Source organism: Flavobacterium panacagri (genome assembly GCF_030378165.1).
Taxonomy (GTDB): Bacteria; Bacteroidota; Bacteroidia; order Flavobacteriales; family Flavobacteriaceae; genus Flavobacterium; species Flavobacterium panacagri.
On the sequence record NZ_CP119766.1, the window covers coordinates 3,921,663 to 4,152,348 of the forward strand.

At 32.0% G+C, this 230,686-nt stretch carries 233 protein-coding genes and 4 tRNA genes (2 of these 237 only partly in view); 172 read left to right on the plus strand and 65 right to left on the minus strand.

The annotated features are described in order from the left end of the window. The 5 genes from P2W65_RS17175 to P2W65_RS17195 form a co-directional block, all read left to right on the plus strand. Positions 1-191: the 3' portion of a hypothetical protein gene (locus P2W65_RS17175; protein WP_289659467.1), read on the plus strand. 94 nt of this gene lie to the left of the window's left edge; only the last 191 of its 285 coding nucleotides appear in the window; its start codon lies beyond the left edge, outside the window; it ends in the stop codon at positions 189-191. A gap of 27 nt (positions 192-218) precedes the next feature. Further along, positions 219-638 carry a hypothetical protein gene (locus P2W65_RS17180; protein WP_289659469.1) on the plus strand — a complete coding sequence of 140 codons (420 nt, stop codon included), beginning with the start codon at positions 219-221 and terminating at the stop codon, positions 636-638. Continuing rightward, a complete protein-coding gene (locus tag P2W65_RS17185; protein ID WP_289659471.1) occupies positions 628-783 on the plus strand; it encodes a hypothetical protein in 156 nt (51 codons plus the stop codon). The genes P2W65_RS17180 and P2W65_RS17185 overlap by 11 nt, the downstream gene beginning before the upstream one ends. 96 nt (positions 784-879) lie before the next feature. Further along, entirely contained in the window at positions 880-1,509 is a 630-nt protein-coding gene (locus P2W65_RS17190) for a hypothetical protein (RefSeq protein WP_289659473.1), read from the plus strand. Between the two features lie 184 nt (positions 1,510-1,693). After that, positions 1,694-1,972, plus strand: a complete 279-nt coding sequence (locus tag P2W65_RS17195; protein WP_289659475.1) for a hypothetical protein — start codon at positions 1,694-1,696, stop codon at positions 1,970-1,972. A 68-nt stretch (positions 1,973-2,040) separates the two neighbouring features. Here P2W65_RS17195 and P2W65_RS17200 read toward each other — a convergent pair whose 3' ends face one another. Further along, positions 2,041-2,895, minus strand: coding sequence for a coiled-coil domain-containing protein (locus P2W65_RS17200; RefSeq protein WP_289659477.1), 855 nt, complete (start codon positions 2,893-2,895; stop codon positions 2,041-2,043). Between the two features lie 82 nt (positions 2,896-2,977). On the opposite strand from P2W65_RS17200, the gene P2W65_RS17205 reads away from it, so the two are divergent. Then, entirely contained in the window at positions 2,978-3,310 is a 333-nt protein-coding gene (locus P2W65_RS17205; RefSeq protein WP_289659480.1) for a hypothetical protein, read from the plus strand. 32 nt (positions 3,311-3,342) lie between these two features. Here the strand turns inward: P2W65_RS17205 and P2W65_RS17210 are convergent, their stop codons facing one another. Further along, the gene (locus tag P2W65_RS17210) at positions 3,343-3,672 is read right to left on the minus strand and encodes a hypothetical protein (RefSeq protein ID WP_289659482.1); all 330 of its coding nucleotides are present in this window, start codon (positions 3,670-3,672) and stop codon (positions 3,343-3,345) included. Positions 3,673-4,257: 585 nt separating this feature from the next. On the opposite strand from P2W65_RS17210, the gene P2W65_RS17215 reads away from it, so the two are divergent. The 30 genes from P2W65_RS17215 to P2W65_RS17360 all read left to right on the plus strand — a co-directional run bounded on the left by P2W65_RS17215 (position 4,258) and on the right by P2W65_RS17360 (position 29,662). Further along, the gene (locus P2W65_RS17215; protein WP_289659484.1) at positions 4,258-4,722 is read left to right on the plus strand and encodes a hypothetical protein; all 465 of its coding nucleotides are present in this window, start codon (positions 4,258-4,260) and stop codon (positions 4,720-4,722) included. A 76-nt stretch (positions 4,723-4,798) separates the two neighbouring features. Next, positions 4,799-5,269: a hypothetical protein gene (locus P2W65_RS17220; RefSeq protein ID WP_289659486.1), complete on the plus strand. Its 471-nt coding sequence runs from the start codon at positions 4,799-4,801 to the stop codon at positions 5,267-5,269. 60 nt (positions 5,270-5,329) lie between these two features. Next, a complete protein-coding gene (locus tag P2W65_RS17225; RefSeq protein WP_289659488.1) occupies positions 5,330-6,649 on the plus strand; it encodes a S49 family peptidase in 1,320 nt (439 codons plus the stop codon). Between the two features lie 20 nt (positions 6,650-6,669). After that, on the plus strand, positions 6,670-7,620 hold the full coding sequence (locus tag P2W65_RS17230; protein ID WP_289659490.1) for a hypothetical protein: 951 nt from the start codon (positions 6,670-6,672) through the stop codon (positions 7,618-7,620). Between the two features lie 10 nt (positions 7,621-7,630). Continuing rightward, on the plus strand, positions 7,631-8,077 hold the full coding sequence (locus P2W65_RS17235) for a hypothetical protein (protein ID WP_289659492.1): 447 nt from the start codon (positions 7,631-7,633) through the stop codon (positions 8,075-8,077). Positions 8,078-8,080: 3 nt separating this feature from the next. Next, entirely contained in the window at positions 8,081-8,644 is a 564-nt protein-coding gene (locus P2W65_RS17240) for a hypothetical protein (protein WP_289659494.1), read from the plus strand. 182 nt (positions 8,645-8,826) lie between these two features. Continuing rightward, complete coding sequence (locus P2W65_RS17245; RefSeq protein WP_289659496.1) at positions 8,827-9,654, plus strand: DNA adenine methylase; 828 nt, start codon at positions 8,827-8,829, stop codon at positions 9,652-9,654. A gap of 45 nt (positions 9,655-9,699) precedes the next feature. Beyond that, the gene (locus P2W65_RS17250) at positions 9,700-10,023 is read left to right on the plus strand and encodes a hypothetical protein (RefSeq protein ID WP_289659498.1); all 324 of its coding nucleotides are present in this window, start codon (positions 9,700-9,702) and stop codon (positions 10,021-10,023) included. 278 nt (positions 10,024-10,301) lie between these two features. Beyond that, a complete protein-coding gene (locus tag P2W65_RS17255) occupies positions 10,302-11,033 on the plus strand; it encodes a hypothetical protein (RefSeq protein WP_289659500.1) in 732 nt (243 codons plus the stop codon). Positions 11,034-11,043: 10 nt separating this feature from the next. Then, positions 11,044-11,607, plus strand: a complete 564-nt coding sequence (locus P2W65_RS17260; protein ID WP_289659502.1) for a hypothetical protein — start codon at positions 11,044-11,046, stop codon at positions 11,605-11,607. Continuing rightward, a complete protein-coding gene (locus P2W65_RS17265) occupies positions 11,600-13,096 on the plus strand; it encodes a hypothetical protein (RefSeq protein WP_289659504.1) in 1,497 nt (498 codons plus the stop codon). Before P2W65_RS17260 ends, P2W65_RS17265 begins: the two co-directional genes overlap by 8 nt. 241 nt (positions 13,097-13,337) lie before the next feature. Beyond that, positions 13,338-13,682 (plus strand): hypothetical protein, encoded by a 345-nt coding sequence (locus P2W65_RS17270; RefSeq protein WP_289659506.1) that lies wholly within the window; start codon positions 13,338-13,340, stop codon positions 13,680-13,682. Further along, positions 13,682-15,043 (plus strand): hypothetical protein, encoded by a 1,362-nt coding sequence (locus P2W65_RS17275; protein ID WP_289659508.1) that lies wholly within the window; start codon positions 13,682-13,684, stop codon positions 15,041-15,043. The genes P2W65_RS17270 and P2W65_RS17275 overlap by 1 nt, the downstream gene beginning before the upstream one ends. Further along, positions 15,040-16,005 (plus strand): DUF6712 family protein, encoded by a 966-nt coding sequence (locus P2W65_RS17280; RefSeq protein WP_289659510.1) that lies wholly within the window; start codon positions 15,040-15,042, stop codon positions 16,003-16,005. Before P2W65_RS17275 ends, P2W65_RS17280 begins: the two co-directional genes overlap by 4 nt. 43 nt (positions 16,006-16,048) lie before the next feature. After that, positions 16,049-17,386 (plus strand): hypothetical protein, encoded by a 1,338-nt coding sequence (locus P2W65_RS17285; RefSeq protein WP_289659512.1) that lies wholly within the window; start codon positions 16,049-16,051, stop codon positions 17,384-17,386. A gap of 2 nt (positions 17,387-17,388) precedes the next feature. Beyond that, positions 17,389-18,120 carry a LamG domain-containing protein gene (locus tag P2W65_RS17290; RefSeq protein ID WP_289659514.1) on the plus strand — a complete coding sequence of 244 codons (732 nt, stop codon included), beginning with the start codon at positions 17,389-17,391 and terminating at the stop codon, positions 18,118-18,120. A gap of 29 nt (positions 18,121-18,149) precedes the next feature. After that, complete coding sequence (locus P2W65_RS17295) at positions 18,150-18,533, plus strand: hypothetical protein (RefSeq protein WP_289659516.1); 384 nt, start codon at positions 18,150-18,152, stop codon at positions 18,531-18,533. After that, positions 18,530-18,934, plus strand: a complete 405-nt coding sequence (locus tag P2W65_RS17300; RefSeq protein WP_289659518.1) for a hypothetical protein — start codon at positions 18,530-18,532, stop codon at positions 18,932-18,934. The genes P2W65_RS17295 and P2W65_RS17300 overlap by 4 nt, the downstream gene beginning before the upstream one ends. An 8-nt stretch (positions 18,935-18,942) precedes the next feature. Further along, positions 18,943-19,386, plus strand: coding sequence for a phage holin family protein (locus P2W65_RS17305; RefSeq protein ID WP_289659520.1), 444 nt, complete (start codon positions 18,943-18,945; stop codon positions 19,384-19,386). 1 nt (position 19,387) lies between these two features. Beyond that, positions 19,388-19,936, plus strand: coding sequence for an N-acetylmuramoyl-L-alanine amidase (locus P2W65_RS17310; RefSeq protein ID WP_289659522.1), 549 nt, complete (start codon positions 19,388-19,390; stop codon positions 19,934-19,936). Continuing rightward, positions 19,936-20,523 carry a hypothetical protein gene (locus P2W65_RS17315; protein ID WP_289659524.1) on the plus strand — a complete coding sequence of 196 codons (588 nt, stop codon included), beginning with the start codon at positions 19,936-19,938 and terminating at the stop codon, positions 20,521-20,523. The genes P2W65_RS17310 and P2W65_RS17315 overlap by 1 nt, the downstream gene beginning before the upstream one ends. Further along, positions 20,523-20,699 carry a hypothetical protein gene (locus P2W65_RS17320; RefSeq protein WP_289659526.1) on the plus strand — a complete coding sequence of 59 codons (177 nt, stop codon included), beginning with the start codon at positions 20,523-20,525 and terminating at the stop codon, positions 20,697-20,699. Before P2W65_RS17315 ends, P2W65_RS17320 begins: the two co-directional genes overlap by 1 nt. Further along, positions 20,696-21,427, plus strand: coding sequence for a hypothetical protein (locus tag P2W65_RS17325; RefSeq protein ID WP_289659528.1), 732 nt, complete (start codon positions 20,696-20,698; stop codon positions 21,425-21,427). Before P2W65_RS17320 ends, P2W65_RS17325 begins: the two co-directional genes overlap by 4 nt. After that, positions 21,424-21,918: a hypothetical protein gene (locus P2W65_RS17330; protein ID WP_289659530.1), complete on the plus strand. Its 495-nt coding sequence runs from the start codon at positions 21,424-21,426 to the stop codon at positions 21,916-21,918. Before P2W65_RS17325 ends, P2W65_RS17330 begins: the two co-directional genes overlap by 4 nt. Before the next feature lie 80 nt (positions 21,919-21,998). After that, a complete protein-coding gene (locus P2W65_RS17335) occupies positions 21,999-22,382 on the plus strand; it encodes a hypothetical protein (RefSeq protein WP_289659532.1) in 384 nt (127 codons plus the stop codon). Next, positions 22,375-25,431 (plus strand): hypothetical protein, encoded by a 3,057-nt coding sequence (locus tag P2W65_RS17340; RefSeq protein ID WP_289659534.1) that lies wholly within the window; start codon positions 22,375-22,377, stop codon positions 25,429-25,431. Before P2W65_RS17335 ends, P2W65_RS17340 begins: the two co-directional genes overlap by 8 nt. Positions 25,432-25,473: 42 nt before the next feature. Next, positions 25,474-26,001 (plus strand): DUF4468 domain-containing protein, encoded by a 528-nt coding sequence (locus tag P2W65_RS17345; protein ID WP_289659536.1) that lies wholly within the window; start codon positions 25,474-25,476, stop codon positions 25,999-26,001. A 105-nt stretch (positions 26,002-26,106) separates the two neighbouring features. After that, positions 26,107-27,225 carry a hypothetical protein gene (locus P2W65_RS17350; RefSeq protein ID WP_289659538.1) on the plus strand — a complete coding sequence of 373 codons (1,119 nt, stop codon included), beginning with the start codon at positions 26,107-26,109 and terminating at the stop codon, positions 27,223-27,225. Between the two features lie 11 nt (positions 27,226-27,236). After that, positions 27,237-27,749, plus strand: coding sequence for a hypothetical protein (locus P2W65_RS17355; protein ID WP_289659540.1), 513 nt, complete (start codon positions 27,237-27,239; stop codon positions 27,747-27,749). After that, positions 27,746-29,662 carry a hypothetical protein gene (locus P2W65_RS17360; RefSeq protein WP_289659542.1) on the plus strand — a complete coding sequence of 639 codons (1,917 nt, stop codon included), beginning with the start codon at positions 27,746-27,748 and terminating at the stop codon, positions 29,660-29,662. Before P2W65_RS17355 ends, P2W65_RS17360 begins: the two co-directional genes overlap by 4 nt. 13 nt (positions 29,663-29,675) lie before the next feature. On the opposite strand, the gene P2W65_RS17365 is transcribed toward P2W65_RS17360, so the two are convergent. Both P2W65_RS17365 and P2W65_RS17370 read right to left on the minus strand, forming a co-directional pair. Next, positions 29,676-30,809 (minus strand): site-specific integrase, encoded by a 1,134-nt coding sequence (locus P2W65_RS17365; RefSeq protein WP_289659544.1) that lies wholly within the window; start codon positions 30,807-30,809, stop codon positions 29,676-29,678. 178 nt (positions 30,810-30,987) lie between these two features. Further along, positions 30,988-31,061 (minus strand) — tRNA-Arg (locus P2W65_RS17370). Between the two features lie 116 nt (positions 31,062-31,177). On the opposite strand from P2W65_RS17370, the gene P2W65_RS17375 reads away from it, so the two are divergent. Then, positions 31,178-31,690 (plus strand): adenine phosphoribosyltransferase, encoded by a 513-nt coding sequence (locus P2W65_RS17375; protein ID WP_289659545.1) that lies wholly within the window; start codon positions 31,178-31,180, stop codon positions 31,688-31,690. Position 31,691: 1 nt separating this feature from the next. Here P2W65_RS17375 and P2W65_RS17380 read toward each other — a convergent pair whose 3' ends face one another. Genes P2W65_RS17380 through P2W65_RS17395 form a run of 4 tightly spaced genes read right to left on the minus strand, consistent with a single transcriptional unit; the run spans position 31,692 to position 34,173 of the window. Continuing rightward, the gene (locus P2W65_RS17380; protein WP_289659547.1) at positions 31,692-32,342 is read right to left on the minus strand and encodes a response regulator transcription factor; all 651 of its coding nucleotides are present in this window, start codon (positions 32,340-32,342) and stop codon (positions 31,692-31,694) included. Further along, on the minus strand, positions 32,332-33,114 hold the full coding sequence (locus P2W65_RS17385) for a sensor histidine kinase (RefSeq protein ID WP_289659549.1): 783 nt from the start codon (positions 33,112-33,114) through the stop codon (positions 32,332-32,334). Before P2W65_RS17385 ends, P2W65_RS17380 begins: the two co-directional genes overlap by 11 nt. Beyond that, positions 33,087-33,734, minus strand: coding sequence for a hypothetical protein (locus P2W65_RS17390; RefSeq protein ID WP_289659551.1), 648 nt, complete (start codon positions 33,732-33,734; stop codon positions 33,087-33,089). Before P2W65_RS17390 ends, P2W65_RS17385 begins: the two co-directional genes overlap by 28 nt. 7 nt (positions 33,735-33,741) lie before the next feature. Further along, positions 33,742-34,173 (minus strand): hypothetical protein, encoded by a 432-nt coding sequence (locus tag P2W65_RS17395; RefSeq protein WP_289659553.1) that lies wholly within the window; start codon positions 34,171-34,173, stop codon positions 33,742-33,744. A 260-nt stretch (positions 34,174-34,433) separates the two neighbouring features. Between P2W65_RS17395 and P2W65_RS17400 the strand changes: the two genes are divergently transcribed. The 4 genes from P2W65_RS17400 to P2W65_RS17415 all read left to right on the plus strand — a co-directional run bounded on the left by P2W65_RS17400 (position 34,434) and on the right by P2W65_RS17415 (position 40,124). Beyond that, entirely contained in the window at positions 34,434-36,449 is a 2,016-nt protein-coding gene (locus P2W65_RS17400; protein WP_289659555.1) for a hypothetical protein, read from the plus strand. 77 nt (positions 36,450-36,526) lie between these two features. Beyond that, positions 36,527-38,680: a hypothetical protein gene (locus P2W65_RS17405; protein WP_289659557.1), complete on the plus strand. Its 2,154-nt coding sequence runs from the start codon at positions 36,527-36,529 to the stop codon at positions 38,678-38,680. Next, positions 38,680-39,504 carry an N-acetylmuramidase domain-containing protein gene (locus P2W65_RS17410; protein ID WP_289659559.1) on the plus strand — a complete coding sequence of 275 codons (825 nt, stop codon included), beginning with the start codon at positions 38,680-38,682 and terminating at the stop codon, positions 39,502-39,504. The genes P2W65_RS17405 and P2W65_RS17410 overlap by 1 nt, the downstream gene beginning before the upstream one ends. A gap of 245 nt (positions 39,505-39,749) precedes the next feature. Further along, positions 39,750-40,124 carry a hypothetical protein gene (locus P2W65_RS17415; RefSeq protein WP_289659561.1) on the plus strand — a complete coding sequence of 125 codons (375 nt, stop codon included), beginning with the start codon at positions 39,750-39,752 and terminating at the stop codon, positions 40,122-40,124. Between the two features lie 394 nt (positions 40,125-40,518). Here P2W65_RS17415 and pheT read toward each other — a convergent pair whose 3' ends face one another. Continuing rightward, the gene (gene pheT, locus P2W65_RS17420) at positions 40,519-42,939 is read right to left on the minus strand and encodes a phenylalanine--tRNA ligase subunit beta (protein ID WP_289659563.1); all 2,421 of its coding nucleotides are present in this window, start codon (positions 42,937-42,939) and stop codon (positions 40,519-40,521) included. 275 nt (positions 42,940-43,214) lie between these two features. Here pheT and P2W65_RS17425 point away from each other — a divergent pair, with 275 nt between their 5' ends. From P2W65_RS17425 to P2W65_RS17435, 3 genes are all read left to right on the plus strand, one after another. Further along, positions 43,215-44,720, plus strand: a complete 1,506-nt coding sequence (locus tag P2W65_RS17425; RefSeq protein WP_289659565.1) for an aldehyde dehydrogenase family protein — start codon at positions 43,215-43,217, stop codon at positions 44,718-44,720. 61 nt (positions 44,721-44,781) lie between these two features. Beyond that, positions 44,782-45,816 carry an alcohol dehydrogenase AdhP gene (gene adhP / locus P2W65_RS17430; protein WP_289659567.1) on the plus strand — a complete coding sequence of 345 codons (1,035 nt, stop codon included), beginning with the start codon at positions 44,782-44,784 and terminating at the stop codon, positions 45,814-45,816. 66 nt (positions 45,817-45,882) lie between these two features. Further along, positions 45,883-46,257 (plus strand): DUF779 domain-containing protein, encoded by a 375-nt coding sequence (locus P2W65_RS17435; RefSeq protein ID WP_289659569.1) that lies wholly within the window; start codon positions 45,883-45,885, stop codon positions 46,255-46,257. Positions 46,258-46,350: 93 nt separating this feature from the next. Here the strand turns inward: P2W65_RS17435 and P2W65_RS17440 are convergent, their stop codons facing one another. The 5 genes from P2W65_RS17440 to P2W65_RS17460 form a co-directional block, all read right to left on the minus strand. After that, positions 46,351-47,274, minus strand: a complete 924-nt coding sequence (locus tag P2W65_RS17440) for an AraC family transcriptional regulator (protein ID WP_179004662.1) — start codon at positions 47,272-47,274, stop codon at positions 46,351-46,353. A 73-nt stretch (positions 47,275-47,347) separates the two neighbouring features. Next, positions 47,348-48,211 (minus strand): bestrophin family protein, encoded by an 864-nt coding sequence (locus P2W65_RS17445; protein WP_179004660.1) that lies wholly within the window; start codon positions 48,209-48,211, stop codon positions 47,348-47,350. 218 nt (positions 48,212-48,429) lie between these two features. Then, positions 48,430-49,740, minus strand: coding sequence for a TolC family protein (locus P2W65_RS17450; protein WP_289659576.1), 1,311 nt, complete (start codon positions 49,738-49,740; stop codon positions 48,430-48,432). 64 nt (positions 49,741-49,804) lie between these two features. Next, complete coding sequence (locus P2W65_RS17455) at positions 49,805-52,903, minus strand: efflux RND transporter permease subunit (RefSeq protein WP_219071576.1); 3,099 nt, start codon at positions 52,901-52,903, stop codon at positions 49,805-49,807. 87 nt (positions 52,904-52,990) lie between these two features. Then, positions 52,991-54,049, minus strand: a complete 1,059-nt coding sequence (locus P2W65_RS17460; RefSeq protein WP_289659579.1) for an efflux RND transporter periplasmic adaptor subunit — start codon at positions 54,047-54,049, stop codon at positions 52,991-52,993. Positions 54,050-54,539: 490 nt separating this feature from the next. Here P2W65_RS17460 and P2W65_RS17465 point away from each other — a divergent pair, with 490 nt between their 5' ends. The 4 genes from P2W65_RS17465 (at position 54,540) to P2W65_RS17480 (ending at position 57,085) form a co-directional block, all read left to right on the plus strand. Continuing rightward, positions 54,540-55,139: a TlpA family protein disulfide reductase gene (locus P2W65_RS17465; protein WP_289659582.1), complete on the plus strand. Its 600-nt coding sequence runs from the start codon at positions 54,540-54,542 to the stop codon at positions 55,137-55,139. A 32-nt stretch (positions 55,140-55,171) separates the two neighbouring features. After that, positions 55,172-56,026, plus strand: coding sequence for a histidine kinase (locus P2W65_RS17470; RefSeq protein ID WP_179004650.1), 855 nt, complete (start codon positions 55,172-55,174; stop codon positions 56,024-56,026). A 52-nt stretch (positions 56,027-56,078) separates the two neighbouring features. Next, positions 56,079-56,423, plus strand: a complete 345-nt coding sequence (locus P2W65_RS17475) for a hypothetical protein (protein WP_289659585.1) — start codon at positions 56,079-56,081, stop codon at positions 56,421-56,423. 62 nt (positions 56,424-56,485) lie between these two features. Further along, on the plus strand, positions 56,486-57,085 hold the full coding sequence (locus P2W65_RS17480) for a PAS domain-containing protein (RefSeq protein WP_289659587.1): 600 nt from the start codon (positions 56,486-56,488) through the stop codon (positions 57,083-57,085). A gap of 256 nt (positions 57,086-57,341) precedes the next feature. On the opposite strand, the gene recG is transcribed toward P2W65_RS17480, so the two are convergent. Further along, positions 57,342-59,450 carry an ATP-dependent DNA helicase RecG gene (gene recG, locus P2W65_RS17485; protein ID WP_289659589.1) on the minus strand — a complete coding sequence of 703 codons (2,109 nt, stop codon included), beginning with the start codon at positions 59,448-59,450 and terminating at the stop codon, positions 57,342-57,344. A gap of 271 nt (positions 59,451-59,721) precedes the next feature. On the opposite strand from recG, the gene P2W65_RS17490 reads away from it, so the two are divergent. The 4 genes from P2W65_RS17490 to P2W65_RS17505 all read left to right on the plus strand — a co-directional run bounded on the left by P2W65_RS17490 (position 59,722) and on the right by P2W65_RS17505 (position 63,029). Next, positions 59,722-60,150: a hypothetical protein gene (locus tag P2W65_RS17490; RefSeq protein ID WP_289659591.1), complete on the plus strand. Its 429-nt coding sequence runs from the start codon at positions 59,722-59,724 to the stop codon at positions 60,148-60,150. A 139-nt stretch (positions 60,151-60,289) separates the two neighbouring features. Beyond that, the gene (locus tag P2W65_RS17495; RefSeq protein ID WP_289659593.1) at positions 60,290-62,047 is read left to right on the plus strand and encodes a hypothetical protein; all 1,758 of its coding nucleotides are present in this window, start codon (positions 60,290-60,292) and stop codon (positions 62,045-62,047) included. A 41-nt stretch (positions 62,048-62,088) separates the two neighbouring features. After that, a complete protein-coding gene (locus P2W65_RS17500; RefSeq protein ID WP_289659595.1) occupies positions 62,089-62,628 on the plus strand; it encodes a DUF1697 domain-containing protein in 540 nt (179 codons plus the stop codon). After that, positions 62,628-63,029 (plus strand): DUF4348 domain-containing protein, encoded by a 402-nt coding sequence (locus tag P2W65_RS17505; RefSeq protein ID WP_289659597.1) that lies wholly within the window; start codon positions 62,628-62,630, stop codon positions 63,027-63,029. Before P2W65_RS17500 ends, P2W65_RS17505 begins: the two co-directional genes overlap by 1 nt. Positions 63,030-63,031: 2 nt before the next feature. Here P2W65_RS17505 and P2W65_RS17510 read toward each other — a convergent pair whose 3' ends face one another. Genes P2W65_RS17510 through P2W65_RS17520 form a run of 3 tightly spaced genes read right to left on the minus strand, consistent with a single transcriptional unit; the run spans position 63,032 to position 64,648 of the window. After that, complete coding sequence (locus tag P2W65_RS17510) at positions 63,032-63,535, minus strand: hypothetical protein (RefSeq protein WP_289659599.1); 504 nt, start codon at positions 63,533-63,535, stop codon at positions 63,032-63,034. A 1-nt stretch (position 63,536) separates the two neighbouring features. Continuing rightward, a complete protein-coding gene (locus tag P2W65_RS17515; RefSeq protein ID WP_289659601.1) occupies positions 63,537-63,911 on the minus strand; it encodes a hypothetical protein in 375 nt (124 codons plus the stop codon). After that, positions 63,911-64,648 (minus strand): Dph6-related ATP pyrophosphatase, encoded by a 738-nt coding sequence (locus P2W65_RS17520; protein ID WP_289666201.1) that lies wholly within the window; start codon positions 64,646-64,648, stop codon positions 63,911-63,913. The genes P2W65_RS17515 and P2W65_RS17520 overlap by 1 nt, the downstream gene beginning before the upstream one ends. 101 nt (positions 64,649-64,749) lie before the next feature. Between P2W65_RS17520 and P2W65_RS17525 the strand changes: the two genes are divergently transcribed. The 5 genes from P2W65_RS17525 to P2W65_RS17545 all read left to right on the plus strand — a co-directional run bounded on the left by P2W65_RS17525 (position 64,750) and on the right by P2W65_RS17545 (position 70,071). Next, entirely contained in the window at positions 64,750-66,810 is a 2,061-nt protein-coding gene (locus P2W65_RS17525; protein ID WP_289659603.1) for a M1 family metallopeptidase, read from the plus strand. A 111-nt stretch (positions 66,811-66,921) separates the two neighbouring features. Continuing rightward, positions 66,922-67,830 carry a patatin-like phospholipase family protein gene (locus tag P2W65_RS17530; RefSeq protein WP_289659605.1) on the plus strand — a complete coding sequence of 303 codons (909 nt, stop codon included), beginning with the start codon at positions 66,922-66,924 and terminating at the stop codon, positions 67,828-67,830. Positions 67,831-68,142: 312 nt separating this feature from the next. After that, positions 68,143-68,274 carry a hypothetical protein gene (locus tag P2W65_RS17535; RefSeq protein WP_289659606.1) on the plus strand — a complete coding sequence of 44 codons (132 nt, stop codon included), beginning with the start codon at positions 68,143-68,145 and terminating at the stop codon, positions 68,272-68,274. A 10-nt stretch (positions 68,275-68,284) separates the two neighbouring features. Further along, positions 68,285-68,989 (plus strand): hypothetical protein, encoded by a 705-nt coding sequence (locus P2W65_RS17540; protein ID WP_289659608.1) that lies wholly within the window; start codon positions 68,285-68,287, stop codon positions 68,987-68,989. 146 nt (positions 68,990-69,135) lie between these two features. Next, a complete protein-coding gene (locus P2W65_RS17545; protein ID WP_289659610.1) occupies positions 69,136-70,071 on the plus strand; it encodes a hypothetical protein in 936 nt (311 codons plus the stop codon). 5 nt (positions 70,072-70,076) lie between these two features. Here P2W65_RS17545 and P2W65_RS17550 read toward each other — a convergent pair whose 3' ends face one another. Further along, positions 70,077-70,598, minus strand: a complete 522-nt coding sequence (locus P2W65_RS17550; protein ID WP_289659612.1) for a DUF7935 family protein — start codon at positions 70,596-70,598, stop codon at positions 70,077-70,079. Between the two features lie 123 nt (positions 70,599-70,721). Here P2W65_RS17550 and P2W65_RS17555 point away from each other — a divergent pair, with 123 nt between their 5' ends. From P2W65_RS17555 to P2W65_RS17570, 4 genes are all read left to right on the plus strand, one after another. Continuing rightward, positions 70,722-71,489: a sulfite exporter TauE/SafE family protein gene (locus P2W65_RS17555; RefSeq protein WP_289659614.1), complete on the plus strand. Its 768-nt coding sequence runs from the start codon at positions 70,722-70,724 to the stop codon at positions 71,487-71,489. A gap of 370 nt (positions 71,490-71,859) precedes the next feature. Then, on the plus strand, positions 71,860-74,196 hold the full coding sequence (locus P2W65_RS17560) for an ATP-dependent helicase (protein ID WP_289659616.1): 2,337 nt from the start codon (positions 71,860-71,862) through the stop codon (positions 74,194-74,196). A gap of 36 nt (positions 74,197-74,232) precedes the next feature. After that, entirely contained in the window at positions 74,233-74,730 is a 498-nt protein-coding gene (locus tag P2W65_RS17565) for a hypothetical protein (RefSeq protein ID WP_289659618.1), read from the plus strand. A gap of 22 nt (positions 74,731-74,752) precedes the next feature. Continuing rightward, positions 74,753-75,373 carry an L-threonylcarbamoyladenylate synthase gene (locus P2W65_RS17570; protein WP_289659620.1) on the plus strand — a complete coding sequence of 207 codons (621 nt, stop codon included), beginning with the start codon at positions 74,753-74,755 and terminating at the stop codon, positions 75,371-75,373. Positions 75,374-75,528: 155 nt separating this feature from the next. Here the strand turns inward: P2W65_RS17570 and P2W65_RS17575 are convergent, their stop codons facing one another. Genes P2W65_RS17575 through P2W65_RS17585 form a run of 3 tightly spaced genes read right to left on the minus strand, consistent with a single transcriptional unit; the run spans position 75,529 to position 77,888 of the window. After that, positions 75,529-76,362, minus strand: a complete 834-nt coding sequence (locus tag P2W65_RS17575; RefSeq protein WP_289659622.1) for an OmpA/MotB family protein — start codon at positions 76,360-76,362, stop codon at positions 75,529-75,531. A gap of 32 nt (positions 76,363-76,394) precedes the next feature. After that, the gene (locus P2W65_RS17580; protein WP_289659625.1) at positions 76,395-77,414 is read right to left on the minus strand and encodes a glycosyltransferase family 2 protein; all 1,020 of its coding nucleotides are present in this window, start codon (positions 77,412-77,414) and stop codon (positions 76,395-76,397) included. 21 nt (positions 77,415-77,435) lie between these two features. After that, positions 77,436-77,888 (minus strand): type I restriction enzyme HsdR N-terminal domain-containing protein, encoded by a 453-nt coding sequence (locus tag P2W65_RS17585; RefSeq protein WP_289666202.1) that lies wholly within the window; start codon positions 77,886-77,888, stop codon positions 77,436-77,438. Between the two features lie 71 nt (positions 77,889-77,959). On the opposite strand from P2W65_RS17585, the gene holA reads away from it, so the two are divergent. The 3 genes from holA (at position 77,960) to ettA (ending at position 80,953) form a co-directional block, all read left to right on the plus strand. Further along, positions 77,960-78,964, plus strand: a complete 1,005-nt coding sequence (gene holA / locus P2W65_RS17590; protein ID WP_289659627.1) for a DNA polymerase III subunit delta — start codon at positions 77,960-77,962, stop codon at positions 78,962-78,964. A gap of 64 nt (positions 78,965-79,028) precedes the next feature. Further along, positions 79,029-79,211, plus strand: a complete 183-nt coding sequence (locus P2W65_RS17595; protein ID WP_091497659.1) for a CAL67264 family membrane protein — start codon at positions 79,029-79,031, stop codon at positions 79,209-79,211. 50 nt (positions 79,212-79,261) lie between these two features. Continuing rightward, positions 79,262-80,953, plus strand: coding sequence for an energy-dependent translational throttle protein EttA (gene ettA / locus P2W65_RS17600; RefSeq protein WP_109193367.1), 1,692 nt, complete (start codon positions 79,262-79,264; stop codon positions 80,951-80,953). A 105-nt stretch (positions 80,954-81,058) separates the two neighbouring features. Here the strand turns inward: ettA and P2W65_RS17605 are convergent, their stop codons facing one another. Continuing rightward, positions 81,059-81,472: a thiol-disulfide oxidoreductase DCC family protein gene (locus P2W65_RS17605; protein ID WP_289659632.1), complete on the minus strand. Its 414-nt coding sequence runs from the start codon at positions 81,470-81,472 to the stop codon at positions 81,059-81,061. Between the two features lie 293 nt (positions 81,473-81,765). Beyond that, on the minus strand, positions 81,766-83,931 hold the full coding sequence (locus tag P2W65_RS17610) for an endonuclease MutS2 (protein WP_289659634.1): 2,166 nt from the start codon (positions 83,929-83,931) through the stop codon (positions 81,766-81,768). Between the two features lie 120 nt (positions 83,932-84,051). Here P2W65_RS17610 and P2W65_RS17615 point away from each other — a divergent pair, with 120 nt between their 5' ends. Continuing rightward, entirely contained in the window at positions 84,052-84,717 is a 666-nt protein-coding gene (locus P2W65_RS17615; protein WP_289659636.1) for a uracil-DNA glycosylase, read from the plus strand. 179 nt (positions 84,718-84,896) lie between these two features. On the opposite strand, the gene P2W65_RS17620 is transcribed toward P2W65_RS17615, so the two are convergent. The 5 genes from P2W65_RS17620 to porX form a co-directional block, all read right to left on the minus strand. Further along, positions 84,897-85,271, minus strand: a complete 375-nt coding sequence (locus P2W65_RS17620; RefSeq protein ID WP_289659638.1) for a DUF4258 domain-containing protein — start codon at positions 85,269-85,271, stop codon at positions 84,897-84,899. 36 nt (positions 85,272-85,307) lie between these two features. Then, a complete protein-coding gene (locus P2W65_RS17625) occupies positions 85,308-86,507 on the minus strand; it encodes an alanine dehydrogenase (protein WP_179004600.1) in 1,200 nt (399 codons plus the stop codon). Between the two features lie 99 nt (positions 86,508-86,606). Then, complete coding sequence (locus P2W65_RS17630) at positions 86,607-87,377, minus strand: DUF4262 domain-containing protein (protein WP_179004598.1); 771 nt, start codon at positions 87,375-87,377, stop codon at positions 86,607-86,609. Positions 87,378-87,381: 4 nt separating this feature from the next. After that, a complete protein-coding gene (gene tsaE, locus P2W65_RS17635) occupies positions 87,382-87,789 on the minus strand; it encodes a tRNA (adenosine(37)-N6)-threonylcarbamoyltransferase complex ATPase subunit type 1 TsaE (protein ID WP_289659643.1) in 408 nt (135 codons plus the stop codon). A gap of 93 nt (positions 87,790-87,882) precedes the next feature. Next, the gene (gene porX / locus P2W65_RS17640) at positions 87,883-89,436 is read right to left on the minus strand and encodes a T9SS response regulator signal transducer PorX (RefSeq protein WP_179004594.1); all 1,554 of its coding nucleotides are present in this window, start codon (positions 89,434-89,436) and stop codon (positions 87,883-87,885) included. A gap of 226 nt (positions 89,437-89,662) precedes the next feature. Here porX and P2W65_RS17645 point away from each other — a divergent pair, with 226 nt between their 5' ends. From P2W65_RS17645 to P2W65_RS17765, 25 genes are all read left to right on the plus strand, one after another. Beyond that, the gene (locus P2W65_RS17645) at positions 89,663-90,892 is read left to right on the plus strand and encodes an HD domain-containing protein (protein WP_289659646.1); all 1,230 of its coding nucleotides are present in this window, start codon (positions 89,663-89,665) and stop codon (positions 90,890-90,892) included. Positions 90,893-90,931: 39 nt separating this feature from the next. Beyond that, on the plus strand, positions 90,932-91,975 hold the full coding sequence (gene lpxD / locus P2W65_RS17650; protein ID WP_289659648.1) for a UDP-3-O-(3-hydroxymyristoyl)glucosamine N-acyltransferase: 1,044 nt from the start codon (positions 90,932-90,934) through the stop codon (positions 91,973-91,975). Continuing rightward, positions 91,968-93,356: a bifunctional UDP-3-O-[3-hydroxymyristoyl] N-acetylglucosamine deacetylase/3-hydroxyacyl-ACP dehydratase gene (locus tag P2W65_RS17655; RefSeq protein ID WP_289659650.1), complete on the plus strand. Its 1,389-nt coding sequence runs from the start codon at positions 91,968-91,970 to the stop codon at positions 93,354-93,356. The genes lpxD and P2W65_RS17655 overlap by 8 nt, the downstream gene beginning before the upstream one ends. Before the next feature lie 74 nt (positions 93,357-93,430). After that, positions 93,431-94,216 carry an acyl-ACP--UDP-N-acetylglucosamine O-acyltransferase gene (gene lpxA, locus P2W65_RS17660; protein ID WP_095951251.1) on the plus strand — a complete coding sequence of 262 codons (786 nt, stop codon included), beginning with the start codon at positions 93,431-93,433 and terminating at the stop codon, positions 94,214-94,216. A gap of 152 nt (positions 94,217-94,368) precedes the next feature. Then, the gene (gene efp / locus P2W65_RS17665) at positions 94,369-94,935 is read left to right on the plus strand and encodes an elongation factor P (RefSeq protein ID WP_095929274.1); all 567 of its coding nucleotides are present in this window, start codon (positions 94,369-94,371) and stop codon (positions 94,933-94,935) included. Positions 94,936-95,057: 122 nt separating this feature from the next. Next, positions 95,058-95,987 (plus strand): UDP-3-O-(3-hydroxymyristoyl)glucosamine N-acyltransferase, encoded by a 930-nt coding sequence (locus P2W65_RS17670; protein ID WP_289659658.1) that lies wholly within the window; start codon positions 95,058-95,060, stop codon positions 95,985-95,987. 1 nt (position 95,988) lies between these two features. Next, positions 95,989-96,351, plus strand: a complete 363-nt coding sequence (locus tag P2W65_RS17675) for a nuclear transport factor 2 family protein (protein ID WP_289659660.1) — start codon at positions 95,989-95,991, stop codon at positions 96,349-96,351. Between the two features lie 86 nt (positions 96,352-96,437). After that, positions 96,438-97,310, plus strand: a complete 873-nt coding sequence (sucD, locus tag P2W65_RS17680) for a succinate--CoA ligase subunit alpha (RefSeq protein ID WP_115887225.1) — start codon at positions 96,438-96,440, stop codon at positions 97,308-97,310. Between the two features lie 139 nt (positions 97,311-97,449). Continuing rightward, entirely contained in the window at positions 97,450-97,878 is a 429-nt protein-coding gene (locus tag P2W65_RS17685; protein WP_289659664.1) for a hypothetical protein, read from the plus strand. A 118-nt stretch (positions 97,879-97,996) separates the two neighbouring features. Beyond that, on the plus strand, positions 97,997-100,459 hold the full coding sequence (locus tag P2W65_RS17690) for a DUF7619 domain-containing protein (RefSeq protein WP_289659666.1): 2,463 nt from the start codon (positions 97,997-97,999) through the stop codon (positions 100,457-100,459). A 545-nt stretch (positions 100,460-101,004) separates the two neighbouring features. Continuing rightward, positions 101,005-101,610: an RNA polymerase sigma factor gene (locus tag P2W65_RS17695; RefSeq protein ID WP_289659668.1), complete on the plus strand. Its 606-nt coding sequence runs from the start codon at positions 101,005-101,007 to the stop codon at positions 101,608-101,610. A 90-nt stretch (positions 101,611-101,700) separates the two neighbouring features. Next, the gene (locus P2W65_RS17700) at positions 101,701-102,816 is read left to right on the plus strand and encodes a FecR family protein (RefSeq protein ID WP_289659670.1); all 1,116 of its coding nucleotides are present in this window, start codon (positions 101,701-101,703) and stop codon (positions 102,814-102,816) included. Positions 102,817-103,043: 227 nt separating this feature from the next. Next, complete coding sequence (locus tag P2W65_RS17705; protein WP_289659672.1) at positions 103,044-106,748, plus strand: SusC/RagA family TonB-linked outer membrane protein; 3,705 nt, start codon at positions 103,044-103,046, stop codon at positions 106,746-106,748. A gap of 11 nt (positions 106,749-106,759) precedes the next feature. Beyond that, entirely contained in the window at positions 106,760-108,238 is a 1,479-nt protein-coding gene (locus tag P2W65_RS17710; RefSeq protein WP_289659674.1) for a RagB/SusD family nutrient uptake outer membrane protein, read from the plus strand. Positions 108,239-108,254: 16 nt separating this feature from the next. Beyond that, complete coding sequence (locus P2W65_RS17715) at positions 108,255-109,115, plus strand: zinc-binding metallopeptidase (protein WP_289659676.1); 861 nt, start codon at positions 108,255-108,257, stop codon at positions 109,113-109,115. Positions 109,116-109,147: 32 nt separating this feature from the next. Then, entirely contained in the window at positions 109,148-110,515 is a 1,368-nt protein-coding gene (locus P2W65_RS17720; RefSeq protein WP_289659678.1) for a DUF4302 domain-containing protein, read from the plus strand. A gap of 145 nt (positions 110,516-110,660) precedes the next feature. Continuing rightward, positions 110,661-110,933, plus strand: a complete 273-nt coding sequence (locus P2W65_RS17725) for a hypothetical protein (RefSeq protein WP_289659680.1) — start codon at positions 110,661-110,663, stop codon at positions 110,931-110,933. Between the two features lie 167 nt (positions 110,934-111,100). Further along, complete coding sequence (fabG, locus tag P2W65_RS17730; RefSeq protein WP_095929284.1) at positions 111,101-111,847, plus strand: 3-oxoacyl-[acyl-carrier-protein] reductase; 747 nt, start codon at positions 111,101-111,103, stop codon at positions 111,845-111,847. A gap of 130 nt (positions 111,848-111,977) precedes the next feature. Beyond that, a complete protein-coding gene (locus tag P2W65_RS17735; RefSeq protein WP_289659683.1) occupies positions 111,978-114,005 on the plus strand; it encodes a hypothetical protein in 2,028 nt (675 codons plus the stop codon). A 57-nt stretch (positions 114,006-114,062) separates the two neighbouring features. Further along, positions 114,063-114,464 (plus strand): hypothetical protein, encoded by a 402-nt coding sequence (locus P2W65_RS17740; RefSeq protein ID WP_289659685.1) that lies wholly within the window; start codon positions 114,063-114,065, stop codon positions 114,462-114,464. A gap of 103 nt (positions 114,465-114,567) precedes the next feature. Next, complete coding sequence (locus tag P2W65_RS17745; RefSeq protein ID WP_289659687.1) at positions 114,568-115,353, plus strand: hypothetical protein; 786 nt, start codon at positions 114,568-114,570, stop codon at positions 115,351-115,353. Positions 115,354-115,469: 116 nt separating this feature from the next. Then, positions 115,470-116,303 carry a DUF4846 domain-containing protein gene (locus tag P2W65_RS17750; protein ID WP_289659689.1) on the plus strand — a complete coding sequence of 278 codons (834 nt, stop codon included), beginning with the start codon at positions 115,470-115,472 and terminating at the stop codon, positions 116,301-116,303. Next, the gene (locus P2W65_RS17755) at positions 116,304-117,050 is read left to right on the plus strand and encodes a M15 family metallopeptidase (RefSeq protein ID WP_289659691.1); all 747 of its coding nucleotides are present in this window, start codon (positions 116,304-116,306) and stop codon (positions 117,048-117,050) included. It abuts the gene before it with no gap. A 69-nt stretch (positions 117,051-117,119) separates the two neighbouring features. Next, complete coding sequence (locus tag P2W65_RS17760; RefSeq protein ID WP_289659693.1) at positions 117,120-118,016, plus strand: LysR family transcriptional regulator; 897 nt, start codon at positions 117,120-117,122, stop codon at positions 118,014-118,016. A 74-nt stretch (positions 118,017-118,090) separates the two neighbouring features. Then, positions 118,091-119,056 carry a YeiH family protein gene (locus tag P2W65_RS17765; protein WP_289659695.1) on the plus strand — a complete coding sequence of 322 codons (966 nt, stop codon included), beginning with the start codon at positions 118,091-118,093 and terminating at the stop codon, positions 119,054-119,056. Position 119,057: 1 nt separating this feature from the next. Here the strand turns inward: P2W65_RS17765 and P2W65_RS17770 are convergent, their stop codons facing one another. Then, positions 119,058-120,008, minus strand: a complete 951-nt coding sequence (locus P2W65_RS17770) for a hypothetical protein (RefSeq protein WP_289659697.1) — start codon at positions 120,006-120,008, stop codon at positions 119,058-119,060. A gap of 176 nt (positions 120,009-120,184) precedes the next feature. Between P2W65_RS17770 and P2W65_RS17775 the strand changes: the two genes are divergently transcribed. Beyond that, positions 120,185-121,183 carry a zinc dependent phospholipase C family protein gene (locus P2W65_RS17775; protein ID WP_289659699.1) on the plus strand — a complete coding sequence of 333 codons (999 nt, stop codon included), beginning with the start codon at positions 120,185-120,187 and terminating at the stop codon, positions 121,181-121,183. Between the two features lie 76 nt (positions 121,184-121,259). On the opposite strand, the gene P2W65_RS17780 is transcribed toward P2W65_RS17775, so the two are convergent. Next, positions 121,260-123,401: an LTA synthase family protein gene (locus tag P2W65_RS17780; RefSeq protein WP_289659701.1), complete on the minus strand. Its 2,142-nt coding sequence runs from the start codon at positions 123,399-123,401 to the stop codon at positions 121,260-121,262. A 200-nt stretch (positions 123,402-123,601) separates the two neighbouring features. Here P2W65_RS17780 and P2W65_RS17785 point away from each other — a divergent pair, with 200 nt between their 5' ends. The 11 genes from P2W65_RS17785 (at position 123,602) to hisIE (ending at position 134,112) form a co-directional block, all read left to right on the plus strand. Continuing rightward, entirely contained in the window at positions 123,602-124,264 is a 663-nt protein-coding gene (locus tag P2W65_RS17785; RefSeq protein WP_289659703.1) for a response regulator transcription factor, read from the plus strand. Positions 124,265-124,266: 2 nt separating this feature from the next. Continuing rightward, positions 124,267-125,667, plus strand: coding sequence for a sensor histidine kinase (locus P2W65_RS17790; RefSeq protein ID WP_289659705.1), 1,401 nt, complete (start codon positions 124,267-124,269; stop codon positions 125,665-125,667). 309 nt (positions 125,668-125,976) lie between these two features. Then, positions 125,977-126,834: an ATP phosphoribosyltransferase gene (gene hisG, locus P2W65_RS17795; protein ID WP_289659707.1), complete on the plus strand. Its 858-nt coding sequence runs from the start codon at positions 125,977-125,979 to the stop codon at positions 126,832-126,834. 144 nt (positions 126,835-126,978) lie between these two features. Beyond that, complete coding sequence (gene hisD, locus P2W65_RS17800; protein ID WP_289659709.1) at positions 126,979-128,277, plus strand: histidinol dehydrogenase; 1,299 nt, start codon at positions 126,979-126,981, stop codon at positions 128,275-128,277. 82 nt (positions 128,278-128,359) lie between these two features. After that, positions 128,360-129,409, plus strand: coding sequence for a histidinol-phosphate transaminase (gene hisC / locus P2W65_RS17805; protein WP_289659711.1), 1,050 nt, complete (start codon positions 128,360-128,362; stop codon positions 129,407-129,409). Positions 129,410-129,518: 109 nt separating this feature from the next. Beyond that, positions 129,519-130,655: a bifunctional histidinol-phosphatase/imidazoleglycerol-phosphate dehydratase HisB gene (gene hisB / locus P2W65_RS17810; RefSeq protein ID WP_179004547.1), complete on the plus strand. Its 1,137-nt coding sequence runs from the start codon at positions 129,519-129,521 to the stop codon at positions 130,653-130,655. Positions 130,656-130,713: 58 nt separating this feature from the next. Continuing rightward, entirely contained in the window at positions 130,714-131,112 is a 399-nt protein-coding gene (locus P2W65_RS17815) for an SMI1/KNR4 family protein (protein WP_289659713.1), read from the plus strand. Positions 131,113-131,195: 83 nt separating this feature from the next. Then, positions 131,196-131,777 carry an imidazole glycerol phosphate synthase subunit HisH gene (gene hisH, locus P2W65_RS17820; protein WP_289659715.1) on the plus strand — a complete coding sequence of 194 codons (582 nt, stop codon included), beginning with the start codon at positions 131,196-131,198 and terminating at the stop codon, positions 131,775-131,777. A 90-nt stretch (positions 131,778-131,867) separates the two neighbouring features. After that, positions 131,868-132,593: a 1-(5-phosphoribosyl)-5-[(5-phosphoribosylamino)methylideneamino]imidazole-4-carboxamide isomerase gene (gene hisA, locus P2W65_RS17825; RefSeq protein WP_289659717.1), complete on the plus strand. Its 726-nt coding sequence runs from the start codon at positions 131,868-131,870 to the stop codon at positions 132,591-132,593. A 69-nt stretch (positions 132,594-132,662) separates the two neighbouring features. Continuing rightward, complete coding sequence (gene hisF, locus P2W65_RS17830) at positions 132,663-133,418, plus strand: imidazole glycerol phosphate synthase subunit HisF (protein WP_289659718.1); 756 nt, start codon at positions 132,663-132,665, stop codon at positions 133,416-133,418. 97 nt (positions 133,419-133,515) lie between these two features. After that, positions 133,516-134,112: a bifunctional phosphoribosyl-AMP cyclohydrolase/phosphoribosyl-ATP diphosphatase HisIE gene (gene hisIE / locus P2W65_RS17835; protein ID WP_289659720.1), complete on the plus strand. Its 597-nt coding sequence runs from the start codon at positions 133,516-133,518 to the stop codon at positions 134,110-134,112. A 139-nt stretch (positions 134,113-134,251) separates the two neighbouring features. Here the strand turns inward: hisIE and P2W65_RS17840 are convergent, their stop codons facing one another. Then, positions 134,252-134,914: a carbohydrate-binding family 9-like protein gene (locus tag P2W65_RS17840; protein WP_289659722.1), complete on the minus strand. Its 663-nt coding sequence runs from the start codon at positions 134,912-134,914 to the stop codon at positions 134,252-134,254. A gap of 205 nt (positions 134,915-135,119) precedes the next feature. Here P2W65_RS17840 and P2W65_RS17845 point away from each other — a divergent pair, with 205 nt between their 5' ends. Continuing rightward, positions 135,120-136,775, plus strand: coding sequence for a M1 family metallopeptidase (locus tag P2W65_RS17845; protein WP_289659724.1), 1,656 nt, complete (start codon positions 135,120-135,122; stop codon positions 136,773-136,775). A gap of 28 nt (positions 136,776-136,803) precedes the next feature. After that, positions 136,804-137,661, plus strand: a complete 858-nt coding sequence (locus tag P2W65_RS17850; RefSeq protein ID WP_289659726.1) for a penicillin-binding transpeptidase domain-containing protein — start codon at positions 136,804-136,806, stop codon at positions 137,659-137,661. Between the two features lie 250 nt (positions 137,662-137,911). Here P2W65_RS17850 and P2W65_RS17855 read toward each other — a convergent pair whose 3' ends face one another. Then, positions 137,912-139,456, minus strand: coding sequence for a hypothetical protein (locus tag P2W65_RS17855; RefSeq protein ID WP_289659728.1), 1,545 nt, complete (start codon positions 139,454-139,456; stop codon positions 137,912-137,914). Between the two features lie 155 nt (positions 139,457-139,611). Here P2W65_RS17855 and P2W65_RS17860 point away from each other — a divergent pair, with 155 nt between their 5' ends. From P2W65_RS17860 to acs, 7 genes are all read left to right on the plus strand, one after another. After that, positions 139,612-140,787, plus strand: a complete 1,176-nt coding sequence (locus P2W65_RS17860; protein ID WP_179004526.1) for a 2-isopropylmalate synthase — start codon at positions 139,612-139,614, stop codon at positions 140,785-140,787. Between the two features lie 54 nt (positions 140,788-140,841). Then, a complete protein-coding gene (leuB, locus tag P2W65_RS17865; protein ID WP_289659731.1) occupies positions 140,842-141,960 on the plus strand; it encodes a 3-isopropylmalate dehydrogenase in 1,119 nt (372 codons plus the stop codon). Between the two features lie 270 nt (positions 141,961-142,230). Beyond that, entirely contained in the window at positions 142,231-143,904 is a 1,674-nt protein-coding gene (gene ilvD / locus P2W65_RS17870; protein ID WP_289659733.1) for a dihydroxy-acid dehydratase, read from the plus strand. 103 nt (positions 143,905-144,007) lie between these two features. Further along, the gene (gene ilvB, locus P2W65_RS17875; RefSeq protein ID WP_289659735.1) at positions 144,008-145,696 is read left to right on the plus strand and encodes a biosynthetic-type acetolactate synthase large subunit; all 1,689 of its coding nucleotides are present in this window, start codon (positions 144,008-144,010) and stop codon (positions 145,694-145,696) included. Positions 145,697-145,771: 75 nt separating this feature from the next. Further along, complete coding sequence (gene ilvN / locus P2W65_RS17880) at positions 145,772-146,293, plus strand: acetolactate synthase small subunit (RefSeq protein ID WP_091497929.1); 522 nt, start codon at positions 145,772-145,774, stop codon at positions 146,291-146,293. 63 nt (positions 146,294-146,356) lie between these two features. Next, positions 146,357-147,826, plus strand: a complete 1,470-nt coding sequence (ilvC, locus tag P2W65_RS17885; RefSeq protein ID WP_289659738.1) for a ketol-acid reductoisomerase — start codon at positions 146,357-146,359, stop codon at positions 147,824-147,826. A gap of 497 nt (positions 147,827-148,323) precedes the next feature. After that, a complete protein-coding gene (gene acs / locus P2W65_RS17890; RefSeq protein ID WP_289659740.1) occupies positions 148,324-150,231 on the plus strand; it encodes an acetate--CoA ligase in 1,908 nt (635 codons plus the stop codon). Between the two features lie 81 nt (positions 150,232-150,312). On the opposite strand, the gene P2W65_RS17895 is transcribed toward acs, so the two are convergent. The 3 genes from P2W65_RS17895 to P2W65_RS17905 form a co-directional block, all read right to left on the minus strand. Next, positions 150,313-150,705, minus strand: coding sequence for a hypothetical protein (locus P2W65_RS17895; RefSeq protein WP_289659742.1), 393 nt, complete (start codon positions 150,703-150,705; stop codon positions 150,313-150,315). Between the two features lie 264 nt (positions 150,706-150,969). Beyond that, positions 150,970-151,566 (minus strand): 3'-5' exonuclease, encoded by a 597-nt coding sequence (locus tag P2W65_RS17900; RefSeq protein ID WP_289659744.1) that lies wholly within the window; start codon positions 151,564-151,566, stop codon positions 150,970-150,972. 3 nt (positions 151,567-151,569) lie between these two features. Next, positions 151,570-153,483: a DUF294 nucleotidyltransferase-like domain-containing protein gene (locus P2W65_RS17905; RefSeq protein ID WP_289659746.1), complete on the minus strand. Its 1,914-nt coding sequence runs from the start codon at positions 153,481-153,483 to the stop codon at positions 151,570-151,572. Between the two features lie 1,002 nt (positions 153,484-154,485). Between P2W65_RS17905 and P2W65_RS17910 the strand changes: the two genes are divergently transcribed. From P2W65_RS17910 to P2W65_RS17950, 9 genes are all read left to right on the plus strand, one after another. After that, entirely contained in the window at positions 154,486-154,812 is a 327-nt protein-coding gene (locus tag P2W65_RS17910; protein ID WP_289659748.1) for a hypothetical protein, read from the plus strand. An 83-nt stretch (positions 154,813-154,895) separates the two neighbouring features. Continuing rightward, positions 154,896-156,089 (plus strand): hypothetical protein, encoded by a 1,194-nt coding sequence (locus tag P2W65_RS17915; RefSeq protein WP_289659750.1) that lies wholly within the window; start codon positions 154,896-154,898, stop codon positions 156,087-156,089. 277 nt (positions 156,090-156,366) lie between these two features. Next, positions 156,367-157,086: a hypothetical protein gene (locus P2W65_RS17920; protein ID WP_289659752.1), complete on the plus strand. Its 720-nt coding sequence runs from the start codon at positions 156,367-156,369 to the stop codon at positions 157,084-157,086. 3 nt (positions 157,087-157,089) lie between these two features. Next, positions 157,090-157,566 (plus strand): hypothetical protein, encoded by a 477-nt coding sequence (locus P2W65_RS17925; RefSeq protein ID WP_057117986.1) that lies wholly within the window; start codon positions 157,090-157,092, stop codon positions 157,564-157,566. A 114-nt stretch (positions 157,567-157,680) separates the two neighbouring features. Further along, positions 157,681-158,079: a hypothetical protein gene (locus tag P2W65_RS17930; protein WP_057117985.1), complete on the plus strand. Its 399-nt coding sequence runs from the start codon at positions 157,681-157,683 to the stop codon at positions 158,077-158,079. A gap of 103 nt (positions 158,080-158,182) precedes the next feature. Continuing rightward, positions 158,183-158,359 carry a hypothetical protein gene (locus P2W65_RS17935; protein ID WP_289659756.1) on the plus strand — a complete coding sequence of 59 codons (177 nt, stop codon included), beginning with the start codon at positions 158,183-158,185 and terminating at the stop codon, positions 158,357-158,359. Then, positions 158,352-158,897, plus strand: a complete 546-nt coding sequence (locus P2W65_RS17940; RefSeq protein ID WP_057117984.1) for a hypothetical protein — start codon at positions 158,352-158,354, stop codon at positions 158,895-158,897. Before P2W65_RS17935 ends, P2W65_RS17940 begins: the two co-directional genes overlap by 8 nt. A 175-nt stretch (positions 158,898-159,072) precedes the next feature. Further along, entirely contained in the window at positions 159,073-159,576 is a 504-nt protein-coding gene (locus P2W65_RS17945) for a hypothetical protein (RefSeq protein ID WP_289659758.1), read from the plus strand. Positions 159,577-159,582: 6 nt separating this feature from the next. Continuing rightward, on the plus strand, positions 159,583-160,434 hold the full coding sequence (locus P2W65_RS17950) for a hypothetical protein (protein WP_289659760.1): 852 nt from the start codon (positions 159,583-159,585) through the stop codon (positions 160,432-160,434). Between the two features lie 234 nt (positions 160,435-160,668). On the opposite strand, the gene P2W65_RS17955 is transcribed toward P2W65_RS17950, so the two are convergent. Then, positions 160,669-161,307: a hypothetical protein gene (locus tag P2W65_RS17955; RefSeq protein ID WP_289659762.1), complete on the minus strand. Its 639-nt coding sequence runs from the start codon at positions 161,305-161,307 to the stop codon at positions 160,669-160,671. Between the two features lie 146 nt (positions 161,308-161,453). Here P2W65_RS17955 and P2W65_RS17960 point away from each other — a divergent pair, with 146 nt between their 5' ends. Beyond that, positions 161,454-161,897: a hypothetical protein gene (locus tag P2W65_RS17960; RefSeq protein WP_289659764.1), complete on the plus strand. Its 444-nt coding sequence runs from the start codon at positions 161,454-161,456 to the stop codon at positions 161,895-161,897. A 194-nt stretch (positions 161,898-162,091) separates the two neighbouring features. Here P2W65_RS17960 and P2W65_RS17965 read toward each other — a convergent pair whose 3' ends face one another. Beyond that, a complete protein-coding gene (locus P2W65_RS17965) occupies positions 162,092-162,469 on the minus strand; it encodes a hypothetical protein (RefSeq protein WP_289659766.1) in 378 nt (125 codons plus the stop codon). A gap of 87 nt (positions 162,470-162,556) precedes the next feature. After that, positions 162,557-162,973 carry a hypothetical protein gene (locus tag P2W65_RS17970; RefSeq protein WP_289659768.1) on the minus strand — a complete coding sequence of 139 codons (417 nt, stop codon included), beginning with the start codon at positions 162,971-162,973 and terminating at the stop codon, positions 162,557-162,559. A 144-nt stretch (positions 162,974-163,117) separates the two neighbouring features. Between P2W65_RS17970 and P2W65_RS17975 the strand changes: the two genes are divergently transcribed. Further along, positions 163,118-164,347 (plus strand): multidrug effflux MFS transporter, encoded by a 1,230-nt coding sequence (locus tag P2W65_RS17975; protein WP_289659770.1) that lies wholly within the window; start codon positions 163,118-163,120, stop codon positions 164,345-164,347. 127 nt (positions 164,348-164,474) lie between these two features. Here the strand turns inward: P2W65_RS17975 and P2W65_RS17980 are convergent, their stop codons facing one another. From P2W65_RS17980 to P2W65_RS17995, 4 genes are all read right to left on the minus strand, one after another. After that, entirely contained in the window at positions 164,475-165,740 is a 1,266-nt protein-coding gene (locus tag P2W65_RS17980; RefSeq protein ID WP_109193490.1) for an NAD(P)/FAD-dependent oxidoreductase, read from the minus strand. An 80-nt stretch (positions 165,741-165,820) separates the two neighbouring features. Beyond that, complete coding sequence (locus P2W65_RS17985) at positions 165,821-167,155, minus strand: DEAD/DEAH box helicase (protein ID WP_289659773.1); 1,335 nt, start codon at positions 167,153-167,155, stop codon at positions 165,821-165,823. A 172-nt stretch (positions 167,156-167,327) separates the two neighbouring features. After that, positions 167,328-168,866 carry a DEAD/DEAH box helicase gene (locus tag P2W65_RS17990; RefSeq protein ID WP_289659775.1) on the minus strand — a complete coding sequence of 513 codons (1,539 nt, stop codon included), beginning with the start codon at positions 168,864-168,866 and terminating at the stop codon, positions 167,328-167,330. Positions 168,867-168,975: 109 nt separating this feature from the next. Next, positions 168,976-169,509, minus strand: a complete 534-nt coding sequence (locus P2W65_RS17995) for a DUF6155 family protein (RefSeq protein WP_289659777.1) — start codon at positions 169,507-169,509, stop codon at positions 168,976-168,978. Between the two features lie 103 nt (positions 169,510-169,612). Between P2W65_RS17995 and P2W65_RS18000 the strand changes: the two genes are divergently transcribed. Beyond that, a complete protein-coding gene (locus tag P2W65_RS18000) occupies positions 169,613-169,906 on the plus strand; it encodes a DUF3817 domain-containing protein (RefSeq protein WP_008464118.1) in 294 nt (97 codons plus the stop codon). Then, on the plus strand, positions 169,899-171,155 hold the full coding sequence (locus P2W65_RS18005; RefSeq protein WP_289659783.1) for a mechanosensitive ion channel family protein: 1,257 nt from the start codon (positions 169,899-169,901) through the stop codon (positions 171,153-171,155). Before P2W65_RS18000 ends, P2W65_RS18005 begins: the two co-directional genes overlap by 8 nt. Positions 171,156-171,301: 146 nt before the next feature. Here the strand turns inward: P2W65_RS18005 and P2W65_RS18010 are convergent, their stop codons facing one another. Further along, positions 171,302-171,718, minus strand: a complete 417-nt coding sequence (locus tag P2W65_RS18010) for a hypothetical protein (protein WP_289659785.1) — start codon at positions 171,716-171,718, stop codon at positions 171,302-171,304. Positions 171,719-171,800: 82 nt separating this feature from the next. On the opposite strand from P2W65_RS18010, the gene P2W65_RS18015 reads away from it, so the two are divergent. From P2W65_RS18015 to P2W65_RS18030, 4 genes are all read left to right on the plus strand, one after another. After that, the gene (locus P2W65_RS18015; RefSeq protein WP_111369121.1) at positions 171,801-172,208 is read left to right on the plus strand and encodes a glyoxalase; all 408 of its coding nucleotides are present in this window, start codon (positions 171,801-171,803) and stop codon (positions 172,206-172,208) included. A 20-nt stretch (positions 172,209-172,228) separates the two neighbouring features. Beyond that, positions 172,229-172,798, plus strand: a complete 570-nt coding sequence (locus P2W65_RS18020) for an ankyrin repeat domain-containing protein (protein ID WP_289659789.1) — start codon at positions 172,229-172,231, stop codon at positions 172,796-172,798. Positions 172,799-172,803: 5 nt separating this feature from the next. Then, the gene (locus P2W65_RS18025; protein ID WP_289659791.1) at positions 172,804-173,379 is read left to right on the plus strand and encodes a Crp/Fnr family transcriptional regulator; all 576 of its coding nucleotides are present in this window, start codon (positions 172,804-172,806) and stop codon (positions 173,377-173,379) included. Between the two features lie 78 nt (positions 173,380-173,457). Beyond that, positions 173,458-174,429, plus strand: a complete 972-nt coding sequence (locus tag P2W65_RS18030; RefSeq protein ID WP_289659793.1) for a quinone oxidoreductase family protein — start codon at positions 173,458-173,460, stop codon at positions 174,427-174,429. A 58-nt stretch (positions 174,430-174,487) separates the two neighbouring features. Here P2W65_RS18030 and P2W65_RS18035 read toward each other — a convergent pair whose 3' ends face one another. Together P2W65_RS18035 and P2W65_RS18040 are read right to left on the minus strand one after the other, a co-directional pair. After that, positions 174,488-176,230: a DUF885 domain-containing protein gene (locus P2W65_RS18035; protein ID WP_289659795.1), complete on the minus strand. Its 1,743-nt coding sequence runs from the start codon at positions 176,228-176,230 to the stop codon at positions 174,488-174,490. A gap of 37 nt (positions 176,231-176,267) precedes the next feature. Further along, positions 176,268-178,244 carry an alpha-ketoacid dehydrogenase subunit alpha/beta gene (locus P2W65_RS18040; RefSeq protein WP_289659797.1) on the minus strand — a complete coding sequence of 659 codons (1,977 nt, stop codon included), beginning with the start codon at positions 178,242-178,244 and terminating at the stop codon, positions 176,268-176,270. Between the two features lie 189 nt (positions 178,245-178,433). On the opposite strand from P2W65_RS18040, the gene P2W65_RS18045 reads away from it, so the two are divergent. From P2W65_RS18045 to abc-f, 10 genes are all read left to right on the plus strand, one after another. After that, positions 178,434-179,384 (plus strand): isopenicillin N synthase family dioxygenase, encoded by a 951-nt coding sequence (locus P2W65_RS18045; protein WP_289659799.1) that lies wholly within the window; start codon positions 178,434-178,436, stop codon positions 179,382-179,384. A gap of 115 nt (positions 179,385-179,499) precedes the next feature. Beyond that, on the plus strand, positions 179,500-179,832 hold the full coding sequence (locus P2W65_RS18050) for a translation initiation factor (protein ID WP_289659801.1): 333 nt from the start codon (positions 179,500-179,502) through the stop codon (positions 179,830-179,832). Between the two features lie 115 nt (positions 179,833-179,947). After that, on the plus strand, positions 179,948-180,820 hold the full coding sequence (locus P2W65_RS18055) for a nucleoside phosphorylase (protein WP_289659803.1): 873 nt from the start codon (positions 179,948-179,950) through the stop codon (positions 180,818-180,820). Beyond that, positions 180,820-181,077, plus strand: coding sequence for a hypothetical protein (locus P2W65_RS18060; RefSeq protein WP_289659805.1), 258 nt, complete (start codon positions 180,820-180,822; stop codon positions 181,075-181,077). Before P2W65_RS18055 ends, P2W65_RS18060 begins: the two co-directional genes overlap by 1 nt. Beyond that, positions 181,068-181,460 carry a VOC family protein gene (locus tag P2W65_RS18065; RefSeq protein WP_289659807.1) on the plus strand — a complete coding sequence of 131 codons (393 nt, stop codon included), beginning with the start codon at positions 181,068-181,070 and terminating at the stop codon, positions 181,458-181,460. The genes P2W65_RS18060 and P2W65_RS18065 overlap by 10 nt, the downstream gene beginning before the upstream one ends. Next, complete coding sequence (locus P2W65_RS18070; RefSeq protein WP_289659808.1) at positions 181,460-181,933, plus strand: DUF4265 domain-containing protein; 474 nt, start codon at positions 181,460-181,462, stop codon at positions 181,931-181,933. The genes P2W65_RS18065 and P2W65_RS18070 overlap by 1 nt, the downstream gene beginning before the upstream one ends. Before the next feature lie 57 nt (positions 181,934-181,990). Then, positions 181,991-182,842, plus strand: coding sequence for a substrate-binding domain-containing protein (locus tag P2W65_RS18075; protein WP_289659810.1), 852 nt, complete (start codon positions 181,991-181,993; stop codon positions 182,840-182,842). A gap of 19 nt (positions 182,843-182,861) precedes the next feature. Next, the gene (locus P2W65_RS18080) at positions 182,862-183,794 is read left to right on the plus strand and encodes a transglutaminase-like domain-containing protein (RefSeq protein WP_289659812.1); all 933 of its coding nucleotides are present in this window, start codon (positions 182,862-182,864) and stop codon (positions 183,792-183,794) included. 118 nt (positions 183,795-183,912) lie between these two features. Continuing rightward, on the plus strand, positions 183,913-184,281 hold the full coding sequence (locus P2W65_RS18085; RefSeq protein ID WP_289659814.1) for a hypothetical protein: 369 nt from the start codon (positions 183,913-183,915) through the stop codon (positions 184,279-184,281). A 198-nt stretch (positions 184,282-184,479) separates the two neighbouring features. Further along, positions 184,480-186,066 carry a ribosomal protection-like ABC-F family protein gene (gene abc-f, locus P2W65_RS18090; RefSeq protein ID WP_289659816.1) on the plus strand — a complete coding sequence of 529 codons (1,587 nt, stop codon included), beginning with the start codon at positions 184,480-184,482 and terminating at the stop codon, positions 186,064-186,066. 16 nt (positions 186,067-186,082) lie between these two features. Here abc-f and P2W65_RS18095 read toward each other — a convergent pair whose 3' ends face one another. Further along, on the minus strand, positions 186,083-187,048 hold the full coding sequence (locus tag P2W65_RS18095; RefSeq protein WP_289659817.1) for an alpha/beta fold hydrolase: 966 nt from the start codon (positions 187,046-187,048) through the stop codon (positions 186,083-186,085). A gap of 290 nt (positions 187,049-187,338) precedes the next feature. Here P2W65_RS18095 and P2W65_RS18100 point away from each other — a divergent pair, with 290 nt between their 5' ends. From P2W65_RS18100 to P2W65_RS18120, 5 genes are all read left to right on the plus strand, one after another. Continuing rightward, on the plus strand, positions 187,339-188,388 hold the full coding sequence (locus tag P2W65_RS18100) for a linear amide C-N hydrolase (RefSeq protein ID WP_289659818.1): 1,050 nt from the start codon (positions 187,339-187,341) through the stop codon (positions 188,386-188,388). A 131-nt stretch (positions 188,389-188,519) separates the two neighbouring features. Then, a complete protein-coding gene (locus P2W65_RS18105; RefSeq protein ID WP_289659819.1) occupies positions 188,520-188,837 on the plus strand; it encodes an ArsR/SmtB family transcription factor in 318 nt (105 codons plus the stop codon). Between the two features lie 4 nt (positions 188,838-188,841). Continuing rightward, positions 188,842-189,309, plus strand: coding sequence for an SRPBCC domain-containing protein (locus tag P2W65_RS18110; RefSeq protein WP_289659820.1), 468 nt, complete (start codon positions 188,842-188,844; stop codon positions 189,307-189,309). Positions 189,310-189,313: 4 nt separating this feature from the next. Then, positions 189,314-189,691, plus strand: a complete 378-nt coding sequence (locus tag P2W65_RS18115) for a DoxX family protein (RefSeq protein WP_289659821.1) — start codon at positions 189,314-189,316, stop codon at positions 189,689-189,691. A gap of 12 nt (positions 189,692-189,703) precedes the next feature. Then, complete coding sequence (locus P2W65_RS18120) at positions 189,704-190,261, plus strand: DUF4256 domain-containing protein (RefSeq protein WP_289659822.1); 558 nt, start codon at positions 189,704-189,706, stop codon at positions 190,259-190,261. A gap of 46 nt (positions 190,262-190,307) precedes the next feature. Here the strand turns inward: P2W65_RS18120 and P2W65_RS18125 are convergent, their stop codons facing one another. Continuing rightward, positions 190,308-190,658 carry a DUF2200 domain-containing protein gene (locus P2W65_RS18125; RefSeq protein WP_289659823.1) on the minus strand — a complete coding sequence of 117 codons (351 nt, stop codon included), beginning with the start codon at positions 190,656-190,658 and terminating at the stop codon, positions 190,308-190,310. 114 nt (positions 190,659-190,772) lie between these two features. Between P2W65_RS18125 and P2W65_RS18130 the strand changes: the two genes are divergently transcribed. Then, complete coding sequence (locus P2W65_RS18130; protein WP_289659824.1) at positions 190,773-191,174, plus strand: VOC family protein; 402 nt, start codon at positions 190,773-190,775, stop codon at positions 191,172-191,174. Positions 191,175-191,216: 42 nt separating this feature from the next. After that, a complete protein-coding gene (locus tag P2W65_RS18135; RefSeq protein WP_289659825.1) occupies positions 191,217-191,747 on the plus strand; it encodes a serine O-acetyltransferase in 531 nt (176 codons plus the stop codon). Between the two features lie 54 nt (positions 191,748-191,801). Here P2W65_RS18135 and map read toward each other — a convergent pair whose 3' ends face one another. The 3 genes from map to P2W65_RS18150 form a co-directional block, all read right to left on the minus strand. After that, positions 191,802-192,566 (minus strand): type I methionyl aminopeptidase, encoded by a 765-nt coding sequence (gene map, locus P2W65_RS18140; RefSeq protein ID WP_289659826.1) that lies wholly within the window; start codon positions 192,564-192,566, stop codon positions 191,802-191,804. Positions 192,567-192,714: 148 nt separating this feature from the next. Continuing rightward, the gene (locus tag P2W65_RS18145; RefSeq protein WP_289659827.1) at positions 192,715-193,452 is read right to left on the minus strand and encodes an SDR family NAD(P)-dependent oxidoreductase; all 738 of its coding nucleotides are present in this window, start codon (positions 193,450-193,452) and stop codon (positions 192,715-192,717) included. Between the two features lie 80 nt (positions 193,453-193,532). Further along, positions 193,533-194,102: a Crp/Fnr family transcriptional regulator gene (locus tag P2W65_RS18150; protein ID WP_289659828.1), complete on the minus strand. Its 570-nt coding sequence runs from the start codon at positions 194,100-194,102 to the stop codon at positions 193,533-193,535. 108 nt (positions 194,103-194,210) lie between these two features. Between P2W65_RS18150 and P2W65_RS18155 the strand changes: the two genes are divergently transcribed. Then, positions 194,211-194,669, plus strand: coding sequence for a DUF4262 domain-containing protein (locus P2W65_RS18155; RefSeq protein WP_289659829.1), 459 nt, complete (start codon positions 194,211-194,213; stop codon positions 194,667-194,669). Between the two features lie 10 nt (positions 194,670-194,679). Here P2W65_RS18155 and P2W65_RS18160 read toward each other — a convergent pair whose 3' ends face one another. Further along, positions 194,680-195,075, minus strand: a complete 396-nt coding sequence (locus P2W65_RS18160) for a VOC family protein (protein WP_289659830.1) — start codon at positions 195,073-195,075, stop codon at positions 194,680-194,682. A 122-nt stretch (positions 195,076-195,197) separates the two neighbouring features. Here P2W65_RS18160 and P2W65_RS18165 point away from each other — a divergent pair, with 122 nt between their 5' ends. From P2W65_RS18165 to P2W65_RS18180, 4 genes are read left to right on the plus strand one after another with little or no spacing between them, the layout of a single operon-like run. Further along, the gene (locus P2W65_RS18165) at positions 195,198-195,713 is read left to right on the plus strand and encodes a hypothetical protein (RefSeq protein WP_289659831.1); all 516 of its coding nucleotides are present in this window, start codon (positions 195,198-195,200) and stop codon (positions 195,711-195,713) included. 24 nt (positions 195,714-195,737) lie between these two features. Further along, a complete protein-coding gene (locus P2W65_RS18170; protein ID WP_289659832.1) occupies positions 195,738-197,108 on the plus strand; it encodes a hypothetical protein in 1,371 nt (456 codons plus the stop codon). 6 nt (positions 197,109-197,114) lie between these two features. Further along, a complete protein-coding gene (locus tag P2W65_RS18175; RefSeq protein ID WP_289659833.1) occupies positions 197,115-197,687 on the plus strand; it encodes a hypothetical protein in 573 nt (190 codons plus the stop codon). A 38-nt stretch (positions 197,688-197,725) separates the two neighbouring features. Beyond that, positions 197,726-198,229 (plus strand): endonuclease V, encoded by a 504-nt coding sequence (locus P2W65_RS18180; RefSeq protein WP_289659834.1) that lies wholly within the window; start codon positions 197,726-197,728, stop codon positions 198,227-198,229. Between the two features lie 45 nt (positions 198,230-198,274). Here P2W65_RS18180 and P2W65_RS18185 read toward each other — a convergent pair whose 3' ends face one another. Continuing rightward, positions 198,275-198,850, minus strand: a complete 576-nt coding sequence (locus tag P2W65_RS18185) for an HD domain-containing protein (RefSeq protein WP_289659835.1) — start codon at positions 198,848-198,850, stop codon at positions 198,275-198,277. Between the two features lie 118 nt (positions 198,851-198,968). Here P2W65_RS18185 and P2W65_RS18190 point away from each other — a divergent pair, with 118 nt between their 5' ends. From P2W65_RS18190 to P2W65_RS18220, 7 genes are all read left to right on the plus strand, one after another. Beyond that, positions 198,969-199,775: a hypothetical protein gene (locus tag P2W65_RS18190; protein ID WP_289659836.1), complete on the plus strand. Its 807-nt coding sequence runs from the start codon at positions 198,969-198,971 to the stop codon at positions 199,773-199,775. Between the two features lie 96 nt (positions 199,776-199,871). Next, positions 199,872-200,342 carry a hypothetical protein gene (locus P2W65_RS18195; protein WP_289659837.1) on the plus strand — a complete coding sequence of 157 codons (471 nt, stop codon included), beginning with the start codon at positions 199,872-199,874 and terminating at the stop codon, positions 200,340-200,342. 176 nt (positions 200,343-200,518) lie between these two features. Then, positions 200,519-201,547, plus strand: a complete 1,029-nt coding sequence (locus P2W65_RS18200; protein ID WP_289659838.1) for a helix-turn-helix domain-containing protein — start codon at positions 200,519-200,521, stop codon at positions 201,545-201,547. A 103-nt stretch (positions 201,548-201,650) separates the two neighbouring features. Then, positions 201,651-202,112: a nuclear transport factor 2 family protein gene (locus P2W65_RS18205; RefSeq protein ID WP_289659839.1), complete on the plus strand. Its 462-nt coding sequence runs from the start codon at positions 201,651-201,653 to the stop codon at positions 202,110-202,112. A gap of 34 nt (positions 202,113-202,146) precedes the next feature. Then, complete coding sequence (locus P2W65_RS18210; protein ID WP_289659840.1) at positions 202,147-203,274, plus strand: nuclear transport factor 2 family protein; 1,128 nt, start codon at positions 202,147-202,149, stop codon at positions 203,272-203,274. Positions 203,275-203,749: 475 nt separating this feature from the next. Continuing rightward, positions 203,750-204,094 (plus strand): VOC family protein, encoded by a 345-nt coding sequence (locus tag P2W65_RS18215; protein ID WP_289659841.1) that lies wholly within the window; start codon positions 203,750-203,752, stop codon positions 204,092-204,094. A 112-nt stretch (positions 204,095-204,206) separates the two neighbouring features. Continuing rightward, a complete protein-coding gene (locus P2W65_RS18220) occupies positions 204,207-204,536 on the plus strand; it encodes a hypothetical protein (protein ID WP_289659842.1) in 330 nt (109 codons plus the stop codon). Positions 204,537-204,827: 291 nt separating this feature from the next. Here P2W65_RS18220 and P2W65_RS18225 read toward each other — a convergent pair whose 3' ends face one another. Continuing rightward, a complete protein-coding gene (locus tag P2W65_RS18225) occupies positions 204,828-205,769 on the minus strand; it encodes a hypothetical protein (RefSeq protein WP_289659843.1) in 942 nt (313 codons plus the stop codon). Positions 205,770-205,949: 180 nt separating this feature from the next. Here P2W65_RS18225 and P2W65_RS18230 point away from each other — a divergent pair, with 180 nt between their 5' ends. The 3 genes from P2W65_RS18230 (at position 205,950) to P2W65_RS18240 (ending at position 207,258) form a co-directional block, all read left to right on the plus strand. After that, positions 205,950-206,261, plus strand: coding sequence for a hypothetical protein (locus tag P2W65_RS18230; protein ID WP_289659844.1), 312 nt, complete (start codon positions 205,950-205,952; stop codon positions 206,259-206,261). An 84-nt stretch (positions 206,262-206,345) separates the two neighbouring features. Next, complete coding sequence (locus P2W65_RS18235; RefSeq protein WP_289659845.1) at positions 206,346-206,624, plus strand: hypothetical protein; 279 nt, start codon at positions 206,346-206,348, stop codon at positions 206,622-206,624. Between the two features lie 46 nt (positions 206,625-206,670). Then, positions 206,671-207,258 (plus strand): hypothetical protein, encoded by a 588-nt coding sequence (locus P2W65_RS18240; RefSeq protein ID WP_289659846.1) that lies wholly within the window; start codon positions 206,671-206,673, stop codon positions 207,256-207,258. Between the two features lie 42 nt (positions 207,259-207,300). Here P2W65_RS18240 and P2W65_RS18245 read toward each other — a convergent pair whose 3' ends face one another. From P2W65_RS18245 to P2W65_RS18260, 4 genes are all read right to left on the minus strand, one after another. Next, positions 207,301-208,332, minus strand: a complete 1,032-nt coding sequence (locus P2W65_RS18245; protein ID WP_289659847.1) for a hypothetical protein — start codon at positions 208,330-208,332, stop codon at positions 207,301-207,303. A gap of 299 nt (positions 208,333-208,631) precedes the next feature. Next, positions 208,632-208,712: transfer RNA gene (locus P2W65_RS18250), tRNA-Tyr, on the minus strand. 52 nt (positions 208,713-208,764) lie between these two features. Further along, a tRNA-Val gene (locus P2W65_RS18255) sits at positions 208,765-208,839 on the minus strand. A gap of 75 nt (positions 208,840-208,914) precedes the next feature. Next, positions 208,915-208,989: transfer RNA gene (locus P2W65_RS18260), tRNA-Val, on the minus strand. Positions 208,990-209,256: 267 nt separating this feature from the next. Here P2W65_RS18260 and P2W65_RS18265 point away from each other — a divergent pair. Further along, the gene (locus P2W65_RS18265; RefSeq protein WP_289659848.1) at positions 209,257-211,041 is read left to right on the plus strand and encodes an ABC transporter ATP-binding protein; all 1,785 of its coding nucleotides are present in this window, start codon (positions 209,257-209,259) and stop codon (positions 211,039-211,041) included. Positions 211,042-211,144: 103 nt separating this feature from the next. Here the strand turns inward: P2W65_RS18265 and P2W65_RS18270 are convergent, their stop codons facing one another. Beyond that, positions 211,145-212,317 (minus strand): proline dehydrogenase family protein, encoded by a 1,173-nt coding sequence (locus P2W65_RS18270; protein ID WP_289659849.1) that lies wholly within the window; start codon positions 212,315-212,317, stop codon positions 211,145-211,147. A gap of 247 nt (positions 212,318-212,564) precedes the next feature. On the opposite strand from P2W65_RS18270, the gene aroB reads away from it, so the two are divergent. From aroB to recQ, 5 genes are all read left to right on the plus strand, one after another. Next, the gene (aroB, locus tag P2W65_RS18275; protein ID WP_289659850.1) at positions 212,565-213,632 is read left to right on the plus strand and encodes a 3-dehydroquinate synthase; all 1,068 of its coding nucleotides are present in this window, start codon (positions 212,565-212,567) and stop codon (positions 213,630-213,632) included. Between the two features lie 305 nt (positions 213,633-213,937). Then, positions 213,938-215,341, plus strand: a complete 1,404-nt coding sequence (locus P2W65_RS18280) for a type III PLP-dependent enzyme domain-containing protein (RefSeq protein WP_057117937.1) — start codon at positions 213,938-213,940, stop codon at positions 215,339-215,341. A 111-nt stretch (positions 215,342-215,452) separates the two neighbouring features. After that, the gene (locus P2W65_RS18285) at positions 215,453-216,421 is read left to right on the plus strand and encodes a deoxyhypusine synthase family protein (RefSeq protein WP_057117936.1); all 969 of its coding nucleotides are present in this window, start codon (positions 215,453-215,455) and stop codon (positions 216,419-216,421) included. An 8-nt stretch (positions 216,422-216,429) separates the two neighbouring features. Further along, positions 216,430-216,846 (plus strand): DNA primase, encoded by a 417-nt coding sequence (locus tag P2W65_RS18290; protein ID WP_289659851.1) that lies wholly within the window; start codon positions 216,430-216,432, stop codon positions 216,844-216,846. 143 nt (positions 216,847-216,989) lie between these two features. Beyond that, positions 216,990-219,104, plus strand: a complete 2,115-nt coding sequence (gene recQ / locus P2W65_RS18295) for a DNA helicase RecQ (RefSeq protein WP_289659852.1) — start codon at positions 216,990-216,992, stop codon at positions 219,102-219,104. Positions 219,105-219,231: 127 nt separating this feature from the next. Here the strand turns inward: recQ and P2W65_RS18300 are convergent, their stop codons facing one another. The 5 genes from P2W65_RS18300 to P2W65_RS18320 form a co-directional block, all read right to left on the minus strand. Next, the gene (locus tag P2W65_RS18300) at positions 219,232-219,747 is read right to left on the minus strand and encodes a DinB family protein (RefSeq protein WP_289659853.1); all 516 of its coding nucleotides are present in this window, start codon (positions 219,745-219,747) and stop codon (positions 219,232-219,234) included. A 23-nt stretch (positions 219,748-219,770) separates the two neighbouring features. After that, positions 219,771-222,356 (minus strand): phosphoenolpyruvate carboxylase, encoded by a 2,586-nt coding sequence (locus P2W65_RS18305; RefSeq protein WP_289659854.1) that lies wholly within the window; start codon positions 222,354-222,356, stop codon positions 219,771-219,773. Positions 222,357-222,447: 91 nt separating this feature from the next. Beyond that, the gene (locus tag P2W65_RS18310; protein ID WP_008468989.1) at positions 222,448-222,927 is read right to left on the minus strand and encodes an Lrp/AsnC family transcriptional regulator; all 480 of its coding nucleotides are present in this window, start codon (positions 222,925-222,927) and stop codon (positions 222,448-222,450) included. Between the two features lie 77 nt (positions 222,928-223,004). Next, entirely contained in the window at positions 223,005-224,159 is a 1,155-nt protein-coding gene (locus tag P2W65_RS18315) for a M14 family metallopeptidase (RefSeq protein WP_289659856.1), read from the minus strand. 251 nt (positions 224,160-224,410) lie between these two features. Continuing rightward, positions 224,411-224,962, minus strand: a complete 552-nt coding sequence (locus P2W65_RS18320; protein WP_289659858.1) for a 1-acyl-sn-glycerol-3-phosphate acyltransferase — start codon at positions 224,960-224,962, stop codon at positions 224,411-224,413. Positions 224,963-225,026: 64 nt separating this feature from the next. Here P2W65_RS18320 and P2W65_RS18325 point away from each other — a divergent pair, with 64 nt between their 5' ends. The 6 genes from P2W65_RS18325 (at position 225,027) to P2W65_RS18350 (ending at position 229,772) form a co-directional block, all read left to right on the plus strand. Further along, a complete protein-coding gene (locus tag P2W65_RS18325; protein ID WP_289659859.1) occupies positions 225,027-225,692 on the plus strand; it encodes a spermidine synthase in 666 nt (221 codons plus the stop codon). A 4-nt stretch (positions 225,693-225,696) separates the two neighbouring features. Beyond that, the gene (locus tag P2W65_RS18330; RefSeq protein ID WP_289659861.1) at positions 225,697-226,374 is read left to right on the plus strand and encodes a peptidoglycan DD-metalloendopeptidase family protein; all 678 of its coding nucleotides are present in this window, start codon (positions 225,697-225,699) and stop codon (positions 226,372-226,374) included. Positions 226,375-226,380: 6 nt separating this feature from the next. Beyond that, positions 226,381-226,857 (plus strand): hypothetical protein, encoded by a 477-nt coding sequence (locus P2W65_RS18335; RefSeq protein WP_289659863.1) that lies wholly within the window; start codon positions 226,381-226,383, stop codon positions 226,855-226,857. Between the two features lie 9 nt (positions 226,858-226,866). Then, on the plus strand, positions 226,867-227,391 hold the full coding sequence (locus P2W65_RS18340) for a hypothetical protein (protein WP_289659864.1): 525 nt from the start codon (positions 226,867-226,869) through the stop codon (positions 227,389-227,391). Between the two features lie 48 nt (positions 227,392-227,439). Continuing rightward, the gene (locus P2W65_RS18345; protein WP_289659865.1) at positions 227,440-227,910 is read left to right on the plus strand and encodes a nuclear transport factor 2 family protein; all 471 of its coding nucleotides are present in this window, start codon (positions 227,440-227,442) and stop codon (positions 227,908-227,910) included. Between the two features lie 119 nt (positions 227,911-228,029). Then, positions 228,030-229,772, plus strand: a complete 1,743-nt coding sequence (locus tag P2W65_RS18350; protein WP_289659866.1) for an APC family permease — start codon at positions 228,030-228,032, stop codon at positions 229,770-229,772. Between the two features lie 229 nt (positions 229,773-230,001). On the opposite strand, the gene P2W65_RS18355 is transcribed toward P2W65_RS18350, so the two are convergent. Further along, positions 230,002-230,686: the final stretch of an aminotransferase class V-fold PLP-dependent enzyme gene (locus P2W65_RS18355; protein ID WP_289659867.1), read on the minus strand. The gene runs 803 nt beyond the window's last position; 685 of the gene's 1,488 nt are visible here — the last part of the coding sequence; its start codon lies off the right edge, out of view; the stop codon is at positions 230,002-230,004.

Genomic DNA, 230,686 nt, shown 5'->3' on the forward strand with positions numbered 1-230,686 from the left:
AAGAAGCCGACGCTAAAATAAAAGTGCTTCAGACAGAATTTAAACCACTGATAATTTTAATTGACAAAAAAGAAAAAACGTCAGTTCATTACAGCAAAACAAGTCACCAAAGAAACTATCGAATTGAAGCTGGAAACTTCGAAAAAGATATTATAAAACCGACTCCAGATGAGGAAGTAACACAAGAATAATTTTTAACCTTTTAAAATTTTGAACTAATGGAAAATTCAAACAAACAAATAGCAGATCAAGTTTTTCAAACAATGTCACACGTAAACCAGATGTATTATATAGCAATGAGTTTACAATCTAAAAAATTAAAAAAATTGCTTAACAATTTTGACAATTTTGAAGAAACATTTCCAAAAATTTCACGTGAGGAATGGGGAGTGTATAGTGATTTGAAGGAACTCCCTACTTTGTTAGATCTGCATAAATATAACGGTTGGTTGGTCGAGGTTATAGTACCTCGAAGAAAGCATTTAAAACCATCAAATCCGTTCAATAAAGTTAAACGAAGAAAATTTATTTATTGCGATCATTTAAAAGATGTAATCCCCACTATGCTTGAATTTTCGAAAGATGTTTTGGAAGAAGATATTATAGAATTTAATCGAGGTAGTAAAGATGGAAAGTAACTGCAAAGTATGCGGGCTTCATAAAGAAGCTTGCTTGCATCGAAAAGAAATGCAAGAAGATAAATATGATCGTCGAGTTACCAGAATTGTTTGGTTTGCTTTAGGATTCGGATTTTGGGCAATTGTTTCAATGATAATTATGTAAATAATGAAAAATGTATTTAAACCTATTTTGTTTTCCACACCAATGATTCAGGCGATTTTGGATGATCAAAAAACGCAAACTCGTCGGACAAAAAAAATGGAAATTGTTAATGATCATCGTGACTGGACTTTTGTTGGTTTTTGTTTTAAAAGTGAAAATGATCGTAGAAGGCAGGCAATATTTCGTTGTTATTCTGACACCTGGGCAGTGGCTGATTTACCTTATGAAGTTGGAGATATTTTATGGGTTAGAGAAACTTGGATGGAATATAAAACTTATAATAAAAATCAACTTGAGTTAAAAAATCATTATAAAACAGAACATTCTCCGCTTATTGATCCCTATTTACAGCATATTAAAAAGAAATGGACACCATCCATTCATATGCCTAAAAGGGCAGCTAGAATATTCCTAAAAGTAAAAGGAATCAGAGTAGAGCGCCTTAATCAAATATCAGATTATGATGCTATTGCAGAGGGTATAAAAAAGCAAAAGTATTCTTTAGACGAAAGTGTGACTATTTACGAGAACTATTTACCAGGAAAAGATTTTTACAGTTGGTCAGATTATGGATGGGATTATGGTAAAGAAACGCATTCGGCTCCAGTAGCATCTTTTTGTTCCCTGTGGGAAGATATCAATGGAGATGGTTCTTGGAATAAAAATCCATTTGTATGGGTAATCGAGTTCGAAAAGATTGTTAAACCTTTAGATTTTTTAACATGATTTATAATGAAAGCTCGAATCTATAAAGATAAAATAGCCAAAAGAGATGAAAGAATTGTGAAATTCTGGAGAATCAGGAAAAACAATTCTATTCCTGCTATGGCTAAGCATTTTGGGCTTTCAGAAATATTAATAAATCGAATAATAAATAATCACATTGCAAAAATTAGTAAAAAGTAATTATATGAATATCGAAGAATTAGAAAAGAAAATTAGTTTCCAAATAAGTTTTTTAGAATTTTCTGGAAAAACTCACGATGAAGTCCAAGAAGACCTAAAGTCGATTGCAATTGAATACGCTAATCAATTTAAAAGTAAAGCTGATAGCTATGATATATTAGGCGCAGTAATTTCTAAACAGTACATTAATGAAAATGGAGATGAATTATCAGAAGAAGATTCTGAAAACGTAGATTTAGGAACTATTGGAGAGATTGCTGCGAGCCATTTTGGATGGCTTTAGTTAAATCTTCATTTAAAATTAAAGCCACTCAAATTGAGTGGCTTTAATTATTTTATTATATATCAGGTTTATCCGTTATCAAGATGATTGTCATTATCGTACATTATGGTGTTATCTTTCAAAATTTTGTAAAAGTCCCATCCTTTTGGCGTAATTTCTATTTTTTTAAGTGTACCATTAAGCAAGCCATAACTTTCTAATTGAACCAATTGATTAAGATTAATCTCGGGAGATTTAGTCGGATTATTTTTTATGTTCTCGCATAAAGAATAAAAAGCGTTCTTGAGTTCTTGTGAAAGCAAAAACTGTAATGACTGCGAATTTCGCAATAACATACCTAAATCATAAGCATCTGATTTTATAGTGTTATTAACTTTCAAATTTTTTAACTCGTCAGATAATTTACTGTATTGGGCGTTAGTAAGTGACTCTTTTTCATTTAATCTTTTAATTTCTAAATTATGCTTATCATTTAACTCTTTAATTTCAATTAGTAAATTATCATTTTTCGTCTTTAAATCATTAATTTGAGTTGTGCCAGCTTCTGCATCTGCAATTTTGCGTTTTTGATAAGCATTGGTTTCTTCCACAAAATGGCGTTTTTCTCGTTGTAAGTCTTCCTTTTGTTGTTGCATTCGAGCTGAAGTTCTAAGAATGAAGTCTAATATAATATTTACATACGGTAGTAATACAACATAAAAGAATGCCATTCCCAAAGGCCACAATATTTGCTCATCCGTAAAATATCTTTCGTTTATCCATTCAATTTTACATTGTATTGTCCAGTCTGCAAAGAATAAAATCGCAAACATTTTCCAGTTATAAATTACGAACGATAAAACAAAAGATCCAACTACTGGGCTTTTCATTCTGTCTTGATAGCTTTCTATTATACTTTGAAAAAAAGTTTTTATTGTTTCCATTAAGTAATTCTTATTTTTTTACAAACATAGGGAATAATTAATAGTTACATTATGCGTATTTTTACGTAAAAATCTACATAAAATGACGCATTACACTATAGTTCTAGAAACCCCAAAAATTACAATTCCAGAATCTAAAATTGTGGAATTTGTAATACATCTACTAATCAATGATAGACTCAGAATCGATTATTTTGGTTTTGAAATTGACAATCCTGCGGATTATTCAAACGAAGAAATGGAAAGAAAAGAAAATGAAACCAGTTTTGTAAATATAAATTTTGAAAGCGATCACGAAATAGATTTAGACAATATGTCCGAAAAGGAAAAAAATATTTTTATTAATGAGTTGCTTACTGTGAACGAAAAGATTTCAGTTCAGAGTGACCAAAAAGACATAACGCTGTCAATATAAATAAAAAGCTCCTTCGGTACGAAGGAGCTTTTCTAGTTATCATGTTTATCTCTGATTAATTTTACCCGATCATAATGGGTAAGTTCTGGCTTTTGTTCCGGATATTTTAAACCGATGACTTTTTCATAATAATTTATGATTACATCGTCGTCGATGCAAATTATGTCTCTTTTCAATTTTACTTCAAGGCCTAAAATAATGCATCCCCTCCTTATATCCATTGCCACCTCATAATTAAACCAGATAATCACTTCTCCTATAGAAAACAATTTTTGAATAGTTTTATATCCAACACTCTTTACATTCAAACCTGAAGCACTTAATATATGTTCTTCAACCTGTTTTTTTACATTATTATCCATGATATCAAAATTTAGAACTGCAAAGTTAGATGCAAATCTAAACAGTGATTGTTCCGAATTGTATCAAAATCTCGAATCGCATATATTATTATTCTCAATTGGCTTCGACAATAAAAACGTCTCAAACCTGTAATTCTATCTGCGAACCGTTGAATTATTAAGTTCAAATGCGCTCAGTTTGTCAAATTCTCAAATCCCCCCAGACCCCCCAATTAAAAAAAATTTGCAAATTTTTGATTTCTAAAAATAATAGGGTAAAAAAGTTCAGAAATTCCACAAATAAAATATTAGTTATTTTAATATATATTATCTATTTAATAATCAATATATTAAGTATTTGTTTATAATGATTTCTTTTGTGGTCTTTTTGTGGAACTTGTGGAACTATTTTTTTTAGTTCCTGCATAACAAAACACCTTTCCACAAGTTCTTTACTGTTTTTTGATGGTAAATTGTTGAAAATTAGTATTGTGGAATAATGGAACTCTTTTTTTTAATCGGTTATATTATTTTTCATATAATATTTCTTTTTTTAATATAATTTTCAATTTTGTACTATTTTAGCACCAACCAAAAATGTTCTAAATGATTCAAATCTACATTCCTGTAAAAAAGCATGTCAAAAAATATTTAATTAAAAAATATGGTCAGAATCATACGATATCTAAGAAGTCGTTTCTTGGATTATTATTGTTGGATCTTATAAATAAAGATGCTGATACGTCTGATATCGATTTTAATGGGATGGAAAAATACAGTTTGGATCTTCCTGAGATGTATTTTAATACTAAAGGTTACGAAATCAGCAGAAAAAAGTTAAAATTTTTAGGTGTTTGCTTGGAGCGTCTTTTTTTTGAAGATTTTTACTTGTTTGTTGATGTTGAGTTGGCAAAAGGTAACAATAATGCTTGGCAAAGTGTAAAATTATTCTTGGCTATGAATGATATAAACGAAAATGAAATCAAGTTAGAAAGTATGTATCGTAACTATCAAAGGCACTGCAAAGAAAACATAAAAGATAAAAAGAGTAATACCGTAGTTTATTCGTAGTAATAAAATGCGCTAATACCACAGTCTATAAGGTGGCAAAATACGACAGTTTTATAAAAATAAATTTACAAAAATTATGAATTTTACATCTGATGAAAAATGGCCAGGATTTGCCGAATTTGATTTGTTTTTAATTGAAGAAACGAGTAACTGGCCATTGGTCATTACTGATGGTAATTCTTCAGATATTGTTTTTGAACCGTATGAAAATAATGTAGAAGCAATGCTGGAACCTGATTCTATAAATGTCAAAGTTGATCCAAAACAATCTTCAGACGGAGAGATACAGCAAATTTCGATTTCTTTTAGATTAATTACTCGAAGTGAAGCGTTGGATCAATTGCTCGAACAATATGCGAATAAGCCTTGCATCGGTTTAGGTAAACTGAACAATGATTTTAAAAAATTATACGGTACCAAACTTGAACCTTTGTATATGAATTACGAAGTTTTTGACGGAACTAAACCAGACGGCGAAGCTTATACTTTAGTTAACATCAAAGGCGAAACCCGTAAGCGTCCAGTATATTATACGCCCATATTATAGCTGTCCTATTTTAAGATTCTCAATAAATTAAAATTTGTAAAGTGCAAAAAGCATTTTACAATGAGTATAAATAATTTACATTCTCTTCTTAATGGCCGATGGTTCATTCATGAGCCATTTGGTCAATCTCTTTTACCTTCTCTGAATACTATTTTAAAAGGTAATTCTATTAAAATAAACAAAGAAGATATAAAACCTGAATCATTTGTAATCCAATTAGGAAAAAGTCCCGTTGTTGCTTCTGCTTTTAGCAATAGTGATAATAATAATGATTATGTTTTGGTAATGGATTTAAAAAATCCAATTTACAAATACTCTCAAGAATGTGGACCGCAAGGAACCAAGTCTAAAATGAATATTTTAGAAAGATATAGAAACGATCCTTATTGTAAAGGTGTTGTTTTGGATATTGATAGTGGTGGCGGTCAAGTCTCAGGAACTCCAGAATTTTACGATTACATCCGTGAATACAATAAACCAGTAGTTTCATATACTGATGGGTTGATGTGTTCAGCAGCTTATTACATCGGTTCTGCGTCTGATTATTTAGTTGCAAATAAAAGAGCTGATCATATTGGAAGTATTGGAACAATGATTTATTTCATTGATTTTACTGGATGGTACGAAAAAGAAGGAGCAAAGGTAATTACTGAATACGCAACAAAATCAACAGAAAAAAACAGGGATTTTGAAGAATTGGTAAAAGGTAATTCTGAACCTTATATAAAAAATCAATTGGATCCAATTACCGAAGATTTTATTAATGATATCAAGGCAGTAAGATCAAAAGTAAATGAAGAAGTCTTTACTGGAAAAACTTATTCTTCTACAGATGCTCTTTCTGTGGGATTGATAGATGAAATAGGTACTCTACAAACGGCAATCGATAAAGTATTCGAGTTAGCCAAAAAAACAAGTAATCAAAATTCAAATACAAATATGTCTAAACAACTTGTAAATGTTCAAGCTGTTTTAGGTTTAGATGCTCCATTAGCTTCGACTGAAGAAAAAGGAAGCTATTTAAATGCTGAACAGTTGGATGCTTTAGAAAAAGGCTTAGCCGACAAAGATGCGGCTAATGCGAAATTACAGACTCAATTAGATGAGGCAAATGCAAACACTGTTCTAAAAGATCAATTACAGGCGTCTAAAGAAACTGTGACTGCAATTGAATCATCAATTGATGCAATGTTAACATCAGCAGGACTAGATGTTAATGGAACGTTGACCGAAAAAACTATTGAGTTAAGTGCAAAAGTTATGGAAATGGGAAATGCTGATGGTTCAAAACCGACAAATGTTAAAGTAGACACAGGAAACTCAGGTGTTTCTACTAAAATTGTTGGTAATATTGATATTTCAGCTGCAATGAATAATTAATTTAAAAAAAGTAAATACTTATGTCTATTGTCAAAACAGATTTAGTTGCAGCATTTGGTGCTTATTACATTCCAGAAGGTCAGGATATGGATAGGCTAAAGAGCGCTTTACGTCAAACTACCGTAACACCAAATACAGCGAAGCCGATTATCTATGATGGGGAAACTTATAGATTTTCTAACGTAATTTTCCAAGAAATTGTTCAACAGTTTCAGAAAAAGTTTACTCCAAAAGGTGACTTAACTTTTAAACCAAACGAAATTCGTTTGAGAAATATGAAAGTAGATCTTTCTCTTTTTCCTGATGATGTTAAAGCATCTTGGTTAGGTTTTCTTGGTAGTTTAACAGAACAGGAACGTAAAAACTGGCCAATTGTAAGATACATGATCGAAAAAGAGGTTATTCCTCAGCTAAAAAGCGATCTTGAAACAAAGGCTTACTTTAAAGGTGTTTATGTTGCTCCAACTGCGGGGACAGCGGGAAGTACGTCAGGTACAATTGATGGTATCAAAAAATTACTTGATGATGGATTAACGGCAGGAACTATGAAAGCGGTTGCTCTATCTGAGGTACCAACAAACGCTAATCGATTTGAAATGATTGAAGAATTTGCTGATGGAATTGATGAATTATTGTTGCAAGTTCCTACTTCGATTTATATGTCTACCAAAAATCTTAGATCTTACCTACGTGATAAAAGAAATACGCACGGAACCGATGTAAATTATGAGGCAGGAAAAATCACTGTAGATTTTGCTGACAATCTTAAGTTAGTAGGTTTGCCATCAATGGCAGGTTCTGAGTACATGTGGGCAACTCCAGATGATAATTATTTATACTTGAGACGTGTAAACGGAATGTCTGAGCCAAAAGTTGAAGAAGCATTAAGAGAAGTATTTCTTATGTTAGACTGGTGGGAAGGATTAGGTTTCGGCTACAATGAGCTTGTGTACGTTTATAAACCTGCTTAATTTTTAGAAGATGACTAAACAAACAAAAAAAACACCAGTAGTCGATTCTGATGCTGGTGTTATAACAGAAAATGCAGATGTACAAGTGAATTCTACTCTGGTTGTTGCTTCGAAAACTTCAGAACCAAATACTTCGACAACTGTAAGCGGCGAAGAAGTTTTACAAGCTAATTTAGAAGGTACAACAGCGGATAATTTTGTAAATCTGGGTAAAACTAATGATACAGGTTCTTCGAGTATTATCAATACTGTACAAAATGGTTCAGAGTCGAATGAAACGGTTGAAGTTATTGAATCTGAAATATTCGTCTCAGAAAATGGTGATGAATATGAACTTATTGTAAATGAATTCATGTTTATGGGAGATAAGTACTCTAAAGAAGTAGCTTTAAAAGAGCATGTTGATATTTTAGAGCGTTTGGTATCAATCAAATCATTCATCCTTAAAAAACGTTAAAAAATGGCATTAGATTTAGAAAATATTGGAGGAGAAAGTGCTGAGCCAGTTTCTGGGTTGGCAGGAATTGTTTACTATGCGCTTCAAAGCGATTTTGATACAATTAATGAACCTAAAAAAATGGATGACCTAGTTCCAGCAAATGTTGCGGGTTCATATAAAGAGTTGTCAGAAATTGCTACAGCACACGTTTTTAAAACCGGTAAATGTTTTTTTCAAATAGAAACTGTTACAGAAACAGGAACAATTAAAGCAACTCCTCTTGGAGAAACTGGTAGAAAATTGTATCAAAACGAACTTGTAATTACTGTCGCTGGATCTTCTGCTGAGTTGTTAGGATTTTGTAGATGGATTAAGAATCAAAAATTAATCATTCTGTTTGAAGAATTTGGTACAGGAAATATTAGACAGCTTGGATTGTCAAGACTTCCTGCATTAGCAAGTGTTGAGCATAACATTGAAGCAACGGCTGAAGGAAATAATTCTGCCACAATTACATTTACTGATAAGAATTTTGGACCCGCTCCAATATACAAAGGAGCTGTTCAATTAGTACCTGAAGCATAAATTTTCCTTGGAGGACGGAAATAAAATTGTCCTCCAACATAAAATACTTCCTACGGTAATTTATAAATATAGCAATAGCCACAGCGTTGGAGGACATTAAGTCTTCTTGCTGTGGCTATTGCTTTTAAATTATCGTAGGAAGTTACAAATATAGGCATCATCAATCAAAAATCGAACAAAAAATGAATTCAAAAATTAAAGCTTTAACTGACTGTAAGCCAGTAAAAACAATTAAAAAGACTCCAATTTCTTATTACGGTGGTAAACAAGCTATGCTTAAATTTATACTTCCATTGATTCCAAAACACCGCGTTTATGTGGAACCTTTCTTTGGAGGTGGTGCTGTTTTCTGGGCTAAGGAACAATCGGAGGTCGAAATCGTGAACGATTTAAATGGTAATGTCACAAATTTTTATCAGCAACTAAAGACTAATTTTAAAGAATTGAAAGGTTTAATTATGGCAACGCCATACAGTAGAGAGGTTTATAAAAATGCTATGGTCATTTATGAAACGCCTTATATATTTAATCCGGTTCATCGTGCCTGGTCTTTTTGGGTTGGAACAGTTCAAGGCTTTTCCAATAAAATCGGTTCTTGGCGCAGTGCTACAAAAAGAAGCAAGGAAAGTACTTTAAATTACAACAAAAAAGAGGCGTTTACTGAAGAATTAAGTAAAAGACTAGACTTTGTGCAAATTGAATGTAAAGATGCTGTAGAATTGATTATAAAGCAGGATTCCGAAGATACATTTTTTTATATCGATCCTCCTTATGTTGGAGCAAATCAAGGTCATTATGGTGGTTATACTCAAGAGCATTTTGCATTGCTTCTTTCTGCTCTTAGTAAAATAAAAGGAAAGTTTCTCTTGTCAAGTTATCCGAACGAGTTGTTAAGTGAATACCGATCACAATTTAAGTGGTTTAGCAATGATAAAAATATGGTTTTGTCGGCAAGTCGAGAAAGTAATAAAAGAAAAACTGAAGCTTTGACAGCAAACTATCCTATTTGATTTTGACTCTCTGGAATACTTTTGATTTAAATAAATTAAAATCTTATGCTTGACTATATTCAATCGATCACAGAATTTCTAAAAGACAATTTTAATCCAAGCAATCCAGCATCTGCAAATGTGAAGTTAAATACTGATCAACTATTGAATTTTATTTTTAGAACTTTTCCAGTAGACTGTATTTCTGATTATGAGCTGAATGATATTTTATTATCACTGAATTACAAACGTTTCACTTATGTCGTTGAATCGTATAAGGAAATTGGAAAAAAGAAAGATCGCAGAATTGAAGTAAGCAAAAGTCTTGAAGTGGGCTGGTGTATGACAACTCCTTTTGATTTACGAACAGAGGAAATGGAAAAAGATTAAAGTCACTCAATGAGTGGCTTTTTTTATGTCCTATTATTAAAATTTCACACTTTCCATATTTGTAAAATCAAATAAAGAAATTATGAAAGATTTTTTGCATCTGTTTTTTGGGGTTTTAGGCATCTCAGTATTTATACTTGTAGAAGTGTTGTTTGTGAATTGGTTTTTAGATTTCGATTGGATTACAGCAGGTTTAAGTGAATGTATAAATTTTGTTCTTTCTATCAGTATACTGAATTTTTGTATTCTCATTTTTTACAGTTATCTAGACACTTTATATGGATTTAGTAAAAAACTGGTTTAGTAATGGTTGTGATTATGCTTCTGGAGTTATTATTTATAGTAATCTCCCGAAGCATAATTCTTTATTATTAAAGCAATTTCAGAAAAAAAATAACACTTTCAATTTAGAAAAGCTTAAATATGAGTTAAAGAAGTTTGAAGCCAAATATTCAGAAAATGAAATTGTGACAATTCTAAAAGCCGAAATTACTCAAATTGTAAATTCCGTGCCGGCACAAATAGACGAACAAGTAAAGAAAAATGCAGTGCTATTTCACCAACTTCCTGAGTCTTTGCGTCCTGTACTGCTTGAGGCTAATAATTTGTTTAAAGAAAATTGTATGTTAAAAGTTACTTTAAATGAATTGCCAGAACATGCAGAAAAACAATCAATTAGTATTCAGTTAAAAATTTATGAGAATATTAAAAAAAATGCTTTGTGCTGGTCCCGTATTGATTTTTATATTGAAAAAAGAATTATTACAGAATCTCCAAAATCTGAATTTGAACAATTGACTGGAGCTAGACTTTCAAAGCGTCAGCAATATTTATTTTCTTCTATATCCAAATTAAAGTCCAGGTTAAAAATTAATAAAGAGTTATTAAAATCGGCAGAATCTGTATCTCAACGATCTAAGATCGAAAGGGCAATTGTAAAACAGGAAGAAAATCTATTAAATCAAAACGAAAAACTTTTAGAAATAAGTAAACTGATAGATGGCAAGTAAAAAAAGAGAAATGCTTATTAAACGTGGTGACACTACGTTAGATAAGATATTAGCGCATTATATCAATCCTGAACACTTTCCATTAAGTGAAACTAATGCCGCTATTTTATTGCGTTTGAATGAAGTTTTTGCACTTCGTTTAAATCATTTTTCTACTCAGCAGATTCTTAACAAATTCGTTCTCGAAAAGGGATTGTCTCAGGCTCAAGTTTATGCTGATATTCGAAATTCAGAAAAGCTTTTTGGAAGTGTTTTGAAAGCAGATGCTGAAGGATCAAGAGCAATTTGGTTAGAATATACACGTGATTATTTAAAAAGATGTAAGCAAAAAGGAGATCGTAATAATGAAGTAAAAGCGTTAAAATTGCTTGCCGACTACGGTGGACTTGCTAACGAAGAAAACCCAAATTTCAATCCAGAGAAATATGAAAACATGGAACTCCATATTAATGTGGACAAGCGCGTTCAGAATAAACTTTTGGAAATGCTATCTGGAGGTTCTGTTGATTTAAATAACTTGGATGTTACTGATATTGATTTTGAAGATGTAACAAACACTGAAACCAATGATTAGAAGTAAAAAGTTTGTAAGTCTGACTATTCCTCAGTTTGCTTGCGTTATGGCTCCTCAAAAAAATAAATATATTGAAATGGGGCGAGGTGGTGGTAAATCTACAATATTTGGTTATCATATGCGTGAATTAGTCCGTCAAATGCCAAAGGCATCTTTTGCTTTGCCATGTTCAACATATTCACAAGCATTAAGTAGAACTTTGCCGTCTGCAATTGAGGGACTTGAGATGTTTAATTTATATAACGGAATTGATTATGTAATAGGTAGATCTGGAAAAAAACTAGGCTTTGAATTGCCTTATCAACCACCCAGTCAATGGGATAATATTATACACTTTCCAAATGGATCTATATTTCAATTAGTATCGTTAGACAACCCTAATTCAGGCCGTGGTCTTAATTCATCTGCTGAGGCAGGTGATGAAGCGGCTTTGTTTGATCCGGAAAAACTTTTTACTAATGTAAAAACCACTAATAGATCTCAAAAAGAGATTTATAAAAAAGCTCCATTGTTAGGGTCTGAGTTTTACATTTCTTCAACCCCGATCAATAAAAAAGGTAAATGGTTTACTGATATGGAGGAAGTTGCAAAGAAGAATCCAAAAGATTATGCTTTTATAAAAGCTTCAGCACGTTCTAATCCTTATTTAAATCCCGATTGGTTTAAAAAAATGCGTGATCAATCAGTATCTGAGGTTCTTTATAATGCTGAAATTTTAAATATTAGACCACAGGAAATTGTAGACGGTTTTTATGGGAATCTAAACCAAAGAAAGCATTACTATACGGATTACAATAATAGTTATTTAGAAACTATTGGAGTACTCGCAAGATCAGAACACTTCAATTCATTACAAGATAATGATGTTCGAGTAAACGAACCATTAATTGTGTCAGTAGATTTTGGTGTGTTTAATGGTTGTGTTGTGTCTCAGTTACAGGATGATGAGTATCGCGTATTAAAGTCATTCTTTGTGAAATCTCCAAAGCTTTTAGATGATTTATTTATTGAACAGTTTATTCCGTACTATCGACCTCACCAAGAAAAGTTTGTTTATTTATATGGTGGTCATGATGGAAACAATAGACTGCCCAACTCTGAACGCACTTACTTCCAACAGATATCAGATGTATTGACCGCTCATGGCTGGACTGTTTATATTCTTACCAAAGGCGCAGCGCCAACCCATACAGATAAATACTTGCTAATTAATGCAATGCTTAAAGAGCATCAAACCAGATTACCTAAGATTCGCATCAATGAACATAACAACCCTGATCTTATTATAGCTCTTGAGCGCACCGAAGCAAGGGAGTCACTCAAAGGAGGTATAGAAAAGGTAAAGAAAGATGAACGAAACCCTCTATTCCCACAGCAACATGCTCCACACTTAACGGATGCATTTGACGTACCGCTTATGACTATGTTCAACGCGATCTTCAAAGGACAAAGCTCTCTATTGTCCGAAAGCCGTATTCAATCGCTGTAGCCTGATATCACCCTATTTTCATATATCCTGATTTTCGGCAGATGGAAAGTGTGAAACGCCATAGGGACAGGCGTGCTTTATCGTTGGAAAATATAAAAAACTAATTGTTTTTTGAACTCAAGAACCTGATTGTCAGTTTTGTAATATTTTAAAAACTGGAAAAAGTAGTATAAATAGAACACAAATTAGCTATTTAATTGCTGTCCTATTTTAAAAATGCTCTTTAAATGAATTTAGCGGTATGCAAAAGGAAGCAATTTCATTAAAAGAGGGATTAGAAATCTTGAACCAAAAAGATTCGAAAGGACGGTTAATTCCTTTCGATATCACTTACAGAACGTTTAATGCAACATCAAAAAAAGGAGGCAAACTAAAAAGGTATTTAGGAGCCAAACTTCTACTTGAAAGAAATCCAAATAAGATTCAAAAAGACACAATTGAAAATATTTTGATTCCTGTAAAGGAGACAAAAAATGCTCATCATTTTAAAAACAGAACAAGGAATATTGAACTATCTGACTCTTCAGTTGTAACTATTCGAATCGATTTTATAATTAGTATCAACAATAAAGACATTATTTACTAATGAGTGATTTTATAGGAAATCATATAGCCATATCCGAATTTAAAGGATCGCCAGCGATTGTAACATTTAAGAATTCCATTGATAAAATGGACGGCTCCGTAACCGCTGTAAAAGTCGATGTAAAAGATAAACAAGGCGAAGCGGCTTCTTGGGGGAAAAACAATGATTATCCACAACAGGTTTTAAAAGAAGTCAAAAAAAATGGCGCAGCGTCATCTTCATTGAGATTCCTCCGTAAGGCGCATTATGGTAATGGTTTGATTTTATTTAAAAACCAAGTTTCAGAATCTGGAAAAAAAGACACAAAGATTATTCCTTTAACAGATTTAACCGAAATAAATTCTTTTTTCAAAAAATCGCAAATGAATCGTTTTTGGAAAGAAACCATTGCAGATTTAGAGTGGTTTTCAATTGCTTTTCCTGAATATATTTTGTCGAACAATTATGCTACGATTAATCGTGTAAAAAGACAAAAAACTGCATGGTGTCGATTTGAGTTAATGAATGAGGAAAACGGCTTAGTAGAGCATGTCTATATATCTGAAAAATTTGGCAAAGGTGGTTCTATTGATGCTTCAAGTGAATACGTTGAAAAAATTCCATTGATTGATAGTTATTGGTCTGCTGATGAAGTAAGGGAATATTGTAAAATAAATAAAATTACAAAATTCATAAGACCTGTATTTTATCCTTTAATTGATGAAGCTTATTATCCTGAAAGTGAATGGCATGCTATTTTAAAATCTGGTTGGTTAGATGTGGCTAATTCAGTTCCTGCATTAAAGAAAGGATTGTTTGCTAATCAAATGACAATTAAATTTTTAATTGAAATTGATGAACAATATTACATTAATGTTTACGCAGAAGATTGGCGTAAAATGACCGTAGATGAAAGAAAACAGATTCGAAGGGATTTAGTTGATTCAATTAATGAAGGCTTGGTAGGAAATGAAAAAGCAGGTAAATCCATCCAAGCAATGATGTTTACAGATGAAAAAGGGAATCAAGTATCAGCAATTAAAATTACACCGATTGATGATAAATTAAAGGATGGTTCTTATTTACCTGAAGCCGAAGCCGCTAATTCTGAAGTTCTTTTTGCAATCGGTGTTGATCCTTCATTAATCGGTGCGGGAATACCTGGCGGAAAACTTGGCGCTGGTTCTGGCTCAGATAAACGTGAAGCTTTCACAATACTTTCTGCACTGTACAAAACGAATCGTGAAACTACTTTGGAAATATTTGAATTCATTCAAGAATACAATAAATGGGATGAAACTATTTGCGCTGGTTTCGAAAATACAATCCTTACAACATTAGACAAAAATCCAACTGGATCACAAAAAACTACAGCATCATGATTTTAGAAACTACAGCCGATTTAAAAAAATATGTATCAATTGCACAATCTTTTGAATTTGATGATTTTCAGCCATATATTATTAAGGCAGTGAACACGTATACTCGAAAATATTTAGGTAATCTGCATGTGTTTTTAAAAGACGAAGCAAATTCTTCAGAAACAAGTTTTGAAATTAAAAATGAATCTCGTGAGCATTTACGAAATGCGATTTCAAATTTCGGGATGTTCATGTATTTTCCTTTTATGTCTGTAATTATTGATGGTTCAGGAGCTTCCAACACAAGCAATGAAAATCGTAAACCTCTTGAGTGGTGGCAGAATAATGATATACGTCGTGAATTTTTGAGGGCTGGCCATGAAGCAATGGATTTATTATTGGAAGTTTTAGAGAATAATCCTGAAGTTTTTGAGGAGTGGACTGAAAAATTTGGAACTATAAACAACGAGTTGCTTGTGAAAAATACTGTTTCATTCGATAAGTACTACAATATTTTTAACTCTAGACAAACATTTTTGGCACTACAGCCTTCTATTCGACAGATTGAAGATCAATATTTGAGAACAATGCTTTGTCCAGAACTTATTGAAGGTTTAAAGACCGAAGTAACTGGAATAACCAAAAGATTAAAAGAAGAATTGCAAAAAGCGATTGTAGCTTTTACAGTGGCAAAAGTTGCGAATGAAGGACTATTTCTTCTAGACGAAAACGGTTTACGTGTGAGTTTTCAAACTGCAATTGATGGAAAAAAAGAAAGTGTAAGTTCAGGAAAAACAGAAGTTCAGTTATCTAAACTTGTAGAAACACAGTTAAATAATGGTAAAGAATATCTTAGATCGGCAAGTCAAATCATAGAAACTAATATCAGCGAATTTACACAATGTTCTTCTCCGTTAATAAAACCTGAATTAGGAATTTCGGGTTCAACGATCTACGATACTAACGGTGTCCTCTCATTATAGGATTGTCCTATTTTAAAAAACTGATATAATCCAATTTTGCTTCATGGGTATTAAAGCAGCAAACAATATTTTTCCGCATGATCCAGATGATAACTGGAGATTAAAATTAGACAAGGGAGGCTATGAAGGTTCCGCGCTTGATCTTTTCAATTTGATCAATACCGTTGTGGCTCCAGATGCCATTATTGTTAAAGGGGAAATTGTAAAAACTCTTAACGAATTGTCTATTGAAGAAGGGGCATTTACTTGTAGAATAAATCAGCAGATTGTAACAAATAGTCAACCGTATAGTACTACTATAGAACCTGCTCAAGAAGGATATCATAGAATTGATATCTTAGTTTTTACTCAAAATGGTACTATTGTCAAAATAAAGGGTTCGGAAGATCTTTCATCAGCGCAAGAACCTGATACGCCAGATAATACAATTAAAATTTCTTTTACTTCAATTTTTGGGTTAGTTATTGGTGATCCTGAAATCCCAGTTGTAGGAGATGCTTATGTTTCAAAGGCTTCTAAAAGTTTTATAAGAATGTTCCAAACTGGAGATGTAGATACTTATCCAGTAGATGACAGAACCTACCTTAAGTTTGAAACAGGTATGTTGTCATTAAAATCCTTGAACATCTCTTTATCTTCTAATATTTATCATGGAAAAGATTTCATTTTTAAGAATGGAACGACTGGAAATGTAACATTGTATCACAATTTAGGTTCCGGGAACTTTAGATTTAATATTCCAAATGGCCAAAACTTAATTTTAAAAGCAGAAGAGAGCGTTCATTTTGTAATGCGTGCAATTAATTCAACAGGGAATGGAGGTATTTTAGATTATGTAGGTATTACTCCAGTTGAAATTGATATTACAGGAAAAGAAGACACGGCCAATAAATCCAATTTTGTAACGGACGCAGATAGTTCAATAAAATTCCCAGTTTGGTCGTCGATCACACTTTGGATTAAAGAGAAATTGAATGCTGCATTAGCATCTAAAACGAACCCAGAGTCTACAGATGTTTTGATTATTGGCGATAATTCGGATAGTGGGAAGACTAAGAAAATTGCTTTTTCAAATTTTATATCGTGGATACAAAGCTTTTTTCAAGCTAAAGACAATCAGATTGAAGTGTCTGCAAGCAGTAACGTTTTAAATGCCTGGCACGGACAAACAGTATTGTTTACAGCTAATTGCACAATAACTGTTCCGTCAAGTTTGGTTAATGCGTTGGATTTTAGTTGGAGAACAATGGCAGGTGTAAGTGTAACGTGGGCAATTACTTCTCCTTTTGTTTGGGAATCTCCACCAAGCAACACACCTGAAAAAACAGTAGGGCATTTTATGCGCCGAGGATCAACGAACACGGTTATTTTAGATGTATAGTTATGGGGTTAAAGAAATATTATTTTGCTAAAAAAAAGCAGGTTAAAGTAAATGACTTGAATATTAGTTTAGTTGCTTACTATAAGTTAGATTCCGATGCGATTGATTTAGTTAACGGTGTAAATGGTACATCGACAAATGTGTCATACATAAATAGTGGCAAAATTGGAAATTCAGCAACTTTTAATGGTTCTAATAGTTTAATTATCATACCTAACAGTGATAATTTTAATTTCTCTAATTCTACAAATGATCTGCCTTTTTCGATTTCTTTTTGGATTTATAATATGGGTAATAATGCTTCTGCATTGATATATAGAAGAGGAGCAGGAGCTACGAACGAACAGTATGCAATACAAAAACTACCAAACGGGCAGCTCGTAATGAATTTGTTTACAAATACTTCGAATCTTATACAAGGTGCGACAAGTGGCATTGCAGACTTAAATACATGGGTTCATTACTTAGTTACTTATGATGGGACTGCTAATGTAAGCGGTATTAAGTGGTATAAAAATGGTGTTTTGGCATCCGCTGCTGGATCAATGACAGGAACTTATACTAAAATGCCTATTGCTGTTCAGAACACTGTTATAGGACGAATAAGCTGGACAGCTACAGGTTTTTTAGACGCGAGGCTTGATGAATTTGCAATATGGAAAAATAGGGCATTGACAAGTTCAGAGGCTTTGTATTTATACAATTCAGGAACAGGTAGAACTTTTCCTTTTTAACAAAAAATAATCATTAAATACCACATAGAATGATAAAATCAAACATTAAAGCCTCTTACGGAGATACTCGTACAGGTTTGAAAGAAGCTTTTATTGAGATAGTAATTACAGGTTTAAGTCTGGGGACGGAAAACGCAGTTTTTCAGATTCAGCATTACATTGTCACAGATGAAAATGCAAAAACATTGTGGCATAGTAATTCGACTCCTATTGATTCGGAAAAGTACAATCAGTTATATCAAGCTGTAGATAATTATGTAGCGGTAAGATCACTTGATTTTAGCCAATTAACACCACATCAATTAGAATACATGCGTTTAAAAATTGGGTTGTTGATTTATGTCCAATCTGATCTGCTGGAAAGTGGTAATACAGTTTGGGAGCTTGAGCCTGAAAATTGGGAGTTAATATGAAAAGCGTATTAGCAATTTTTATAGAGCTTATTATTTTGGCATTTGGCGGTTCGATTTTCATTGTCTTGTTTGTTTTGGGTGTTGTTTATACATTTTTTAAGCACTTAATAAGATTTGATTACTCGCTTAAAAAGCAATTACAGCCAATTATTAGAAGTATAACTCTCGCCTTAGATGGTTCGGCATGTGCTGGAGCTGGAGAATTATTGAATGATGCTTTAAAAATAAAAGGATCAATTAAATACGGAAAATGGTATCAAACGATTTCCGCTATTACTGGACTTATCAAAATTCATGAAAAGGATACCTGGCTTCGCAGATTGTTGGATAAAGTTCTAGGAAAAGATCATTGTGATGAAGCGATTTCTGAGCAAGATAGGTTTTACTATAAACACAATTAATTCATAAAATGAAAACATTTTTACTTTACCTAGTTACCGCAACTTGTTTGTTTTTTACTCCAATAGTTGGGTTATTAATAGCGGTGGGAGCAGCCATAGTTTTGGATACCGCTTTCGGAATTTACAGAAGTATAAAAGTCAAAGGATGGAAATTTGTAACAAGCCGACGTTTAAGTGAAATCATTTCTAAAATGCTTTTATATGAAATGTGTATAATCTGCCTTTACATAATAGACTTTTTTGCACTTACTGAATTCTTTCAAAAATGGTTCTCGATATCATTTTTCGCTACTAAAATATGTGCTATCGTTTTGATTTTTATTGAAGGGGTGTCCATAAAAGAAAATTTTGAAAAAGCTACAGGAAAAGATGTTTGGGCATTAATAAAAAAGGCTCTTGGACGAGCAAACGAAATAAAAGATAGTATTACTGATTTAAAAAACACCGATTAAAATGACAGCATTTATCTCAGCGGGGCATAATCCCAAAGGAATTAAAGTTGATCCAGGAGCGGTAGCAAATGGATTGCGTGAAGCCGACTTAACTGTCGAATTTCGAAATTTAGTAGTGGCCGAACTGCTTAAAAGAAAAGTAAAAGTTATAACAGACAAAGATGACGAACGTCTTGGTGACTATTTGAAAAGAATTAAAACTGGAAGCGGATCTGTTGTTTTAGAATTTCACTTTGATGCGGCGCTTTCGCCAACAGCTACAGGTACTACTTCTTTATATGGAAATGATGCAGATCGCTTAGACATAGCCTTTTCTAAAGAACTTGCAGAAGCAACCTCTAAAATTTTAAAAATAAAAAATAGAGGAGCGTTATCAGAGAGTCAAAGCCATAGAGGAAGTTTGGGGTTAATGCGAAAGGAAGGTATTGTTTCCCTGCTTGAAGTATGTTTTATTTCCAATCCATCGGATATAAAAGCATACAATGAAAACAAAAAAGAATTGGCGGTTAAAATTGCTGAGATCGTTGAACATTATGAAAATTTGATCTGATGAGAAAAGCTCTATTTTTTTGGTTAACAGTGTTTTTAATAACTACTTTAAATTCATGTGGCACTCGGAAAACCGAGCTACATAAAAAAGAAGCAATCGAGAAGACAGGATTTTCGGGATTTTTTAGGAATTCCGGGAATTCCGAGGAATTCCTAAATACCAATTTGAACATTCAAACTGAATTTATTTCCTCTTTGTTAAAGATAGAAGAGATTGATAATGATGAGTTTACGATTGAATCTAAAGACTCGAGTAAGCCAGCAGTTTACATTGATCCTTTTGGGAAAAAGTACTTTTTGGAAAACGCTAAACTTACAAATAAAAAGACGGCTCAAAAATTAAATACGAAGTTAGACCAAGCAAAAAACTCTTCTGAAAGGTTAAATACGAATGCCGAAAAAAAATATGATAGTCAAACAGAAAACCAAACAAATATAAATTCAGAAGGTACATTTAATGAAGTTGATAGAAGCTCACATCGTTATGGCTGGAGCAAATGGAATCTGTTTTGGCTTATTTTATCTATTGCATTAATATATGCACTTAGAAAACTTTATAAATTTTATAAAAAGAAAAATCCTTTATAATGACTTTAGAAGAAGATATTACAAGATTAAAAATACGCAAAGCGTTAATTTTAGGAGAAATCGAAATGCTTTCTTTTGTAAATGATTCTGTTTATACACGATTTGGAAAAATTGAAGCTGAATTATTGATAAAAGAGAAGCAATTGTTAAGGGAGAAAGAAAACGATTTTCAATGAAATCTTTAAAACTTTACATTCCTGAAACTTGGGACAAAATGAAGGAAAAGCAATTTGAAAGGATTGCTTTTCTTTTCAATACTTCAGAAACTAATACTCTATTCTACATAAAGTTGTTTTTTCTGCTGACTGGGGTAAAATGGTGGCAGTTTTCCAGAAAAGCTAAACTCAGAATAGTGTTAAGAAATTATCCTCTTTCAGATTTGCAGAAAAATTATGAGTTTATTTTTAAAGAAAATAATCGAACTGTCTTTCCAAAATCCATAAAATTTAAAAAAAAGAAGTTTTTCCCTCCGCAAAATAACATAGCAGATCTATCCGCTGATGAATTTGCGGTTGCTGATGATCTCCATATCAAATGGAGAAAAACGAAAAACATTGAGTTCTTATATTATTTAGCTGCTGTTTTATATACAGTTTCTAAAGAACGTCCAGTTTTTAACAAAAATAATTTGCATCAGTATGCAATACCCTTTTCGAAGCTTCCTGTATGTAAACTTTTAGCGATTGAACTGGCTTATTTTGGATGTAAAAACAACCTTGTTAAGCGTTTTTCAGAAGCTTTTAAAGAAAATAAAACAAGGTCAAATAAAAAACAGTATGGTTTCTCAAAAGTTATTCTAAGCATGGCAAAAGGAGATTTGTCAAAGTTAGAGTCTATAAAAAAAGTAAATATTTATTCCTTCCTTGAACAATTTGAAGAAGACTTAAAATCAGCAAAGAAATGAGAATATTAACACATAAACCTATAGTTGATTTTCACAAAAATATTTCCAAATTTCATAAGGAATTAAAAGGTTTTTATCGTTTTAATTGGGCGGAGATTAATGGACAGTTTAGAAGTGGAATTTCTACACCTGCATTATTACTAGAAAGTCATTCAGCTGCAATGTACTCGAATTCTGAAAAAACGTCGAATTTTAATGATAGATCTATTTCTTTTTTGATATTAGATTTTACAGGAAAAGCGGATAATTACGAGAAACAAGAGATTGTATTGGATAAATTGGAAAATGTGGTAATTGACATAGCCTCATACTTAAAAAAGCTCAGTAAGGATCGCGATTCTTGGCTTTTTGGAAAGTTTGACGTAAACAATTTTAGTTATGAAAAAGTAGGCCCTATTTTCGATAATATGTATGGATGGAACGTTTTGTATTCATTAAAAAATCACGAAGATTTAACTTTTGATCCTGATCAGTGGGATTTCACACTCTAAAAAACCTCTCTATTTGAGAGGTTTTTTTATGTCCTATTTTAACGTATGCGCTCCCTTTAATTTAGCTTAAAAATAGGTTTATGACGGGCATAATTGATGTATTGAAACAAGAACGTGAAATCACTTCAAAAGCAGTAAAAAAGCTTAGAGCTTCAGTAAAGAATGAAGTTTCAAAATCAGGAGAAACGAGATCAGGAAATGCGGTTAAAATTAGTAATGCTGGTAGCAGATTTAAAAATAATCGTCTTCAAAGGCTTACTATGTCTGCACCGTACTACATTTTTATGCAACATCATGGTTTTGAGGGCAAGAAGTCAAATGGAATAAATCAACGTTTAACTGCTACAAATGTCTTCTCAAAAGCAATCCAATCATCAAACATAATGGAAACTCTTGCGAATGAGATTTCAGATGTCAGATTAGAACAGGTTTCATCAATAATAAACCTTCAGATAAATGGCTAGAAGAGAAATTCCAAGAGAAATATCGATCTATATTAATGATCGTCAAGTGGTAAATTCATTTGCAGGAATTAGCCGTGCTATAACTCAGACTAGGAGTGAAATAAATAATCTAAATAGAAATTCAGAAACTTATAATGAAGATTTACGTAGGCTAGGAGGAGAACTGGATCAATTAACTGAACGTCAATCAGTGTTTAGACAGGAGCTTAGAGATTCTTCAGAGGCTATGAATGACTCTGAAGGAAGTTTAAAAAAATTTAGAGACGGTCTTTTATCTGGAGATTTTGAGAGTGCATTAGAAGGTTTAAAAGGGATCAGATCAGAAATTACTAATTTAGTTAAAACTACTTTACAATTTATTGCTACACCGATTGGTGCCGCTATTGCTGTATTAAGCGGTATAGTTGTCGGAACTAAAAAACTATTTGAGTTTAATCAGGAACTTGAAAAGTCAAATAATATACTCCGTTCGTTTGGTGTAAATTCAGCAGAGGAACTTACAAAAGTAAGATCAGAAATTCTGGCTACAGCAGAAACATTCGATAAAGAGTTCTCAGAAATTGCTAGTAAGGCAAATTCGCTTAGTAAAACTTATGGGATATCAATGTCAGAAGCTAATCGACTTATTTCGGAAGGTTTGGCAAATGGCGGATCGCTAAATGATGAATTTCTAGATAGCGTTGGAGAATATGATGAGTTCTTTAATAAAGCCGGATATTCTGCTTCTGAATTCATAGACGTCATTAATAAGGGATACGATGTTGGAATTTATTCAGATAAATTACCCGATGCTTTAAAAGAGGCCGATTTAGCTTTAAAAGAACAAACCAAATCAACAAGAGATGCATTAGAAAATGCATTTGGAATTACTTTTTCGGATAATATTTTAGCACGTGTTGCAGCAGGTAAAACAACAACCAAAGAAGCTCTAGAAGAAATTGCTGCTGAATCCCAGAAAACTCAGTTGTCGCAACAACAACAGGCACAATTAACTGCTGACATTTTTAAAGGAGCTGGGGAAGATGCTGGCGGTGCCTTGAAAATACTACAAACGATTTCTGATACTACAAAAAAGGAAATAACTGAAGCGACTAAAGCTCAGTTAGAACTTTTAGCTGCTAATGAAAAACTTAATAAAGCACAATCTGAGTTATTCGAAATAGAAGGTTTTGGTGCTATGTGGGATCAAGTTAAAGCAAATGCAATTGATACTCTTGCAGATATAATTTTATATGTTTCAGATTTAAAAAAAGACATTCAGCCATTAATTGACATTGTTTCATTTGTACTGGTAAATGCTTTTATTCAATTGAAGTTTATAGTAGTTACTGTTTTTTCTACATTAGGAGTTGCTTTGAAAATTTTCTTTGATTACGTGAAATATGTTTTTGATTTCCTTAAAGCTATTATAACCGGAGATTTTAAAGGAGCTATAAAATTGACAGGAGATTATTTTGTTAATCTTGGTAAAACAATTTTGAATTTTTTCAATAAGATCAGAAATACCATAATTGATACTATTAAAAGTACAATTGCAAATGTAGCTCCTTTGTTAGAGGCAATGGGAGTTGATGTTGAGAAGTTACAAAAAAGACTTGATTCATTAAAATCAAAAGAAGTTGTTTTAAAAACTACCACAGAAACCAAAAAAACGACAAAAACGGCTGAAGAACTTGCTGAAGAAGAGCGTTTATTAAAAGAAGCTATTGCAAAGCAACAAGCAATTCGCGATAAAGAAAGGGAAAAGGAAGAAGAAAAACGTCGAAAATTTTTAGAAAAAAAACGAGCAGAAGAAGCAAAGGCAGCCAAAGAAGAGCTGGATAGATTACTTGCTCTTGCTAAGGCGAAGTCTGACTTATATAAGGCGGAGCTAAATTTCTTTATTGCTACCCAAAGAAGCAAATTAGATTCTACAAAAAAACTGACTCCTGAAATTATAAAGGATGAAACAGATCGTTTAGAAAGAATTAAAGATAGAAAACTAACTGCATTAGCAGAGGAAAGGCTTGCCGATATAGAAAAAGCGAAAGCCTCGGCAAAATCTGCTGAAGAATTAGTACTACTAAAACAGATCATAGATTATAATTATGAAACAGAAAGGCAAAACTTAGAAATGTCATTTTTGGATTCAACAACTAATCTAAAAAAGCAATACGAGGAAGAACAGAAAGTTTTAAAAGCCGAGCAGTTAGCTCTTGATAATGAATTAGCATTGGCTGAAGCGGCAAATAAATATGAAGAAGATAGAATTAAGCAGGATCAGGATTTTCAAACTCAATTGGCGCGTTACAAGAAACTTCTTGAAGACAAAAAAATTACAGAAGAACAGTATATCAGATTTTCAGATGCACTAAAAGCGAAACAGGATGAAGTTGATCGTCAAAGAGAGTTAGGGAAAATAAGTGCAAGTTTAAGTGCTTTTGGACAATTAGCCGGTGCTTTGACAGAATTGTTTGGACAATCAAAAGCGTTAGCAATTACTCAGGCTGGTATAAATGGAGCGTTGGCAGTAACTTCTATTTTATCTGCTCCTTCAATGGGAAATCCGATTTTAGATGCAGCGGTAAAAGCAGTTCAGATTGCAGCAGCAGTTCTTACAACTACTGCTCAAATTAAAAATATAAGCAAAGCAAAAGCACCAAAAACGCCTAAATTTTTCTATGGCGGTTTTACTGGAGCAAATCCGCATTTAGGATATGACGAATTTGGCCCTATGACAGGTGTCGTTCATGATAATGAATATGTCATTCCAAAGGCAATGACTCAAAGCCCGAGGTATGCTAATACAATTGCTTGGTTAGAAAATGAGCGAACAGGAAGAAATACAAAAAAGTTTGCAGATGGAGGGTTTACTTCTTCGAATGTGATACCACCAACAGTAATGAGTGAAAATGATTCAGAAATGAAAGTTCTTCTTAAAGCTGTACTATTTAGATTGGAAAATCCTGTTCCTTCTAATGTCATTATTGGTTATGAGGAAGCAAAGGGTATTCAGGATTTGAATGAAGAAAGATCCGAGGCTGATCGAAATGGAATCGTTAATGAATAATTTTTTGTAGGTTTGTTAGTATAAAACATAAATGCCCTAATTATGAAAAGAATCTTCTTATTTATTCTGCTATCGACAATCAATGGATTTTGTCAAAAAAATGTTGAATTAACTGCATCTGGAATTACTCCAGTTGTAACCGAAGTTCAAAACGCTACTGCAGAACAATTATATTTAAAAACTTTTGATTGGATTCAGAAAAATTATAAGCGTCCGAATGAGGTAATAAAAGCTGATAAAACGAATGAAATGATTAGAATAGAAGGATTCTCAAAAGAATTTTTCTTTCAAAAGTCTTTAGGCACTAATTACTATGGCGTTTTGTATACTATAGAATTTGAATTTAAAGAGGGGAGATACAGATTTTCATTTACGCCTGAAGAAATTACGTCTAAAGGTCAAAAGATGGCTTTTCTATCAAGCCCAGCCGACTTTTTTAAGAAAGATGGATCCGCAAAAAGTATTTATAAATCTTCGATCGATTCTTTTACAGCAGCTGTCCAGGAATTATACATTTCACATTATAATTTCGTCTCAGGTAAAACTGATCAATCTTCCAGCAACTGGTAATACTTAGATACTTAAAATTGTAAACCGCTATTTACTAGCGGTTTTTTTTATGTCCTATTATGAAGCCTTCCTCATATGTAATTTCGTTTAAAATTAAATGATGTAATGCTTACAGTAGTTCAATCTCCTGCGCTAAATAGAGTGCTTTTGGATGCAAATAATACCGAGATTAAAATAACTTCTACTAATGGAGACGGCTTTTACTTTAGAGCGTTAATCTATGTAGATGATGTTTTGTTTGATGAGCAGGGATGGTCGCGTTTGGATAGTTACACTGCTGTAAAAGATTTAGTCAAGATTTATAATGCCTATTTTGAAACTGTTATAAATGTGTACACTGAAAATGGAATTTTTGAACAGACACATTTAAAAAAGAAAATTTCGATTACCGTAGAAGAAAAGAGACTTGACAATGATGACGTTGTCCAAACAGTCAGTTTACCTGTTTTTTACTTTCTTTACAACGTTAATCCAGAGTATTTTGATGATAGCACAAAAGTTCAAATTTTAGGAGTAACACCACCAGTTTTATTAATACCTGAAAACGGTAAAATAATTATTCCGTTTTATGTTAAAGCTGAAACGGAAAATTTTACAGTTTCGTTTAAAGATAATTATGGAAACTTACTGGACAGTTCATTTTCGGAAACATTTACAGGAAAAAAGGTTTTTATTTACAATTTTAATTTATCTCCAGTAATTCTTGAAAAAGATACATTATACTTTGAACTTAGAATTATTTGCGGATTGAAAGAAGTTCTACAGACTTTCAAATTAATTCGCTTTCCGGACTTCCCAGTCAAAGAAATTTACTTTAAAAACAATTTTGGTTATTACATTCCTGCTTATTTCGATGGAGAACTTGAAATTCAAGATTCTTTTTCTTCCGATACTTACCAGAAAAATGATGGTATAAATGAAATTTTTGAAATTAGCGAAGATTCGGTATATACTATAAACACGGGTTCTTTACTTCAAAATGAACGCGCGATCGTTAATCAAATTGCAACGTCTCATGAAGTATTGTTTAAAGTTAATGGCCAGTATAGAAAAATACTAACCACAACTAAGAAATTATTGGGATACAGGGATAAAAAACATTTATATGCTCAGGATTTGACCTTTTCATTTACTAAAGGCGGAAAAGTATCAAATTATTTTGACAACGTACAAGGTGCTGATTGGGACGATCGTGATTTTCTACCTAATGACTGGTTAACTTAATATATAATATCATGGATTTTAACGGATTTGTAAGTTTAATAGCTGGTCTTGGAGACGGTGATAAAAATACAGCTTTTGAAGTAAGAACAATTTTAACTCATGTTCTGGAAGCTCTGCATTTACCAGGAGACATAAAAATTGTTTTCTGTACTCGGGAAGAACTTATTAGTGACTATACTTCAACTGGGGTAGGAAAAGGTAAGCGTGCAGGTTGGGCGCAATGTAATGGCCTTGATGGCAGACCTTCCATGGGAGGGCGAACCGTAATTGGTTTTAGTGACAGTTACTCAGAATTAGGAGCATTGGGAGGTAGTGAAAAACATAAGCTGCTTTCTAGTGAAATTCCAACAATTGGAATAGACATTCCGTACAATATGAATAATGCAGGAGGAAATGGAAATCAAAGGGTGTTGGATAATTCAGGAGCAGCAACTACTAAAATGAAGGCATATTCAAGTGGAGGAGATCAGCCACATAATAATATGCAGCCATATATTGTTCTACTTTACTTAATTAAGTTATGAGTTTTAAAATTATAGCAAATAATATAGAAATTGATTTTGTAAAAGAAACATTAACGGTTAAAAATGAAAACAATTTATTATCGCGAGATTTCAAAGTTTCAGCTTCAGCATATCCTTTTCTGATTATTGAAAACAGAAGAACACAACTAGCTTTAGGAACTAGAGATTTAGCTTCTATTAAAAAGAAAAAAATTATACAAGTTATCGTTTTTGATGGCAGTGAAAAATTTTACGGAGAATTACAAATTTTGTCTTATTTGAAGGGGTTTAGAAAGTGTAATTTAAGGTTCTCAAGTGTTCTTTTATCAATTATGAGCAGAAAAATTTCTGAATTTATGCCCATAATTTCAATAATTCCTAACGAGACAGATCCCGTTCCTTTTTCGGAAAAATCTGCAGTAGCGCTTTCAGGGTCTGAGTACTGGAAAACATATCCACGCTCATTTCTCGATAAAAATTACCCTGAAGTTAAATGGCAATTTCCTTCGATGAAGTGGTTTAATAAATTTGGTGTGGGTTTAGAATCGGATGATCCATGGAGCGAATATCAAAATCATATAAATCTGTATGATTCGGAAGGTTTGGTTGAGAATTACTACACCATTGTTTCAAATGTATGTACAGTTTATAATAAGAATGTGGTTGCTCCACAGGTCTTTTTACTGTCTCCAGTTTTCTATGCTCTAGAAAGTTTAGGATTTACTTTAAAAGGAAGTTTTCCAAATTCTGATTTTATAAAGAGATTATTACTTTACAGTAATAAAAATAATTTAACGGAGACAAGTCCAGCAATTAACACCGAGACATTAGGACCGCCACAAACTTTGAATGATATCTATATTTGGGATGATGACGGACATGGCGAATCTCATATAGTTTTTACTTATGCCAAATTGGTTACAGTAATTCCCGCTACTGTTGAAGGAACTTATGTTTTTAGTTACGAAATGACTGTTCCTACGTTTGAAATAAATCTACCAGTTAGTTTTATTCCTTTTGTTGCACTCGAAATTTATTTAGATGGAAAATTTATGCGGCAAGTTGATCACGTGTCAGGTCAGGTTGGTCAAATGTACTCAGGAAGTGTTGCAATTGAAGTAGAGGAAGAAGATTTAGGAAAAAATATCAATATAAATTATTACACTCCAAATACGATTCCGTACAATGCAACAATCGTCAAGAATGCGGTTTACAGTAAACTTTATTATCAAATGCATCCAACAATACAGTTGGGGCGTTACGTCCCAGATTGGACTTTTGGGACATTGTTAAACGAGTTGCAAAATTTGTTTAATTTGGAAATTATACCAGATGATTTTACAAAAACATTGACTATTAATCTCAATGAATCAACAATAAAAAAATCAAATACTTATCAAGTAAAAAAATCGCTCTTATTGTCAAGTTATGATCCGCCGAAATATAATGCGTTTTTATTGAAGTATGATAATGAAATTGACGAAGCTATTTGGGTTACTGCTGAATCGGTAGAGCTTTTTGAAGTGCAAAAATCTGATTTTTCAGAGACTTTAAACTCAAAGTTTAAGTTTGTTCCGGTTACTTATACGGCAGACCTTTCAGAAGATTTAGATTCGAAGAATGGTACAGGTATAATGATTTATGACCCTGCTAAAATGCCTTATATTTCTTCTGATTACCTTGGTCAAACGCTTAAAATTAGTGGAGCTAAAGGAATTTACGAAGTTTTTTGGAAAGTTTTTATAAAGTTTATGCTTAATAGTTCTATTGTTGAATTGTGGGGGCCATTTACTGAGACTGAAAAAAATAAATTACTTAAATGCAAAAGAATTTTTGTTGATAATCAAGAGTATGTAATTGCTACTTCAGAAATTACAGAGACACAGCAGAATAATTACAAGATTAAATTTAGCCTTAATACAGTCTCTTTCTAAAAAAAAAAGCCTCTTATTTAAGAGGCTCATTTTTTAATAGTATATCATCCATATTATGTATTTGCTGATTTGAGATACTTTCAACTATCTTCACATAAACCATGGTATCTGTAATTTTACTGTGGCCTAATAATTTTTGAAGAATTTCAACTCTTCCTCCACATATCAGAAAATTTGTTGCAAAAGTATGTCTTGCGACATGAAATGATATTTTCTTAGTTATACCGCAGATCTTGGCAATAAATTTTAATTCTCGATTGATATACTCTGGAGTAAAATTACCTGGAAAAACTTGTTGGCTTTCTGGTTCAATAAATATTTTTGCTGTTTTGTTTAATTGTATTCGTTGTAGTTTAGATGTCTTAACTGCTGAAAAAACTAAGATGTCCCCAATAATATTTTCAGGTGTTATCATTAGAATGTCTGAAATTCTAAGTCCAGTAAAACATGAAAACAGAAATCGCGCTAAAATAGCCTTGTGAGTAGCATTAATGTAACCTGCATTAAAGTAATCGTGCATTTTTTTTAGCTCTGATGCATCTAAAAAAGATCGGTCACCTACGAATGATCTGTTCTTTATATCTTGATAATCTAATGGAGTTGTTATTCCTTTTTTGTTTGCAATATGAAGGTACTTTTTAAATGATTTGATTAGAGAACCAATTGTAGAGTCGGTATTTTTTTTCTTTTTAAAATGAGCTTTCATCAATTCAAAAAACTCCTCGGTTATTTCGTAGAAGTAAATTGTAGCTTGGTAGCCTCTTACTTTATTTAAAATAGACATTTGCTGTCTGTATGTGCTGGGATTTAGTATTTCTTTCTGTGTAATCATTTCCTGTTCCCAGAATTTTAAAAAGTCAATTCTAGATGATGGATTTTCAAACTCATTCAAAAGTGCCGTCAGATTTAAAGGAACTTGTGCGAGTCTATAATTAACTTCGATCTTATTTAAATCACCAAGTATTTTTTCTATAATCAGATTATAATCTTTATGATAAATACACTTTGATTTTATTCGTTGTTTTTTTTCGTCAAAATCTTCCGGTCGTACCGAAATATTAGTTGCAATTTTTTTCGTCTCCTTATTTAGAAATATTCGCACATAAAGTGCGCATGTACCATCTGTGCGAACGTAATCTTTTTTCATTACAATTTTCGCGTTTATTTTCCCACTAAAATTCATTGGGAAGTTTATTGGGAAGTTTTGGAAGTTTTTTTGAATTCTTAGCATACGTAGGAAAGGTTTGTAAAGTCCGTAAAATGCAAAAGACGAGATACTTAGCTTTTTTTACTAAAGTATCTCGCCTATGCGATATTATATTTTGTGACCTCGACTGGATTCAAACCAGTAACCTTCTGAGCCGTAATCAGATGCGCTATTCAGTTGCGCCACGAGGCCTTTTTTTGCTATCTTAAAGCTATTTTTTTGTAGCTTTGTTGATTGCTTATTGCGGGTGCAAAGATAGACATAAATGTGAGATAAACAAGGAAAAAATAACAGAAAATTAAAAAAAAATGAAGATTGAAAAGTATATACGTGATATTCAGGGTTTTCCTAAAAAAGAATTTTTATTTAAAGATATCACTCCGTTGCTAATTAACCCTGAAGCGCGAACAAATTGCCTTAAAATTTTGATCGATTCTTTAGAAGGAAAAAAAATTGATAAAGTTGTAGGGGCTGAATCTCGTGGTTTTTTCTTCGGTATGTTATTGGCTCAGGAGTTAAATGCGGGATTTGTTCCTGTTAGAAAGCCTAAAAAGCTTCCGTATGAGACGATTTCTGCTTCTTATGAATTAGAATATGGTTCTGATAGTTTAGAAATGCATATAGACGCTATAAAAAAAGGAGACCGTGTATTAATTCATGATGATGTCTTAGCAACTGGCGGAACAGCAAAAGCAGTCTGCGAATTGGTAGAGAAATTAGGAGGCGAAATTGTACAATGCAATTTTTTAATGGAGCTGACTTTTCTTAACGGAAGAGAAAAAATAAAAGATTATCCTGTTTTTGCAGCGTTGACTTATTAGCTCAAACCAAAACAATTTTATGCTTAATGGCATAAAGTACCAATCCGATTCGGGTTTTTATTTCCAGTTTGTCAAAAAGTATTTCGCGATAACCGTCAATAGTTTTAGGACTTAAACACATTTCTGATGCAATTTCTTTATAAGTCATTTCAGTGCAGGCATGTTTGATAAAGACTATTTCTTTTTCCTTCAAACTGATTTTTTTATTGTCACTATTGACTTTATTAATTAGCATTCCAGAAACTAATTCTGTGAAATAAAAGCCCTTTTCCATTACACATTCTATAGCTTCTCTAAAAATTTCGGGAGAAGTGTCTTTCAATAAATAACCTTTGGCACCGTTGGTGATCATTTTTATAATAATTTCATCATCATCGTTAACGGACAATGCAATTACCTTTAGATCTGGTCGATTTTCTTTGAGCCATTTCATAGTGCTTAATCCATCTAGAACAGGCATGTTGACATCAAGAAGAATAAGATCAATTTCTGTGGAGTTATTTTCTTCCAGATAATCGATAAACACTTTTCCGTTTTCAAAACGTTTTATTACTTCATAATCGCCAAAACTTTTAATCAGAAGTTCAAGAGATTGGGAAAATAACAAATGATCATCGACAATTATTATTTTATTTTTTGGATTAGTTTTCATGGCCTTGAGTTAAAGGATATTCGATAGTTACACTTGTTCCGGTTTTATCAGAATTGAGAATTAGTTTAGCGCCAATTAATTTTGCTCTCAGTTTCATATTATTTAAACCTATTCCTGAATTCGATTTTTTAAGATCATACCCAATTCCAAAGTCTTTTAATTTTAATCTAAAAACGGAATTGGTGGTTTCTATAAATACATCAAATAAATCACTTCTAGAATGTTTTAAGCTATTATGAAGTGCTTCCTGAAAAATTCGGTAAATAATTAATTCATGTTCTTCGTTTATCGTCGGTACTGTTCCAATTTGATTTAAACTGTATTTGATTTTTTTGAGTTTCTTAATTCTTTCCAAATCCTGCTGAATGGCTTCGAGAAAATTGTTTTGCAGTAAATTGTCTTTATTGATAATTCGGGAAAGAATTCTTAACTCGTCAAGTGATTTGGCTAAAACGGCTTTTAAATCTTTAAGTTCTTCAATATTTACATTTTTATTGCTGATTGAAATATTAAGTTGCATAATGGCGACCGAAATAATCTGACCGATATTATCATGCAGTTCTTTGCTGATTTCAGATAAGGTCTGATCCTTTATCTCGATTCTGGTTTTGACTAATTCGGACTGGAAATACAAATCGGCTTCCATTTTCTCTACCACAAAATTGTTTTTCTTCTTTAAAAAATAAAAGAAAATGATAACGATAACGATAATAAGGGTAAAGAAAACAATACCCAGAGAAATGACTAATAGTTGTATTTCTTTTCGCTCCATATAAATCCGATTATAAAACAGCTGTGCGCCAGAAAATTTAAAATAAACAGCACCAAGCTAAAAATAGATTCATCCTGTTTGATTAAAAACCAATTGATTGCCAGCATAAAAGGTGTGAATGGGACATGAAAAACCAAAATTCCTAAAACATACCAGAAAAAAACTGACTTTTTAAAATTTAATATTTTTTCAGAATTGAAAATCTCAATCAGATATAAACAGGATAAAATCAATACTAATAATGCGCCAATTGCAAAGCTGTAAGTAAAAGAACGGTTCATATCTTCTTTAAAATATAAGCTGTTCAAGAAATAAGAAACGATAAATAAGATTAGAAATAGTACAGCTGCAATTCGGTCTTTAAATTTGGTTAATAAGGCTCTTAAAAGTAATAGATAGGCAGAAAAACTGGCAAACATGTAGAAATTGTAAACGTGAAAGTTTAGTAAACCTGTCCATTGGGTAAAATAGTAGCCTACAATTTCGGTTATGATTGAAAACCAGATTAAAAGTACTAAAAATTTAGCTTTATTGCCAGGAAGTTTTGGCAGTGAAAACAAACCAACGATTCCTGATAATAAAGCTAGATAAATGATATAAGATCTTAAAAATTCGAACATAAATATATTAATATAATAAGCTTGGCGGTCTTCCGATGTTTCCGTAGTTCATTGGTTCAAGGCTTTGTATGTCATCTGATGAAGCTTGTTGGACTAAAGCAAAACTTTGAATCTTGGCTGTACTTTTTTCTATCTTTTTTCCAGTCGGAACTAAGAATAAAGTTGTTAGTCCTGCTTTTTCACCATGTTTCTCATCTTCAGGATAGACTCCAAAATAAAAACGGATACCATCTACATTATAGCCGTCTTTTGCCCCGTTAGTTTTGATATAATGAATATAATTTTCTAATTCTTCTAAAGAATACCAGATCGCATTTGCGTCTTCTTTCTCTGCTTTTTTGGCTGTAAGCGAAGCTTTTTTGTTGTTATAGTTTACATTTAATTGTCGAGCAAATTCTTTTGTAATTAACTGACTCGGTTTTGCGGGAGGATTTTTCATGATTTAATTATTATTTATTGGTTAAGGATTTAGTTAGTAGTATTTTGACTACTGATGAGAACAAAATTATCGGAATGCTAGACTTTGGACAAGGGGAAAAATACCCTTTTTTTGTTGGGTAAATTTATTTAAAAAAATGGGTTAAAGTGCTGTTACATAATATTTTGTGAAATGGGAATTTTACATCGTCAGTTTTTAGCTAAAAACAGACAGTAAAAATTGTAAAACATTATTAAGTAATTAACTAAAAGATTAAAATTATGTCACAACCAACACCCCTAGGTTATCCTCATGCAGGAGCCGGAACAGTAGAAATTCTATTAGAGAAAGAAGATGGAGCAGATTATGCAGTGCTTTTTTCGCCAGATCCTAACAATATATTATTGAGAGATGCCGGTCTGCCAATGCAGTTTTATTATTATCCAAAAGCGCCACGTTTAGCGAAACATCCTGACGGAAGGTTTAAATTTTCAATGCAACTTTTCAAAGGATCTAATGATTCTGGAGTTATACTTGGAGCAGAGGGAATTGAAGAAGAAGCTGGAGCTTATACTAGTTTAACAAGTACAATTGATTTGCCAGAAGCTTTACTGAAAAAAGCTATTGATAAATTAAAAGCAAGATTAAACTCTGATTATAAGAATCATAGAAAGTCAACACTTTTTGGATTGTTCTCTTTTATAATTGGAGTAGATAAAGATTTTAATTCGACCAATGTTCGACCAATTCAGTTGACAGAAAACAATATTGCCATGCATATTGTGGGAGAAAAATCACCAAATAACCCATTTGGAGGAGCAAATCCTTGGACGTTTAACATTCAGGGAGAAGGAGCAGGAACTACTTTTGGATTAGGAGATAATGCACTTTCTATATTGATGGGAAGAAATAGTGCTAAATTGGTAAAAGACTCACTGGTCGATGGAGGAAATAATCTTGTGGTAGAAAATAACATCAAGTACAAAGCTTACATGCCGACGACTGTAATAAAAACGACAATCGATGTTAAAAAAGTACACACTTATTTTTCTTCTAAAACAAATGTCAGCTGGTCTTTTGTGGATTTAAATTGGGAAAATGAGTATGAAAAAATCTTAACCGAAGGAGGCATTAATAGTGAAGTGATTACTGATGAACAATTTTCTAGCGATGAAAGAAAAAAGTTTGAAGAAACACTTTTGCAGAAACAAAGAGAGTTTGCTTTTGAAATGGTAAAGAAGGAAATATTTGATGTGCCTGAAAAAGAATTTACTCCTGTCGAAACACCTCAAAAACCAAATAATTTCTTCCGCTTGTTTATGGGATTGGGAAGTGTTGGAATGAACTTGAAATCAGGGACTCAGATACGTGCTGTTAAATTTACAGACGAAGTTAAATATTCTGCTATACAGGTTTTAGATTCAAAAATTAGCGGGAATCTTACTCCTTTAACTTCTAAATCTGGTGCAGAAGCTGAAGCTGAACTTAAAAAATACATTGTAGAAAGCCGACTTGATGAAGATTTTACTAAAGTTCAAGTTGTAGCTTCGTTAAATGGAGGATTGATTAAGCTGGATAAAGAAAATGAAATTTTAAATGACAGTCCAGTAAGTCAGGTTTCTTTAGAAGTTGGTTATCCAGATTCTAAAGGAAGAATGGTTTGGAAAGGACAAGGAAGAATGATTGCTCCTGAGGGGACTCCTTATGTGAAAAATACAAGTAAATCTGGAAAAGAAGTTGATGCTATTTTTCCAGCTGTTTGGAATGATAAGTCAAAAGAAAAAAATGCTTTTGTTTTTGATTTTGTAAAAAATTCTACTCCTTCTAAAATTAAAGTGAGACAAGAGGTAATGTATGAAAAGGACAAGAGAATCAAGCTAAAAGATACTGTTAGGGAATTTGATTTCGAAGCAACTAAACTGTTTATACCACTTCCTGTTGTAAACATGATTAATTACACCTTATCAACAGAAGAATTGTTTGAGTGTGATACTTTGGAAGTAACACTTAAAGTAGATAAAATGTCTGCTAAAAAGTTCAAATTTACATCGGATAATTTTGAAGACGCTATTCCGTACAGAGCTTGGTATGAGTTGGATTATACAATTAAACCAACAGAGTACAAAGTAAAATATACTTGCAGTGGTAAAATCGGCAAGAAATCTAAAAAGGTTTCTATTTCTACAGATTACATCAAAATCGATTATCAGGAAGGTGATGTGTTGTTTGAAATTCCAACAGGAACCAGCGCTCAAAACGCTGATATCGAGAAAATCAGAGCTCCTTTTATGGAATAATTTTTTTGAGACAATTTGCAAAAGGGACATTATGTCCCTTTTGTTTCATAAGTCACTAATTATTAAACCTAAACGTTATGCCAGATTTAAATACATTTAAGCTCGACGGAACTAAATTGGTTCCCATAAACCGATTTAATCTTGAGCCCGCCAAACCAAGCACCGCTTTTACAGCGGTTAATTTGAAAAAAGAAACGGAGTTTAAGGTGATAGAACATCCTATAATTCATTCTATTGATATTAAACCTATCATTGTGACGCTTCCTTTTATTGAGAATTATTTTCCGCTTATAGAAGGTGATAAAGCAATTACAGAAGATGATTCCTTTAAAGATTATTTTAAAAATGATATTACACTATTCTTTCCGCATGTTGAAATTGAACCTAATAACGGAACCGTTTTTTACTATGAAAATGTACCAGACAAGTCGGGAAATAAAGGAGGACTTTTAGGTAAAGTTACTATAAGGTATTTATTGAAAGACAAATCATTACAAGTTAATCAAAAAAGTATTGCTTTAAGTCTAAAAGAAGCGGTTTTAAACCTAAAAGTAAATCGTGATTTTGTAAAGGTAAACGGAATCGTCAATACAGCGACGCAGGAAATTCAGTTTGATTTGATTGATGAAGCTGTAAAAATTGCGTTCCTAAATTTAGTTTCAAATCTAAATGATTTAAAATGCAATATTGATCTTTTTTTTGATTTTAAAGGATATTCTAAAATCAAAAGAAATTTTCTGTTTGCTAGGGATATTTCAATTTTAAAAAGCGGAACCATTCTCAAAAAAGATTCAGCTTCTCCTAAAACAACAATACAGTCTAAAACAACGATTATTAGTAGTCCGTTAATGGTGAAGGCTAATTTAGCAACAACGTTAGCTCCAAAGACGGCTATTTCAGAAATACAGCGTGAAAATAGTATTAAAGCAGATGTTCAGGAAGAATATGTTAAAAGTACTTTTCTGCTTAAAATCAATAAAACTTTAAATTATCCGATTGGAACAAATCCAACAACGAGTTTGTATAAAACTATTGGAGGCGGATTTGTCAATATTCCTTTTAATCTAAATGAAGACTTTTCGCAATTCAAACAGATTTTTGTTCCTGGATTTAATTTTAGTAAACTTTCTATTTATAAATCGATGGTGCAGCCGAATACCTTTTTACTGATTTCAAAAGTCTATAGTTTATCTAAAGATTTAAATACCATGAAACCTTGTATTTCGACTATTTTTCATGCTTATGAAGAAGGAACAGCAATGTCGGAAGAAATTTCAAAAATCAGTTTTCAATTTGCTATTGGCCCGAATCTTTCTGATTTTGATTTAGCAAAATTGAAAATTGCTTTGCTTCAGAACAATTTTATTGACGGAGATTCAGCAGATTATTTTGATAAAGTGCAGTTCTTGTTTCCTAATGATATTTCGGCTGAATACGAAGTAAGTGGAAATTACTTTTTACAGCAATCTGATATTTCGACTGATGGAAAACACTTTCTATTTAATCTTTCGACCGAAAATTTATCGGAAGCAAGTATTATGATTAATGCTTTAAACAATACCATTACGCAGTATGCTAATATCAACTTTAAACACAAGGAAATAAAAGATTCCAGCATCATCGAATTAAATATAGAACAGACTATTGGCGAAATTCTGGAAGTCTTGATTGATAATGCCGAAAAGAAAATCCAGATTAACAACCAGTCTATTTCAAACTGTAAACTTAATTCAATATTGTTGGTTTATAATCAGAATGCAACATATTTAAACAGCATCTTTTTTAAAAATTATCCGCAACTTATAAGCAACGATACTAAGCTTCTCGATTTTTCAGCAATCAATCCAACTGCTTTTGGCGAACTTAAAAATGTTTTTTTTGATTTTGAAAATATAGAAAATATCAGCTCAGAGTTTAGTCAGGTAGTTTCACAGTCAACTGCATACAACAGATATATTCAGGTTCAGATTAAAAGCCAGACTGCAACAACAAACAGGATCACAGTTGAATTAACAGTTCAGGAAACAGGAAGTAAATTTGCAGTAGAACGACTAAAATCTGAATTTTCGACCCCTATATTGTTCAATTTTATTGTTAAGAATACAGCAAGCAATACTACTTTGATTTCATACAAAGTCAATTATTTTGACAAAAACGACAATCTAATCGCAGCAAAAAATGATGTTTTCGATTTCTCAAAAACATCAATCATAACCATAAATAAAAAATAATGAGAACAGTAAAAGTAGGAGCAAAGTCTCCGGAAGTTTATTATTTAAATGAACTTTTAGCTAAATTAAAATACAATGTTATCGTTTCTGATTATTTCGGAACAGCGACAGATAAAGCAATCAGGGATTTCCAGTTTAAAAATAATCTGGTTGTAGATGGTGTAGTCGGACTAAAAACATGGTCGTCACTTTTAGAGAAAAGCAAAAACGGTTTTTCTTCTAATTCTAAATTGCTTTCTGAACAGGATTTAATCAATTTCTCTAATCAATTTAATTTGGAGCTTGCAGTGGTAAAAGCGGTAAACGAAGTAGAAAGCAATGGAAAAAGCTTTTTGATTGACGGTCGACCAAAGATTTTGTTTGAAGGTCATATTTTCTGGAGAGAACTCGAAAAAAGAGGAATAAACCCAAGATCCTATATGAACTCAAGTAATCAGGATATTTTATTTGAAAATTATACAAAGAAGTATTATGTAGGAGGAACGGCTGAATATGCTCGTCTTGAAAAAGCAAGAAATCTTGCGCAAGACAAAAAAATCATTGATTCAGCAAATAGTTCTGCTTCTTGGGGATTGTTTCAAATTATGGGATTTAATGCAGTTGCTATTGGTTATAATAGCATAGATGAATTTGTAGAAAAAATGAATCAAAACGAAGGAGAACATTTAAAAGCTTTTGGATTATTCTTAGAGAAAAACAATTTAATCACACTTCTAAGAAACAAAAACTGGGCATCATTTGCTTTAAAATACAATGGCCCAGCCTATAAAACCAATAAATATGACGAGAAGCTGATGAAAGCCTATCATAAATATTCAAGATAAATAAAAGTGTTTCAGGTTTGAAGTTTCATGTTTTACTATGAACATAATTTTTTTTTACCGCAAAGAGCGCAAGGTTTTTTTCTATGTAAATGTTAAGAGAGCGTAGAAAAAGTTCGCAAAGCTTTGTGAATAAAAACTTTGCGAACCTTTGCGAAAATTCTTTGCGCTCTTTGCGGTAAAACTATACTCAAAGTACAGCAACCTAAAACTTGAAACCTGAAAGAAAGAAAAAAAAACAAAAACCTATGAGTTATTTAGTGAATCAAATGATCAATTCTTTATCCAATAAAGTTTTGAAATTAGAGAAAGCAAAAAGCGACCGCGATTACTCTGGCGGTGGCTGGTACGAAGAAGAAAAATACCAAATTTATCTGTATTCAGATTTTAGTGCAATCTACATCCGGGAATCTTTCAGAAGTGTTTCAGGAGGCGGACTTTATCTGCCAAATCAATCTTCTACAAAAGAATATGGAAAATGGAATATCTGTGAAGAGAACGGTAAACTATTTCTGGAAATGATTTTTGACGATAATTCCAGTGCCAAATTAGAAACCGAAAATCTAGGAACCGGAATTCAAAAACTAGGCGATCATATCTGGAATTGTTATTTGATTAGTTGAAATGTTTTGTTTCAAGTTTTGCTAAGCGTGTATTTTTTACCGCAAAGAACGCAAGTTTTTTTTCTATGTAAAGGTTAACAGAACGAAGAAAAAGTTCGCAAAGCTTATTGAATAAAAAAACTTTGCGTCTTAGCGACTTTGCGAGCTAAATTTTTAAGCTTAAACTTTGCGAACCTTTGCGAAAAATCTTTGCGCTCTTTGCGGTAAAACTACACTAAAAGTATAGCAATAAGAATGTTTTTATGTAAACTTTTAATGAAAACATAAAAAAAGGTTCGCAAAGCTTTATAAATAAAAACTTTGCGAACCTTTGCGTAAATCTTAGCGTTCTTTGCGGTAAAACTATGTTCAAAGAATAGTAAACCTGAAACTTTAAACCTGAAACAAAAAACTACTATCTCAAACTAGCACCAAGCTCAGTTTCGAATGTCTGCTGTAATTTAGACATGATTTTATCGATTTGAGAATCCGTTAACGTTTTGCTGTTGTCCTGAATTGTAAAACTTAAAGCATAAGATTTCTTTCCTTCTGGTAATTTATTGCCTTGATAAACATCGAACAGATTAACATCTTTTAAAAGTGTTTTTTCTGTTTGTTTTGCCAGGTTGAAAATGCTTTCGTAAGTCGTGCTTTCATCAATTAACAAAGCTAAATCTCTACGAACTTCAGGATACTTTGGAATTTCAGTGTACTTAATTTTTCCTGTAATGATTTTTAAAACCAAATCCCAGTTAAAATCTGCATAATAAACATCTTGTTTGATACCGAAATGTTTTAAAATAGGCTTTTTAACAACTCCCATTTCAACTAAAATATCATTATTATATGTAATCGCAGTTCCTTCAGAAAAAATATCAGACTGAACTGGAGCATTTGAAATCTTCTCAATTCCTAAACGAGATAAAATCGCTTTGACAAATCCTTTCAATAAGAAGAAATCAGTTGTTTTCTGTGGACTTGTCCAGGTCTCTTTATTTCTGTTTCCGGAAATTAATAAAGAAAGATGTTTGTGTTCTTCAAATCCGTTTAAGTATTTATGATACGTTTTTCCGAATTCAAATAACTTTAAATCCGAGTTTTTTCTATTAATGTTATAAGAAACCGCTTCTAGTCCAGAAAACAATAATGACTGGCGTAAAGTTGCCAAATCACTGCTTAATGGATTCAACATAGAAACATTATGTTCTTCTTTTAATGAAGTCGATAATTTTGCATAAGCCGCCGTTGTCAATGAATTGGCCATCATTTCGTGAAATCCTTGAGAATTCAACTGAGAAGCAATAGTATTTTGAACTTTATAGTCTTCTGTTCTTGGTGAATTTGCTACAGTCGCATTGAATTTCTTAGAGAAATTAATATTGTTATAACCGTAAACTCTAAGAATTTCTTCAATTACGTCAATTTCACGCTGTACATCTACACGATAAGCAGGAATAGTTAAGCCTAAACCAGAATCAGATACACTATTTACTTTAATATCTAAAGAAACTAAAATCTTTTTGATGGTATCTTTTGAAATTTCTTGACCAATAATTTTAGATACATGGCTGAAATTCAATAAAACAGAAAAATCTTCTACTTTTTTAGGATAAACCTCTACAACATCAGAAGTGATTTTTCCACCCGCGACTTCTTGAATTAAAAGCGCGGCACGTTTCAAAGCATATTCTGTAATAGTTGGATCAATTCCTCTTTCAAATCTAAAAGAAGCATCTGTGCTTAATTGGTGTCTTTTTGCAGTTTTACGAATGCTTACTGGATCGAAATAAGCACTTTCTAAGAAAATAGTTGTTGTTCCTTCTGAAACACCAGATTTTTTACCTCCAAAAACTCCGGCAATACAAAGTGGGCCTTTTTCGTCGCAGATCATTAAATCTTCTTTATGAAGTGTTCTTTCTACATCGTCAAGGGTAACAAATTTAGTCCCTTCTTCAACTGTTTTTACAATAATTTTTCCGTTGATTTTTGCAGCATCAAAAGCATGTAAAGGTTGTCCTAATTCATGTAATACATAATTAGTAACGTCAACGATATTATTTTTTGGAGTTAAACCAATAGCTTTTAAACGATCTTGTAACCAGCTTGGAGATTCATGAACAGAGATGCCAGAAATCGTTACACCACAATATCTTGGCGCTAAATGATTGTCTTCAACATTCACATCAATTTTAAGTGTACGCATGTCTACTCTAAAATTGCTTACAGAAGGTGTAATCAATTCGATATTTACACCACGTTGTAACATTCCAGCTCTTAAATCACGCGCAGTTCCATAATGACTCATCGCATCGGCGCGGTTAGGTGTCAATCCGATTTCGAATACTTCGTCATTGGCAATTTTAAATACTTCAGAAGCAGGAGTTCCAGGAACTAAATCCTCAGCCAAAACCATGATTCCGTCATGGCTTGAACCTAATCCTAATTCATCTTCCGCACAGATCATTCCGTGGCTTTCTTGTCCGCGGATTTTACCTTTTTTAATGGTAAATTCCACACCGTCTTTATCGTATAATATTGTTCCGATTGTGGCAACTGGTACTTTTTGTCCCGCAGCAACGTTAGCAGCACCGCAAACAATTTGTATAGGGGCTTCTAAACCAACATTTACTGTAGTAACTTTCAATCTATCGGCATCAGGATGTTTTTCGCAAGTCAGAACATGTCCAACCACAACTCCTTCTAATCCTCCTTTTATCGATTGGTATTTTTCGACAACTTCAACTTCCAAACCAAGATCTGTAAGTAATTCTGAAGTCTGTTCAGATGTCCAATCTGTTTTAATAAATTGTTTTAACCAGTTGTAAGATATTTTCATTGTAACTTTTTTATTCTTAAATCAAGGTTACAAATATAAGGATTGCGTCGTGGAGTAAGAAAAAAATATTTGGTTTTTTCTTGTTGATTTTTATCTGTAAAAAAATACCTAATACTGAGTTTTTGATAATTTGACTGCTAAAATTTTATTAATTAAATATTATAAAAGCTTTAAAAAATCGAATGTGTAATTTTTGTGCTATAAGATGAATGATTAGTGCTATTCTGTTTCTTTTTATGAGACTAAATTTGGATTAAATCAAAAAAGAATATCTTATGAGTACCACAGCAAAAAGACCTGAATTTAAGGCAAAATACGATAATTATATTGGTGGAAAATTTGTCGCACCAATCAAAGGAGAATATTTTGATGTACTTTCTCCAATTGATGGAAAAGTATTTACAAAAGCGGCACATTCCGGTAAAGAAGATTTAGAACTGGCTGTTGATACAGCTTATGAAGCATTTAAAACCTGGGGAAAAACTTCTGTAACCGAAAGAAGCATTTTATTAAATAAGATTGCTCAAAAAATTGAAGACAATTTAGAGTACATAGCAACGGTTGAAACTATTGATAACGGAAAACCTATTCGTGAAACTTTAGCTGCAGATATTCCATTGGCAATTGATCACTTTAGATATTTTGCAGGCGTAATTCGTGCTGAAGAAAGCTCAATTGCAGAATTGGATTCGCAGACAGTTTCCATCGCATTAAGTGAACCGTTAGGTGTTGTAGCGCAGATTATTCCGTGGAATTTTCCAATCTTAATGGCAGTTTGGAAAATTGCTCCAGCACTTGCTGCAGGAAACACAATTGTTTTAAAACCAGCAGAAAGCACACCAATTTCGATTATGGTTTTAATGGAATTAATTGGAGATATTCTTCCTTCGGGAGTTCTAAACATTGTAAATGGTTTTGGTGCCGAATTAGGGCGTCCGTTAGTAACCAATAAAAAAGTATCTAAAGCAGCATTTACAGGTTCAACTACTACAGGACGTTTGGTAATGCAGTATGCGACTGAAAACATTATTCCTGTGACTTTAGAATTAGGCGGAAAATCTCCAAATATTTTCTTCCCTTCTGTTGCAGATCACGATGATGATTTCTTTGATAAAGCAGTTGAAGGAGCGGTTTTATTTGCACTTAATCAAGGAGAAATCTGTACTTGTCCTTCCAGATTATTGATTCATGAAGATATTTACGACAAGTTTATTGCAAAAGTAATAGAAAGAACAGAAGCAATTGTAGCTGGAAATCCGTTGGATAAATCGACTATGATTGGTGCTCAAACTTCGATTGTTCAGAAAGAAAAAATCATGTCTTATATCAAATTAGGAAAAGAAGAAGGCGCTGAATTACTGACTGGAGGAGATGAAAATAAACTAGGAGGAGAATTAGAAGGCGGTTACTACATTAAGCCAACTTTATTTAAAGGGCACAACAAAATGCGAATTTTTCAGGAAGAGATTTTCGGGCCTGTTTTGGCGGTTACGACTTTTAAAACTACAGAAGAAGCCATAGAAATTGCAAACGATACCATGTATGGTTTAGGAGCTGGAGTTTGGACGCGTGATGCACATGAAATTTATCAGGTGCCAAGAGCAATTCAGTCTGGTCGTGTCTGGATTAATCAATATCATTCTTATCCTGCAGGAGCGCCTTTTGGTGGCTACAAACAATCTGGAATTGGTCGTGAAAACCATAAAATGATGTTGAATCAATACCGTCAAACTAAAAACATGCTGATTTCTTATGATAAAAAGAAATTAGGTTTCTTCTAAAGAATATAAACCAGAGAATAGAATTTCGATAGATTTTCTATTCTCGTAAAACCATAGAATTATGCTTCCAAAAACAATGAAAGCCGCGGTCGTCAGAGAATTTGGATCTCTTTTAAAAATCGAAGAGGTCGAAGTAAAACGCCCAGGCAGAAATGAAATTCTTGTAAAAGTAATTGCAAGCGGTGTTTGCCATACCGATTTACATGCCGTTGAAGGAGACTGGCCGGTTAAACCTAAAATGCCATTAATTCCGGGACACGAAGCTGTTGGTTATGTTGCCGCAGTGGGACAGGATGTTAAAAACGTAAAAGAAGGTGATGCCGTTGGCGTGCCTTGGCTTTACAGCGCGTGCGGTGGCTGTGATCATTGCATTACAGGCTGGGAAACCTTATGTGAAAGTCAGCAAAATGGAGGTTACAGCGTAGATGGGGGATTTGCAGAATTTGTTATTGCAGATGCCAGATATGTTGGGATTTTACCTTCGAATGTAAACTTTATCGAAATGGCTCCGATTTTATGTGCTGGTGTTACTGTTTACAAAGGATTAAAAGAAACTGAGGTTAAACCTGGCGAATGGGTGGCGATTTCTGGGATTGGAGGTTTAGGTCACGTTGCAGTACAATACGCGAAAGCGATGGGAATGAACGTGGCTGCAATTGATATTGGAGACGATAAATTGGAACTGGCAAAAAAACTAGGTGCCGATTTGGTTGTGAATGCGAAAAATCAAAATCCTGGAGAATTCTTAAAGAAAGAAGTTGGTGGAATGCATGGGGCGTTGATTACCGCAGTTTCTCCAATTGCTTTCAAACAAGGGCTTGAAACATTGAGAAGAAAAGGTACAATGGCATTAAACGGACTTCCTCCAGGGAATTTTGATTTGTCTATTTTTGATACGGTTTTGAATAGAATTACGATTAGGGGTTCAATTGTTGGAACTCGTAAAGACATGAAAGAAGCCATCGAATTTGCTGCTGACGGAAAGGTTAAAGCAACCGTAACAACTTCTAAATTGGAAGAGGTAAATACCGTTTTTGATAAAATGAAAAAAGGACAGATTGAAGGAAGAATTGTTCTGGATATCGCAAGTTCTTAAATAGTTGGTTATGTTAAAGCAGTAAACCTTAAAAAAGTTTGCTGCTTTTTTTAAATTTAGAAAGTTATGATTAAACGTATTGATGCCACAGAAAAAGCAGTTGAGTTAATCAATATCCTTAAGGAAAAACACGGAGATTTGATGTTTTATCAAGCAGGAGGATGTTGTGAAGGCACGCAGCCACAATGTTTTGAAAAAGGAGGTTATTATCAGCGTACCGGAGACGTTTGTATTGGTACAGTTGAAGACGTCGAATTTTGGGTAGACAAGGATTTATTCGAATACTGGAAACATGCTCATTTTACTTTAACAGTAATTGATGCTTTTGGTGTAGGCGGTTTTTCTTTAGAAACACCATTAAAGAAAACATTTCAAATAGAGTATAGAATTTTTACATCAGAAGAAGAAAAGGATTTAGAACCAGTTTTTAGGATTGAGTAGTATTTTTTTGTTTCAAGTTTCAAGTTTGAAAAACTTAGAATCTTAGCTTCTAAAAAAAACTTAGCATCTTAGTATCTCAGAACCTTAGCATCTTCAATTAATATAAAGTAACTGATACTGTTTCGGTGTAATTCCTTCGTGTTTTTTGAATAATCTAATGAAGTAATTTGCATCTTCAAATCCTGCTAAATAACAGACTTCGTTGATTTGCAATGTTGGATTTTTTAAAAGATTTTTAGCGCATTTTATTTTTTCACTCAAAATATATTCAATAGGACTCATTCCGAGTTCGCGTTTGAAAAAGCGATAGAAAGAAGTAGTGCTCATGCAGGCTTTCTCGCTTAAAGTTTTCAAATTCATGTTTTCCTTCAAGTTCTGCTTGATGTATTCTGTGACTTCTGTGATTGGATTATTAGTTTCATGAAATTTTCCTTCGTCCAAAGATTTTACAGTTTGGGTCTGAATAATTCGGATCAATAATTCTTTTAAAGTCAAATCAGCTAGAATGTCTTTTGTAATCGAAGTGCTCATGCATTCTTTGATTAATTTATTGATTGTAGCTGCCATTTCGACGTTATTGTAAAAGAAATAATTCTGATAATTTAACTGCCAGAACATATTGTTTCCTTCTTTTGGATATTGTTCGTTTAAGAAGTTTAATATTTCAGCGATTTTTGCTTGATCAATAGCTAAAGCCAGACATTGTGTCGGATTGTTTTTAGAAGCTTCAGGAAAATCAATTTTCATTTCTACATTCGATGGGACAATTACCGTTTCGCCCGGCAGATATTCAAATTCAGGATCGTCAAAAAGATGCATAACTTTCTTTCCGCGAAGCATGCTGGTCACAACCAAATCATTAAATTTTAACGGAACCATTTTAGTCGATTCGTAGGTTTCAAACAAATTCAATTCACAATGACTAAGATTGTAAATAGTTCTATTTTCAACAAGAGTCTTTAACGATTTTTCTTGTGATAATTGAAGAGGATTGACTAAAAATCGTTGGTTGTTCATTGAAATTTAATTTTTGGTGAAGACTCTAAATTTAATGAAAATAAGTAAATAAACAGGTAGATTTAACGTTTTATTAAATCAATTCTTCTACATGTTTTTTGATGTTTTCTGAGATTTTTTTAGTTGGTAAATCATTTTCATCGTCACCAAAAGGATCTTCAATTTCTTCAGCAATCAACTCTAAACTCGCCAATACATAAAATATAAAAACAACAACTGGAGCAACTAGATAACCTAAGCTAACAGAGTAACCAAACGGCAGTGTCATGGTATAAAAGAAAATGAATTTTTTTATAAAGGCACTGTAAGAGTAGGGAATAGGTGTGTTTTTGATACGTTCACAAGCGCCACAGATATCGGTAAAAGCAACCAATTCATCATTCAAGGTAATTAGTTGATCGCCAGAAATTTTCCCTGCATCGTACAAATCATTAATTTTATGATACATGATTCTTTTTAACTGATTTGGCTTGTGTTTGTGCTGGTCGATTTCTAACTCTACATCTTCAAAGAGTTGTTTACTGGTATCTTCATCTTTTAAATGTTTGTGTAAAATATCAGCATACATCGGAATGTATTTTTTAAAAAACTTTCTGTCATTTTCATCTTTTAAAATTGCAGAAAGTTTGATCGCAAAATTACGGCTGTTGTTTACTAATCCGCCCCAAAGTTTACGGCCTTCCCACCAGCGGTCATAAGCGGTATTGGTTCTAAAAACAAGCAAAAGAGAAATTACAAAACCAAGCATTCCGTGCATAATTGGAATATTGTGGATATAATCGTTTTTAGTTACTTTAAAATATTCGACTTCGAGATAACCAACAATAGCGGCGTAAATTCCAATAGCAATCATAATCGGAAACAGTTTTCTAACTGTATCAGATTTATGAAAATGAAAAATAAAAGTAAACCAGTCTTTGGTATTGTATGTTATCATTTAAGTTTGTTTTGAAACAAATTTAGCTTAAAAAATATCTCATTTTTATAAAAAGGAAAAAATATTTTAACTCAAAAAAGTATTGTTTTTTGGTAAAATTTAAAGCTATCAAATTTTCTGGTATGTATAAAAAAAATCTGCTGATCTGCTAAATCTGCGAGAGTAAATTTTAGCTCGCAGATTTGGCAGATCAACAGATAATATATTTTAAATAAGAATTAAAAATTAATAGTTCCTGCTAGTTCTTTTAGTGCAATTTCAGATAATTTGGCTTCATACTGTGCATTACTATAACGCACTTTTGCATTAACATAATTCAATTGAGCTGTTCTAAAATCGATAGTTGTAATGGTTCCGATTTTGAATTTATCCAACGTAATTTCTAGATTTTGTCTCGCAATAGCTTCATTATCTTCTTCTAAATCAATTAGCTCTAGATTGGTTAGGTAAGTCTGAAATGCAGTGCTTAATTGTGTGTTCAGAATCATGCCTTGTTGTTCGATAGCAATCTGCGTATTTTCAATCTGCATTTTGGCTACTTTTTCATTTCTGTGCTGATTGAAACCATCAAAAATATTCATTGAAGCATTAAATCCGTAGTTTAAACCTCTTGATGAGTTTTCGCTGGTAAAACCTAAACTCGACTGACTTTCCGCAAAATTGTAACCGGTAGTTAATCTTAAAAGAGGATAACGGTCTGCTTTAACTTGTTTTAATTGCAGTTCTGCAATACGTTTATTGATAATCTGCGATTCTAATGCGGGGTTTTGTTTTTGCGCCAATTCCATTAAATCTGCTAAAACAAGTTTATTGTCTACATTTACTTCATCTGTAACTTTGAAGTCAATTTTTGGATCGCGCGCCAGATATTGGTTCAATAAAATTTTAGCATTAGCGTAAGATTCCTTTTGTCTCAACATGGCAACTTGATCTGAATTTAAATCAACTTGTGCATTTAAAACTTCTAATTTGGAAGCTTTTCCAATGCTGAATCTGTTTTTAGCTAATGTTAATCTTTGGTTAGAAATCACGATTGTAGTATCTAAAGCAGCTAACTGATGTTGTTGCTGCACGAGATCATAATAAGCTGAGTTTACCTGACCAATTTTAACTAAAATAGTTCTTTTAAGCTCGGCATCGCCTAATTTTTGAAGTTCTTTCAATTGATCCAATTTGGCAAACATCTTCATACCATCAAATACAGTCCATCCTAAACTAACTCCATAGTTTAAACTATTGTTTTTAGCATTGTTTAAGGTAGTCGATGTACCATCTTGACGAACTTGTGTAGAATTCGTAAGGTTATTATTGTCAACAATTGAAGCTGTAGCGGTAGGAAGCATTCCAGCATTACCAATAGTTACGTTTGTTTCGCTTATTCTAGAATTATTCTTTGCGATTTTAATTTCAAAATTATTTTCCAAAGCTATTGTCATAGCCTGTTCAATAGTCAAGATTTCCTGCGCATTTGTCTGAATAATACAGGCAAACAGAATTATTAAAGTGCAGTATATTTTTTTGATATTCATTTTTAATTTCTTTTACCGAAAAATCACGAATTTTTGGTAAAGTAAAATTCGTGATTTTTTGGTTTTATTTAATACTTTCTCTTTCGTATTCATCGATATGGTCAAACTCAGGATAGTGTTTTCTAGCTCGAGACCACATTAAATAAATGGCAGGAATTACAAAAAGCGTTAAGGCTAATGAAAATATAGTTCCTCCAACAATTACAACTCCCATACCAATTCTACTGGTTGACGCAGCTCCAAGTGACATTGCGATTGGAAGTGCTCCTAAAGCAATTGCTAAACTGGTCATTAAAATTGGACGTAAACGCGCTTCTGAAGCTTCTAAAATAGCTTCTAATTTCGGTTTTCCCTGCTCTCGCAACTGATTGGCAAATTCCACAATCAAAATACCATTTTTAGTTACTAGACCAATTAACATTACAGTACCAATCTGGCTGAAAATATTCCAAGTTTGATTGAATAACCATAACGAGAATAAAGCTCCTGCAACCGCCATTGGAACAGTAAGGATAATAATAAACGGATCAATGAAACTTTCAAATTGTGCCGCAAGAATCAAGAAGATTAATAATAATGCCAATCCAAAAGCGAAAGAAGTGTTTGAGCTACTCTCTACGAAATCTCGTGATTCTCCGGCTAAATCAGTTGTAAAACTTTCGTCTAGAACCTTGGCTTTAATTCGATCCATTTCTTTAATTCCTTCTCCTAAACTTTTTCCAGGTGCTAAACCAGCAGAAACGGTAGCTGACATATAGCGGTTATTATGATACAACTGCGGAGGATTACTCTGTTCGTAAACTTTTACAACGTTATCCATTTGAATCAATTGGCCGTTTTTATTTTTAACAAACATCGAGGTCAAGTCCAAAGGTTTAGATCTGTCTTTTTGGTCAAATTGCCCGATTACCTGATATTGTTTTCCGTTTTTAATGAAATAACCAAAACGCTGTCCGCTTAAAGAAAGCTGTAAAGTCTGTGCGATATCTAAAATAGAAATTCCTAAACTTTCTGCTTTTGCACGATCAATTGTTACGTTGATTTCTGGTTTGTTAAATTTCAAGTTTACGTCTGTAGTAGAAAAGACATCGCTTTTTCCTACTTCATTCATAAACAACGGAATTTTTTCTCTCAATTTATCAAAATTGGGAGCCTGAATAATATATTGAATTGGTAAACCTCCACGTCTGTTTACAGCAATTGTTGGTTGTTGTGTTACAGAGGTTTTGGCATTAGGATATTTTTTTGTCCATTTAGTTAACTGGTCGGCAATTTCTTTTTGAGATTTTGTTCTTTCGTCAACATCTTTTAGCGTAAGTCTAACCAATCCGCTGTTTACAGAGTTGGAACTAAATCCAGGCGAAGTAATAACCAGACTCACTTTTTTCTCTGGAATAGAGTCGTCAATCAGTCTTGAAATCTCCTGCATGAATTTGTCTGTATACTCGTAAGACGATCCTTCGGGAGTGGTCATACGCATCGTTACAGAACTACGATCGTCATAAGGTGCTGTTTCTTTTGGAAGAATAGTAAAGAACAAATAAATCAATCCAAAACAAGCTATTAAAATTGGGAAACTAATCCATTTTCGATCCATGAACTTTGTTAGAGCTTCTGCATAACTACTGTTCATTTTTTCAAAAAACGGTTCGGTTTTGATATAGAATTTAGATTTCTTCTGTTCGCCGCCTTTCATTAAATAAGCATTCAGCATTGGCGTTAAAGTCAGAGAAACGAAAGCTGAAATTAAAACAGCAGAGCCAATTACAACACCAAATTCCCTAAATAAGCGACCGACGAAACCTTCTAAGAAAATTACAGGTAAAAATACCGCTGCCAAAGTTACCGAAATCGAAATTACGGCATAGAAAATCTCATTTGAACCTTTAATTGCGGCTTCAATCGGAGACATTCCTTCTTCGACTTTTTTGAAGATATTTTCGGTTACAACAATTCCATCATCTACAACCAAACCAGTTGCCAAAACAATCGCTAATAATGTTAGTACATTAATTGAAAACCCAAACATCCACATAATAAAGAAGGTGGCAATTAATGAAACAGGAATATCAATTAAAGGCCTGAAAGCAATTGCCCAGTCTCTAAAAAACAGGTAAATAATGATGATAACCAAGATGATTGAAATTCCTAAAGTCTCAGCCACCTCAAGTACTGATTTCTTTACGAAAATGGTATTATCAAGTGCGATATTTAATTTAATATCTTTTGGAAGATCTTTCTTTAAAGCTTCATATTTTTTGTAAAACTCAGCAGAAATATCCAAATAGTTTGCTCCTGGCATTGGTACGATAGCTAAACCAATTAATGGAAGTCCAGATTGGCTAAGTTTTGTTTCTAAGTTTTCTGGCCCTAATTCAGCACCGCCAATATCGCTCAAACGAACAATTTTATCTCCATCGGTACGAATAATAATATTATTGAATTCTTCTGCTTTAGAAAGGTTTCCAACGGTTTTTACCGTTAATTCCGTATTGTTTCCAGTCAATTTTCCCGATGGCAATTCGACATTTTGTGCATTTAACGCTGTACGTACATCAGCAACCGTACATCCGTAAGCAGAAAGTTTTGCAGGATCAATCCACAAACGCATGGCGTAACGTTTTTGTCCCCAAATTTGCACGGCGCTCACACCCGGAATGGTTTCCAATCGCTGTGAAATAACGTTTTCAGCATAATCGCTCAATTCTAGCGAACTTCTCGTATCACTTTGAACAGTCATCGAAATAATAGCTTCACTATCGGCATCGGCTTTCGATACAACGGGTGCCGCATCAATATCCTGCGGTAAACTTCTAATCGCTTGCGAAACCTTGTCACGAACATCGTTTGCAGCTTCTTCTAAGTCTTTATCAAGATTAAACTCGATAGTAATGTTACTGCTCCCTTGGTTGCTAGAAGAAGTTATATTTCGAATTCCATCAATAGCATTTACTGCTTTTTCAAGAGGTTCGGTAATCTGTGATTCAATAATGTCAGAATTCGCACCCGTATAATTGGTACGAATCGATACCTGTGCAGGATCGATAGAAGGGAATTCTCGAACACCCAAAAAGGTATAACCAATAAAACCGAATAGAATAATTAATAAATTCAGTACAATGGTTAAAACGGGTCTTTTTATACTTGTAGTTGATAAACTCATGTTTGATTTTAGATTTTAGAGTTCAGATTTTAGATTTAATGAGATTTTAAAACTCATTACTCATGATCTGTAACTCATAACTCATAATTATTGTACTTTAACTTTAATTGGTGCTTCATTTTTTAATGACATAACACCGCTTGTAATTAAAGTATCTCCAGCTTTCAATCCTGACAAAATCAAGATAGAAGAATCCGTTCTTGTTGTAGCGTCAACCATTACTTCTTTGGCTTGACCATTATTAGCAATAAATACTTTTTTACCGTCTTGAATTGGAATGATAGCCTGGGAAGGAACTACAATTGCATCTTTAATAGTATTTAAAGGCAATTTGATATCAGCAAAAGTTCCTGGGAAAAGTTTTCCGTCTGTATTATCTGCTATGGCACGAATTTGAAGTGTACGCGTTGCAACTGCTACTTCAGGTTCTATAGCATAAATTTTAGCATTGTAAGTTTTATTTGAACCAGAAACAGTAAAATCAATTACAGATCCTGATTGTACTTGTGATGCATATTTTTCAGGAATAGAAAAAGTAATTTTTAGTTTGCTCGTATTTACCAATTTTGCCACTAAAACAGTTGGTGTGATATAAGTTCCAGGAGAAATATTACGCAATCCAATTTTTCCTGAAAACGGAGCTCTTACAGATGTTTTAAATATCTGCGCTCTAATTAACTGACTTTGCGCCTGTGCCGAAGCGTGATCAGCTCTTGCGATATCAGCTTCTTCTTGGCTTATAGCTTCCTTTTGAAGTAAAAGTTTAGCTCTTCTTTCGTTTTCTGCTGTAAGACCTTCTTTGGTTACAGCTTGTCTTAACTGTGCTCTTAATTCAATGTCGTTTACTTTAAAAAGAACTTGTCCTTTTGTTACATATGATCCTTCATTAAAAGATATTCCTTCTACAATTCCAGAAACCTCACTGTGAATTTCAACTTGTTCATTCGCTTCTATCGAGCCTGAAAGTGATAAATTATTGTCAAAAGTGGCTGTTTTTATTACGATTCCGTTAACAGTTGTTGGAGAATTTTTATCATTAAACTTTTTAGAGTCATCGTTTTTACTCTTGTTTGATATAATTCTGTAGGTAATAAAACCTCCAATTGTGATAATTAAAAGGGTGTAAATGAGGTGTTTTACTTTCATAAAATTGAGGTGAATATAGATTTAAAGGTTTTTGTTTTTAGTAAGCTCACAAATTTAACTTTTTGGCACGAATTCAGGAGCTGTTAGCTTTTATTTAACATTTGTATGTACAAAGGTTTGCAATTAGACTAAAAAGAGATTAAAAGGTTTAATTAAAGATTAAATTTTTTAATGAAGAGGAACAATCATTTTTTTAGGGTTTACAAGAGTTTAGGAAGAATTTTACAAAATGTAACTCCTGCAAAATAACTTTAAAATTAATTTTTACGCATTTTGTCTGATTTTTTTTGCACTTTATCGATTTTATTTGTAACATTGGTATGTTAAACAAAATTATTCTTTATAGCGATAATACTGATGTATTGTACTCGTGTTATTGTTAAAATTAAGGTTTAGAAGTTGTTTTTTAGGTTTTTTACAGAATATAGTTGAGTAAAATATTAACAATTGTTTACTTTTTTATTGTTTAAACTAATATAAAAGATGATTTATGAAGAAAAAAATACTTCTAACGCTATGGTTTTCCTTATTACTTCTTGCGATTGGTTATTTGTTTTGGCAGAATGAGTTTAAATACAGTCTTCCAACGCCAGTGCCTCAAAATTATAAAGCTATAGCAATGGGCTCCAAAATAGACTTAGGAGCTTGCTGTCCTTATGATCAAAGACCTATTTTTATTCATTTCTTTAATCCGGATTGTCCTTGTTCACGATTTAATGTACCTCATGTAAAAGATTTGATTAAGACGTATGGCAATCGAATCAATTTTAAAATTGTGGTGTTAAACAAAGAGAAGCGTTTTACCATTGCAGAGATTCAGGAAAAATTTGACGCTGCAATTCCTGTGTATTTTGAAGAATCTATTGCTGAGAGTTGCGGTGTCTTTTCTACGCCTCAGGCAGTTCTATTAGATCCTTCGCATAATTTATATTATCGTGGTAATTACAATAAGACTAGATATTGTACAGATGCTAAGACTAACTATGCTCAAATGGCAATTGATTCTCTGTTAAGTAAAAATCACAATCCTTCTTTTGACGCTTTCGCCATGAAAGCATACGGCTGTTCGTTACCAAAATGTACTAAATAAATCTATTTCCAAAAATCCAAAAACTAAAACCTATGAAAACAAAAGCTAGCTTAAACGAACAGGATTATCTGCACAGTTTTATGTCAACAATGACTCAAAAGTCAGATACCATTATTAATTATGTGCTTGCCGTGTACTTTTTGCTCGGTATAGGGTTGTCTTTTAAATATGACACTTTCGAAATTGGTGTTGGAGTCGGGACGCTGAATCTTTTGGCTTATTATTCTGCAAAGTTTTTTATAAAGAATTCTAAGTTTTACCAGTATGTACTGGCTGTTGTTTTATCCATTTTTATGGCGCAGTATATTTATCAGATGCATGGCATGTTTGAAATGCATTTTACGGTATTTATTGCCAGTACTATATTAATTGTATATCAGAACTGGAAATTACAGATTCCGTTAACTCTTTTGGTTATATTGCATCATGCTGGTTTAGCGTATCTTCAGAATTTCGTTTATAATGATGCAAACGGACTTCAAGTTTATTTTTCTCAAGTCAACTTCGACTTAGAAACACTTATTATTCATACTGTTCTAGCAGCAGTTGTGTTTTTTATGAATGGCTACTGGGCTTACTATTTTAAAGAGCATAGCGAAAATCATATTTCAAAAATCTCTGATGAATACGAATTAGAAAACATGAAATTGGCTTCTGCAAAATACAGCTCAATGTCGGCAACAAAAGACTACAATGATTTTATTCATAGAACCACTTTAGATTTAAAATTGCCAGTAAATTCGGTTTTAAAACTCATAGACGTTTCGAAAGGTCATACCGATAACGATAAGCTTTTGTCTTATTTGGAAATGATGAGAGAAAGTGCCAAAAAAATTGATGATTTAGTTAATGATATTCATGTCAAATCAACAAACAGCAGAAACTAACCTTAATTAATTAAGATTTATCCCCCAATATTAATTTTTTTAACCCTGTTGTATGTTTAAGTATGATTTGCCTACTGCAGTTCCTACACTGCATAATTTAAAAAAAACTATTGATCATTTTTTAAGTGACACCATTACATTAAATTCAATCGATAAAATTGGAGCCGATTCAGAATTCGCTTTAGAAGTTTCTGATATTCTTAAAGGATATAGAGATAATTCTCAAGTACATGATCTTGATTATCAATATAAAAAATTAATTCAGATTACAACTGATATTCATAATCTTAATCTGGCTGTTAATAATGAAATTCCAGAATGGCTTGAATATGAATTAGGAATTGTGTTTCATAAAATCAGAAATATTCTGCTTGTTTTAGAAATTGAGTTAAATTAAAAATGGTTTAAGATTCTTTTATACGCTTAATTGAGTTGTAAATTAATTTAAATGTAAAAGCTATGGATACCAGAATTAATCGTCCAACGCCTTCAGACAGAGAAGTAGATTGGAATAAGAGTAAAGTGCTGCTTAGTAAGACCGACAAAAAAGGAACCATTTTATATGCCAATGAAGACTTTATAGATGTTTCTGGTTATGACGAATTCGAACTTGTTGGCCAGCCTCATAATATTGTTAGACATCCCGACATGCCCAAAGTAATTTTCAAATTTTTATGGGACAGTATTAAATCGAGTGAAAATATTCATGTAATTATAAAAAATATGGCCAAAACAGGCCGTTATTACTGGGTTGTAACTGATTTCAAAATTATCGCCGATACCGACGGAGAAATTGTTGGTTTCTTTGGAACTCGAAAATCGGTTCCAAATGATATTATTGTGAAGTTTATCGAGCCTTTGTACAAAAAACTTCTACAGATCGAAGAAACCAGTGGAATCCATGCTTCCGAAGAATATCTTGTAGGTTTCTTAGAGGAGCGAAAAAAGACTTATATGGAATATGTTGATCACTTAATTGCCACAGGAAAAGATGATAAAAACAAAATAAGCAAAGGTCTTTTCAGCGGATTATTTGATAAAAATTCTTCAAAAAAATAAGATTCATAAGAATATGCTTCATTGTATCATCAAATATTCAATACAAATTTGCCCCCAACAAATCTAAATCACCTGAATATTTAAAAAACTTATTTTAAGTGAGATGCAGTGAAGTGTATTTTTTTTAAAGTTTCCAAGGTTCTGAGATTCTAAGATGCTAAGTTTTCTTAAAAAGCCGTAGACTTTTTTTTACAAAAGTAAAAAAAAACAGCATCTTAGGATCTTAGCGCCTTAGCATCTTAGCATCTTAGCATCTCTAAGAAATATAATTCCAAATATTTTTCTTCTTGGTCAATTCAATGAAAATAGCTCTTAAAATCGCATTTTCAGGTTTTTGAAGAGCAGAATCTTCTTTTAAGATTTTCAGGGCATAATTTCTTGCTAAAGATAAAATTTCTCTGTCTTTTACAATATCAGCAATTTGAAGATTTAAAACACCACTTTGCTGCGTTCCCATTAAGTCACCAGGCCCGCGGAGTTTCAAATCTACTTCCGCTATTTCAAAACCATCATTGGTTTGTACCATGGTTTCCATTCTTGTTTTACTATCAGAACTTAATTTATGTCCCGTCATTAAAATGCAATAGCTCTGTTCAGCGCCACGACCAACACGTCCTCGTAACTGGTGCAATTGGGAAAGACCAAATCGTTCGGCACTTTCTATAATCATTACACTGGCATTTGGAACATTTACACCAACTTCAATTACTGTTGTAGCTACCATAATATTCGTTTTTCCTTCAGAAAAACGTTTCATTTCGGCATCTTTATCTGCTGGTTTCATTTTTCCATGCAGAATCGAAATGGAATATTGAGGCAGTGGAAAATCACGTGAAATACTTTCGTAACCGTCCATTAAATCTTTGTAATCCATTTTTTCAGATTCCTGAATTAATGGATAAACGATATAAATTTGTCTTCCCTTTGCAATTTCGTCACGAAGAAATTTCCAGACTTTTAATCGATTAGAATCAAAACGGTGCACAGTTTGAATTGGTTTTCTTCCTGGAGGTAGTTCATCAATTACAGAAATATCCAAATCGCCGTATAAACTCATTGCTAATGTTCTTGGAATAGGAGTGGCTGTCATAACCAAAACGTGTGGTGGAATATCATTTTTCTTCCACAATTTGGAGCGCTGTTCCACACCAAAACGATGCTGTTCGTCAATTACAGACAAACCTAAGTTTTGAAATTTTACTTTATCTTCTAATAAAGCGTGTGTTCCAATCAAAATTTTTAAAGTTCCGTTTTCTAATTCTTCATGAATAATTTTTCTTTCAGAAGTTTTAGTTGAGCCCGTTAATATTCTGATATTTATATTTAGCGTATTCGCAAATTCAGACAAACCTAAAAAATGCTGATTAGCTAGAATCTCTGTCGGTGCCATTAAACAAGCTTGAAAGCCGTTGTCAATTGCCAGAAGCATACTCATAAAAGCGACAATCGTTTTTCCAGAACCTACATCACCTTGAAGAAGGCGGTTCATTTGGGCGTTGCTTCCCATATCGGTTCTAATTTCTTTGATTACTCTTTTTTGAGCATTTGTTAAATCAAAAGGAAGGTGGTTTTTATAAAATTCATTAAAAAGTTCGCCTACTTTAGTAAACGGATGGCCTTTAATTTTATGTTTTCGAATGAGATTTTTAGTAATTAACTGCAGCTGAATAAAGAACAATTCTTCAAATTTTAGTCGGAATTGCGCTTTCGCTAAAATATCGGCACTTTTGGGAAAATGGATATTAAATAAAGCCGCTCTTTTCGGAATCAGTTTTAATTCTTCGATTAAAGAGGGTGGAAAAGTTTCTGTAAAAAGCGCTTGTGTTTCCAGAAAAAGTTGTTCCATCATTTTATTGATGGTTCGATTCGAAATTCCCTTATTGGTTAAAGCTTCTGTTGAAGGATAAACAGGCTGCATGGCAGAACGCAAGCTTCTTTCGTGTTCGCTTAGCAACTCGATTTCTGGATGTGCCATACTAAACTGGCTTCCATACAAAGAACATTTTCCAAAAATAACCAATGGTTCGTTTAGTTTTAAACTCTCACGAATCCATTTGTGGCCTTGAAACCAGTTGAGATCAATCTGTCCCGTTTCATCAACAAAACTTGCTACTAAACGTTTTTTATTTTTAGCAAATTCAACGGTTTTAATATTGATTATTTTACCGATAATCTGTACTTCAGAACCTGTATTCTGTAGTTCATTTATCTTATAATAACGCGTTCTGTCAATATATCGATTGGGATAAAAATTGACTAAATCTCCATATTTATGAATTCCCAATTCCTTACGAAGCAATTGACCACGGCTTGGGCCAACACCTTTTAAGTATTCGATTGGGGTTTCTAGAAGATTATTAGACATTGAATTATTTTAGATTTAGAATAAAGAGTATAGAGAAAAGAAAATAGAGCATAGAAAATAGATTTTAAATTCTATACTTTTTATTCTATTTTCTATACTCTTTCCTCTATTTTCTTTGAAAAAGCGAAGATAGATTTTAATTAGGAATTTTGAAAGTCAAATATGGTTCTTAAGATTTTGAATGTTAAGTTATCGTTATCATGTAAAAATAAGCGCAACCATCTCAAGAAAGATTAATCTTAATAATAGTTAACCTTTAAAACTTAAAAAAATGAAAAGAATTACAATTTTAGTTGTACTATTTATTTCGCTGGTTTCTTGTTCAAATGACAATGATCAGAAGGATACAACTAATTATCTTGGAAAGTGGAAACTAACAAGTATGAGCAGAAATAAAAACCCTTTTGCCAACTCTATAGATGTTATGGAATGGCAGGAATCCTATGTTTTTAGTTCGAATGGAAAGTTTTCTAAAACGAGAATAAAAGACAATAAAACTACTACTCAAATAGGAACATACCTAATTACAGAAACTTCAGATCAAACACAATTAAAATTGACTTACACTGCTCAAAGTGATATAATAGGAACTTGTACAGGAAATTTAATAGAAAATCTATATGTGCTTAAAAGTACTAAGCAGTTGTATAGTACTTGGGGTACTTGTGATGGGCCTCTATTAGTTTATGATAGATTATAAATTAAAACAACACTTACTAATTCAAATTGTTTGACTCCGTTGGCTTTCCAGCGGAGTTTTTATTTATAAATAGTTGTTTTGATGATTAAAGATAATTCTTAGATTTGTTAAAACATTTTAAAAAGTATAAGCCCCAAATATGAGCAAAGAAGAAAAAGTTCCTTTTGAAACTATGATATTTTCTGGTGTTACATTCAAAGTAATCAACCGACATGAAGCACATGAGATTATTGGAGATCTTACCGATTTTAAAGATCAAAAAATCTATAATGTTTTTGAAGACACTTGGCGTTTTCCTGATTATGAAGAAAATCCGATATTTCTTTTGGCCGAAGAAGATGTCGAAATGGAATCTTTTGAAATGGATTTTAGTACAGAAGAACATCCTGATATCTTTATTCTAGGTTTTATTTTTAAAGGAAATCTTAATGTCAGTAAATTAATAACCTCTTACGATACTGATAATTCTCCTGCTTTGATAGTATTTGGAAAAACAACTACCGTCAATATAACTTTGTTTGGAAGTATACATTATTTAGGAGGTGGTTTAAAATGCGATGTTCTAACTGGAGAATATAATCATGGAGAACTTTTTGTAAAAGGAGATGTTACAGCTTGGTTAATCTACAGTGATGATATGTGGATGCATTTCGAACGTTTTACAGATGTTCAGGCAATCGTGAATGTAAATAGGCCAGATGTGTTAATCTGCAGCAGCGTTACAGATACAGATGGGTCGGTTATTATGGTCGAAAACTACTTTCCTTCAACTCATAAATTGTCGGATATTGTTAATGATGATTTTGTTGAATACACAAGTTACGGGACAGAAATATTAGGGAATAACTATTTAGACGTTTTTGCAGCAGGACTTTCAATTATAGATTACGACAAAACAGATCAATATTTGTTTACTGATTTCCGCAATCAGTTTATAGAAATGGTTCGGGTTTTATCTGAAAAAAACGAAGGGAGAATCCGTGAAACGATTTCAGATACAGAATATCAATATGTTCCTTTTGTTTATGAAGGACTGAATTACAGCCAAATTTCAGAAGAAATTGCAAATGGCTTTAATATCCAGATGAGAGCTTTATGGTGTCACGATACTGAAGAAATCATGCTGATTTTGGAATACCAAGATGAAGAAGGAAATCCAAAATACCAATGGATTAATAACGAAACTGCACCTGGAATAGAAATGTATTGTGTAAAAGCGGCCGCTATGAAAGCTTTTGAAGTTCTAACGGCAGAAAATGATGAAGAAGAAGAAGACGAAGACGATGATATAGAATATGCGGAATATGATAGCAGTTTTTCTTTAGAAGATTTTGCAGTTCAATTTGGAAATTATACTATTCCAGAAGATTTGGTGAAATTATATGAATTCCAAGAAGAATACGGATCAGAAACTTATTCGGAATGTTTTGGATTATTAGTAACAAATGATAAAACAGGAATCAAAACTTGGTCTGAAGAAGAAGAGTTTTATAATAGTTTTATTGAATTTGCTGGCGCAAACGGTTCAGGAAGTTCCTATGCTTATTGGCTTATTGATGAAGATTTGAATAATTGTCCAATAGTTGTTTTTGGTGATGAAGGTGGCATTCATGTTGTGGCAGAAAATATCCGTAAATTAATTCACTTGCTGACTTTGGATACCGAAATTTCAGTTGATTTTGATTCTTGTTATTTCTATAAAGACGAGGAATATTATCATGAAAATGAAAATAAAGAAGAATTTCACGATTGGGCTAAAAGAGAGTTTAATCTTGATGCTTTAGAATCAAATGAAGAAACGGAAGTGATTTTAAATGAAGCAAAAGAAAAATATAAAAGAAAGCTGAATGATTTTCTTGTAAAATTTGATATTGAAATAGGAGACGAAGAGGAATAATCCTAAAAAGGAATTTTTATCTTTGAATAAATTTAAAAAGAATGATAACACATTTAGCTCTTTTACGAGGAATCAACGTTTCTGGTCATAATATGATGAAAATGGAGGCTTTAAAAGCAATGCTGGAAAATTTAGGCTTTCAAAATATTCGGACTTATCTGCAATCTGGAAATGTTTTCGTAGACAGTGAAGAAGACGCGGCTAAAGTCGGATTTATGATTAAACAGGAAATTTTCAAAGTTTTTGGGCATGAAGTTCCAGTTGTAATGATTACTAAAGAAAATTTAGAATCTTGTTTTGCTAATAATCCGTTTTTGAAAGAAAAAGAGATTGATACTAAGAAGCTTTATGTAGCTTTTGTTTCAGCTTCACTAAAAAAAGAAAGCATAAATGATCTTAAAATCAGTCAGTTTAAACCTGATGAAGCCAGTATTGATGAAAACAGAATTTTTATAAAATATGCTGTTGGAGCTGGAAAAACGCGATTTGATCAAAAATATATCGAGAAAAAATTAAATGTAACCGCAACTATTAGAAACTGGAATACAGTGACTAATTTGCTTAATATGTATTCAGAATAATGAAAAAGTATTTTTTAATGTTTTTTGTTTTTGTAATGAGTTTAAATTCTGCTGTTTATGCTCAAAATGCAAAAACAGCTCCCGAAGATTTCAATGCCTTTTTTACGAAATTCAATGCAGATCCAAAATTTCAGGTAAGCAGAGTGATTTTTCCTTTGAAATATCAAATGAATAATGACGATTTTGAATTATCGGATTATACCATGTCAAAAGATAAATACAAAGTTTTAACACTAAACAAGAAGTCCGATGAAAAGTATTTAAAACGAACGATATCTATCAAGAAGCATAAAGCTACAATCCAGCAGCGTGGTCTGGATAACGGAATTTATGTGGATTATATTTTTGAGTTAAAAGATAATCAATGGTTTTTAAAGACCTGGATTGATCAATCTACTTAATACTAATCTCGAACCCATTTTTGCATAGCAGGAAAAGGCATTTTTTGTTCTTTTTCTGCTTTTTCATTTCCAAAACACAAACCCATCCATTCCAGTAGAGGCAGTCCAATATAATTTCCCGTTGAAAAATTTGAAATAAACCATTCTGAGCTGTCTTTATATCCATTTGGATGGAATACAAAATCTAAGGGAAGCTGTAAATGATGTAATGCCGCATAAGACCATAAAATAGCTGCTATTTCTTCGCCTTGAGTTGGCCAGTCTTCTGAAATTTTTGTAGTACCAACTAATTTTCTTTGCTCAGAAACGGTTACAGCAAGATGTCCAGCTTCGTGTAAAATATCACCAGGATATAGTAATTTAGTATAATCAACATAAATGCAGTTTGGACCTAAATCTAATCCAGGTAAAAAAGTTTCGTCAAGCTCTTTTTCAATAACATCAATACCGATTTCTTTTAAAAAGAATATTACTTTTTTTATTTCTTCTTTTTCTTTTAAAGCCATATTAATTTGTTTTTATTTTTTTGATGAAAATAGTATCCGAATTATGTAAAGCTCCTCTTTTTAGTCCGCCTCCAAATGGCTGCATAAATTGAATCTGCTGTGGTTCATAGCCTTCTTTGTTAATGGGTTCATTTACCGCCAAATTTGGAGCTTCAAAGCCTAAAAATGTCAATTGGCGGTACCGTTCTTCTTTTAATGAGAAGTAACCATTAGACTGACTTACTGTTTCACCAACTTTACAGTTATCAATTGGTTTTCTAGTTTCTGAATCGTAAATATAACCTATAATTTGCGGTCTTTTACATCTACTGACCAAACAGCTTTGAAAACTGAAGCAGAGAAGAACGAGGAAAATGAATTTATAGAAAGTCTTCATTATTTTTTTATTAAATCACAATACCAAAATCCAAAATCAAAAGCACTTTTATCATTTGTATCACAAGCTGTATTTGATGAATCCTGACTTTCAGGTTTTTCATATTTTCGATAAACAATTTCACCGATTTCAAAATCTATTGGTTTAGAAAAAATTGGACCGTCGAATGCAAAAGTGTGAAATTCGCCATTCTCTCCGCAGACATCAACGTTTTCGGGTAAATCATTTATAAAATCCTCATCGATAATTCTTCCGACGAAACTTTTGCCTAAATATTTTTCATTAACACAAACGACAATAGTTTTAAATCCTAACGAAATAAATTCCCAGATCAAATCTTTAGTTGATACTTTCCAGATAGGAAATACACCTTTAAAGCCAATCTTTTCTAATTGTTTTTCTCGATATAATCGTAAATCTTCTAAAAAAATATCTCCAAAAACAGAATATTTTATGCCTTCATTTTTTAATTCTGTCAGCGTTTCCATCATTACATTTTCATAAACTTCCATTGTAGGCATTTCTGGAATTTCCATAATTTTTAATGGAATTCCAATGCTTTCTGCCTGCGCTTGTAATAATTCTACACGAACGCCATGCATAGAAATTCGCTGGTATTGCTGGTTTACGCTAGTGAGTAAATATTCAATTTTATAATCAGGGTTTTGTAGGATTTTGTAAAGAGCCAATGCTGAATCTTTTCCGCTGCTCCAATTAAATAAAGCTTTTTGAGATATAGACACGATTTTGTATTTTATAATGTAAACTTACAAATTTCATTCTATTTGTTTGTGAAAGGTTTGTAACTTTGGGATTTTAGCCTTTACATTGATTTTAGATGAAATACATTTTCCTATTATTTACCGGATTTATTTTTGCACAGCAAACACAGAATGTTGATTTCAAATCGGTTTCAGGGCAATTGTCTTTGAATTCAAAAGAAAAGACAATTTCTGGTACTGTAGATTTTCTATTTGAGGTTCTAAAGGATTGTGATACGATTTCGCTTGACGCAAAAAACATGGAATTTTCCAATGTGAAAATTAACGACAATGAAGTAACCATTCAAAATAACAATAAACAATTAAAATTGATTTCTCGTTTTGAGAAAGGACAAAATCATTTAACCTTCAATTACAAAACAAGGCCAAAGCAGGCCTTATATTTTGTTGATATTGAAAATGATGAAGTTCAGATCTGGACACAAGGACAAGGAAGATATACCAGCAATTGGTTTCCAAGTTTTGATGATGTAAATGAAAAGTTGATTTTCAATTTAGGAATTTCATTCGATAAAGAATATCAGGTTGTGTCTAACGGACTTCTAAAAGAAAAAAAAGAAAATGGAAATCTAATTCATTGGCAATACAAAATGGAAAAACCAATGAGTTCTTATTTACTCATGCTGGCAATTGGAAAATTCGATAAAAAAGAATTCAAATCTAAAAGTAAAATTCCTTTAGAGTATTATTATGAGCCAAAAGACTCCAATCGTTTTGAGCCTACATATCGATATTCGAAACGTATTTTTGATTTTCTGGAGAAAGAAATCGGAGTTAAATATCCTTGGCAGATTAATAGACAAATTCCAGTTCGTGATTTTTTATATGCGGGAATGGAAAATACAACTTCAACACTTTTTGCGACTCGTTATGTCGTAGATTCAATTGGTTTCTGCGATCGAAATTATACCAATGTTGATGCCCATGAATTGGCACATCATTGGTTTGGCGATTTAATTACAGCGGAAAGCAGTACGCATCATTGGCTTCAGGAAGGATTTGCCACTTATTTTGCTTTGTTGGCAGAAAAAGATATTTATGGAGAAGATTATTTTTACTCAAAATTATATGACACTGCACAGCAAATCAAATTTGCCTCCAGAACCGATACAATTCCAGTTTTGAATGCTAAAGCAAGTTCGTTAACATTTTATGAAAAAGGAGCTTGGGTTTTATTTGTTCTGCATGAATCTATTGGAGATAAAGCTTTTAAAAAAGCGATAAAGAGCTATTTAAATAAGTATGCTTATAAAACAGTAAATACACAGAATTTTTTTGATGAAATTAGAAAAGTATCAGATTTTGATTTAGAGAAGTTTCAAAAGACTTGGCTGGAATCAACCGCTTTTGATACACCAACGGCAAATGCATTACTGAGCAAGAACAAAACCATTGAGAAAAGACTGGAAATAGATAAGTTAAAGAAAACAGCTTTAACTGAAAAAGCAGATATTCTAAAAGTTACTTTAGCATCTAATGTTTATCGTTCTGTGAAAGAAGCGGTTGTAGATCAATTAGAGAATGAAAAATACGAAGCAAAGAAAGAGCTTCTACTTTTAGCATTAGAAACCAACGATATTCAGGTTCGACAAAATGTAGCCGAAACTTTAACTAAAATCCCGGAAGACTTCAGATTAAATTATGAAACTTTATTGGATGATAAATCCTATCAGACACAAGAAATAGCTTTATATTGGCTTTGGCGAAATTTTCCGGCTCATAGAACTGCCTATTTGGATAAATCAAAAAACTGGATTGGTTTTAATGATTATAATCTGCGTACATTATGGCTTTCACTGGCATTATCAACAACAAATTACATTTCTGATCCTGAGCCTTTGATTACTGAATTAATCGCTTTTTCATCTACTAAATATGAAGCCACAACTAGACAAAATGCTTTAGAAAAATTAATTGCCTTTAAAATAATTAACGATCAGGTTTTGAGTAATTTAGTTGGAGCAACAACGCATCATATGTGGCAGTTTTCAAAGTTTGGAAGAGATACGATCCGACTTTTATTAAAAAATCCTGAAATGCGTACTTCATTTAATAGAATTTTGCCTAATTTGAACCCCGATGAGCAATTTCAATTAGATCGTTTGTTGAAAGAGTAGAATATAGAAAATAGAGTAAAGAAAATAGATTTTAGGAGAAGTCTATTCTCCATTTTCTATGTTCTTTTATCTTAAAATAAAAAAAACAAAAATAAAACCTACAATACATTTATGAGAGCATTGGTTATTTCAGGTGGCGGTAGTAAAGGCGCTTTTGCCGGAGGTGTTGCCCAGTATTTAATAGAAGAAAAAAAGCACGAATACGATTTGTTTTTAGGAACTTCAACAGGAAGTTTATTAATTCCGCATTTAGCTCTCGGTCATATTAAAAAAATACATTCCGTTTATACCAATGTCACAATGGCAAGTATTTTTAATATTTGTCCTTTTGTGGTTAAAACCAAAGATGGAGTTGACATTGTAACGATCAATCACTTTAATGTTTTACGTCAGTTTTTTAAAGGAAAAAGAACCTTTGGCGAGAGCAAAGGGTTAAGGAAATACATCCAGAATAATTTTTCTCTTTCTGATTTCAATAACCTTAAAAAACTGAAAACTGATGTTATTGTAACAGTAACTAATTTTACTAAAAACGAATCAGAATATAAATCGGTTAAAGATTGTACTTATGAGGAGTTTTGTGAGTGGTCCTGGATTTCCAGTAACTATGTTCCCTTTATGAGTTTAGTTGAAAAAAACAATTGTGAATATGGTGACGGAGGATTTTCTAGTTTAGTTCCAATACGCGAAGCTATCAATAGAGGAGCTACTGAAATTGATGTTATTGTTTTAGAAACAGAAGTAAATACAACTAAAACAGTTATTGGGAAAAATCCATTTTCATTAATGATTGATTTGTTCCGAATTGCTTTAGATCAAGTCGAAAAACACGATATTGCTATTGGAAAACTTATGGCAAGCAATAAGAATGTTAAACTTAACTTATATTATACTCCAATAAAATTAACGGATAACGCCTTAATCTTTAATAAAGATGTTATGAAAGAATGGTGGGAGCAAGGTTATGAATATGCACAGAATAAATCGGAAGTTATGAGTGATAATAAGATATTGATTTGAGATTTTATTATGATAATTTCCTTTGATCTTGACGATACTTTAATATCAAAAAATAAATTTGATCTAGAGCATATCAATTTATTTCAAAGACTTTTTGAAATTGAAAGAATAAGAAAAGGGACAATATATTTGTTTAAAGAACTAAGGAAAAGAAAACATAAAATTTATGTTTATACAACTTCTTTTAGAAGCGAATTGAGGATTAGGTTAATGTTTTATTCTTACGGCATTTCTGTTGATTATATTATAAATCAACAGAAACATCAAAGAAAATTAAAAACACAAACTATTAAATGCTCTAAATTTCCTCCAATGTTCAATATCGATATTCATATCGACGATTCACTAGGAGTAAAAACAGAAGGAGAGAAGTTTGGATTTCAAACAATTATAATTCATGAAATGGATGAGAATTGGATTCAAAAAATTCTTGGATCAATTTAAACAGTTGAGTATGAAAAAAATAAGTTTATTAATTTGTTTTGTTTTCGGTTTCAATTTATGGAGCCAAAATTTGTGTAGAACTGAAATTCTGCCAAAAGAGGAATTATTTCCTAAAAATGAAATGAATAAGTACTTAAAATATAATTTTTCAGACTTATGGAACAAAACAGATAATAATTTGGTTTATGGTGTCATTGGTGATAATTATGAAAGAATATTAATTAAGATTGTTTCAATTCAAAAAAGTAAAGAGAAATCAAGCGAGTATTGGGTTGTTGGTACCTCTAGAGTTAAATCTAATAGTTGCAATTTTAAAGGAAAAATAACAATTATATCAATTAATGAACTGAAACAAGCAAAGTTGGGTGTTGATGACGAATATAAAAATGCTGGAATAAAAAAGCAAGGATTGTTAAAAGCTGTTTATGAGTTTGTTGAAGACTCAAAACAAAAAGGTTCTGGTAAATTTTCAGGAATATTAGAATCAATGTGGTATTTGGATAAGAACAATTTGATACAATACAATGATATCGAGATTGATTCAGATAAATATTTTAATAACGCTTTTACTGGTGTTTGGAAATCAAATAATTCAGGAAAAGAAAAAATATGCAATTGGGGAGACTACAGAGTTCCAAATGTAAATTGCGATTTTGATATTGGTAGTGCAGAAATAAGCGTTTCTCAAAAATATCAAAAGAATGGATGGAAGTAAAATCTATATGAAATTTCCGTTTATCAAAAAGTTAGGATTTACTTTATCCTGCCCAAGTTTTAGGCTTCAATATTGGGAGTTTGGTTATGATCCGATCAGAATAAATTGAAAGTTATGAAGTGAAAAAAAATGATTTAAGATTAGATATGAAAAAATATTACGGAATTATCTTTAGCGTTCTATATGCCTTGTTCTTTAGGTTTTTAGTAGAAATAGATGTATTAGATTTTAATTCATTAGATTATTTAATCATTGTGCCTGTTTTTTTAGCCTGTATCCCATTTTTACTAGACCCAAAATCTTTTGTTGATAATAGTATTTTAAGGACTATTCTTTTTCCTTTGACAGCATCAGTTTTGTTTTTATTGGTTGCTTTTATTTTCCGACTTGAAGACATGGGAAGTTTAATACTTCTATTGCCTCCGTATGTAGTTATTTCAGTTCTTGTAAGTTTAGTTTTGAGAGTTGTAGTCTCAATACAAGTGAATTACAACAAAAAAAGTATAGCTAAAAGTAGTTTGTTTTTGCTTGCAGTTCCTATTGCTTTTGGAAATATTGAAAGATATTTTGAAAAGAAGGAGTCTAAGTTTGAAATCTTTCAGACTATTAGAATTGATGCACCGGTTGATGTTGTATGGAACAATTTGTTTTCTGTTCCTAATTTGAAGAATTCGATAGATAATTCAGTTTATAATTATTTAGGATTTCCAAATCCAGTAAAATCGGATTATAATTCTATGACTAATGTGAGATTAGGGTATTTTGATAACGGTGTTATTTTAAATGAAAAAGTTGTAGAATGCAGTAAATATTCTAAACTATCGTTTGATATAGATGTTGAAAAATCTAAACTAGATAATAGCCAGACTTTTAAACATGTTTTTAAAAATGAAAATTTAGTATTCAATTCAATTACTTATAAATTAAAAAAATTGAATAGTTCACAAACAGAATTAACACTTTTATGTAATTATAAAATTAGAACAAATGTTCCCTTTTACGGAGAATTTTGTTCTAAAAATATAATCTATGATTTTGAGAATAAGCTGTTAAAAGCTTTAAAGAAAAAGATCGAAGAATAATAAAGTTACCAAAGTTCAGCCACTTCACTTTTAATGAAGCTCAAAGCGGCATTACTCGGTGATTGTTTTTCTAATAAATCATTCAGAATTACTTCGCGTAATTTATCTGCATTTTCAACTTTATCACTCATTGCGGCTTTACGTATCATTTGGATTGTGGCATTTTTAGCCGTTGTGATGATAGTCCAACATTCATCAGACATATAAATCTGCTGTGTTAAATTGTGTTCAAATTCTTGTTCGATTTGCTCTATCACATAATTTTCGTAATCGTGCTTATTTTGCGATATAGGTGAAACTCTAATTAATAATTTAGTCAAATTAATACGTTCCAAAAATAAAGTCATACGCTCGTATGCCTGAAGACGAACAGGAAGTGATTCTTTATGAGCTTGTTTGTTTAGTAAGAAAGCACGTTTTCTGTCATTGTTTTTGATGTGCAGTTCAAAAAAACGATAAGCTACAACTCCCGTAACTAGAGCTGGTAAAGTATAGCTGGCAAGCTCTATTATTTTATTAAAATCCATTGGTATAATTTTTAAGCAAAAATATACTTTTTGAGGAGAAATCCATTTTAAATTTTTATCAATAAACAAAATGGAAGCAGTACTTTTGGAACTTCTTTTTAATGTGATTGAAATATACTTTTAATGGATTCATACATAATACTTTTCCTTTGTTTGGCCGCTTTCGCAGCAGGATTTATTGATGCCATTGTTGGCGGCGGCGGATTAATTCAAACTCCGATGGGATTAATTCTGTTACCTAATCTTCCAGTTTCGACTGTTATAGGAACTTTAAAAATTCCAGCTTTCAGTGGCACTGCCTTTGCCGCTTTCCAATATTTAAAAGAGGTGGTAATTCAGTGGAAATTATTAATCATAATGATGTGTCTGGCGGTTCCGTCTGCTTTTTTAGGATCGACAGTTTTGACACTTGTCAGCAATGATTTTATGAAACCGCTTTTGCTTGTGGTTTTGTCATTATTGTTTATTTATACGTATGCCAAGAAAAATTTCGGACAGCACGTGGCCAAAGATCATTCTGAAGTAACACAAATATTTTATGCCGTTGTAATCAGTATAATTGTTGGTTTTTACGATGGATTCATCGGTCCAGGAACTGGGAGTTTTTTTGTGGTTGCGTTTATAGCACTTTTAGGTTTCGATTTTCTTCATGCTTCGGCGAATGCTAAAATGGTCAATTTGGCGACTAATTTTGGTTCAATTTGTTTGTTTATGATTAAAGGAAAAATCATTTGGACTATTGCAATTCCAATGGCAATTAGTAACGGACTTGGAGGATGGCTTGGTGCTAAACTTGCAATTAATAAAGGAAATGGTTTTATTAGGATTTTCTTTTTGATTGTGGTGGTTGGAACTTTAATCCGATTTGCTTATGATGTGTTTTTTAAATAAGACACTAAGATTCTTAGGCGCTAAGTTGCTAAGTTTTTTTTATAGATGTTGGTTTAAACCAACAGTCAATGAAATTGTGCAGGCAGGGCTTTAGCCAAACTTTACAATTTTAGCTAAAGCCGAATTACTGTTATAATTTTATTTTTTTTAATGTTTAAAGAAAGCCAATTGTTTGAATCTAGCCCCGATTGAGGCGATATCCTCGCAGCGGAGCGGAGAGATAAAGCCGAAAGCGGGAGACCATGCCAGAAAAAAAGCCTATTTTTTGGCTTCAATAAAAACTTAGTCCCGATAACTATCGGGATAGCATCTCAGTATCTTAGGAACTTTCTTTTTTAATTCTTAATTTTGCATAAAAGGAGATAATTACATGCAGAAATATATTGACCAGCTCAACGAAGCGCAGAGAGCGCCTGTTTTAAAGAAAGACGGGCCAATGATTATTATTGCTGGTGCAGGTTCGGGAAAAACCCGAGTTTTAACAATTAGGATCGCGTATTTGATGGCTCAAGGAATTGATGCCTTCAATATTTTGTCGCTGACTTTTACCAATAAAGCAGCCCGCGAGATGAAACACAGGATTTCGGATATTGTGGGAGCATCTGAAGCAAAAAATCTTTGGATGGGAACTTTTCACTCGATTTTTGCACGTATTCTTCGTGCAGAATCGGATCATTTAGGTTATCCTTCTAATTTTACTATTTACGATTCTCAAGACTCAGCGAGATTAATTTCTTCAATTATTAAAGAAATGCAGCTGGATCGTGATATTTACAAACCAAAACAAATTCTGGGGCGTATATCCAATTATAAGAACAGTTTGATTACGGTTAAAGCGTACTTTAATAATCCAGAATTGGTTGAAGCTGATGCAATGGCCAAAAGACCGAGATTAGGAGAAATTTACCAGCAGTATGTGGAACGTTGCTTTAAAGCTGGAGCAATGGATTTTGATGATTTGTTGTTGAAAACCAATGAATTGCTGAATCGTTTCCCGGAAGTTTTAGCTAAATATCAGGATCGTTTTCGTTATATTCTGGTTGATGAGTACCAAGATACGAACCACTCTCAGTATTTGATTGTTAGGGCTTTATCGGACAGATTTCAGAATATTTGCGTGGTTGGGGATGATGCGCAGAGTATTTATGCTTTCCGTGGTGCGAATATCAATAATATTTTAAATTTCCAGAAAGATTATGAAGGTGTAATAATGTTCCGTTTGGAGCAGAATTATCGTTCGACACGAAATATCGTGGAAGCGGCCAATACCGTCATGGAGCATAATAAAACCAAACTGGATAAAGTAGTTTGGACTGCAAACGAGTTTGGGCCTAAAATTAAAGTTCACAGAAGTTTGACAGATGCTGAAGAAGGACGTTTTGTAGCTAGTACCATTTTTGAGCAGAAAATGCAGCATCAGTTGCATAATGGTTCTTTTGCAATCTTGTATCGTACCAATGCACAGTCACGTGCAATGGAGGATGCGTTGAGAAAACGTGATATTCCGTATCGAATTTATGGCGGATTATCTTTCTATCAACGTAAAGAAATTAAAGACGTTTTGTGTTATCTGCGATTGGTTTTGAATCCTAAAGATGAGGAAGCTCTAATTCGTGTGATTAATTATCCAGCGCGTGGAATTGGAGATACTACTGTAGAAAAATTAACTATTGCAGCCAATCATTACAAACGTTCGATTTGGGAAGTAATGGTGAATATTGATAAAATTGACTTGAAATTAAACGCCGGAACAAAAAACAAATTGAAAGATTTTGTGACGATGATTCAGAGTTTTCAAGTCATCGATCAAAATCAAGATGCTTTTTATATTACGGATCACGTTGCTAAGAAAACTGGTTTGGTTCAGGAATTGAAGAAAGATGCGACTCCGGAAGGAATGGCAAAGATTCAGAATATCGAAGAACTTTTGAACGGTATTAAAGATTTTACGGAAGGACAAAGAGAAATTGACGGAGCAAGAGGTGCGCTTTCTGAGTTTATGGAAGATGTAGCTTTGGCAACAGATTTAGATAAAGATACCAATGACGATGATCGTGTAGCTTTAATGACCATTCACTTAGCAAAAGGATTGGAGTTTCCTCACGTTTTTGTGGTGGGTATGGAAGAAGATTTGTTTCCAAGTGCAATGAGTATGAGTACGAGAAGTGAATTGGAAGAAGAGCGTCGATTATTTTATGTAGCTTTAACAAGAGCGGAGCATCAGGCCTATTTGACTTATGCACAATCACGTTACCGTTGGGGAAAACTAACAGATAGCGAACCTTCAAGATTTATTGAGGAGATTGAAGATCAATATTTGGAATATCTAACTCCTGCAGAAACCAATTACCGCTATAAGTCGCCAATTGATGGCGATATTTTTGGAGACGTTGACAAATCTAAATTAAGATTAAACAAACCTGTTGCAGGAACTCCTCCTAAAAATATTGCAGATAATAATCCGAAACCGGATCTTAATATTAGAAAATTAAAGCCTGTTGCAGGAACTAATCCAAATACAAGTGCATCAAACTTGTTTGATAGTAAATTGACCATTGGAAATATTGTAATGCATGAACGTTTTGGAAAAGGCGAAGTTGTTAATATGGAAGGTGTTGGTGCAGATAGAAAAGCAGAAATAAAATTTGAAGTTGGAGGAATTAAGAAATTGCTTTTAAGATTTGCTAAATTAGATGTTGTAGGGTAGAAGAATAAAGAATAAAGAATAAAGAATAAAGAAAGAATGATTGATAAAGCACTTTTGAAGAAGCTTAATTTTATTGAAATTTATCAGTTTTTTGGAGGGATTGTTGGCATTCTTCTAATGATTTATTTGCTTTTTACAAAAGACTCTACTAAATATCAAGATTATTTGTTCGTTTCTATTGTTCTTCCATTTATTTTTTTCATTTTTTGTATTTATTCCGCATGGTTATTAAATAAGAAAAAATATTTGAGAGGATTATATTTGGTATTCATTTTATTAATTTTACAACTGGTTGCTTTTGAGTTTTGCGGAGTATTTTATACAGCTGTAAATGGAATAGCTATAAATTTCACTTTAGATTTAACTAATGATTTACTAACAGGATTCGACCTTCAACCTTCCCAATTTTTCATAACATTCAATGGCAGTAGTGAAATTTTTCATTTTAAAATGAATCTTTTTGCGTTTGCAATGTTGTTCTTTATTTTTAAAACTATAAAAGAGGTAAAGAGTAGTCTTTATTCTATTGTCTAACATCTTTATTCTAAAAAAAATTATGGCCGAATTTATAAAAATATACCCAGATAAGCCAAGTGAAGCTGCAATTGCAAAAGTGGTAAAAGTGCTTCAGAATGGTGGATTGGTTATTTATCCAACCGATACAGTTTATGGTTTAGGCTGTGATATTACCAATTCAAGAGCATTAGAAAAAATTGCAAAAATAAAAGGTATTAAGTTAGAGAAAGCAAATTTTTCATTTATTTGTCATGATTTGAGCAATTTATCAGATTATGTGCGTCAGATTGATACATCAACTTTTAAAATTTTGAAAAGAGCTTTGCCAGGCCCGTATACTTTTATTTTGCCAGGAAATAATAATTTGCCAAGAGAGTTTAAAAAGAAAACTACGGTTGGTATTCGTGTTCCAGACAATAATATCATTTTAGAAATTGTGCGCCAGTTAGGAAATCCAGTAGTTTCTACTTCTATTCGTGATGAAGATGATGTAATTGAGTATACTACAGATCCGGAGTTAATTTTCGAAAAGTGGCAACATCTTGTTGATATGGTGATTGATGGAGGTTATGGAGATAACGTTGGTTCAACAATTATTGATCTTTCTGAACATGAACCTGTTATTGTAAGAGAAGGGAAAGGCGATATTGATATTTTGTAAATAAATACTTTAATTGTGTAAACTTATAAAAATAATGCCTAACTTTATTACAGTTAAAATTTAGTTAGTTATCTAAAATACTTTTATTCTTTTTAGGATACAAAAAAGCAGGTCAATCGACCTGCTTTTTCTGTTTTATAAAATCTAAACAAGAATTATTTAGCTTGCTTTTTCATTTCTTTTTCAATCATATCATAGAATTGATCGATTTTTGGCATAACTACGATACGAGTTCTTCTGTTACGAGCTTTGTCTTCAGCAGTATCGTTAGCAACTAATGGTACGTAAGAACTTCTACCTGCAGCAATTAATTTAGCTGGGTTAACACCAAGATCGTTTGTTAATACACGAACGATTGAAGTAGAACGTTTAACACTTAAATCCCAGTTGTCTAAGATAACTCCGTTGCTTTTGTATGGTACATTATCAGTGTGACCTTCAACCATACATTCGAAATCAGGTTTGTCATTTACAACTTTAGCAACTTTAGCTAAAACAGTTTTAGCTTTATCACTTACGTCGTAGCTACCGCTTTTGAATAATAATTTATCAGCGATAGAGATGAATACAACTCCTTTTTCAACATTAACTTCGATATCTGGATCGTTGATTCCAACAGCTCCTTTTAAGCTTGTAACTAATGCTAAAGTAACACTGTCTTTTTTAGTTAAAGCATCTTGAAGTCTAGAGATTTTTAAATCTTTTTCTTTTAAACTTTCAAGAGATTTTTCTAGGTTTTCAGCACCTTTAGTTGTTAAGATAGTTAAATCTTTAGAACTGTTGATTAAGTCTTGATTATGTTGTTTGTAGCTGTCAGCTGTAGCAGCTAATCCAGCTTTTTCTTCTAAGCACGTGTTTAATTTTACAGTACAAGAGTTTAACAAATCTTGAGTCTCTTTGTTTTTAGCTTCTAATTCCGCATATTTCTTTTTAGAAACACATGATGTTAGGGCCATTAATACTGATAGTGCGATAACTATTTTTCTCATAAATTTAATTTTAATTAGACTTGATTACAAATTTAGTTTTTAATATTTTGAATACTGTTAAAGATTTCTTTAAATAAGGTCATTTTCCTGATATAGTAAAGGAAAACGATGCTTTTTACCATATAGTATTGCTGAATCTGAAATTCTTTTCGTTTTTCGAGATATTTTAAAGATAAGCAATAAAATGAAAAATGTGCCTTTAAAATAGCAAAAGTATGTCCGATTTTACCCTGTGTAAGAAAACGGATACCTGCAATACCGTCTAAAACCATACGGAAAAAAATTACCCAGAATAATCCTCTTTTTGGCAGATTTTTGACAAGCATTAATAATGAATTTCTAAAATTTAGATACGTTTTTTTTGGATTTCCTTGTTGTAAAGTTGCTCCTCCAACATGGTAAACCAAAGATTGATAATTGTACTTAATAATATGACCTTCGTTAGCGGCTCTCCAGCATAAATCAATTTCTTCCTGATGAGCAAAAAAGCTTTCATCAAACCCTCCTAATTCGCGATAAACTTTTTTTCTGATGAAGAAACAAGCACCAGATGCCCAGAATAATTCACTGTTATCATCATATTGGCCGTTATCTTTTTCTAAGGTTTCGAAAATTCGTCCTCTGCAGAAAGGAAAGCCATATTTATCAATGAAACCACCTGCGGCTCCAGCATATTCGAAATATTCCTTGTTTTTAAAATCAAGGATTTTAGGCTGGATAATAGCAGTTTGTTTTTCATTTTCAAAAGTTTCAAGAATTGGTTTAAGCCAGTTTTCGGTAACTTCAATATCTGAATTTACTAATGCATAAATTTCAGCATCAATATGTTTTAAGGCATCATTATAACCTTTCGCAAAGCCATGATTGCCAGTATTTTTTACAATTTTAATTGTAGGGAAATTTTGTTGAACAAATTCAACTGAATTATCTGTAGAGTCATTATCGGCAACGTAAATTGTCGCGTCTTCTGAAAACTGAATAACAGATGGTAAAAACTGCTCCAGCAATTTTACTCCGTTCCAATTTAAAATGACAACTGCTATCTTATCCAAAAGTACTTTAATTATTTATTTTTAATGGTTTTCTTTATAGTCAGGCAGGCTTCTTAAAAACTCATATCTTTCGTTTTCAAAATCCATTTGACAATAAAAATGGTTTAGTCCGTTTGTGACATTCAAAAACCGTGCCTGCATTGTCATATTATAACGAGCAATTTGATCAAAAGTTGCCTGAGAGATTTTAACTTCGGGTGCTTTGCACTCTACAAGTATGTGTATAGTACCATCTGGATTAAATACGACTACATCATATCGTTTTCGTAATCCATTGACAGTTAAAACTTTCTCTACATTAATTAAAGATTTAGGATATTTTTTTTCATGCATTAAAAAATGAACAACGTGTTGACGAACCCATTCTTCAGGCGTAAGAATTATAAATTTTTTCCTGATTTCATCAAAAATAGAGACTTTATTTTCGCTATTTTTGAATCGGAAAGTATAAGCAGGGAAATTAAGTTTAAGCATAAAGCAAAAATAGAAAATAGTTTTTTGTTTCAAACCAACTTGAAACTTTAAACTTGAAACAAAAAAAATAAATGGACGAAGTAATTAAAATTGTCAACGATATTAAAGCTGGAGATATTAAACCAATTTATTTTTTAATGGGTGAAGAACCTTATTATATAGATAAGTTATCCGAATATATTGAAGGAAATATTTTAGCCGAAGAAGAAAAAGGTTTTAATCAGACGGTTTTATACGGAAGAGATGTTTCTATAGATGATATTGTTTCAACGGCCAAGCGCTATCCGATGATGGCTGATCGTCAGGTGGTTATTGTAAAAGAAGCCCAAGAATTATCTCGAACAATTGATAAAATAGAATCTTATGTTGATAATCCGATGCAGACTACTGTTTTGGTTTTTTGTTATAAATATAAGACACTCGACAAACGTAAAAAGGTTACTAAACTATTAGCACAGAAAGGTGTTGTTTATGAAAGTAAAAAGTTATACGAAAATCAGGTAGGAGATTGGATTAAACGGGTATTGGCTGGAAAAAAATATACAATTGACCCCAAGGCAAATGCTATGCTCGTTGAATTCTTAGGAACAGATTTGAGTAAAATCAATAATGAATTGGAAAAACTTCAGATCATCTTGCCGAAAGGCAGTACGATTACTCCAGAACATATTGAAGAAAATATTGGATTTAGTAAAGATTATAATGTTTTTGAACTTCGAAAAGCAATTGGTGAGCGTAATCAATTGAGAGCTTATAAGATAGCGGATAATTTTGCTCATAATCCGAAAGAATATCCATTGGTTATGACAACAGGTTTGGTTTTTGGTTTCTTTGTGCAACTTTTAAAATATCACGGACTAAAAGATAAAAATCCTAAAAATGTGGCATCGGTTCTTGGTGTAAATCCGTTCTTTTTAAAAGAGTATGATTTGGCGGTAAAAAATTATCCAATGAGAAAGGTAAGTCAGATTGTAGGTGCTTTGCGGGATATTGATATTAAAAGTAAAGGTGTGGGAGCGAATGCTTTACCGCAATCTGATCTCTTAAAAGAAATGCTGTATAAAATATTTAATTAAGCCATTAAAATTCACGATATTTGCGTTTCTAAAAATTTTACTACTTTAAAATTATTACACAATTATGGGAATGAATAAAAATACTGTCTTAGGCTGGGCAACTTTTATAATGGTACTGATGGGATTCTTACTTATAGGTCTTGGAGCTTTTAGATATAGTGATGTTTCAGGCTGGGGATTTGGAGCTGTGGGAGTTGGGTTTTTAGCTAATGCATGGGTTTTTAATGCATTAAAAGGTAGAGTTTAAGATATTGCAATATCAATAAAAAAGTAAATAATTAAAATTAAAAATAAAAAATGTCAGACGATAAGAAAGTAATTTTCTCAATGCAAAAATTGAGTAAAACCTATCAAGGAGCAGACAAACCAGTACTTAAAAATATTTATTTGAGTTTCTTTTATGGAGCAAAAATTGGTATTTTAGGTCTTAATGGTTCTGGAAAATCTTCTCTTTTAAAAATTATAGCAGGAGTTGATAAAAATTACCAGGGCGATGTAGTTTTTCAGCCAGGTTACACTGTAGGTTATTTAGAGCAGGAACCAATTCTTGATGATTCTAAAACCGTTATCGAAATTGTTCGTGAAGGAGCTGCAGAAACTATGGCAGTTTTAGAAGAATACAACCAAATCAATGATTTATTTGGTCTTGAAGAAAATTATTCAGATCCAGATAAAATGGATAAATTAATGGATCGTCAAGCGGCATTGCAAGATAAAATCGACGCTCTTGGTGCTTGGGAAATCGATACCAAACTTGAAATTGCAATGGATGCGTTGCGTACTCCAGATGGCGATACGCCAATTAAAAATCTTTCAGGAGGTGAGCGTCGTCGTGTAGCTTTGTGTCGTTTGTTATTGCAACAACCAGATGTATTGCTTTTAGATGAGCCTACCAACCACTTAGATGCTGAGTCAGTTCTTTGGTTGGAGCAACATTTAGCACAATATTCAGGAACTGTAATTGCTGTAACGCACGACCGTTATTTCTTAGATAACGTTGCAGGATGGATTTTGGAACTAGATAGAGGAGAAGGTATTCCATGGAAAGGGAACTATTCTTCTTGGTTAGATCAAAAATCAAACCGTATGGCTCAGGAAGAAAAAGTAGCTTCAAAACGTAGAAAAACTTTAGAGCGTGAGTTGGAGTGGGTTCGTCAAGGTGCAAAAGGTCGTCAGACAAAACAAAAAGCCCGTTTACAGAATTACGATAAATTATTAAATGAAGATCAAAAACAACTAGATGAAAATCTAGAGATCTATATCCCGAATGGACCTCGTTTAGGAACAAATGTTATCGAAGCTAAAAATGTAGCTAAAGCTTTTGGTGATAAATTATTATATGATAATTTGAACTTTACTTTACCACAAGCGGGTATTGTTGGAATCATCGGGCCAAACGGTGCTGGTAAGTCTACTATTTTCAAAATGATTATGGGAGAGCAAGCTACTGACAGCGGTGAATTTACGGTTGGTGAAACAGTAAAAATTGCTTACGTAGATCAGTCTCACGCCAATATTGATCCAAATAAATCGATTTGGGAAAACTTTGCTGATGGTCAAGAATTGATCATGATGGGAGGAAAGCAAGTAAACTCAAGAGCTTACTTATCACGTTTCAACTTTGGTGGTGGAGAGCAAAACAAAAAAGTATCCATGTTATCTGGTGGGGAGCGTAACCGTTTACACTTGGCGATGACTTTGAAAGAAGAAGGAAACGTACTTTTACTGGATGAGCCTACGAATGACCTTGACGTAAATACACTTCGTGCATTAGAGGAAGGTTTGGAAAATTTCGCTGGTTGTGCTGTAATTATTTCTCACGACAGATGGTTCTTAGATAGAATCTGTACGCACATTTTAGCTTTTGAAGGAGATTCTGAAGTTTATTTCTTTGAAGGAAGTTTTACGGAATATGAAGAAAATAAAAAGAAACGTCTTGGTGGTGACTTAACTCCAAAACGTATTAAATACAGAAAATTGATTAGATAAGTTTAGTTAATTTCTAATTCTTAAAAATCCCAAATTCCAAATTTATCGGAGTTTGGGATTTTTTGTTTGAATTATACTAAATTGGAATTTTAGAATTGGAATTTTCTACAAAAACTTGGATTTCAATTCCGGAGTAGGAATCATGCAGCTTTCTTTTTTACCATACCAGTTGTATCTGTTCTTTGCAACATAATTATAAATTCTATCACTAATAAAAATGGGTACAATTCTGAAGATCAAAAGTAATTTCCAAAAACTGCCAAAATTTTTAGCAATTTCAATTACAGCTGAAGATTTGTAAAAATAAGCAGTTCCGGGATTGTATAAAATAATACTGTCCATTTTTGAAAAACCAATTCCCAAGTGTTTACAAATTTTAATACCTAATTCTGATTGCAATGCCACAAATCTGAAAACATCTTTTTTATCATGCTTAATAATAAACTGCACAGCAGAATCACATAGATTACAAACTCCATCAAAAAGAATTATTTTTTTATCTTTTGGAAGACTTTCCATTAAAAACAGAATTTTAGATTTAATATTTTAAAGTTTTCATACGTGTAAAAAAGTAATAAAATGGGTAAAAAAACAGTTTGTAGATATATTATTTTTAAAATCTATTAAATTTTAATTTTTAATAAATTTTACATATTAAAATCGGCTTTTATAAATTGATTTTAATGCGTTTTAAAAAAATATTGACCTTGCTTTATTGTTCTTTTTATTATCGTTTCTTAAATCGCTTTATTTTAATTTTGTCGAATTTTTAGTATTTTTTAGACTAAAAATTGCAGTTGCGGCTGAAAACTTTATTTTTTAACAGCTTCAACTAATTCTAATTCGTCCAGACTTACTTTGGAAGTAAAGATTCCATAATTTACTGTTGCTTTGTTTTTTTCTATCGAATCAATACTCCCAACAGATCTTCCATCCAGCATTCTTACCCGGTCACCAACTTTTAAAATTGGTTTTGGCTTTTCGATAACTGGTTTTAGTTTTTTTTCTTTTTTCTCTTTTCGAATTTCTTCTACTTTTACAGTTACTTCAGCAATAATTTCTTTTTGTTTTTCAACTTTTGCTTTTGTTTCTTTTGGTGTAGCTTTTTTTCGTTTGGAATTTTCAATTTCAACAATTTTCAAAAATTCACCAATAAGTTCTTTTTTGTTTTTATTGTTAAAATATTTTTCTGCTATATCATCAATTTTTTGTCCAATGTAAATTATTTTTTGATTACTGTCATATAATTCCTGATAGCTTTCTAATTTTTGCTGGATTTTAGTATTGATATTTTCCATTTTTTTGCTTTCTTCACGAGCACGCGTTTCTTCTTCTTTCAAATTCAAAGAAGTTTTTTCCAGTTTCGAACGTTCTTTTTGAAGAGTAGCAATGGTTTTGTCAAAACGAACTTTTCCAACTTCGATTTTCTTTTTTGCACGATTGATCAATCCAAATGGAATTCCATTTTTTTGAGCAACCTCAAATGTAAATGAACTTCCTGCCTGACCTAAAGCCAACTTGTACATGGGTTCAAGAGATTTTTCGTCAAACATCATATTGGCATTTGTCGCGTATGGCAATTCGTTTGCCAGAATTTTTAAATTGGAATAATGTGTTGTGATAATCCCGAAAGCCTCTCGATGATAAAATTCTTCAAGAAAAATTTCTGCCAAAGCACCTCCTAATTCAGGATCAGAACCTGTACCAAATTCATCAATTAAAAACATGGTTTTTCGATTACATTTCTTTAAAAAGTAATTCATGTTTTTTAAACGATATGAATATGTACTTAAATGATTTTCAATAGATTGATTATCTCCGATATCAGTTAAAATTCTATCAAACAAGAAAGTTTCACTTCTTTCATGAACAGGAATTAAGATTCCGGATTGCAGCATTAACTGTAATAAACCAACAGTCTTTAAGGAAATGGTTTTACCTCCTGCATTTGGTCCCGAAATAACAATAATTCGGTTTTCTTGTTTTAGCTCAATAGTTTGAGGATGTGTAACTTCTTTTTTCTGTTTGTTGTTCAGATATAAAATTGGATGATAGGCTTCTCTAAAGAACAACCTTCTTTCTTCTGTAATTGTTGGCAAAATTCCATTTATGCGATTTGCATATTTTGCTTTTCCGGCAACGACATCTATGTCACTTAAAAAATCCTGATATTCAATTAATAGAGGAAGATAAGGACGAATTACATTCGATAGATTTTTTAAAATTCTTGTAATTTCTTCTTTTTCTTCATATTCAAGATTTGCAAGTTCTCTAGAATATTTTAAAGTAGCTTCTGGTTCTATGTAAGCAATACTTCCAGTTTTAGAACTTCCTAAAATTGAGCCTTTTACTTTACGACGATACATTGCTAAAACTGCTAAAACTCTACGGTTCTGAACAAAGCTTTCTTTAATATCGTCCAGATATCCTAAACCATTATATTGTGTAAGCGCAACACCAAAACTCTGATTTACCTTACCACGAACCAGATTCATATTCTGTCGAATACCAGCCAAAGCAGGAGAGGCATTGTCTTTTATTTCTCCATATTTGTCTACAATGGCATCAATTGCAGAAATGATGTCTTTTGTCAATTCTACTCTTGAAGCTCTTGCATTAAGATTTGGGTAATAGTCATCGAATTTTTTTAAGAAATTCAATAATACATTTGTTGTTGCAGAAAGATTCGCAATTTTTCTAAAACTTCCAACTTCAAGAAAACTATCTTCAATGGCTAGAAATTTTATTTCATGAGAAATCGCATCAAATCCGTGATTTGGAATGGCGTTATTATTTTGAAAAGAAGATACATATTCTGATGTCTGCATCAGGGATTGCATTAATTCTTCTTTATCTCTAAATGGTTTTATTTGTAAAGCTTTTTCTTTTCCAATATCGGTGTTACATCCATCTGAAATGGTTTCTAGAACGGTTGGAAATTGTAAGTCTTGTAGCGTTTTTTCGGTAATACTGATCATTTAATAACTTTATGAAAGTAAACGCAAAAGTACAAAAACATTATGATTGAAATCTAAATTTATGTCTGCATAAATATGATTTTTAGTATTAATTCCTGAAATTCGCAAAAAAAAAAAGTTATGGACGTAAAAATGCATTCTTCTTGGAAGCCGGTTTTAAGTGAAGAATTTGAAAAACCATATTTCAATACCTTAATAGATTTTGTAAAAACAGAATACGCAACAAAAGTTTGTTATCCGAAAGGAAATCAGATTTTCTCGGCTTTTGACCATTGTCATTTTGATCAGGTAAAAGTGGTAATTATTGGGCAAGATCCGTATCATGGCCCAAACCAGGCTAACGGATTGTGTTTTTCTGTTAGTGACGGAATTCCATTTCCACCTTCATTATATAATATTTTTAGAGAAATCGAAACCGATTTGGGTAAGCCATTGCCCAAAAACGGAAACTTGGAGCGTTGGGCTGATCAAGGAGTTTTTCTTTTGAACGCGACTTTAACCGTAAGACAATCTGAAGCCGGAAGCCATCAGGGAAAAGGCTGGGAAAAATTTACAGATGCTGTAATCAAACAAATTTCATCGGAATCTGAAAATGTTGTTTTTTTGCTTTGGGGTGGTTTTGCTCAAAAGAAAGCAGCTTTGATTGATGCTTCAAAACATCATATTTTAAAATCTGGACATCCTTCGCCTTTAAGTGCGAATAGAGGATTTTGGTTCGGAAATAAACATTTTAGTCAGACCAATGAATTCTTAAAGTCGAAAGGATTGAAAGAAATTGAATGGTAATTTTTTTAAGTTGAAAAGTTACAGAGTAACAAAAGGGCAAAGGGAAAAACTTAGCTTTTTTTCTCAATTTTGTCATTTCGACTGAAAGGAAAAATCGCACTAAAAGCTCTACAAAGATTGAATTTTACTTTGCGGAAATTCTAGTGCGATTTTTCCTTTCAGTCGAAATGACAGAAAAATTATTTTTTTATAATTTCTTCTAAAACAGCTTTATTTTCGTAATTAACCACCTTTAGAATAATTTCCTGATTTTTTACTGTTTTTCCTTCGATAATATAAAGCTTTCCTTTATTGAACGGAACATTACTTTTATCAAAATCTACATCTCCGTAAGTTAAAGTATTTTTGACATCAGCAGTGTCAACCCATTTTTCGCTTAAAGTTTGAACTGCTTTATCGGAATATTGAAATGGTTTTGTTCGAAGATTATTTAAAACTCGAGCATTTGGAAAGTAGTTGCAGCGAGTATCTTTTCCACTAAAAACAAGGGCTACAAAAAAGCAACCCATAATTAGGCCGATTAGGTAATATGCAAAACGGTGTACGAACTTCATGAAATATTTTTTTTGCAAAGGTACATTAAAGTTCCTTTAGAATACAAGTAAATTAATATCGTTATCAGGTAAATCAAACCAATCGCCAATAGCTTTATTTGTTAGGATTCCGTGATAAAGATAAATTCCATTTTTAAGTCCTTTGTTGCATCTTATCGCACTCTCTAAACCACCATCTTCGGCTATCTGATGAAGATAAGGTGTTAAGATGTTACTTATTGATAATGAAGCAGTTTTGGAATAACGAGAAGGTATATTAGGTACACAATAGTGCAAAACGTTATTTTTTATAAAAGTTGGTTTTTCGTGAGTTGTAACTTCTGAAGTTTCAAAACATCCTCCAGTATCAATACTGACGTCTACAATTACAGCTCCTTTTTTCATGTGTTCTACCATAGTTTCGCTCACTACGATAGGGCATCTTTCTTTTCCGCGCATGGCTCCAATGGCAACATCACAACGTCTTAATGCTTTTAAAAGACCTTTTTGCTGTATGGTTGAAGTGAAAATTCGTTGGCTTAAATTATTCTGTAGACGACGAAGTTTAGTAATCGAATTATCAAAAACTTTTACATTGGCGCCTAATCCAATTGCGGTTTTTGCAGCAAATTCGCCAACAGTTCCTGCGCCAAGAATTACGACTTCAGTAGGAGGAACGCCAGTTATGTTTCCAAATAAAAGTCCTTTCCCAAATTCATTTGTAATCATTAATTCGGCTGCGATTAAGATAGAAGCAGTTCCAGCAATTTCGCTTAGCGATTTTACGGCAGGATAAGATCCGTCTTCATCTTTAATATATTCAAAAGCTAGGGCAGTGATTTTCTTTTTTGCTAAAGCTTCAAAGTATTCTTTCTTTTTAGTTTTAAGCTGAATAGCAGAAATAATAACCGTTTCTGGATTTATCATTTCGATTTCTGCCAATGTAGGCGGTTCTACTTTTAATAAAAACGGACAGCCAAAAACTCTTTTAGTGTCTTTTGTAATTTCTGCTCCGGCATCTGCGTATTCCTTGTCTGTGTAACTTGAACTTTCTCCAGCTCCAGACTCAATCATAACGCGGTGTCCTTCGTAAGTTAAGGAATTTACGGCATCCGGTGTAAGGCAGATACGGCGCTCCTGGTAACTTGTTTCCTTTGGAATTCCAATAAATAGTTCTCTTTTAAAACGACCAACCTCAAGTTTTTCTTCCTGAGGTATTAATTGTTGTTTTGTAAACGGAGTTAAGGTAATTGACATGGATAGTGCGAAAAATTAAAGGTACAAATTACGTAAAAAGTTTTAAAATTAATGCAAAAATTCTGCTAATACTGTAAATGGGAATGTTAAGATATTTTATTATTCTTCATTGTCATATTCAACTTTATTTCTCACCCATTCGTCTCCAATGAATTTTCTTTCTGCTTCTTCTCCATAATTAAGGTCAAAGAGTTTGTTAAGTGTTTTATCTTTTAAGATTATTTGTTCTAAAGCAACAATGATGATATTTTCGGTTGAAATTTCGTCATCTGTCAAAAACTGCCAATCTCCATCTTCGTCGTGTACAACCCTAATGATTGGTTTTTCTGTATCTAACCATTGTCTAGTTGTGAAAGCAGTAAGGTTTTTAGGTTCGTTAAATTTGAAATCGATGTTTCTGTCTAACAAAGGTTGCTTGTAAAGAAATTCTTCTTCGAAATTTTCCTCCCAAGGAAATTTATCATTTCGATCTGTCCAAACCAATTGCAAGGCGGTAAAATCTTCTTTCTCGTAGTAATTAATTGCACTACCAAAATAGTCTTGAATATTTTTTGGATGAACTTTTAGGAATTCAGATCTGCTATGTTCAAAAATGTTTGAGTAATTTTTCTTTTCGGTAATTTTTTCATTTTGCTTGACTATTTCGGCAACATCATTTATAATTTCATGTAAAAGAGATTTTGACAATCCAAAACAAATAATTTCTGGATGATTGTATTTTTGCCAAAGTCCAATACTGTAAGCAAATGAAGGTAAATAATCAGTCGCTTCTATGATTATAACTTGCAGGCCATATTTTTCAATATTGATTTTAATGTTATTCATTAAATCATCAAAATCAATACAATTGTGATTATGTTCTTCTGACATGATGTTAATTCAGATTCAATTCTCTTTTTCCGTCAGCTAGCAATTCGATGTTAATAGTAGAATGTTCTTCTGGAATCAAACTTGCTATTTTTTCCGACCATTCAATAAAACACCAATTTCCTGAATATAAATAATCGTCGACACCCATATCTAGAGCCTCGGTTTCTTTATTCAATCGATAAAAATCAAAGTGATATACAATTTGATTGTTAACAGCATAATACTCATTTACTAATGAAAATGTTGGACTGCTGGTTGCATCTTCAACTCCTAAAGTTTTGCATAACTCCTTAATTAAAGTAGTTTTTCCAACCCCCATTTCTCCATTAAAAAGAATGATTTTTTTAGGATTTGAATCTATAATCTGCTGTGCAACTTCTTGAATTTGATCTAATGAAAAAACGATGTTCATTGTATGTTTTATTTTTGCCGCGAATTTCACGAATTATTTTTTTCTTTTAAATTTAAATTAGTGTCAATTCGTGAAATTCGTGGCGATAAATTTTTATTTCGGATTAAATACCAAAAACGGAATAATCATTTCTTCTAATGAAATTCCGCCATGCTGGTACGTGTTTTTATAATAACTCACATAATGGTTGTAGTTGTTTACATAGGCTAAGAAAAAATCATTTTTAGCAAAAATAAACGAACTACTCATATTTATAGCTGGAAGACCAATTGTTTTAGGTTCTTTCACTACGTATACATCTTTTTGTTCGTATGTCAAACTACGCCCTGTTTTGTAACGCAAATTTAGACTTGTATTTTTATCTCCCACAACTTTCGACGGATTTTTTACATTTATTGTTCCGTGGTCAGTTGTCAGGATTAATTTGAATCCTAAAAGCTGTGCCTGCTGAATGATTTCTAATAGTGGGGAATTTTTAAACCAGCTTAATGTCAGCGAACGATATGCTTTGTCGTCTGATGCTAATTCTTTTACGACTTCCATTTCTGTTTTAGCGTGCGAGAGCATGTCGACAAAATTGTAAACTACCGTAACTAAGTCGTTTCCTTTTAAAGCTTTAAAGTTCTCGGCTAACTTTTTACCTCCAGAATAATTCGTGATTTTAAAATAATCTTCCTTAATATTTAAGCCTAAACGCTTTAATTGCGCTGAAAGAAATTCTGCTTCATAAAGATTTTTCCCTCCATCTTCCACATCATTTTTCCAGTATTGAGGAAATTGTTTTTCCATTTCAACCGGCATTAAACCTGAGAAAATTGAATTTCGGGCGTATTGCGTAGCGGTTGGTAGGATAGAATAATAAGGAACTTCTTTCTCTAATTTGTAATAATTTGATACTACACTTTCAAAGGATTTCCATTGATCGTATCTCAGATTGTCAATTACAACAAAAAGAACTGGTTTGTCTTTCTTTTTAAGTTCAGGAACTACTAATTCTTTAAATAAAGTATGAGACTGTATAGGTTTATCTGCTTTTGGTGCGAACCAATCTTCATAATTTCGTTCAATGAATTTTCCAAATTGCGAATTGGCTTCTACTTTTTGAGATTCCAGAATTTCGATCATCGCAGTGTCATTGATATCTTCGAGTTTTAATTCCCAGAACAATAATTTTTTATACAACTCGATCCAATCTTCATAAGAATTAACCATTGCTAATTCCATTGCAATTTTTCTGAATTCCTTTTGATAATCTAAAGTAGTTTTTTCAGTAATTAACCTTGAATCATCCAGATTTTTCTTTAAGCTTAATAGAATCTGATTCGGATTAACCGGTTTAATTAAATAATCGGCGATTTTAGAACCTATGGCTTCTTCCATAATATATTCTTCCTCACTTTTGGTAATCATAATCATGGGAATGGCTGATTTTTTTTCTTTCATTTCAGAAAGGGTTTCCAAACCGCTCATTCCGGGCATGTTTTCATCCAGAAAAACAATATCGAAATTATCTTCTTCAAATAACGCAATGGCATCAAGACCATTGTTACAAGTGGTAACTTCGTAATTTTTCTTTTCTAGAAATAATATGTGGGGCTTTAAAAGATCGATTTCATCATCGACCCAAAGTATTTTGATCTTATCCATAAAACAAATTAATTTATTACTGCAATTTAAAAGTAATAGAACTTAAAAACTATTAAAAATAGTATAAAATTACTAAAGCTGAACTATGAATTAAATTTAAATTTTAACATTTTTTAATCTATTTTATTGATAATCATCATAATTTCGACTTTCATTTTTAAATAAAAAACACCAATCTCTTTATACTTATTTACTTATATTTGTTGACCTAAAAAATATCGCACTAGTGACTCATATCAACAAACTTAAAATATTCAACGATCCTATATATGGTTTTATAACGATTCCGAATGAGCTGGTTTACGATTTAATTCAGCATCCGTATTTTCAACGTTTACGTAGAATTTCTCAAATGGGATTATCGTATTTGGTGTATCCAGGCGCAAACCATACTCGTTTTCATCACGCGTTAGGATGTATGCATTTGATGAAAAAAGCGATTGATACGCTTCGTTTTAAAGATGTTGTAATTTCTGAAGAAGAAGAAAATGCTTTATTAATCGCGATTTTACTTCACGATATTGGACACGGACCATTTTCTCATGCAATGGAAAAAAGTATTGTGGAAGATGTGCATCACGAAGCTATTTCCTTATTATTCATGAATCAGTTGAATGAGGAATTTGATGGGAAATTAAGTTTGGCTATTCAGGTTTTTAAAGGGGAATATCATAGAAAATTCATGTTGCAATTGATTTCAAGTCAATTGGATATGGATCGAATGGATTACTTAAAACGGGATAGTTTTTACACAGGAGTCGCAGAAGGAAATGTGAATTCTGAACGTTTGATTCAGATGATGAATGTGGAGAACGATGTTTTGGTTATTGAAGAAAAAGGAATTTATTCAGTAGAGAAATTTTTGCTTTCCAGAAGATTAATGTATTGGCAGGCTTATTTGCATAAAACCAGTTTAGTTGCCGAATTAATTCTGATGAAAGTTTTAAAAAGAGCGAAAGAATTGACTTTAAAAGGAGTTAAATTACCTTGCAGTGAACCGCTTTCGTATTTTATGCACAATAAAATTACATTGGAAGATTTTGATGCCGAAAAGCTGGATTTGTTTTCTCAATTAGATGATTTTGATATTATAAGCGCCTTAAAAGCATGGCAGAGACATAGTGATTTTATACTTTCTACTTTAAGTAAAATGATTATTAATAGAGATTTGTTAAAGATTAAGTTGAGTGCAGAAAAGATTCCGATGGAAGAATCTCAATCTTTGAAAGAAGAATTTGCAGAAGCGCATCAAATCTCGGCTGTAGATGCAGGATATTTTATTTTTAGAGGAAAAATTAAAAATCAAGCGTACAGTAAAGAAGCAGAACCTATCCGAATTTTGAAAAAAGATAAAACAATTGAAGATGTTGTAGAAGCTTCTGACCAGCTGAATTTGAAATCGTTATCTAAATTGGTAACAAAATATTATATCTGTTTCCCAAAACAACTAATCTAAAATTAACATTTAAAACCTATTTTTTATATTTTTGTCGCGATGAAATTTACAGCAGAACAAATAGCAGGAATTTTAGAAGGAGAAGTTGTTGGGAATCTCAATGCAGAGGTTTCTAAGCTTTCTAAAATCGAAGAAGGCGAAGAGGGATCGCTTACTTTTTTAGCTAATCCAAAGTATATCAATTACATATATACTACAAAAGCGACAGTAACAATTGTTAATGACAGCTTTATTCCCGAACAGGAAATTACTACTACTTTAATAAAAGTAGAAGATGCTTATGCCGCATTTTCTAAACTTTTACACTTTTATAATCAGGTAAAACTAAACAAAACAGGTATCGAACCACAGTCTTTTATGTCTGAGGGAACTAAATATGGTGAAAATCTATATTTAGGAAGTTTCAGCTATATCGGACAGAATGTAGTCTTAGGTGACAATGTGAAGATTTACCCAAACAGCTTTATTGGAGACAATGTTGTCATTGGTGATAATGTCTTCATTTTTGCTGGTGCTAAAATTTATTCAGAAACTGTAATTGGCAACAATTGTACTGTTCATTCAGGAGTGATAATTGGTGCAGATGGTTTCGGTTTTGCACCGAATGAAAATGGAGAATACAGTAAAGTACCTCAAATTGGTAATGTTATTATTGAAGATAATGTTGATATTGGTGCAAATACAACTATTGACAGAGCTACTCTTGGATCTACGATAATTAGAAAAGGAGTTAAGTTGGATAATCAGATTATGATTGCTCATAATGTAGAAATAGGGAAAAATACTGTTATTGCCGCTCAAAGTGGTGTAGCTGGTTCTACAAAAATAGGCGAGAATTGTATGATTGGTGGACAGGTAGGTATCGCAGGTCATTTGACTATTGGAAATAATGTTAGACTTCAGGCTCAGTCTGGAGTTGCTAGAAACATAAAGGATGATGAAGTTTTACAAGGAACGCCTTCTCTTGGATATACTGAATTTAACAAATCGTATGTTCACTTTAAAAATCTTCCTAAGATAGTGGCCGAAGTTCAAGAATTAAAAAAACAAATAATAAACCCAAAAAATGGAAATAATGGTTAAACAGAAGACCATCAAAAATGAAATTTCACTAACAGGAGTTGGATTGCATACTGGAAAAGAAGTTACAATGACTTTTAAACCTGCTCCCGTTAATAATGGTTTCACTTTTGTAAGAGTAGATTTGCAAGGTCAACCAGTCATTGAAGCTGATGCTAATTATGTTGTTAATACTCAAAGAGGAACAAATCTTGAGAAATTAGGAGTGAAAATTCAAACACCTGAACACGTTTTAGCTGCAGTAGTTGGCTGCGATTTGGATAATATTATTATTGAATTGAATGCCTCTGAACTTCCAATTATGGATGGTTCATCAAAATATTTTGTTGAAGCTATTGAAAAAGCAGGTATTGAAGAACAAGATGCACAGCGTAATGTTTATGTTGTAAAGGAAGTGATTTCATTTACAGACGAAGCTACAGGAAGCGAAATCTTGGTTATGCCAAGCGATGAATATCAAGTTACAGCAATGGTTGATTTTGGTACTAAAGTTTTAGGTACTCAAAATGCAACTTTAAAAAGTTTATCAGATTTTAAAGAAGAAATAGCAAGTTCTAGAACTTTTAGTTTCTTACACGAATTAGAATCATTATTAGAACATGGTCTAATTAAAGGTGGCGATTTAAACAATGCAATCGTATATGTAGACAAAGAAATCTCTGAATCTACAATGGAGAATCTTAAAAAAGCATTTGGCAAAGATGAAATTTCTGTAAAACCAAATGGTGTTTTAGATAACCTTACATTACACTATCCGAACGAAGCGGCAAGACACAAATTACTTGATGTTATTGGAGATTTATCTTTAATTGGCGTTCGTATTCAAGGAAAAATTATTGCCAACAAACCAGGGCACTTTGTAAATACTCAATTTGCAAAAAAACTGGCTAAAATTATCAAAATAGAACAGAGAAATCATGTTCCTACTTATGATTTACATCAAGAACCATTGATGGATATTCATAAAATTATGGCGATGCTTCCTCACAGACCTCCATTTTTGTTGATTGATAGAATTATTGAAATGTCTGATCGTCATGTGGTTGGTTTGAAAAATGTTACTATGAACGAGAATTTCTTTGTAGGACACTTTCCGGAAGCTCCAGTTATGCCGGGGGTTTTAATTGTAGAAGCAATGGCACAAACTGGTGGAATCTTAGTATTAAGTACAGTTCCAGATCCAGAAAATTACTTAACATACTTTATGAAGATTGACAACGTTAAGTTTAAACATAAAGTATTGCCAGGAGATACATTAATTTTCAAATGCGAATTGATTTCTCCTATCAGAAGAGGAATTTGTCATATGCAGGCAAACGCTTATGCAAATGGTAAATTAGTAACTGAGGCAGAATTAATGGCACAAATTGCAAGAAAACAATAATAAATTATCAAATTTATTGTTTAGGTTTGTTGCCTCAAATTAGAATATTTTAATTAAAAATATAAAACATACAGATGAATCAACCATTAGCATATGTTCATCCTGGCGCTAAAATCGCTAAAAATGTTGTAATCGAACCATTTACAACAATTCACAATAATGTTGTTATTGGTGATGGTACTTGGATTGGTTCAAACGTGACCATTATGGAAGGCGCTCGAATTGGAAAAAATTGTAATATTTTTCCAGGAGCGGTAATTTCAGCTGTGCCACAAGATTTAAAATTTGGCGGTGAAGATTCTCTCGCAATTATCGGTGATAATTGTACTATCAGAGAATGTGTAACTATTAATAGAGGAACAATTGCTTCTGGACAGACTGTAATTGGAAATAATTGCCTAGTAATGGCTTATGCTCACATTGCGCACGACTGTGAAATTGGAAATAATGCAATTATCGTTAATGGTGTTGCTTTAGCTGGTCACGTAGTTGTAGGGAATCATGCTGTTATTGGTGGTTTAGCTGCAATTCACCAATTTATTCATATTGGTGATCATGCTATGATTTCTGGTGGATCTTTGGTTAGAAAAGATGTTCCTCCTTTTACAAAAGCAGCAAAAGAACCATTGTCCTATGTTGGAATTAACTCTGTTGGTTTAAGAAGAAGGGGATTTAGTACTGAAAAGATTAGAGAAATTCAGGAAATCTACAGAATTTTATACCAAAAAAATTACAATACAACGCAAGCTTTAAGTATTATTGAAGCTGAAATGGAAGCTACTCCTGAAAGAGACGAAATTCTTGATTTTATCAGAAATTCTTCTCGAGGAATTATGAAAGGTTATTCTGGGAACTATTAATTGTTTTAGAGTTTAGATTTCTGATTTTAGATTTCTGAACTTTGAATTGAATTTAAAATAAATATTAAATAAAAAATGAAGATTGATTCTTTAATTAGAATCTAAAATCTATCCCGAGGCTTCGGGACTAAAATCTAAAATAAAAAAAACAAATGGCATCTACATCAGATATTAGAAACGGATTGTGTATTAAATTTAATCACGATATCTATAAGATTATTGAATTTCTTCACGTAAAACCTGGAAAAGGTCCAGCTTTCGTAAGAACAAAATTGAAAAGCTTAACTTCAGGTAAAGTATTAGATAATACTTTTTCTGCAGGTCACAAAATTGACGTTATTCGTGTTGAAACACATACATTTCAATATTTGTATCCAGAAGGTGATGAATTTCACTTTATGAATGCTGAAACGTTTGAACAAATTTCTTTAAACAAAAACATTCTAGATGCTCCAGATTTGTTAAAAGAAGGAACAAACGTAATGGTTCAGATCAATACAGAAACTGATTTACCATTATCAGTGGATATGCCAGCATCTGTAATTCTTGAAGTTACTTATGCTGAACCAGGAGTAAAAGGAAATACTGCTACAAATGCAACGAAAAACGCTACAGTAGAAACGGGTGCAAACATCAACGTTCCTTTATTTATTAATGAAGGAGATAAAATTAAAATCGATACAGCTTCAGGTTCTTACATGGAGCGTGTAAAAGAATAATTTTTTTTAATTAAGATAATTTGACAATGAGTCAGTTAGATAATTTATGAATCGACATATTTTTGTATATTCATATTCTAATTGACTCATTTTCTAATTGACAAATTTTCTAATTATACTATATGAAATTTCAAAAGATTCATTCTTTACAAGAAATTGCAAATTTGCTTAATTGCAAATTTATTGGTGACAAAGACTTCCAAGTTTTGGGCATGAACGAGATACATGTGGTTGAGCCAGGTGATATCGTTTTTGTTGACCATCCAAAATATTATGATAAAGCTTTACAATCGGCAGCGACCATTGTTTTGATCAACAAAGAAGTGGATTGTCCAGAAGGTAAGGCACTTCTAATTTCTGACGATCCGTTTAGAGATTTCAATATTCTTACTAAACATTTCAAACCTTTTCAATTTGCAAATGTAGCGATTGCACCTACAGCAGAAATAGGAGAGGGAACTATCATTCAACCTAATACTTTTGTTGGTAATCACGTAAAAATTGGAAAGAATTGTTTGATTCATTCTAATGTATCCATTTACGATCATACTATTATTGGTGATAATGTGATTATTCATGCAGGAACTATTCTAGGAGCTGACGCTTTTTATTATAAGAAACGTCCTGAGGGCTTCGATCAGTTAGTTTCAGGCGGAAGAGTAGTTGTTGAAGATAATGTTGGTATTGGTGCGCTTTGTACAATAGACAAAGGAGTTACAGGGGATACGACTATTGGAGCAGGAACAAAACTGGATAATCAGGTTCATGTTGGTCATGACACTATTATTGGTAAAAAATGTTTAATAGCTTCGCAGACTGGTATTGCCGGTTGCGTAATTATTGAAGATGAAGTTACGATGTGGGGTCAAGTTGGAACAACTAGTGGTATTACTATCGGTACAAAAGCGGTGGTAATGGGGCAGACAGGTGTGACAAAATCAGTTGAAGGAGGAAAGTCCTATTTTGGTACTCCAATTGAGGAGTCTAGAGAGAAATTGAAACAATTAGCTAATATCAAGAAGATTCCTGAAATTTTAAGTAAATTGAAGTAATATGTCTATTAAAGAATTTGTTCAGAAATTTTATAAGTCAGATGCCTTAATTGATAGCGAAATTTTAAAAACATATCTGCATCCTGACGTTACACTTGAATGGAACAGCAGTAAAGGTTTTATTCAGATGGATTATGACTCGATAATCGAAATGGCCAACGAACTTAGTCGTGCTTATGTACGTTCTAAAGTTAGAATTAGTCATATTATTAGCGAAGATGATTTAGTATCAGTGCGTTATTCTCATTTTGTAAAAACAATTGAGAATCCTAGAGAAGAGATGCTTCTGGCACATTTTTCAACAATTTGGCAGATAAAAGATGATAAACTTTACAGAGGTTATCAAATGAGTCAATTTTCTTAATATTTTTTTGACAATAAAAGAGGCAAAATACATTACAAAACCTTATTTTTGCAACACAAATTTAAAAACTACATAAAATATATATCATGAGTGTTTTAGTTAATAAAGATTCCAAAATAATTGTTCAGGGATTTACAGGAAGCGAAGGTACTTTCCATGCTTCTCAAATGATTGAGTACGGTACTAATGTTGTTGGAGGTGTTACTCCAGGAAAAGGTGGAACAAGCCACTTAGACCGTCCAGTTTTTAATACAGTTAAAGATGCTGTTGATCAAGCTGGAGCTGATACATCTATCATTTTTGTTCCGCCAGCTTTTGCTGCTGATGCAATTATGGAAGCTGCTGATGCTGGAATTAAAGTAATTATTGCTATTACAGAAGGAATTCCTGTAGCAGATATGATTAAAGCAAATAATTATGTTAAAGAAAGAAATTCTAGATTAATTGGTCCAAACTGCCCAGGTGTAATCACTCCAGGTGAGGCTAAAGTTGGAATTATGCCAGGTTTCGTTTTCAAAAAAGGAAATGTTGGTATCGTTTCTAAGTCTGGAACTTTAACTTACGAAGCTGCTGACCAAGTTGTAAAACAAGGTTTAGGAATTACTACAGCTATCGGAATTGGTGGAGATCCAATCATTGGAACTACAACTAAAGAAGCTGTTGAATTATTAATGAACGATCCAGAGACTGAAGCTATCATCATGATTGGTGAAATTGGAGGTCAATTAGAAGCTGATGCTGCTAAATGGGTAAAAGCTGACGGTAACCGTAAACCAGTTATTGGATTTATCGCTGGAGAAACTGCTCCTGCTGGTAGAACAATGGGTCACGCGGGTGCTATTGTTGGTGGTTCTGATGATACAGCTGCAGCTAAAAAACAAATCATGAGAGACAACGGAATTCACGTTGTTGATTCACCAGCTGAAATTGGTAAAAAAGTAAAAGAAGTACTTGGATAATCTCCAGCTATTTAAAATAATAAATTCCAAAAAGTCTCAATATTTTGTTGAGACTTTTTACATTTTTAAGACTGAGGCAAAAAATAGAAAAATCTTAGCATCTTAGTACCTCAGTATCTTAGAAGCTTAAAAAAGAATTATGAATAAAGAATTAGAAAAGTTTAAAGTAAGCAATAGTTTTACTTTTACAGTTGAAGATAGTTTAGAACAAGTTTGTAATGCTCCAGAAGGAAGCGCTGGAATCTTTGTGGTTTATGCTGTTGAAGGTGATTCAAAAGAATTAATTATGGTTGGTTCTACAGGAACTGTTCAGAATGATGGAACCTTAAAAAGCAAAAACGGCGGTTTATATGATAAAATCGTAAACGGACACCAATTTGCAAAAACAGGAAGAAAATATTCATGGCCTGCTCAAATGAAATTGGAAAACATTGCTACCCTTGAAGTAGTTTGGTATGAAACTTTCACTGGTGATGTGAAAGCAATACCAACTGCTGTTGAAGGACAGGTTTTGCAAAATTTCTTAGATGAAAATGCTAAATTGCCGAGATGGAATGTAGCTTTTTAATGAACAATTTATCAAAATAAAAAAAGCCTTACTGTTATTTAGTAAGGCTTTTTTTATGAAACTATAGGATTTTAATTTTTGGTTTTATATATTTAAAAACCGAAAACAAACTAAATCTATGATTAAAAACTACCTGCTATTACTGGCTTTGTGCTTTTTTACGTCATTAAATGCACAGATAATTAATATTCCAGATGCTAATTTTAAAGCAAAATTATTAGAAGCAAATACAGAAAACTCAATAGCCTTAGATCAGAAAGGAAACCGTATTTTAATTGATATTAATAAGGACGGAGAAATTCAATTATCTGAGGCCTTAAATGTTTATTGCTTAAGTTTAAACAAGTCTAATGTTTCTTCTTTAGTTGGAATTAAAAGTTTTAGTAATTTGACATTTTTATATTGTGCAGAAAACCAAATATCTTCTTTAGATGTTAGTGGACTGAATCTGTTGAATGTTTTAGATTGTAAAAAAAATATTTTAAATAATTTAAATGTTCTAGGATGTCTTAGTTTGGATAATGTTGATTGCAGTGAGAATCAATTAACAAGTTTAAATTTGCAAGGATGTGAAAAATTAACAAACTTATTATGCCAAGATAACCCATTGAGTAATTTAAATGCTGCAACATCTTTGAGTTTAAGAACATTAAATTTTTCGAGAACTCGATTGTCCAACTTTGAAGTGAAAAATTTTGTAGACCTTGAAGTTTTATATTGTTCAGATTTAGGTTTAAATGTACTCGATTTAAAAGGCTTGACCAAATTAGAGATATTATTATGTGCATATAATAATTTAACAAATCTTGATGTTACGGATTTGATAAGCTTAAGGCAATTAATGTGTAGGGATAATTTCTTGAAGAATTTAAATATCTCTAATTTAATGAAGTTGGAACTTATAGATTTTGGAAATGATCAATTTGATTCTATCGATCTTCCAGTTACTCCTAATCTTTCTTTTGTTGGGTTTTATAATACTTCTTTAACCTCCATTGATCTTAATAAATTAAAAGGTTTAAGTATTTTGTGGGTAATAGATAATCCGTTGCTGGAATCTATATATATAAAGAACGGAAATGTTAAAAACGATGTAACGATAGCTAGAAATGAAAATCTAAAATTTATTTGTACAGATGAAGAACAAATTTCACAGATAGAGAATTATCTTAATTTCTTCCATCAGTTAAATGTTAATGTCAATTCTTTTTGTTCATTTGAACCAGGAGGAAATAACTATCTGGTCGAAGGTGTTAAAAAACTGGATTTTAATACAAATGGTTGTGATTCATCCGACATTTCTGCAGATTTTAAACTTGACATTACTGACGGTACGATAAACGGAAGTATAATTAGTGTAACAGAAGATTATTCAATAAAACTAAAAGAGGGTAATTATAAAATAACACCAGCACTCGAAAATCCTAATTATTTTACTGTTTATCCAACATTTTTGCAAGTTGAATTTCCTGCGCAAACAAGCCCATTTGTTCAGAATTTTTGTGTAACACCTTTAGGAGTTCATAATGATTTAGAAATTATAATTATTCCTTTAGATGCTGCCAGACCAGGTTTTGATGCTAAGTATAAATTGGTTTACAAAAATAAAGGTAATACAATTCAGTCAGGAACAGTAAACTTTAATTTTGATGACTCAGTTTTGGATTTAGTTTCTTCAAATTTTGGCGTTTCTGCTCAAAATCTGAATAACTTAGTTTGGAATTTCTCCAATTTAAAACCTCTTGAAAGCAGAGAAATTCAATTGGTTTTTAATGTTAATTCACCATCAGAAACCCCAGCAGTAAATATTAATGATATTCTAAAGTATAAAGCCACAATAAGTTCTCAAGAAGTTGATGAAATGCCGGCAGATAATAGTTTTGAGTTTAATCAAACCGTTGTGGATGCATACGATCCAAATGATAAAACCTGTTTAGAAGGAAATGTTATTAAACCAGAATTGATAGGAGAGTATGTACATTATCTCATTAGATTTGAAAATACTGGAACTTATCCTGCCGAAAATATTGTCGTAAAAGATATCATTGATCTTTCAAAATTTGATATTTCTACTTTAATTCCAACTAGTTCAAGTCATTCATTTGTTACCAGAATTTCAGATAAAAACAAAGTGGAATTTATTTTTGAAAATATACACCTCCCTTTTGACGATGCTAATAATGATGGTTATATTGCTTTTAAAATAAAAACATTACCGGATTTAAAAGTAGGGGATTCTTTTACAAATGAAGCAAGCATCTACTTTGATTATAATTTCCCAATCCTTACGAATAAAACCTTATCTGTTTTTAAAACTACTTTAGGGACTCAAGATTTTAAATTTGAAGAGCATTTTAATATTTATCCAAATCCAGTGAGGGATTTTTTAAATATAGAATCTAAAAATGATCTTGAAAAAGAATCAATTACTGTGTATAACGTTTTGGGACAGTTAGTTTTAACGATACCAAATGCTTCTAACATAACAAAAATTGATGTTTCAAAATTTCAATCAGGTACTTATCTTTTACAGGTCAAAAGTTTAAAAGGAACTTCAACTGTAAAGTTTGTAAAAAATTAGACTTATAATTTTATTTATTAGTTTAAAGCCTTACTTAGTAGGGCTTTTTTTTGTTAAAGAAATTCCGCTTGTAAACGGAATTTTTAAAACTCTCAAATTTTATCTACCAAATCAAACCTGTAGGAATTGACTAAAAATCCATATTAGATATTTTAATGATGAAGTTGGTAGTTCTATTTAGTTAATTAAAATTTAATATATAGTAAATTTAAGATTAAGTAAAAAAACTACGGAAATACTGACGGATTTAAAAAAAGCTTTATTTTTTTTGTAATAATTGGCTTTTTATCATTTGCTTTTCTATATTTATCAAACATAAATAAAAAATAATGTTAAAATTTGATTCATTTTGTATGAATTAAATCTTTCGTTTATGTAAAAATCTTGTTTATTTTTTGTTAAATAAAAGTTTGCTGAATGCATATTTTTTTAATTAACTGTAGAAAGCCGATTTTAATTAATGTAATTAATTCATATTATTTTTGGAAGATGATTTTTGTTCTTCTTTTCATGATTTGATTCTTACGCCTCAAAGTTTTTACGATATGAGCCACATTTTAAAAAACAAAATGCTAGACGATTTTATTCTTTGGAATAATTTAAAAAATGGTGACGAAAGATCTTTCTCTTTACTTTTTGAGAAATATTATTGTGATTTAATTAATTACGGAAATTCGTTGTGCCCTTTTGCAGAGAAGGTACAAGATTGTATTCAGGATGTTTTTGCTGATATCTGGCTTTATCGTGGTTCATTGCAAGATAATGTAATTGTAAAGGCTTATCTGCTTTCTAGTGTCAGGAAAAGAATTGCCCGTTTACACGAAAGAGACTATGTTTTTAGAAAAACAACTACTACAGATGTTTTGGAATTTTTGTTTGATTTTTCTATAGAAAATGCTCTGGTAGAAGATGAAGTTACCGCAGAACGTGTTTTGTACTTAAATAAATTATTAAACGATTTACCTGGGCGTCAGAAAGAAGCATTGTATCTTCGTTATCATCAAGGCTTGAGTGTGGATCAAATTGCGGAGCTTCTAGATGTGAATTATCAATCTGCAAATAACTTGTTGCATCGTGGTTTGTTAAGTCTTCGTAAAGAATGGAAAGGAAGTATTCCGCTCCTAATCCTTATATCTTCAGGGGTTTTGTAATTTTTTAAGAAATAATCAAAAAAAAATCTTAAATAAGTGAGTATATAATATAAAAACTGTCCTCTATGTTTTTGTAACCTTAATAATAAGATGCAAAAACGTAATAATTATACCGAAATAGAAGACTTCTTAGCTGATGAATCGTTTCAATTATGGATTTTATCTAAAATTGATGAACAAGGCTGGGAAGAATGGACTTTAGAAAATCTTCAAAGAGCCAAATTAGTTGAAGATGCAAGGCTTTTACTTTTAGCCATGCGAGTGCCAGACTCAAAATTATCTTCGAGTCAAGTTCATGAAGCTTTAAAAGAAACTTGGCAAAAAATTGAACAAAGAGAGGTACTCTCTCAGGAAACTTTAAGAACTAGAAAACGTAGAACGGTTAGATACTGGACAACTGGTATTGCCGCTGCTGTTTTGGTTGGTTTGTTCTCTGCTTGGTTTTTTAAAAATGATATTTTGCCAAACGACAATGTAGTAACATACAATGAATTGGTACAAGAGAACAACGAAGGTTTGGTAGAACAAACCAACAATACTGAAAAATCTCAAACCATTACATTATCCGACGGAAGCTCTGTATTGTTACAGCCTAATAGTAAATTAAGCTATCCTAAAATCTTTACAGGAAACGAAAGAAAAGTGTATTTATCTGGTGAAGGTTTTTTTGAAATTAGTAAAAACCCTAAAAAGCCATTTTTTGTTTATGCAAATGAAATTGTTACTCGTGTTGTTGGTACTAGTTTTAGAGTAAAAGCTTATCCAGATCAGCAAAATGTCGAAGTACTTGTTCGTACTGGTAAAGTGAGAGTAAAATCTAATGATTTAGCACGATCTGTTAAAAACGAAGAAATAGTATTGCTTCCTAATCAAGCTGTACGTTTTGCACGTAAAGAATTTGTCTTTAATAAAATTACAAATATTACTGCCGATCCCGTCTTAGTAAACAGTGTTACCAATATTGAGCAGTTAAGTTTTGAATTTACAGATATTCCTGTGGCACAAATTCTTGAAACAATTGAGCAGGCTTATTTAGTAGATATAGATTTTCCACATGATAAATTAAAAGACTGCCGATTAACCACTTCATTGAGTGATCAGCCATTGGCAGAAAAACTGAAAATTATTTGTAAAAGTATTGGTAATGATACCAATTATGAAATGAATGGAAATCAAATTGTAATTACGACTTCTGGCTGTAACTAGAGCTCTAATTCAATTAGAATAAAAAAATAAAAGAACCAAAATTAAACTGATTGTCTAAAGCTAAAAAATGAGATAACTGCCTATGTAAAAAATGAATGCATAAAAAAGTGCCGAAGATGCTGTAACATTCTCGACACTTGAATTTAGTAAATCACTCTCTGTAAAGAGTAATTTATGATGTTTCTTAAAATACACTCGAATAGTATTAATCAAAACAAACCAAAATTATGAAAAAACCTGTTGTCAAGCAACGATTACTTCACCAAATCATGAAAATAACGCTGTTTCAATTTGTGTTAGCACTTATCTTTTCAAGTGTTACTTTCGCAAATAATGTAAATGGGCAGAAAAAACTAGATACTAAAGTTACAATTACAGTCGAAAATCTAACTTTAGACAATGCTTTATCTAAAATCGAGAAATCTGCTCATGTAAAATTTTCTTATAATTCTAGACTGCCTCAGCTTTCGCAGAAAGTTAGTATAGAAGCAAATCAAGAAACTTTATCTAGTATTCTAAGCAGAATATTAGTGCCATTTAATATAACTTTTTCTGAGGTCAGCAATCAAATTGTACTTCAAAAAAATGTTTCTGGTTCTTTTGCGAATGTAAATAACCATGATTCATTATTTGAACTTTTGACTTTTGGCCCAATTATTAAAGGAAAAGTAACAGATCAGACAGGAAGTCCACTTCCAGGCGCTACTGTTATGGCTAAGGGGACAAAAACGGCAGTTTTGACCGATTTTGATGGAAATTTCGTTATCGAAATGCCTGCTAACGTGAATCGTTTAGTTATTTCTTACGTTGGTATGGAATCTAAAGAAATCGGTATAGAAAATACTACGCCAACAATTGTTTTAACTGAAGCAGGGCAAAATCTTAAAGAGGTTGTGATTACAACTGGATACGAAAAAACTTCGAAAAGAACATTTACAGGAGCTATCAGTAAAATTTCTGGAGCTGAATTAAAAGTGGATGGAGTAGTAGATGTCAGTAGAATGATCGAAGGTAAAGCTGCTGGGGTTACAGTACAAAACGTTACCGGTACATTTGGTACAGCACCAAAAATTACAGTTCGTGGATCTTCTTCAATTTTTGGAGATACAAAACCTTTATGGGTTATTGATGGGGTTGTACAGGAAGATATTATCAATATAACTTTTGCTGACTTAGCTTCAGGAAATTCAGAGACTTTGTTAAGTTCTTCAGTTGCAGGATTAAATGCAAATGACATTCAAAGTATTGAAATATTGAAAGATGCGTCGGCTACCTCAATCTATGGTTCAAGATCGTTAAATGGAGTTGTAGTAGTTACAACAAAGCAAGGACGTAGAGATTCTCCGTTAAAAGTGAGTTACAATTTAGAACAAACTGTGAGATCTGTACCAAGTTACACGCAATATGATATTTTAAATTCTCAGGAGTCAATGAGTATTTTTAAAGAAATGGAATCCAAAGGTTTTCTAGATTTGCCATCAACTGTTCAAGGAAGATATGGAGGAGTTTACAATATTCTTGGAAGAGCAATCAATACATATAATCCAGAAACTGGCGGTTATTTAGTAAATAATGATCCTGTAAGCCGTAACAATTTCTTAAAAAAGTATGAATTAGCTAATACAGATTGGTTTAGCGTTTTATTTAGACCTTCTATTACGCAAAATCACTCTTTAAGTTTTTCAGGTGGAGGAAAGAATAATACTTTTTACGCTTCTTTAGGATATTATACAGATCCAGGATGGACTATTGCTGATAATGTACAACAATTATCATCAAACATTAAAGGAACTTTCTATATTAATGACAGATTAAATCTTACATTATCTACATTGGCATCTATTAGAAAACAAGGTGCTCCTGGTACTTACGAAAGTCAAAAAGATGAAGTTTTTGGAAAAGTAACAAGGGATTTTGATATTAACCCATTTAGTTATGTATTAAATACAAGTAGAACCCTAAGGCCATATGATGAAAATGGAAATTTAGAGTATTACAGAAATAACTGGGCTCCAATGAATATCATAAATGAGTTAAATACTAACTATTTAGATATTGATGTGAAAGATATTCGTTTCCAGTTGGATTTAGATTATAAAATTTCTCCACATTTAACTTATAGCTTAACTGGATCTGCTCGTTATGCAAATACAAGTAGAGAACATAAAATTTTGGAAGGATCCAACGTTGTTGGTGCTTACAATGCGATGGAAACAACAATCGTAAGAGATCAGAATATCTTTTTGTATAAAGATCCAAATGATTTAACAGCGCCTGGTGTTTCTGTCTTGCCTAATGGAGGCTTTTTAAGAAAGTTTACAAATGACATGACTTCTTATAATATTAGAAATAGTGTTACTTATAGAAATACATTTGCTGAAAAACACGAATTGGAAGGTTTCTTCGGTACTGAATTGCGTTCTGTAGATAGAAATAGTGATAATTTCATAGCGGCTGGTCTTCAATATGATAGAGGTCTTACCGCTTTTACCGATCCTAGATTGATCGAGAAAGTTATAAACGAAGGAAACTCTTATTATGGATTTAATGCCGAAAGAGAACGTACAGTAGGTTTCTTTGGAAAAGTTGGTTATACTTATGATCGTCGTTATACGGCTTCTGTAACAGGACGTTATGATGGATCAAACAGACAAGGAGACAGTGGTTCATCAAGATGGCTACCTACCTATACTTTTAGTGGAAAATGGAACCTTTCTGAAGAAAAATTTATGAAAGATCTTAAAGCAATCAATAATTTAGCTCTAAGAGGTTCTTATGGTTTAACAGCTACTGCTGGGCCAGCGACTAACTCTTTGGCTATTTATAAAAGTTTTATCTCTGATCGTTTAAATCTTGATGACAGAGAAACAGGTATACAAATTGATCAATTACAAAACGGTGATTTAACTTGGGAAAAACAGTTCGAAACTAATATTGGACTTGATTTAGGAATGTTCAACAACAGAGTGCAATTCGTGACTGATGTTTATCGTCGTAAAGCATTTGATTTAGTTGACTACGTAATTACATCTGGAATTGGAGGTCAAAGAATTAAGCAGGGAAATAATGCAAACATGGAAACTAAAGGTATTGAAGTGGGTATAACGACTCAAAATATCGCTAGCCGTGATTTTAAATGGTCAACTACGCTTAATTTCTCAGTTTTCAAACAAGAAATTACAAAATTAGAGAATAAACCAACAGCATTTGATTTGATTGATGGAAATGGAGGAAATGCTATTGGTCATCCTAGAAACTCAATTTATTCATATCAATTTACAGGTTTAAACAATCAAGGTCTTCCAACATTTGTTATGGCACCGGGTGAAACAGATAATATTACAGGTGCTAATTTTCAAGATAATGATAATGTTACTGATTACTTGAAGTATGAAGGATCTATTGAACCAAATAAATCAATTGGTTTAGCAAATACATTTACTTATAAAAACTGGTCATTGTATGTTTTCTTCGTTGGATCAGGAGGGAATAAGGTTCGTTTAAACCCAGTATATGATAGTCAGTATGATGATTTAACTGTATTTACAAAAGAATATACTAATCGTTGGATTAATCCAGGTGATGAGAATTATACAAACGTACCAGTTATTGCAGATAAGAGATTGATTACAGATTATGGTGGAAGAAACATGTTGTCTAGAGCTTACAATACCTATAATTACTCTGATGTAAGAATTGCAGATGGCGATTTTGTAAGATTAAAGAATATTTCATTAAGCTGGGAGTTTCCAAAAGAATTCAAGCAGAAATTAGGGGTGAGCACTTTCACATTAAAAGGTTCAGCTGTTAATCCTTGGTTAATTTATTCTGATAAGAAATTAAATGGTCAAGATCCTGAATTCCGTAATACAGGAGGAGTTGCATTTCCAATCACTTCTCAGTACACATTCACTTTAAACCTTTCATTATAATTGTTTTGATTATGAAAAATATAAAAATAACACTTTCATTATTATTAGTGATTACTCTTAGCAGCTGTGATGATTTCCTTTCAGAAACTCCAGACAATAGGACTCAAATAGATACGGCAGACAAAATATCAGAATTGTTGGTTAATGCATATCCAACAGGTGGTACTTATATGGATTTTGCAGAAACAATGACAGATAACGTTGGTGATGGACAGTTAGCTGAAACTCTACCCAAAAATGAGCAAAATTATAATTGGGAAATGAACAATGAAACAAACATTGATACACAGGCTAATTACTGGGATGCTTGTTACAGAGCAATTGCCCATGCAAATAAAGCATTACAGGCGATTAACGAATTAGGAAATCCTTCGAGTTTAAATCCTCAGAAAGGAGAAGCTTTATTAGCTCGAGCTTACTCACACTTTATGTTGGTTTCATTTTGGTCACAAAGGTATAATCCTTTAACAGCTGATAAAGATTTAGGTATTCCTTATGTTGCTGAACCAGAGGAAGTATTAATTAAAAAGTATAAAAGAAATACAGTTAAAGAAGTTTTTGATTTTATACAAAAAGATATTGAAGAAGGATTAAAACTTGTTGGCAATAACTATTCTGAACCAAAATTTCACTTTACAAAAGAAGCGGCAAACGCATTTGCAAGCCGTTTCTATTTAATAAAAGGAGATTGGGATAAAGTTCTTGAAGTATCAGAAGGATTAGGTTCAAAGCCAGTAGGGAAACTAAGAAATTATTTGGCGTTTACAGCTTTAGATCCTAATATTCAATTTATTGAATATGCAAAATCAGTAGAGCCTGCTAATTTGCTAGTAGTTTCAGCTTATTCAATTTATGCTAGAGCAACTCAACTTAACCGATTTTATTTGGCAGGAGATAGAAGTCAAAATATTTTAGGTGCTTCAACGAATATTTTTGGAAAAGCTTGGCTTTATAAAACCTATTCATACAATAGTAGCATGACCGTTTTTTCTCCAAAGTTTAAAGAGTATTTTAAGTATACAAATCTTACGGCAAATATTGGACAACCTTATTTAGGTACAGTTCTCTTATCTTACGATGAATTTTATTTGAACAGAATTGAAGCGCTTGTAATGAAAAATCGTATTGACGAAGCTAATACTGAATTAGAATATTTCTTTGGTACAAGAACTACAGGATATAACGCAGCGACAGATAAACTTACAAGGGCAAAAGTGGAGGCTAAATATCCAGTAATTGCAGACGAATATACTCCTTATTATTCGATGACACCTGTGCAGACTTCTTATGTTAAAGCAATTGCGGAAACTAGAAGAAGAGATTTTATTCATGAAGGAATTAGATGGTTTGATGTTAAACGTTTTAACATTGTTGTAGTACACGAAACATTTAACAAACCAACAAATACTTTGGAAAAAGATGATAACCGCAGAGCGTTACAAATTCCTTTAAGCGCATCAAGTAACGGAGTAGAAAAAAATCCTAGATAAATAAAATTTTAGTATTATGAGAATAGTAAATAAATATAAAAAAATAGCGGTATTTATTGGAGCTTTAGCTTTGACATCTTGTGCACAAGAAGATCAGCCTAAAGAAAGTCAATTAGATTATAATCAACCGCTTAAAACGGAACTAGATCAATGGATTGACACTAATTATTTGGTTCCTTACAATATCAATGCACAATACAAGTGGAACCAAAATACTGTAGATAATACGAGATTCTTATTTCCTCCTACTTTAGATAAAGTAAAGCCGGCGTTGGAAATTGTACAGCAAATTTGGCTTAAAAGTTATGCAACAATCGGAGGAGCTGATTTTGTTAAAAAAATTGCACCTAGAGAAATTGTTTTAGTTGGTGGTGTTAATTCGAACTCAAACGGTACAAGAACATTAGGTATTGCCGAAGGTGGACAAAGAATTACGCTTTTTGAGGTGGATAATTTAAATAGAAAGAATCGTGCAATTGTTGCAGAATTTATCCATACCATTCAGCACGAATATATTCATATTTTAAATCAGACAAAACCTTTTGATGAACAAGCATGGGGGAAAATAACTCCTTCAGGATATACTGCAACTTGGCATCTTGAAACAACACCAGCTTCTAGAGAACTTGGATTTATTACAAACTATGCAAGATCAAATGTCGTCGAAGATTTTGCAGAAACAGCGTCGATTATTTTGATTAGTACAAAAGCAGAATATGCAGCAATATTGGCGAGTATATCAAGTGCAAAAGCAAGAGCAGATATTCAAAGAAAAGAAGCTATTGTAGTTCAATATTTCAAAGATACCTTTAATATGGACTTCTACGCTTTAAGAGATGAGGCAGAAAAGAATACAACTAATGTGATCAATAATTAATTAGAAATTCTAAAAACTTTAAAAGAAGTATTATGAAAATAAAATATATATTCAAGCATTTAGTTGTTGCTTCAGTTATGCTTCAACTAACAGCTTGTACGGAGACAGAGGTTGAGCAAAAGTTTGATAAAACCCCAACAGAACGTTTGAATGCTCAAAAAAGTGAGTTGCAAGAAGTTTTGCTAACTTCACCTGATGGCTGGAGAGCTGTTTATTTTACTGATGATAAACAATTAGGAGGATTTACACATTTGTTTAAATTTACAGCAGATGGAAAAGTTGAAATGGCATCGGATTTTAATACCGCATCAACTACAAAATTCACTAGTGATTATAACATTCAATTAGGAAGTACTGTCAGCTTAGTATTTACTACTAAAAATAGAATTCATTTATTGTCAGATTCAAGCCCAACAGCTTCTCCAACAACAGCTTTAAGAGGTAAAGGATATTTAGGAGATTTCCAATTTTTGTATTACGGACAAGATAATGGCGAGCTTATTTTTAAAGCTAATAGAACTGCTGGTGATACTAATTCTTCAGAAATACGTTTTGTAAAAGCAACGGCTCAAGATTGGGATGATTTGCCTAAGAATTTCTTAATGATTCCAAATGTAATTGGCAGTAATGTCTTCGGTGCAAATAGAGGTGTAGAAATTTTCGATGGTACAACTAAGAAAACGTATGATTTTTATCCTTATACCACAATAACACGCTTTACAAACTATAATGATCCTAATAGTACTAATGGTATAGGTATTGGATATACACCAAATGGTATTGTTATTAGCCCAGCAATTAAAGTTGGAGAGCAAAAACTAAGTAATTTTATTTATAATAGCGCCGATGGAAGTTTTACAGCAACTGGAACTAATGGTGTAAGTGCTTCAATTAAGTATTCTAATATTCCGTTTGTAATCACTACAGATTATAAACCAATGTTAAAAAGTCCATCTACTGCTTATGGATATATAGCAGCAAATTTAGCTACAGCGCCTTCAAATTCGGTTTTATGCAATGCATTATTAAACGAAATAAACAGTAATTTACCTTCTACGCAGAAAGTCAATAGAGTACAGTTTACCTTTAATGACGCAAATGGAGACAGCTATATAGCGTATACTTTTACAGGAGGAAAAACTACCATATTTCATAATATAACTGTAAAAGAAGATGCAGCTAACAAGACTTTACAATTGATTTCAGGGACCTGGGAGAATAATTTAGGAGCAACTATTCCTCAACCAGATTTATTAGCAAAGATAGATGCTGAATTAACAAACTCTAAAGGATTATATGTAAAAAAAGAAACGTTTGTATTTAATGCATCTAATAAATTATTCACATTCGCCAATGCAAATAACAATGGCTTCAGACTGAGTACTTATGCATTTCAGTAAACATTCTACAAGAGATTAATTTTTAGTTTCGTTTTAAATTTTGGAAGAAAAGCAGTTCCAGTTAACTGGACTGCTTTTTTGTAAATAATATTCAGTGAACTTATTAAAGCTGTAAAGACTGTTTCAGCATTCAAGAACTTATACAATGAAAAAATATTTTACGCCAATAAACACCGCATTCATTTTGTGGAGTATTTTACTAATCACCATAGCAACATTTTTCAGAGATAATATGAGGCTTTTTCTTTATTTGTCAATTACAGTTTTTATCCCATTTGTGATTTGGGATATTCTTAAACAAAGCAAAAAGTTTAAAACAGAAGGAACAAAAGATATTTACAACTCAATCAACAGAATGGTGATTATTGCTGTAGTTCTTGTAATAATTTTTGCAATGGCAGAGCAAAATTATCTATAGGAGTTTTAGTTTTATTTTTTTATTTTGGGAAAGCAGCTTATTTATTGAGCTGTTTTTTTTGTTTTATAAATGAATAAAATTATAAGCCATTTTTTATATGACAAATTTTATTAAACGCCCAAATACTCTATATTTGTATTTCAAAAAATAAAAACGAATACCTTAATATGAAATTACTAGAAGGAAAAGTTGCAATTATTACTGGTGCAAGCCGTGGAATCGGAAAAGGAATTGCTGAAGTTTTTGCTAAACATGGAGCTAACGTGGCTTTTACATACAGTTCATCTGCTGCTTCTGCAGAAGCTTTAGAAGCAGAATTAAATGCTTTAGGAGTTAAAGCAAAAGGTTATCAGTCAAACGCAGCAGATTTTAACGAAGCGCAAACTTTCGTAGATGCTGTTTTAGCCGATTTTGGAACTGTAGATATTTTAATCAACAATGCTGGAATCACAAAAGACAATTTGTTAATGCGTATGTCTGAGGCAGATTTCGACCAAGTAATAGATGTAAACTTGAAATCGGTTTTTAATATGACAAAAGCGATTCAAAAAACATTCTTAAAACAAAGAGCAGGATCAATCATTAATATTAGCTCTGTAGTAGGAGTTTCTGGAAATGCTGGTCAAACAAATTATGCCGCTTCTAAAGCGGGTGCAATAGGATTTACAAAATCTGTAGCATTAGAGTTAGGTTCTCGTAACATTCGTTGCAACGCAATCGCTCCAGGTTTTATTGAAACTGAAATGACTGCAAAATTATCAGAAGATGTAGTGAAAGGATGGAGAGAAGGTATTCCATTGAAACGCGGTGGAACTACAGAAGATGTTGCAAATGCTTGTCTTTTCTTGGCTTCTGACATGAGCGCTTACATTACTGGTCAAGTACTTAATGTTTGCGGAGGAATGCTTACTTAATAGTTTTCAGTGTTCAGATTTTAGTATTCAGTTTTTCTTTAATTCTTGAATAACTGAACACTTTAACAGTCGTAGTCACGGCTTTTTGAATCTGATCACTAAAAAACTGATTACTGAATACTAAACAAATATGACGACAAACACGATTCTTTTATTATTGCTTTCTTTAGTAATTGCTGGTGGTTTATCGTATTTTCAATATTTTTTCAAAGCCAAAAGTAAATCCAATGTGATTATACTTTTGGCTTTTTTACGTTTTCTAGCTATTTTCGGATTATTGGTTTTGCTAATTAATCCAATAATTTCTAAGAATTCGCTCGAAATTACTAAAACACCTTTAGCAATTGTTGTTGATAATTCAAGTTCTATTACCGCTTTGAAATCGGATAAAAAAGCAATTGAATTATATCAAAAATTGGTTTCGAATCCAGCTTTAAAGGAAAAATTCGAAATTCAATCCTATCAATTTGACAACGATTTTAAAACTTCAGATAAATTTGATTTTAAAGGAAATCAAACCAATTTAGATGAAGTAGCTAAAAATTTAAAAAGCATCAACAAAAACCTGATTTTTCCAACTGTTATAATTACAGACGGAAATCAGACTACAGGAAACGACTACGTCTATAGATTCGATCCTGTCAATAAAGTTTATCCCTTGGTTGTGGGAGATACAACCACTTTTTTCGATTTAAAAATCAATCAGCTTAACGTAAACAAATACGCTTTTCATAAAAATAAATTTCCAGTAGAAGTTTTTCTTCAGTATGCAGGTACAAAAGCTGTAAATGCTGATTTTATAATTACGCAGGGAAATTCTATTGTTGCTAAAGAAAAGGTCTCTTTTTCACCTTCAAAAAAAACAGCTTCTCTCAATTTGCTTTTGCCAGCTGATAAAGTTGGATTACAAATTTATAAAGCAAGTATTCAATCTGTTGCAAAAGAAAAAAACAGCTATAACAATATTAAAAATTTTGCAGTTGAAATAATTGATCAAAAGTCGACTATTGCTATTGTTTCGGCTATAAATCATCCAGATATTGCCGCTTTAAAACGTTCTATTGAAGTTAATGCACAACGTAAAGTAATATTGGTTAAGCCAAATCAAATTAATGATTTACAAGATGTTTCTGTTTTGGTTTTGTATCAGCCAACAACTGCTTTTAAAGCAATTTTTGATTCTAATAAATTAGCTGGAAGAAATACTTTTATTATAACTGGAAATAATACCGATTTTAATTTTCTGAATCAGCAGCAAAATAATCTGATTTTTAAAATGAGCAATCAACGAGAAGATTTTCTTAGCGAATTTCATTCTGATTTTAATCTTTTTGCAATTGATAATATAGGTTTTGAAAATTTGCCGCCTTTGCAGAATCCTTTCGGAAATATAACTACAGACGGAAATGTATCTGTTTTGCTTTCATCAAAAATTAGAAATGTTGCTACAAATGCCCCATTATTGGCTTTCGCCGAAAATCAAGGTAAAAGAACTGCTTTTCTCTTAGGAGAAAACAGCTGGAAATGGCGTTTACAAAGTCATGTAGACAATCAGTCTTTTGAAAAGTATGATGTTTTTATTGATAAAATTATTCAATATTTAGCTTCAGCAAGTTCAAAAAAATCTTTAGTAGTTACGCATGAAAGTTTTTATAATTCTGGTGAAGAAATCATTATCAATGCTCAATATTTTAATAAAAACTATGAGTTTGATGAGAAAGCCAGACTTACAATTAGTGTTGTAAATGCCGAAACAAAGCAAACTAAAAATTACGATTTACTAAAAGGAAGCAATTCGTTTTCAGCCAATTTAGAAGGACTTCCAGCGGGAAAATATAATTTTACTGTAAAAGAATTAAATTCAAATACTTCATACGCAAGTCATTTTGAAATTTTAGATTTTGATATTGAAAAACAATTTGTAAATCCGGATGTTTTAAAATTACAACAATTGGCTTTGCAAACAAATGGAAAAGCTTTCTTTGAAGATCAAGCTGATAATTTGACCAACACACTTTTAGAAAACAAAGAATACAAATCGATTGAAAAGAATATTTCAACTAAAACTCCAATTATTGATTGGGTTTGGCTGTTGATTTTGATAGCTGTTTTATTGACTACAGAATGGTTTGTTAGAAAGTATAATGGGTTGTTGTAGTTAGTTTCAAAGTTACAAAGAGACAAAGGTTTTCAAGTTAAGTTAAGTCATCGTGTCATGAATGATATTCAAAATATTTTAGATAGTACATTTCCTTTTGTAGAGAGTTTATTAAAAGAATATGGTGAATTTTATCCATTAGCTTCTGCGATAAATAGTGATGGTAAAGTAGAGCAGATTTTATTGGAAGAAGATGAAGAAATCGATTTTCCCGAATCAGTTTCTGTTTTAGGTGAATTAAAGAAAGAACTACGCTGGAGAAAAAATGATTTTAAAGCTGTTGCAATTTTTTATGATGTTAATTTGAAAGAGAATAACACTTCCGCAATAGCTGTTTCTGTTGAACATGAAAGAGAAAAAGAAGCTTTTATATTTTATTATCCATACCAATTAATTGATGGTAATTTGGTTTATGGAGAATCATGGAAAGTAGTAGCAGAAATGCAGATTTTTTGGTAACTAGTTTAAAAAAATTACTGAATGATTGTTGGAAAATTAAGATAGCATACTCTATAATTTCTGTATACCTTATTTTAATTTCTAAAACCTAAGATTATTGAATATGTACAATCCTTTTAAAAAGAATAAGAAAGAAGACGTTGTTTTAAATAAGTTTAAAAAGCAACTAGAAAGTAAAGGTTTATTTATTGATTCTATTGATGAAGAAGGATTGATTCATATAAATGCAGAGGAATCCGATTTAAAAGTTAGTCTAGAAAATGTCAAACGAAATTATGAGAGGGACTCTGATGATAGCCATATTACTGATTTAGTTGATGTAATCATTTCACATTTATCAAAGAAAGAAGATTGGAAAAATATCAACGATAAAGTAATTATTCAATTTTTTCCGAATGATTTTGAGTTTGATAATATAGTGCATGAAAAAGTTACTAATGAATTCAGTAAGGTTTTTGCATTAAATCTCAATAATGGTTTTTCATTCATAACTACAGATGATTTGTCAGACTGGAAAATAAATTTTGAAGAATTAAAAAAGCAAGCTGACGTCAATTTAGAAATCCTTCTGGATAAAGCAAAGATTGAATTTGAAGATATTGACAATCATAAATTGGGTATGATTAATATTGAAGAAATAGCGCTTAAAAGTTCATGTCTTTTTTCTCTGAAAATTAAAAATCTAGTTCAAAATACTATTGGTTTTCCCTTTTATGCGGTAATTCCAGTAAGAGACTTTTGTTATATTTTTGCTGAAGAAGATTTTGAATTTTTCTCTCAACGTTTAGGTCCTGTTGTTCTTGATGAATATAATAATTCTGGATATCCTATTACAACTGAGATATTAAGATTTTCGAATACTGGGATTGAAGCAATAGGTAAATACTAGATAATCAAGGGATTTAGAATTTGTTAGAAAATACAACGGATTGTTGTAATGAAATATAATCGAATTCCATCTGGATTTTTGTAATCTTTTGATTGTCAATTAAAAAAATATAAATTATGAGAGTTAAATTCTTGTTTAGTGTAGCAATTTTGACGGTAATTTTTTGTTTTTTTTCATTTTCAAAGGCAAATAATACGACCAATAATAATCTTTTGGGAAATACAATTCAACAACGTTTTGAACCACCTCAGGGATTTGTGAGAGAAGAGGAATCTAAAACTTCGTTTGGATCTTTTTTACGAAATCTTCCATTAAAGAACTCAGGTTCAAATGTTTTATATTTTGACGGAACTGTAAAAACAAATCGAAACGTTTACGAGGCAGTTGTGGACTTACCCATTGGGAAACAGGATTTGCATCAATGTGCTGATGCCGTGATGCGTTTACGAGCGGATTATTTTTATAACCAAAAACAGTACGATAAAATACATTTTAATTTTACAAATGGTTTTCGAGCTGATTTTAGTAAATGGGCAGCAGGTTACAGAATTGCAGTTAAAGGCAACAAAACAAGTTGGGTTAAAACTGCAAAAGCATCTGAAAGTTATGAAACTTATTGGAAATACTTAGAGACGGTTTTTATGTATGCAGGAACGGCTTCGTTAGAAAAAGAACTAAAACCAATTAATGTTTCAGACATAAAAATAGGGGATGTTTTTATAAAAGGAGGCTTTCCAGGCCATGCTGTTATTGTAGTTGATATGGCTGTGAATCCAAAAAATAATCAAAAAATTATGCTTTTAGCACAAAGTTATATGCCAGCACAGGAAATTCAAATATTGAAAAATCCCAATAACAGTTCTTTGAGTCCTTGGTACGCTGTCGATTTTGGAACTTCCCTAAAAACCCCCGAATGGACTTTTAATTCCTCACAATTAAAACGTTTTTAAATGAAACGATTCTTTTTCTTAGTCCTTATATTTCAAAATGCTTTTTCTCAAGAAGTTCCATTGAATGTTCAAAAATTAATTAAAGCATATCCAGATCAAATTGTTGGTTATAAGGGTAATAAGATTATTTTTAGTGATAAAACAACTTTAATTTATGATGATTTTAAAAATAAAACGAATCAAGAATTATTAGATAATCCTGATATTGAAGATCAATTTAAGTTTGTTTATAATAGAGCAGATAAGAATGTAATTCCAAAGGAAGATCCAGGAAGAATTCGAAATGAAGCTTTTTTTAAGAAAATTTACGGTAATTCAAAATCAGAAGTTGAATCAAAAATGACTGAAATTATTTGGTGTCCAAAATTAATCAATCAGAAAATAAAAGTAACAACTGTAAATGGAATTGATAAAATAGTAAAAAAACTCTCGGCAGAATTAGATAATAAACCAGAATATAAAAAATACATTACTGATATTGGGGGGACATTTAATTGGAGAAAAATTTCAGGAACAAACCGATTGAGTATGCATAGTTATGGAATGACAATAGATATTAATGTCAAAAACTCTAATTATTGGCAATGGGATTGTAAATGTAAAAATGAAGAAGCTGCTCTTTCGTATAGAAATCAAATTCCTCTCAAGCTAGTTTCAATTTTTGAAAAATATGGTTTTGTTTGGGGAGGAAATTGGAAACATTATGACACCATGCATTTTGAGTATCGACCTGAGCTTTTGTTATAAATTTTTAAATTGTTTTATTGTAAAAAGTATTACGGAGTAAGGTAGATTAAGAATTAAAAATTTATGATTATGGATTTTAGGCTAAAAGTATTTTACACCGTTGCGCTCCGCCTTAATTTTACTAAAGCGGCGACAGAATTGTATATTACACAGCCGGCAGTTTCCAAACATATTCAGGAACTCGAAGAAACTTATAAAACCAAACTTTTTGAACGTAACGGTTCTAAAATTGCTTTAACTCCTGCTGGGAAGATTCTATTAAAATATACTAAGAGTATTTTTGATATTTACCGCGAAATAGATTTTGAAATGAGTTCTTTCAACAAAGAACGCCAAGGTTTATTAAGGTTAGGAGCAAGCACAACTATTTCGCAATATATTATTTCTCCAGTTCTAGCCAGTTTTCATCAGAAGCAAAAAGACATAAAAGTCAATTTGCTGAATGGAAACACTGAACAAATTGAAAATGCCCTAATCAATAAAGAAATCGAAATTGGAATTGTAGAGGGGCAGTCAAAAAATCAATCCATAAAATACATTCCGTTTTTAAAAGACGAGTTAGTTTTGGTTTGCAACAGCAACAATTCTTTTGTAAAACAAAATGAAATTTCATTAAACGATTTAAAATCAATGAAATTCATAACTCGAGAGCGCGGTTCTGGAACACTTGAAGTTATAGAATTTGCATTAAAAAAAGTAGGTTTGAAATTCTCCGATTTACAAATTGAAATGCAGTTAGGAAGTACGGAAAGTATTAAATCTTATTTACTAAATTCAGATTGTTTTGCCTTTATGTCTATTCATGCTGTAAGTAAAGAATTGAGAAATAAAGAATTAATTGTTTTAGATGTGGAGAAATTATCGATTGAAAGATTCTTTTATATCATTACTTTAGTCGGGAAATCAGATTCATTATCAGAATTGTTTATTCAAAATTTAGCTTCTCATTATAACTTGAAGTTATAGTCGATTGTAATTTACGATTGGTATTTTTCGTTTAATCAACGGAACTTTGCAGGGTAATTATCAATTATCCTATTTTGAAAACAAAACAACAAACATCGACGCATTTACTTGAAATTAACCATTCATTACAGCAGGTACTTTTTACTATAGTAATTCTTTTGTGTTTGTTTTCGATTATTTCGCCTCCAATAGCTTTATTGTTAGGAGTTTTGCTAGTAAACATTTTCGGAAATCCATTTGTAGAATTCAATCATAAAGCAATAACATTTCTATTACAATTTTCAGTTGTTGGTTTAGGATTTGGAATGAATGCTTATAGTGCTGTTTCGGCAGGAAAAGAAGGTTTTGCACTTACTATTCTTTCAATTTTTAGTACTTTAATTTTTGGTTTTCTTCTTGGGAAATGGCTGCAGACAGAAAAAAAGACTTCCCATTTAATTTCTTGTGGTACTGCTATTTGTGGCGGAAGTGCCATTGCAGCTATTGCACCTGTAATTAAATCAAACGAAAATCAGACTTCAATTGCTTTGGGAGTCATTTTCATATTGAATTCTATAGCTTTGTTTGTATTTCCGTTTATCGGACATCAATTAGATCTCTCTCAAAAAGATTTTGGTTTATGGTGCGCTATTGCTATTCATGATACCAGTTCTGTTGTCGGAGCTGCAAATAAATACGGAGCAGAAGCTTTACAAGTGGCTACAACAGTGAAATTGGCAAGGGCTTTATGGATTATTCCAATATCTCTACTGACAGCTTTTGTCTTTAAAAACAAGAATTCTAAAATTAAAACCCCGTATTTTATAGGCTTATTTATTGTTGCAATGCTTTTAAATACTTATGTTCCTTCAATTAATGTTTTTGCTTCACATATTGTCGGAATTGCTAAAATTGGTTTAACAATTACATTATTTCTAATTGGTGCAACCTTAAATTTCGCAACTTTAAAAGCGGTAGGAGTAAAGCCTTTGTTACAGGGTGTCTTTTTATGGATATTTATTGCTGTTTTGGCTTTAGGATCGATTCTTTATTTGAGTTAAACTATTTTAAATTTGTGAATTTCACAACAGGTTTTCCTATCATCTGATAGGACTTACCTTTAAAAGAATAACGTCTTTCTATTTCAAAATCAAATTTAGTTTTGGTTTTAGCCATTGCAGCAATTTCTTGCGGAATTGAAGCTTCAAATTCATCTTCTGCTTTTGCATCTTTATTAAAAGTGCCATTAGTGGTGACAATAATATCTCTAAAATGTTTTTTTGCGCCATCATCTAAAACTTTATAAGAACCTGACCAATTTATACTGGCGACATTAGTTAAGTGATAAGCAGGAACTTCCATAATAATCTGATATTTACCGTCAAAACCAGCTACAAGATAGAGATAACCCTCATAAGGACCACCTGCGCCACCATTGATATGCGATAACGTAAAAGCAAACTGATCTTCTCCAATTTCTACAATTTTAGGTGTAGGACATTGTGCAAATGCACCAAACGCGGCAACAGCGGGCTGAAAAGACCTCATTTCCCAGATTTTTCCATTTTTAGCAAATTTAGCGATCCCCAGCAATCCACCAGAAAAGCGTCCCGTTTGTAAACCATCTTCGTCGTGAACAGAATGGTTAAAAGCAATAATTTTAAACTTATTATCTTTAGAATCTGAATAATCAATATTAGCAAGAAGCCTTGTTGCTACACCATCAGTATAAGGAAACATTTGATCGCCTTCTACACCATTAACATCTAAAAAAGGAGCGGGTTTGCATGTTTTACAAATCCAGCTTACAAAAGTATTTTTATTTGCAAGATGATATAATTTGCCTGGAAATAATTTCTGCATGATCCTTTCTTCATTAAAAGGATCAGAAAACCTAAGTGTTCTTTTTGTATTTAGAATAGTATCACTGATATTTTTAGGTTTTATATCATTTTCCTGAGCAAAACAAATAGCTGATAAAAAGAAGATTACATTTAGAAAAGTAAAACGCATGTTTGCAAGATTTAGTCCATTAACAAACTTACGAAAGAAAAATCTTTTTTGAGATGAATTTATGTTACTTAAATGGTTCTAAAATTTCAAAAAAAATAATTTTAATAATCTTGAATGGTTATTGTTTGAATTATCCATAAATAAGGTAAATTTGCCCCTCTAATACAAAAACAAAAATGAAAAACTTCAAATCTAATCCAAAACTAATTGCTATTTGTGCTTTAATTGTTGGATTTTTTACTTTATCCTGGGGAATTGTTGGTCATGAAAGAATTAATAAAGCTGCTGTAATGGCACTGCCATATCCACTTCAGGAATTCTTTTATAATCATATCGATTTTATTACGCAAGAAGCTTCAGTACCTGATATTCGTAAATATGCTTTAAGTTATAAAGAGGAAGGTCCAAGACATTATTTTGATATGGAAAACTTTGGTTCTGCTGATACTTATCCACAAAATTTAGAAGAGGCTAAGAAAAAATATGATGCTAAGTTCTTAAGTGATAACGGTATTTTGCCTTGGTATATTGAAGATATGATGGCAAAGTTAACTAAAGCTTTTAAAGATAAAAATAGAGCAGAAATCTTGTTTCTTGCTGCAGATTTAGGTCATTATATTGGTGATGCGCACATGCCGTTACATACTTCTGCTAATCATGATGGACAATTGACGGATCAAAAAGGAATCCATTCTCTTTGGGAGAGTAGACTTCCTGAGTTATTTGCTAAAAATTATAAATTAAATGTTCCTTATGCTCATTATTATGAAGATGTTCATAAAGCAATTTGGGATATGATTAATGATACGCATAGTTTAGCACAGCCTTTATTAGATATCGATAAAAAATTAAGAACTGCTACTCCAGAAAATCAAGTTTTTAAAATGGATGCCGACGGGAAAGTCATGAAAAGTAAATATAATACTGCTCTTTTTTCTGATGAATACGCTAAAAAACTTCACGAGCAACTAAACGGAATGGTTGAAAGCCAAATGAAAAAAGCAATCACTGCAACGGCAAGTTTTTGGTATACGGCATGGGTAAATGCAGGAAAACCAGATTTGAGTGGTTTAGATTCGCCTGAAGTAACAAAAAGAAATGCTAAAGCTTTAAAAGAAGATTGGGAACTTTTTCAAAAAGGTGATTTATTCGGAATGAAAAATCAGAATGATTAATTTTTGTTTCAAGTTTAAAGTTTCAGGTTTACTGGAACTAAAAAAGCCTCAAGTGATTGAACTTGAGGCTTTTTTATTAGCGATTTTTTGCGTATAACTTGGCATTCTTTGCGGTTAAACTTAAATCTTTAAACTGGTATTCCTTTTTCTTTAGTACATAAGAAGCAGATTGATAAAAAGCAATCGTTTCATCGACTAAATTTTTGTTTTCTGATTTTAAAGGAATTTGATCGTAATAGATTTGAAATTCCGGCAAAACTCCATCTTTTTTATTAAGCTTTAATTGAAATTGTTTAATCTGCTGTTTTGGAGATAAGATAGTCAAAACATTGTCTTTAATTAATCCTAAATCCTGATAAGTCGCAATAAGAGCTCTTGGCTGATAATCGGGTTTAAAAACGTCTTGGCCAAAAAATTTACTATCATAATCAAAATTCAGCAATCCGAATAAAGTTGGCATAATATCAATCTGCGACATTAATTGGTTATATTTTTCAGGTTTAATATCTGAAGAATAGATTAGAGCAGGAATTCGATATTTATCCAACGGAAGTTCTGTTTTTCCAGCGCTTGAAGCGCAGTGATCTGCCACAATTACAAAAACAGTATTTTTAAACCAAGGCTGTTTTTGGGCTTTAGCGAAAAACTGTTTAAGAGCGTAATCAGTATATTTTACACCACCGTCACGAGATTTGATGTTTCCTGGTATATCAATTTTATTGTTCGGATAAGTAAAAGGTCTGTGATTGCTAACTGTCATAATATGATTGAAGAAAGGCTTATTTTGCTTTGCTTCAGAATTCATGATTTTTATTGCTTTATTATACATGTCTTCATCACAAACACCCCACACATTTGAGAAAGTAATTTCTTTAGGCTCAAAACTCGATTTATCAATAATCTGATATCCGTTTCCAGAATAAAAATCCTGCATATTGTCAAAGAAAGCATCTCCACCGTACATAAATTTTACATTATATCCCTTTTTACGGAAAACAGATCCTGTCGAAAATTTATTTTTGTTATCTTCTCTTTTGACAACACTTTCTCCAGCAGTAGGAGGCAAGCACAAAGTAACAGCTTCAAGACCGCGTACAGTTCTGTTTCCTGCCGCATATACATTGGTAAACAAAAGACTTTTTTGAGCTAAACTATCTAAAAAAGGTGTTATGTTTTGTTGGTTTCCGTACATCTTCATGAAATCAGCACTTAGACTTTCGACTGTTATTAAAACAACATTTTTACGTTTTTCCAAAGAATCATTATTTACTTTTTGCAATGTGTTTTGTCCTGAAATTGCTGGAATTTGCTGTTTTAAAAGGGCAAAAGCTTTTTGATCTGGAATAGTTTTATAGAACTTGAAATAATCTAATTTGTTGTTCTGAAAGGCGAGATAGAACTTGTAGATTCCGTTAGACTGCAATTCGTTAACAAAAATATTTTTAGAGTTTTCTGTTTTGGCTAGACTAGGAATTGCAAATAAAGAGAAAACAAATAAGGTGCAGTAAACAGCCGAAATTTTTAGTTTTTCGGAAATGTTTGGAATTTGATCGATATAGTTTCGTGAATACTTAATAATGAAATAAGTAATCGTTCCAGTAATAATAAACAATACAGAAAATATTGGCAAAACAGGATAAGACTGCATAATGTTTCCTATAACTTCATTTGTGTATATTAAGTAATTAACTGCAATGAAATTGTATTTTACACCAAATTCATTCCAAAAGAAAAACTCGCTAATTGCATTTTGTAAAATCAATAAAACATACAAAAAGATCACAAAAGCAAAAAGCCAGAACCTAATTTTAGTTCTCTGTTTTGGTAAAAAAAGAAATAATGAAAACAAAAACGTTTTAATCGAAACAAAAATTAATACGATTTTAGGTAAAGCGCCACCATATTCATCAAAAATACTTTTTCCAGACGCGATATAAATTAAAAGTGTAATAAAGCCTCCAAGAATAATATACCCGTATGGCTTATTGTACTTAGAATTGGAAATAAGAATAAGATAAAGCCACAGGAATGACGAAGCTAAAACAAATACAAAAAAATCTGAAATCAAACCTAAACTAAAGATTTTCAAGCTTTCAGAAAATGTAAATGAACTTTGAGTAATAGGATGAAAAAGAAGTACTATTCTCAATACGAAACTCACAATAAAGTACAATAGGGCCAGATTGTAAAAAGGCGAAAGTTTTTTGTAAAAAGTCATTATCAATATTTTTTTACAAAATTAGTTTCGATTCATTAACGTGAGATTAAGTTCGACTTTAACCTTACTTAGCATTAACTTAAAGTTTGCTTAAGATATTGGTTTTCTTTATATCTTTAAGTTAACAGTTTAGCTGTGATTTTTAAATAATATATCTTTGGTACAGAAAAATTAATGCGAATCTTAATAAAATACGATACATGCATATTTTAATAGTTGAAGACGAACTAGGAATTGTTCAGTTTCTTAAACAGGGTTTACAGGAAGAAGGTTATCAGGTAACCACAGCAAATGATGGTTCTAAAGGCTTTGAGGTGGTTCAGGAACAAAAATTTGATTTGATTCTGTTGGATTGGATGCTTCCAAAAATTAATGGACTAGATCTTTGTAAAGCCATTAGGGTCAAAGATCAAACCACTCCAATTATTTTTCTAACCGCTAAAGATACCGTTCAGGAGACAATTGAAGGCTTAAAAGCCGGAGCAAATGATTATATCAAAAAACCGTTTAGTTTTGAGGAACTGGTAGAACGTATAAAAGTTCATTTCAGAAACAAAAAACAAACCGAAATCTTAACGCTTGGAACAATTACGATTGATTTATCAAAGCATATTGTTTTAAAAGGAGAAGAAGAAATTTCACTTACTCAGAGAGAATTCGAATTGTTGACCTATTTGATTCAGCATAAAGGAAAAGTCTGTACTAGAAACCAGATTTTAAGGGATGTTTGGGAGATAAACTTCGAATATGATACTGGTGTAATTGATGTTTTTATGAATGCTATTCGTAAAAAACTGAACCTTAAAATCGAGGAAGATTATATTAAAACCATCCGTGGCATTGGATATATTGCCAATGATTAAAAATGACTTCATTATCTTTTAAAAACAGAATTGCCTTAAATTATATTTTAACCACGGGACTTTTGGTTTTGGTGGTTTTTTCGGCTATTTATTTTATTGTAAAACTGACGGTTTACAATCATATTGATGAGAATTTAAATATTGAAATTCAGGATCATTTGAAGGAAATCAGGATGGAAAACAAAAAAGTAATCTTTATGGATGTTGAAGAATGGGAGGAGCGGGAACATAATTCTGTTGATGTAAATCCTGTTTTTGTCCAGTTTTTGGATTTGAATAAAAAGATCATTGAAAAGTCGCCTAATTTAAAGAATGAAAAACTGATTTTTCATGAAAACAAAGAACATTTTCAGCTTTTTGATACCAAATTATTAGGAAGTAAAATTCGTCAGATTCAAGTTCCGCTTCATTTAAAGGAAAAGAAAATTGGGTATTTGATCATTGCAATGTCATTATCAGATTCTTCAAAAGTTTTAGAGAATTTACTGGATACATTAATGATTGCGTTTCCAATTATTTTATTGTTGCTGTTTTTTCTGGCTCGTTTCTTTGCTGGACGAAGTATAAAGCCGATAAATGAGATCATAAATACCTCAAAAATTATTACAAAAGATAATTTAAAAACAAGGATTCCACTTCCAAAAACAAGGGATGAATTGTTTACACTTTCTAAAACAATCAATAATTTATTAAACCGAATTGAAGATGCAATAGAACGTGAAAAACAATTCACTTCAGACGCTTCTCATGAGTTGCGAACACCTTTAACTGTAATTAAAGGAACACTTGAAGTACTGATACGTAAACCTAGAGATAGTAAGGAATATGAAGAAAAAATAAATTATTGTATTAATGAAGTGGATCATCTAAATTCTTTGGTCGATCAACTATTAATGATGGCTCGTTTTGAAAATCAAAAACAGAATATTCGTCAGGAGAATGTTTATTTGAATGCGATCGTTTTAGATGTGTTGACTTTAAACTCAGAGAAGATAAAAACTAAAAAACTAAATGTCATTTTAGATGCTACAGAAGAATTTAATATTTATTCTGACAATTATTTGATTGTTACTATTCTTCGAAATATTATTTCAAATGCAATAAAATATTCAAAAGACCATACTGAAGTTAAGATTTCATTATCTAGAGAGAACAATAAAATTAATTGTGTTGTTTTAGATCAAGGAATTGGGATTGCAAAAGAGGATTTAGAATCTATTTTGAATCCGTTTTTCAGGTCAGATTCCTTAAATCATTCCGAAATAAAAGGAACAGGACTTGGATTGTTTATTGTAAAACGAATGACAGACCTGCTTCAGGTTAAATTTAAAATAGAAAGCGAGATAGGCACAGGAACCAAAGTTTTACTGATTTTTAATGAGTTTGATAATTCGTTAAAGTAATTTAAAAATTAGTAAGCATAAAGCAGTCTGAAATGTTTTTTAACAATAAACTATCGTTAAGTTAAAATAAAAATTGCTTTTTAATGAATTTATCTATTATATTTGCAACCGAATCAAAGAAGTAAAAAACAAAACAAATCATGATTTCAATTCAATTACATCAGCATCATCTACATTATTGCTCTCAAGCGATGTGTTAATGATATGCGTGTAAATCATCATATTTTAAAACCCGTTTGAGTACATCAAACGGGTTTTTTAATTCTAACTCTTTGTACTCAAACTCTAAACCAACAAACAACTAAAAAAATGAGTACTTTAAAAATTGCAATTCAAAAATCTGGACGTTTAAACGAAGACAGCATTCAAATCTTAAAAGACTGCGGCATCTCAATCAACAACGGAATTGACCAGTTAAAAGCTGAAGCTTCCAATTTTCCTCTTGAAGTTTTATATTTAAGAAATTCAGATATTCCGCAATATTTGATTGACGGAGTAGTAGATTTAGCTATTGTTGGCGACAATCTTTTAGTAGAAAAAGGAAAAGGAATTGAAGTAATTCAAAAACTGGGTTTTTCTAAATGTAAGGTTTCAGTAGCAGTTCCTAAAACATTCGAATACAATTCTGTACAAGATTTAGCAGGTTTAAGAATTGCAACATCTTATCCGAATACAGTTAACGAATATTTTAGTAAATTCGGTTTAACTGTAGATATTCACCAAATTTCAGGTTCTGTGGAAATTGCACCAAATATTGGTCTTGCAGACGCGATTGTAGATATTGTTTCAAGTGGCAGTACTTTGTTTAAAAACAATTTAAAAGAAGTTGAAGTTATCTTAAAAAGTGAAGCGGTTTTAGCTGTTTCTCCAAAAGTTTCTCCGGAAATCCAAAAACACATTGATACTTTGAAATTCAGAATTCAGGCGGTTTTAAGAGCAAGAAATTCTAAATATATTTTGATGAACGTTCCTAATGATAAAATCGATGCAGTTGGAAAAATTCTTCCGGTTTTAAGAAGTTTAACGGTTCTTCCTTTGGCACAAGAAGGTTGGAGCAGTGTTCACTCTGTAATCGATAAAGATACCTTTTGGGATGTAATAGATCAATTGAAAGAAGTAGGAGCAGAAGGAATTTTAGTTTGTCCAATTGAGAAAATGGTACTATAAAAAAAGGAAAATATACAATTTCAAAAAGCTAAATTTCAATACTTAATTTTAGAGAACAGCTTTACGAACTTTTTTTAGACAAAGAAAATAAAAAACCTTGTGCACTTTGCGGTAAAAAAGTTGCGAGGGTAAAAACACAAAAGCATGAACAAGATAAATAATCCAAAACCAGAAACCTGGTCAGATATATTAAAAAGACCAACTCAAACCATTGACGATATTGAGATTACGGTAAAAGAAATCTTCAGGGAAGTTCAGAAAAAAGGAGATGAAGCTGTTGCAAAATATACTTCGATTTTTGACGGAATCTCATTAGAGAATTACGAAGTAACTTCAGAAGAAATTTCAGAAGCAGTTAATTTGATTCCAAGTGAATTAAAAGAAGCGATTGAATTAGCAAAAAATAACATTTATAAATTTCACAAAGCTCAGAAAACCGATAGAGTTGAAGTTGAAACTATCGAAGGCGTAAATTGCTGGCAGGAAAAAAGACCAATTCAAAAAATTGGTTTATACATTCCAGGCGGAACTGCACCTTTGTTTTCAACAGTTTTAATGTTGGCTGTTCCGGCTGAAATTGCAGGTTGTAAAGAAATCGTATTGTGTTCTCCTCCTGATAAAAAAGGAAAAATAAATCCAGCTATTTTATACGCAGCAAATTTATGCGGTGTTACTAAAATCCTAAAAGTAGGCGGAATTCAGGCAATTGCAGGAATGACATTTGGAACACAGTCAATTCCTAAAGTATATAAAATATTTGGGCCAGGAAATCAGTTTGTAACGGTAGCAAAACAATTAGCGACTCAGTTTGGTGTTGCAATAGATATGCCGGCTGGACCATCAGAATTATTAATTGTTGCTGATGATACTGCAGTTCCTGCTTTTGTAGCTTCGGATTTATTATCTCAGGCAGAACACGGAACAGATAGTCAGGTAATTTTGGTTTCAACTTCAAAAAAACTGATTGACGAAGTAGAAAAAGAAGTTCAATCACAATTAGAAGTATTGCCTAGGAAAGCTATTGCAGAAAAAGCGATTGAAAACTCGAAATTGATTTATGTTGAAAATGATCAGACAGCTTTAGATTTAATCAACGAATACGGGCCAGAACACTTTATTATCTGCTCTGAATACGATGATTTCTACTGTAACGGAATCGTAAATGCAGGTTCTGTATTTATTGGAAATTACACGCCGGAAAGTGCTGGAGATTACGCTTCAGGAACCAATCATACATTGCCTACAAATGGTTATGCCAAAAACTACAGCGGTGTAAACCTGGATAGCTTTATGAAATCAATGACATTTCAGAAAATATCTGAAAAAGGAATTCAGAATATTGGAAAAGCAATAGAATTGATGGCTGAAGCCGAAGGATTACAGGCACATAAAAACGCGGTAACTTTACGTCTGCAGTCCTGTGAGGTTTCCAAAACCTCGTAGGTCTAAATAGATTTACGATTTAGAAGCTTAATAAATAATACCTACAAGGTTTTGAAAACCTTGCAGGAATAAAGAAATTAGAATGAATACTTTCGATATAAATACAATTACACGTGAAAACGTAAAATCGTTAAAACCCTATTCTTCTGCAAGAGATGAGTTTGAAGATTTTGATACAGCCGAAATGATTTTTTTGGATGCCAATGAAAATCCGTATCAAAATGGCGTAAATAGATATCCCGACCCACAACAAAATTCAGTTAAAGCGATTTTAGCAAAAAATAATTTGACAAAACAAAGTCAGATTTTATTAGGAAACGGAAGCGATGAAGTGCTTGATTTGCTTTTCAGGGCTTTCTGCGAACCTAATAAGGACAATATTATTTCACTGCCTCCAACTTACGGAATGTACGGCGTTTTGGCTAATATTAATGCAGTTGAAAACAGGGAAGTTTTACTTACAATAGATTTTCAGCCACAAGTTGAGAAGATTTTAGAAGCAGTTGATCACAATACAAAAATCATCTTTTTGTGCTCTCCAAATAATCCGACAGGAAATTCATTTTCAGATGAAAGTGTAGTGAAATTGCTTCAAAACTTTAAAGGTTTGGTGGTTATAGATGAAGCTTACATCGACTTTTCGGAAAAAGAAAGCTGGTTGGTAGAAATTGATGCTTATCCGAATTTAGTAATTACACAAACGCTATCAAAAGCGTATGGTCTGGCTGGAATTCGTTTAGGAATTTGTTATGCTTCTGAAGCTGTAATCTCAATTTTAAATAAGATCAAACCGCCTTACAACGTAAACGAATTAACACAGCAAAGAGCAATTGAACGTTTAAAAGATTCAGAAAAAATAAAACAAGAAATTGCTTCTATTATTGAACAAAGAGAAGAATTACTTAAAGTTTTGCTTGAAGTGAATTTTGTAGAAAAAGTGTATCCAACAGAAGCCAATTTTATCTTAGCAAAAGTAGATGATGCCAATAAAAGATACGATCAATTAATTGAAAAAGGAATTGTAATTCGTAACAGAACCACACAACCTTTATGCGAAAATTGTCTCCGTTTTACCATTGGAACAAAAGAAGAAAATGCGGTTGTAATTAGAGAATTGAAGTTGCTGAACTAGGTTTTATTTAACCGCAAAGTTCGCAAAGAATTACGCAAAGAACACAAAGTTATTTCGTCAATGAAATTTAGTATAATTCGTGAATTCGTGGCAGAAAAAAATATAAATTATGAAAAAAGTACTTTTTATCGATCGTGACGGAACGATTGTTTTAGAACCTGAAAATTATCAATTAGACAGCTTGGATAAACTAGAATTTTATCCAAAAGCTTTTCAATATTTGGCAAAAATTGCCAATGAACTAGATTACGAACTAGCAATGGTAACCAATCAGGACGGATTAGGAACCGATAGTTTTCCTGAAGACACATTCTGGCCAACGCAGAATTTTATTTTAAGAGCCTTTGAAAACGAAGGTGTTTTATTTGATGAAATTTTTGTTGATCGATCTTTTCCAGAAGAAAACGCGCCAACTCGCAAACCTAGAACCGGAATGCTGACTAAATATTTAAATAATCCAGAATATGATTTAGCTAATTCTTTTGTTTTAGGCGATCGTTTAACCGATGTAGAATTGGCTAAAAACCTTGGAGCAAAAGCCATTTTTATGAACGATACGGATGGAGCTGGTAGCAACGAAATTGCAGCAAAACGTGAAGAATTAGACGAAACAATTGTTTTACAGTCAATGGATTGGAAAACGATTTATGAGTTTTTAAAATTAGAAGCACGTTCAGCATCCATTACAAGAAAAACAAATGAAACTGATATTTACATCAATCTGAATCTTGACGGAACTGGAAAAAGCAAAATCGACACTGGAATTGCCTTTTTTGACCACATGTTGGATCAAATCTCGCGTCACGGACAAATGGACTTGGAAATCCTTGTAAAAGGCGATTTAGAAGTTGATGAGCACCACACAATAGAAGATACAGCAATTGCTTTAGGAGAGGTTTTCGCTAAAGCTTTAGGAAATAAACTAGGGATTGAGCGTTACGGATTCTGTCTTCCAATGGATGATTGTTTAGCGCAGGCTGCAATTGACTTCGGAGGAAGAAACTGGCTAATTTGGGAAACGGAATTCAAACGCGAAATGGTAGGTAAAATGCCAACAGAAATGTTTTATCATTTCTTTAAATCGTTTACAGATGGAGCAAAAGCCAATTTAAATATCAAAGCAGAAGGAATCAACGAACATCACAAAATCGAAGCCATTTTTAAAGCTTTTGCAAAAGCCATAAAAGTAGCCGTAAAAAGAGATACAGAAAAAATGATTTTGCCTTCGACGAAAGGGATGCTTTAATAAAATTTGTTTCAAGTTTAAAGTTTCAAGTTTCTGGTTGTCTAAAATGTATTTTTTTATGGATTTATTTAATTATACAATATCTATTTGGAATGAAGCAGGTATAAAATTACAATCTGCTGCTTCAGAGGAATTAATTTTAGAATTTGAAAAGAAAATAAATTTTAAATTTCCAAAAGACTTTAAATCTTTTTATTTGAAAGTAAACGGATTTGTAGATTTTGAATGGAATAAAAATATGATTTCATTGTGGTCTTTAGAAAGAATATATGAAGACTATAAATTAGAACAGAATCTTGATTACATTGCTTTTTGCGATTATTTAATAAATTCTCATTCTATGGGTTATATGAAGAGCAAAAATGGAATTTTCATGAATACCACAAACGAAAAAGTATGTGAAACATTTGAAGAATTTATAGGTTTGTTAAATACGAATTCAGATAAATTATATTAAACAACATCAAATTTTGTTTTCAGATTAAAGTTTCAGGTTTTGTTGAATAACCTGAAATCTGAAACAAAACAAACAAAAATTAAATGAAAATAGTAATTATAAATTACGGAGCAGGAAATATTCAGAGCATTATGTTTGCCATTGAAAGATTGGGGTTTAAAGCTGTTCTGAGTAATGATCCTGAAGAAATAAAATCAGCTGAGAAAGTGATTTTTCCTGGTGTGGGCGAGGCGAGTTCAGCGATGACTAAACTTCGTGAAAGTGGTTTAGACAGTTTAATTCCAGAATTGAAACAACCCGTTTTAGGAATCTGTCTCGGAATGCAGTTAATGTGTAATAAAACCGAAGAAGGAAATACAGAAGGTTTGGGAATTTTTGATGTTGATGTTTTAAAATTCTCCAACAAAGTAAAAGCTCCGCAAATGGGCTGGAATCAGATTTATGATTTGAAATCGGATTTGTTCAAAGATATTTCAGAAAATGAATTTATGTATTTGGTTCATAGTTTTTATGCGCCAAATTGCGAAGAATCTATTGCTACAACAAATTACGATGTTGAATATGCATCTGCATTACAAAAAGATAATTTTTACGGAACTCAATTTCATCCAGAGAAAAGTGGTGATGTTGGGGAGAAAATATTAGGCAATTTCCTTAAAATCTAATTTAAAGATCAAAAATCAATTTCAATCAAAATATCCTCCCGATAGCTATCGGGACTAAAATCTGAACTCTAAAATCTAAAATATCAAAAAATGAGAATAATACCAGCCATAGATATAATTGACGGAAAATGTGTTCGTTTGTCCAAAGGCGATTATGATACCAAAATAATTTACAATGAAAACCCGCTTGAAGTGGCGAAATCATTTGAAGCTCACGGAATTGAATATCTTCATTTAGTAGATTTAGATGGTGCTAAATCAAGTAAAATTGTCAACTATAGAATCTTAGAGCAAATTGCCACACAAACCAGTTTAAAAATTGATTTTGGAGGTGGCTTAAAATCGGATGATGATTTGAGAATTGCTTTTGAAAGCGGTGCAAACCAAATTACAGGTGGAAGTATTGCAGTAAAAAACAGAGCAATTTTCGAAAAATGGATTTCAGAATACGGCTCAGATAAAATAATTTTAGGCGCTGATGCTAAAGACGAAAAAATTGCGGTTTCTGGCTGGTTAGAAGAATCAAACGAAGATTTAGTGCCATTTATTCAAGACTATCAGTCAAAAGGAATTCAGTACGTTATATGTACTGATATTGCTAAAGACGGAATGCTTCAAGGCCCAAGTTTTGATTTATACAGTAAAATTTTAGCAGAAGCTAAGGGAGTAAAATTAATCGCTTCAGGAGGAATTTCAACTTTTGAAGAATTGCCGAAATTAGCTGAATTAGGTTGTGAAGGAACGATAATCGGAAAAGCGATTTACGAAGGAAGAATCAGCTTGAAACAATTAGAGAACTATATAATTGGTTTATAGTTTATTGTTTTTGGTTTATATTTACGATACGAACCAAAAACAATAAACAACCAACAATAAACATTAAACATGTTAGCAAAAAGAATTATACCTTGCTTAGATATAAAAAACGGAAGAACTGTAAAAGGCGTTAATTTCGTTGATTTGCGTGATGCTGGAGATCCGGTAGAATTGGCTGAAATTTACTCGGGTGAAGGTGCGGACGAATTGGTTTTTCTGGATATTTCAGCAACTGAAGAACGACGCAAAACACTGGTAAATATGGTGCGAAGCGTTGCAGAGAAAATCAATATTCCGTTTACGGTTGGAGGTGGAATTTCATCTGTTGAAGACGTCGATATTCTGCTGAATAATGGAGCTGATAAAGTTTCGATTAATTCATCGGCAGTAAAAAATCCGCAGTTGATAAACGATTTAGCACAGAAATTTGGAAGTCAGTGTGTTGTTGTAGCAATTGATGCTAAACAAATTGACGGACAATGGATAGTACATTTAGTTGGAGGAAAAGTGCCTACGGAATTAAATTTATTCGATTGGGCTGTTGAAGTAGCAGAACGTGGTGCGGGAGAAATCCTGTTTACATCAATGGATAACGACGGAACTAAAAATGGTTTTGCAAATGAAGCTTTGGCTAAACTTTCAGAATTAGTTAATATTCCAATAATTGCTTCTGGAGGAGCAGGAAACATACAACATTTTGTAGATTCTTTTAAAGAAGGAAAAGCAGATGCCGCTTTAGCAGCAAGTGTTTTTCATTTTAAAGAAATTGAAATTAAAGTTTTGAAACAGGAACTTAAGAATAATGGAATTGAAGTAAGGTTATAAAAAAACAAATTTTCAATCTCAAATTCCAAATTCCAAAAAATCTAAAAATAACATGATTTTGGAAATCTAAAATCTAAAATCTAAAATCTAATATTAAATGGAAATTGATATCAAAAGCGCACACGGATTAATTCCAGCGATAATTCAGGATTCAGAAACAAAAAATGTTTTGATGCTGGGTTATATGAACGAAGAATCGCTTCAAAAAACAATAGAAACGCAGAAAGTAACTTTCTTCAGCCGTTCCAAACAAAGACTTTGGACGAAAGGCGAGGAGAGTGGCAATTTTTTGAATTTGGTTAGCATCAAAAATGACTGCGATGGCGATACGCTTTTGATTCAGGCAAAACCTGTAGGCCCAACATGTCACACAGGTGCCGATACTTGCTGGCAGGAACCAAATGATGTAAATTATGGTTTTATTTCTCATTTAGAAAACACAATCAAAATTAGAAGAGAAAATGCTGATTCGGAGAAAAGTTATGTCGCTTCTCTATTTGAAAAAGGAATTAATAAAATCGCGCAGAAAGTTGGTGAAGAAGCAGTCGAAGTCGTAATTGAAGCAAAAGATAATAATGATGATTTATTCCTTAGCGAAAGCGCCGATTTGCTATTTCATTATTTAATTTTATTGCAAGCAAAAGGATATCAATTGAATGATGTTGTTGAAGTTTTGAAGAAGCGTCAAAAGTAATATTTAGAACAAGTCTTGTCATTTCGACCGAAGGGAGAAATCGCACTAGAAACTCCGCAAAGTATATCTCCAATCTTTGTCGATTAACTGATGTGATTTCTCCCTTCGGTCGAAATTACAAGCTAGACGATTAAACTAACTATTCCAAAAACTCAAAAACAGCAAATTCTTCCGGCTGATGAAAACCAAATTTTAAGCTCTTATAAGGTTGTAATGCTTGGTATTCAATCATTTTTCCATAATCAATTCTAAAAACATTTGCTTTCCATTTTGTACCTGTTTTTGGTTTAGAAAAATTAGCATTTTTAATTTTTTCTAAACTTGCAAAAGGAATTTTAATTTCAACGGTATAACCTTCTGGATTTATATTGCTGACTGTTTCCATTCCTTTAATGTTAAAGCCTGTTTCTGTTTTCCATCCTCCGCATTCAGGCGAAATACATCTCAAAAGTAGATCATAATTGGTTGAAAAAGCATTTACACCTATTTCTACATAATTTTGTCCATCTCCATCCGGATCTAGAAAAATTTCCACTAAATCATCAGTGTAAAAGATTTGTGCGTCTTTGGTTTGTGGTTTTCCAATGATATCTGAATCGGTGCAATTGTATGCGATATACAGATTTTCATCATTCCATAAAAAAGAAACATAAGTATTTTGCAAAGCCTTTTCTCCAGAATTATGAATAACAAAAGGCCCTAAAAAAGGTTTATCCCAATCGGATAAATTTCCATCAATTCTTATTGGATTATTGGTTTTATATACAGGAATATTTTGTGAATAGGCGACTATGGAAAACATTATTATTAAAAAGAAAACTAGTGTCTTTAATCTCATACTTATGAAATCTAAAATTTTTAAAAGCACTAAAATAAAGAAGAATAATGAATTTAAACGTTGTTAGTTACTATTGAAAGTATAATTTTCTAAAAAACTTGATTCGAATGTTTACATTTGTTGAAGATTAAGCTGGTTTAATTGCCTTATTATTTCAAATTTATAAATAATGAAAAAATACTTTGGTGGCGTAGTTTTCGCCTTTTTGGTTGGTTTTAGTGCCAATGCTCAGGGACTTTTGAATAAGTCAGAAACGGTTTTTACACATCAGGACACTTTGCGCGGAAGCATTACAAAAGAAAGAGCTTGGTGGGATTTAAAATATTATCATTTGAATGTAAAAGTAAATCCTTCTGAAAAATCAATTTCCGGTTCTAATACAGTTCGTTATACTGTTTTAACAGAAAATAACAGAATGCAGATTGATTTGCAACAACCAATGAACATTACAAAAGTAACTCAGAACGGAAAAGAGCTAAAGTTTGAAAGAGACGGTAATGCTTTCTTCATTACTTTGAATGAAAAACAGAAAGTGGGCGACACTAAAGAAATTATAATTTCATATAGTGGAAAACCAAAAGAAGCGGTTAAGGCACCATGGGATGGGGGATTTTCTTGGAAAAAAGATAAAAATGGAAAAGATTTTATCGCAACATCTTGTCAGGGTTTAGGCGCAAGTGTTTGGTGGCCGTGCAAGGATCATATGTATGATGAAGTAGAAAACATGTTAATCAGTGTGAATGTTCCCGGAGATTTGACAGAAGTTTCAAATGGAAGATTGCAAAGTGTAAAAAAGGAAAAAGACGGAACTAAAACCTTCAATTGGTATGTTTCAAACCCAATTAATAATTATGGCGTAAATATCAACATTGGAGATTATGTGAATTTCTCTGAAGTATTTAAGGGAGAAAAAGGCAACTTGGATTGTAATTATTATGTATTGAGAGATAATTTAGCTTTAGCTAAAGAACATTTTAAAGATGCTCCAAAGATGCTGAAAGCTTTTGAAAGTTGGTTTGGGCCATATCCGTTTTATGAAGACAGTTATAAATTGGTGGAAGTACCTTATTTAGGTATGGAACACCAAAGTTCTGTTACTTACGGAAATCAGTATAAACAAGGTTACCTAGGAAAAGATTTAAGTGGAACCGGTTGGGGATTGAAATTTGATTTTATAATTATTCATGAGTCTGGTCACGAATGGTTTGCTAACAATATCACGTACAAAGATATTGCTGATATGTGGATTCATGAGAGTTTCACTAATTATTCTGAAAGCCTTTTTCTGGAATATTATTACGGAAAAGAAGCCGGAGCTGAATATGTTATAGGATGTAGACAAAATATCGAAAATGACAAGCCAATTATTGGTCATTATGATGTAAATAATGAAGGATCTGGAGATATGTATCCAAAAGGAGCCAATATGTTGCATACAATACGTCAGATAATTAATGATGATGCAAAATGGAAATCGATCTTAAGAGGTTTAAATAAAACTTTTTACCATCAAACCGTTACTTCAAAACAGATTCAGGATTATATCAATGAACAATCAGGAATTAACTTCAACAGAGTTTATGCACAATATTTGACAACAACCAAAATTCCTGTTTTTGAATATATGTTTAAAAACGGAACTTTAGGTTACCACTGGACAAACTGCGTTTCTAAGTTTGATATGCCTGTAAAAGTTAAAATTAACGGAGTTGAAACTGTACTGAAACCAACTACAGAATGGCAGTCTGTCAAAACAGATAATGAAGACAGAAAATTGGAAGTAGATAAAAACTTCTATGTAACAACTTCTAATATCATAGAATAGATTTTAATTTTTTAAAAAGTTCTGACGAATGATTCGCAAATTATTTGTAGTATTAATAAGCACAATTTTAATTTCTTGTATCTCAAATACAAAAAAGACAAATGATGTTTTACTAGAGAAGAAAGATTCAGTTGTTGTTCGTCAGGATTTTAAAAAATATTTTGACTCTTGTGGAGTTACAGGTTCAATTGTTATTTATGATAATGTAAAGCATAAATGGATTTTGTCTGATACCGTTGATACGAATGTTCAGACATTGCCAGCTTCTACTTTTAAAATTGCGAATCTTCTCATTGCGCTTGAAACAAAAACAATCAGCAGTGAAAATGATGTCGTAAAATGGGTAGGAACAACAGATACTGTGAAATACGGTTACAGGCCTGAAATTTACCATGATATGACAATAAAAGAAGCTTTTGAAGTTTCCGCTGGCTGGGTATTTATAGAATTGGCGAAGAAAATTGGGAGAAAAAATTACGAAAAGTACCTAAAGTTATGTCGATACGGAAATGTTAATCTTTCTCAAAAAGATAGCGACTTTTGGAACTTTGGTGATTTTGCCATTTCGCCTGTCAATCAGATTGAATTTGTAAAAAAGTTATATGAGGAAAAGTTACTTTTTTCAAAGAGAAATATGCAGATTGTAAAAAATGTAATGCTAAGTGAAACAGGTTCTGGTTATAAAGTTTATTCCAAAACCGGATGGACTCGCGAAAAGGGCTTTAATATTGGCTGGTGGGTAGGTTATATTGAAAAAGAAAATGGAACTTATTTCTTCGCTACCAGAATTTTGCAAAATCGAAACAGTAATCTATCTGATTTCGGAAGTTGTCGAAAGGATATTACCAAAAAAGTGTTTAAGGAATTGAAAATTAAGAGTTTTTAAGAAATTGTTTTTTAAGATATTAAACCCAACAGGTTTTAAAACTTGTCAGGTTTATTTTTTTTTACATAGTTTGTCATTTCGACTGAAAGGAGAAATCACACTCGAAACTCTACAAAGATTGGCGATTATCTTTGCGGAAATGTTAGTTTGATTTCTCCTTTCAGTCGAAATAAAAAAAAGGTTTTAAAAACTATTGTTTTTAAAACCTTTTTTATTGGAATTTGGAATTTTAAAAAATTGGAATTTAAACCTATCGATTGTTCAACTTCGCTTTTTCCTTTATAATATCAGCGATTTTTCGGTTTTCAATTTTGCTTTCCAGCCACGAAATGATATCTAAATATAAAAAAGCTCTTTTTTCGTAAGTATTCTTTTCAAGCTCAACAAAACGAGCGTGCATTTTTTTGAATTCTTTCTTAATGTCGGCAGGATAAAAGTTGTTTAAATTTCTAAGGAATTTGATGATTTCTTTCTGGACTTCATGTAAATCATTCATTTTCAGTAAGAATTTGTAGGTGCTTTTCAGATGATTCTCTAAGTAATAATCTTTTCCAAGTTCATAATGTGCAATTAAAGATAACAATCTCGCAAAACACATTAAATCTTCACGCATTGTTAAATTCTTGTTATTGATGATTTTATCTAAATAATTGATGCATTCGTTGTATTTTTCGACACCAAAATAAATAGAAGCAATTTTATAGAAGAATACCATTTCGTGATGCTCATCAAGATGTTCACTATGAATCTTAAGCTTACTTAAAATCTCAGGAATTAAATATTCGCTTTCTGCGAAAGTACCTGCTAAAATATGCAGATTTAATTTGTTGTTGTAGACATATAGGAAAGATAGTGATGCAAGATTGTCATTTGTTGGAAATTTAGGATCTGCAATCGTTTCTTCCAGAAGATTAAGGTATTTCTTGAAATTAGATTTATATTTTAGCATATAAAGGGATTCTAAGAAATAATGATTTCCTTTTAAAAAGAATACAGGATTCAAATAAATCATGTTCGGATTATCATAGAATAATTGTACCCATTTATAAGCATATTTATAACTAGCCAAGAAATCTTGAACTAGAAAACTTCGCCATAAATTAGCATTGTAAAACCAATATTTTTCGCGGAAACCAAATTTACTTTCATCCAGTTTTGCAATATGTCTGTTGAAATAATCGTCTATATATTTGTATTCGGCATCACTTTTTACATAGCCGGTCTTTAACATGATTCCATATAACTGAAGCGATAAATTTGATAATTTACTGGAAATCGTATTTCGATAGTTTAATTCTTTGGCCTGAACCACCAATTCGTCAGCACGTCCCTGAATACTTCGGGTAATATATTGGGATTCGATTAACTTTTCAAACTCAACAATTTCATACGCCATATATTTTTCATCATTTTCAAGCGCCTGTTGTTTGGTTTTGTCTAAAATTTTCAAACTCTGTTTGTATAATCCTTTGTTATAAAGAATAACAGCAAAATCCATCTGTTCGCGAAGTTGGTAACGAATATTCTGGCTGGGAATATTCAATCTTATACTAACCAAAATTTGCTTGTATAAGTATGATTTTAAGTTAGATAACTGTACTTTCTGAATGACACCACTTTTTAGAATGAGTTTTTCATCATAAACTTCAGATTTATCGAGAATATTGAATAATTCGATAAATTTTGTGTTTGAACTCGTCTCTAATCGGCTTGCAAAAATTTTAAACTGTCTTTTTTCTGATTTCGAAAGTGATTTGATTAAAACAAATAAGAAATCTTTTTGATGGTTAGCCATTGTAAAAAATAATAATGTAACTTATTGAAAATAAATTAGTTAATTAGATATAAAACGTTTTATGAGCAGTATAATTTCATGAAAACGAATTTCGTACTGCGATAGTACAATATATATTTGTTATCAAGATGTGAAATTACATTAAATTAATGAATATGAATAGAGAGAAAGTTCAAATTTTTGACACCACTTTGCGAGATGGTGAACAAGTTCCAGGATGTAAGTTAGATACTAAGCAAAAATTAGTTATCGCAGAACGACTAGACAAAATGGGAGTTGATATCATCGAAGCAGGTTTCCCTGTGTCAAGTCCGGGCGATTTTTTATCGGTCTCTGAGATTTGTAAAATTGTAGAAAATGCAACCGTCTGCGGATTAACAAGAGCCGTAAAAAACGATATTGATGTTGCTGCAGCTGCGTTAAAGCATGCTAAGAAACCTAGAATCCATACTGGAATCGGAACTTCGGAATCTCATATACTCCACAAATTGCAAACTACTCCGGAAGATATTATTGCAAGAGCAAAATATGCAGTATCTCACGCTAAATCTTATGTAGAAGATGTAGAATTCTATGCAGAAGATGCAGGTAGAACAGATAACGCATTTTTAGCTAAAGTTTGTGAAGAAGTTATTAAATCTGGAGCTACAGTATTGAATATTCCTGATACTACAGGGTATTGTCTTCCAGAAGAGTATGGAGCAAAAATAAAATACTTAAAAGAAAACGTAAAAGGAATCGAAAACGTAATCCTTTCATGTCACTGTCATAATGATTTAGGAATGGCAACTGCTAACTCAATTGCAGGAGCTATCAATGGAGCGAGACAAATAGAATGTACTATTAATGGTATTGGTGAAAGAGCTGGAAATACTGCACTTGAAGAAGTAGTAATGATTTTTAAACAGCACCCTTACTTAAATTTAGATACAAATATCAATACAAGAGAATTAAACGAAATGAGTCGTCTAGTTTCTGAAAGTATGGGAATGATTGTACAGCCAAATAAAGCAATCGTTGGTGCTAATGCTTTTGCACACAGTTCTGGAATTCACCAGGATGGTGTTATTAAAAACAGAGCAACTTACGAGATCATGGATCCGCTTGAAGTAGGTGTAAACGAATCCTCAATTATTTTGACTGCAAGAAGCGGAAGAGCTGCTTTGGCTTACAGAGCTAAAAAAGTAGGTTATGAGCTTACAAAAACACAATTAGACATTGTATATATTGAGTTTTTGAAATTCGCAGATATCAAAAAAGAAGTAGTAGATGCTGATATACATCAAATCATCGAAGCTTCTAAAATTGAAGGAGAATTAATTAGAAGCTAATTATACAGAAATAGGAACAATATTAGGATTTAAATACATAAAGAACGAGACGTTATGAATTTGAAAATTGCAGTTTTGCCGGGAGACGGAATTGGACCTGAGGTTATTTTACAAGCAAAAAAAGCTTTATATGCTATTGCTGAAGTTTACAATCATGAATTTGTTTTTGAAGATGCACTCATGGGAGCAGTTGCAATTGATAAAACAGGAAACCCATTGCCAGAACAGACACTTAATCTGTGTTTAAATACAGATGCAGTTTTGCTTGGCGCTATTGGTGATCCAAAATATGATAACAATCCAAATGCCAAGGTTCGTCCGGAGCAAGGATTATTAAAGCTTCGTAAAGAATTGGGGCTGTTTGCTAACATTCGTCCAATTAAACCTTACAAAGCGTTAATTGAAGCTTCTCCTTTAAAAAGAGAAATTATCGAGGGAGCTGATTTTACAATTTTCAGAGAATTAACAGGTGGTGCTTATTTTGGTGCAAAAACACTGAATGAAGAAGGAACACACGCCTCAGATTTATGTGAATATACAGAAGAAGAAATTACTAGAATTACACATTTGGCTTTTAAATCGGCACAAAAACGACGTAAGAAGCTGACAATGGTCGATAAAGCAAATGTTTTGGAAACTTCAAGATTGTGGAGAAAAGTAGTTCAGAAAGTGAGCGAAGAGTACTCGGATGTTAAACTTGATTTCTTATTTGTTGACAATGCAGCAATGCAGTTGATTTTGAATCCGAAACAGTTTGATGTGATTTTGACTGAAAATTTGTTCGGAGATATTTTATCTGATGAAGCTAGTGTAATTACAGGATCTATTGGTTTATTGCCATCAGTATCTTTAGGAGAAAAAAATGCTTTGTTTGAACCAATTCACGGATCATATCCGCAGGCAAAAGGAAAAAATATCGCCAATCCGATTGCTTCTATTTTGGCTGCAGCACTTTTGTTAGAGCATTTTGGATTAACTAAAGAGGCTAATGTAATCTACAAAGCGGTAGAAAAGGCAATTGAATACAAGGTAGTTACAGTTGATTTAAAACCAGACTCTAAATTCGGTACAAACGAAGTTGGGGAGTTTGTTTCTAATTTTATATTCAGTAAAGATGATTTACTGTATTTTAATAATGACAATGTTAGTATTGGACAATCTACAATTGTTTAATATTTTTTGTTAAAAAGTGAAGATAATCACAAGAAGTATTTGAAATGTTGAGATTATATTTTTTTAGTTCCTTAAGTTTATTTACTTTTGTGTCACTAAAAAAGAAATGATGCAAATCTCAATTATTATTACTTCTGTCGTTGTTGTCAATGTGATTCACACATCTGCATCGGGAATGTTATAAATATAATTGAAAAACTATATTACAAACCTTCCAAATACTGGAAGGTTTTTTTTTGAACAAAAAATTAAAAAAAAAATAAAACTATAATGGAATTAAATAAGTACAGCAAGACCATCACTCAAGATCAAACACAGCCTGCGGCGCAAGCGATGTTGTACGGAATTGGTTTAACTGAAGAAGATTTGAAAAAAGCACAAGTAGGTATTGTGAGTATGGGTTACGATGGTAACACTTGCAACATGCACTTGAACGATTTAGCAAAAGATGTTAAAAAAGGTGTTTGGGATGCAGATCTTGTCGGACTTATTTTTAATACCATTGGAGTTAGTGATGGAATTTCAAACGGAACAGAAGGAATGCGTTATTCTTTAGTTTCTCGTGATGTAATTGCAGATTCTATTGAAACAGTTGCAGGAGCACAATGGTACGATGGTATTATTGCAATTCCTGGTTGTGATAAAAATATGCCTGGAGCATTAATTGCAATGGGTAGATTAAACCGTCCATCAATGATGGTTTATGGAGGATCTATTCATTCAGGTAAGTGGAAAGGAGAATCTTTAAATATCGTTTCTGCTTTTGAAGCTTTAGGAAAAAAAGTTAAAGGCGAAATTACTCCAGAAGATTTTAAAGGTGTTATTCAAAATGCTTGCCCAGGAGCTGGAGCTTGTGGTGGTATGTATACAGCAAACACGATGTCTTCTGCAATTGAAGCATTAGGTATGAGTATGCCATATAGTTCTTCAAATCCTGCTTTAAGTCAGGAAAAAAGAGATGAATGTGTTGCTGCTGGAGCTGCAATGAGAGTTTTATTAGAAAAAGATATCAAGCCAAGAGACATTATGACTCGCAAAGCTTTCGAAAATGCTATTACGATTGTAGCAGTATTAGGAGGTTCTACAAATGCCGTTATGCATTTAATCGCAATGGCTCACTCAGTTGGTATCACAATCACTTTGGATGATTTTCAAGCAATTAATGACAGAACTCCTGTTCTTGCTGATATGAAACCAAGTGGTAAATATATGATGGAAGATATTCATGAAGTGGGAGGTATTCCTTCAGTTATGAAATATTTATTAAAAGTGGGACTTATCCACGGTGACTGTTTGACTGTGACAGGAAAAACAGTTGCTGAAAACTTAGCTTCTACTCCAGATCTACAAGATGGACAAGAAGTAATTCACGAAATTCAAAAAGCATTAAAACCAACAGGGAATATTCAAGTATTATACGGAAACCTTGCTTCTGAAGGAGCTGTTGCAAAAATCAGTGGAAAAGAAGGAGAGTATTTCGAAGGCCCTGCTGTAGTATTTGAAGGTGAGTTTGAAGTAATTCCAGGTCTTCAGGCCGGTAAAATTAAACCAGGTAATGTAGTCGTCATCAGGTATTGCGGACCAAAAGGTGGTCCAGGGATGCCTGAAATGCTGAAGCCTACATCTGCGATTATTGGTGCTGGATTAGGAAGCAGCTGTGCTCTAATTACAGACGGTAGGTTCTCTGGAGGTTCGCATGGCTTTGTCGTAGGACACGTTACACCGGAGGCTTATGATGGTGGTGGTATTGCATTAGTGAAAGATGGGGATATAATCGCTATCGATGCTATAAAAAATACGATTGACCTGAAAATATCTGAAGAAGAATTTGCAGCAAGAAAAGCAAGCTGGGTTCAGCCGCCTTTAAAAGTGCAAAGAGGAGTTTTACTTAAATATGCAAGATCGGTTTCTAGTGCTTCAACTGGCTGTGTAACCGATAATTAATTTTAAAATAACAATATCAAAAAGCAAATTTCAACATCAATTAAAATTTAAAATTGATTTTTGACATTGAAATTGAAGTTTGATTTTTGAAAAACTATATACTATGAAAATATCAGGGGCAGAAGCCGTTATAAGATGTTTGTTAGAAGAAGGTGTAGATTTGATTTATGGTTATCCAGGTGGTGCCATAATGCCGGTTTACGATGAATTATATAAATTTCAAGATCAGTTACACCACGTTTTAGTGCGTCACGAACAAGGTGCAACACATGCTGCTCAAGGTTATGCCAGAGCTACAGGAAAAGTAGGGGTGGCGATTGCTACTTCAGGACCAGGAGCAACTAATTTAGTTACAGGTATTGCTGATGCGCAAATCGACTCAACTCCAATGGTTTGTATTACAGGACAAGTTGGAAGACATTTATTAGGTTCTGATGCATTTCAGGAAACGGATATTATCGGAATTTCAACACCAGTAACAAAATGGAATTTCCAAGTAACTGAAGCTTCTCAGATTCCAGAAATTATGGCGAAAGCCTTTTATATTGCTCGTTCTGGCCGTCCAGGTCCAGTATTGGTAGATATTACTAAAAATGCTCAGTTTGATGAGTTTGAATTTAGTTATGAAAAATGTACTGGAATCAGAAGTTATACTCCAGTTCCAAAATTAAATTTAGATAAAGTTGCCGAAGCCGCAGCTTTAATTAACAGTGCTAAAAAACCGCTTATTGTTTTTGGACAGGGAATTATTTTAGGTCAAGCTGAAGCTGAATTCAAAGCTTTGGTTGAAAAATCTGGAATTCCTGCAGCATGGACCATTTTAGGTTTATCTGCTTTACCGACAGATCATCCATTAAATGTTGGTATGCTTGGAATGCATGGGAATTATGCACCAAACTTATTAACTAATGAATGCGATGTTTTAATCGCTTTCGGAATGCGTTTTGACGACCGTGTTACGGGGAATCTTAATACTTATGCAAAACAGGCAAAGGTGGTTCATTTCGAAATTGATCCAGCTGAAATCGATAAAAACGTTAAAACAGAAATCGCTGTTTTAGGTGATGTAAAAGAATCTCTAGCAGCTTTATTGCCATTAATTGATGCTAAGTCACATGAATTATGGCATAATGAATTCAAAGCATTAAAAGAGGTTGAGTTTAATTCTGTTATTAAAGAAGAATTGAATCCATCAAATGGTAAAGGAATTTCGATGGGAGAAACTGTCGAAATGATTAACAAGCACTCAAAAGGTGATGCAATTATTGTTACTGATGTAGGTCAGCATCAAATGTTTGCCTGTCGTTATGCAAAATTCAATTCAACCAAAAGTAATATCACTTCTGGTGGATTAGGAACAATGGGATTTGCTTTACCAGCTGCAATTGGAGCAAAAATGGGTAAACCAGAACGCGAAGTAGTAGCGATTATTGGTGATGGAGGCTTCCAAATGACAATTCAGGAACTGGGTACGATTTTCCAAACTCAGGTTCCAGTGAAGATTGTTATTTTAAATAATGAATTTTTAGGAATGGTACGTCAATGGCAGGAATTGTTCTTTGACAACCGATATGCTTCAACAAAAATGATCAATCCAAATTTTGTTGCGATAGCAGAAGGATACCATATTAAATCTAAAAAAGTAACACAACGTGAAGATTTAGACGAAGCAGTTGCAGAAATGCTCGCTTCAAAAGATTCTTACTTCTTAGAAGTCATGGTAGAAAAGGAAAACAATGTTTTCCCTATGATTCCAACAGGAGCATGTGTTTCAGAAATTAGATTAAGCTAAAGAAAAAAGTTTCAGGTTTCAGGTTAAAAGTTTCAAGCTAAACCTGAAACAGAAAAAACTTTAAACAAAAATTACATGGAAGATAAAACATTTACCATATCGGTATACTCAGAAAATAACGTGGGATTGTTGAACAGAATATCTGGAATATTCTTAAAGCGTCACATTAACATATTAAGTCTAAATGTTTCTGAATCAGAAATTGAGAATGTTTCTAGATTTATCATTGTAGTGAATACTACTGAGAAATGGGTTCAGAATATTGTGGGACAGATTGAAAAACAAATTGAAGTAATAAAAGCATTTTATCATACAGATGAAGAAACTATTTTCTTAGAAAATGCTTTATTTAAAATTGCTTCAAGTTTGTTGTTTGACGAGAAACAAATTCAGAATATCATTAAAGAAAGTCAGGCGACAATTGTAACGGTTTCTCGTGATTTCTTTGTGATTTCAAAATCAGGAAGACGTTCTGAAATTGAAGAACTATATGCAAAATTCAAACCATACGGAATTATGCAGTTTGTACGTTCAGGAAGAATTTCGGTTTCTAAACAAAAAATGGAAATTTCAAGTTTGTTAGAATCGTTCAAATAAAATTATTATTAGCTATAAATTAATCAATTATAAAATTTCATTTCATTAAATATTAAAACAAAAATGGCAAATTATTTCAATACATTACCACTTAGATTACAATTAGAACAATTAGGGGTTTGCGAATTTATGGAGCAATCAGAATTTGCAGACGGAATTGCAGCATTAGCTGGAAAAAAAGTTGTAATTGTGGGTTGTGGAGCACAAGGTTTGAATCAAGGATTAAACATGAGAGATTCTGGTTTAGATATTTCTTATGCATTACGTGCAGATGCAATTGCTGAAAAAAGAGCTTCTTTTAAAAATGCTTCTGAAAATGGTTTCACTGTAGGAACTTACGAAGAATTGATTCCAACTGCAGACTTAGTTTGTAATCTTACACCAGACAAACAGCATACAGCTGTGGTAACTGCTATTATGCCATTAATGAAAAAAGATTCTACTTTGGCTTATTCTCACGGATTCAACATTGTAGAAGAAGGAATGCAGATTCGTAAAGACATCACTGTAATTATGTGTGCGCCTAAATGTCCAGGTTCTGAGGTACGTGAAGAATACAAAAGAGGTTTTGGAGTTCCAACTCTTATTGCTGTTCACCCAGAAAATGATCCAAACGGATTTGGTTTAGACCAGGCAAAAGCTTACGCAGTAGCAACTGGAGGGCACAGAGCAGGAGTTTTAAGATCATCTTTCGTAGCTGAAGTAAAATCAGATTTAATGGGAGAGCAGACTATTCTTTGTGGTCTACTTCAAACAGGATCTATCTTATGTTTCGATAAAATGATTGAAAAAGGAATCGATGCTGCTTATGCTTCAAAATTAATTCAGTACGGATGGGAAACTATCACTGAAGCTTTGAAACACGGAGGTATTACAAACATGATGGATCGTTTAAATAATCCTTCAAAGATTGAGGCTTATGAATTAGCTGAAGAATTAAAAGATATCATGCGTCCATTATTCCAAAAACACCAAGACGATATCATTTCTGGAGAGTTCTCTAGAACTATGATGATTGACTGGGCTAATGACGATGTTAACTTATTAAAATGGAGAGCTGCAACAGGAGAAACTAACTTCGAAAAAACAGCTCCACAAGAAGCTCCAATTTCTGAACAAGAATATTTTGATAATGGAGTATTGATGATTGCTATGGTAAAAGCTGGTGTTGAATTAGCTTTCGAAACTATGACAGAAGCTGGTATCATCGAAGAATCTGCTTACTATGAGTCATTACACGAATTACCATTAATTGCAAATACAATTGCGAGAAAGAAATTGTTCGAAATGAACCGTGTAATTTCTGATACTGCAGAATACGGATGTTATTTATTTGATCATGCATGTAAGCCATTATTGACTGAATTCATGAAAAAAGTAGAAACTAACATCATAGGAAAACCATTTTCAACTTCAAATGGAGTAGATAATGCTGTTTTAATTGCTGTAAATAGAGAAATTCGTCAGCATCCTATTGAAGAAGTAGGAGCGTGGTTGAGAGAATCTATGACTGCGATGAAAAAAATTGGATAATTAAGAGTTAGGGAATTCCTAAGGAATTTAATTCCACAGGATTTGCACTGTATCAATGATTTATAATATTTTGAATTAGTAAGCACTTATTAAAGAGAATGGATATAGATGCATATTGCATTCACTTAACTTCTTCTGAAGTAAGTTAAGTGAAGCTAATCCCTTATTATTGGGGTATATTTGGCAGAATATACTTGTTGAAATTTCTGTTTTAATTAATAATGATGCTGCTATTTTCAAAGTAGAGAAAAGTATTGTAAAGCAGTTTACAAGATTAATTGTTATTGAAATTTGTTAAATTAAAAAAGGCGTAATATCTATTTATTATGCCTTTTTTTGCCTTTCTATTTTGGTTTAAAAAATAAAATTTTAATTCAAATGCAAATAATTGTCATATTTTATTAAAGAAATGTTTTTTTTTGGTAAAATTTATGAATTAAATTGTTTTAAGAATACATTCAGATTTAATACATTTATAAAAAAAATCAACAACAAAGATGAGCTATTACAAAATTGAAAATTTAGAACAATATTTCAAGCATTACAATAAGTCAATAAGAGAGCCAAGAAAATTTTGGGGAAAAATAGCTGAAGAAAATTTCACATGGTATCAACAATGGGAAAAAGTAGTTGATTTTAATATGGCTGAGGCTGAAGTAAAGTGGTTTACAGAAGCTAAAGTTAACATTACCAAAAACTGTATTGACAGACATTTAAGCAAAAGAGGAGATAAAACGGCAATTATTTTTGAACCTAATGATCCTTCTGAAGAAGCTTTACATATAACATACAACGAACTATACGAGAGAGTATCAAAAATGGCCAATGTTCTTCGCGAACAAGGAGTTCGTAAAGGAGATAGAGTTTGTATTTATCTGCCAATGATTCCTGAATTAGCTGTTTCTGTATTAGCTTGTGCTAGAATTGGAGCTATACATTCTGTTGTTTTTGCTGGATTTTCTGCTTCTGCCGTTTCTGCCAGAATTAATGACTGTGAATGTAAAATGGTTATTACATCTGACGGAGGTTACAGAGGAAATAAAACAATTGACTTAAAAGGAATTGTGGATGAAGCTCTTGAAACTTGTCCGTCAGTAACAAAAGTATTAGTTGCTAAAAGAACGAATACTGATGTAAAAATGAAAGAAGGCCGTGACATTTGGTTACAGCCATTATTAGACGCCGCTCTTGATAACAGTGTTGCTGAAATTATGGATGCCGAAGATCCTTTGTTTATTCTATATACATCAGGATCAACAGGGAAACCAAAAGGAATGGTGCACACTACAGCTGGTTACATGGTATACACAGCCTATACTTTTAAAAATGTTTTCAGTTACGAAGAAAATGATATTTTCTGGTGTACAGCAGATATCGGATGGATTACAGGACATTCTTATATATTGTATGGACCATTGTTAAATGGTGCGACTACTGTAATTTTTGAAGGAGTTCCATCTTATCCAGATTTCAGCCGTTTCTGGGATATTATCGAAAAACATAAAATTACACAATTTTATACAGCACCAACGGCAATTCGTTCTTTAGCAAAAGAGAGTTTAGATTATATTCAAAAATATCCACTGAAATCGCTTAAAGTGATCGGATCTGTTGGAGAGCCAATCAACGAAGAAGCTTGGCACTGGTTTAATGACCACGTTGGAGATAAACGATGCCCTGTTGTAGATACTTGGTGGCAGACTGAAACAGGAGGAATTATGATTTCTCCAATTGCTTTTGTTACGCCAACAAAACCAACTTACGCTACATTACCATTACCTGGAATTCAGCCAGTTTTGATGGATGAAAAACGCAATGAAATTGAGGGGAACCAAGTAGTGGGAAGTTTATGTGTTAAATTTCCTTGGCCTGGAATTGCTAGGACAATTTGGGGTAATCACGATCGTTACAAAGAAACTTATTTCTCTGCTTTTCCTGGAAAATATTTTACAGGTGACGGAGCTTTAAGAGATGAAGTTGGTTACTATAGAATTACAGGTAGAGTAGATGACGTTGTAATTGTTTCTGGACACAATCTAGGAACTGCTCCAATTGAAGATGCTATCAACGAACATCCAGCTGTAGCTGAATCAGCAATTGTTGGATTCCCTCATGACATTAAAGGAAATGCTCTTTACGGATACGTTATTTTGAAAGAAACAGGAGAAGTTAGAAATAAAGAAAACTTATCTAAAGAGATCAATCAATATATTGCTGATCACATTGGACCAATCGCAAAATTGGATAAAATTCAGTTCGTTTCAGGATTGCCAAAAACACGTTCAGGTAAAATTATGCGTAGAATTTTGCGCAAAATAGCAGAAGGAGATTTTTCTAATTTTGGAGATACTTCAACTTTATTAAATCCAGAAGTTGTGGAACAAATTATGAAAGAAAGAGTTTAACAACTCAGATTGATAAATAAAAAGATGCCTCTTAAATTTTAAGAGGCATTTTTTATTTACGGTTCTAAATTCAAATACTTTTTATTGTATTGTTTTTGAATTTTCATCGTTTACAAAAAGAAGCGTTTGCATGTTGTTTAGGTTTGTAAGTGATAGAATACCATTTTTATTCTCATTTATTCCGTTTATTCTGAAACAGAATTCATCTCCATCTTTATCTCTTAAGGTTATAAATTCGGCAGTATTATCTGAATAGTTTTGACAACTGTGTGAGATACTATACTTGTACATCACTTTCATGATGTTATTAACGTAATTGTAAACTTTTCCATCCTGAGTGAAAAACCATTTTGTAGTTCGATTTGTGTTAGAATACCAGTTTCCTACAATACGCTGAGATGAAGGCTCTTGATTTTGTGCAAAAACTCCTGAAGCTAAAAATAGTAATGGTAATATAAGTAAAAACTTTTTCATAAATTTTGACTTTAAAAATGGTTTATGTTTGCATACTAATTTTAGTTATTTAGATCATGTATGATTCATCAAATTTATGCAGAAAAGAAGAGAAAAAGATTCCTTATAAGATAAAAAATGATAGAATACGTTTTTCTGCAATTAAATTTGATGAAGAAAATGTATTTTGTCTAAAAAGAGTTTTTGTTTTTCATACTAAAAAGCCTCTTAAGGTGATTAAGAGGCTTTTTTTTGATTGTAATAATTATGAAATTAATAGTCTTCTTATTTAATTCCCAATCTTGATTTTAATTTTAAAAATAATAGACCAATTCGATACGCATCCTCAGAAGAAGAGTTTCTGTCGCTTTTTGGAATTTTATAAATTTCACATAAATCATCTAGAGAAAACTGTTTGTCATTTATATCGGTAAGTTTTCTATACATCACATCGACATCTAATGCTTCATTTTTCAAACGACCGCAATCTAGTCTTTCTAAAGCGGCATTCAGCATTTCAACATCAAAATTAATATGATGACCAACTAGAATTGAATTTCCAATAAAATTCACCAAAGCTTCTAAAGCATCTGGCTCTGGCATTTTCATCATTTTACTTTCAATGATAAATTCGTTAGAAAGTCCGTTATCTTGAAGATATTTGTATTGAAGTAATACAGTTTCAAAACTTTCTTTTATAACGATACTGTTATCAATCACAGAAAACGCGCCAAGTGATAAAATAACATCTTTATCCGGATTTAAACCAGAAGTTTCTGTTGATAAAACAACAAACTTATTTGGTTTACTTTCGAATTTAGTTAAATAATCCTTCCAGAATTCTGGATAGTCTTTATTTATATTTTTAAGCCAGTCTAGCATATTTTATGAGAATTGTGTCAATTGAAATTTACTCTTAATTAGTTCCTCGAGGTCTTTCATTGGGGCTAAAGCATTTTTTAGTTTCTCCTTATCTGTTTTAGACATTTCTCTTAAATTAATATATTGACCAGAGTCGTCATTTTTTAATCCCTCAACAGTTCTAAATTTAGAAAGTGTTAGAAAAGCCTCAGCACAGCTTAAATAAATTTCAGCATTTTTAGAATCTGTTATTGCTAACTGCTTGAATCTTAAATAGGTGTTTTGTATTCCTTTAATGTTTGCATTCAAAATTAATAAACGTGCGCCATCTATCAAAGGCATTAGCGCGCGAGTTTTTATATCAAATTTTCCTTTGTGCGGCCCTTCTTCTTCGATAATGAATTTTTTAAAGAAGCTTAAAGGAGAGTTTCTCTTTAAAGCATCATTTCCCAAAAAGTCAAAGAATAAAGTATTGTTAACAGCATTTTTGAAAATTACATTTTCGATTGCTTCTTCGATTTTTGCTTCACCAAAAACAATTTCATAATCAAAGAAAATACTGCTTAGATCGTTGCTGTTTTCACCTGGAGTATTCATCCAGCTGTTGTATTGCTTTGTCCAGTCACTCAATGATTTGCACCAGAGCATATTACTTCCCATATGGCCGTTTGGACAATATTCGTAGCCTACTTTTTCTAAGATAGAAGTAGTTCTTTTAGCTAATCTTAAGAAATAATCTTTTACTTCTCTATATTTTTCAGGTGTAACATCTTCAAAAATCAAAATACTATCCTGATCTGTTAATAAAAGTTGTTCTTTACGCCCTTGACTACCAATACTTAACCATGCAAAGCGTGCAGGAGGGGAGCCTAAATCCAAAATTGAAAGCTCTACGGCACGTTTGATAATAGCTAGGTTGATTTCGCTTGCAATATTACTAACATGCGAAATCGGGATATTTTTTTGAATTGAATTCTGAATCAAATCTGACAAACGATCACGAATCTGTTTTAAATCTTTTGGAAGCTGAGAACGCTTGATTTCTTTAATTAAAACACCTGGATTACTAGCCTGAGCTACAATAAGATCGTGTTCAGAAATGATTCCTTTTACTACAGATTTACTTGTACCGTCTTTTGTAACACATAAGTGGGTTACATTATGTTTTAACATTAACAATTGAGCCTCTGCTAAAGAAACATTTTCAAGGACAGTTACAACTGGGGAAGACATGATTTTGTCAATAGTCTCGGTAATAGGATAGCGTCCCGTTGCAATCTTTGAAGACAAATCAGCATTGGTTACAATACCAATTGGATGATTTTTTTCGCAGATTATAATATTATCCACCATAGATTCGGTCATCAAAATAGCAACATCTTTTACAATATGGCTAGCCTGAGTTGTTAACGGAGAATTATTATAGTTAAGTGATTGAATGTATTGCATTTCTGATTGCTGATCAATATAATCTACATCAGAAATTAGTTTACCATTAGAATTTACGCTGTCTTTTGTATGACGTGAATTTACAGCAAAACTCTCTAATAAGAAGTTTAAAACATCTGAATTATTAGCGACAAAAGGTCTAAATACAGCGATTGGAATAGCATAAATAATACTTTCTTCGCGTGCTTTAGCTGTCATCATATAATTATTTTTGGCAAAAAACGGGCGCAAACCAAAAATATCACCTTCATGGCATTTGTTTATAATAGTTTCCTCAGCGTCAGCAATGGTTGTAAGATTGATTACACCAGAAGCTACTACATAAAAACTATCATGAAGCGGATCATTATTTTGAAATAAGACCGCATGTTTTTCTAAGTTAATAACACGGATATTGGTAGCAATATCCGATAATTCCTGAAAAGTTAAATTATCAAAAGGTTTGTATTCCTTCAAAAAATCAGCAATATGCTCAGCAACTGTATTCATACGTTTTTGATAAAATTTTAAAGTATCTAATGTAAAAATACTAAAATAAACTCTTACAATGAAAGCATCTTGATGAGAATCTAGTATATTTTAAAGAAATGTTAAGAATTACTGATAATAAGGCGTTAAAAGGTTTTTTTTGGATTAGAAAACTTCCAATCTTTTGCATTAAAATATATTCAAAGAATACGATTTATGAGAATTGAATAAAATAGAATTTATTCTATTTTTTTTCAAATATGCTATTCTGAATAATTGATTTAATAGTTCTCAAGTAAATTCTAGAAACCAAATTTCTCAGAATTTCTTAAAATCATTTTTTATCTGAATATTAATAAAACTGCTTAAAAAAATCAAATCCCTGAGAATCGCTTAAAAACGAATTTATTTTAATTTTTCTGAAATATTGAATTCTCCTAGATGCGTTAAATTTTTGTTTTAAAATTATCTAGACAATCTGCCAACTAAGCTGAATCGAGATTTTCTGAGAATGTTCTAAAATGAAATTTTTAAATCCAATTTTCAAATATTGAATTCTCATGAATTGAATTTGTAGGACATAGAAGGTAGAGTGATTAGATAGTTGAATATTAAAATATAGTGATGTGACGAGTATAAAAAACTTAAATTTTCTATTTTACATAATATAAATTATAGTTCATTTGTGATGTAACTAATTAACATTAACCAATGGCTTTAAAACGTTCCTCTTTAGAGAATTACACGCTATTACTTGTAGAATTAAACAAGATGCGTCACACAAATTTCAATGCAAAAACATTTTTGAAAAAAATGCGTCCATTTTGCAAAACCTCACATTTAAAGTTCAAAACATTATTCCTAAGAATCCGTGGTTCAAATATAGGAATTACAATTCGAGTTTGTACGGATTGCTTTATAGTAACTCAATCTTTTTGTGTTCACGAATTTATTTTTTACTGCAATTCTCAGAAAACGCTGATTTCAAAACTTCTTAAACATAATCTTCTAATACCTTAATATATGTCAACAATTTTACTTTTAATCCAAAAACGAGAAAATTTGCTTTTGGAATTAGCTGGATTAAATCATGATTTAAATGAATATTCAAAAAATCCTGTAGAGACTGTCGATTTACTTGGCTTAAAACATCAGCATGATTTTACGATTAGAGAAATTAAACAAATTGGTCAGCAGATTAATGTTTTTTTTAATTCTCAGATTTCAAATTATAAGCAGAAATTTTTTGAAGTTGAAAAGAAAATAACTGAAGCAATCTCAAAGAAAGAATTTACGATAAATGATTTACCAAAAAATCATTATTCACTTTGGCAAGATTCGGAAAATTAATTTTTTGCTACTCCCCTTTCGATTTTTCAATAGTTGCCGTAGGGTATAACGGCAACTAACTCACTCAAAACCTACTAAAAACAATGATTTCATATAAAGAAAGGCATCAAGCCCAAACTAAATTCAAAAACAATAATTTAAAACCTACTCTTATAAATATAGACTACTTAATTATCAATTTAGAGGGTCAACCGTTTGGAGAATTTCCCGAACATTCAAAGTTTCGCTTAAAACCCTACGAATATGGAACTAAGATTTTTGAGCTAAGAGCAGACTTGTATTATGAGAATTTAAAAATCGGTATTTATACAGCAAGACCACGTTCAGCAATTATGAGCGAACAATTTGCTCAGCTTCAATTTGAAAACAATCTATTTTACACATTATCTAACGACGCTTTGAAAGGTGTCATAAATGCTTTTTGCGATGAAACGAACTACTTATTTAAGTCTATTAATAGACTGGATATATGCCTTGATAAGTCTGATATCAACAATTCTTACCGTAATTTATATAGTAATGTGGTTGCAGGTAACTACCTTATTTCGGGGCGTCCAAAAAATTTACAAAGCTATTTTGAAACCTACAAAGGAAAATCAATACTTAACGGCTTCCAAATTGGGAAAAGAACATCTGATAAAATAATACGATGCTATAACAAAACGCTGTCTTTACAGCTTACCGAAAAGCCATACATAAATGAATATTATGCAAATAATGGTTTGAAAAACGACAATGTTTGGCGTTTTGAATATCAGTTAAACTCAGCGTTTTTTAGAGGTCTTAACGAACATTCAAAAGGAAATGTAAATATCAGTCAGGCAATGACTTGGGGTGTTTTTGATAAAGCAAATCTTTATGAGTTATTGAAAATCGCAAATAAAGGTTTTTTTGAACTGCGTGAGAATACTGGCAAAAGTCAAATCAATAAAGAAAAGCTTATTACTCTTTTTGATTTTGATTTTTTACAGTCCCAAATTACCAAATTCAATCCTATAATCAAGCGTTTAAAAAAGGTTGTTCTTTCTTCGACAACAATTAAAAAACGTCTTGCAAAATCACTATTTAGAGAATATTACGCAAACAATCAGGATATATCTTATATCGTCGCTCTAAATCTTTTACTTCAAGATATGGACATGACTACTGAAAACCAACTTTTAGTTTGGTTTCAAAACAAATTACATTTCTATCTGCACGAATTTAGAACAAAGGAAAAATTAGTAAATGATTTTGATTCTGAATTATTCCACGAACATCAACTTTTATTTTTATAAGCCATGAAAACACAGAATACAAGCCAAAAAGTAACTAAAACCCAGTTAATGCATATTCTTGAATTAAGTTATAAAACTGCTTGCAAAGAGTATCAAGTTATACTCGATTCCTTAGAATTAAAAAGGAGTTATTTAACTGTACAAGACCTAATTAAGTACGGCATATTATAGGGAAAATTAGGGAAAATTGTGGAATTATAGGGAATTTTAGGGAACGTCAAATAATAGTTGCAATAACCTTTGTGAAAGAAATTTAAACAAATAAAATTTATAACAAATGAAAATTGCAACTATTACAGGCGTTACAAAATCGCCAGAACTTCAAGTAACAAAAGCAATCGGTGCTTTAATTCTTTCAAGTGATCTGCCATTATCAGGCTTAACTACTGAAAAAATTAGTATTTACATTGAACGTGGAAACGGCTCGAATGTCATTTTAGCAAATAAAGTTTTGCTTAAAGATTTCATTTTAGCAAGTACCTACGGAACTGAAAATACACAGTCTGATGAAGATAATGCTTTGATTGCATTGTGTGAATTAGCAGACGAAGGTTCAATTTATCTTGCAGATAAAGAGAGTATTAAAATTACTCTTGAAGATTTAATTGCAGGTAAACGCTACGATTTACACGGAATCGAAGAGCCACAGCAAACAAATAATTTATTCTTTTTTGAACAAAAATCTGTTGCTTCTGAGGAGTTCAACAAAAAAATTGATGTTCAGGGATTTGATTTGGCTGTTATGACTGTTGACGATTCAGTAAGCGATTTGTCTTATCAGTACTCAAATGGTCAGGTAGTTAAATACCTTCCTTTTGAACTTCAAACATTAAGCCGTGATATTGACCCTATCCAAGCTGTTCTTGCAGATGGAAAAGTTTTACAAGGCTTAACGGATAGATTAACCTTGCCTTTAGTGGCGGTGGTTGGTATTGAAATCAATAAGTCGCAAGGCTCAATTATTAATTTCGTCGTAAGATGTTTAAAAACTGTGTAAGCTATGGGATTTTTCAAAAAAATTGGAACAGCGATTAAGAAAAACGTTTCGTTCAAAAATTTGGTAAAGGTCGCTACTCCTATTATGGGTGCTATTCCTTTCGTTGGTGGAACTGTTCAAAATATATCGCAGAATTTGCAAGATGCTCACGAAGCAAAAAAAGCAAATAAACAGGCTGAGGAAGAATACAACAAACAAATGGCTTTAAATACCGCAAGTCAAGCGGTTGGTGCTGTAGCAAATGCAGGTTCTCAGATTTTCGCAAAAGCCGTAACAACTGGAATTAATGACGGTTTAAGTACTGGTTTTGTTCAGGGTTCGGGTCAGGTTGGTGCTACTGTCGTAAGTTCAACTATTAAGGTTTGGTTTCAAAGAAACTGGAAAATTGTTTTAGGTGCTGTCGCTGGTCTTATTGCATTGATTTGGTTTTTAAGACGTGACCGCAATAATTCAGGAAGAAGAGTTGCTAGAAAAAGATAGCAAGCCGAAAAATTACTATCGAATCTATCTTATTGTATTTCTGATAGATTCGGCAGTAATCATAGTAAAAAAACTGGCTGAAATCATATTATTAATTAAACACATTATAAAGTAATGGCACAAAATAGAAAAAATTCTAATAATCAGAATTACAACAATAATAACAATAACCAACAAAAGGTAAAGCATTCAGGTGCAAAGTACACTACTTACATGCCTGTTACGGGGCCTAATAAAGGTGTTGAACAGCATTTAACAACTGGTTGGAGATTGTCTAAAGGAGAATTGATTGCAATTAAATGTGTGACTACCAATAAATCAAATCTTTCTGAAAAAGGTTGGTTTGGTTCTGTTGCATGCACTTTTACAAACACTAAAACTGGTGTTCAATCATTTCACTGGGGTACAATGCAGAAAAACGGCGGTAAAGTCGTAATTGACAGTATGGCGTTTGTAATTAATCCACGTGCGAAAAACGGAGGTTATGCAGGTACATTTATTCGCTCGAACTAATGTTTAGGTTCATATTAAAGTTCCTCCCTCTTATACTTCACGAGGGGGTCGATTTACTCAAAGAGCATTTAGAAAAAAGAAAACAATTAAAACAAAATAAGTCATGAAAAATTTGAAAGGAATTGTTTCGATAATTGGTATTATCGTAAAATATGGTGCGGTTGTTACTGCTATTTTAAAAGGTATTCAGGTTGTATCTGATGAATTAAGCAAGCTTGATTTCGGAAAAGATGAACCTCAAGCGCCTGCCAAACCTTTAACTATCGAAGAAAATGAGTAGTTATTTAGGTAGAAAAGAATTAACACGAGGTATTCGAAATAACAATCCGGGTAACTTGGTTTTGACAAATATAGCATGGCAGGGAAAAATACCAAATGCTCAAAATACAGATAAACATTTTGAACAGTTTACAGAAGTAAAATATGGTATTCGTGCCATGTTGCGAGATTTGACAAATGATATTGATAAAGGTAAAAATACCGTAAGAAAGCTTATAACTGAATATGCCCCGCCATTTGAAAATGATACGCAAAAGTATATTGAGGTTATCTCTAAAGCTGTCGGTTTAGACCCTGACCAAACAATTAAAATTGTTGATGCAAAATTTTACTTAGTTATTGCACGTGCGATTATTAAACATGAATGCGCACCCGATCACAATTTAATTTACGATTCAGACATTCAAGATGCGATTGACATTATGGGAGATTACAATCTTGCAAGCGTTACCGTAACGGCTAAGAAGAAATTCAAGTTCAATTATTTGATTATTCCCGTACTACTTTTTTTTTATACTGTTTACAGCGTTACAGTCTAAACAAACGCCCAAAACGATAAAAATTATTAATTCAAAATTTAAACAAGATGTTAGATAAAATCAAACTTTTTTACGCAAACAATAAAACTATTGCAAATGTTGTATTAGTGGCTTTAGCGGGATTCTTAGCTTATAAATTATTTAAGAAAAAATAATTATGGCTCAAAGAGAGATAATGAATAGAACGAAGAGCCAAGCCAATACTGTTTGGCTCTTTGATTTTCTGCAAAAATACTGGCTTTTGGTTGTTGGTATCATTGTGTGTTATCCATTATTAAAAAAATGGTATGCTAAATTCACGCAAGATGCTGAGGAAAAAGCTTTGGAAGATGCGGAAAAAGATTTAAGAATTGCAGTTTCTAACCCAATGACAAAAGAAATTGAATTGAACAAAATTACACCTCGTAAAGAAGTTCATGACATAGCAGAATCTTTGGCGGTATGGTTAGGAACAAATAAGCAAACGAAAGATTCTCCTTGGTATACTTGGATAACTGAACCAATGTCTAATTTCGAAAATGAAAGAGAGACTATTAACGAGTTATTGAAAGTGAAGCAAGTTACAACTGTTCCTTTAGTAATTGGCTGTTATTATGTTGTTACACGCCGTGATTTAAAGGCTGATTTAAAAAAATATTTATCAACCTCGGACTTAAAAAAAGTTCCTTTATTCAATTAAAACGACATGAATTATATACAATATATTGATGATACATACGCGGTAAAAGTAAAGGAAATTCCGTATTATGATGAACAGGGTTACGCTGTAAAAGATATTCAAACACCGTTTTTCATATTGTCGCTTTTTATTGACAATAAACGTGTAAACGGCGTATATTTTAATAATTACGATAGTTTGGCTATGTTGTCAGTTATTAATGATTTAGGTAACGTCGATTTAAATGTTATTCCCGAAAATCATTTTGCAACTGCTTTTACAGAAATATTTCTTGGAGTTCCTTACTCTACTGGTTCGAGTGTGCAGATTTCAAATTTTAGTGATTTTCAAAAGAAGCCATTAAGATATTTAAAAGAGTATAAATTACCTCAATTTCGCTTAGATGGTAGATTTTCTCAGGGTTCAGGTTATGCTTACGATACTAGGGTTTATTCTTTGCTAAAACTTGGTACAATTCAATCGGATAATAAATTCTATACGGCATTTTATGATACTTATAGAAATGGTACTCATATCGATAACTTAGAATTTCAGGGTGAAAATCCAAACTATATTAGAAGTGGTTATGATTTAGTTACGTCTTTTCCAGTTCAGAACAATGGTAGTATTGTTCAGTTTGGAGATTATTATGTAAAAATGACAACAACTAAACCTTATCCTTATGGTCTTAGCGTTTTTATATTTACAGATATTAGAACTAATGAATTTTGGTTTTATGTGAATTATATCGAAGTTGGCACGAGTATTATTAAAAAAGGAGAATTCGATATCTCAACATTTGTTTGTGTGAACGGAGGTTTTAAAATTAAAAATCTCATGCATGAAGTAGAGATACAAATCACAAATATTTATGGCTAATACTACTCCAACGCCTTACAGCTGTACAATCTTTAATAAAGATAAAAGTATAAGACCTATAAAAGTTGAGTTTTGCAAATCAATATATTATCTACATAACTGGTGTAAAAATGTCGGATTTGATTATCACTACATTAATATTTACAATCGAAAAACTGGTAATTATATTTCTCGACAATATTCTAATGATTATATAATAGATAAGCCTTTGTATTAATTTACAAAGGCTTTTTTTTAGTCTAATATTGTTATGGTTTTTACTTTTACAACTTCTACATATAAAAACCCTCCTTTTTCAGATGTATTTCTTTCATCTTTGAAATAATAATTATTGTCTACTCCTCTTAAATATTCGACAATCCTTTGCATTTTTGTATATGCTTCAAATCTATCTTTTACTTGGATATAAATGTCTGTTTTTTTAGTGAATTCATTTGTTGGGACTAAATTTATTTTTCTTTCGTTTATTATACTTGAAACAAATGTGAATTTTAATTCTGTTTTGAAAAGATTTGATAAATTATTTTTTTCAAGATAGTCATCGTCTTCATAAAGCATATTAATGTTTAGAAATCCCAATGGTTTTATATTGACTAATTGTATGTGAAAATTTGACTTGTAATGATCCTTATACTTTTTATTGTCTTTTAAATGATATTTGTTATCTATATATGCACAATAATCTCTAACTGTTCCCATTATTATAGATGCATCATATGGAGTGTTAACGCTAACGTAATTATCGTCTAAATCATCGTAGTTGTCCGATAATGTAAATCTTAATTCTTCATCATCTTGTAAAAAATTCTCTCTAAATTTTTTATGATAGTTAACAATTTGAATTAAAACTTGCTCTTCTTCACTTAAAGCCATATTTTTTAGTTTAAATTAATTTGTGTCTATAAATTTTTTAAAGGTATAATTATTTATTCTTTTATAGCAATTGACAAAGTGAAATTAAAATTATTGGCATTATATTTGAAAATCTTTAGTAATTATAAACTCACAAATAAAACCACATGAAAAAAATTACTTTATTACTTTTTATTATACTTTCTATTCCTGTTTTTGCTCAAGATTCAGATATGAAAATTTTTTTAGAGAAAAAAGAATCTATTAATATCGACCAATACGATTTGATAAAACAAGTAAATATATTTTATCCTGACATTCTAATTTCTAAAGAAGTTAAAGCCAATTATAAGAATAATTTGAAAGTTAACGAATTTCTATCTGCTGAATTAATTTATCCGAATAGCGGTAAGTTTAAACTTTACAATGTTACAATCATGGATAAAAGACATTTAACTTATACCTTTTTATCAAATGATGATATTTTGACTTATGGTGATGTTCGAATATTTGATGGTAAGACGGTTCGAACCTTGTATCGTTTGTCAGGTGCAAATTCTTTAATGCAATATTTTGTCGATGGTAAATTGATAAATGAAGTAAAAGGATAATTTTACAACTTCAATCAATAAATAAGCCCCAATAAAACGGGGCTTTTTTTATGTTCCGAATTTTTATATATTAGATTTCTTCAAAAATAGGGGTTAAAAATGCTGTTAATAAAGTTGTTAACATCTTCTTGGACATACTGCAAATCATACTATAAATTATAGGTCAAAAATAATACGTCTAAATTTAGACGTTGTTAGTATAATTTGGTTAAAATCATTTCATTAGGAACTAAATCACCGCCACCACGTTTTGTGAATTGCAATACTCCTTCATTTGTTAGTAAAACTGCACTTGAAGAAATTCCATCTTTATCTTTTAGTTTTATTTGAGCTTTATCGCCGTGCGGATACACATATCCAGAAATTTCAAGAATTCCCGAGTTCAATTCTTTATGTTCGCTTGTAACTTCGGCAGTTCCAAAAATCTTATAATTAGATTGCGCAACTGTAATTGTAAAAAAATATTCTTTTTTACAGTCTTTACATTTTTGGTTTGTCCAGGTTCCAGAAAATCGATCTTGAGAAAAAGATTTTAGAGACATTAAAAATGCGATAAAAAGAAATTTTTTCATTGTAAATGGTTTTATTAAAAATTTGGCTCAAATATAAACCAAAAAAGCATCACTATATTGTGATGCTTTTTTGGAAGTTGAACAAAATTATAATTTTTTCAAATAAACTGATTTCCCATTTAAGGAAACATCGATCTGATTTGTTTTTTCGTTAAAAGTTGTTCTCAACGCATTTCCGTTAAATATGGTAACGTCACCATGTACATGACCGGTTTCATTTGATACATAATCAAATTTAACTTTTTTGTTGTCCGGTTCGATGCCTAATTTATAGCTTGAAAATTTAGTTCCCCTTAAATCAAAGTCTTGTTGTGAATCGATAATGTTTCCGTCGGCGTAAAAATTAGTAACAGATTTACTCAATGTAATATCAGGATAATACTGATTTACTTTTTTTAAGAGTTCGTACTGGGCCGTACTTGCATCTTCTTGCTTAGATGTAATGGTTTGGGCAAATGAAATTGATGTGCATAAAACTGCTACTAGTAAAAGGTACTTTCTCATAGTTTTTAATTTAAAGATTAATAAGTTGTTATACCAAATTATAATGGTAATGACTTTAATTTATTGTTATAAACTCCGGGAAGTTATATAACAAGGTACGAAATCTTTACCTTTGCAGAAAATTAAAAGCCCTTTTTTAAGAAAATGACAACAAAAAAATATATTAAACTGATCCTTATTTTAGGTTCTTTAACCGCTCTTGGTCCTTTTTCAATTGATATGTATCTGCCTGGTTTCTCAGGAATTGCAAAAGATTTAAACACAACTGTAGCAAAAGTTTCTATGAGTTTATCTAGTTATTTTATCGGAATTTCTGCCGGACAGTTGCTTTATGGACCTTTATTAGACCGTTTTGGACGTAAAAAACCTTTGTTTATTGGATTATTGGTTTATATTTTAGCGTCCTTGGGCTGTATTTATGTTGCTGATATTGATGCCTTCATATTACTTCGTTTTATTCAAGCTATTGGAAGTTGTGCAGCAACTGTGGCTTCAGTCGCAATGGTTCGTGATTTATTTCCTGTAAAAGATATACCGAAAGTTTTTTCTCTTTTAATGCTTGTAGTCGGGCTTTCGCCAATGCTGGCGCCAACAATTGGTGGTTATGTTACTGAGGATTTAGGTTGGCACGCAGTCTTCTTTATTTTGATGTGTATGGGAATTGTGATTTTAGCTGCGTCACAAATTGGACTTCCTAACACTTACAAACCAGATACTACGATTTCATTAAAACCAAAACCGATTATTGCTAATTTTCTTTCAGTTATAAGAGAGCCTCAATTTTATACATACGCTTTTACGGGAGCAATCGCATTTTCGGGATTGTTTTCTTATGTAGCGGCTTCTCCGATTGTTTTTATGGATATTTATAAAGTGGATGCTAAAACTTATGGATGGATTTTTGCCTTAATGTCGGTTAGTTTTATTGGTTCCAGTCAATTGAATTCTATGTTGTTGAAGAGATTTTCTAGTGAACAGATGATTTTTGGTGCTTTGATTTCACAATCAGTTATCAGTATAATATTTTTAATTTTATCATTAAATAATCTTTTAGGATTGTATGAAACTATTGGAATGTTGTTTTTGTTCTTAGCTTGTTTAGGAATTTCAAATCCGAATACTGCAGGATTAACACTTGCTCCTTTTGCTAAAAATACGGGAAGTGCTTCAGCATTAATGGGGGCTATTCAGTTAGGATTAGGAGCTTTGGCTTCGTTTGCAATTGGAGTTTTTGTGAAAGATTCTGTTGCGCCAATGGTTGCCATTATGACGACTACAACCATTACAGCATTTATTGTCCTTAATATTGGAAAACGTTTTATCAAAAATAAAGTAATACTTTCTGATAGTGATGATGTTATGATTGCTCATTAAAAGTAGAAATTCCAATTTTTTAAATTCCAAAAACTTTAAATCAAATAAGCTTTGCAATAAGCAAGAAAGCCGAAATCAAATAATTTCGGCTTTTGTTTTCATTACAATTCTTTGGAATCTTATTCTTTTAGTTCTGAGTTTTTTTATCTGGTCTAATGATCATTCTAAGAGATTGATCTTTTGCAAAATAAGCCACCATCCAATTCCAGAAAGTATTTAATCTGTTTCTATAAGTGATCAAGGAAATTAAGTGAATAAACAACCAAATAATCCAAGCAAAGAAACCTTTAAAGTGCCATTTTGGACTTGGCAAATCCACAACAGCTTTTGCTTTTCCGATAATTGCCATTGATCCTTTATCGTTGTAAGCAAATGGTTTAAGTGGTTTGTTCGTAACCATTGCTTTAAAGTTTTTAGCCAGATTTAATCCCTGTTGGATTGCAACTTGCGCAACCTGCGGATGTCCGTCAGGGAAATTTTTATCTCCGGCTGTAATGGCAGTATCTCCAATTGCATAAATGTGATCCACGCCATTTACTTTGTTAAATTCATCTGTTGCCATACGTCTTCCGCGGCCATAACTTTCTTTTGGAATTCCTTCGAAAATTTTAGCCGAAACTCCCGCCGCCCAAATTAAGTTTTTGGTTTTGATGGTTTCTCCGTTTTCAAACATTACAGTATCATCAACATAATCAACTACCTTGGTATTTAATTTTACAACAACTCCTAATTTAGTTAAGGCTTCCAAAGTATCTTTTTGAGATTCTTTGCTCATTGGTGCTAATAAAGCATCGCCACCATCAACTAAATAAACGTTGCTTGCAGAAGTATCTAATTCAGGATATTCTTTTAAAAGGATGTTTTTTCGCATTTCGGCAAACATACCGGAAACCTCCACACCTGTCGGCCCCCCTCCTGCTACTACAATTGTAAGTAATTTACGTCTTTTGCGCATGTCTTTACAAATGGCAGCTTTTTCAAGGTTCTTAAGCAGCGTATTACGCATTACGATGGCATCATTTAAGGTTTTCATCGGAATGGCATTTTTCATAACGTTTTCCATACCAAAATAACTCGTTTCTGCTCCAGTGGCAAAAACAAGATAATCGTATTCCAATTCTCCGTTGCTTAAAGTGATTTTCTTTTCAGCGGGAGAAACAGATAATAATTCGCCTAAACGAAAACTTAGATTCTTTTTTCCTGCGAAAAATTTTCTAAATGGATAACTGATGCTGGAAGGCTCTAAAAATGCCGTAGCAACTTGATATATAAGTGGTGGGAAAAAGTTATAATTATTTTTGTCTACAAGGGTTACTTGTATTTGAGGCTGATTTACAAGCTCTTTTGCTAGATTGATTCCTGCAAATCCGCCTCCAATAATGACTATTTTCATATAGGTTGTAATTAATAGGATTATAGAATAATTCCTTATAAAAGTACAACTTTAATAAACAATGACAAAAGTCATATTATTTACTTTTTGAATTTTTTAACTGTTTTATCAACTATATCGATTTTGTTCTGTAAGACATAACTCGCCATTAATTTTTCGATTAGTTCTTCTTTCGTTAAATGATGAAAAACGGTTTTCACTTTTGTTTTTAAATCGGCAGAAAGATCATGATTTGGTTTTGTTTTGAAGATTTGTTTTGCCCATAAAAGCATATTATTTTCTTCAAGACTAGCGGCGGTTGGTTTTTTAAACTCAGAAAATTTAATTCCCAATTCTCTTTCAAAATCAGCAATTTCGAAAACTTCTTCTTGTTGTAATACAGTTAACGAAAGTCCTTTTGCCCCTGCCCTTGCGGTTCTTCCGCTTCGATGTACATAATTTTCGTAAGTGTCAGGTAAGTGGTAGTTAATTACATACGAAATCTCCTTTACATCTATTCCTCTTGCTGCTAAATCGGTTGCAACCAAAATATTAATATGTCCTTCACGAAACTGTTCCATTATTCTATCGCGAATTCCCTGTGTCAAACTTCCATGAAGTGCTCCAGACGAAAATTTATTGATTGCCAGATTCTTAGCCAGTTTATTTACGGCAGCTTTCGTTTTACAGAAAATAATTCCTCTTTCTCCATCTCTTGAATTTAAGAAATGCATTAAGACTTCTAATTTTTCAATTGGGTCAACCACAATATATTCATGATCTATTCCTTCGTTTCCAACAGTTTCCATATTGGCGCTTAGCTGCACTACATTTTTATTCAAATAATTCTGAATCAATTGTTTGATAGCGCCTGGAAGTGTTGCTGAAAATAAAAGCGTGCGACGTTTTTTAGGAAGTTCGGCAACAATCTCGTCCAAACCTTCTTTTAGAATGGCAATCATTTCGTCTGCTTCGTCTAAAACCAAATATTCAGTAGTTTTTAAATCAATTGCTTTGCGCTGAATCAAATCTATTAAACGTCCTGGAGTTGCTACCACAATCTGAGCTCCTTCTTTTAATCTTTCGATTTGCGGTTTTATTGGAGTTCCTCCACAAATGGAAGCAATTGATATACTTGGAATATATTTTGAAAAACCTTCTAAGTTTCTAACAATCTGCTGTCCTAGTTCTCTTGTTGGTACTAAAATCACTGCTTGAACTGCTGTTGATTCTGCATTAACTAATTCTAGTAATGGAAGTCCAAAAGCAGCTGTTTTTCCTGTTCCGGTTTTTGCTAAACCTACAATATCATGATTTTCAGATAGTAAAAGCGGAATTGTTTTTTGTTGAATTTCAGTGGGTTCAACGATATTTAATTCGCCTAAAGCTTTTAGAATTGGCGCTGAAAGTCCTAATGTTGAGAATTGTTTAGACATGTTCTTTAATTTGTTTAAAGTTTCAGGTTTCAAGTTACACCAAAAACTTAATAAGTTGAAAGGAGAAATTACATTTGCTTTGAAATGCTATTTCTCCTTTTATAATTATGATAATATTTTAGATTCCAATAACTTGAAACATGAAACCTGAAACAATTAAACTTTTAAATTATCAATCTGGCTCATTCATGATTTTCTCACGATACTTTTTACCAATTAATAAAGTTAATCTTTGTTTGTAATCATCAACCAGCCATTCACGGTAGTTTTTACTGCATTGGCTTAAACATTTTGAATAACGTTTGATACGATCTTCAATATCATCATCCAGTTCTTTTGCCAGCATTTTAGCTTCCTGAAGTGTTTCTGTGTTATCAACGCACATTCCGGCATGCTGGTCTAAAGATTTATCTAAAACAACTTTAGAACGAAGATTTTGCTTGATGATTAATTTGTGCTCTTCATCAACATCAAAACTCACATCGGCCGTTTTGCTGAATTTAGCACGTAACTCAGCTGGCATGCTGTATTTGAAAAACATCTCAATTTCTTGGTCATCACGAAGGTTTTCCAAATAAAACTCCGGCGATTTAAAAATATGCTGCCAGTTTACAGGATCGCTCCATAAACCAAAACGTGCAGCATTGTTTCCTAAATCGATTACTGTAAATTCATCTTTTCCAGGTAATTTACGAGAACCACGACCGATCATTTGGAAATATAAAGTCAACGATTTTGTTGCTCTATTTAAGATGATGGTTTCTACTGTAGGTTCATCAAAACCAGTTGTCAAAATTCCGACAGAAGTCAAAATTGCGTCAGGAGTCTTTTTAAACCATTGTAATATATCTTTACGTTCTTCAGAACTACTTGTATTATCAAGGTGTCGAATATCGTAACCTGCTTCTCTAAAGGTTTCATAAACGTATAAAGAAGTATGGATACCGTTGTTGAAAATCAACGTTTTCTTACCTAAAGATCGTTCAGTATAAGCATGAAGCAATTTTTCCTGCATTAAAGTATTGGTATACAAATCATCAGATGATTTTACTGTATAATCACCGTTGATCCCAACCTTTAATGAAGTTAATCCAACGTCATAACTATACGTTGTTGCTTTTGCCAAAAATCCTTTATCAATCAATGATCCAATAGTGTCTCCTACAATAAGTTCATTGTAGCTTTGGTGCATTGGCAGCTTTATATTAGAGCTCAAAGGTGTTGCAGTTACCCCAAGAATAAAAGCATTTTTGAATGAGTTTAATAATTTTCTAAAGGAATTGTAATGCGCCTCATCAATAATAACCAAACCGATATTGTCTAAATGAAGTTTTTCATCATTAATACGGTTTTTCAAAGTTTCGACCATCGCCACAAAACAAGAAAAATCATTTTGGTCTGGCAGTTCTTTTACTTTACTATTGATTATTTTGTTTGTAACGCCAAAACCAGTCAACATTTTTGAAGTCTGTTTACATAATTCGATACGATGCGTTAAAACCACCACTTTTTTATCATTGTGTGACAGATAGCGGCGAACGATTTCAGAAAATATTACTGTTTTTCCTCCTCCTGTTGGAAGCTGATACAGTAAATGATGTTTCGGAGGAGCATTGTCTAAACGATCAAAAATAGCATCAATATCGCCTTTTTGGTATGCGTAAAGTTCTTTTTTATCTTCTCTTTGTATTTCTAATGTGTTTTGAGACATTGTTTATTTTTGGATTTTTGCAAAAATACATCGAAAAAACAGTTATTCATCTTTTTTTAACCTAAAATAAATGTTTTTTTTAAACTAAGATTTTTTATGAGAAGGGCGTTTAGTAGTCGATTTTCTCTAAAATTGCCTCAAAATCGTACTTATTTTTCCATTTTTGGTTTACAGTTTCTTCCAAAATACCATTAATTCGCAATTTAAAATCGTTAAAAATTCCATTTGCAACAATAAAATTAACAGCTTGTTCAAAAGAATTAAAGATACTTTTGTAGAATAATTCCTGCTTGATGAAATTTTGAGAAGAATAGGTTTGGGCAATTTCGATATTGTACAACATAATATCAGCCAAAACAAAAGAATCGACTCCAAGCGTCATAAAATGTTTGATCAATTTCTGAGCAACCGATCTTCGCATTTTGGCTTTTGGGCGCCATTTTGCTCCTGGTTTTTTAATCGGGAAATATTCGTGCGAGATTTTGACTTTTGCTTCTTGAAGTAATTTGTCTTCCTTCGGATTGAAAACAAAATCATAATAGGTTTTTACAGGAGCAAATTTTTCATATAATTCAATTAGTTGTTCTTCTAATTGTTCCTTAGTTAATTCTCCTAAATATTTTTTTAAATCTCTTTTACTCATTATCAAAACTTAAGATTACAAAAGTAAATTACTTTCTTAACAAATACCTCAAAAACCAACGATATTACTTAATTTTGCGCGCATAAACTTAAAAAATATATACATGCTCAAGATTTTCAAAGTTACCGCAATTTTAGAGGGAATCTCTTATTTAGTATTATTTGCTAATATGTTGATTATCAAAAATAATAATCCTGAACTTTATCATACATTATTACGTCCTTTAGGAATGACACATGGAGTGTTATTTATTGGCTATATCCTTCTGGCTTTTTTATTGAAAAAATCAATGAATTGGGATTTAAAAACTTTCGCCATTATTCTGGTTGCTTCACTTATTCCTTTTGGAACTTTTTATATTGAGAAAAAGTATTTAGAAACTAAAGCAAATGCATAAGCTTTTGGATAAAATATTTAATTTTTTATACCCCGTTTTCAGAGATTGGGGAATGAGTCGTAATGTTGCGTCTTATACCAGTTTAATCTTTAATATTGCTATTTTAATAGCTCTGGCCTATATAATTTATTATGCGGCCAAATTTATATTAGTCACTTTGACGGCCGTTTTTGCACAGCGTACCAAAACAAAGTTTGACGATTATTTAATTCAAAACAAAACAACCAGATATACAGCTTATCTAATTCCGTTTTTCTTTATTTACAAAGCAGTTCCCGTCATTTTAGATAAATATGAATATTGGGAACTGATTTTTGGAAAAATTGTCGGTGTATATATCGTTTTGCTAGGATTATGGATTGTTCGAACTGTTTTTAATTCGCTGCGAGATTATTTAAAACAAAAACCAGAATACAGCGATAAACCAATTGACAGTTTCGTTCAGGTTATTATGATTGTGCTCTGGATTTTTGGAGTTGCGATGATTATTTCGACTTTATTCGGAATCAAAAAAGGTGAATTATTAACCATTCTTGGAACGCTTTCAGCTATTATCATCTTGATTTTTAGGGATACTATTTTAGGATTTGTTTCGAGTGTCCAGGTTGCCATAAACGATATGGTTCGTATTGGAGACTGGATTACAATGGATAAGTTTGGTGCCGATGGAGATGTTATCGAAATCAATTTGACAACAGTAAAAGTTCGAAATTTTGATAATACCATTACCACTATTCCAACTTACGCTTTAAGTTCAGATTCTTTTCAGAATTGGCGTGGCATGCAAAAATCTGATGGGAGACGTATTAAAAGACATGTCTTAATCAAAAGCAGTACCATTCGTTTTTTAAATGACGAAGATTTACAGCAATTAAGAAAAGTCCAGTTGATTACATCTTATATTGACAGCCGACAAACTGAAATTGATCGATACAATGATTTGAGAGGTGTTGATAAAACGCTTTCGCTGAATGGACGAAATATGACCAATTTAGGTTTGTTTCGAAAATATATCATGCAGTATTTAGTCAATCATCCGGGATTGAACAAAGACATGCATATCATGTGCAGGCAATTGCAGTCTACAGCGCACGGAGTTCCGTTAGAAATTTATGTTTTCTCAAGTGATAAACGGTGGGCAAACTACGAATATATCATGGCGGATATTTTCGATCACGTAATGGCTTCTGTAAAATATTTTGATTTGGAAATATTTGAACTTCCTTCTACAATAGGGAAATTTGAATAGGTTCTTTTAATTTAACCGCAAAGAACGCAAGTTTTTTATATACTGAACTTGAAAAAAACGTAAAGTTCGCAAAGCTTTGTGTAAAAAACTTTGCGAACCTTGCGTAAATCTTTGCGTTCTTCGCGGTTAAACTTTTAAATCTGAGACTACTCAGTCACTTCTTCAAAAACAAATTCGGCATTATTATATTCAATTGGAACTCCTGGAACAAAGCACGGAAGATTAAAATAAGTGCCTATTACTCCTTTTCCTAAAAAGAGTTTGTTGTCTTTCTTTAAAAGAGCAAGAGGAACTCTTTTCCAGCTGCCACCGAAAGAAATATAATGATAATCACCGCGAAGGGTGTCGCCTCTTAAATCGCCTCTAACATCTCCAGAATCTTTTCCAAATCCATAATGAAAGATTTCGTATCGACCGTAAAAACGTTTGTTGTTGATATGTATATCCAAAACGGCTGTATCTTTATTGTTTACAGCACGATAGAATTTATGATTGTATTTTTCTTTATTTTCTTTCGAATTACAAGAAACTATTAATAGACAGAGAAATAGAGCTAATCGCATATTTTATTTTTATAAAAAAACAAAAATAGGTTTTACCATGGGATTATTTCTTTAACTTTAAGAAAAACTTTAAACAAATACCATGGAAGATAGAGACACTTTTTTAAAAGAATTCAGAGGCGAAACTTTAGGAACCGTAAGTGCTCAATCTTCTGCAGATGAGATCTTTCAAAATCAGACGATAAGGCCTATTTTAAAATTGCAGAATGATTTATTTATAGCCGTTTTTATTAATTACGTAAACAAAAATAAACCTGATTTTTATTCGTATTCGGTCGAAAAGAAATTGCAGACAATTGAAAATTCTATTCAAAAAGATATCAAATTCAGAAATTCATTAAAAGGAATCGTTATGGCGCTCTTTACAGTTGATGAATACAATACCTATATTCAGAATTCTTCTGACTTAAATAAGCGAATGATGAATTTACTAATTGACCGATTGAAAAATCAGGTGCAGTTGTTTGAAGTGGAATCGGATTCGAAGTAAAATCTTAAGTCGAGAAAGTAATGAATAAAATTTTATACTTTTTCTTTCTAATTTTTATTATCTCCTGCAACATAAAGGATAAGGAAAGATGGGATGATGAAAAAGAATATTGGTCTCCGCTTATGGAGGCTATTTATAACAACGATAGTGAAGAATTTACGGAATTAATAAATCAAAATGTCGATGTGAATTTTATAGCTAATGGTAAAAATACCCGTTGGGCTTTAAGCGCATTAGATGTTGCTTTGTTTATGAATAATGATATTGCGGTAGAAAAACTGTTGAATACCGATAAAATAAAAAATTTAAATAATTATATGATTCTGGCGGCCAGTCAAAATAATGCTAGAAACGTGCAATTATTGATTAATCATGGTGCAGATCCAAATAAATCATTAGAAAATGGATATAGTGCTTTAATGAGCGCGTCAAGCTTTGGTTCGATCGAAGTTGTAGAATGTCTTTTGAAAAATGATGCAAATCCGAATCTTAATAGAGGAATTGATAATATGACTGCTATAAAATATGCAGAAATGAATGGTGATGCAGCAAAAGTGAAATTACTCATAAAATATGGAGCTAAAAAATAATCAAAATGTTCAGTCAATTCAGAGATAAATTCGCTTTATCAGAAGAAAAATGGAACGAGTACATCAGTTATTTCAACCGTCTTGAAGTTCCTGCGAAAACAACGCTTCTAGAAGAAGGAGAAATTTCTAAAAAACTTTTTGTCATTGAAAAAGGCTGTATTCGGGTTTGGTTTAATCATAACGGAAAAGACTTAACTTCTCAATTCTTTTTTGAAAATCAAAGTGTGGCTTCGATTGAAAGTTTTATGAAGAAATTTCCAAGTCCTGTTTTTGTGGAAACAATTGAATCATCTATTTTATGGTGGATTCATAAAAACGATGTGGATACAATCATAGAAGAAATCAAAGAAATTCCAGAACTAAGAGACCGATTAATCGATATGCTTTTTCAAAGAACATTTGATTACATGAAACACTTTTTTTCTTTCATAAAAGATTCTCCTGCCCAACGTTATCTAAGTTTAATTGAAGAAAAACCTCAGATTGTTCAAAGAGTTCCGCAGCATTATATTGCTTCTTATTTGGGTGTGAGTACTGTACATTTAAGCAGAATAAAAAGTAAACTCCTGAACGAAAAATAACTCGATTTTATTTGATAACAAATGTTATCGTCTAGCTATAAACGGCTGTCTAATTTTGCTTCATAAAATTTAATAATTATGAAAGCAGTAGTAGTTTATAGAAAAGGCGAATCGCCAAAATATGCAGAATTTGAAGTGCCAATTCCATCAAATGAAAATGAAGTTTTAGTTTCGGTAAAAGCCGTAGCGATTACTAATTTGGACAAAGGAATTGCCAGTGGCAATCATTATTCTTCTGAAAAAGATAACCAAAAAGGATTTATAGTTGGCAGTGACGGAGTTGGTGTTTTAGAAAACGGAACAAAAGTCTATGCACGTGGTATTTCCGGAACAATAGCCGAAAAAGCTTTGGTTGAGAAAAACAGAATGGTTGTTTTGCCAACTGAAATAGATGATGCAATAGCCGCGGCGATACCCAATGCAGTTGCAGGTTCTGCAATGGCACTTCGTTTTAGAGCTGGAATAAAACCAAGAGAAACTGTTTTGATAAATGGTGCAACGGGGTTCACAGGACAAATGGCGATTCAGATCGCAAAACATTATGGAGCCAAAAAAGTAATTGTGACAGGAAGAAACGAGAAAGTTTTTGAAAATCTTAAAGAATTAGGTGCTGATGTAACTATTTCATTAAAACAAGATGATGCTTCATTTATTTCTGAGTTGAAAGAAATTCATCAAGAAACGCCAATCGATATTGTGATTGATTATTTGTGGGGACATGCAGCTGAACTTATTTTTTCAGTTTTAAAAGGAAATGGAAAATTCACGAATAAAACCAGATATGTTTCTGTTGGCTCAATGTCTGGCGATATCATTCAATTATCGGCACAAACTCTTAGAAGTGTTGATTTACAGCTTTCAGGATCTGGTTTAGGAAGCTGGAAAAGAGATGAAGTGAAACTCTTATTTTTAGAAATACTTCCTGAAATGTTTCTTTTAGCTTCGCGAAATAAATTAAAAGTAAATATTGAAAAAGTAAATCTAATCGATATCGAAGAAAAGTGGAATGCAGAAGTTCTTGATGGAAAACGATTAGTTGTTATGATATAAATAAAAAGAGGGGTTAACTTTTGAAAGCTAAACCCTCTTTTTGGAAAAATTAAAAAACTTATTCTTCAGAAAGCATTAATTCTTTAATGTATTTTACTGGAGCGCTTCCAAAACTTAGGAATTTCTCGTGGAATTTTTTCAAGTTGAACTTGTCTCCTTCTTTTTTCTTAAGTTCTTCTCTTAGATTATAAATTTCTGTATAACCTGTAAAATAAGAGCATAATTGAACTTGGGATAGAGTAACACGTTTCCATTTTCCATCTGCTTCCGCTTGCTGTTGAAAAGCTTCTTTAGTAAGAAGTTTAATCGCATCTTCTTTAGACATGTTTTGAGTGTGTACGCTAATATCTAAGATCGTGTTACAAGTTGTTCTTAAGTTCCATTTGTAATACATCAACCACATTTCATCAGAGTTCTTATAACCGCTTTCCAGCATCATTTTTTCAGCATAAACTGCCCAGCCTTCGATCATGGCTCCGTTTCCTAAAATAGATTTTATAATACTTGGCGATTGATTACTGTAAACCAATTGTGTGTAATGCCCTGGTATTGCTTCGTGAATATTTAAGATTTGCAAAATATAATCGTTGTATTCTCTCAAATAACTTTCTGCATTTTGCTTTGTCCATCCAGCCATACTTCCAACATTGTAATACGTATTAGCATTTTTATCATACGGACCGGGAGCAGAAATTGAAGCTCCTGCAACTCCTGCCATATATGCTGGTTCTTTGCGTACTACCAATGGTTTTGAAGGATCAATGTATAATAAATCTTTTGCTTTTACATAAGCCGTTAACTCCGGAATTTGTTTTTCAATTTCAGATTGGAATTTTTCTGGTGTGGTGTGTTTTAAAGAAATTTCATCAATTACTTGTTTGATTAATTCCAGTTTATCAGTTGGTTTTACAGCATTTCCTTTGTATTTGGTCCAAAGTTTATCTGCTAAAACAAACATTTTTTCATGAAGATCTTTCTTATGATCTATGGCAATTTTATAGATTTCATCTACAGAATAACCTGATTGAATGTCGCAGTCAAATTTTTTGGCATATAATTCAGTTCCTAATCTAAAAGAGCGAGGTGTTTTATTTGGCAGTTTCTTTAACCATTCTGCGTAATCGGTAATTGCTTTTACAGAAACAGTGGCTTTCTCCAAAATTTCTTTCTTTTCTGTCTCGGACAATTTACTTTTCTCTAAAGCCTTTTTAAGATCATCCTGAAAAACTGAAGATCCCCCAATATTTTGTGCAATAGCAAGTTCTGTATGTTCTACAGTAGGATTTTTAATATTTTTCTTGGCAGCTTCATAGTAAGCAGGAATTTCATTCATTTTCGTATTGAAGGCTCTTAAACGAATTTCCAGACTATCGTAATTTCCATTCAAAATTTCAGCAAAAGAACCGCAAACATTATATTCTGATGGATTCCATTCAGACGATTTTAATTCTTTAATACTAAAAATAATACCATCTAATTGGTTCTTAATCATATGAAAATCTGTCTTATTGTTGTTAGAAAGATTATCGATGTTATAAGATTTTAAAGAATCTAATTGGGCTTTTGCAAAATCCAATTGTTTTTGATCTTCTTTTGCATCAGGAATAATTAAAATACTGTCATACTTATGAAATCCAACGCCTGAAGCCCAGCCTGGATAAATTTTCCATAAGGAAGAAACAAAATAATCTTTGTAACTGTCAAATTTTTTATTTAAATCTTTGTCCTCAGCAGATTTTGCATTTTTTGCACAAGAGGCTAAAAGCAAAACGGTAAAGAAGGACACGCAAATTTTTTTCATATCTAAAGGTTTAATTAGTGTTTTATAGAGGAAAGAATTAATAATCTAATAATTCTTTTAAAGTTGTTTCGAATCTATTTCTTGGCAGAAACTGATCTTCTAAAGCTTTTGTAAATGGAATTGGCGAATCTAAACTCGCTACTCTTTTTATAGGAGCATCAAGGTATTCAAAACAGTTTTCCATAATCAATGCCGAAATATCACTTGCAATTCCGCCAAAAAGAGTGTCTTCTTGATAGATTATAGCTTTTCCAGTCTTTTTTACTGAAGCAAAAATGGTTTCGACATCTAATGGTTGTAAAGTTCTTAAATCGATTAAATCCGCATCAATCTCTGGATTATTTGCTAACGTTTCTAAAGCCCAGTGAACTGGAGCTCCAAAAGTTATAATGGTGACCGCATTTCCTTCTTTTATCAAAGCAGCTTTGCCAAAAGGAATCGTATAATAATCTTTTGGGACTTCTTGATAAATACTGCGATACAATAATTTATGTTCGAAAAATAATACCGGATTCGGATCATTTATCGAAGTGTTTAAAAGTCCTTTAGCATCATAGGGAAAAGCTGGATAAACTACTTTTAAACCTGGTGTTTTAGTAAACCAAGCTTCGTTGGTCTGTGAATGAAATGGTCCGGCTTGAGTGCCACCTCCGCAAGGCATACGAACAACAACATCTGCTTTTTCGCCCCAGCGATAATGTGATTTTGCTAATAAATTTACGATCGGATTAAATCCTGTAGATACAAAATCTGCAAATTGCATTTCTACGATTGCTTTATAATTATTTATAGATAATCCCATTGCTGCAGAAACAACAGCGCTTTCACAGATTGGTGTATTTCGTATTCTATCTTTTCCAAAAACGTCAACAAAATTATCTGTGATTTTAAAAGCTCCACCATATTCCGCAATATCCTGCCCCATAATGACAAGGTTTTTATGACGCCACATAGACTGTTCTAAACTATTTCGGATAGCATCTATAAAACGAATATTTTCAGATTCAGGATTAGGACTATATTCCTCATATTGAAACTCTTTATAAACATCATCTAATTCTCCGCTGTAAGTTGGCTCAATTTCGGGTTCTGCATTTGCCTTTGTCCAGTTTTCATCGATTTCCTGTTTGATTTCAGCATGAAATTGATCATCAAGTTCTGTTGTAAGTACGCCGATTTCTATTAGATATTTTCTGTAATTACTAACAGGATCTTTCTGCTCCCATTGATTCATTAGTTCTTGAGGAACGTATTTTGTACCACTCGCCTCTTCGTGTCCGCGCATTCTGAAAGTTTTAAATTCCAATAAAATCGGTCGCGGATTCTCCTGCATTTCTTGCTTTAGTTGAGACAGTTTATTGTAAATTTCAACGATATTATTTCCATCTATAATCCAGCTTTCTATTCCGTAACCAATTCCTTTATCTGCAAGATTTTCACAGGCATATTGTTCATTTGTTGGTGTTGAAAGTCCATAGCCGTTATTTTCGACAATAAACATCACAGGAAGTCTCCAGACCGCTGCGATATTTAATGCTTCATGAAAATCGCCTTCACTTGTTGCTCCTTCTCCTGTAAAAACAGCTGTAATTTTTTTGTTGTCTTGGAGTTTATTGGCTAATGCGATCCCATCAGCAATTCCTAGCTGTGGCCCCAAATGCGAAATCATTCCAATAATGTTGTATTCCTGAGTTCCAAAGTGAAAACTTCTGTCACGGCCTTTTGTAAAACCGTTTGCTTTTCCCTGCCATTGTAAAAACAAACGATGCAGCGGAATTTCTCGTGTTGTAAAAACACCTAGATTTCGGTGCATCGGAAGTATGTATTCGGATTTATCCAATACAGCCGTAACACCAACGGCAATTGCCTCCTGCCCGATCCCTGAAAACCATTTAGAAACTTTACCTTGACGAATCAAGATGAGCATCTTTTCTTCGATTAATCGAGGTTTTAATATTTTTTTATATAAATCTAATAATTGAAGGTCAGTAAGGTTTTGTCGGTAAAAAATCATGTGGTTATTTTGTTTTTTTAGTGTTTCAAATATAACAATTTGCGCCAATTTTATTGGATTCTGAAATATTTTTTTAGTCAGAAACCTTCTTTTCATAGCCGAGCTTAAGATTATTTTCTAAAATATTCTCTACCTTTGTTTACGAAAGGTGCTTATGACACCTCTCTTTTAAAATAAAAAATGTAAAGTATGCAAAACATTCCTAGTGTAGACTTACGTGATTTCCTTTCGGACGACCCGAAACGTAAACAAAAATTTGTAAATGAAATCGGCAGTGCATTTGAAAACATTGGCTTCGTAGCTTTAAAAGGTCATTTTCTTGATGATCAATTGGTAAACGAACTTTATGGCGAAATTAGAAACTTCTTCGCCTTGCCAATAGAAACTAAGCATAATTATGAAATTCCTGGAATTGGCGGTCAAAGAGGTTATGTTTCTTTTGGAAAAGAACATGCTAAAGGACGCAAAGAAGGAGATTTAAAAGAATTCTGGCATTTTGGTCAATACGTTGACGCAGATTCTAGATGGGCTTCAGAATATCCTGAAAATGTTGAAGTAACTGAATTACCACGCTTTAACGTTGTAGGTAAAGAGGCATATCAAAAATTAGAGAAAACTGGAGTTTATGTATTAAGAGCTTTAGCTTTACATTTAGGCCTAGATGAGTTTTATTTTGATGAATATGCAAAAGAAGGAAACTCTATTTTAAGACCAATTCATTATCCACCAATTACTTCTGAACCAGAAAATGCAATTCGTGCGGCAGCTCACGGTGACATCAATTTGATTACGTTATTGATGGGAGCTCAAGGTAAAGGATTACAAGTGCAGAATCATAATGGAGACTGGATTGATGCTATCGCAGAAGATGACGAACTAGTAATTAATGTTGGAGATATGTTATCTAGACATACCAACAACAAATTAAAATCAACAATTCACCAAGTGGTTAATCCACCAAGAGAATTATGGGGAACTTCACGTTATTCTATTCCGTTTTTTATGCACCCGGTAAGCGATATGCGTTTGGATTGTTTAGAAAACTGTATTGATGAAGAAAATCCAAAAAAATATGAGGATATTTCTGCTGGCGAATTTCTACATGAACGTTTAGTAGAATTAGGTTTAATTAAAAAATAAACTTAAATAAATTCCATTTTATTAAAAATTCCAAATTCCGACTTTCTGTTGGAGTTTGGAATTTATTTTTAAATATCTTTATACTTGGAATTTATTTTTTAGCAATGAATAAAATATGGACTTAAAAGATCAATTAAAGAACTTGTTTCCTGATCACATTGAAATAAATGAACCAGAACAAGCTGAAGAGCAAGAACATGTATTGTATGTTCAGAAAGAACCAATGATCTGTAAATTTGAGAAAAGAAAAGGAAAAGCAACCACAATTATCGAAGGCTATGAAGGATCTGACGAAGATTTTAAAATTTTAGCCAAAGAAATAAAAACCAAATTGAGCGTTGGAGGAACTTTTAAAGATGATTCGATTATCATTCAAGGTGATTATCGTGATAAAATAATGGCTATCTTAAAAGAGAAAGGATTTAAAACAAAACGTGTAGGAGGATAATAATTTTAGATTTCAGAATTTAGATTCCAGATCAGTATTTGGAATTTAGTTATTTTAATTTTTAGATTAAAAGCTTAGAACCTCAGTATCCCATAACCTTAGCAACTTAAAAAAAATGATTCAATCATCAGAATTAATACTAAACCCAGATGGAAGTGTTTACCATTTAAACCTTCGTCCTGAACATATTGCTCACAACATTATTTTTGTTGGAGACCAAAACAGAGTTGAAAAAATTACGCAATTTTTTGATTCAATAGAATATTCAGCTCAAAAAAGAGAATTTAAAACCCAGACTGGTATTTATAAAGGTAAAAGAATTTCTGTGATTTCGACAGGGATTGGCCCAGACAATATTGATATTGTTCTAAACGAATTAGATGCCCTAGTTAATATTGATTTAAATACAAGAGAACCAAAACAAACCTTAACTTCACTAAATATTATCCGTATTGGAACTTCTGGTTCTTTACAGGAAGATATTCCGGTTGACAGTTTTGTAATGTCAAAATTTGGTTTAGGATTGGATAATATGCTTCGCTCCTACCTAATTGAAGACGTTTCGATTACTGCAATTGAAGATGCATTTGTAAAACACACCAATTGGGATCCTAAAAAAGGAAAACCTTATGTGACACAATGTTCTGAAGAATTAGAAAAGTTAATAGAATCGGATAAAATTTTTAAAGGAATCACGGCTACTGCAGGAGGATTTTACGGTCCGCAGGGAAGAGTTTTACGTTTAAATATTCAAGACGAAGAATTAAATAATAAAATGGATAATTTTAGTTTTAATGAAACTAAAATCACTAATTTAGAAATGGAAACGGCAGCAATTTACGGACTTTCGGCTCTTTTAGGTCATAATGCCCTATCGCTGAATGCAATTATTGCTAATCGAGCATCTGGAACTTTTAGTGAAGATCCATATAAGGCTGTTGATGAGTTAATTGCTTATACATTGAATAAATTGGCAGGTAAAAACTAATGCTTGCACATTTTATTGGAGATCCTATAAGAAAGTTTACGCTGGGAATTGGAGGTTTATTCAGGTGGTGTTTGTTTAGATTTTTAAATGCAGCGATTGAAGATAAATATCCTAAAAACTTGGACTATTATTTAGATCAAAGAAATGAAATTGTAGATAAAAACGGTTTTACGACTGCCCAGAAGAATTTTTTGGCAGGAATTTTTCTTTTTATATTTTTTATATTGCTTATTAATAAGATAGAAGGATGTTTTTAAGAATTGCACGACATACAAATGATTTAAAGAAAATTGAAGATTTTTATGTAGATATTCTGGGTTTTGAATTATTGGGCGGTTTTGAGAAACACAATAATTATGACGGAATTTTTATTGGAAAAGCAGGTCTAGACTGGCATTTTGAATTTACACAGTCCAATGTTAAAGCTAATCATTCTTTTGATGAAGATGATATTACAGTACTTTATCCAAAGACGATTTTAACTTATAAGGAACTAATAAATAAACTTACACACCACAATATTCCAACCATAGAACCGATTAATCCATTCTGGAAGGAAAACGGAAAAATGATTCAGGATCCAGACGGCTATAGAATTGTAATATCATCATTAAAAGCCATAATAAACGAAATTGAATAATGTCTGAAACTCATAAAAAAATACTATTTAAATATTACAGCGATTATCTGGACGAAGTAGTTTCTGAAACCATGTGGGCAGAAATTTTAGATTTAGAAAAAGGACTTTTTAAATTGGATAATATTCCATTTTTTGGCCCTTTAATTGCTACAGACGATATTTTTTATGCAGAATACGATGAAACAGAAGCGCGTTTCATGCATAGGAAAACGATACAAAACTCAGGAAACTCGATTGTTCAGATTGCTATTTTAGAAAAAGGATTTGACGCAGCAATCATTCGCGAAAAATTAAAGGCAATAAATTGTTTATCAGAGGAACTAAACGAAACATTTTTTGCTGTAGAAATTGTAAAAGATGTAGATTATGCTTTGGTAAGAAGTCTGTTGAACGAATATGAGTCGCAGGAAATTATCGAATATGCAGAACCTTGTCTTTCAGAAAAACATCGTACAGATTTACTGAAAAACTAAACAACCTTAATACGCATACGCATACCAAACAGGCAACTTAACTTAAACTTAGAATAAATGAAAACTGTCAAAATTGCGGGTGTTCCGGAACACTTCAATTTGCCATGGCATCTGTGTATTGAAAATGGCGAATTTGAAGCAGAGAACATCGACTTACAATGGAGGAATGTTCCCGAAGGCACTGGGAAAATGTGTCAAATGCTGCGAGATGGCGAAACAGATTTAGCGGTTATTTTAACCGAAGGAATCTTAAAGGATATTGCAGCAGGAAATCCCAGTAAAATTGTCCAGATTTATGTGCAATCACCTTTAATTTGGGGAATTCACGTTGCGGCAAAATCTGATTTTCAAACTCTCAAAGATTTGAAAAACAAAAAAGCTGCTATTTCAAGAGTAGGATCTGGATCTCAGTTGATGGCTTATGTTAACGCAAGTGAACAAGGCTGGCAGCCTGATGATTTGGAATTTGAAATCGTAAATACTATTGACGGAGCTGTAGATGCTTTAAACAACCAGAAAGCGGATTATTTTATGTGGGAGCGTTTTATGACAAAACCTCTTGTAGATCAAGGTATATTTAGACGTATTGACGACTGCCCTACTCCTTGGCCATCTTTTATTATTGCAGTCCGCGACGAATTCTTAAAAAAGAATCCTAAAGTGGTAGAGAAAATTTTAGATATCATCAACAAAACAACAGTTGATTTTAAAGAAATTCCAGAAATAGACAAGAAATTATCGAAGCTTTTCAATCAGAAAGCATCAGATATAAAAGAATGGCTGAAATTAACACAATGGTCACAGAAAAATTTAACAGAAAAGTCTTTTAATAAAATTCAAAATCAATTATTTGATCTGGGAATTATTGATAAAAAAAGTATTTTTGTAGAAACCGTAAAAGCACTGTAATATTGCTTTTTTGATTCGTATGATAAAATTCCCTAAAATCGACTTTCCGAGATTAAAATCTAAACTACAGGTGAAATCACCGTGGGACAGGATTATTATTTCGATTTTAAGTTTTTTGATTACAATACCGATTTTCATCATACTGCATCAAAATTTAATAGATTTGGAATGGGCATTCAATCTAGATCGTGTATTTATCTTTATTTTTGTTTTTGCCGCAATATTTTTCCTTCTGATGTATCTCAGAACGATTATTATTTTGTGCATTGCTGTTTATTTACTGGTATTATTTTACGGAAGCGTAATTGGTAATTATGGTTTCAGTGAAATTTCAGAAGATTATAATTCGATGATTTATACCATGTCTGACAATCCTTATCCACAGGATATTATTGTGGCTAAACTGCTTCCATTTCCCAATAAATCAAAAATTATCAATGCGATAGAATATCAGAATCCTAGAGTGCGGAATTTTGCTATTATGGCAACAAGCAAACATTTTAAAGGAATTAGGGGGTATTCAGATTATAGAACTATTATTCAGTGTTTTGCTGTTTTTAAAGAAATAAATGGCAGATGGAATTACGTCAACGACCCAAAAGATGGTGATTATATCGCAACCGCCAGCGAATCCTTAGATTATTTCTCTGGCGATTGCGACGATCACTCGATCTTAATGGCGGCGGCGATTCGGTCCATTGGAGGAACTCCAAGACTTATTCATACGAAAGGACATATTTATCCAGAAATTTTAATTGGTTCAATGATTGACTTGGAAAAAGTCAATTATTTGATCAAAAATGTTCTTTTTGTTAAAGAAAGCTATGGTAAAAAACTACATTATCATATTGATGAACGTGGACAAGTTTGGATGAATCTCGACTATACGGCTACTTATCCTGGCGGTCCTTTTATGTATGAGGAAATATTAGGAGCTTTGACACTAAATTAAAATTTGTTTTTTTGTGATTTTACTAACAAAAAAAAACTTTATAAATATTTGACTTCTAATAATTTAATGTCATTTTTTTTTGTAACTTTTTCCTGTTTAACTTCTTAATCACATAATCATGAAAAACTCTAAATTATTTACCCTCGTAATTGCAGTTGTTGTTTTATTAATGGTTTCATGTCATACTAAAAGAAATAGGTTGGTGAATTCATGGAAAGTTACTGCAGTCGAAGCAAAAATACCAATGTCTGATTCTACTAAAAATGCCATTTTAACAAATGGAACATTAACATTTACAGAAGATGGACATGTTACAGGGTATTTTCTTCGCGAAATAAATGATGGAACTTTTGCTTTAACCAAAAAAGGAACAAGTCTTGTTATCAAAGATGAAGTTGGCACACCTTATCCTTGTGTAAGCACAATTACAGAGGATCAATTAATTTTAGATGCAAAAGAAGCTAAAATAACACTTAGCAAAATTTAAAAAAAAAATATTTATTCTATACAAAAAACCATTCTTTAAACTGCTAAGAATGGTTTTTTGATTTTTAAGCGTAAAATAATATCTTTGCAATACTTCAAATAGATATTTAGAATATGTGAAAAATAATTTCTTTCGGAAAATTTAGTGAGTAACGCAAGATTGCGGTACTTGATTATTTATCTATAAAAGAAAGGAATTATGCTTATTCTTCAAAATATCTCATACCAGCATGAGAATAAAAACATGCTGTTTCAAAACATTAGTTTTACTCTAAATAAGAATGATAAAACGGCTTTGGTTGGAAACAACGGCGTTGGAAAATCTACATTATTAAAAATTATTACGGGACAACTAAAACCGATTTCGGGTCAGATTATTCAAAATTCAATTCCTTATTCAGTACCGCAATTATTCGGTCAGTTTAACGATTTGTCTATCTCCGAAGCCTTATCAATAAAGGATAAAATAAAATCACTTAAAGAAATACTTGAAGGTGTTGTAACAGAAGAAAATCTTCAATTATTAAACGATGACTGGACTATCGAAGAACGTTGTGCAGAAGCGTTATCCTATTGGAAACTGCAGGATTTAGATTTAGAACAAAAAATGGGAACATTAAGTGGCGGACAGAAAACGAAGGTGTTTTTGGCCGGAATTATGATTCATCAACCCGATTTGGTTTTGTTAGATGAACCCAGCAATCATTTGGATTTTGAAGGTAGAAAATTATTATACGATTTTATAAAATCTACATCCTGTTCGCTGTTAATTGTGAGCCATGACAGAAAACTGTTGAATCATTTGAATAAAACATTTGAAATGAGTAAAAACGGAATTGCTGTTTATGGCGGGAATTATGATTTTTACAGCGATCAAAAGAAAATTGAAAATAATGCTTTGGAGCAAGACGTTCAAAGTAAAGAAAAGGCACTTAAAAAAGCGAAAGAGAAAGAACGAGAAACGATTGAGCGTCAGAATAAATTAGATTCAAGAGGAAAAAAGAAACAGGAAAAGTCAGGAGTTGCTAGAATAATGATGAATACACTCCGAAATAATGCTGAAAACAGCAGTTCCAAACTGAAAGATGTCCATGCAGAAAAAATCAGTGGCATTTCAGAAGATTTAAGACAGCTCCGTTCGTCACTTCCTGCAATAGATCAGATGAAATTTGGATTTTCTAATGTTTCATTTCATAAAGGGAAAATGATTTTTAAGGCTGAAGAATTAAATTACAGCTATAATAATCAATCACTTTGGAAAGACAATCTAAATTTTGAAATTCTTTCGGGTGATCGTTTTAGTATTAAAGGTTTAAATGGTTCAGGAAAAACGACTTTAATTAAAATTATTCTCGGAGCATTAAAGCCTAATAGTGGAAATATCACTTCGTTGGCTAAAAAAACAATTTATATTGATCAGGATTATTCTCTACTGCATAATGATTTAAATATTTATGAACAGGCACAGCAGTTTAACGATTGTGGTTTAGAAGAACATGATATTAAAATGAGACTAAATCGCTTTTTATTCTCTCAAACCAATTGGGATAAATCTTGCCGCGCATTAAGTGGCGGTGAAAGAATGCGTCTTATGCTATGTTGTTTAACAATTAGTAATGAAGCTCCTGAAGTTATTATTTTGGACGAACCTACAAATAATTTGGATATTCAAAATATAGAAATTCTTACGGCGGCGCTCAATGAATATCAAGGAACGTTGATTGTGATATCACATGATGAATCTTTTTTAGAACAAATCAATATCAAAGAAAATATTATTCTTTAAAAAAAAAGCGCCAGAATTATTCTGGCGCTAATCTTTTGATTTCGTTGCAAATCAAGTTAGGTTCTTGAAGTGTTACATAATGTCCGCTTTTCTGGGCAAAGATTTGTTTGCTGTTAGAGGAAAGATGGAGAAGATCTTTCTGTAAGCTATTATGAATAGATAAATATTCTTTTTCCAGTTTTTTATCTTTGGCTCCTTCTACTCCATTTGGGTATTTTGCTGTAATTATAGTTAATGGAATAGAACCAAAATCAGCTATTTCTGAAGCTTCTTTCATTAGCTTTTTGTCATTTTCCAGCTCCGTCATCATTCCGTCAAAAATGCGGTAGAAATAGATTTTAACGTTTTTATTGAACCAATGTTCTTTTGGGACTGCAGTTGTAAAAGGAACGTTACTGTATAAAATTCTAATAACTCCAATTTCGTTTAAGAAACTTAGAAATGATCTTGGAGGTGGCTGAACAGAATTTTTAAGGGCTGTAGATGATTTTTCTAACTGCTTTGGATGCGAAACATCAATAAATACAATTCCAGCCAAATCTTTAGCATTTTCTTTAATAAACAACCTTGGTGTAATGCCTCCAAAAGAATGTCCAACTAAAATATAAGGTTTTGGACAGTTCGTTTGTTCTAAAAGCGATTTAAGATCATCGGTATATCTTTTTAATGAAATTTCTTCTGATGGATCGCTCCACATAATTCCTGCTTTATCGTAAGCGATTGTGGTATAATTTTTAGAGAGTTTCTTCTGAATTTCTTGCCAATGCAGATAATCTCCTCCTAAACCAGATTCAAAAATGATTGTGCAATTTCCCTGGCCTTCTTTTTTATAGTGCATTTTTCTTCCATCAATTGTTACAAATTCAGAATCATCGGGATGGTGGCTATCGAAATAAATACGGGAAATGTGTTCAAATATGAAACCAATTGCAAGCAGAGTAACTATTGCAAACACAGTTATTTTCAAGACTTTTAATATCATTTTTATCATTTTTAGAATTTATTTTAATGGAGTATAAACTGAGGTAATCTCCTCAAAAATAACATTATTATCTTCAAAATAATAATTATTTATAATAATTCTAAATAATTTACTTTCTAAAGAAGCCTTTAAATCAATTAATATTTTGTTGCAATTACTATTAATTTGATAATCAAAATATTATAAGAATTATGTAAATTGCATAAAGAGATTAGTAGATCAAACCTTATAAAGATTATTCCCCCTATTTAAACATACTGAACAACGTTTAATTAAAAATGTAAAATACCATGAAACCACGAAACAAAATTTTCTCGCTTTTACTTGCTTTTACTTTGATTACTGAAACTGCACTGCCGTGTACAAGGGTTGTTTATGAAGGTCTAAATGGTACTATAATAACAGCTCGTTCTATGGACTGGCGCACTGAAATACCAGCGAATTTGTGGATTTTTCCACGTGGCATTGAACGTGTTGGTGAAGCTGGAACAAGTTCTATTAAATGGAAATCAAAATACGGAAGTGTAATTACCAGTTCGTGGGACATCGCTTCTTCTGACGGAATGAATGAAAAAGGGCTTGTAGGCAATCTTTTGTGGTTGGTTGAATCTCAATATCCAAAATTTGAAAAGAATGGTAAAGTGAAAGGTTTGGCAGTTTCATTGTGGCTTCAGTATGTATTGGATAACTTTTCTACAGTTTCGGAAGTTGTTTCAGCTTTACAGAAAGAAGAATTTGTAGTGGCTTCATCTCACATTCCGGGCACAAATATTTTTGCAACGGTACATTTATCCGTTTCTGATGCTTCGGGTGATAATGCGATTTTTGAATATATCAATGAAAAACTGGTCATTCATCACGATAGAAAATATGTAACCATGACCAACTCTCCTATTTTTGATGAGCAATTGGCTATTAATACCTATTGGAAAAGTATTCCTGGAACAGTTATGCTTCCAGGAACCAATAGAGCAGCAGACCGTTTCGTGAGAGCTTCTTACTATATAGATGCGATTCCGAAAACAGATAATACCAGAAGCGCTTTAGCAAGTGTTTTCGGCGTTATTAGAAATTGTTCTGTTCCACTGGGAATTGCTTCTCCAACTGAACCTAATATCTCCTCTACTCGCTGGAGAACTGTTGCGGATCAAAAAAATATGGTTTATTATTTTGATAATGTGCTGAATCCAAACGTGATTTGGGTGGAATTCAGTAAAATTGATTTTAGTGAAAAGGGAAAAATTAGAAAATTAAGTTTAGCCAATAATGAAAATTATTCAGGCGAATCCTTGATTAATTTCAAAGAAGCAAAACCTTTTCAGTTTGCGGGATTGGATTAATTTGGACTAGCAAATAAAGGCTTTAAATACCTCCATATTAAATGTTTGGAGGTATTTTTTTTTAAAATAATGCAAAATTATATTTGCGCAGTCAAATGACTTCATTATATTTGCAGTCAAATAACTGCGTAATGGAAATTAGAAGAGATGTATTTCAGGCAATAGCCGATCCAACCCGAAGAGCTATATTAAGTTTGGTTGCCATACAAGCAATGACACCTGGTGCCATTGCAGCCAACTTTGATTCGTCTAGACAGACGATTTCGAAACATATTCAGATTCTAAATGAATGTGAATTATTACATCAAACACAAAACGGAAGAGAAATTTATTATCATTTAAATCCTCAAAAAATGAAGGAAATTGACAATTTCATTGAACCATTCCGAAAAATGTGGGAAGAGCGTTTCGATAAATTGGAAGCGATTATGAAAAACTATAAAAAATAAAACCATGGAAAAGAAAACAAAAATTCATGCTGAAGATAACAGACACGATCTTATCATTACTAGAGAATTTGAACTTCCAGTAGAATTGCTTTTTAAAGCTTATGAAGATCCTAAAATTGTGGCACAATGGATGGGAACTAAAGTGATAAAATTGGAGAGCAGAAAATACGGTGCTTGGGAATTTGAAACGAGTGATCCTAACGGAAATGTTGTTTTTAAAGCAAATGGTGTTATTCATGATTTTGTTCCAAATGAGAGAATTGTCCGCACTTTTGAAATGGATACTATCAATTTTGCACCGCAATTGGAGTTTTTAGAATTCGAAAAACTTACCGATGAAACCAGTAAACTTACCATGCAGATTATTTACAAATCGATTGAGCACAGAGCAAATCAATTGAAACTTCCATTTGCGCAAGGTTTAAATATGGCCCACAACCGACTAGAAGAAATTGTAACTAAACTAAAATAAAATCATGAATAAACGAAACAGAATTATTTATTGGATTGCCACACTTTGGCTGGCATTAGGAATGATATCGACAGGAATCGTACAATTGATGCAGATAAAAGAAGAAAAAGAAATGATGAACCATTTAGGTTATCCGCTTTATTTTCTAACGCTTTTAGGTGTCTGGAAACTTTTAGGTGTGATTGCGATATTAATTCCGAAATTTGGCTTACTGAAAGAATGGGCTTATGCAGGCTTTTTCTTTGCTATGTCTGGAGCTGTAGTTTCTCATCTGGCGGTTGGTGACAGCGCTAAAGAACTTTTCGGCCCAATATTATTAATTGTTTTGACAATTGTTTCCTGGTATTACAGACCAGAGAACAGAAAATGTTCTGCAAACTAAAATTTGAATGTTATGAAAAGAGAATTGACTGCCAACGAACAAGAAGAGATTTTAAATACGTTGGAAAAACGTTTTGAAAAAAATCCAAACAGACATAAAAATTTGGAATGGTCAGCTGTTGAAGCCAAATTAAAAGCCAATCCTAAAAAATTATGGTCATTGGATGAAATGGAAAGAACTGAAGGCGAACCGGATGTTATTGGCTATGATGAAAAAACAAAAGAATATCTTTTTGTAGATTGTTCTCCTGAAAGCCCAAAAGGACGAAGAAGTTTCTGTTATGATCATGAAGCACTTGAAAAAAGAAAAGAACATAAACCCGCAAACAGCGCTATTAATATGGCGGAAGAAATGGGAATTGAAATTCTAAATGAAGAACAATACAAAGAACTCCAAAAGCTTGGAAAGTTCGATGCTAAAACATCAAGCTGGATTTTAACTCCAACGGAAATTAGAAAATTAGGAGGAGCTATCTTTTCTGATTTTAGATACAATACCGTTTTTGTTTATCATAACGGTGCAGAATCTTATTATGCGGCACGAGGATTTCGCGGTTTATTAAGAGTTTAAAAAATGGAGTAAAACCTCTGAGATATTTATTTTGGAGGTTTTGTTTTTATTCTCTCAGAATCTTTTCCATTTTTTTTCCTTTCGCCAATTCATCTACTAATTTATCCATATAACGGATTTTCTTCATTAACGGATCTTCAATTTCTTCAATACGATAACCACAGATAACTCCTGTAATTTTTGAAGCATTCGGATTTAGTTTTGGAGCTTCATCAAAAAAAGTTTGCAAGTCTGATTTCTTTTCAATCTGATCTTTAAATTGAGATTCGCTATAACCTGTTAACCATAAAATTACGGTATCGACTTCTTCTTTGGTTCTCCCCTTTTTTTCTGCTTTTTGAATGTACATGGGATAAACACTGGCAAATATTATTTTGTATACTCTATCGTTTTTCATTGGACTATTTTTTAAGTGCTATTTTGTTTTAATGTAAATATAATTACAATAATTGTTTATACCTTAGATTTAGTTTTATAACATCAATTTTAGAAATCTTAAAAATCTATTTCTATGGGAAACAATTCTAATGATACAGAACCAAAAGTGACAGGACTTGGCGGAATTTTCTTTTTTATGGATAATCCAAAAGAAACGAAAGACTGGTATGCCAAAAATTTAGGATTAGAAATTAACGAATGGGGGTCTTCAAGTTTTGAATCCAGAAATATCGATAATCCGGAAGAAATTGAATCGACGCAATGGTGTCCTTTTAAGAAAGGGGATGAATATTTTTCTCCATCCAAAAAAGAGTTTATGGTCAATTACCGCGTTCAAAATATTGAAGGACTTGTAGAAAAGCTAAAAGCAAATGGAGTTACAATTCTAGATAATATAGAAACGTACGATTACGGAAAGTTTGTTCATATAATGGATACTGAAGGCAATAAAATTGAACTGTGGGAACCTAATTAAGTTATGAATTATGAATAAAATGTCTGATGCTTAAAAAAGAACATGTTTAATACATTAGTTAAAATCAATTGCGATTCAAAAAGTAGTTTTCTTAGACAAATCGCTGGCAATTTATTAGAGAAACTTTATTGCTGTGAAATAAATTGTGCCGAAATAGACAAAAGTGTTTTGTTTGCGCATCACGGTCGCGGATGTACAATTGTGGCTTCTAAAATCTGTGAAAATGTGGTTATTTTTCAAAATGTTTCTATTGGAGCTAATTTGAAATACAACAAAATCACTAATGAATGGGAGAATGTCGGAAATCCAATTATTGCTAGAAATGTTATTATTGCTGATGGCGCCAAAATTTTAGGGCCAATTGCAATTGGAGAGAATTCGATTATTGGTGCTGGATCCATTATAACCAAAAATATTCCTGCAAATAGCGTAGCTTACGGTGTAAATCAATTTAAACCAAAGGATAAAAACTATGATTTTATATTCAATAAGAACATGATTAATCCTCAGAAAATCATAGAAACCAATAAAAAGTTAGTCGCAGAATTCAATAAACAGAATAATCTCGTTTAAAATAAAAAACTCCATTATCGTTAATGGAGTTTTTGTGTATTTATTGAGAATTAATTAATTCCAAATTTCATTCATTTCGGTCAAAATAATTGGTTTGCCTTCGGTAACCACAATTGTATGTTCGTGCTGCGCCATAAAACCGCCTTTATTTCCAACCATTGTCCAGCCATCTTTCATTGTTTCTGCATAAGTTGAAGTTGTCGAAATAAAAGTTTCAATTGCTACAACTGAATTCTTTTTAAATCTCGTCATATTAAAACGATCTCTGTAATTGGCAATTTCATGAGGTGCTTCGTGAAGACTTCTCCCTACTCCGTGTCCAGTTAAGTTTTTAATGACTTTATAGCCTTTTTTCTTTGCTTCGGTTTCTATCAGGAAACCAATATCCGAAATACGAACGCCACCTTTTATATTGTGAATGGCTTTATGTAAAATTTGTTTCGAAGCTTCAATCAATTTTTGGTGTTCATTTATATCTTCTCCAATTACAAAAGAACCTCCGTTATCTGACCAAAAACCGTCTAATTCAGCAGAAACATCAATATTGATTAAATCGCCTTCCTGCAGAATTCTTTTATCAGAAGGAATTCCGTGGCAAAATTCATTGTCAACGCTGATGCAAGTCCAGCCCGGAAAACCATAAGTTTCATAAGGTGCAGATTTAGCTCCAAAATCTTTTAATATTTGTCCGCCGTAATCATCCAATTCTTTGGTTGACATACCAACTTTGGCAAATTTTCTCATTTCTTTTAAAGTGTATGCTACGGCTTCACTCGCTTTTTTCATTCCGGCTAATTCTGCTTCTGTTGTAATAGACATGCTTTCTGTTTTTGATTTTTTCAGGCTACTAATTTACCGCTTTTACTTTTTATTTCTCTTAATTTAATTCTAAATAGGATTGATTTTAAAAATAAAAACTCCAAAATCTAGTGACTTTGGAGTTTTCGTACGATGCTAAAATTCTATTTTACCACGGGCTTTCTTCGCTTTCGTCTTTAATATCATTGCTAAAGAATTTTCCGGTTGGGCCATTTTCATCAGTTATAGTATGTTTAATAATAAAGCTTGAGGCACTTTCTACACTTCCCGGTCCATTGAAATGATTAAAATCTGTTGCTGTATAACCTGGATCAATAGCATTTACTTTGACTCCTAATTCTTTTAATTCATAAGCTAAAGTCACAGTGAACGCATTTAAAGCTGTTTTAGATGAAACATAAGAAACGGCTTTAAACGGATAATATTCCCAAGTTGGATCACTATGTAATGTTAAGGAACCAAGGCCAGATGTAATATTACTTATTCTTGGATTTTTGGATTTTTTTAGCAGTTCAAGAAATGTCTGAGTAACTCTGATTACGCCAAAAAAGTTAGTATCAAATACATTCTGAATATTTTCAACCGATGTTGTCGAAGAATCTTGTGGCATATTGCCTAAAATTCCTGCATTATTAATTAGAATATCCAATTTTCCCTGATCTTTTTCTACGATATTTTTAGCTTCTACAATACTTTCCTGATTTGTAACATCAATTGCAATAACTTTGATATTTTTAAATCCGTTTTGAGTTAGTTCTTTTACAACTTCCTCGCCTTTTTGAAGGTCACGGCTTCCTAAATAAACGAATAATCCTTTTTCTGAAAGCTGTTTTGCTATTTCTAAACCTATGCTTCTATTTGCTCCTGTAATTAATACTGAATCCATTTTTTTATTTTTTTAAATTATTGATTACAAAGTTGCACCGATAAAAAACAAAAACATTTGCCAAATGGCAAAAAGCAACTTTAACGGATATTTTTTCGGATTCGGCTTAAAGAAGATTGTGTAATTCCGAGGTAAGATGCTAAATAAGAAAGTGGAACACGATTGATAACATTGGGAAACATTTCCATAAAAGATAAATAACGTGTTGTAGCATCCTCAGAAACCAGTGGACTTCTTCTGGATACTTTTAAAATCAAAGCTTTATTGATGATTTTATGAACGATTTTATCCCAGCCTATAATGGTATTGAGAAGTTCTTCCCAGTCTTTTTTAGAAAAAATAATCATTTTACAATCGGTAACTGCTTCAACATAAGCCGAAGAACAAATACTGTTTTCAAAACTTTCTAAATCTACAACGAGGTTGTTTTCATCAATAAAATATTTAGTGATTTCTTCGCCTTTGTTATTGTAATAACAAACTCTCATGATTCCTTCTACAATAAATCCAACTTCTACAGCTACTTTTCCGGCTTCAGAAAAATAACTTTCTTTTTTAATTTCTCTTTCTTGGGCTTTGCTTAAAATTAAATCAATCTGCTGCTGATTTAAACTGCCAAACTGCAATATGTATGCTACTAATTCTTTCATGCACGAAAGTTAGGGATAAGTTTTTGATAGAAATTTGTCATATGGCAAAAAAATAAAATTATGTTTATATATTAGTAAATCTATTTATTTGTGTCTTAAAATTATTGTATGAAGAAAACTGAAAAGCAAAAAGAGTTGTATTTCGAAAAGGTTTATGGTAATATTAGAAATAAAGGATATCACACTACAGCTATTTTAGAAGAAGAAAATTTTACTCCTTTTGCATATTCGACTGGAATATTTGAAAATTTTAAAATACCTGAGTTATTTATATCTGGATTAGGACCTAATTTGTCGGGAGAAATTATTCAAAATTATGTTGAAAAGTATAAGTTCAGTGAAGTTTCTTTAAATGAAAAGATAGATGATTTAATAGAGAATTTTCCAGTTTATTTTATAAAAGTGAAAATTGAAAATTTATCAGAGTATGTACTAACATCTATTAAATTTTATGAAAATCGAGAATACACTTATCTACAACTTATATTTCCAGATTTAAAAGGTAAATTTCCAAATGAGTCAGGATATGACTATGACCAAATAATAGTTGGAGAATTTTCGCTTTAACTTTACATTTTTACATTCCCGGCCAATACAAAAAATTAAATTTATGTCCATCAGGATCTGCAAATGTAAATGTATAACCTTGTTCGTAATTTTCAGGTTTTGAGACGATCGTTCCGCCTGCTTTTTGGACTATTTTGACCCATTGCTCCACTTCTTCCCTGCTTTGAGCAGATAAAGAAAATATAACTTCATTTTCATTTAGAGTATTAGTCAATTTCCCTTTCAGAGCATTTTCGAGTCTTTTGGCAATAAAAAAATTGATTATAAAGTTATTTTCTGCAATTGAAAAACTGACTAGTTCATCTGTTTCTTTTCCGTTTTGACTAAATCCTAAACCGGAATAAAATTCAATTGTTTTTTGTATGTTCTGTACGGCAAGATTGGCCCATATCATTTTCGTTTTCATCTGTTTTGGTTTTATATAAATAGATAGTTTGTTAAAGTTAAGCAATTTAGTTTTTAGTTGGGTTTTAAAGATATTTCTTATATTAGCTTAAATAGATTTTAAAGAAATCAATAGCATTAGATATGAAAAACATATTCATTTTGTTAGTTTTATTTTTAAGCGTTACAGCGATTCATTCACAGCAAAATAAGATTAAGAAAACAATAATAAAACCCGCCGTTTCTAATACAGCTTCAATACAAAAAAAGCGAATTGAAACTATTAAAATCAAAGGCAATTTATATGATGTTTATTGGGTATATGAAAAAAAACTGATGTCTGAACAAACACCACAAGATACCTTAATTTGGTATGATTTCACCTTTAAAAACACTAAAGGAAGTGCCTATTATAAAGAGTCACAAAAATATGCCACTATAAAAGGCAAAATTGCCAGAGAAGGATTCTATAAAGTAAAAAACGATACCTTAGTAGTAACGGTTAATTATTATGATCCCTATCACGGTGGAAGATTGATTGATTATTATGTTCCTGACAAAAAAGGATATTTACGCGAAGTAAAAAGCGAAATGAAAGCTATTGATACCGATACTGTTTCGGATCGATATATTAAAACAGAAAGAATGAAAGCTCCATAAAAAACCAAAACCTTAAAAACCAATATGAAGAAAATATTTCTACTAGCCTTTTTATTTCTAACACCATTAGTATTCGGACAAAAGACCACTTTTACCATTAAATATTCAGAACAGTTAGCGGTTTATCTTTTTATAGAAAATCTTTCTGAACATTATCCTGAAAATGTTTTTAAGACTGAATTTCAAAAATCTAAATACAATACAGAGCATTACAATAAGATAATTTCGAAGTTTGACAAATTAATACTGGATTATAGTTTTCGATTTGATGAATATCCGTACGGATCAAAAAAGAATATGCAGACGAATGATCTTCTGAAAAAAAATCTAATTGAAACCAATAATCTTACTGATTTTAAGCTTCATTCCTCGGGCCTTATACCCAATCAAACTTTAACTGATTTGGCTTCATGTATCAGCGAATTTACAAATGTCTATAACGACTTGATTTACAATCCAAATAAAGAAAAATTTGAAAAACAATTAGCTGCTATCATAAAATACTCAAATGACAATAATATGAACGGTTATTTTGAAACTGGGCTTTTGTTTTATAATTCAAGCTGGGATAATGCGATTCCGTTTGTTGCTGCATTTTATCCTTTGCCAAATTCGAAAGGGTTCACAGCTCAGGCTTTTTGCAATAATTTTATTAGTGCTGTACAGGTTGATTTGAATTCTAATAAAGATTTATTTAGTGTAATGATGCATGAAACGTATCATATTGTTTATGATGAGCAATCATTCGAAGTAAAAACGCAAATTGATACTTATTTTAAAGAAAGTAAATCAAAATGCAGTAATTACGCCTATCAGCTTATGAACGAAGTTTTGGCCACAGCGTTAGGAAATGGATATGTCTATGAAAAACTAGATGGAAAACTGGATACTGAGGATTGGTACAATAGAAAATACATTAGTTTGATGGCAAAGAAAATTTATCCGGTAGTAAAAGAATACATCGATCAGAAAAAAGCAATGGATAAAAACTTTATTGATACTTATATCAAGCTTTATGAAGAAAATTTCCCAGATTGGATCAATGAGTTAGATAACATAATGACTTACCGATATGTTCTTTCTGAAAACGAAACTGATTCAAGAAAAATTAATCAATTGTTTCGTTATCGTTCCAGAACAGAATTTGATTCCGAGATTACAGAAAATAGTATCAATAAAATGAAAGATACACCTTTGACAAAGGTGGTAATCATTTCTAAAAATACTGCTGAGAAAGTTAAGCTTCTAAAAAATAAATTCACTGAATTAAAAGAATGGAAACCCAATGCAAATAAAGAATTTGCTAATAAATTTTTCCTAAATGATAAAAGCCAATTGATCATTATTAATCAAAAAGAAGCTACAATTGAAACACTGTTTAAACTAATAAAATAATTGAATATGAAAATTTTAAAACCATTTTCCTCATTATTTGCTTTAATACTTACAGGATGTGTTGGAAACATGAATCCTACGGGTGGAAATTCTTCACCAAATTACCCTTATTTTATTACTACAGAACCCATGATGGTAAAGAAAATTATGGTTCCAAAAGGCACAAAACTGACTTATGACGAACACTTTTTTGTATCGGGAGAACAAAGTCATAAAATGAGTGAACAAAGGCTAACTGATATAAAATTACCGGAAGGACAGTACATAAATTGGGGCGGAGTTCCTGTATATGAAATTTACAAATTTTTCAATTCAGAAATGCGTGGCTATTCTGTCTATGCAGATTTCAGCAAACTGAGTGCCGATAAAAAGACGAAATTTTCTGAGCTCTGGCAAAGCTGTAGCAATGATATAGGAATCACCATCAAAAATGAAGATGATTGGTCTTTTAATAAAGAAAATATAGCCGATGTAGAAAGCTGCAGTGTCTTGTATCAGCGTTATTTTAAGGATGATGCCAAACAACAGGGATTTTTAAACGAAATGCTGACAGAACTAAGAAAAGTTAACTCTAAGTAATATATCTTCGTTATTATATAAATACGCCTTTTAAAATTATGATCTTAGCATTTGATACCTATTATTTTGACCAAAAAGCAAAAACTGTTTGTTTGGAATTTGCAGAATGGAATGAAGATAAAAACTTTAAAGTTTACACTGAAATTATTGATAATGTGGAAGAATATATTCCCGGCGAATTTTATAAAAGAGAACTGCCTTGTATTTTAAGCTTATTAAATCAAATAGATCTGTCTACTATTGATGTAATTGTTGTAGATGGTTTTGTCTATTTAAATGATGAACAGAAATACGGTTTAGGCGGTTATTTATATGAAAAATTAAATAAACAAATTCCGATTATTGGCGTTGCCAAAACAAATTTTGCTTCTATAGAAAAGAATAAAAAAGCTTTGTTTAGAGGAGATAGTAAGAAACCGTTATACATCACTTCTATCGGGATCGATTTGGAGAAAGCTTTTGAAAAAATTGAAAGTATGCATGGTGAATTTAGATTTCCGACTTTATTAAAGGAACTGGATAGACTAACAAAAGAAAATTGATAAAAAAAGCTCCAAAATAGGATTGAATTTGGAGCTTCTTTATGCTTAATTAGAAGTACTTAGAAAACGATAATACTCTTTAATTTTGTTTTGCAGTCTATTGGCTAAATAGTGATTCCCGTCTTTTAGTTCGCTTAGTATAATTTCAGCTTCTTGAATGTATTTCAGTTTTTTTTCATCATCCCAATAATATGGCGGTTCGTATAAATTACAAATTCTATCAGCCATTTTAACTGCCCAGACTTCTATAGGCTGTTGTTTGATTCTGCTTAAACTATCGAGCATTTTTTCTAGAGAATCCTTAATTTCATCGTTTTTAGTTAAGGCTAAAACTCCGGAAGCCACTTCACTTCCAAATAAATCATTTACTCTTTCATAATTAAATACTGTGTCTTCTATGGTATCATGAAGCATGGCGCATTTAACAGCTAGATCAGCATTCATATTTTCGGTTAAACGAGTGGCATTTAAAACTTCAAAAACAACACTTCCGATATGATTGATATATTCTACTCTTTCTCCCGCATTACTTCCGCCATATTTTTGTCCGTCATGAAGTTTTGAAACCAATTGCCAGGTATTCTGAATTTCATCTATTGACCAGTCTTTTTGTTGTTGCATATTTTAATATTTGATTGATTGTAATGTATGGCTTTTTTTGAAGATTTGCAAGATTTTAATAATCATTATACATTTTAAGATTGTTATATTAGCTAAAAAAAACTGAATCAATAAACGAATGAACAATACAAATAAAGAAATGAAAGTAGTTGCATTTCCAGATTTTGACCAAACATTTAACCTAATCAATGAAAGAGAAAAATTTATCTTTTTGCCTCTTGCCAGTATTCAGTTTAATAATCATTCAGAATTTGAGAATAGACACTTTCATTTTATTTCAATTTGGGATACAGGAACTTACGAAAATGACTTTTTTAATGAATTTAGAAAAGATATTAGATGTATTAAATTTAAACTAGAAGATCAAAGATATTCTTATTTAGGAAAACCAAACTTTCCTTTTGTTGATTTACTTCCTAATGCTTACGATTTAATTGAAAATCATTTTAAAGAACATCTAGATTATTATTTAACACCTAAAAGTTTCCGTGAATTTTCAGATGAAAATGGATTTTTTAATAAAGCACGTCAAATAATTATTAGTCAATTAAATGGTTTTGATAAATCTGATGCAGGATACTATTTTGAACGAATTGTTCAGTACTTATATGTTAAGAAAAAATACGAGCTTTTTAATAAAATTAATTCTGATTTTTCTTATTCTGAGCTATTTATTGGGCGAACTACAACCAAAGAAGAAGTAATTGCCAGCTTTGTTGATGAAGGAAAATCAGATCATGAAATCATCAATAATTTATTAGAAAAGCCTAATTGGCTTCAAAAACCGGAAGATATTTTTAGAGATCTTAATTTAATTTTTATAGGAAGTGTTTCAGAAAGTGATTTTACAAATGGTTCTTCTGAAATTTTTCTTTTTTGGGACAAAGAAAATGATGAAGTCTATCAATTGTTTCAATGGACATAAATTACTTTATATTAGCTAAACAAATAGTATTTAATGCAACAAAATTTAAAAATCACGTCCCTTAAGCATGAGGATATAAAATTCTTAAAAAGAAAGTTGAACAAGCACTATTTGGGCTGGTTGGTTTTCTCGTTATTTTCAATTGTATTTCCATGTTCTGCTATTTATGCTACCATAACTAATAAAGAATTAGACGATAAAGCATTTCCCATTTTAATTGTTATAGTCATTTTTGGTTTTTGGATTTATGTTACTATAATGGGAATAATAGATACTATAAAAGAACAACAGAATTTGTTGTTACAGAAAAAGGTTGAAGGCAATATAATCGTTCTAGAAAAAGAGAGGATTGTGATTAAAGGAGAGGATTCTGATACTGATTCTTATCAAATAAAAATGTATTCAGAAGTTGAAGAAAAGCATAAAAGTATCTGGATAAACCAAAAATATTATGAAAAAATCCAGATTGGTAATTCCATGTGGATTGAATACTATTTAGATTGTAATTACATCAAAACATTACTATTGGACGGAAAAAACATTAAATCTAAAGGATTTACACAATGAAATACAGCAACGATTTTTTAAATAAATAATTAAAATTAAATTGTCTGTAAATTATTTTGTTTGATTTCAAGTACTGATCGATCCAGATAAATTATATAGAGTAAAAATATTCTTATATTCGTTTAAGAAAAAAATATACTATTTATATAACATTAACATAATTCGGAAAAATAATAATGGAATCCAGCCAGTTGCTTTTCTTTCTTAGTGCTCTAGGAGCTTTTAATGGTTTTATACTTTCAGTATATTTTGCTATAAATGCTCAAAAGAAAATTTTCGCAAATTATTTCTTATCCCTGCTCCTGCTGGTTTTAAGTATTAGGATTGTAAAATCTGTTTTTTTCTACTTTAATCCTGCCCTATCGAATATTTTCATTCAAATTGGACTTTCGGCCTGTATTCTAATTGGGCCTTTTCTATTTTTAAGCCTCAAACCAAATTTAGATGCTCAAAAACATAATTGGATAAAACATATTGTACCTTATTTGGCTGTGATAACTATTTTAGGGATTTTATATCCTTATACTAAATATAGAGTAATCTGGAGTCTCGGAATAGTAAATGCAATATATTTACAATGGCTGGTTTACATTCTATTATCTTTTAGATATATTTTCCCGATGATTCAAAAAATTAAAAGAAAAGAGAGCTTAAAAAAAATAGAGGTTTGGTTTCTTAGTATTTATCTTGGAGTAGCCTTTATATGGCTTGCTTATGCTACCGTTCCTTATACTTCCTACATCGTTGGTGCTTTATCTTTTACATTTGTTCTATACCTAATTATTTTGCTATTAATTTTCAGAAATAGTGACGAAAGCGTATTTTTTCAAGAGAAGGAGAAATACAAAAACAAAGAAATGGATATTGAAATGCAGAGAATTATTGGTCAGAAATTTGCTGTAATAATAGAGAAAGAACTTTATCTCAATCCAGATTTCAGTCTTGAAGAAGCTTCAAAAGAACTTAAAATTACAAAGCATTTATTGTCTCAATATGTAAATGAAATTTTGGGCAAATCTTTTTCAAATCTTATCAAAGAATATCGAATTGAAAAAGCAAAAAAATTATTAAAAACAGAAAAAAACTTTACGCTTGAAAGTTTAGGTTATGACAGCGGTTTTAGTTCAAAATCTACTTTTTTTACTGCTTTTAAAAAAACAACTGGTTTAACTCCTGCAGAATATCAAAAAGCACATTCAGAATAAGTTTGAAATTATAAATTAAGAGTTCTACATTATAAATTAGAACCATTTAAAAGAACGTCTGCCGCATATTTGCTCTCATTATTAATAATTTAAAATTTTAAAAATGAGAACAGTACTTTTAATTATTTCTTTAAATTTTTTCTTTCTTACTGCAAATGCCCAGTTGAATGATCCTGGAAACGATTGGGGTTTGATACAGAAAACACTTAATCTATACTTAGACGGACAAGCAACAGGCGATTCGATTAAAGTCGGCCAGTCCTTTCATGATTCTTGGCAGCTGAAATATTTTGCTGAAGACAAATTTAATGTTGTCCGTAAATCAGATTACATGAAAGGGTATAAAGCCCCAAATGCTAGATCTGCTAATTGGTCTGGGCGTATTATATCTATTGATATTACAAACAATGTTGCGGCCGCCAAAGTGGAAATTAGTACTTCAAGATTATTGTTTATAGATTATTTTAATCTGATGAAAATAAATCAAGACTGGTTTATAGTAGATAAAATTTCAACTAGGACACCCCATAAAACGGTTGAAGTTGCGGTGGCCAAAACGAAGTAATTGTAAATAAACTAAACCTAATAATTTTTAGCAAATGAATAAAATAATAATTTTATTAGTTATTCGTATATTCCTATTTACTACTGTTGTTAATTCCCAAAACAAAATCTTATTTGTAACCTCAAATCAAGATTTTTATGGGAATACCCAGATTCCTGCTGCCAATCATTTTGAAGAGATTGTTGTCCCTTATGATATATTTATCAAAGCTGGTTATACCATTGATTTTATAAGTCCAAAAGGCGGTGCAATTCCGATTGGTTATATCAACACATCAGATAGTTTGCAAAAAAAGTATTTGTATAATGCTTGGTTTATGGACAAACTGGAGCACACTATGAAACCAGCTTCCATTATTTCTAGTAATTATGCGGCCATTTTTTATAGTGGCGGTGGCGCTGCGATGTTTGGAGTGGCAGATGATAATACTATTCAAAAAATTGCAAGAACCATTTACAATAAAAATGGTGTTGTATCGGCAATCTGTCATGGAACTGCTGGAATTGTCTATCTAAAAGATGAAAATGGAAAGTCACTGTATGCAGGAAAAAAAATTACAGGATACCCAGATGAGTTTGAAAATAAAAATGCCGAATATTACAAGGCATTTCCGTTTTCAATAAACAATGCTGTTAAAGAAAATCAAGGCAGTTTTGTTTACTCGAAAAAAGGAGGAGATTCTTTTTATACTGTAGACGGTAGATTTGTAACAGGGCAAGATCCCACTTCTGGCAGTAAGGTTGCGAATGAAGTTGTTTCAATTTTAAAAGCTAATTCTAAAACTTCTAATGGGCTTTTAAAAAGTGATTCAGATCAAATCAAAGAAGTTTTACTCGACTACATTGAGGGTACAGCTAATGGACGACCTGAAAGATTGCAAAAAGCTTTTCATCCTAAATTTAATTTGTATACTGTTGCGGAAGATACGCTCTGGACACGTTCCGGCAAACAATATATTGCCAACATAAAACCTGGAGAACATGTAAATAGAATTGGAAACATTGTATCTATTGACTTTGATAAAGATGCCGCAATTGCGAAAGTTGAAATAGTTATACCCAATTGGAGGATTTTTACGGATTATTTTTTAATGCTAAAATATAAAGGAGCTTGGAAAATAATACATAAAAGTTATTCTTGGAGAGAGCTTCCAAAAATCTAATTAATAGCATGGAAATATCTTTTTATTTGTACTATCGACCTCCAAAATCTTTGGTTTTGGAGGTCTTTTAGCCTATTTTATTAAACGACAAAATCATCTTTACATTTGTATTGCCTGTCTATTTTTTGGTCGATTTATATTCCTTCTCAAATAATTAAAATTGGATTTTAAAAACTGATTTTATGGATATATTTTAGTCTTTACCATTTTAGTTTTAAAATATTCCAAATCTTACTTTTTATATATTCCGGTACCGCTAAAATTAATTTCTTTCAAATTCTCATTAAGAAATATTAAACTTAGCTTTTTGCTTTTTTTAGGATTATCTAAAGCTTCAATAATATAGGAAAATCTAGTTTTTTTTAAGTGACACATTACTTTTTCTATATTTGTTTAGAATCAACTAATTTATAACAATTATCAAACATCTTTTATTTGTAAAATAGTTATTTATAGTTATAATATATTAAGATTAATGGAAATTAGACTTCTGGTAATACGAACAAATGATCAAAAACGTCTTGCGGACTTTTATAGTTTTTTAGGTTTGAAATTTGATTATCATAAACACGGTAACTCCCCTATGCATTATTCGGCAGGAATTGGAAGTTTAATTTTGGAAATATATCCATTAGCAAAAAATCAAACTGAACCAGATATCAATATGAGATTAGGTTTTGCAATTGATAATTTTGAAGAAACATTGAAGTTATTGATTAATAACGAGATAGCTTATTCGGAGCCTTTGCAAACTGATTTCGGTTTTTTGACTATTGTTTCTGATCCTGATGGACGAAAAGTTGAGCTTTATAAAAAGTGAAAAAACTCTAGCAAAAAGAAACTTTAATTCTTTTTATCGTATTCTTAAAAAGTTCAAACAGATTGTCAAAAGAAATTAACGTATAAGCATTATGATTAAAACAAAAAATAACTTGTTACGATTTTTATTAATCTCTGTAATTTGTATAGTAGTATTGTTTCATTATTACGATAATTTTAAAACATATATTTTATTAAAAAGTAATACAAGTAAAACAACTGGAATTATTGTTGATTATTATGAAATTGGTTTAAGTAGTTTTTACATGAAATATTCATATACTGTTAATGGAGATGTTTATACAAAAACAGTAAATCCAGATAAGCTTTTTGATAATTGCGAAGAGGACAAAAAATGCATTAATAGTAAAATTTATGTTCTATATTCCAAAAAAGAGCCTTCAGTCAGTAAGCCAATTTTCGATATGAAAGGTGATGAGTAGTTTAGAATAAGAGTTTATTTATCTTTCAATATTTTTTTCCAAAGCTTTAATATGTTCGTCTTTCGCTTTTAAAAGTTCTGAGTTTAATCGCTTAATTTCTTCCAAAGCTTCTACCCATTTGTCTACTGGATTTACATTGAAAGTTGGATAATAATTATAACCGTGTGATTGGTTGTTAAAAGTGTTATAAATAATACTTACAGTTATCTAAATTAAAAAATCTGAATTTCAAAGATAAAAAAATAGCTGTACCAAAATATTCGTTTTGTAAGATATTATATGCAAAAAAACTTATTCGTTAAAAATCACAAAAGCAAGTGAAATCTCAGCTAAATAGTTCACTTTTGTCCCTTTATTATTGGCGGGCTCTAAAATATTTATTTTGTTTATACTGTGCATTATTTGCTCACAGAGGTTCTTGTTGGGGTGGATTACTTTAATATTGATAATTTCATTGTCTTTGGTAACAACAAAACTTAAACGAAATCGGACATTTCTAGAAGCCAAATTAAAATTGGTAAAATCTATATCATTCTGAATCTGCCTTGCAATGCTTTCTTTAAAACACTCCAGTGATTTTTGATTTTTATACGAACAGTTTTTTGTAATAGGAACTTGTTCTACATTGTTTGCCTTAAATAAATCCTTGTCGTCTAATTCTCTAACTATTAATTCTTTCTCTTTAATAAATTCTCCTTTAAGCTTCTTTTCACCCTCATTTCTTTGGTATTCTAAAACAACTATACATTCATTTAGTGCTCTTTTAAAAGCAATAGAAACTCTTTCATTATCTTGAATAGTATTAGGTTTATCATTTAATCCAGTTTTAGCATTTTCAGTAAAATTCTTGTAAAGAAGCTCTTTCTCATACATTATTTTGTCAACTTCTATTTTTTTATCTCTATAAAATATTTTTGCTGCTCTCGCATTTGAAAAATGATAATAACTCCAGATGATTAATAAATTATGGTAATATTTGTCAACTTCACTAGTTATGCTTCCAAGTGATAATTGAATTTTTATGCTATCTGCTAAAACATCTCCAAATGCATCTTTATCCAAATAACCTGAAAATGTTTTGATTATATTGTTATCACGGAGTACAGTTTCATTGGATTTATTTTCTATAAAGCCATATTTTTTGATTGATGAGTAAATAGTGTCTCTGCTGGATTCTAGAGGTAGATTAAAGAATAATCTACTAATATCATTCTGAGAATATGAATGTGACAAGTTTAAGAAAAGTATTAAACAAATTACTGTTTTCCTGTTTCGTAATTTCATATTTTGCTCATTGATTGCTGCTTGAAAAAATATTACTAATATATCAAATAAAAGGCTTATAAATCGTAGTAAAAATATTTTTTAAATTAGAGTATAACTGATTTCAGCGAATTATAAATAGTTAGAAAAATGAAAAAAATAAAAATACTACTAGTTTTAGCAACAATAACTTTTTTCTCCTGTAAAAAAGACATTAAATCTGGGTTAGATACTGTCGATGTAAAAACTTTAGATTCTGTAAAAACTATAAAAAAATCAAATAACAATAAGGATAAAAGTATTTACACTAAGTATGAGTATATTGATTCTGAGGGCAAAAATCTAATAATACAAAACAGCTTTCCAAAAGGCGGAGTAAGATATACTGATCCAAATGGTAATGAATATATTTATGCGGTATTTTGGACGCGAATAATCAATGAAACGTCTAGCCCTATTTAATTAAAAATTAACTTTCCTCTAAATTCCTACGAGATTCCAGATTTATCAAAGAAATATTATAAAATATTAATTCCTTCTGATACGATGATAATTCAGAAAATACCTTTATTTAATTATGGATTAAATAATTTAGAACCTTATTTTGATAAGAATATTGATAAACCATCTTCTTTAAAAAGAACTATTAAGCCAAAACAATCTAACGGATTTTATGTAGTAATGCTTCGTTGGACTGGAGGAGATAAATATGGCGTCTTAAGAACAGAATTGAGTTTAAAAGGACAAAAACTTTTCTATAAAGTTAGGGATAAAGAGATTTTATGTGGAAGTATTAATTTGAAAAATCTAAAAGTAAAGAAATAAAAAAAGTTTTGATCAGCTAAATTATATAATTTTTTAAATCCATTTTATGAAGAAGTTTATTTTGATTGTAATTCTTTTAATTAGTTCAAAAGATTTTGCTCAATCACGTTATAATTATAAGCAAGGTTCTAAATTTATAGAAAAAGCTCAAACTGAAATACAAAAAGGGAATTTATCAGAAGCTCAAATGAACTTAGAAAAGGCAGGGAAAAGCAATTATGGTTTTTGTGGGAATGCTTGGGCGAGTGCAGAAAGTAAAATTAATCTACTAAAGGCAGAGATTTTTAATAGAAAAAATGAATTTGATAAATCCCTTTCAGTGCTTGATTCAATGGCAGGTTGTGGTTTTGGTGCCGATTGTGAAGCTAGAGATTCTTTAAAAATTGTCACTTTATCTTTGAAATTTGGAAGTGAAAAAGTTAAAAAGTCTTTTAAGAATGTTATGGCTGTTAAAGTAAAACCACCTAATATTGAGTCTTCCTATTCGATTTACATAGCTGACTTAAATTACACTTTTGTGTTTCAATCTTGGGTAGGATCAGGGTATTCTGAAAATGAAAATTCTGAAGAAAATGATGGGCATAAATTTATTAAGTTAATTGAAAAGCATAAATATTACAAGTTGCTTGAATAAGAACTTGTTAATTTCTTGAAAAGGCTTAATACGACTTTACGTTTAGTTTTTTGGTTTCAAAATGTACAATCCTCCATTTTTTATGATAGGCTCAACAATGTCTGTGCTATCGTTCCTATAGCCACCAATATTAATAGCATAGTCTAAAAAAGCCACTTTTGACTTTGTTCTCAAATGCTTAGGTAATTCATATAAATACAAATCGTTTTTACATTTGGAATCCTTAAAATATTTTATTGCCTTTTCTTTGAAAAACAAATTTTCATTGTTATAAGTAACTTGATAATAGGCTGTATTAATAAATGATGGAGAAAACCATTCTGGTAAATCAAAGTAACTTCCTGTAAAATAGTATTCGTCTTTTTTACGAGAAAGTAATTCAATTGAATTTGAACTCTGATAATTAAACTTTTGCTCCTTTAACAGTTGTGTAGAATACATTTTCAGATAATCATCATCTATTTTTTCGCCAATTTGTTTGGTAGAATAAATTCCGTTTTTTTGGTTTTTCAAAACAATTAACCTTTTACCAGCAAATTTGGCAGGAAAATTTAAAAAATCAATCTGACCAATGGTATCATTTTCTGCGTCATTACTTCCAGAATGTGTAAACCTATAATCTCCTTTTTGCGAGAATAACAGAATCCAATTATTTTTTATTTTAAAATACATTGGATAATTTTCTGCTAGATAATCAAAATTCCTATTGGTATCATAAACTGCCATTTCGGCATCTTTGTAATATTTTTCAAAAAGTATTTTAAAATCGCTGTCCTTGATTTCATTTTTAGAATTTAGTATTTGTGAAAATTCAGTATAAACTAGCTTTTTCCCTGAAAAATCATATACCCCTTTTTCAGCAAATACATAAGGTATAAAATTTACGAAATCAAAAACAGATGTATATTTTTCTTTTGCTAAATCATCTGATATAATTACGTTTCCTAAATGATTGTATTTTGTTAATCCTTGATTATTAGAAAGGTAATACTCATTACTTATGCTGTCAAACAATATTGGAAAACTGCCAGTCACAGGTAAAATTTCATAATTTTTAGATTGTGGTTTTTCCATCAGGCTTTTAAAATTTTTATAGCATTTTGGCCTAAAAAAATCATTTGTTGTTATATTATGGGTCGTGCATCTATCTAAAAATAACAACACCAAAAGAGCACAAATAATCAAGGAATAGATAATTTTTTTCATATTTTTTTGGATGTACTTATAATAGTTGGTGTTTCAAACAAAACTACACTTTTTCTGACAGAAATTTAAATTTAAAAAAATGCTTTTACTAAATAGTATATATGTATAAGAATAGATATAAACAAAAAACTCCAAAATCTTTTGATTTTGGAGTTTTAGAAGTTTTGTGGGGAGAGCAGGATTCGAACCTGCGAAGTTCACACAGCAGATTTACAGTCTGCCCTCGTTGGCCGCTTGAGTATCTCCCCAAAATGTATGAAAGTGTAAAAAAAAATCCTTAATTTCTTAAGGAGTCTTTTGTGGGCGATGAGGGGTTCGAACCCCCGACCCCCTCGGTGTAAACGAGGTGCTCTGAACCAGCTGAGCTAATCGCCCTATTTTACTAGGTTGCTATCTTTTTGGATAGCTTGTGCAAATATATTTATTTGCTAATATTTTAATAAAAACTTGTGGGCGATGAGGGGTTCGAACCCCCGACCCCCTCGGTGTAAACGAGGTGCTCTGAACCAGCTGAGCTAATCGCCCTATTTTACTAGGCTGCTATCATTTCGTGATTGCGAGTGCAAATATACAGCTAGATTTTGTATTTGCAAGCATATTTTAAAAATAACTGAAACTTTTTTTTATTTTTTTATTTAGAAACCTATTTTTCAAACTCTTAAAAAAGAAACAAATTTTACTATTTTCTTATAATTTCGTTAAAAAGTCAAAATCACTCTGCTAATTCCTAATATTCCTTTGTAGTAATTCGACTTAGTCATACATTTGCATACCTAAAAAATAGTATTCTAAATGGCACGATTTAAAGAAAATGATTTGCCTAAATCAAAAATAACGGCTACTTCACTTAATAAAGCAAAAACAATTTTTACGTACGCAGGACATCACAAATGGAAATTCTTCATTGGATTGATCTTTCTGCTTTTAACAGGAGCTACTGCCCTTGCCTTTCCTAAGTTGATGGGAATGCTGGTAGATTGCGTAAAAAACAAAGATAACGATCAAGCCAATACAATTGCTTTAGGTTTAATTGTAATTCTGTTTCTACAATCTTTCTTCTCATTCTTCAGATTATCATTATTCGTAAACTTTACCGAAAATACACTGGCAAATTTACGCTTGGCTTTATATACTAATTTAGTTAAACTGCCAATGACTTTCTTTTCTCAAAAAAGAGTTGGTGAATTAAACAGTAGAATTAGTGCAGACATTACACAGATTCAAGATACTTTAACTTCGACTATAGCGGAGTTTTTACGTCAGTTTATCTTAATTATTGGCGGTATCATACTTTTAGCTACAGAAAGTTTTAAACTTACTTTATTAATGCTTGCTGTAGTACCTCTAGTAGCTGTTGCGGCTGTAATTTTTGGAAGATTCATTAGAAAGTATTCCAAACAAGTACAAGATCAGGTTGCCGAAAGTCAAGTAATTGTGGAAGAAACCATGCAGGGAATTAGTATCGTAAAAGCTTTTGCAAACGAATGGTACGAAATTGCACGTTATAAAGGAAAAATTCATGATGTTGTAAAACTGGCTATTAAAGGTGGGAAATACCGTGGTTATTTTGCTTCATTTATCATTTTCTGTTTATTTGGAGCTATTGTTGCCGTTGTTTGGTACGGAGTTCGTTTAAGTATTGGAGGAGAAATGAGTGTTGGACAATTAATTTCATTTGTATTGTATTCTACCTTTGTTGGAGCTTCTTTTGGAGGAATTGCCGAATTATATGCTCAAATTCAAAAAGCGATCGGAGCTACTGAAAGAGTGTTTGAATTGCTAGACGAAAGTCCAGAAAAAATCAATCCAGAATATAAAGGAGCCCAAGAAAAAATAAAAGGAAATGTGAGTTTCAAAAATGTTGCTTTTAGCTATCCAACCCGTCAAGAAGTTCAAGTTTTAAAAGATGTTAATTTTACTGCCGAATTTGGTCAGAAAATTGCAATTGTTGGGCCAAGTGGTGCTGGAAAATCGACTATATCTTCGCTCCTGCTTCGTTTTTATGATATTACTTCAGGGGAAATCACGGTCGATGGCAAAAACATCTATGATTACGATTTAGAAAACCTTCGAGGAAATATGAGTATTGTTCCTCAAGATGTAATTTTGTTTGGTGGAACTATTAAAGAAAATATAGCCTACGGAAAACCAGATGCAACCGACGAAGAAATTATGCAAGCAGCTAAACAAGCAAACGCTTTCAATTTTGTTGATGGTTTCCCTGAGAAATTCGAAACTTTAGTTGGGGAGCGCGGTGTAAAATTATCAGGCGGACAGCGTCAGCGTATTGCAATCGCAAGAGCTTTATTGAAAAACCCAAGTATTTTGATTTTGGATGAAGCAACATCCTCTTTAGACAGTGAAAGCGAAAAGCTGGTTCAGGAAGCTTTAGAAGTTTTAATGGAAGGAAGAACAAGTATTATCATTGCTCACAGACTTTCAACCATTAGAAATGCTGATAAAATATTAGTTCTCGATAACGGAAGAATCTCTGAAGAAGGTACACATCAGGAATTAATAAACCTAGAAAACGGAATTTATAAAAACTTGAGCAATTTGCAGTTTAGTAACTCTTAAATAAAATTCCAATTTTAGAAATTCCAATAAAAAAGCTTCAATGAAAATTGAAGCTTTTTTATGTAAACTGTAAACTGAATACTAAGGACTGAACACTAAAATACTATTCTTTTCCTTTTCTACGTTTACGTTCTGCCTTAATCATAGACAATTCACGGCTTGTTTGGCCAGCAACCGAAGTATTTTCTTCAGCACGACGAATCAAGTATGGCATAACATCTTTTACAGGACCAAATGGTAAATATTTTGCCACGTTATAACCGTTTTCTGCTAAGTTATAGCTGATATTATCGCTCATTCCGTATAATTGCCCAAACCATATACGATTATCGTTTTTAGCAATTTCTTTTTGAGCTAAAATTTCCATCAATTTATAAGAACTTAATTCGTTGTGAGTTCCTGCGAAAATTGACATCGTTTCCAAATGATCTGCCATATATTGTACAGCCGCATCATAATTATCATCTGTAGCTTGTTTAGAAACACAGATTGGAGAAACATATCCTTTTTCTTCTGCTCTTTTGTTTTCTTTCTCCATGTAAGCACCACGAACCAATTTCATTCCAATATAAAAGCCTTCTTTTTTTGCAATTTCATGTAAACCTTTTAAATAATCTAAACGATCCCAACGGTACATCTGTAAAGTATTAAATACAATTGCTTTCTCTTTATTGTATTTACGCATCATATCTGTAACTAATTCATCGGCAGCATCCTGCATCCAGCTTTCTTCGCCATCAATCAATAACGCCACATCTTTTTTATGAGCTTCACTACATATTTTATCAAAACGAGCCACTACTCTATCCCACTCTGCATGTTCATCTGGTGACAAAGTTTGTTTCTCTCCTAATTTTTCATATAATTCAAAACGCCCTAAACCTGTTGGTTTAAAAACTGCAAATGGAATAGCAAGACGCTCTTTTGCAAACTCAACAGTTCTTAATGTCATTGCAAGAGCTGCATCAAACTGTTCTTCTTCTTCTTTTCCTTCAACTGAATAATCTAGTACAGATGAAACTCCTTTCGTAAACATTTTATCTACTACAGTTAAACAGTCGTTTTCGTTTACACCACCGCAAAAGTGATCAAAAACAGTAGCACGAATTAATCCTTCAACAGGAAGATGTGCCTTTATAGCAAAATTAGTAACAGCAGTACCAATTCGAACTAAAGGTTCGCTGTCAATCATTTTAAAAAGAAAATAAGCTCTATCAAGTTCTGTGTCACTTTTAAGCGAGAATGCAACTTGAGTGTTATCGAATATTTTTTCCATTAAGTTTAGTTTTTATGCAAAGATAAAGAGTGTTTTGAATATTCTTCATAAAAGAGGACGATATTTTCGAGTATATTTAATAAGATTATCAGAAAACACCATTTTATGAAGTAAATGTTTACCTGCTTAATTATAATGCAGATAAATAACGTATGTAAGCTTGTATTTTAAACAAATTAGAGTCAAAGTTTGAAGATTATTTCGTTTAAAATACTTTATTTTTGCGCTTTCAATTAACTAAAGAATTATGAACTCTATTCAAGCCAATAACTACCTCGTACATTTTAACCAAAATGCTTACGAAGCTTTAAATAAACATTTAAGAGAAAATAAATATTCTAATATATTTATAATCGTCGATGATCAAACCAATGAATATTGTCTTCCTAAATTTATTCCGCATTTAGAAACAGAATTGGCTATTGAAATTATAGAGTTTGAAGCTGGTGAGGCCAATAAAAATATTGAGACTTGTATCGAGATTTGGAATATTTTAACAGAACTTGGAGGCGATAGAAAATCGCTTGTAATTAATGTTGGTGGTGGTGTAGTTACAGATTTAGGAGGTTTTGTCGCTTCTACTTTTAAAAGAGGTGTTGATTTTATTAACGTGCCTACTACTTTATTATCTATGGTAGATGCCTCTGTTGGAGGAAAAACAGGAGTTGACTTAGGAAATCTTAAAAACCAGATAGGCGTTATCAATGTGCCGCAGATGGTTTTAATCGATACAGAATATCTTGAAACTTTACCGCAAACTGAAATGCGCTCTGGATTGGCTGAAATGCTGAAGCACGGTTTGATTTATGATGCACCTTATTGGAGACAATTTTCTGATTTAAAATCTATTGTTTTTGACGAATTAGATCAATTGATTTATCGTTCAGTTGAAATTAAAAATGAAATTGTTATTCAGGATCCAACAGAGAAAAATATTCGTAAGGCATTGAATTTTGGGCATACTTTAGGACATGCTATCGAAAGTTACTTCTTAGAAAGTGAAGATAAAACAACTTTGCTGCATGGAGAAGCAATTGCTGTGGGAATGATTTTAGAAAGTTATATTTCATTGCAAAAAAATCTAATTACAGAACAAGAATACAGAGAAATAAAAACGATCATCAAAGGCATTTATGATGATGTCATTTTTGAAGAAAATGATATCGATCCAATCTTAGAATTGCTTATTCATGACAAAAAAAATGAATACGGCACGATTCAATTTGCATTAATTGAAGGAATCGGAAAGATAAAAATTAACCAATCCGTTGAAAATAAATCAATTCTAGACGCGTTTCAAGATTATAAATCTTAAACTTTTTTTAATCGAAAGCGTTGCATTTGGTATATTTTATTTTTTACATTTGCCCCATGAAAACAAACAATCAGCGAAGACAATTTAGCTCTTACAGAAACCGCCTCAATAGTTCTTTATTAAGAATGTTGGATCGTTTCTATAATAGTAAAAGCCCATTTTGTTTTGATGTTTTCCAATGTTCAAAAGCGGAACATGAAAAGCTTCCGATTATATTTGCAAATATTAGAGTTTGAATTTAAGATTTAGCATAAAAAACACTAAATTTAAAATACAATTACAATCTCTAAAACTTTGACAAATAAATGAATACGAAATATTCTGATCTAATAAACCAAACATACTACTTCCCTCAAGAGGAATTTAAACTTAATAAAGACAACCTTTTGTTTCACAATATCGATTTAATGAAATTGGTTGAACAATATGGTACTCCATTAAAGTTTACTTATTTGCCTCAGATTTCTGAAAATATCAACAAAGCAAAAGCTTGGTTCAGAAAATCAATGGAAAAGAACAAGTACGAAGCAAAATACTACTATTGTTACTGTACAAAAAGTTCTCATTTTGAATATATTATGAATGAGGCTTTCAAAAACAATATCCATATCGAAACTTCATCTGCTTTTGATGTTAATATTGTGGAAAATTTATTAGAAAACGGAAAAATAAACAAAAGTACTTATGTAATTTGTAACGGTTTCAAAAGAGACGAATACATTAGTAATATTGCTAGATTAATCAATAATGGACATAAAAACACTATTCCAATTATTGATAATTATGAAGAATTAGATTTACTTCAGGCGGAGATTAAAGGGAAATTCAAAATCGGAATCCGTATTGCCGCTGAAGAAGAACCGAAGTTCGAGTTTTATACTTCTAGATTAGGAATTGGTTATAAAAACATTGTTTCTTTCTATAAAAAACAAATTCAGGAGAATGATAAATTAGAGCTTAAAATGCTTCACTTTTTCATTAATACTGGAATTAATGATACATCATATTACTGGAATGAGCTTGTAAAATGTATTAAAGTATACATTGCTCTTAAAAAAGAATGCCCTACTCTTGACGGTTTGAACATTGGCGGTGGTTTTCCAATTAAAAACTCACTAGCCTTTGAATATGATTATCAATATATGATTGATGAAATCATCAATCAGATAAAAATTGCTTGTGATGAAGCTGAAGTTGATGTTCCAAATATATTTACGGAATTTGGATCCTTTACTGTAGGCGAAAGCGGTGGTGCAATCTATCAGATTTTGTATCAAAAACAACAAAATGATAGAGAAAAATGGAATATGATCGATTCATCTTTCATTACCACTTTACCAGATACTTGGGCTATAAACAAACGTTTTATCATGCTGGCGGTAAACCGCTGGAATGATACTTACGAACGGGTTCTGTTAGGAGGTCTGACTTGTGATAGTGACGACTATTATAATTCTGAACAAAATATGAATGCCATTTATCTTCCTAAGTATAATAAAGAAAAACCACTATATATTGGATTCTTTAATACTGGCGCTTATCAAGAGACAATTGGAGGATACGGCGGTTTACACCACTGTTTAATCCCGCAACCAAAACATATTCTAATTGACAGAGACGAAAACGGAATTCTAGCTACCGAGGTTTTCTCAGAACAACAGACTTCTGATGACGTTTTAAAGATTTTAGGATATAAAAAAAAGTTGTAAAAAAAAACGGCAAATTAAGTAATGGATATCTTTAGAAAATTCTTAATTTGCATTAACATCCAAAAAAGGTTAAACTTTTTAATTCAAAAAAAAAAAACAAAAACAAAAGAAATGAAAGGACCAATCAGTCAGTTTATTGAAAAACATTATTTGCATTTCAACTCTGCTTCATTAGTAGATGCTGCAAAAGCTTATGAGCAGCAATTAGCCGATGGCGCAAAGATGCTTGTGAGTATGGCTGGCGCAATGAGTACAGCTGAAATTGGTAAAATTTTTGCCGAAGTAATTAGACAAGACAAAGTACACATTATTTCATGTACAGGAGCAAATCTAGAAGAAGATATCATGAATTTAGTTGCTCATTCTCATTATGAAAGAGTACCGAATTATCGTGATTTAACTCCAGAAGACGAATGGGCTTTATTAGAAAGAGGATTAAATCGTGTTACTGACACTTGTATCCCTGAACATGAAGCATTCCGTCGTTTACAAAAGCATATTTACAAGATTTGGAAAGATGCAGACGATAAAGGAGAACGTTATTTTCCTCATGAATTTATGTATAAAATGTTGCTATCTGGTGTTCTAGAAGAATATTATGAGATCGACTTAAAAGATAGCTGGATGTATGCAGCGGCAGAGAAAAATTTACCTATTATTGTTCCAGGATGGGAAGATAGTACAATGGGAAATATCTTTGCTTCATACGTAATCAAAGGAGATTTAAAAGCTTCTACTATGAAATCTGGAATTGAATACATGACTTTCTTAGCTGATTGGTATTCAAAAAACAGCTCTAATGGAATTGGATTCTTCCAAATCGGTGGTGGTATTGCGGGTGACTTCCCTATCTGTGTTGTGCCAATGCTATATCAAGACATGGAAATGCATGATGTTCCATTCTGGAGCTATTTCTGTCAGATTTCAGATTCAACAACTAGTTATGGATCTTATTCAGGAGCGGTTCCTAATGAGAAAATCACTTGGGGTAAATTAGATATCAAAACCCCTAAATTTATTATTGAGTCGGATGCTACAATTGTTGCTCCGTTAATTTTCGCATATTTATTAGATTTATAGAATAATTTATGAAAAGAGTTATAGTAGACTACGCTAAACTTACCAATGAAATTTTAAACCTTTTGGTTGAAAAATTTCCTGATGGTTACGATGATTCGGATGTAATCCGTTTTAGAAATGCTAAAAACGAATTGGTTGAGGCAGTTGAAGTACGTACTGAGGACACTATTTACTTAGTTAAAATTAGTACTAAACTTGCTGACAGAATTGAAAACTACGATGAAGATGATGATTTAGATGTTGATGTAGATGCAATTGCACCAGTAAAAGGTATGGATCTTGATGATGATATTAGCGACGACGATGACGACGATGATGACAATCAAGATAAACCAGATTCTGACGGTGGAGAGGATGATGACGATGATGATGACAACGATAAAGCAGATACTGATTACGATGAAGATGAAGAGGATGAAGATTAATTCATTTTCTTTGAAATAAATAAAAGGAACTCTATTGGGTTCCTTTTTTTATATTTTGAATTAAACTTTAAATAAAATTTATATTTTTATGTTTTGTAAGATTATTTTTAAATTTACCCACTCAACATAAAAATTATACGCCAATGACTTCAGAAATTTTACACGCAACTTTAAAAGAAAATTTTGGGTTTGAAAAATTCAGACCAAATCAGGAAAATATAATAAGTACGATACTTTCGGGACAGGATGCATTAGCTATTATGCCTACTGGTGGTGGAAAATCAATATGTTTTCAGCTTCCGGCTTTAATATTACCTGGAATTACAATTGTAATTTCTCCTCTGATTGCTTTAATGAAAGATCAGGTTGATAGTTTAAAAACTAATGGAATAGCAGCTTGTTATATTAATAGTTCGCAATCTTCTCAAGAGCAGCAGTATTATATTGATAATTTAAAATCAAATCATTTTAAATTAGTTTATATCGCTCCCGAAAGTTTATCTTATTTGGATATGGCTTTTAATGAATTGACAATTAGCTTGATCGCAATTGATGAAGCACACTGTATTTCCTCTTGGGGACATGACTTCAGGCCGGCTTATACCAATTTAGGTTATTTAAAAAGCCGCTTCCCTTCTACTCCTGTTTTGGCCTTAACAGCTACAGCTGACAAAGCTACTCGTACAGATATTACAAAACAATTGAATCTTAAAAAACCGAAAACTTTTATTGCTTCTTTTGATCGAAAAAACCTAAGTTTAGAAGTACGTCCAGCTTTAGATCGAGTTAAGCAAATAATTGATTTTGTAGAAGATAAACCTAATGAATCTGGGATTATTTATTGTCTAAGCCGTAAAACAACTGAAGAACTTGCTGAAAAATTAAAGAAAAATGGCATTACCGCCAAAGCTTATCATGCTGGTTTAGATAATGATACACGAGCTAAAACTCAGGATCAGTTTATTAATGACGATTGTCAGGTTGTTTGTGCGACTATTGCTTTTGGAATGGGAATTGACAAATCAAATGTACGCTGGGTCATTCATTATAATCTCCCAAAGAATATTGAAGGTTATTATCAGGAAATCGGCAGAGCTGGTCGTGATGGCCTTCCCGCAGAAACCATTCTATTTGAAAGTTATGCTGATGTAATTCAGCTTCAGAAATTTGCTTCAGAGGGATTAAACGCAGATATCCAACTGGCAAAATTGGATCGTATGAAACAATATGCAGATGCTGTCAGCTGTCGCAGAAAAATTTTGCTTTCTTATTTTGGAGAACTGGTAACTGAAAATTGCGGAAACTGCGATATTTGCAAAAATCCTCCAACTTTTTTCGATGGAACGATTCTAGCGCAGAAAGCATTATCTGCTATTACACGTTTAAAAGAATCTGAACCTTTAGCTGTTATTGTAGACTTTCTAAGAGGCTCGAGAAATGCGTATATCTACGAAAAAAATTATCAAGAGCTAAAAACGTATGGAATTGGCGGTGATGTATCTTGGTATGACTGGAATCAATATTTAATTCAATTAATAAATTTAGGATATTGCGAAATTGCCTTTCATCAGCATAATAAAATATTGCTTACTCCTTTTGCCAAAAAAGTTTTATTTGAGGGTGAAAAAGTAAAGCTCACAACAGTCGTTAAAAAAGTTATTGAAAAAGCAGAAGCTAAAGAGATTAAAACTAGAGCAGTTAAAAATTCTTTATTTGAAACACTTCGCAAATTGCGTTACGAAATTGCAAAAGAAGAAGAAGTTCCAGCTTATGTTATTTTTAGTGATGCCTCTTTACGTCAAATGGAAATTTTAAAACCAATGAGTGATGAAGAGTTTCTTGCTGTTGAAGGTGTTGGAAAAGCAAAATTGGAAAAATATGGAGACGATTTCATCAAAGCTATTATTGAATTTGAAAGAAATAAATCGGTTGTTAAAAAAGAGAAAAAAGACAGTACATATTCGAAAACATTAGAATTATTTCAAAGCGGAATTTCTGTAAAAGAAATTGCAGAACAACGAAATCTAGGAGAAACTACAATTATTTCTCATTTAGCTAAATTATACGTTGACGGAAATGACATCGATTTAAATCAATTTGTTTCTGAAGATGAAATTTTGAAAATTGAAAAAGCTCAGATAGAATTGGAGAAGCCTGAAGCACTAAGACCGTACTTTGAATATTTTGAAGAAAAAATGTCTTATGATAAAATTCGATTTGGATTGGCGTTTTTAGAAAGAAAACACCAAAAAGCTTAAAAAAATATGTAAACCAAAATTTCAAAACTGGCTTCGCCTTCGTTTCTCAGAACTACAGGATTGAACAAGAATAGTAAACCCGACAGCTTTAAAACTGTCGGGTTTACTTTTTCTTTAAATTGAAACTTTATAAATATCTCTCTTCAAAAACTTTTTGATGATGTTTTTGGTGTCCAATTATAATAAAACCTAAAGCTCGAACAGAAATTTGATTACCAGAGGCAGTTCCTATTCTTTTGAGTTGATCGTCAGATAAACTTTTATAAAACAACATATTAGAATGTCTTACAGCAGAAAGCTCCGTTAACAAATCCTGTAGATGTCTTGAATTAGCATCGGTATTATCTGCATAATCTTGTTCTTCAAAACTTGGTAATGGCGTCTTATCATTTCTTGAAAAACGCAAAGCTCTGTAAGCAAAAATGCGTTCAGTATCAATGACATGCTGGATTATTTCTTTAATAGTCCATTTTCCTTCTGCGTAACGATAATCAAATTTATCCATTGGAATATTTTGAACAAATCGGATAAATTCATGCAGAGAGATTTCCAATTCTTCAATCAATTTTCCGTCACCCGCTTGTTTCAGATAAGTTCCGAAATGGCCTGAGTATTCATTTTCTAAAATATCGCTGACATTCATGTTTTTAAATTTAAAATTTCGTTTTAAGCAGAGTTTCTACTTGCATTAGTATTTCCAAAAAGAGATCTCGTTACGATTTTTTCGTAAACTTTGATCAAATCTTCGTTCGGAGTTTCTGCTTTATTTAATTCGTTAATTCTCAATAAAGCATATTGCTGAATTGTTAATAATGGCAATACAATACGCTCTCTAATTTGAATTGAGGCGATACCATCGGGATAATTTTCCATCAATGTTTTATGACCTGCAATTTTCAAAAGAAGTCTTTTAGTTTCCAAAAACTCTGTATGGATAATGTTCCAAAATTCTCCAAACTCAGGATCTTTACTCATGTAAGCTGTCAATGGTAAAAAAGATTTTGCTAATGACATCATACTATTCTCTAATAACGTCTTGAAGAATAATGAATTATGGTACAAATCGCTTACTTTGTTCCATTGCCCGCTTTCTTCAAAATGTTTTAAAGCTGAACCTACACCAAAGAATCCAGGTACGTTTTGTTTTAACTGACTCCAAGAACCCACAAACGGAATCGCTCTTAAGTCAGCAAAATCAAGAGATTCTGATTTACTTCTTTTAGATGGACGGCTTCCAATGTTTGTTTTAGAGTAGTATTTCAGTGTACTCATTTTTTCCAAATAAGGAATAAATTTGGGATGATTCTTAAAACTTAAATATTTTTGATAACCCAAATCGGCTAACTGATTCAAAATCTCAGTTTCATCTGCAGACAATTCATTTTTTTCTTTTCCAAAAACCTGATTAGTTACACCAGCAGTCAATAAGTTCTCAATATTATAACGGCAAGAATCTAAAGTTCCAAAATTAGAACTGATAGTTTGTCCCTGAACTGTAATTTGAATTTCTTTATTTTCAATTTTTGGCCCTAAAGAAGCATAGAATTTATGTGTTTTTCCTCCGCCACGTGCAGGAGGCCCTCCACGTCCATCAAAGAAAATCGCTTTAATTCCGTATTTTCTTGAAATTTCAGTCAACGAAATCTTTGCCTGGTAAATACTCCAGTTCGCCATTAAATAACCACCGTCTTTTGTTCCGTCAGAGAAACCAAGCATTATTGTTTGCTCATTTCCTCTTGATTTTAAATGTTTAGCATATTCAGGATTAGTATACAACTGCTCCATAATAGAATGTGCATTTTGTAAATCATCAACAGACTCGAAAAGCGGAATAACATCTACAGAAGGATTTTCCCAATTATTCAGACGAATCATGGCAAAAGTTTCCATTACATTCAAAGCACTTTCGTTATTACTAATAATATAACGATTAGCTCCTTCTTCTCCATTATTCTTCTGAATGGTTTTAATTGCCTGAACAGATTCTAAAGTAGATCTTGTAATTTCATCTTCGAAATCAGCTGGATTTAAATCTCCTTTAACTTTGGACAAAACATCAATTTTTTGATCTTCTGTCAACTCATAATAATTTGTTGGAAAAATTGAAGAACCAGAGTTTAAATAAAAATCTACAACATCTTTAAAAACTTTATTATGGATTTTACTGTTTTGACGAATATCTAAAGTAGCAAAATGGAAGCCAAACAAATTGATTTTTACCAATAAAGCCTCTAATTCATCTAGATATAAAGACTGATGTTTTTCGATTATGATTGCTCTAATTGTATTTAACTGTGTCAATAATTCTTCTAAAGTAATAAAAATATCCCCTTTAGAATAGAATACAGAACGGTAAAGTTTATGTTCAAGATCTGATACTAAACTATCTACACCTGAGAAAGTTAACTTACGTTTTAGATTTCTCATTTCTACATAATAACACTTTAAAATTGAAGTTCTTAAACGATCTGCAACTTTAAGTGTAATTTCTGTAGTAACGAATGGATTTCCGTCACGATCACCTCCAGGCCAGAAACCAAGTTTGATTAATTGGTTTTCAATTGGAGTTCCTTCTTTAATATTTTTTTGAAGGTAATGTACAATTTCTCCAGCTGTAGCATAAAATACATTTTCCAAGTACCAGATCAAACTTACCGCTTCATCATAAGGATTTGGTTTTTCATGCTGAATAAAAGGAGTTTTTCCCAGCTGTGCGAGCAATTGTTTAATCTGTAATAAATCGTTCTGACGAATTGCTTCTGTCAAATCGTTAATAATTCCTAATACAGGGCCAGGATAAAATTGTGTTGGGTGCGCTGTTAGAACCGTACGAACATTGAAGTTTTCTAAAAACTCTACCAATTCATCATCTTTTTCTTTTGCATCTGATTTTTCTTTAATATCACGTAAAGACCCGCGTCCTTCCATATTGTTTACTTCTGGAAAAGCAGCATCTTCAATTGCATCAAATAATACAATCTGGCGCTCTATGTACTGGATAAATCGAAACATTAAGTCGATTTTTTCAGTTTCTGAAGCGTTACTTAGAAATTTATTAGAGAAAAAATCAAAAATTTCTTTTGGAGTTTCTTGTTTTTTAAAGCCCGTTTCGCACGTTTCTGTAAATAAAGGCAGTAAAACTCCCGTATTATCTATAGAATCAAATGGTAATGTTATAAAAACACTATTATAGATGTGGTATTTTGAGAGAACGTCTTGATTAAAACGCTCAATTTTCGGCAACGTATACATAATCGTGTTATAGTTGGTTGGTTAATTAGTCATAAAAAAACCCCAAGAATAAACTTGAGGTATATTTTAATATAGCATTCAAGAAAAGTTATTACATATTTTTGAAAATAGTATGCATCAAACGCTTCTTATCATTTATACTTTCCTCTAAAGAAATCATAGTTTCAGTTCTGTAAACACCATCAATATCGTCAATCATGAAGATAACTTCTTTCGCGTGCTTAGTATCTTTTGCTCTAATTTTGCAAAAAATATTGAATTTCCCTGTAGTTACAGAAGCTACAGTAACGAATGGAATTTGGTTAATTCGTTCTAATACAAATTTTGTCTGAGAGGTATTATTTAGAAATACACCCACATAAGCAATAAAAGAATACCCTAATTTATCGTAATCTAAAGCTAAAGAAGACCCCATGATAATACCTGCGTCTTCCATCTTTTTTACTCTAACATGTACTGTCCCAGCAGATATCAATAATTTTTTTGCAATGTCAGTAAACGGAACTCTCGTATTGTCTATTAACATATCTAAAATCTGGTGATCTACTTCATCTAAACGAAATTTACTCATAATTGTTTAATTAATATTACTAATTGCTATTACAAAGTATAAAATTATATATAAAAAACAAGAAATTCACATAAAAATTAACTTTTTATTAATCCGTTAACAAATTTAACATTTTTATTTAAATAAAAATTTGCTATTTGACCCACTTTTGGAAAATTCGAGAAATCATCCGAATATTCTTCGCCTTTTGCGTCATATTCATAATGTCCAAAGAAATTTTCCAAATCACCTACTTCAACAATGTAGGCGTTAAAATGAATCTTATTTTCGATTAATTCTTCTTTGTATTGAGCGACAAAATTCGTAATAATTTCGATACCATCATAATTTATTTTGACATTTTTATACATAAAATCATAAAAAACCACATTATTTTGTGAAATATTCAAATATTCACCAATTCGATTATTCACTAAATCGTTTTCGGAAATTTGTTTGAAGCTCAAAATTAACGCGAAAAAGATGTACTTACGTGTAACTTCTCTATCGTAATCGCCTGGGTAATGTCCTGCTTCAAATAAAATGGTTGGAACTCCTAAATGTTGAAAAGTGTCTCCAATACAATTAATATTAAAAGAATCGTCAAAACGTCCAACCTGTCCTGGAATATATTCCTGAAGCACCTTATTGATGCCTGCAATGATATTTATTGCTTTTTGTCTGTTCTCATTTACTTCTCTTTCTTCATTATAAGAAGGAGCTAAAAAAGAAACAGTAGCAGGTTTTCCTTCAGTTCCTGCTCCAAATATTGTACGCTGATCGTGAAGGTTAAAACAATAGTGAGGTTTAAACTCTTCGAATACTTGACGTAAAACATTACTTTCTGGCTGCGTTAGATCTTGTGAATCACGATTCAAATCAATTTCGTTGGCATTTGCTCTGGTGTATAATCTGGCTCCATCCGGATTTAATATCGGAATCCAGTAAAAAGTAAACGTGTTGAGCATTCTTTTGGCAAAATCAGTATCATCATTCAATAAATTGATAAAGTCAAATGATGCTTTAGTTGTGGTACTTTCGTTTCCGTGCATCTGAGACCATAAATATACTCGCGTTGGACCAGTACCAATTTGATAACTGTATATAGGTTCGCCTAAAACAGACTTTCCTATAATTTGCACTTGGTTGTTGGTATTTAATCTATCTAAAATGGGTTGAATATGATCTAACGTCAAATATCTTCCAGATATACTCTGCTCTTTGTATTGTATAAAAAGATTTTCTAAATTCATTATGTTTTGATTAGTTGACAAAAGTAAAGATCTTTATTTGTACAATTATAAAACCCCGAAAGCTTTAACAATTTAATAGTGTAACCATTTTTTTGAAACAACAACTGAATTTGTTATTGTAAAATTCTAATCTTTATAAAAAGTATATTTATGCCTCATTTTTCCTAATTGAAAAATTAGCGCGTATTTGGAGATTGGTACAGAAAATTTTCAAATACGCGATTCTCGCGCGTTTGAAAAAAATGTCAGTTTTACAATTTAATGCCGTTCTCAGGAATTTTACCCAAAACTCCTTCATAATGTTTTTTCAAAACTTCGAAATCGGCTTCATAATTTCCCGTTGGATAAAATGGCTCTCCAAGATTTACCTCTTTTTTTCCCCAGTCAAAAGCTACGGGAACAATTGGCACTTTTGCTTTAAGTGCTATAAAATAAAATCCGGTTTTGATTTCTGTGACTGCTTTTCGAGTTCCTTCTGGTGCCACAGCCAAACGAAAGATTTCTTTGCGTTCAAAAATTGCGGCGATAGAATCTACTTTATTCAATCCGCCTGAACGATCCAAAGGTTCTCCGCCAACATTTCTAAAATAATAGCCAAAAGGAAACCTAAATAACTCTTTCTTTCCTACCCAATTCATTTGTAATCCAGAAATACCTCGTGTAAAAAGTCCTATATAAAAGTCATGATTACTGGTATGGGGCATTACCATTAGTATACATTTTTTTATTTCGGCATTTTTCAATCCTATTATCTTCCAGCCCATTAGCTTAAAGAATAAGAATTTATATAATAGTTTTTTCATTAAAGATGTAATATTTGATGCAAAATAAAAGATTTAATGGTAAATTTGAGTAAAAGCATACAAAATGATTCGAAAATTTTTCAGTTACATTATCCCCATAAAAATATTTAAAAAGAAATCAGCTAGAAGCAAAATGATCGAAGTTACCTGGGCAAACGGTGAATTGGTTTTGGATACTGAAAATACAAATTATTCCTATGGAAGCTTACAACGTATATTAAGGTACGGACTTCGAAATATAGGTTACGAGAATATTCTAAAAATGGATCATATTTTATTACTAGGGGTTGCCGGCGGAAGCGTTGTTAAAACCTTAGTAGATGAAATTGAATATAAAGAAAAAATAACGGGTGTTGAGATCGATCCAGAAATGATTCAAATTGCAAATAAGTATTTCAACCTCCATCAGATTAAACAATTAGAAGTGGTTATTGATGATGCTTTTGAATTTGTATTAAAAACAAAAGACAGATATAACCTCATTATCATTGATATTTTTGAAGATACAAATATGCCTAACTTTTTGTTTCAGAAGTTTTTTCTAGATAAAATCTGTACCTTATTAAAAGATAATGGTTATGTTTTATTCAATACCATGATTTTGGATGAAGCGCATAATGTTAGAAACCGAAAATATATTTCGGAAGTAAATTCAGAGCTTTTTACTACTAAAATGCTTCCTCGAATTGAAGTGCACAACGAAATAATAATTATAAATAAAGTAGCCTAATTTCATGAGACCTCTTACCTCCATATTAAATGCCTTACCCCCTACTAAAATAATTGATGAAACTATTAGTATTTCAGAATACACGCCTATTAATCTATCCGTTTCCAATAAGGAACTGATTGATGCAGGGTTGGATACATCAGAAGATTTTGAAAAGTACATTACAAATTATCTGGAAAGAAAAAATGCCAAAGTTGCTTTTGGTGGTTATATAGAAGGGCGTTTTTTGTATCAGAGAAGTTCTATTTTTTTGAATGAATCTAAACCAGAACGAAATATTCATATTGGTTTAGATTTATGGGCCGATGCTGGAACGACTGTTATCGCAGCATTGGACGGGAAGGTTCATAGTTTTAAAAATAACATCGGGTTGGGTGATTATGGGCCAACTATAATTTTGGAACATAAAGTAGAAAATGAAAAATTTTATACTTTATATGGACATTTGTCGTTAGAAAGTATAGAAAACTTAACGATCGGAGACTGTTTCAAAAAAGGCGAGAAGATTGCGTCCTTAGGAAAAGCTTCAGTAAATGGCGATTATGCACCGCATCTCCATTTTCAAATCATACACAATATCGAAAATTACTGGGGAGATTATCCTGGAGTCTGCAATACAAAAGACCTGAATTTTTATATTGAAAATTGTCCCGATCCTAACTTATTATTAAAAATTACTTAAATAGTTATGAAGAAAGCAGGATTGATTATATGTTTGTTATTATTAATTGGATGTAAATCTAAAACAGTAAGCAGAGATACTGAAGATTTAAAAATAAAAAAAGTTTCGGGAGCTGAAATAAATGCAAATCAACAGCAAAAAGCGTATGACTTAGGAAAAAGAGTGCTGATGACTTGTAATACTTCAAAATTTAAACCTTTTAATGAAACTGAAGTAACCAAATCGGTAATGGAAAATACAACCGAGGAACGTTTAACTAAGACCTGTCAAAGGTTTAGACAGTATTATGGAAATTTTATAGATTTAAAACTGGATGGAGTTTACAAAACCAAACAAGAAGTCATTTACCGCTATCACGCTTTATATAGCAAAAAAGTAGCGAACAAAGAATTGAGAGTCTTTGTAAATGATGAAAATCTCATTTCGTCCATAAAATCAATGGACTGGGATGAAAAATTTGATGCTAAATTGGCTAATCAATAAATTAAAAATATGAATTTTAAATTACCCCTTCTTCTATTATTGTTCATTTCGACATTTGCAAAAGCACAGCAAGCTATAAGTATAAAAGGTTCATCTCCTTTTCCTGCAACTCAGGAATATACTTTTATCTGCGAAAAATATGCTTATACAGGTGAAGCCAAGATTCAAATAGCAAAAACAGATAAAGGCGGTATTTTAAAAATCACAATTGATACAGCAAACGACAAAGCCCGAATTGCCGGCGGTTTGTATGTAGATTTGGCCAATGCCGATGTGATTGCCTGTACCGATAAAAATGTAAAAGAATCAGCGGAAGGAAAAACAACTTCCTATTATTATTTTACTCCCGCAGAATGGTTAAAATTGAAAAAGACCGACATTTATGCTGTTCGATTTATAATAGCTGGAGGTTCAAATGATTTTGGAAACCAGACTGGTTATTTTACCGCTTATAATAAAATGAATTATTTCTCGACAGCATTTGATAAAAGCAAAAAAACATTTGATACAGCTAAAGAAATTAGTGTTTTGTAATGATTTTTGAATCTAATAAATCTTTATATTTAACATTAAAAATTTCCTATGAATTCAAATGAAACCCTAATAACAAAATTTTATACTGCTTTTGCTAATGCTGATGCCAAGACAATGAGCGAATGTTATCATCCAAAAGTTCATTTTATTGATCCAGCTTTTGGTTTACTTAAAGAAGGTCAGGTTTCAAAAATGTGGGAAATGTTGCTTTCAAAAAGCAAAGGGAATTTAAAAATTGAGTTTTCCAATGTAAAAGCGGACGATTCTACCGGTTCTGCCAATTGGGTTGCTACTTATAATTTTAGCAAGACAAATAGAAATGTGATTAATAAAATTAGAGCCGAATTTGTTTTTCAAGATGGACTAATTATTAAACATACTGATAATTTTGATGTATGGAAATGGTCTAAACAAGCCTTTGGTCCTATGGGGTATTTACTTGGCTGGACAGGTTTCTTTCAGAAAAAAGTACAGAAACAAGCTTTGTTATCACTACAAAAGTTTCAGGAATCTAAATAATATCTTCATTAAAAACTTTAATTTCCAATAAGTTTTTTAATCAATATCTGCCTTTTTGCCCGATTATATTTATTTTGTTGCTTATTGTTTTTTGCTAAAAGTGTAAATCTCAAATACTGATGAAGGATATCGTACACAAAAAATTAAATCAATTACAGGCAACTGCAATCTGTGGCAATGATATTAGTTCTTCCTGTCTCTATGTATCAGCTTTAACGATATTATATGCAGGGCAATATGCTTGGATTTCACTGCTTATTGTTGCTGTTGTTTTATTTCTTTTCAGAAAAATTTATGGAGAAGTTGTAGGCGCAATTCCATTAAATGGTGGAGCCTACAATGTTCTATTAAATACATCTACTAAAAGATTAGCTTCATTAGCGGCCACACTGACAGTCTTGTCTTATATGGCTACAGCAGTTATTTCAGCCTCAGAAGGAATGCATTATTTACATGGAATTTTCGAAGGCTTAAATGTGACAATTGCAACCGTTGTTGTTTTGGTTTTATTTACTGGTTTAGCCATCTTAGGAATCGGAGAATCGGCATTTGTAGCTGTTATAATCTTCCTTACACACATTGGAACATTAAGTCTATTGGTTTTAGCTTCCATTTGGTTTGTTCTCACTCACGGTTTAGATACTTTTCATATCAACTGGCATACTCCTATTGCTTACGAAAGTATCAAAACAGCACTTTTTCTAGGATTTTCGGCAGCAATGCTGGGGATTTCAGGTTTTGAAAGTTCTGCCAACTTTGTCGAAGAACAGGAACACGGCGTTTTTCCAAAAACACTTCGAAACATGTGGGGAATTGTCAGTTTCTTCAATCCAGTTATTGCTATTTTATTAATTAGTGTTATTCCGTTAACAGAAGTTGGCGAAAACAAAGAATCGCTTTTAGCACATTTAGGGCAAACTACTGGTGGAGCATGGCTAGCTTGGCTTATTTCTATAGATGCCGTTATGGTGCTCTGTGGAGCGGTTTTAACTTCGTTTGTTGGAGTTTCTGGACTTTTAAACCGAATGACTTTAGATCGAATTCTTCCAAATTATTTTCTTAAAACCAACAAAAGAGGAGCGCATTATAGAATTGTCATTAGTTTTTTAATTCTTTGTATCTCTGTACTTTTTGCAACAAGTGGACATTTAGAATCATTGGCAGGAGTATATACTTTTTCATTTCTAGCCGTAATGGCTTTATTCGGGATTGGGAATTTACTTTTAAAGTATAAACGAAAAAAACTTCCAAGACCAGAACGTGCTCGTGGCATTGCAGTTGTGGCTGCGGTAAGTTTTGTTATAGTGGCATTTATAGGGAATATGAAACTGAATATTAATTCGTTTTATACTTTTCTCCAATATATGATTCCAGCTTTGCTATTTATTGGGATCATGCTAAATCGTGTTATGCTGATCCGATTGTTGATTGAAGCTTTAGAATATTTCTACCAGCCACTTAGAAAAATGGTAATTATAAGTAATCGTTATCTGCAGAATTTAAGTTCACAAATTAATTCGCAGGAATTTGTGTTTTTTACAAAGGGAGACGATATCACAATTTTAAACAAAGTTTTGCAATATGTTGAAGACAATGAAACAACAAAAAAACTAAAAATTGTTCATGTCAAAAACGACGCAACGACTAATGAAGCTCTTAAAAAAGATCTTGAAGTCTTAGACCGCGCCTATGATGGACTCGATATAGAATATTTAGAAATTCAAGGTGTTTTTGGGCCTGAAATAATTGATGAGCTTTCTCAAAAATGGAAAATTCCAAAAAACTTTATGTTTATTGGCTCACCAGGAAATAAGTTTTCCTATCGCGTTTCAGACCTTGGCGGAGTACGTTTGATTATGTAATTTTTTAAGGAGCAGAAACACTTGTTTTCTAATAACTTCCAGTCCCGCTATCCACTTTATCTTTTATGGTGAACCCCACCATAAAAGGATACCGTTTCTATCGGGGCTAAACTATAAACATTCATTTCTAAAAAAACAATAAACCCGATAGCGTTCAGACTATCGGGTTTGCATTTTATATAACAGCGTTCTTTAGGTAAATCTTTGCTGCTGATCGGTTAAACAAAAACTAAGATTTAAACCAGCTCTCTACTAATTCATCTTCAAATGAGGTAGCGTCTTTATGAATAAATTCATTTCTGCTTTTGTCATAAGAATAATCCAAAGCCCATTCTTTATGATTCGCTGCCATTTCTTTAATACTTTGACATACAAAAGCAATCTCTTTGTCAGTAGTTGTTGGGTGAATTGACATTCTAATCCATCCCGGTTTTTTGATTAAATCACCAATTGTAATTTCATTAACCAGTTTATTAGAAGTTTCCTGATCAACATGTAATAGATAATGTCCATAAGTTCCAGCACAGCTGCATCCTCCCCTAGTTTGGATTCCGAAGCGGTCATTTAGAATTTTTACTCCTAAATTAAAATGGAGATCATCAATAAAAAACGAAATTACTCCAAGACGCTCTTTATGCTGTCCAGCTAAAATTTTAATATTTGAAATAGTTTCTAATTCGCTGAAAACATAGTCAACGATTTCGTGCTCACGCTGCATAATGTTTTCGATTCCCATTTCTTCTTTCAGTTCAATAGCCAAAGCCGTTTTTATAACTTGAAGGAAACCTGGAGTCCCGCCATCTTCACGATCTTCAATATTGTCAATGTATTTATGTTCTCCCCAAGGATTTGTCCAGCTTACAGTTCCTCCGCCAGGACAATCAGGAATCATATTATTGTACAATTTTTTATTA

What these genes read in the sequence shown, in the direction of transcription:
- P2W65_RS17365 (WP_289659544.1), bottom strand. Translation starts at nt 30,809, where the DNA reads ATGAAAAAAGATTACGTTCGCACAGATGGTACATGCGCACTTTATGTG.
- P2W65_RS17955 (WP_289659762.1), bottom strand. Translation starts at nt 161,307, where the DNA reads ATGGCTTTAAGTGAAGAAGAGCAAGTTTTAATTCAAATTGTTAACTAT.
- P2W65_RS17475 (WP_289659585.1), top strand. Translation starts at nt 56,079, where the DNA reads ATGTTTAAGTATGATTTGCCTACTGCAGTTCCTACACTGCATAATTTA.
- P2W65_RS18160 (WP_289659830.1), bottom strand. Translation starts at nt 195,075, where the DNA reads ATGAAAACGAAAATGATATGGGCCAATCTTGCCGTACAGAACATACAA.
- P2W65_RS17480 (WP_289659587.1), top strand. Translation starts at nt 56,486, where the DNA reads ATGGATACCAGAATTAATCGTCCAACGCCTTCAGACAGAGAAGTAGAT.
- P2W65_RS17275 (WP_289659508.1), top strand. Translation starts at nt 13,682, where the DNA reads ATGAGTGATTTTATAGGAAATCATATAGCCATATCCGAATTTAAAGGA.
- P2W65_RS17250 (WP_289659498.1), top strand. Translation starts at nt 9,700, where the DNA reads ATGCTTGACTATATTCAATCGATCACAGAATTTCTAAAAGACAATTTT.
- P2W65_RS17185 (WP_289659471.1), top strand. Translation starts at nt 628, where the DNA reads ATGGAAAGTAACTGCAAAGTATGCGGGCTTCATAAAGAAGCTTGCTTG.
- P2W65_RS18135 (WP_289659825.1), top strand. Translation starts at nt 191,217, where the DNA reads ATGTTTAATACATTAGTTAAAATCAATTGCGATTCAAAAAGTAGTTTT.
- P2W65_RS17390 (WP_289659551.1), bottom strand. Translation starts at nt 33,734, where the DNA reads ATGTTCGAATTTTTAAGATCTTATATCATTTATCTAGCTTTATTATCA.
- P2W65_RS17845 (WP_289659724.1), top strand. Translation starts at nt 135,120, where the DNA reads ATGAAAAAATACTTTGGTGGCGTAGTTTTCGCCTTTTTGGTTGGTTTT.
- P2W65_RS17770 (WP_289659697.1), bottom strand. Translation starts at nt 120,008, where the DNA reads ATGCGTTTTACTTTTCTAAATGTAATCTTCTTTTTATCAGCTATTTGT.
- P2W65_RS18150 (WP_289659828.1), bottom strand. Translation starts at nt 194,102, where the DNA reads ATGAAAGAATTAGTAGCATACATATTGCAGTTTGGCAGTTTAAATCAG.
- P2W65_RS18330 (WP_289659861.1), top strand. Translation starts at nt 225,697, where the DNA reads ATGAGACCTCTTACCTCCATATTAAATGCCTTACCCCCTACTAAAATA.
- P2W65_RS17290 (WP_289659514.1), top strand. Translation starts at nt 17,389, where the DNA reads ATGGGGTTAAAGAAATATTATTTTGCTAAAAAAAAGCAGGTTAAAGTA.
- P2W65_RS17815 (WP_289659713.1), top strand. Translation starts at nt 130,714, where the DNA reads ATGGATTTATTTAATTATACAATATCTATTTGGAATGAAGCAGGTATA.
- P2W65_RS17200 (WP_289659477.1), bottom strand. Translation starts at nt 2,895, where the DNA reads ATGGAAACAATAAAAACTTTTTTTCAAAGTATAATAGAAAGCTATCAA.
- P2W65_RS17855 (WP_289659728.1), bottom strand. Translation starts at nt 139,456, where the DNA reads ATGGCTAACCATCAAAAAGATTTCTTATTTGTTTTAATCAAATCACTT.
- P2W65_RS17625 (WP_179004600.1), bottom strand. Translation starts at nt 86,507, where the DNA reads ATGTCAATTACCTTAACTCCGTTTACAAAACAACAATTAATACCTCAG.
- P2W65_RS17535 (WP_289659606.1), top strand. Translation starts at nt 68,143, where the DNA reads ATGTTCAATATCGATATTCATATCGACGATTCACTAGGAGTAAAAACA.
- P2W65_RS17410 (WP_289659559.1), top strand. Translation starts at nt 38,680, where the DNA reads ATGAGAACAGTAAAAGTAGGAGCAAAGTCTCCGGAAGTTTATTATTTA.
- P2W65_RS17985 (WP_289659773.1), bottom strand. Translation starts at nt 167,155, where the DNA reads ATGTCTAAACAATTCTCAACATTAGGACTTTCAGCGCCAATTCTAAAA.
- P2W65_RS18070 (WP_289659808.1), top strand. Translation starts at nt 181,460, where the DNA reads ATGTCTGAAACTCATAAAAAAATACTATTTAAATATTACAGCGATTAT.
- ilvD (WP_289659733.1), top strand. Translation starts at nt 142,231, where the DNA reads ATGGAATTAAATAAGTACAGCAAGACCATCACTCAAGATCAAACACAG.
- P2W65_RS17970 (WP_289659768.1), bottom strand. Translation starts at nt 162,973, where the DNA reads ATGAGAAAGTACCTTTTACTAGTAGCAGTTTTATGCACATCAATTTCA.
- P2W65_RS17905 (WP_289659746.1), bottom strand. Translation starts at nt 153,483, where the DNA reads ATGAATACAGTTGCTGAGCATATTGCTGATTTTTTGAAGGAATACAAA.
- P2W65_RS18230 (WP_289659844.1), top strand. Translation starts at nt 205,950, where the DNA reads ATGAAAAAAATAAAAATACTACTAGTTTTAGCAACAATAACTTTTTTC.
- P2W65_RS18115 (WP_289659821.1), top strand. Translation starts at nt 189,314, where the DNA reads ATGAATAAACGAAACAGAATTATTTATTGGATTGCCACACTTTGGCTG.
- P2W65_RS18315 (WP_289659856.1), bottom strand. Translation starts at nt 224,159, where the DNA reads ATGAATTTAGAAAATCTTTTTATACAATACAAAGAGCAGAGTATATCT.
- P2W65_RS18050 (WP_289659801.1), top strand. Translation starts at nt 179,500, where the DNA reads ATGGACTTAAAAGATCAATTAAAGAACTTGTTTCCTGATCACATTGAA.
- P2W65_RS17740 (WP_289659685.1), top strand. Translation starts at nt 114,063, where the DNA reads ATGAATGATATTCAAAATATTTTAGATAGTACATTTCCTTTTGTAGAG.
- P2W65_RS17615 (WP_289659636.1), top strand. Translation starts at nt 84,052, where the DNA reads ATGGACGTAAAAATGCATTCTTCTTGGAAGCCGGTTTTAAGTGAAGAA.
- P2W65_RS17555 (WP_289659614.1), top strand. Translation starts at nt 70,722, where the DNA reads ATGGATTCATACATAATACTTTTCCTTTGTTTGGCCGCTTTCGCAGCA.
- P2W65_RS17375 (WP_289659545.1), top strand. Translation starts at nt 31,178, where the DNA reads ATGAAGATTGAAAAGTATATACGTGATATTCAGGGTTTTCCTAAAAAA.
- P2W65_RS17525 (WP_289659603.1), top strand. Translation starts at nt 64,750, where the DNA reads ATGAAATACATTTTCCTATTATTTACCGGATTTATTTTTGCACAGCAA.
- P2W65_RS17495 (WP_289659593.1), top strand. Translation starts at nt 60,290, where the DNA reads ATGAGCAAAGAAGAAAAAGTTCCTTTTGAAACTATGATATTTTCTGGT.
- P2W65_RS17500 (WP_289659595.1), top strand. Translation starts at nt 62,089, where the DNA reads ATGATAACACATTTAGCTCTTTTACGAGGAATCAACGTTTCTGGTCAT.
- P2W65_RS18280 (WP_057117937.1), top strand. Translation starts at nt 213,938, where the DNA reads ATGAATACGAAATATTCTGATCTAATAAACCAAACATACTACTTCCCT.
- P2W65_RS17355 (WP_289659540.1), top strand. Translation starts at nt 27,237, where the DNA reads ATGGATTTTAACGGATTTGTAAGTTTAATAGCTGGTCTTGGAGACGGT.
- P2W65_RS17510 (WP_289659599.1), bottom strand. Translation starts at nt 63,535, where the DNA reads ATGGCTTTAAAAGAAAAAGAAGAAATAAAAAAAGTAATATTCTTTTTA.
- P2W65_RS18320 (WP_289659858.1), bottom strand. Translation starts at nt 224,962, where the DNA reads ATGAAAAAACTATTATATAAATTCTTATTCTTTAAGCTAATGGGCTGG.
- P2W65_RS18200 (WP_289659838.1), top strand. Translation starts at nt 200,519, where the DNA reads ATGGAATCCAGCCAGTTGCTTTTCTTTCTTAGTGCTCTAGGAGCTTTT.
- P2W65_RS18190 (WP_289659836.1), top strand. Translation starts at nt 198,969, where the DNA reads ATGAACAATACAAATAAAGAAATGAAAGTAGTTGCATTTCCAGATTTT.
- P2W65_RS17515 (WP_289659601.1), bottom strand. Translation starts at nt 63,911, where the DNA reads ATGAAGACTTTCTATAAATTCATTTTCCTCGTTCTTCTCTGCTTCAGT.
- P2W65_RS17310 (WP_289659522.1), top strand. Translation starts at nt 19,388, where the DNA reads ATGACAGCATTTATCTCAGCGGGGCATAATCCCAAAGGAATTAAAGTT.
- P2W65_RS18060 (WP_289659805.1), top strand. Translation starts at nt 180,820, where the DNA reads ATGCTTGCACATTTTATTGGAGATCCTATAAGAAAGTTTACGCTGGGA.
- P2W65_RS17215 (WP_289659484.1), top strand. Translation starts at nt 4,258, where the DNA reads ATGATTCAAATCTACATTCCTGTAAAAAAGCATGTCAAAAAATATTTA.
- P2W65_RS17470 (WP_179004650.1), top strand. Translation starts at nt 55,172, where the DNA reads ATGAAAACAAAAGCTAGCTTAAACGAACAGGATTATCTGCACAGTTTT.
- P2W65_RS17790 (WP_289659705.1), top strand. Translation starts at nt 124,267, where the DNA reads ATGACTTCATTATCTTTTAAAAACAGAATTGCCTTAAATTATATTTTA.
- P2W65_RS17900 (WP_289659744.1), bottom strand. Translation starts at nt 151,566, where the DNA reads ATGCTAGACTGGCTTAAAAATATAAATAAAGACTATCCAGAATTCTGG.
- P2W65_RS17460 (WP_289659579.1), bottom strand. Translation starts at nt 54,049, where the DNA reads ATGAAAGTAAAACACCTCATTTACACCCTTTTAATTATCACAATTGGA.
- hisF (WP_289659718.1), top strand. Translation starts at nt 132,663, where the DNA reads ATGTTAGCAAAAAGAATTATACCTTGCTTAGATATAAAAAACGGAAGA.
- P2W65_RS18045 (WP_289659799.1), top strand. Translation starts at nt 178,434, where the DNA reads ATGCAAAACATTCCTAGTGTAGACTTACGTGATTTCCTTTCGGACGAC.
- P2W65_RS17980 (WP_109193490.1), bottom strand. Translation starts at nt 165,740, where the DNA reads ATGAAAATAGTCATTATTGGAGGCGGATTTGCAGGAATCAATCTAGCA.
- P2W65_RS17505 (WP_289659597.1), top strand. Translation starts at nt 62,628, where the DNA reads ATGAAAAAGTATTTTTTAATGTTTTTTGTTTTTGTAATGAGTTTAAAT.
- P2W65_RS18130 (WP_289659824.1), top strand. Translation starts at nt 190,773, where the DNA reads ATGGGAAACAATTCTAATGATACAGAACCAAAAGTGACAGGACTTGGC.
- P2W65_RS17245 (WP_289659496.1), top strand. Translation starts at nt 8,827, where the DNA reads ATGAATTCAAAAATTAAAGCTTTAACTGACTGTAAGCCAGTAAAAACA.
- P2W65_RS17935 (WP_289659756.1), top strand. Translation starts at nt 158,183, where the DNA reads ATGAAAAATTTGAAAGGAATTGTTTCGATAATTGGTATTATCGTAAAA.
- P2W65_RS18180 (WP_289659834.1), top strand. Translation starts at nt 197,726, where the DNA reads ATGATCTTAGCATTTGATACCTATTATTTTGACCAAAAAGCAAAAACT.
- P2W65_RS17950 (WP_289659760.1), top strand. Translation starts at nt 159,583, where the DNA reads ATGAATTATATACAATATATTGATGATACATACGCGGTAAAAGTAAAG.
- P2W65_RS17610 (WP_289659634.1), bottom strand. Translation starts at nt 83,931, where the DNA reads ATGATCAGTATTACCGAAAAAACGCTACAAGACTTACAATTTCCAACC.
- P2W65_RS17945 (WP_289659758.1), top strand. Translation starts at nt 159,073, where the DNA reads ATGAATAGAACGAAGAGCCAAGCCAATACTGTTTGGCTCTTTGATTTT.
- P2W65_RS18245 (WP_289659847.1), bottom strand. Translation starts at nt 208,332, where the DNA reads ATGGAAAAACCACAATCTAAAAATTATGAAATTTTACCTGTGACTGGC.
- P2W65_RS18170 (WP_289659832.1), top strand. Translation starts at nt 195,738, where the DNA reads ATGAAGAAAATATTTCTACTAGCCTTTTTATTTCTAACACCATTAGTA.
- P2W65_RS18055 (WP_289659803.1), top strand. Translation starts at nt 179,948, where the DNA reads ATGATTCAATCATCAGAATTAATACTAAACCCAGATGGAAGTGTTTAC.
- P2W65_RS17780 (WP_289659701.1), bottom strand. Translation starts at nt 123,401, where the DNA reads ATGACTTTTTACAAAAAACTTTCGCCTTTTTACAATCTGGCCCTATTG.
- P2W65_RS17785 (WP_289659703.1), top strand. Translation starts at nt 123,602, where the DNA reads ATGCATATTTTAATAGTTGAAGACGAACTAGGAATTGTTCAGTTTCTT.
- P2W65_RS17255 (WP_289659500.1), top strand. Translation starts at nt 10,302, where the DNA reads ATGGATTTAGTAAAAAACTGGTTTAGTAATGGTTGTGATTATGCTTCT.
- P2W65_RS17575 (WP_289659622.1), bottom strand. Translation starts at nt 76,362, where the DNA reads ATGAGAAAAATAGTTATCGCACTATCAGTATTAATGGCCCTAACATCA.
- P2W65_RS17530 (WP_289659605.1), top strand. Translation starts at nt 66,922, where the DNA reads ATGAGAGCATTGGTTATTTCAGGTGGCGGTAGTAAAGGCGCTTTTGCC.
- hisB (WP_179004547.1), top strand. Translation starts at nt 129,519, where the DNA reads ATGAAAAAAGTACTTTTTATCGATCGTGACGGAACGATTGTTTTAGAA.
- P2W65_RS17735 (WP_289659683.1), top strand. Translation starts at nt 111,978, where the DNA reads ATGACGACAAACACGATTCTTTTATTATTGCTTTCTTTAGTAATTGCT.
- P2W65_RS17405 (WP_289659557.1), top strand. Translation starts at nt 36,527, where the DNA reads ATGCCAGATTTAAATACATTTAAGCTCGACGGAACTAAATTGGTTCCC.
- lpxA (WP_095951251.1), top strand. Translation starts at nt 93,431, where the DNA reads ATGAATCAACCATTAGCATATGTTCATCCTGGCGCTAAAATCGCTAAA.
- P2W65_RS18205 (WP_289659839.1), top strand. Translation starts at nt 201,651, where the DNA reads ATGAGAACAGTACTTTTAATTATTTCTTTAAATTTTTTCTTTCTTACT.
- recG (WP_289659589.1), bottom strand. Translation starts at nt 59,450, where the DNA reads ATGTCTAATAATCTTCTAGAAACCCCAATCGAATACTTAAAAGGTGTT.
- P2W65_RS18010 (WP_289659785.1), bottom strand. Translation starts at nt 171,718, where the DNA reads ATGCGATTAGCTCTATTTCTCTGTCTATTAATAGTTTCTTGTAATTCG.
- P2W65_RS17585 (WP_289666202.1), bottom strand. Translation starts at nt 77,888, where the DNA reads ATGCTTAAACTTAATTTCCCTGCTTATACTTTCCGATTCAAAAATAGC.
- P2W65_RS17755 (WP_289659691.1), top strand. Translation starts at nt 116,304, where the DNA reads ATGAAACGATTCTTTTTCTTAGTCCTTATATTTCAAAATGCTTTTTCT.
- P2W65_RS17455 (WP_219071576.1), bottom strand. Translation starts at nt 52,903, where the DNA reads ATGAGTTTATCAACTACAAGTATAAAAAGACCCGTTTTAACCATTGTA.
- P2W65_RS17595 (WP_091497659.1), top strand. Translation starts at nt 79,029, where the DNA reads ATGGGAATGAATAAAAATACTGTCTTAGGCTGGGCAACTTTTATAATG.
- P2W65_RS17745 (WP_289659687.1), top strand. Translation starts at nt 114,568, where the DNA reads ATGTACAATCCTTTTAAAAAGAATAAGAAAGAAGACGTTGTTTTAAAT.
- P2W65_RS17850 (WP_289659726.1), top strand. Translation starts at nt 136,804, where the DNA reads ATGATTCGCAAATTATTTGTAGTATTAATAAGCACAATTTTAATTTCT.
- P2W65_RS17210 (WP_289659482.1), bottom strand. Translation starts at nt 3,672, where the DNA reads ATGGATAATAATGTAAAAAAACAGGTTGAAGAACATATATTAAGTGCT.
- P2W65_RS17415 (WP_289659561.1), top strand. Translation starts at nt 39,750, where the DNA reads ATGAGTTATTTAGTGAATCAAATGATCAATTCTTTATCCAATAAAGTT.
- P2W65_RS18015 (WP_111369121.1), top strand. Translation starts at nt 171,801, where the DNA reads ATGGAAGATAGAGACACTTTTTTAAAAGAATTCAGAGGCGAAACTTTA.
- ettA (WP_109193367.1), top strand. Translation starts at nt 79,262, where the DNA reads ATGTCAGACGATAAGAAAGTAATTTTCTCAATGCAAAAATTGAGTAAA.
- P2W65_RS17270 (WP_289659506.1), top strand. Translation starts at nt 13,338, where the DNA reads ATGCAAAAGGAAGCAATTTCATTAAAAGAGGGATTAGAAATCTTGAAC.
- hisIE (WP_289659720.1), top strand. Translation starts at nt 133,516, where the DNA reads ATGGAAATTGATATCAAAAGCGCACACGGATTAATTCCAGCGATAATT.
- P2W65_RS18310 (WP_008468989.1), bottom strand. Translation starts at nt 222,927, where the DNA reads ATGAGTAAATTTCGTTTAGATGAAGTAGATCACCAGATTTTAGATATG.
- P2W65_RS18185 (WP_289659835.1), bottom strand. Translation starts at nt 198,850, where the DNA reads ATGCAACAACAAAAAGACTGGTCAATAGATGAAATTCAGAATACCTGG.
- P2W65_RS17180 (WP_289659469.1), top strand. Translation starts at nt 219, where the DNA reads ATGGAAAATTCAAACAAACAAATAGCAGATCAAGTTTTTCAAACAATG.
- ilvN (WP_091497929.1), top strand. Translation starts at nt 145,772, where the DNA reads ATGGAAGATAAAACATTTACCATATCGGTATACTCAGAAAATAACGTG.
- P2W65_RS17860 (WP_179004526.1), top strand. Translation starts at nt 139,612, where the DNA reads ATGAATAGAGAGAAAGTTCAAATTTTTGACACCACTTTGCGAGATGGT.
- P2W65_RS17435 (WP_289659569.1), top strand. Translation starts at nt 45,883, where the DNA reads ATGATTAAACGTATTGATGCCACAGAAAAAGCAGTTGAGTTAATCAAT.
- P2W65_RS18080 (WP_289659812.1), top strand. Translation starts at nt 182,862, where the DNA reads ATGATAAAATTCCCTAAAATCGACTTTCCGAGATTAAAATCTAAACTA.
- P2W65_RS17280 (WP_289659510.1), top strand. Translation starts at nt 15,040, where the DNA reads ATGATTTTAGAAACTACAGCCGATTTAAAAAAATATGTATCAATTGCA.
- P2W65_RS18215 (WP_289659841.1), top strand. Translation starts at nt 203,750, where the DNA reads ATGGAAATTAGACTTCTGGTAATACGAACAAATGATCAAAAACGTCTT.
- P2W65_RS17490 (WP_289659591.1), top strand. Translation starts at nt 59,722, where the DNA reads ATGAAAAGAATTACAATTTTAGTTGTACTATTTATTTCGCTGGTTTCT.
- hisC (WP_289659711.1), top strand. Translation starts at nt 128,360, where the DNA reads ATGAATACTTTCGATATAAATACAATTACACGTGAAAACGTAAAATCG.
- sucD (WP_115887225.1), top strand. Translation starts at nt 96,438, where the DNA reads ATGAGTGTTTTAGTTAATAAAGATTCCAAAATAATTGTTCAGGGATTT.
- P2W65_RS17325 (WP_289659528.1), top strand. Translation starts at nt 20,696, where the DNA reads ATGAAATCTTTAAAACTTTACATTCCTGAAACTTGGGACAAAATGAAG.
- tsaE (WP_289659643.1), bottom strand. Translation starts at nt 87,789, where the DNA reads ATGAACATCGTTTTTTCATTAGATCAAATTCAAGAAGTTGCACAGCAG.
- map (WP_289659826.1), bottom strand. Translation starts at nt 192,566, where the DNA reads ATGTCTATTACAACAGAAGCAGAATTAGCCGGAATGAAAAAAGCGAGT.
- P2W65_RS17380 (WP_289659547.1), bottom strand. Translation starts at nt 32,342, where the DNA reads ATGAAAACTAATCCAAAAAATAAAATAATAATTGTCGATGATCATTTG.
- P2W65_RS17385 (WP_289659549.1), bottom strand. Translation starts at nt 33,114, where the DNA reads ATGGAGCGAAAAGAAATACAACTATTAGTCATTTCTCTGGGTATTGTT.
- P2W65_RS18265 (WP_289659848.1), top strand. Translation starts at nt 209,257, where the DNA reads ATGGCACGATTTAAAGAAAATGATTTGCCTAAATCAAAAATAACGGCT.
- P2W65_RS17930 (WP_057117985.1), top strand. Translation starts at nt 157,681, where the DNA reads ATGGCACAAAATAGAAAAAATTCTAATAATCAGAATTACAACAATAAT.
- P2W65_RS17990 (WP_289659775.1), bottom strand. Translation starts at nt 168,866, where the DNA reads ATGTCTCAAAACACATTAGAAATACAAAGAGAAGATAAAAAAGAACTT.
- P2W65_RS17190 (WP_289659473.1), top strand. Translation starts at nt 880, where the DNA reads ATGGAAATTGTTAATGATCATCGTGACTGGACTTTTGTTGGTTTTTGT.
- hisD (WP_289659709.1), top strand. Translation starts at nt 126,979, where the DNA reads ATGAACAAGATAAATAATCCAAAACCAGAAACCTGGTCAGATATATTA.
- P2W65_RS17670 (WP_289659658.1), top strand. Translation starts at nt 95,058, where the DNA reads ATGAAATTTCAAAAGATTCATTCTTTACAAGAAATTGCAAATTTGCTT.
- hisG (WP_289659707.1), top strand. Translation starts at nt 125,977, where the DNA reads ATGAGTACTTTAAAAATTGCAATTCAAAAATCTGGACGTTTAAACGAA.
- P2W65_RS18025 (WP_289659791.1), top strand. Translation starts at nt 172,804, where the DNA reads ATGTTCAGTCAATTCAGAGATAAATTCGCTTTATCAGAAGAAAAATGG.
- P2W65_RS17235 (WP_289659492.1), top strand. Translation starts at nt 7,631, where the DNA reads ATGACTAAACAAACAAAAAAAACACCAGTAGTCGATTCTGATGCTGGT.
- P2W65_RS17220 (WP_289659486.1), top strand. Translation starts at nt 4,799, where the DNA reads ATGAATTTTACATCTGATGAAAAATGGCCAGGATTTGCCGAATTTGAT.
- P2W65_RS18075 (WP_289659810.1), top strand. Translation starts at nt 181,991, where the DNA reads ATGAAAACTGTCAAAATTGCGGGTGTTCCGGAACACTTCAATTTGCCA.
- P2W65_RS17720 (WP_289659678.1), top strand. Translation starts at nt 109,148, where the DNA reads ATGAAAATAAAATATATATTCAAGCATTTAGTTGTTGCTTCAGTTATG.
- P2W65_RS17345 (WP_289659536.1), top strand. Translation starts at nt 25,474, where the DNA reads ATGAAAAGAATCTTCTTATTTATTCTGCTATCGACAATCAATGGATTT.
- P2W65_RS17910 (WP_289659748.1), top strand. Translation starts at nt 154,486, where the DNA reads ATGTCAACAATTTTACTTTTAATCCAAAAACGAGAAAATTTGCTTTTG.
- P2W65_RS18340 (WP_289659864.1), top strand. Translation starts at nt 226,867, where the DNA reads ATGAATTTTAAATTACCCCTTCTTCTATTATTGTTCATTTCGACATTT.
- P2W65_RS18065 (WP_289659807.1), top strand. Translation starts at nt 181,068, where the DNA reads ATGTTTTTAAGAATTGCACGACATACAAATGATTTAAAGAAAATTGAA.
- hisA (WP_289659717.1), top strand. Translation starts at nt 131,868, where the DNA reads ATGAGAATAATACCAGCCATAGATATAATTGACGGAAAATGTGTTCGT.
- P2W65_RS17295 (WP_289659516.1), top strand. Translation starts at nt 18,150, where the DNA reads ATGATAAAATCAAACATTAAAGCCTCTTACGGAGATACTCGTACAGGT.
- P2W65_RS18000 (WP_008464118.1), top strand. Translation starts at nt 169,613, where the DNA reads ATGCTCAAGATTTTCAAAGTTACCGCAATTTTAGAGGGAATCTCTTAT.
- P2W65_RS17395 (WP_289659553.1), bottom strand. Translation starts at nt 34,173, where the DNA reads ATGAAAAATCCTCCCGCAAAACCGAGTCAGTTAATTACAAAAGAATTT.
- P2W65_RS17240 (WP_289659494.1), top strand. Translation starts at nt 8,081, where the DNA reads ATGGCATTAGATTTAGAAAATATTGGAGGAGAAAGTGCTGAGCCAGTT.
- P2W65_RS18235 (WP_289659845.1), top strand. Translation starts at nt 206,346, where the DNA reads ATGATAATTCAGAAAATACCTTTATTTAATTATGGATTAAATAATTTA.
- P2W65_RS17840 (WP_289659722.1), bottom strand. Translation starts at nt 134,914, where the DNA reads ATGTTTTCCATAGTCGCCTATTCACAAAATATTCCTGTATATAAAACC.
- P2W65_RS17710 (WP_289659674.1), top strand. Translation starts at nt 106,760, where the DNA reads ATGAAAAATATAAAAATAACACTTTCATTATTATTAGTGATTACTCTT.
- P2W65_RS17605 (WP_289659632.1), bottom strand. Translation starts at nt 81,472, where the DNA reads ATGGAAAGTCTTCCAAAAGATAAAAAAATAATTCTTTTTGATGGAGTT.
- P2W65_RS17285 (WP_289659512.1), top strand. Translation starts at nt 16,049, where the DNA reads ATGGGTATTAAAGCAGCAAACAATATTTTTCCGCATGATCCAGATGAT.
- fabG (WP_095929284.1), top strand. Translation starts at nt 111,101, where the DNA reads ATGAAATTACTAGAAGGAAAAGTTGCAATTATTACTGGTGCAAGCCGT.
- abc-f (WP_289659816.1), top strand. Translation starts at nt 184,480, where the DNA reads ATGCTTATTCTTCAAAATATCTCATACCAGCATGAGAATAAAAACATG.
- P2W65_RS18020 (WP_289659789.1), top strand. Translation starts at nt 172,229, where the DNA reads ATGAATAAAATTTTATACTTTTTCTTTCTAATTTTTATTATCTCCTGC.
- P2W65_RS18300 (WP_289659853.1), bottom strand. Translation starts at nt 219,747, where the DNA reads ATGAATGTCAGCGATATTTTAGAAAATGAATACTCAGGCCATTTCGGA.
- P2W65_RS18335 (WP_289659863.1), top strand. Translation starts at nt 226,381, where the DNA reads ATGAAGAAAGCAGGATTGATTATATGTTTGTTATTATTAATTGGATGT.
- P2W65_RS17230 (WP_289659490.1), top strand. Translation starts at nt 6,670, where the DNA reads ATGTCTATTGTCAAAACAGATTTAGTTGCAGCATTTGGTGCTTATTAC.
- ilvC (WP_289659738.1), top strand. Translation starts at nt 146,357, where the DNA reads ATGGCAAATTATTTCAATACATTACCACTTAGATTACAATTAGAACAA.
- P2W65_RS17545 (WP_289659610.1), top strand. Translation starts at nt 69,136, where the DNA reads ATGAAAAAATATTACGGAATTATCTTTAGCGTTCTATATGCCTTGTTC.
- ilvB (WP_289659735.1), top strand. Translation starts at nt 144,008, where the DNA reads ATGAAAATATCAGGGGCAGAAGCCGTTATAAGATGTTTGTTAGAAGAA.
- P2W65_RS18175 (WP_289659833.1), top strand. Translation starts at nt 197,115, where the DNA reads ATGAAAATTTTAAAACCATTTTCCTCATTATTTGCTTTAATACTTACA.
- P2W65_RS17775 (WP_289659699.1), top strand. Translation starts at nt 120,185, where the DNA reads ATGAAAAACTTCAAATCTAATCCAAAACTAATTGCTATTTGTGCTTTA.
- P2W65_RS17620 (WP_289659638.1), bottom strand. Translation starts at nt 85,271, where the DNA reads ATGAAGTTCGTACACCGTTTTGCATATTACCTAATCGGCCTAATTATG.
- P2W65_RS17565 (WP_289659618.1), top strand. Translation starts at nt 74,233, where the DNA reads ATGATTGATAAAGCACTTTTGAAGAAGCTTAATTTTATTGAAATTTAT.
- P2W65_RS17630 (WP_179004598.1), bottom strand. Translation starts at nt 87,377, where the DNA reads ATGTCAGAAGAACATAATCACAATTGTATTGATTTTGATGATTTAATG.
- P2W65_RS18100 (WP_289659818.1), top strand. Translation starts at nt 187,339, where the DNA reads ATGAAACCACGAAACAAAATTTTCTCGCTTTTACTTGCTTTTACTTTG.
- P2W65_RS18285 (WP_057117936.1), top strand. Translation starts at nt 215,453, where the DNA reads ATGAAAGGACCAATCAGTCAGTTTATTGAAAAACATTATTTGCATTTC.
- P2W65_RS17725 (WP_289659680.1), top strand. Translation starts at nt 110,661, where the DNA reads ATGAAAAAATATTTTACGCCAATAAACACCGCATTCATTTTGTGGAGT.
- lpxD (WP_289659648.1), top strand. Translation starts at nt 90,932, where the DNA reads ATGAAATTTACAGCAGAACAAATAGCAGGAATTTTAGAAGGAGAAGTT.
- P2W65_RS17940 (WP_057117984.1), top strand. Translation starts at nt 158,352, where the DNA reads ATGAGTAGTTATTTAGGTAGAAAAGAATTAACACGAGGTATTCGAAAT.
- P2W65_RS18210 (WP_289659840.1), top strand. Translation starts at nt 202,147, where the DNA reads ATGAATAAAATAATAATTTTATTAGTTATTCGTATATTCCTATTTACT.
- P2W65_RS18350 (WP_289659866.1), top strand. Translation starts at nt 228,030, where the DNA reads ATGAAGGATATCGTACACAAAAAATTAAATCAATTACAGGCAACTGCA.
- P2W65_RS17675 (WP_289659660.1), top strand. Translation starts at nt 95,989, where the DNA reads ATGTCTATTAAAGAATTTGTTCAGAAATTTTATAAGTCAGATGCCTTA.
- P2W65_RS17260 (WP_289659502.1), top strand. Translation starts at nt 11,044, where the DNA reads ATGCTTATTAAACGTGGTGACACTACGTTAGATAAGATATTAGCGCAT.
- P2W65_RS17440 (WP_179004662.1), bottom strand. Translation starts at nt 47,274, where the DNA reads ATGAACAACCAACGATTTTTAGTCAATCCTCTTCAATTATCACAAGAA.
- P2W65_RS17920 (WP_289659752.1), top strand. Translation starts at nt 156,367, where the DNA reads ATGAAAATTGCAACTATTACAGGCGTTACAAAATCGCCAGAACTTCAA.
- aroB (WP_289659850.1), top strand. Translation starts at nt 212,565, where the DNA reads ATGAACTCTATTCAAGCCAATAACTACCTCGTACATTTTAACCAAAAT.
- P2W65_RS17425 (WP_289659565.1), top strand. Translation starts at nt 43,215, where the DNA reads ATGAGTACCACAGCAAAAAGACCTGAATTTAAGGCAAAATACGATAAT.
- recQ (WP_289659852.1), top strand. Translation starts at nt 216,990, where the DNA reads ATGACTTCAGAAATTTTACACGCAACTTTAAAAGAAAATTTTGGGTTT.
- holA (WP_289659627.1), top strand. Translation starts at nt 77,960, where the DNA reads ATGGACGAAGTAATTAAAATTGTCAACGATATTAAAGCTGGAGATATT.
- P2W65_RS17715 (WP_289659676.1), top strand. Translation starts at nt 108,255, where the DNA reads ATGAGAATAGTAAATAAATATAAAAAAATAGCGGTATTTATTGGAGCT.
- P2W65_RS18165 (WP_289659831.1), top strand. Translation starts at nt 195,198, where the DNA reads ATGAAAAACATATTCATTTTGTTAGTTTTATTTTTAAGCGTTACAGCG.
- P2W65_RS17205 (WP_289659480.1), top strand. Translation starts at nt 2,978, where the DNA reads ATGACGCATTACACTATAGTTCTAGAAACCCCAAAAATTACAATTCCA.
- P2W65_RS17685 (WP_289659664.1), top strand. Translation starts at nt 97,450, where the DNA reads ATGAATAAAGAATTAGAAAAGTTTAAAGTAAGCAATAGTTTTACTTTT.
- P2W65_RS17305 (WP_289659520.1), top strand. Translation starts at nt 18,943, where the DNA reads ATGAAAACATTTTTACTTTACCTAGTTACCGCAACTTGTTTGTTTTTT.
- P2W65_RS18095 (WP_289659817.1), bottom strand. Translation starts at nt 187,048, where the DNA reads ATGATATTAAAAGTCTTGAAAATAACTGTGTTTGCAATAGTTACTCTG.
- P2W65_RS17995 (WP_289659777.1), bottom strand. Translation starts at nt 169,509, where the DNA reads ATGAGTAAAAGAGATTTAAAAAAATATTTAGGAGAATTAACTAAGGAA.
- P2W65_RS18120 (WP_289659822.1), top strand. Translation starts at nt 189,704, where the DNA reads ATGAAAAGAGAATTGACTGCCAACGAACAAGAAGAGATTTTAAATACG.
- P2W65_RS17965 (WP_289659766.1), bottom strand. Translation starts at nt 162,469, where the DNA reads ATGAAAAAATTTCTTTTTATCGCATTTTTAATGTCTCTAAAATCTTTT.
- P2W65_RS18035 (WP_289659795.1), bottom strand. Translation starts at nt 176,230, where the DNA reads ATGAAAAAAATTTGCGTGTCCTTCTTTACCGTTTTGCTTTTAGCCTCT.
- P2W65_RS18325 (WP_289659859.1), top strand. Translation starts at nt 225,027, where the DNA reads ATGATTCGAAAATTTTTCAGTTACATTATCCCCATAAAAATATTTAAA.
- efp (WP_095929274.1), top strand. Translation starts at nt 94,369, where the DNA reads ATGGCATCTACATCAGATATTAGAAACGGATTGTGTATTAAATTTAAT.
- P2W65_RS17315 (WP_289659524.1), top strand. Translation starts at nt 19,936, where the DNA reads ATGAGAAAAGCTCTATTTTTTTGGTTAACAGTGTTTTTAATAACTACT.
- P2W65_RS17915 (WP_289659750.1), top strand. Translation starts at nt 154,896, where the DNA reads ATGATTTCATATAAAGAAAGGCATCAAGCCCAAACTAAATTCAAAAAC.
- P2W65_RS18105 (WP_289659819.1), top strand. Translation starts at nt 188,520, where the DNA reads ATGGAAATTAGAAGAGATGTATTTCAGGCAATAGCCGATCCAACCCGA.
- P2W65_RS17340 (WP_289659534.1), top strand. Translation starts at nt 22,375, where the DNA reads ATGGCTAGAAGAGAAATTCCAAGAGAAATATCGATCTATATTAATGAT.
- P2W65_RS17975 (WP_289659770.1), top strand. Translation starts at nt 163,118, where the DNA reads ATGACAACAAAAAAATATATTAAACTGATCCTTATTTTAGGTTCTTTA.
- P2W65_RS17560 (WP_289659616.1), top strand. Translation starts at nt 71,860, where the DNA reads ATGCAGAAATATATTGACCAGCTCAACGAAGCGCAGAGAGCGCCTGTT.
- porX (WP_179004594.1), bottom strand. Translation starts at nt 89,436, where the DNA reads ATGGATAAGATCAAAATACTTTGGGTCGATGATGAAATCGATCTTTTA.
- P2W65_RS18005 (WP_289659783.1), top strand. Translation starts at nt 169,899, where the DNA reads ATGCATAAGCTTTTGGATAAAATATTTAATTTTTTATACCCCGTTTTC.
- P2W65_RS17540 (WP_289659608.1), top strand. Translation starts at nt 68,285, where the DNA reads ATGAAAAAAATAAGTTTATTAATTTGTTTTGTTTTCGGTTTCAATTTA.
- P2W65_RS17700 (WP_289659670.1), top strand. Translation starts at nt 101,701, where the DNA reads ATGCAAAAACGTAATAATTATACCGAAATAGAAGACTTCTTAGCTGAT.
- P2W65_RS17960 (WP_289659764.1), top strand. Translation starts at nt 161,454, where the DNA reads ATGAAAAAAATTACTTTATTACTTTTTATTATACTTTCTATTCCTGTT.
- P2W65_RS17465 (WP_289659582.1), top strand. Translation starts at nt 54,540, where the DNA reads ATGAAGAAAAAAATACTTCTAACGCTATGGTTTTCCTTATTACTTCTT.
- P2W65_RS17335 (WP_289659532.1), top strand. Translation starts at nt 21,999, where the DNA reads ATGACGGGCATAATTGATGTATTGAAACAAGAACGTGAAATCACTTCA.
- P2W65_RS18145 (WP_289659827.1), bottom strand. Translation starts at nt 193,452, where the DNA reads ATGGATTCAGTATTAATTACAGGAGCAAATAGAAGCATAGGTTTAGAA.
- P2W65_RS17330 (WP_289659530.1), top strand. Translation starts at nt 21,424, where the DNA reads ATGAGAATATTAACACATAAACCTATAGTTGATTTTCACAAAAATATT.
- P2W65_RS17895 (WP_289659742.1), bottom strand. Translation starts at nt 150,705, where the DNA reads ATGAAAAAGTTTTTACTTATATTACCATTACTATTTTTAGCTTCAGGA.
- P2W65_RS17570 (WP_289659620.1), top strand. Translation starts at nt 74,753, where the DNA reads ATGGCCGAATTTATAAAAATATACCCAGATAAGCCAAGTGAAGCTGCA.
- adhP (WP_289659567.1), top strand. Translation starts at nt 44,782, where the DNA reads ATGCTTCCAAAAACAATGAAAGCCGCGGTCGTCAGAGAATTTGGATCT.
- P2W65_RS17750 (WP_289659689.1), top strand. Translation starts at nt 115,470, where the DNA reads ATGAGAGTTAAATTCTTGTTTAGTGTAGCAATTTTGACGGTAATTTTT.
- P2W65_RS17320 (WP_289659526.1), top strand. Translation starts at nt 20,523, where the DNA reads ATGACTTTAGAAGAAGATATTACAAGATTAAAAATACGCAAAGCGTTA.
- hisH (WP_289659715.1), top strand. Translation starts at nt 131,196, where the DNA reads ATGAAAATAGTAATTATAAATTACGGAGCAGGAAATATTCAGAGCATT.
- P2W65_RS17655 (WP_289659650.1), top strand. Translation starts at nt 91,968, where the DNA reads ATGGTTAAACAGAAGACCATCAAAAATGAAATTTCACTAACAGGAGTT.
- P2W65_RS17195 (WP_289659475.1), top strand. Translation starts at nt 1,694, where the DNA reads ATGAATATCGAAGAATTAGAAAAGAAAATTAGTTTCCAAATAAGTTTT.
- P2W65_RS17925 (WP_057117986.1), top strand. Translation starts at nt 157,090, where the DNA reads ATGGGATTTTTCAAAAAAATTGGAACAGCGATTAAGAAAAACGTTTCG.
- P2W65_RS18110 (WP_289659820.1), top strand. Translation starts at nt 188,842, where the DNA reads ATGGAAAAGAAAACAAAAATTCATGCTGAAGATAACAGACACGATCTT.
- P2W65_RS18270 (WP_289659849.1), bottom strand. Translation starts at nt 212,317, where the DNA reads ATGGAAAAAATATTCGATAACACTCAAGTTGCATTCTCGCTTAAAAGT.
- acs (WP_289659740.1), top strand. Translation starts at nt 148,324, where the DNA reads ATGAGCTATTACAAAATTGAAAATTTAGAACAATATTTCAAGCATTAC.
- P2W65_RS17450 (WP_289659576.1), bottom strand. Translation starts at nt 49,740, where the DNA reads ATGAATATCAAAAAAATATACTGCACTTTAATAATTCTGTTTGCCTGT.
- P2W65_RS17350 (WP_289659538.1), top strand. Translation starts at nt 26,107, where the DNA reads ATGCTTACAGTAGTTCAATCTCCTGCGCTAAATAGAGTGCTTTTGGAT.
- P2W65_RS17690 (WP_289659666.1), top strand. Translation starts at nt 97,997, where the DNA reads ATGATTAAAAACTACCTGCTATTACTGGCTTTGTGCTTTTTTACGTCA.
- P2W65_RS18085 (WP_289659814.1), top strand. Translation starts at nt 183,913, where the DNA reads ATGAAAAACTCTAAATTATTTACCCTCGTAATTGCAGTTGTTGTTTTA.
- P2W65_RS17445 (WP_179004660.1), bottom strand. Translation starts at nt 48,211, where the DNA reads ATGATAACATACAATACCAAAGACTGGTTTACTTTTATTTTTCATTTT.
- P2W65_RS17400 (WP_289659555.1), top strand. Translation starts at nt 34,434, where the DNA reads ATGTCACAACCAACACCCCTAGGTTATCCTCATGCAGGAGCCGGAACA.
- P2W65_RS18040 (WP_289659797.1), bottom strand. Translation starts at nt 178,244, where the DNA reads ATGATTTTTTACCGACAAAACCTTACTGACCTTCAATTATTAGATTTA.
- P2W65_RS18155 (WP_289659829.1), top strand. Translation starts at nt 194,211, where the DNA reads ATGAAGAAAACTGAAAAGCAAAAAGAGTTGTATTTCGAAAAGGTTTAT.
- pheT (WP_289659563.1), bottom strand. Translation starts at nt 42,939, where the DNA reads ATGAAAATATCTTACAACTGGTTAAAACAATTTATTAAAACAGATTGG.
- P2W65_RS17550 (WP_289659612.1), bottom strand. Translation starts at nt 70,598, where the DNA reads ATGGATTTTAATAAAATAATAGAGCTTGCCAGCTATACTTTACCAGCT.
- P2W65_RS18345 (WP_289659865.1), top strand. Translation starts at nt 227,440, where the DNA reads ATGAATTCAAATGAAACCCTAATAACAAAATTTTATACTGCTTTTGCT.
- P2W65_RS18240 (WP_289659846.1), top strand. Translation starts at nt 206,671, where the DNA reads ATGAAGAAGTTTATTTTGATTGTAATTCTTTTAATTAGTTCAAAAGAT.
- P2W65_RS17705 (WP_289659672.1), top strand. Translation starts at nt 103,044, where the DNA reads ATGAAAAAACCTGTTGTCAAGCAACGATTACTTCACCAAATCATGAAA.
- P2W65_RS17300 (WP_289659518.1), top strand. Translation starts at nt 18,530, where the DNA reads ATGAAAAGCGTATTAGCAATTTTTATAGAGCTTATTATTTTGGCATTT.
- P2W65_RS18030 (WP_289659793.1), top strand. Translation starts at nt 173,458, where the DNA reads ATGAAAGCAGTAGTAGTTTATAGAAAAGGCGAATCGCCAAAATATGCA.
- leuB (WP_289659731.1), top strand. Translation starts at nt 140,842, where the DNA reads ATGAATTTGAAAATTGCAGTTTTGCCGGGAGACGGAATTGGACCTGAG.
- P2W65_RS18125 (WP_289659823.1), bottom strand. Translation starts at nt 190,658, where the DNA reads ATGAAAAACGATAGAGTATACAAAATAATATTTGCCAGTGTTTATCCC.
- P2W65_RS17695 (WP_289659668.1), top strand. Translation starts at nt 101,005, where the DNA reads ATGAGCCACATTTTAAAAAACAAAATGCTAGACGATTTTATTCTTTGG.
- P2W65_RS17760 (WP_289659693.1), top strand. Translation starts at nt 117,120, where the DNA reads ATGGATTTTAGGCTAAAAGTATTTTACACCGTTGCGCTCCGCCTTAAT.
- P2W65_RS17265 (WP_289659504.1), top strand. Translation starts at nt 11,600, where the DNA reads ATGATTAGAAGTAAAAAGTTTGTAAGTCTGACTATTCCTCAGTTTGCT.
- P2W65_RS18290 (WP_289659851.1), top strand. Translation starts at nt 216,430, where the DNA reads ATGAAAAGAGTTATAGTAGACTACGCTAAACTTACCAATGAAATTTTA.
- P2W65_RS17225 (WP_289659488.1), top strand. Translation starts at nt 5,330, where the DNA reads ATGAGTATAAATAATTTACATTCTCTTCTTAATGGCCGATGGTTCATT.
- P2W65_RS18305 (WP_289659854.1), bottom strand. Translation starts at nt 222,356, where the DNA reads ATGTATACGTTGCCGAAAATTGAGCGTTTTAATCAAGACGTTCTCTCA.
- P2W65_RS17360 (WP_289659542.1), top strand. Translation starts at nt 27,746, where the DNA reads ATGAGTTTTAAAATTATAGCAAATAATATAGAAATTGATTTTGTAAAA.